Source organism: Chromobacterium vaccinii (genome assembly GCF_001855275.1).
Classification (GTDB): domain Bacteria; phylum Pseudomonadota; class Gammaproteobacteria; order Burkholderiales; family Chromobacteriaceae; genus Chromobacterium; species Chromobacterium vaccinii.
Map to the genome: position 1 here is coordinate 57672 of NZ_CP017707.1, position 228480 is coordinate 286151.

Sequence of the window (228480 nt, forward strand, 5' to 3'; positions counted from 1 at the left end):
GCGCGCGCGGGCGCCGGCCTTGATCACGAGCGGGGCTTGGCGGATATGAATGGCGGTCATTACGATATAAAGTGGCGAAATGGCGAAGCGTGGCCGGGTTTGATATCCTGTTGCGTTTCGAATTCAAGCGCGCCGCGACGCGCGGCAGCTCAGGAGCTCCCCCCCCATGATACCCGCAAGCCATCTGACCGACTATCTGCGAGAGCAGGCGCTGAATCTGGACCTGACCGATGTGCAGATCGCGGTGATGACGCTGCAGGCCGTCATCGCTGTGGACAAACCGATTCCGCAGCGCGATGTGTACCGTTACAAGGTGCCCAAGCTCGGCGAGGGCGGGAGTTGCTCGCTGTTCGACGAGCTGGACGAAACTCCGTACGACTTGTCCGCGGCGCTGGGCGGCGAATCGGTGGAAACCACCGCGGCGCTGGTCAACCTGAACGCCTTGCTGGACTCGGTCAACGCCAAGATCGGAGCCGACTGGTTGGGCATCTATCGCAAGCTCGGTGTCGGCAAGAGCGCGGTGCTGGTCAAGCTGGCCTACAAGGGCGTGGAGAGCCGCGCCGAGTTCCCGCTGACCGAGGAATTCGCCGAGTTCAGCAACAACAGCCGCGTCGGCCTCACCGGCTGGGCGGTGGTGGTGGAGGACGTGGAAAAGTGGCGCGCCGACGGCGGCGGCTACTACGAGTGCGACCCCAAGGTGAAAAGCGAGATCTGCCTGCCGGTCTTGCGCCGCGACGACAACGTGCTGGGCATCATCGACGCCGAATCGTTCACTGCCGGCCACTTCACGCCGGAGCGCCAGGCATGGCTGGCGGCGCTGGCCATCGTGCTGCCGCAGATCCTCGTCAATCTGCCGCCGCTTGAAAACGGGGAAAGCCTCCCCAACTAAGCATCATCACAGGCCGCCGCGCGGCCTTTTCGCATTGCATTCCTCAGCGTTGGAGAAGTCATGTCGCCGCACCCGCAACCCGCTCCCGAACCCATCATCCAGTACATCGCCAGCTGCAAGCTGCCCACGCCGTGGGGAGAGTTCGCAATGCATGGCTTCGAGGAGGAAAGCGGGCAGGAGCACGTGGCGCTGACGCTGGGCGAGGTGGGCGACGGCCAGCCGGTGCTGGCGCGGCTGCACTCGGAATGCCTGACCGGCGACGCGCTGTTCTCCTTGCGTTGCGATTGCGGCTTCCAGCTGGAGGCCGCGATGGAGGAGATCAGCAAGGCTGGCCGCGGCGCGCTGCTGTATCTGCGCCAGGAAGGCCGGGGGATCGGCCTGATCAACAAGATCCGCGCCTACAAGCTGCAGGACGGCGGCGCCGATACGGTGGAGGCCAACGAGCGGCTGGGCTTCCCGGCCGATATGCGCGATTTTCGCATCGCCCGCCACATGCTGGAGCATCTGGGCATAGGCAGCGTCAAGGTGATGACCAACAACCCCCGCAAGCTGGCTACGCTGGAGACTGCCGGCATCAAGGTGGTGGAGCGCGTGCCGCTGCAAGTGGGCCGCAATCCGTACAACGACCGCTACCTTGACACCAAGGCCGCCAAGCTGGGGCATATGTTGTTCAAGTAGGCGGCGCTTGGCAGTGATGACCGGACTCGCCAAGCGATGATAGTTGTAATATAATGAACATTCTTATCTGGGGGCGACCTGGTTTCGACGGGGGTTGCGAAGCAGATGGGGGCATACCGGGATTTCAGTCACCCCGTAAAACACTGAATTTTTTTAGTCGCAAACGACGAAACTTACGCTCTAGCAGCCTAACGGCCGGCTAGACACTACAACGGTTCGCAGATGGGCCGGGGGCGTCAAAACCCTGTAGTGTCACTCTACATCTGCTAGTGCTGTTCCGGGTTACTTGGTTCAGTGCGAAATAATAGGTAACTCGCCAAAGTCCAGCCTGTCCGTCGGCGTGGCGGAGGTTAAATCCAAATGACACGACTAAGTATGTAGAACTCACTGTAGAGGACTTTCGGACGCGGGTTCGATTCCCGCCGCCTCCACCACCAATTCTTAGCAAAATTAATTGCTTTAAAAAAGCCCTGCGGAAGCAGGGCTTTTTTTTGGAGTCTGGTTGACATGGTTTGGCCAGCTTTTCCCATTCCGCCTCATCAATTCGTCATTGTCTCACTGCTCGCCGCATGTTTGTTGTTGGCGCTACTTCATTCCTGCTGTTTGAAATTGCGCACTTTAAGTGGTGGATGGATGGTCGCGAGACCCCGCATCATGAATTTGCTCTCAAGCGAGTTCGATTTGGCGTTGCGCGTAATCAAAAATGGGCAGCTATACTGCGGTGAGGTTGATTCTCTCCCATGATTTCATTTTGTCGAAAAGTAGAAATTTTTGGAATCATGGTCCGCTGATTGGAAGAGCTTGCCATGAAGAAGAGCCGCTAATAGATTGCCTGCTCATTTGGTTGGTAGGCTTAAGTTGCTTATAATTTGACTGATCATATTGTTATTTTCCCAATAGGACCGTTCTGGCAATGGGGGTATTTGAAATCATAAGGTATAGTAAGTAGCTTGTCGCGACTGCCAAAATCATTGGTGGTTTGAAGGTGATGAAATAGAAATGTGTTGCATATATTCCGAGCGAGGCTCCTCCTATGGTACACATGAAGGTGCTAATTAATTGAATATTTCTTTCTTTTATTAGCCTTGAAAAGTCAGTTATGGCAAGTGTGCCTGATATGGCAACTATGAGCGCATATTTATTAGCTAGCCAGCCGTGAGATAGCAAGCTTGGGGCGCTTGCAATAAGGTTGTTCGGCATGGTCCGGTTCCAGAACGGAACTAGGGCCAAGAAAACGACATATGGCATTGCCCTAATGGCCACGCTGCGAACTTGGGTAATTTTCTTGAAAAATACTACTCCAAGAAGGAAAAAGAAAAATAATCCGCCATGGAAGAAATTTACCATTTCAAACCCAAATTTTGGCGGTAGAAATGAGCGCAGCTTAATCCATGCAAATAGTAGTATTGCTATCTGAATAGGAAGGATTGACAAGTATTTTGATATTTTTCGTAGCGGTGAGGCTTCAAGAAGATTTTTGGTACATGCAATGAAAAACATAAACAAGGAGGTGTAAGTTGCACACCAAAATATGCATGGCAAAAACCACAGGCCGTAATCGACATGCTGAATAACTTTGGCAATATAGTGAAAAAAGCTCTCTTGCGGGCTGTCTGTCCAGAAACGGATAATTGCCCATCCGAAAAATGGTAATAGCAACCGTATGCCTGATTGATAGATTCGATAAGATGTAATCTTAATCAATTCAGGTAAGCTGGCTGATATGTCAAATTTTTTAATCCAATGCGATGCAGCCGCGCCGGATAAAAAAACAAAAAATGGCATGTGAAAAGAGTAAATAAACCGAAAGCTAAATAGCTCATCAAAGTTTGCTGGTTGGACCTGATACTGGAGTGTGTGCCCTAATACCACTAATAAGATGGCAATGCCTTTTGTAAAGTCAATAAATAAGTCGCGCTCTTTGCTCTTGACCTCCTGTGCTGTCTGATCGTTAATATAACGGGATGTTTGGCTAGCAATATTCATCGGGCAATAGTTATGTATTTGGCAGGCTGGGTTTATAATATTTTACGGGATCAATTAAAATTACACTAGGCGTCAAAATGACGGGATCCATAAAATTATTATGAGAGTGGGCACGAAATGGTTCTGGAAGGAGCGGTTGGCTGAGTTAGGGCCAAGGTGGCTGTGTTTATGTCATTTGCATGATGGCTGTTCGCGGACAATTTTAAGATGATCGGTAGTTAAGAGGCGAATTTTAAACGGAAGCAGATCATTTGTCATTTCGATGAGGAGTCTGAGGCGGTAGTACATATTCCCCTCTGGGAAAGATGCATGAATCCATGGCCTATGGCGCGTGAGAAATGCGCCTTTTTCAGCCACTCGCCCTTCTCTCTTCTTGCTTTTGTCATGTATTTTAATTCTATAGGGTCCGATTTTTGTCGGACTTTTTGTATTTCTACGGCTAGTGGATTGCTGAAGAACCCGCATGAAAGTGAGCTTGGCCACGTCAAGGCCAATTTTAGCCAGGGTGAATGCCAGGACGGTTTGAATCCATGTTTTGTCGAATTTAGCCTTGACGATCAATCAGAATTAAAGGCGTAACGCAATGATATTATTGGATTATTTTTGACGGCTTCGTCGAGAGGCGCATGGTTGCATCGGCTTGGCTCGGTTGGGCATGTTCTGATTTTATCCATCTGAATGTTCACTTTTGTCTACCGTCTGTTCAGCCCTGGCTTTCGCTAAAAAGCGACGGGCGCTTAGCGGCGACTTGTTCTGCATCAAGCAATCATGCCATTGATATTTTCCTGGTGAGTCCAATCCGGCAGACTTTAACATGTATTAATTATGCATTTTAAGGCGGGCCCTTGCGCCCACGGTATCAGTCTGGCGTGTCCGGCGGCTGCGTCCTTGCTGCATTCGCCTCCGGCTCGCCGATATCAGGCGAGGAGTGTTGCGGTGAAAAGATTGCTGAAGAACGGATTCCCCTTGTCCGGCGTTTTGACGGCGGCGCTGTCCTGTTTGGCCGCGCCGGCGGGCGCAGGGCCCTTGCCTATCGTCCATCAGGCGCTGGTGGCGCCGCCCATGACGCCGCCGCCGATCATGCGCAAGACGCCGGCCCGGGTGGTGGTGGATTTGACGGTGGAGGAGGTGGAGCGCGAGATCGCGCCGGGCTCGCGCTACATGTTCTGGACCTTCGGCGGCACGGTGCCCGGCAAGATGATACGGGTGAGGACCGGCGATACCGTGGAGCTGCATCTGAAGAATCTGGCCAGCAACAAGCTGCCGCACAACATCGACCTGCACGCGGTCACCGGGCCGGGCGGCGGCGCGCCGCAGACGCTGGTGGCGCCGGGCAACCAGGCGGTGTTCAGCTTCAAGGCGCTGAATCCGGGCCTCTATGTCTACCACTGCGCCACTGCGCCGGTGGGCATGCACATCGCCAACGGCATGTACGGCATGATTCTGGTGGAGCCGGAAAAACCGCTGCCCAAGGTGGACCGCGAGTACTACGTGATGCAGGGCGAATTCTACACCGGCACCGGGTATCGGGCCGGCGGGCTGCAGCCCTTCGACATGCAGAAGGCGATAGATGAAAAGCCGACCTATGTGCTGTTCAACGGCGCCGACCGGGCGCTGGCCGGCAACAAGGCGCTGACCGCCAAGGCCGGCGAAAAGGTCCGGATCTATTTCGGCGTCGGCGGCCCCAACCTTGCTTCCAGCTTCCACATCATCGGCGCGATCTTCGACAAGGTGTACAACGAGGGCAGCGCCCATTTCCAGCGCAATGTGCAGACTACGATGGTTCCCGCCGGCGGCTCGGCCATCGTCGAGTTCACGCCGAGGGTGCCGGGCAGCCTGACCCTGGTCGACCACTCGCTGACGCGGGCCTTCAACAAGGGGGCGATCGGCCTGTTGACGGTCAGCGGCCCCGAGCGGCCCGACATCTATTCCAAGGGCGTGATCAGCGCGCTGGGCGCGGCGTCGCCGGTTTTGGCGAAACCTTCCCCGGGCGAAGACGCGCCGGTCAACGCCGAGCCGCCGCAAACGCACGAGGCCGCGCCGGCCGACCATGGCCGGGCGGTGTTCAGCAAGAACTGCGTGGCCTGCCACCAGGCCAATGCCCAGGGGCTGGATGGCGTGTTCCCGCCGCTGGCCAATTCCGATCTGATCCAGAAGCGTCCGCTGGAGGCGGCCAGAATCATCCTGGGCGGCCGCGCGGGGCCGATCACCGTCAACGGCGTCAATTACAACGGCGTGATGCCCGCGCTGGACTTGTCGGACCAGGAGGTGGCCGACGTGCTCAACTATGTCAGCGCGCAATTCAACCATGGCAAGCCCGTGGTCACGGTGGACGAGGTGAAGACGCTGCGGGCACAGCGGCAATGAGCGCGCGCCTGGCGCTCGCGCTGGCGTGTTGCGGGCTCTTGGCGTGCCAGACGGCGCCGGCAGCCGACTATGCGGCGGTATCCGGCGGGGCTTTTCGCAGCGCCTTGTCTCCGGATGGCGCGACCGTAGCGGTCAAGCCATACCGGCTGAGGGCGAGGCCCGTCACCAACGGCGAGTTCCTGCGCTTTGCGCAGGTGCATCCTGAGTGGCGGCGCGGGGTGGTTCCCGCCCTGTATGCCGGGGCGGGATATCTCGCCGACTGGCGCGCCGCGGACGATTTTGGCGATCTGCCGGCGGATGCGCCGGTCACTCGTGTCAGCTGGCATGCGGCGCGCGCCTATTGCCGCAGCGAAGGCGCGCGGCTGCCGACGTGGCACGAGTGGGAGATGGCGGCGGCGGCCGATGCCGGGCGCCGCGACGCCCGGGATGATCCGCAGTGGCGGGCGCGCATTCTGCAATGGTACGCGCAGCCGACTGGACGGCTGCTGGCGCCGGTGGGGCGGGAGCCCAATGTCTGGGGCGTCAGCGACTTGCATGGCTCCATCTACGAGTGGGTGGAGGATTTCAACGGCCTGTTCGTCACCAGCGACAGCCGCTCCCAGGGGGAGCAGCGCACACTGGCCACCTGCGGCGCGGCGGCCTTGTCGCTGGGCGACCGGGAAAACTACGCGATCCTGATGCGCATCGCGATGCTGGCGGCGCTGAACGCCGCCGACACCGTGGGCACGGTGGGCTTTCGCTGCGCCAGGGATGAACCGGAGGAAAAGTCATGAGGGGATGGAAAAGCGGCCTGGCCGCATGTTTGCTGGCGCTGGCGTCGAGCGGGGCCTGGGCGGGGAATGATCTGCCGGGCGACTCGCTGTACCGGCTGGACGCGCCGCTGACCACGCAGCGCGGCGATGCGCTGCAGTTCTCGGATCTGTCCGGCAAGCCGGCGCTGATCACCATGTTCTACGGCGATTGCAAACTGGCTTGTCCGATCGTGATGGGGGGCGTGAAATCCATCATCGCCGCGCTGCCGGCCCGGGAGCGGGATCGGGCGACGGTGCTGATGGTGAGCCTGAATCCGGGGGGCGACACGCCGGCAAGCCTGGCGCACCTCGCCGGCGAGCATGGGATCCCGGCGCGGAACTGGCTATTGGCGGTGGGTAAGTCCGACGAAGACACCCGCGGCGTGGCGGCCGCGCTGGGCATACGCTATCGGCGGCTGGATAGCGGCGAGATCAACCACTCCACCCGCATCGTGGTGACGGACCGGCAGGGCCGGATCGCCGCTTCCACCGAGGATATCGGCCCCAAGCCTGATTCGGCGGTGGTCAAGGCCTTGCGCGCGCTGCTCAAGTAAGAGAGGCGATCACTTTTCCAGTTGCCAGAACAGCGGCTGGACAAAAGGGGACCACAGCGCGGTGCGCACGCCGGCCTCGGCCAGCGCGTCGCGCGTCCATTGGTTGCAGGTGACGATGGGGTTGTAGCGGCCATGGGCGGCGTAGAAGGCGTCGTTGTCGCCGTAATGGTGTCCGGTTTCCTGCAAGGTCCGGCCGTGGGCGTCGAGCGGCGCGCTTTGGCGGATGAAGTCCGCCAGCCGGCGGTATTGTTCCGGGCTGATCAGGATGCGCCGGGTGTCCTTCCCCTCCTTGGGCTGGGGCAGGTATTCCACGTGCAGCACGCTTTGGTCGAACGCCAGCGCGGCCAATGCCTTGCCGGCGCTAAGGTCTTCCCAGTTTTGTATGGTCAGGAAGAATACCTTGCTGCCCCAGCCGATGGAGATGTAGGGCGAGCGCGCGTACAGGTCTGGGCGGCGGATGTGTTCCGGAGGAAAGGCGGCGGTCCAGTCCTGCGCATCGGTCTTGACCGGCATGATCACGCTGGTGTGCACGCCGTTGCTGTCCAGGTAGATGGGTATGCCGTTCGCGGGCGGAGCCCAGCCGCGGTTGCTGGGCAGCAGTCCCAGCGCCAGCGCGGCGAGCAGATAGCAGATCAAGAGCGCGGGGATGGCCAGCGGCAGGCGCAGGATAAGGCGGCGAAAGGCGGGACCGGAAATGTGCATGGTGATGTCGGCTGGTCAGCGGCGGGATATCAGGGGCCTATTATTTACATTGGGTGGCTGGCGTGTGTCAAATATCCATTGTCATTTGCGCGCGGGGCGCAGGGCACGCCGGGTCTGGAGCTTGCGGCGGCGCGGCGCGGGTGCCCGGAATGCGAAACACCCCGCCAGGGCGGGGTGTTTGTCTTGGGGATCAGTGGTGGTCGTGCCTGTAGGCGAACACCGGCAGCTGCCATTCGCGCCACAGCGCGACCAGGCGCAGCGCCAGGCCGAAGGCGAAGCTGGCGATCACGTTCCAGTCGTGGGGCATGGCCAGATGGTTGAGGCCCAGGTACAGGATGGCCACCAGTAGCGACACGCTGGCGTACAGCTCGCGGCGGAACACGATGGGCACGCGGTTGCATAGCACGTCGCGCAGGATGCCGCCGGCGATGCCGGTGATCATCCCTGCCATCACGATGATGACCGGGTGGTAGCCCATGCCCAGCGCCACGTCGCAGCCTATGATGGTGAACGCCACCAGGCCCAGCGCGTCCAGGATCAGGAACAGGCGGTTCAGATGGCGCATGTAGCGGGCGACCAGGACCGCGGCCAGGCCGCCGGCCACCACCAGCAGCACGTATTCCGGATGCTGGGTCCAGCCTATCGGATAGCGGCCCAGCACGATGTCGCGCACGGTGCCGCCGCCCAGCGCGGTGAGGAAGGCGATGACGGCTACGCCGAAAATGTCCATGTGGCGGCGGCCGGCCGCCAGCGCGCCGGTCATCGCTTCCGCGGTGATGGCGATCAGGTAGATCAGGGTCAGCATGATGAAATCTTATGGGGGTGGAACGATGGAACGCCAGCCGGAGCGATGGCGCGCGGATGGCGGAAAACGGAAATGAGGCGCGAAAGGCTCGCGCCGAGGCATGGATGAGCGGACAAGGCAAACTCCTGGACGGTTTCCGGGTTGGGTAACAGCCTCTCCCCTTGTCCTTTTACCTGAGAGTTGCGCGGCCTTTGGCCGCTTGCCCCTTCGGTGGGCCGCGCGCGGCGGCCTCTCTCCAATCGGCTTGAATCTATACTGCGCTGCGGTACGTTTGCCTGAGCGATTATGGGAGCTTGCGTCTTCGGCGGGGGCATTGCCCCTCTCTCCCGCAGAACCGGAATATTAGCTTTCGCTATTGCAATAGTCAATGCGGGAACCGAGTCGCCCCGGTTCCCGCGCATGGCTTACGCCTTGCCTCGCTTGCCGGGCGCGGAAGCGGCCGGAGACGCGCCTGGCGCCTGGCCGTTGGCCTTGCCAGTAGGCTTTCCCGCAGCGCTTGTCCGCGCGGCAGGCTTGGCTATCGGCTTGCTTTGGTCCGGCGTTGGCTTCGGCGCCGCGGGCTTGGCGGTTTTTCCAAGCGTTTTGGCTGCCGGCGAGGGCTTCGCTGTGGCCGGTTTGCTTGCTGCCGGTTTGACGGTTTTCGCCGATGGCTTGGCAACTGGCACGGGTTTCGCCGGGGCGGGTTTGCTTGTCGCTGCCTTCGCAGAAACGGCTGTGCCGGCGACGGGTTTGGCCGCGGAGGGATAAACGGCGGGGGCGGTCTCGGCAAGGACCGGCGAATCGGCCGCAGTCTCCGCTTCAGTCCTCTTTGAGGAAGAGGCGGCGCGGAGCGCGGCGGCGGCGTCGAGTTCCAGCGTCTTGGCCGCCAGGTCCAGCCGCTCCTGGTGCTCGGCCGGGATGGGACCGTTCAGCGCCAGCAGATCGCGGGCCAACAGCCAGGCTTGATGGCGGCGGCGGGCATCCGGCAGCAGCAGGGGCAGGCCGCGCAGCGCGCGCGGCGCGTCCAGCCGCACCAGCGCCACCTGGTGGCGGACGATGTCCTTCAATTGCATCAGCGTCAGCGGGTATTCGTGGCGCACGTCGCGCATCACCCGGCGGATGGCGTTGAAGGGCCGTTCGTCCACCACGCCTATGCCGATGCTGACGTAGAGCAGCAGCCGCACGAAGCCGTCTGCCAGCGTGCCTTGCTCGAAGCTGGGGTCCAGCGCTTCGCGCTTCAGGCGGGCCAGTTCGCGGCTTTCCCAGGTCAGCGCCTGGCTGCGCGGCTCGCCGGCCGGCGCGACGCCGACCAGGGTGGCCAGCTGCGGCGATTCGTAGATCGCGCGGAACAGCTGCTCCTGCGCGGCGTCGCGCAGATCGCGGTAATGGTCGAGCGACTGGACGATGAAGCCGGACACCTGTTCCTGCCACAGCCACAGCGGATTGTCGGCCGCTAACGGCCGGCGCTGCGCGCGCACCTTGTCGGCCAGGTCCGGCAGCCACCACAGCCACGGGTTTTTCGGCGAGACCAGCGTCCGTTCCAGCCGGGCCGGGTGCAGCTCGCGCAGCAGGCGGGCGCCAGCCTCGTTGCTGGCGGCGCGCAGCGTAGGCGAGACGTAGCGGTCGTACAGGCCCTGGTTGATCTCGGATACCCGCTTCACCACTTCGAAAGCGCGCTCGTCGTCGCGGCCGTCGTCCAGCGCCAGGATGTCGGATACGTCGCGGGCCTCGAAACGGATGATGTAGCGGCCCTCGATGTACTCCTGGCCCGGCGCGTCCGGCGCGATGTCCTCGATGACGGCCTCGTACAGCCCGGGGGCCAGCACGTCGATCAGGTCCAGCGCGCTGGCGAATTCGCTGTGTTCCTTGTTGGCGACGCCGGCGGACACGAAGATGCCGAGGTGGCCCACCTTGTTGTGCAGGCAGTAGACGATGGTCTGTTCGTTGTTGCGGATGTCCTCGGCGTTGTCGTAGAGATCGGCGATCCAGTTCAGCGCCTGTTGCGGCGGGGTGATGTTGTCGCCCCAGGACGAGAACACCATGATGGGCGAGCGGATGTTGCGCATGTCCACCCGGGCCTTGCCGTCATGGCTGGTGATCTTGCCGTGGACCAGCTCGTTGCCGACGAACAGCTTCTGGGTGATCCACTCCATTTCCGCCTTGTTCAGCAGGTAATGGCCGCCCCACCAGCGCTCGAAGTCCAGATAGCGCTGCGGCTCGGTGTCGATCTTGGCGTACAGGTTGTAGGACTTTTTCCACAGGGTGTTGGCCGGATCCAGCTTCTCGAAGTTCTCGACCAGGTGGGCGCCGTCGAAATGGCCATTGCCCAGATCGCCGGCCAGCGACGCGGTCCAGGTGCCGCCGTTCAGGCCGCCGGCATAGCGCATCGGATTCTTGCCGCGCACGCCGGCCCAGTACGACAGCGGCGAGCCGGCCAGCAGGATGGGGCCGACCAGCTCCGGCGCCACCGACGCCAGCATCGCCAACGCCCAGCCGCCCTGGCAGTTGCCGATCACGAAGGGCTTGCCGTCGCTGTCCGGGTGCAGCTCGTTGACGCGCTTGAGGAAGTGTCCTTCGGCCTTGGCCACGCTTTCTATGGTCTGGCCCGGCACCGGCTGGGGGAAGAACATCACGAAATAGCAGGGATGGCCCTGTTGCAGCGCGATGCCGATCTCGCTGTCCATCTTGAAGCCGCCGATGCCCGGCCCATGGCCGGCGCGGGGGTCGATGACGACGAAGGGGCGTTTGGCGGGATCGGTGGGCGGGCAGTTAGACGGCGGCTGGATCGCCGCCAGCGCGTAGTTGGCCGGATCGGGCAGCTCGCGGGCGTCCATGATGATGCGGTAGTCGAAAACCAGCACCGGCGGTTTGCCGCTTTCGCAGTGCTCCAGGTAGGCTTCGCCGCGGCGGTACAGCGTGTCCCAATACAGGATTCCGCGCTGGCAGGCGTCCAGCCAGTAATCAAACAACGGTTGAGGGAACGGGAACTTCCCGCCTTGAACTGCAGCAGTTGACCACATTGCAACCCCTTGTTCTTGAACGGTAGGAAAAGACGCGACGGCTCATCGCGAGCCATGGCCGTCACTGTACTCGTTATCTGCTGCGATGCAATAAATGCGAATGGTCTGGCGCCGATATGTGGCGCGCAGCCATCAATTTGTTGCAGCGCAAACAGAGGTTCGAGTCGCGGCGGCCGCTTCCAGTTCCTTTTCCAGTTCCTTGACCATCACCACGCTGGCGTAGGCTTTGTCCGGCCATTGCAGCGGCGCCTCGACGCGGTAGCCGCGCTTGCCGTAGCGTTCCACCAGATGGGAGGCGGGCTGGGCGGTGTCCAGGCGGATGCGAAGATAGCACTGGCTGCGGGCCCAGGCCTCTGCGGCATCCATCAGCTGCGAACCTAGACCGCAGCCTTGCCAGGCGGGATCGACGCCGAACTGCATCAGCACCGCTCCGTCCGGCTGGCGGAATTGCGGGCAGGGCGAGGCCGGTTGCGGATGATGCACCGTGATGGTGCCGGCCAGCTCATTCCCGCGCCATGCCAGCAGGCAGTGGCCGCTGGCGATGCGACGGCGGGTCACGGCCACGCTTTGGTCCACCGCGGTGTAGTGCAGGCCCATCGCGGCCAGTTGGGCGTAGGCGCGGTGCAGCAGCTCGGTCAGTTGTTCCAGGGAGTCGGTTTCGGCCAGCGGGCGCAGCGTGAACATGTCTTCAACTATCGGGTGCGGGAAACCGGGGGTGAAGCAATTGTCATGCCGGGCGGATGTCCGCGCGCTGCCAGTCGCCGGCCATTTCCTCGCTGATCAGCTGTTCCGAGACGAAGTCGATGAAGGCGCGCACCGCAGGCGACAGTCCGCGGCGGGTGGGGAAGGCGGCGTGCAGGATGCCCCAGGGAAAGTCGTACTGCGGCAGGATGTGCCGCAGCCGTCCGTCCGCCAGCGCCTGGTGGCAAACGTTGGCGGGCAGCGCGGCGACGCCGATGCCGGCGATGGCGGCTTCCAGCAGCACGATCATGTCGTCGGTCATCAGTCTGGGCGCGTCCAGGTGGATGGTGTAGCTCTGGCCGACATTGTCCAGCAGCACCCATTGGCCGCGGCCGTCTGGCCGGCTCATGGCCAGCGCGGGCAGGGAGGCCAGCCGTTCCGGCGTTTTCGGCTCGCCGTGGCTTTCCAGGAAGGCCGGGCTGGCCACCAGGATCACCCGGCTTCTGCCCAGCCGGCGCACCACCAGGCTGGCGCTGTCCTCAATCACGTTGCGCACCCGGATCGCCACGTCCACGCCTTCTTCTATCAGGTCGACGCGGCGGTTGGTTGCGTCGAGGATCACCCGCACCTGCGGGTGGAGCGCCAGAAAGCGCGGCAATACTGCGCTGAGCATGGTCTTGGACAGCAGCTCCGGGCAACTGACGCGGATCAGGCCGCGCGGCTCGGCGCTGCTGTGCAGCACCGCCTCGTCGGCGGCCTCGGCCTCGGCCAGCATCGCCTGGCAGTGCTGGTAGTACTGGCCGCCGATCTCGGTCAGCGACAGCCGGCGCGTGGTCCGCTGCAGCAGGCGCACGCCCAGCCTCGTTTCCAGCTCGGCCACGCGGCGGGACAGTTTGGACTTGGGAATGCCCAGCGCGCGTCCGGCGGCCATGAAGCCGCCGTGCTCGACGACTTTGGCGAAGTACAGGAGATCGTTCAGGTCCTGCATGATTGTCTCACTGATGGAACAATGTTTCCGATTTTAACAGTCTAGTCCTGATTGTTCTGGATATCTATCATCCACTCATCGCAATCGAACCCCGAAGGATCCAGACCATGAAACTGCTTCACCTCGACTCCAGCATCTTGGCAGACAACTCCGTCACCCGCGAACTGTCCGCCGTCGTCGCCAACACCCTGCGCCAGCGCCACGCCAACGTGGAAACCAGCTACCGCGACCTGGCCGCCAACCCGATCGCCCACCTGTCCGGCGAAATCGTCGGCGCGCGCTTCGCGCCGGAATCCGATTGGACCGCGACCCAGCGCAGCGAGGCCGCGCTGAGCGACCAGCTGATCGAGGAATTTCTGGCTGCGGACGTGCTGGTCATCGGCGCCCCGATGTACAACTTCTCCATCCCGACGCAGCTGAGAAGCTGGATCGACCGCGTGTTCGCCGCCGGCCGCACCTTCAAGTACACCGAAACCGGCCCGGTGGGCCTGGTGAAGGACAAGAAAGTGGTGCTGGTGTCCGCCCGCGGCGGCGTGCACAGCGGCGAGCAGGGCAGCCTGATGGATTTCCAGGAAGACTATCTGGTGAAAGTGCTGGGCTTCCTGGGCGTCAGCGATGTGGAAATCATCCGCGCCGAAGCAGTCAACATGGGGCCGGACAAGCGCGCCACCTCCATTCACATGGCCAAGGAGGCCATCGCCAAGCTGGCGCTGTAATACCGGCTGGCCATGAAAAAGCCCGGCTTTCGAGCCGGGCTTTTTTGCGTCCATGTCATTCCAGCGGCAGCTTCAGCACTTGATCCGCGCTGGCTTCGCTCAAGTAGCGGCGCAGGATCGCGCGCAAGGTGCCGTCGCGGTACATCTTGCGCAGCTCCTGATGCCAGAGCTCGGCGGCGGCCGGCGTGAAACGCGCCTTGCTCAGCGCGATGGAGCCGGAGATGGTGTCGGCGTCGGGGAAGAAGTCGCGCGCGTTGATCAGTTGTTCGGCGCGGTGGGCGCGAAACCATGGATCGTAGCTGATGGGGTGTGCGAGAACGACATCCACCAAACCGTTGATCAGCATGCGATACAGGTCGTCTTCGCTTTCCGCGATCACCAGCTTGTGTTGCTGGGCGAGGTCGTTCAGCAGCCGATCCTGGGCGGGGCTGTGGCGATAGCCGCGTATCACTCCCCAGCGCAGGGAGGAGGACTTGAGCAGGTCGTCCAGCGAATCGGCCCGGCTGGCGCGCGGCAGCAGCACCATGTTCTTGCTGTGGTTGTAGGGATACAGCCACAGATAGCGCTGGCGTTCCGGCGTGATCAAGGTGGAGGAGCCGATATCGGCCAGTCCGATTTCCAGTTGCTTGAGCGCGCGGATGCGCGGGTAGTCCGTCTCCGTGCGGATCGGGCAATCAAGCCGCCGAGCCAGCTCGCGCACCAGGTCGACATCGTAGCCCTTTCCCTGGTGGTAGGCGACGCCGAAGTCGTAGTAGGCGATGGCCAGCGGGCCCTGCGGACAAGCGGGGTTGCCGGCCTGCGCGGCCAGGGACAGGAGGAGCGGAGTCAGCCAGCCGGCCAGGCGCTGCGGGGAGAGTTTGCGTGTCATTCCAGCGGCTTCTGCATCATCTGTTTGGCGGCGCTCTCATTCAGATAGCGGCGCAGGATGTCGTACAGGCTGCCGTCCTGATACATCTTCAGCAGCTCTTGATGCCATTTCTCGGCGGCGGCGCGGCTGAACCGCGCCTTGCTCAGCGCCAGGCCGCTGGCGATCATGTCGGTTTCCGGATACAGGTCCAGCACCACGATCTGGTTGGCGTTGGGCAACTCGCGCAGCCAGCGTCCGTAGCTGAAAGGCTGGGCGAAAACCGCGGTGACCACGCCGCTGCCCAGCATCTTGTACAGATCGTCCTCGTCGGCGGCGATCACCACCTTGCGCCGGGCGTTCAGTTCTTCCAGCAGCTTGTCTTGCGAGGGGCCGTGGTGGTAGCCGCGTATCGCGCCCCAGCGCAGCGCCGGGTCTTCGCGCAGCGCGGCCAAGGTTCTGGCCTGGACGGCCGGGTTCAGCAGCACCATGTTCTTGGTGTGGTTGTATTGGTAAATCCATGAGTATTGCAACCGGTCCGGCGAGGCCAAAGTGGAGGGGCTGACGTCTATCTGCCCGCTGGACAGCATTTTCAGCGCGCGCAGCCGGGGCAATTCGGTCTCGCTGGCGATGGGGCAACCCAGCCGGCGGGACAGCTCCCTGACCATGTCCACATCATAGCCCTTGCCGTCGCGGTAAGCGGCGCCGATCTTGTAGTAGCCGATCTTGAGCGGACCGTTGGGGCAGGCAGGATTGGCCGCGGCCAGGCTGGTCGCGGAGAGCAGCAGGGCAAGCAAGGGTGGAATGTTTCGCCGCATTTCGTATGTCACCTCTGAATATTGCTTCTTCTTCCCCTGGGCATATCGCTGACACACCGGTTTTCATCGCCGCCGCAGGCCTGGGCGTGGACGGCTTGGCCATCGTCAGAGAACCGGCGCGCGCAGCAGGTAGTCTGTGGTTTCCTCGCTCAGGAAACGGCGGAATATCTCGCGCAGGCTTCCGTCGCGGTACATTTTTTTCAGTTCCGCATGCCAGAGTTCGGCCGCCGACTCAGGAAACCGTTTTTTGCTGAGCGCCACGCCGCCGGCAGTCGCTTCGACATCGGGAAACAGATCCAGCACGACGACTTGCTTGCGGATGCTGGGGGCTTGAAGCCAGTCGTCATAACTGGTCGGATGCGCAAGCGCGCCGGTGATCACGCCTGTAGTCAGCATTTTGTACAGATCATTTTCATCGATGGCCGTCACCACCTTGTTTCTCTTCGCCAGCTCGGACAGCAGCTGGTCCTGCATCGGGCTGAATTTCCAGCCACGGATCACGCCCCATCGGAGTTTAGGATCGCTGGGCAAGGCGGCCAGCGTGCGGGCCTGCACTTCCGCGCGCAGCAGCACCATGCTTTTGCTGTGTTTGTAAGTGTAGATCCAGGCGTATTGGAGGCGGTCCGGCGTGGGGGTGGCGGAAGTGGCGATGTCGATTTCGCCGATTTGCAGCAGCTTGAGGGTCCGGATCCATGGAAAGACGCTTTCGTTGGCGATGGGGCAGCGCAGGCGGCGCGCGATTTCGCGTATCAGGTCCACGTCGTAGCCTCGTCCATCGTGGTAGGCCAGGCCATATTCGTAAAATCCCACTTTTAGCGGTCCGGAGGGGCAGGCGGGATTGCTTTCCGCCGCATGGGCAAAGGACGTCAGCCATAGCAGGCCGACAAGGGCAAGTCTGTTGATTCGCTGCATGCTAACGCGCCATCCGGAAGTCTTTGATTTCAATCATAGCCGCGCTGCCGGCGGCTGCTACCCCCGGCTGGAGGCGGCAAGGGCGCTTGTCGAGCCTGGCGCGGCGGCTTTGGGACGGGCTAAGCGGGAAAACGGGCGAGGCGGATGCTCCGCGATGGGATGCGGCCGGCTTGGGGAGGGCGCCATCCGGCGCGGGCGGGACAGGCCGCCGGCCGGAACTGAGTCCGGCCGGCGCGGAGGGTTACAGCTTGATCAGCGTGCTCTTCAGCTCGGTGTATTTCTCCAGCGCGTGCAGCGATTTGTCGCGGCCGTTGCCGGACTGCTTGTAGCCGCCGAAGGGGAAGTTCATGTCGCCGCCCTCGTCATAGCAGTTCACCCACACGGTGCCGGCGCGCAGGCGGCGCGACACTTGGTGGGCGGTGCTGACGTTGGAGGTCCACACCGCGGCCGCCAGGCCGTAGGCGGTGTCGTTGGCGATGCGGATGGCGTCGTCCAGCTCGCTGAAGGTGATCACCGACAGCACCGGTCCGAAGATCTCCTCGCGGCAGATGGTCAGGTCGTCGCTCGGGCAGTCGAAGGCGGTGGGCTCGATGAAAAGGCCCTTGTCGGTGTGCACGGCCTTGCCGCCCAAGAGCAGGTTGGCGCCTTCGCTCAGGCCTTTGTCGATGTAGTTCAGCACCTTGCGGTACTGGATCTCGTCGACGATGGCGCCCATGCTGGTGGCCGGATCGAGCGGGTCGCCGGGGAAGAAGCCGGCGGCGGCCTTCTTGAACTCCTCGAGGAAGCGTTCCTTGATGTCCTTGTGCACCAGCACGCGGGAGCCGGCGGTGCAGACCTCGCCCATATTGTAGAAGATGCCGCTGGCGGCGGAGCGCGCGGCGCGAGCCAGGTCCGGGCAGTCCGGCAGGATGATGTTGGGCGACTTGCCGCCCAGCTCCAGCCACGCCCGCTTGAGATTGGACTGGGCGGCGTAGCCGGCGATCAATTTGCCCACATTGGTGGAGCCGGTGAAGGCGACGCAGTCCACGTCCATGTGCAGCGCCAGCAGGCGGCCGACGTCGCCGGCGCCGGGCAGCACCTGGAAGATGCCGTCCGGGATGCCGGCCGCTTTGGCCAGCGCGGCGACGCGGATCGCGGTCAGCGGCGATTTTTCCGACGGCTTGACGATGACGGCGTTGCCGGCGGCCAGCGCCGGGCCGAATTTCCAGCTCGCCATCAGGATGGGGAAGTTCCACGGCACCACCGCGGCCACCACGCCTATCGGCTCGCGGGTCACCAGGCCGACCAGCTTGGGATCGACCGGCACGACTTCGCCGCCTACCTTGTCTATCGCCTCGGCGAACCATTCCACGCAGTAGGCGGAGGCCGGCACGTCGACGGCGGTGGTGTCGCCGATGGGCTTGCCGGCGTCCAGCGTCTCCAGCAGCGACAGTTCATCGGCGTGCTCGCGAATCAGCGCGGCGAAGCGCTTGAGCACGGCGGCGCGCTTGAGCGGCGCGAGTTCGGACCAGACGCCGGACTCGAACGCGCGGCGCGCTGCCTTGACCGCGGCTTCCACGTCGGCTTCGCCGCAGTGGGCGATCTCGGCCAGCTTGGCGCCGTTGGCGGGGTTGACGCAATCGAAGCGCTTGCCCTCGGCGGCGTCGCGGTACTCGCCATTCACGAAGGCGCGGCCTTCAATCTTCAGTTCTGCTGCAAGTTGCTTCCATTCGGCGTGACTGCGGGCCATGCTGCTCTCCTCGTCGAGTGATGTTGTTGAGCGGAATTAAGCTTTCAGGCTGAAACGGGACTGCAAAGTTCGATCAGCGCGCCGTCGGGCGCGCGCACGTAGGACACGGTCTGTCCCCAGGGTTTTGTCTTCGGCGGCGACAGCTCGGCCGCGCCGTGAGCCAGCGCTTTCGCATGGGCGGCTTCCACGTCGCCGGTGACCAGGCCGATCTCCATGCCCAGCGGCCTGGCGGACTCGTCGGCGCGGACGTGGCCGTCGGGCAGGTTGCCGGCGGCCAGCTCATGGTGGGCGAAGGACAGCGTGGTCTCGCCGGTGTCCAGCTCGCCGTAGGTTTCGGATTCGTGCAGGAATTTGCGCTTGAAGCCGAAGGCGGATTCGAAGAAGCGCAGCGAAGCCGGCACATCCGGCACGTAAATAATGGTGTAAGCCAGCTTCAAAATGTTTCCCTCTTAGAATGTGGGCGGCGAGCTGGCGCTCACCACCTCGCAGATGTCGTCGCCGACATTGCGGAAGCGGTGCGGCAGCTTGCTGTCGAAGTAGTAGGCGTCGCCCGGGCCCAGCACCCGGCTGTCGTTGCCCACCGTCACCTCTATGCTGCCGCGGATGATCACGCCGCCCTCCTGGCCCTCGTGCACCAGCATGTCCGGGCCTGTGTCGGCGCCGGGCACGTAGCGCTCGCGCAGGATGGCGATGTCGCGCTTGTCGTGCGCGGTGCCCACCAGCATCAGATTGATGTCCTCGTTGCCGAGGTTGGGCAACTCGTCCGCCTGGTAGAACACGCGCGGCTGCGCCGGCTCGGCGTCGAAAGTGAAGAATTCTGCCAGGGTTATCGGCAATCCTTCCAGCACCTTCTTGAGGGAACTGACCGAAGGGCTTACCCGGTTCTGCTCGATCAGAGAGATGGTGCCGTTGGTGACGCCCGCGCGTTTGGCCAGCTCTCTTTGCGACAATCCGAACCGCGTTCTGACCATTCTCAAGCGTGCGCCGACGTCCATTCTTCCTGCTCCATCAGTATGTTAATAATTTTAGACAACTGCGGCATTGTAGCGCGATAGAAGGCAAATGTGCTTGCTGCGTCGCAAAATCGAATATCTTTGCAACGGCCAGATTTTATAGTCAGAATCAAGTTGAAAGGGCAAGCGCGATGTGAATTTTCTTAAACGGCGTTTGTCTGCCTGTGCAGGGCAAAAACCAGTTGGAGACGACTATGTTGATCGGCGTTCCGAAGGAAATCAAAAACCATGAGTACCGCGTGGGTCTGACCCCGTCCGGTGTCCGCGAGCTGGTGGCGAACGGGCACAAGGTACTGGTGCAGACCCACGCGGGTCTCGCGATCGGCTTTACCGACGAGCAATACATCCAGGCCGGCGCGTCCATCGCCTCCAATGCGGAAGAGGTGTTCGAGCGCGCCGACATGATCGTCAAGGTCAAGGAACCGCAGCCGGTGGAGTGCCGGATGCTGCGCCCGGGCCAGATTCTTTTCACTTACCTGCACCTGGCGCCGGACCCGGAGCAGACCAAGCTGCTGATCGAGTCCGACTCGGTGGCCATCGCCTACGAAACCGTCACCGACGAGCGCGGCGGCCTGCCGCTCTTGGCGCCGATGTCCGAAGTGGCCGGCCGGATGGCGATCCAGGCCGGCGCGCACGCGCTGGAAAAGGCGCAGGGCGGCCGCGGCGTGCTGCTGGGCGGCGTGCCCGGCGTGGCGCCGGCCAAGGTGGTGGTGATAGGCGGCGGCGTGGTGGGGCTGAATGCCGCGCGGATGGCGATGGGCGCAGGCGCCGACGTCGCCATCCTCGATAAATCGCTGGCCCGGCTCAAAGAGATAGACATGGTGTTCGGCGGCCGCATCAAGACCCTGATGTCCAACGGCGCCAACATCGACGACAGCATCCGCGACGCCGATCTGGTGATCGGCGCGGTGCTGATTCCCGGCGCGGCCGCGCCCAAGCTGGTGACGCGCGCGATGCTGAAGACAATGAAGCCGGGCGCGGTGCTGGTGGACGTGGCGATAGACCAGGGCGGCTGTTTCGAGACCAGCCGGGCCACCACCCATCAGGACCCGATCTACACCGTGGATGGGATCGTCCACTACTGCGTGGCCAATATGCCGGGCGGAGTCGCCCGCACCTCCACCCAGGCGTTGACCAACGCCACGCTGCCGTACACGCTGGAGTTGGCCAACAAAGGCTGGCGCCAGGCGCTGCTGGACAACGCCCACCTGCGCAACGGCCTCAACGTTTGCCGCGGGCGAGTGACTTACCAGGCGGTGGCGCGGGACCTGGGCCACGCTTACGTCGATCCGATAGAGGCCATCAAGGCCGCAAGCTGATAGGAGCGCAGCAAGCCATGTCGCAAGCAATGATAGGCATCCCGTGTGATCTGAAAATGATCGGTCTGTTGCCGTTTCACGCGGTGGGCGACAAATACATCGCCGCCGCGGCCGGCGGGGCGGGCGGCCTGCCGGTGTTGATTCCGTCGCTGGGCGACGACGCGCTGCTGCGCGCCACGCTGGCGACGCTGGACGGCGTGCTGCTGCCGGGCTCGCCGTCCAATGTGGAGCCGCGCCATTACGGCGGGCCGACCAGCCGCACCGGCACGCTGCACGACCCCCGGCGCGACGCCACCACGCTGCCGCTGATCCGCCTGGCGCTGGAGGAGGGCGTGCCGCTGCTGGGCATCTGCCGCGGCTTCCAGGAGATCAATGTCGCGCTGGGCGGCGAGCTGCACCAGCACGTGCAGGAAGAGCCGGGCCTGCGCGACCACCGCGAGGTGGAGGGCGACGACATCGCCGCGATGTACGCGCCGGCGCATCGGGTGGACTTCGTCGAAGGCGGCTTGCTGGCGGAATGGTCCGGCGCGCGCGAGGCGATGGTCAATTCGTTGCACCAGCAGGGCATCAAGCGGCTGGCGCCCAGCCTGATCGCCGAGGCGCATGCCGAGGACGGCTTGGTGGAGGCTTACCGCGTCCGCAACTCCAAGGGCTTCGCCTTCGCCGTGCAATGGCACCCGGAATGGCTGTATTGGGACAATCCGTTGTCCCTGGCCATCTTCCATGCCTTCGGCGAGGCTTGCCGGATGAGGAGGGAAAGCCGCAAGGGATGAATCCCATGCGCGCCGGACGAGGAACCCGGCGCGAGTCTCGATGACTCATAAAGTAGCACCTCCCGATCCAGAGCCGCAGCCCAGCGGCCGGGGAGACCATAGAGGAAGCGTTATGAATCACCAGATCAACGAGTGGTTGCGAGAGCACCGCATCACCGAAGTGGAATGCATCGTGCCGGACATGACCGGCATCGCCCGTGGAAAGATCGTGCCCAAGGACAAGTTCGTTTCCGATCCGGAAATGCGCCTGCCCGAGGCGGTGCTGATCCAGACCGTGACCGGCGACTATCCCGACGACAGCCTGCTGGACCTGACCGACCCCGACATGGTGCTGGAGCCCGATCCGAACACGCTGCGCTACGTGCCGTGGGCGGTGGACCCGACAGCCCAGCTGATCTACGACTGCTGCCGCGCCGACGGCAGCCCGGTGGACGTGGCGCCGCGCAACGTCCTCAAGCGCGTGCTGGGCCTGTTCGACGAGATGGGTCTGGAGCCGGTGCTGGCGCCGGAGATGGAGTTCTACCTGTTGTCGCCGAATCCCGACCCCGACATCCCGCTGGCCGCGCCGATCGGCCGCACCGGCCGGGCGGAATTCGGCCGCCGCTCCTATTCGATCGACGCGGTCAACGAGTTCGACCCGCTGTTCGAGGACATCTACGACTATTGCCACGCGCAGAATCTGGAAGTGGACACGCTGATCCATGAGATCGGCACCGCGCAGATGGAAATCAACTTCCTGCACGGCAACCCGCTGGACCTGGCCGACCAGGTTTTCCTGTTCAAGCGCACCGTGCGCGAGGCCGCGTTCCGCCACAATATGTATGCCACCTTCATGGCCAAGCCGATGGAGAACGAGCCGGGCAGCGCCATGCACATCCACCAGAGCCTGGTTGATAAGAATACCGGCCGCAACGTGTTCACCAATGAGGACGGCAGCCCGTCCGACATCTTCTTCCACTTCATCGCCGGCCTGCAGAAATACGTGCCTCAGACCATGCCGCTGTTCGCCCCCTACGTGAACTCATTCCGTCGTTTGTCTCGCTACACCGCGGCGCCGACCAATGTCGAATGGGGTTACGACAACCGCACCGTGGGTCTGCGCATCCCGCACTCGTCGCCGGCCGCGCGCCGCATCGAAAACCGGGTGCCGGGCGTGGACGTCAATCCTTACATCGCCATCGCCGCCACGCTGGCCTGCGGCTACCTGGGCATGGTGAACAAGCTGCGGCCGGCCGAGCCCAGGCAAACCGACGCCTACGAGCTGCCTTACCAGTTCCCCAACAGCTCGGAAGAGTCGCTGCTGCAGCTGGCCGGCTGCAGCGAGATCGCCGAAGTGCTGGGGCCTCGCTTCGTCAAGATGTACGTGGCGATGAAGGAAAAGGAGTTCGCCGAGTATTTCCGCGTGATCAGTCCATGGGAGCGCAAGTTCCTGCTGCTGCACGTGTGATGCGCGGATCATCCGCGCAAGGTTAGAATCGCGGAACAGACAGGACAAACGAATAGAACGACGCCGCAGGCGCAGGAGGGGCGGGCAAGGGCCCGCCCCGTCGGAGAAAACTGGAAGGAAGTGTTATGCAGAAGCAACGTACGACCAGCCAATGGCGCGAACTGGATGCCGCCCATCACCTGCATCCGTTTACCGATACCGCATCGCTGAACCAGGCGGGCGCGCGCGTGATGACGCGCGGAGAAGGCGTCTATCTGTGGGATTCGGACGGCAACAAGATCATCGACGGCATGGCCGGCCTGTGGTGCGTGAACGTCGGCTACGGCCGCAAGGATTTCGCCGAGGTGGCGCGCCGCCAGATGGAAGAGCTGCCGTTCTACAACACCTTTTTCAAGACCACCCATCCGGCGGTGGTCGAGCTGTCCAGCCTGCTGGCCGAAGTGACGCCGGCCGGCTTCGACCACGTGTTTTACACCAACTCCGGCTCCGAGTCGGTGGACACCATGATCCGCATGGTGCGCCGCTACTGGGACGTGCAGGGCAAGCCGGAGAAGAAGACGCTGATCGGCCGCTGGAACGGCTATCACGGCTCCACCATCGGCGGCGCCAGCCTGGGCGGCATGAAGTACATGCATGAGCAGGGCGATCTGCCGATTCCGGGCATGGCCCATATCGAGCAGCCGTGGTGGTACAAGCACGGCAAGGACATGACGCCGGACGAATTCGGCGTGGTGGCCGCGCGCTGGCTGGACGAGAAGATCCAGGAGATCGGCGCCGACAAGGTGGCCGCTTTCGTCGCCGAACCCATCCAGGGCGCCGGCGGGGTGATCATTCCGCCAGCCACCTACTGGCCGGAAATCGAGCGCATCTGCCGCAAGCACGATGTGTTGATTGTGGCGGACGAAGTGATCTGCGGTTTCGGCCGTACCGGCGAATGGTTCGGCCATCAGCATTTCGGCTTCCAGCCCGACCTGTTCACCGCGGCCAAGGGCTTGTCATCGGGCTACTTGCCGATCGGCGCGGTCTTCGTCGGCAAGCGCGTGGCGGAAGGCCTGATCGCCGGCGGCGACTTCAACCACGGCTTCACCTATTCCGGCCATCCGGTCTGCGCCGCGGTGGCGCACGCCAATGTGATGGCGCTGCGCGACGAGGGCATCGTCCAGCGCGTCAAGGACGACATCGGTCCTTACATGCAGCAGCGCTGGCGCGAAACCTTCAGCCAGTTCGAGCACGTGGACGACGTGCGCGGCGTCGGCCTGATCCAGGCATTCACGCTGGTGAAGAACAAGGCGAAGCGCGAGCTGTTCCCCGATTTCGGCGAGGTCGGCACGCTGTGCCGCGACATCTTCTTCCGCAACAACCTGATCATGCGCGCTTGCGGCGACCATATCGTATGTTCGCCGCCGCTGGTGATGACGCGAACCGAAGTGGATGAAATGCTGGGGGTGGCGGCGCGTTGCCTGGCCGAGTTCGAGCAGGCGCTGAAGGCGCGCGGACTGGCCTAGCGCCGGCTATGCTGGTGTGGGGGCGGCCTCGCCCCCGCCTTTTTTGCAGGGAATGAAGCGGGTTGATACAATTCCACCCGCTTTTTCTATTATTTCTATAATGAATTGCAAAAAGGCATGCTGTAATACAAATAACGGCATGAGGCAATAAAACAAATACAGGACTTGGCGCATGTTCGTCGCAATCGGGTATCTCATCATTCTGGGCTCGGTGCTTGGGGGCTTCATCGCCGCGGGGGGCCATGTCGCCGCGCTGATGCAACCGCTGGAGGTCGTGATGATCGCCGGCGCGGCCATCGGCGCTTTCATCGTCGCCAATGGCGGCGCGCCGCTGAAGGCCACCACCAAGGCGCTTCCCACCGTGTTCAAGGGCAGTTCCTATGGCAAGGCCTTCTACATGGATCTGTTTTCCCTGCTGTTCGAGATACTGACCAAGGTGCGCAAGGAAGGCCTGATGTCGATCGAAGCCGACGTTGAAAATCCCGAATCCAGCCCGGTTTTCTCCAAGTATCCCACCATCATGCATGACCATCATGTGGTCGAGTTCATTTGCGACTACCTGCGGCTGATGGTCGGCGGCAACCTCAACGCCTTCGAAATCGAGAACCTGATGGACGTCGAGATTGAAACCCACCACCACGAGGGCGAGGTGCCTGTGTCGGCGGTCAAGGGACTGGCCGATGGCCTGCCGGCTTTCGGTATCGTGGCCGCGGTGATGGGCGTGGTCCACACGATGGAATCGGTGGGCGCGCCGCCGTCCGAACTAGGCATGCTGATCGCGCACGCGCTGGTGGGCACCTTCCTCGGTATTTTGCTCGCCTACGGCTTCGTCGGTCCGCTGGGCACCATCCTGGAGCACAAGCTGGCCGAAGGCACCCGCGTCTACCAGACGATCAAGGTGACGCTGCTGGCCAGCCTGAACGGCTACGCGCCGCAGGTGGCGGTGGAGTTCGGCCGCAAGGCGCTGTCCTCGATGGACCGCCCGTCGTTCAAGGAACTGGAAGATCACGTCAAGCAGAAGAAATAAGCCGGGTAGGGGACAGAAATGGCCGATGAATCGCAACGACCGATAATCGTCAAGAAAATCAAGAAGGGGGGGCACGGCCATCACGGCGGCGCCTGGAAAATCGCCTATGCCGACTTCGTGACGGCGATGATGGCGTTCTTCCTGTTGATGTGGCTGCTGGGGTCCGCGTCGCAAGGCACTTTGAGCGGCATTTCCGAATACTTCAAGACGCCGCTGAAAGTCGCCATGTCTGGCGGCGCGGGAGCGGGCGACGCCACCTCGGTGATCAAGGGCGGCGGCAACGATCTGACCAAGCAGGCCGGCCAGGTCAACAAGGCCGGCTCCAAGCAGGAAGAAATCATGCAGAAGCAGAAGGAGCAGGCCAGCCTGAACCAGCTGCAGCAGAAAATCCAGCAGACCATAGACCAGAGCGATCTGTTCAAGCAGTACAAGAATCAGCTGAAGCTGGAAATGACGCCGGAAGGGCTGAAAATCCAGATCGTCGACGAGCAGAACCGGCCGATGTTCGATTCCGGCAGTTCCCGCATGCTGCCGCATACCCGGGTGCTGCTGCAGCAGCTGGCTTCGGAGCTGAATCAGCTGCCCAACAGGATCAGCATTTCCGGCCACACCGACGCCAAGCCTTTCGCAGGCGGACAAGGCGGCTACAGCAACTGGGAGCTGTCGGCCGACCGGGCCAACACCGCCCGCCGCGAGCTGGTGGCCGGCGGCCTCTCCGAGAACAAGATCCTGCGCGTGGTGGGCTTGTCGTCCGCCAATCCGCTGATCAAGAGCGATGTGTTCAGCCCGGAGAACCGCCGCATCACCATCGTGGTGCTGAACAAGGACGCCGAGTCGTCGATACTCAACGACGGCTTCAAGCCGCAGATGAACCAGGAAGTGATAGGCGGGCCGCAGCAAGGCGGCGAAGCGGCTCCGCAGCCGAACGAGCCCTGAGCGCATGAGGCGGCTGCGCCATCCGCTGCTTCAGTTGCTCGCCTGCGTCGGCGCCTGGATTTTCATCGCGCCGGCTTTGCATTTATTGCCTTGGGCCGCGCTGCAGGGGCTGTTGGCGGGCTTGTGCGCCGTCGCCTTGCGCTTGCCGGGCTGGCAGCGCCTCGCGCATGGATTGTTTGTGCCTGCGGTGGCTCTGGCCAGCCAGGCGGGCGTCGCGCCGGGTTGGTATCTGGCGGCGTTGCTGCTGACGCTGGCGCTGGGGCGCAACGCGCTGGTGGAACGGGTGCCGCTTTACCGTTCCGCGGTCGCGGTGGCGGAAAGGCTGGCCGAGCGGCTGGCCGGCGGCGCGTCGTTGCTCGAGGCAGGCTGCGGCGACGGCCGGCTGGCGCTGCTGCTGGCCTTGCGCCGGCCGGACCTGAACATGCGCGCGCTGGAAAACGCCGTGGGCAGCTGGTTGCTGGCGCGCTGGCGCTGGCGGCGGGCGGGAAGTCCTAACCGGCTGGCGTTCGCCTGCCGCAATTTTTGGAGCGAGGATTGGGGGGGGTATGACGCGATTTACGTGTTCTTGTCGCCGGAGCCCATGCCTAGGGTTTGGAGCAAGTTCGTTGCCGAGGGCCGGGCCGGCAGCCTGCTCATCAGCAACACCTTTTCCGTGCCCGGCATCGAGCCGGACGAATGCATTCCTCTCGACGGCCCTTTGCAAAAAGAACTATTGATCTGGCGCCATCCAAATGGACCTCGATAACTGGACCAAGACCATCGCGGAACGGCGGTGGCCGATTCTGCCCGACACGCTGTTGGAGCTGCGCGACGCCTGCGCCCGCCACAGCGACCTGATCAACTTCACCGACCTGGCCAATCTCTGCCTGTCCGATCCTTTCCTGCTGCTGGATCTGTTCCGGGTGGTGGGCAATTCGCGCGCGCTGCAGCGCAACGAGAGCATCCCCGCGGTGGAGCAGACGCTGCTGCTGATGGGGTTGGAGGCGGTGGTGGTGCGTTTCAACCGCATCGAGCCGCTGGACGCCGCCGAGGGCAAGCTGGACGCCGATGTTTACGAAGCGGTTGGCGACTGGATGGCGCGCAGCCGGGTGGCGGCCTTGATCGTCAAGGAATGGCTGTCCATCATGGGCGACCTGAAAGTGGAGGACTGCTTCGTCTCCGCGCTGCTGTACAACCTGCCGGCCTGCATCTACATGATCCAGCGCAACCGCTTGCCGGACAAGCCGCTGCTGCAGGAGATGTCCGAGGCGTTCAATGCCGATTACGGCAAGATCCTGCAATCCTTCGTGAAGCACATGCCGCTGCCGAGCGGATTCAACACGCTGCTGGGGACCGGCGTGCCCAACAAGCGGCGCCAGTTGCTGAAGCTGGCCATCGCCACGGCGAACTCGCTGGATCATGGCATCGAGCGCAGCACCTGGCTGGTGGGCGTGGACACCGCGGCCAAGATGATCAATTGCATGCCGGAGATGGCCTACAACGCGGTGGTGCACGCCGCGCTCAAGGTGGCGAAGCGCCCGCATGTGGTCGGCTATACCTTCCCGGCGCGCGCGCTGCTGCTGCTGACTGACAACGGCAAGAAGCCGGAAATGAAGAAGGCCCAGGCGCTGTCCGACGCTGACCCGCTTGAGAGTGCGATTCGGGAGTCGATACGCTTCCTGGCCAACGATCTCAAGTTCGAACGCGTGCTGTATTACCATTACGAGCATGATCTGCACGCGCTGAAGCTGCGTTACCAGGTAGGCGTGGAGGCGGACAACCCGCTGCGCAAGCTCCAAGTGGAGCTGGAGCCGGGCAGCTTCTTCGGCGTGTTCACCGGCAAGCCGCAAAGCTTCCACGCGCCGTCCGATGTGCGCCAGCAGCTGAGCCGGCGTTATGAGGACGAATTCTTCCAGCATATCGGCGACGGCGAATTCGCGCTGATGACTTTGTTCGGCGGACACCGGCTTGGCGGCGTGTTCTATGTCGACAACGCGCGCACCGGCCGCGCGATAGACGACGCCACCTACCATCGCTTCAAGGATCTGATCAGCCGCCTGGCCCAGCATTGATGCAAGAAGGCGCGGGGGCGGGTAAACTCTGCCCCTCCGCTTAGCGCCGCATCGGCAGAATCGACATGCATCACATCTCCAAGACCATCACGTCTCCCCACAACGACGAAGTCAAGGCGCTGGCCAGATTGGTCCAGCACAGCCGCGACCGCCGCAAGGAAGGCGTGATGGTGTTGGAGGGCATCCACCTGGCCGAATCCTGCCTGCAGGCGGGCGGCATCTTGTCGCGGGTCTATCTGAACGAGGCGATGGCCGGCAAGCCGGAAGTGCAGAGGCTGCTGGCTGGCTTGCCCGCCGGGTGCGCGGTGATCGCGATGCCTGAAGCGGTGATGGCCAAGGTGACCGCGCTGTCCAGCGCCGGCGAGCTGCTGGCGCTGAGCCCGCGTCAGCGGCCCGCGCCGCCGCCGGCGGCCGTCGCGCGGGTGCTGCTGGAAGACATCCAGGACCCGGGCAATCTGGGGACCATCCTGCGCACGGCCGCCGCGGCTGGAGTGTACGACGTTTTCCTGTCCAAGGGCTGCGTGGACGTATTCTCTCCCAAGGTGCTGCGCGCCGGCATGGGCGCGCATTTCGCGCTGCGCATACACGAGCACGCCGATCTCGCCGACGAGCTGCGCCGCTTCGGCGGACGCCGGCTGGTCACGCATCTGGAGGGCTCCAGCTCCTTGTACGGTCATGACCTGACCGGACCGGTGGCCTTCGTGTTCGGCAACGAGGGAGCGGGCGTCAGCGACGCGCTGCTGGCGCTGGCGGACGCGCGCATCCGCATCCCGATGCCCGGCCACGCGGAGTCGCTGAACGTGGCGATGGCGGCGACGGTCTGCCTGTTCGAGCGGGTGAGGCAGCAGGAAAAGCCGGCCTGACGCGGCATCGGCCGCGTTCCGCTTGCTCTCATGTCTGGCCCGCAGGCCGGCTCAGTCCAGCGGGATGAACACCTCGCCGCGCATCAGCGGACGCGCGGTGCGGGTCAGCACCACCTCGTCCACTTTCCAGCCCAGCGAATCCAGGCCCAGCACGGCTTCCAATGTCAGCCGGCCGCTGGGGTGGCTGAAGGTCAATGGCATGCCGCGCACCGGTCCGCCGGCCAGCTCTGCCGGCAACGTGCCCTCGGTGGCGCAGGCGCAGGCGAGCGCGATGGCGTCGGTGCCGGGATAGGCGGGGTGCAGCTTGCCCATCGACAGCGCGCGGGCGTGCAGCGCGCAGTCCGGATCGCCGTCTTGCGACAGGAAGCTGATCTTGGGCGTGGCCGGATATTCGCGTCCGGCGGCGAAGATGTCATCGGCCAAGCCGATGGCCACCGTGGCGGCGGCGCGCGCCATCTCCAGCCGGCGCATGATGGCGGGATCGATCTCAGCGGCGGTTTCGCGCCCCTTCAGGCCGAAGTCGCGGGCGCGGACGAATAGGGTGGGATTGCCGGCGTCTATCAGAGTGGCGTCCACCTGGCTGCCGTCGGGCAGCTTCAATTTGTCCATCAGCAGGCCGGTGGGGAACATCTCGCTGCAGTCGCCGGCCGGATCCAGATAGCGCAGCCGGATGGGCGCGCCGGGGAAGGCGACGCCGTCGATGAGGAAGTCGCCCTGCCAGACGGCCTGGCCTTCGAATATTTCCAGTTCGGCCAGGATGCGCTTGCCGACATTGGCCTGCCAGATGGCGATGGTGGCGACGCCGTCTTCCGGCCGGGCCAGCTTTTCCATCACCGCGAACAGCGGCACGGCTGCGGCCAGATTGCCGCAATTGCCGGACCAGTCTATTCGCGCCTCGTCGGTGAATACATGGCCGAACAGCGCGTCCACGTCGCAATCGTCGCGGCGGGAAGGGCTGACGATCACCACCTTGCTGGAGCGGGTGGTGCCGTTGCCAAGGCCGTCGGTTTGCCGGCCGTAAGGATCGGGACTGCCGATCGCGCGCAACAGCAAGCTTTGCCATTGCTCGGTGTCGTCGGGCAGCGCGTCGGCCCGGATGAACAGGCCCTTGCTGGTGCCGCCGCGCATCAGCGTGGCGGGAAGGCGATAGTCAGTGTCCATCAGTCCTCCTCCCATTCCTCCTTGCACTTGGCGATGACTGCGATGCGCGCGGCGTCTATCGTGGCCGGGATGGCGGCCTTGTCGGCGCAGCCGGCCGCTATGGCGCCGGCATCAATTTGCAGCGTAGCAGCCAGTTGCGCGCGCAGATAGTCCTTTTGCGGGTAGGGCGCGTTTTCGAAGTTCAGCCGGCCGCGGGCATCGGCCAGGCAGGCGTCCAGCATCAGCAGGAAACGTTCTGGCCGGCGCAGCGCGTCGCAGTCCTTGAGCATGCGCAACACGGTTTCCGGCCTCAGCTCCTGCGCCCGGTGGACCTTGGTGTGATGCACCACGGTGATATGGGCGAGGTCGCGGCAATCGTTGGGCACGCGCAACCGGCGGCACAGCTCCGACAGCGGCGCGATGCCGCCTTCCTCGTGGCCGATGTGGCGCGGCAGCACGTCGGCCGGCGTCAGCGCCTTGCCCAGATCGTGGCCCAGCGCGGCGAAGCGCACCGCCAGCGGCTGGCCGGCCGCCGCGGCGTAGTCCAGCACCCGCATCACGTGGTCGCCGCAGTCTATCTCGGGGTGGTAGTCGGCGCGCTGCGGCACGCCGAACAGCGCGTCCACCTCGGGCAGGATGCGCGCCAGCGCGCCGCATTCGCGCAGGGTCAGGAACATCCGCGACGGCTTGTCCTCCATCAATCCCTTGGCCAGCTCCTGCCATACCCGTTCGGCCACCAGCGCATCCGCCTCGCCGTCGTCCACCATCTGCCGCATCAGCGCCATGGTTTCCGGCGCGACCGCGAAGTCGAAGCGGGCGGCGAAGCGCGCCAGCCGCAGGATACGCACCGGATCCTCGGCGAACGCCGGGCTGACGTGGCGCAGCAGGCGCGCCTTCAGGTCCGCCTGGCCGCCGTACGGGTCGGTCAGGCTGCCGTCGGCCGCCTCGGCGATGGCATTGATGGTCAGGTCGCGCCGGGCCAGGTCTTCTTCCAGCGTCACATCGGGCGAGGTGTGGAAAGTGAAGCCGTGATAGCCCCTGGCCACCTTGCGTTCGGTGCGGGCCAGCGCGTATTCCTCATGGGTTTCCGGGTGCAGGAATACCGGGAAGTCCTTGCCCACCGGGCGATAGCCCTGCGCCAGCATGTCGTCCGGGGTGGCGCCCACCACCACCCAGTCCCGGTCCTTGACCGGGAGGTTCAGCAGGCGGTCGCGCACGGCGCCGCCGACGATGTAGATTTCCATCTCAGCGCGCCGCCTTCGCGCGGTAGCGGGACGCGGCGGCATTGCGGCCGCGGCCGGCCAGCCAGTCCGGCGCCAGCGCGGACAGCGCGGCGGGCTCGAAGCCCAGCAGGCTGGACGGGAAAGGCTGGTCGCTGACATTGTCCCATCGCAGCGAGCGCACGTTGTCGCGGCTCATCAGCGTCGGCCCCGGCAGCCATTCCATCAGCGCGGCCTGCAGCATGGCCAGGCTGTCTGGCAGGCCGAATACCGGGCGGGGGTGGCCGCTGGCGCGGCCGGCCAGGCGCGCCAGATCGGCCAGGGTATAGGTTTCCGGTCCAGTCAAATCCAGCTTTTTGCCCACGGTTTCCTTGCGCGCCAGGCACTCGCATATCGCGCGGGCGACGTCTTCCACCCAGGCCGGAGCCATCCGGCAGCCGGCGCCGGCCAGCGGCAGAACGGGCAGCAGCCTTTGCAGGCTGGCGAACATATTGAGAAAGGCGTCGTCGCGGCCGAACACGACTGAGGGACGCAATATGGTCCAGTCCAGCCCGCTGGATTCCACTGCCAGCTCGCCCAGCGCCTTGGTCTGCTGGTAGTCGCTGGGCGCGTCCTGGGCGGCGCCCAATGCGCTGACGTGCACCAGCCGGCGCACATTCTGCAGCCGGCAGGCGGCGACGATCTTCTCCGGCAATTGAGCGTGGGCCTTCTCGAACTGGGCTCGGCTGCCATGCAGGATGCCGACCATGCTGATCACGGCGTCGTGGCCGGCGATCAGCTTGGCCAGCTGGGCCGGGTCGTGGACGTCGGCGGAGACCAGCTCGGCCGACGGCAGCACGCGGAAATCGGGCGGCGCGGTCCGGCGGCTGGCGATGGTGAGCCGATGGTCCCGGCTGGCCAGCTGGGCGGCCAGATGGCGGCCGATGAAGCCGCTGCCGCCTATCAGGCAAATCTTTTGTGCGGTCATGTCGTTTTCCTTAACGCGCCGGCACCATCCCCATGCGGTTTCTCAGGGAGATGTTGGCGTGGCCAAAGGTGCTGGAGTAGTAGGCGGCGTTGGCCATCACTTTCTGCACGTAATCGCGCGTTTCGCTGAAGGGGATGGTTTCGGCGTAGATGGTGCCGTCCAGCGCGCGGTCGGCCTGCCAGTTGCGGGCGCGGCCGGGGCCGGCGTTGTAGGCGGCGGTGGCCATCACCTGGTTGCCGGATAGGTTGTCCAGCACGTAGCGCAGATACCAGGTGCCGAGCTGGACGTTGGTATCGATGTCGTTGACCGCGAAGTGGGTGAGGCCGATCTTCTTGGCCGCCCATTTGGCGGTGGCGGGCATCAGCTGCATCAGGCCGGAGGCGCCGACGCCGGAGCGGGCCATGGTGATGAAGCGGCTTTCCTGGCGGATCAGGCCGTAAACCCAGGCATCGTCGATGTCGAGCTGGCGCGCGTATTTCTGCGTGACTTCGCGGTAGGGCGTCAGGTAGCGCAGCGAGAAATCGTGTTCTTCCTTGGTGCGCTCGGCGCTGTAGATCGCCATGTCGTAGAAATTTTCCTTGCGCGCGATTTCGGCGGCGGCCAGCAGCTCCATGTCGTTGCGGCCGCGCATCGCCCAGCGCCATTCGCGCTGCGCGTCGGTGCGGAACTCCGGCTTGGTGTAGATTTCGGCGACGTTGAGCAGCGCCAGCGAGCGGCGAACGGCCGGGTCGGCCTTCATCCGGGCGACGTCGTCGCTGCTCGGGCCGGTTTTGCTGGCGGAAGCGGACAGGCTGTTGCCCAGCTCTTCCAGCGACAGCAGCGCGTAATAGTTGTGGCCGACGCTGGCCTGGCTGAACAGCGGCGCGGCTTCGGCCGGCTTCCCCTGCTGCTTCAGCGAGCGGGCCAGCCAGTAGCGCCAGGCCGGCTTGCCGGCCACGTCCTGGGGCATGCGGCGGATGACGCCGTCCAGCTGGCTCCATTGCTCCAGCCGCAGCGCCGAGCGCGCCCACCATTCCCATTGGTCCGTGGTCAACTGGCGCGGGTCGGCCTTTTCAAACCATTGCAGCGCCTGGCCTGCCTGCTGCTTGCGGGCGGACAGCAGCGCCAGCTGGCCCCAGCCGAAGCCGGCGCGGTCGGGCGTCAGTTGGCTTTCCACGCGGGACAGCATCGCCGCCGCGCCGTTCAGATCGGTCTTGCCCTTGCGCACCGCGTCGTAGAGGATGGCTTCCTGGCCGCCCGGAGTGTCCGGGCTGGCGAGAGATGGCTTGTTGAGCGCGGCGTTGTCCAGCGGCAACTGGGTGTCGCTGGCCAGCTGGCGCGCCTGGGTGAGATAGTTGCCGGCCAGCAGCAGGCGGGCGCGGCGCCACAGCCAGTCCTGGCTTAGCGCGCCGCGGGCATAGGCCATGTCTATCAGCCGGTTGCAGCCGTCCGGCGCCGGCTTGCCTTCCAGGAACCGGTCCAGATTGCCCGGCTTTTGCCCCTGGCGCATTTGCAGCAGCTCGCCGTAGCAGCTCGATTCCTCATCGCGGCCTTCAGGCGGCAGCTTTTTCCATTCATTGGCGAAGGCGGTCCAGTCTTCGCGCAGGCCCAGCTTCTTCACCCACTCATTGCGTATCCGTTCCGGCATCAGGCCTTCCGGCGTCCGGGACAGGAAGCGTTGCACCTGGGCGTCGTCGTTGCGTTCCAGCGCCTTCCAGGTTTGCCAGTATTCCGGATAGTCCTTCAACGGGTAATTGTCGGGCAGCTTGTCGCCCAGGCTGGCCAGCTTTGCCAGGTCGTTGGCGCGGAAGGCGTCGCGGGCGGCGAGCAGGGTGTCGTCGGGGCCGGCCAGCGCAGGCAGGGCGGCGCCCAGGGCCAGGGTCAGGCCCGCCAGGCGGATGGGGGTGGTCAAAGCTTTCATTTGCGTTCCGTCTGTTGGGGTCTCCGCGCCGACTGGCGGCGCGGCGGCGGCGGGGCGTCCCGCGCGCTCAATGCTTATTTCAATATGACAGGCCGCGGCGCTGAGCGCTCGCTTTCATGGCCCGCGTCTCAGGCCGCCGGGGCGGCCTGGTAGAACTCGATCGGCAATCCATCCGGATCGGCGCAGAAGAAAAAGCGCGCGCCGGTGTATTCGTCCACCCTGATGCCTTCCACGCTCACGCCTTGGTCTTGCAGATGGCCGCGCATCGCTTCCGCGTCGTCGCAGGCCAACGCCAGATGGCGTAGGCCGCAGGCTTCCGGCCGGCTGGGACGGGGCGGCGGGGAGGGGAAGCTGAACAGTTCGATCTGGCCGCCGCCCGGCAGCGCCAGGTCCAATTTCCAGGACTGTCTTTCCTCGCGCCAGTTCTCGGCGATGACTTTAAAACCGAGCGCGCGGCAGTAGAAGTCGCGCGAGCGCGCGTAGTCGGAAGCGATGATGGCGACGTGGTGCAGGCCGGTGATATGCATGGCTGTTGAGGCTGGGGGTTGCCGGATGCCGCCATTTTAGCGTCGCCGCGGGCGGGCTGCCCAGCGATGGGGATGGGCATTGAAAAAGACAATCAAAAGTCTTGCGACAATCAATTAGACGAATTTTGCCGTGGCTATCAAAATGCACGCATCGATAGCTAACAACCGCAGTCAACCCTCAAGGAGATAGCCATGCTGCAAAATCGTGAAGGCCAACGCGTACCGAACGTCACTTTCCGCATCCGTGAAAACAACGAGTGGAAGAATGTCACCACCGCCGAACTGTTCGACGGCAAGACCATCGCCCTGTTCTCGCTGCCGGGCGCGTTCACCCCGACCTGCTCTTCCACCCACCTGCCGCGCTTCAACGAACTGGCGCCGTCCTTCTTCGCCAACGGCGTGGACGCCATCCTGTGCGTGTCGGTCAACGACACCTTCGTGATGAACGAATGGGCCAAGGACCAGGAAGCGCAGAACATCGTGATGATTCCGGACGGCAACGGCGACTTCACCGAAGGCATGGGCATGCTGGTGGACAAGCAGGACCTGGGCTTCGGCAAGCGCAGCTGGCGCTACTCGATGCTGGTGAAGGACGGCGTGGTGGACAAGATGTTCATCGAGCCGCAAGAGCCGGGCGATCCGTTCAAGGTGTCCGACGCCGACACCATGCTGAACTACATCAATCCGACCGCCAAGAAGCCTGACCAGGTGGTGGTGTTCACCAAGGTGGGTTGCCCGCACTGCGCCCGCGCCAAGGCCGTGCTGGCAGAAAACGGCTACGACTTCGTCGAAGTGCCGCTGGACAACAAGATCCGCGGCAAGGCGCTGGGCGCCGTGTCCGGCGCGATGACCGCCCCGCAGGTGTTCATCAACGGCGAGCTGATCGGCTCCGCCGACGAAGTGGAAAAGCGCTTCGCCAAATAAGACGTTCGATTCCGGCGGCTTCGGGCCCTGACGCCGCCGGATGGCTTGGGCCGGTACTCCTGCCGGCCGTTTTTTCCGCCGGGATGCGGGACGGCATGTCCATGATGCGCGGCGTGCCGTGCCGCATCCCCGCCAGATAGAGGATAAGAACCATGAAAACCATCCACATCGACGTAGCCGTCATCGGCGCCGGCACCGCCGGCCTCGCCGCCTACCGCGCCGCCAAGGCCGGCGGCGCTTCCGCCCTGATCATCGAGGGCGGCCCTTACGGCACCACCTGCGCCCGCGTCGGCTGCATGCCGTCCAAGCTGCTGATCGCCGCCGCCGAAGCCGCCCATCATGCGAGCCATACTGATATGTTCGGCGTGCACGTCGATGGCGACATCCGCATCGATGGCCGCGAGGTGATGGCGAGGGTGCGCAGCGAGCGCGACCGCTTCGTCGGCTTCGTGGTGCGCAGCGTGGATGGCATCCCGGCCGAGGACAAACTGTCCGGTTATGCCCGCTTCGTCGACAACACCACGCTTCAAGTGGACGACCACACCATCGTCCAGGCCCGGCGGGTGGTGATCGCCACCGGCTCGTCGCCGACCCTCCCTGCGCCGTTCAAGGCTTTCGGCGACCGGCTGATCGTCAACGACGATGTGTTCGACTGGGACACGCTGCCGCAAAGCGTGGCGGTGTTCGGCCCCGGCGTGATCGGTTTGGAACTGGGGCAGGCGCTGGCGCGCTTGGGGGTGAGAGTGAAGGTGTTCGGCGCCCGCGGCGGCGTGGGGCCGCTGAGCGATCCGGCGGTGCGCGATTATGCCCGCCAGGCATTGTCCGAACAGTTCTACCTGGACCCGGATGCCAAAGTGCTGGAAATGGCCAGCGACGATGACGCCGCGCGCATCCGCTATGTCAATCTGGACGGCGAAGAGGTAGAGGAGCGTTTCGATTACGTGCTGGCGGCTACCGGCCGCGTGCCCAATGTTCGCGGCTTGGGGCTGGAAAACACCAGCCTGAAGCTGGATGCCGGCGGCGTGCCGCTGTTCGACGCCAAGACGCTGCAGTGTGGAGACTCCCCGGTATTCATCGCCGGCGATGCCAACAACATCCTGCCGTTGCTGCACGAAGCGGCCGACGAGGGCAAGACCGCCGGCGCCAACGCCGCCGCCTACCCGGCGGTTAGCGCCGGCTTGCGCCGCTCCACCATCGCGGTGGTGTTCTCCGATCCGCAGATCATGATGGTGGGCAGCCGCTTCACCGATCTGCAGCTGGGCAGCTTCGTCACCGGCGAGGTGAGCTTCGAAGACCAGGGCCGCAGCCGGGTGATGGGCGTCAACAAGGGCCTGCTGCATGTGTACGCCGACAAGGCGACCGGCCGCTTCCTGGGCGCCGAGATGATAGGGCCGCGCGCCGAGAATCTGGCCCATCTGCTGGCCTGGAGCCATCAGCAGGGGCTGACCGTCGAGCAGATGCTGGACATGCCGTTCTACCATCCGGTGATAGAGGAAGGCCTGCGCACCGCGCTGCGCGACGCGGCGGCCAGGCTGGCCTGATGTTCGATGCAATGAAAAAACGGGGCTTCGGCCCCGTTTTTTTATTCTCCCTTCAGCAGCGCGCGCGCCCAGCTGAAGCGCTCGCGCCAGATCACCGGCGCGCGCCAGGCCAGATGGGCGGTGGCCAGGATGTTGAGCGCGGCCACGGCCAGCAGCAGCATCGAGATGCTGTCGTACCACTTCAGCATCAGCGCGCTGCCGATGGCGGCGGCCACCATGTAGAAGCCGTTGATGATGTTGTTGGCGGCCACCGCCTGCGAGCGGAAGGCATCCGGGCTGCCGGTCTGCAGCCAGGTATACAGCGGCACGGTGAAGAAGCCGCCGAAGAAGCCCAGCAGCGTCACGTCGACGATGGCGCGCCAGCTGCCGGCCTTGGCCAGGAACGCCGGCAGCGCGGCCAGCGGGCCGTGGTAGGACGGCATCGCGCCCAGCGCCAGATCGCCGCCGAACACCGTCATGCCGGCGCTGCCCAGCAGCACGATGCCCAGCTGCAGCTTGCCGCGCGACAGCTTGGCGCAGGCGATGGAGCCGGCGCCGATGCCGATGGAGAACAGCGCCAGCAGCAGGGTGTAGACGTCGGCGTCGCCGCCCAGGTGCAGGCGGGTGAAGGTGGGCAGCTGGGTGGTGTAGACCGCGCCCATCAGCCAGAACCAGGAAATGCCCAATATCGAGCAGCGCACGTCGTGGATGCGCCAGGCCTCGCGTATCAGCCGCACCGAGTCGCCGAGGAAATTCCACGACAGCTTCAGGTGGGGCGCGCCGGGCGCGACCGAAGGCATGGTGGCGCTGCTGAAGTAGCCCAGGATGGCGACCAAGAGCAGCGCGCCGACGATCAGCAGCGCGCCGCTGTGGGTGAGCAGGCTGCCGCTGAGCTGGCCCAGCAGGATGGCGAGAAAGGTGCCCATCTCGATCAGGCCGGTGCCGCCCACCAGCTCATGCTCTTTCAGGTATTGTGGCAGCACCGAGTATTTCAGCGGGCCGAAGAAGGCCGAGTGCACGCCCATCAGGAACAGCGCGGACAGCAGGATGGCGGCGGACTTCATCAGGAAGCCGGCGCCGGCCACCAGCATGATGGCGATCTCGGCCAGCTTGATCATGCGCGCGATGCGGGCCTTGTCGTAGCGCTCGGTCAGCTTGCCGGCGCTGGCGGAAAACAGGAAGAAGGGCAGGATGAAGATGCCGGCGGCCAGATTGACCAGCTGCTGCGGCGGCATGCCCAGCATTTCCAGGCCATGGAAGCTGATCAGCACCACGATGGCGGTTTTCAGCATATTGTCGTTGAAGGCCCCCAGGAACTGGGTGCCGAACAAGGGCAGGAAGCGCCGGGTGGCGAAGAAGGAGAAGTCAGCTTTCACGATGGCCGGTTATGAAAAAGGCGGGAACCGCATGCTAACGGATTCCCGCCTCGCTGTCAGTCGCGGCTCAGCTTAGAACAGCGACAGCCACAGGCCGCTGGCGGTGGCGGTCATGAAGCCGGTGAGGATGGACGCCGCCAGCGCGCGCATGCCGATATGGGCCAGCTCCTGCTGGCGTTCCGGCGCCAGCGCGCCGATGCCGGCCACGCAGATGCCCACCGACGACAGGTTGGAGAAGCTGGCCAGCGCGAAGGTGGAGATCATCACCGTTTGCGCGGACAGCGTGCCGGCGGCCTTCATCTTGGCCAGATCCATGTAGGCGATGAACTCGTTGAGGACGATCTTCTGGCCCAGCAGGCTGCCGACGCCCAGCGTCTCGTTCCAGCCGATGCCCATCAGGAAGGCGAACACGCGGAACACCTGGCCCACTAGGTACTGCAGCGTCAGGCCGTCGAACATGCCGTGGGTGGACGCCTGGATGGCGGCGTTGACGCCCAAGAGTTCGCCCAGGCCGTCCTTCATCAGGAAGTTGGCCAGCGCGATCAGCGCCACGATGGCCAGCAGGATGGTGGCGACGGCGGCGGCCATCTTCATGCCGTCCAGCGCGCCGGTCACCACCGCGCTGACGAAATTGCCCTCGCTCTTTTCCTTGGACGACTGCAGCTTGGTGCTGGACAGCGCCTCGGGCGTGGTTTCCGGGAACATGATCTTGCAGAACACCACCGCGCCGGCCGCGTTCATGCAGGAGGCGGTCAGCAGATAGGTGGCGAAGCGCGCCTGCTCCGCGGTGTCCGATCCGCCGAGGAAGGCGACGTAGGCCGCCAGCACGCCGCCGGACAGCGTGGACATGCCGGCGATCATGATGCAGGCCAGCTCGGAGCGGGTCATGTGGCGGATGTAGGGGCGGACCAGCAGCGGGGCCTCGGTCTGGCCCAGGAAGATGTTGGCGGCGGCCACCACGCTTTCCGGGCCGGAAATGCCCATGCTGCGCTTCATCGCCCAGGCCAGGCCGGCCACCACGCGCTGCAGGATGCCGAAATGGTAGAGCAGGGCGCTGAAGGCGGAGAAGAAGATGATCACCGGCAGCACGGTGAAGGCGAACAGGAAGCCCAGTTTGCCGCTGGGTTTGGCCAGGTCGCCGAAAATGAAGCCCGCGCCGTCCCCTGCGAAGCTCAGCACCTTGGCGAAGCCGGCGCCGAAGGCGGAGAAGCCGTGATGGACGGCGGGCACGTAGTTGATCAGCAGGAACAGGCCGTTCTGGATGGCGAGGCCGATCAGCACGGTGCGCCAGTTGACGGCGCGGCGGTTGGTGGAGAACAGGTAGGCGGCGGCGACGAGAAGCAGCATGCCGGCCAGTGCTTGGATGGTATTCACGGAGGCCCTTGGACTAGCGATGGGCGGCGTGTCGGCGTCCGTCCAGTCCGGGATGCCTTCCGCCGCGCCAAATCATGATTGGCTAATGCTTGAAGGCGCGGCATTTTACAGCAAAAGGCCATCTCCCTGAAAGGGAAATGACCCGGACTTGCGCATTTTACCCGGATGGCGTGCCGGGCTTGGCGCGTCAATGCTGCGGCTTGTCGTCTTCGTGGGTGGCGTCGTCGTCCATCAGGATGCGATGGGCGGGGCCTTGCATGTCGTCGAATTGGCCGGAGCGGGTGGCCCACCAGAAAATGGCGCCGATCACGAAGACCAGCACCAGGCTGAGCGGGATGAGCAGGTAGAGGCTTTCCATCAGGGATTCCGTTTGACGAGACGCAGCGCGTTGCCGACCACCAACAGCGAGCTCAGTGCCATGCCCAGGCTGGCCAGCCAGGGCGTGACGTGGCCCAGCATCGCCAGCGGCAGCGCGACGACATTATAACCGGCCGCCCAGATCAGGTTCTGCCGGATCACCGCCAGCGCGCGCCGGCTGACAAGCAGAGAGTCGGCGATCAGGCTCAGCCGGTCTCCCATCAGCACCATGTCGCCGCTGGCGCGGGCGACATCGGTGCCGCCGCCCATCGCGATCGAAACGTCGGCGCGCGCCAGCACCGGCGCGTCATTGACGCCGTCGCCCACCATCAGCACCCGCCGGCCCCTGGCCTGCAGCGCGGCGACGTAGGCGAGCTTGTCTTCCGGCGTCGCGCGCGAGCGCCATTGCGGGATGCCGAGCCTGGCGGCCAAGCCGGCCACCGGGCCCTCGCCGTCGCCGCTGAGCAGGTGGACGGCCAGGCCGCGGCGGGACAACTCGGCCACCAGTGCCGCGGCGTCGTCGCGGCAGGCGTCGCCGATGGCGAAGCGGGCTTGCACGCCGTCGGCGTCGGCCAGCAGCACCTGGGTGCAATCCGGCTGCCAGCCGGCGTCTTCGTCCACCTCATGGCCCAGCCAGGCGGCGATGAACGGCGCCGAGCCCAGCCGCCACTCGCGGCCATCGACGACGCCGGCCACGCCGCCGCCGGGATGGTTGATCACGCTGTCCGCCTGCGGCCTGTCCGCCGGCGCGGCCGCCAGGATGGCCTGGGCCAGTGGATGCTCCGATCCCTGCTCCAGCGCGGCGGCGACCGCCAGCGCGCGAGGCGCATTCAGCGGGCCTCGCGTTTCCAGCAGCCGCATCTGGCCGTGGGTGAGGGTTCCTGTCTTGTCGAACACCGCGTCGTCGGCCTTGGCCAGCGTTTCCAGCGCGTGGCCGCGGGTGGTCAGCACGCCCAGGGAGGCCAGCCGGCCGCTGGCGGCGGTGAGCGCGGCCGGGGTGGCCAGCGACAGCGCGCAGGGGCAGGAGATCACCAGCACCGCCACCATGATCCACAGCGCGCGGTCCGGGTCTATGAAATGCCAGGCTAGATAGCTGCCGGCGGCGGCCAGCAGCAGCAGCGCGACGAACCAGCTGGCGAAGCGGTCGGCAAGCACCGCCAGCCTGGGTTTCTCCGCCAGCGCCTGGTCCAGCAGCCGCACGATGCCGGCCAGCCGAGTGGATTGGCCCGCCTGTTCCACGCGCAGCACCAGCGGGCTGGCGGCGTTGACGCTGCCGGCGATCACCAAGTCGCCCGGCGCTTTGGCGATGGGGCGGCTTTCGCCGGTGAGCAGCGATTCATTGCTGGCGCTGCGGCCGTCCAGCACCACGCCGTCCGCCGGAATGGTTTCGCCGGGCTTGACCAGGATCACGTCGCCGGGGTTCAGGCCCGCCACCGTCGCCTCGCGGCTGTCCCGGCTTTGCGGCCAGCCGTCCAGCCGGTGGGCAAAGGCCGGCACCAGCTTGACCAGGCTTTCGCTGGCGGCGCCGGCCTTGCGGCGGGCGATGCCTTCCAGGTAACGGCCGCCCAAGAGCAGGAACACGAACATCGACACCGAGTCGAAGTAGATGCCGTGCTCCACCTTGTGGATCAGCGCCCAGAAGCTGGCGGCGAAGGCGGTGAGGATGCCGATGCTGACCGGCGTGTCCATGCCGACGCGGCCGGTTTTCAGATCGCGCCAGGTGTTGCGGTAGAAGGGCAGGGCCGAGTACAGCAGCACCGGCAGCGTCAGGATGAAGCTGGACCAGTGCAGCAGCCACAGGAAATCGGGCGCGATGTCGCCGTCCGGCGCCAGATAGACCGGCACCGCGTACATCATCACCTGCATCATCGACAGGCCGGCCACCCACAGCCGGGTCAGCGCCTGCTTGCGCTCCTTCTGCTGCAGCTTTTCCTGGCGGTCGGCGTCGTAGGGATGGGCGCGGTAGCCTATCGCCGCCACCGCCTCCAGGATGGCGGACAGCTGCACGCGGCCATTGTCCCAGCGCACGCGGGCGCGCTGGGTGCTGTAATTGATGTCCACCCCCAGCACGCCGGGCAGGCGGCGGATGTGCTGCTCGTTCAGCCAGATGCAGGCGGCGCAGGTGATGCCTTCCAGCATCAGCGAGGCCTCGCGGACATTCGCATCCTCGACGCGGACGAAGCTGCGCTGCAGCTCCTCGCTGTCGTACAGCTTGATCTGCTCCAGCAGCGCCTGCGGCAGCGCTTCGGCGCGGGCCGCGCCCTCGGTGCGGTGCTTGTAGTAGTCGGACAGGCCGGATTCGATGATGGTGGCCGCCACCGCCTGGCAACCGGCGCAGCAGGCGGGTTCTTCGCGCTGGCGGTAGAGGATGGGGAAGCTGGCGCCGGCGGGCACCGGCAAACCGCAATGGAAACAGTTCTCGCTCATGACGTAGGATTGTAATCAAAGCCGGCGCGCAATGCTTGATCCAGCGCATGGCAGTGTTTTTCAATGCGGATTATTTCCGCGCGGAGCTTGTGGCTGGGACATCCGTCCGCATTTGTCGGATATCAATCAAGGGGGAAGGCCGAATGGACAAGATGTTGGCCATCGTGCAGCAGGCGCCGGGCGGCGTCGAGACGATGGAAATGGGGGAGTGGGACAAGCCGCGCGCCGCGCCTGGAAAATTGCTGGTGCGGGTGATGGCGGCCGGCGTCAACCGCGCCGACCTGATGCAGCGCGAGGGCCGCTACCCGCCGCCGCCAGGCGCCAGCCCGCTGATGGGGCTGGAGGTGGCCGGCGTGGTGGAGGAGACGGCCGGCGATTCCGCCTTCCAGCCGGGCGATGCGGTGTTCGGCCTGGTGGAGGGAGGCGGCTACGCCGAATACGCGCTGCTGGACGAATCGCTGGCCATCGCCAAGCCGGACCAGTTGTCCTGGGCGGAGGCGGCCAGCCTGCCGGAAGCCTGGATGACGGCGTGGTTCAATCTGGTGGCGAAGGCCGGGCTCAAGGCCGGCGAGCGGGCGCTGATCCATGCCGGCGCCAGCGGCGTCGGCGTCGCGGCGATCCAGTTGGCGCGTTTCCTGGGCGCGGAAGCCTTCGCCAGCGCCGGCAGCGCCGAGAAGTTGGCTTTCTGCCGCGAGCTGGGCGCGAGCCAGGTGTTCAATTACCACGAGACGCCGGCTTTCGGCGAGCGGGTCAAGGCGTGGGGGGGCGCCGACGTGGTGCTGGACCCGGTGGGCGCGAGTCACCTGGCGGAGAACCTGCAGGCGCTGAACCCCGACGGCAGGCTGGTGAACATCGGCCTGATGGGCGGCGTGAAGGCCGAACTGGATTTCGGTCGGCTGCTGATGAAGCGCATCAGCCTGATCGGCTCCACGCTGCGTCCGCAGCCTATTGCGGTGAAGGCGGAGCTGGCCGCCGCGCTGCGCGACCTGATCCTGCCGGCCTTGCTGGAGGGGAGGGCGCGCGCGGTGGTGGACAGCAGCTATCCCTGGACTCAGGTGCAAGACGCGCACGCTTACGTCGCCGACAACCGCAATCTGGGCAAGGTGGTGCTGACGCTGTTTCCGGTGATGGCCGGCGACAACGGCTAGCTGTCATCTCCCCGCAAGCCCGGCGTGGCGTTATGGTTTGATGTCGAGGGCCTGGTTGAAGAAGTCCAGCAGTTCGGCGTTCATCTTCCGGTGGAAAGCCGCGCGGTCGAAGCCGGGCGCGTCCCGGCAGATTTCCGGCGCTTCCTTCGCCGCGGCCTCGACGCATGGAGCCAGGAAGGCGAAATGGCCGGCTTTCGGCACCACGCGGTAATTTCGCACTGTGGGCAACCATCCCCGCAACCGGGCTTCGGCCGCGGGCTCCACGCCGTCGCCGCCTCTTTCGGAAATCCACAGGAATAGCGGAATGCGGATTCTCCGAAGGCTGGCCGCGTCAGGGAAGGCGTTCAGCGGATCGACCGCGGCCGCGGCATTGATCCGTTCGTCATGCGCCCAGTCGCGGGCAATGCCCGCTTCGGTTTCGATCTGCCGGCACAGCGGCCGATCCTTGGGGCAACGCAGCCCTGATCGCGCGAAGTCCGGCGTGCCGCCCGCCGCGACCAGAGCGGTGAAGCCGCCGCGCGAGAAACCGAACACGCCGATCCGCGATGGGTCGATGCGCGACGCCTCTGGCGCTTCGTCCAGCATATAGTCTATGACCCGCCGGATCTCGACCGGGCGCTGCTCGAACGCGCGCATCTCCCACGGGTATTTCATGCTCGCGCCGCTGTCGCCGGTGTGGTTCAGCGACACCACCAGGAATCCGTGGTCCGCCAGCGCTTCAGCGGTGTCGTGATGGCCGTAAAGACTGCCGGTGAAGCCATGCGAGATCACGATCAGCGGCAGCTTCTCCCCCTCGACCGGACAATTCCGGCTGGCGTTCACCAGGAAGGCCTGCACCCGTTTGGCCACGGCTGGGCGGGCGCAAGGCGACCAGACCGCCGCGTTCAGGACCGGGATGCTGTCGGTGGCGGGAATGTCGATCAGCTTCAGTCCCGCTGCCTGTGATTGCGGCAGCAGCGCGGCGAGCATGCCGACCAGACCGCATCGCAAGGTAGTCGCCCATCTCATGATCTTATCTCGTCGCATTGGAAGAGCTTATCTTTGCTTCAGTTTGGCATGAAGACAAGCCGTGTCGAGATGAATGGCGGAGGCTGCTCGGCCTTTTTTCCGGCCGTTTTCGCCCTGTCTCGCCCAGGCTCCCGAGACTGTGAACAGGGCTATGAGAACGCGAAACCAGCCGTGGTGAATAGATGTTCGCATGCGTCAACCGCTGCGGAATCAAAGGCGGTGCCGCTGCCCCGTTTGATTTCGGCCAGCGCCGCGTCAATCCCCAGGGCGGCGCGGTATGGCCGGTGCGATGCGATGGCTTCGACGACATCGGCCACCGCGACGATGCGCGCCTGGAGCAGGATTTGGTCGCCGACGAGCCCTTGCGGATATCCGCTGCCGTCCAGCCGCTCATGATGCTGCCAGACGATGGGCGCGATCGGCCAGGGGAAGGTGATGTCTTTCAGAATGTCATAACCCGCTTGCGAGTGTCCTTTGACCAACTGAAACTCGATGTTCGACAGCTTGGACGGTTTAACCAGGATTTCCGCCGGAATGCTGATTTTCCCCAGATCGTGAATGCTTGCCGCAAGATCAATGCTATGGATCGTGTCCTCCGACAGTTTGAGTTGCCGAGCGATGGCAACGGCCAGTTGCGCGACGCGGCGCTGGTGGCCGGCGGTGTAGCTATCGCGCAACTCCACGGTGTTGGCGATGGCCTTGATGGAATCTTCCAGGCTTTTGCGCAATGCCACATCGGCGCGCAAGTTTTCCAAGGCGATACGATCGCGGTCGGTTCGCGTACGCACGGCTTCGATGCCATAGCCAAGCTCATCGGCAAGCTCTCCCAGCATCACTACCTCGTCATGGCCGAATGCGTCCGGCTCCCCGGCGTAGATTGTCAACACAAGCGGCGATGCCGATGCATTCTTGATGGGCAGCGCGATGCTGGCTTGAAAGCCGCAGCGTTGCGCGGCCTCCCGCCACGGCGCGAGCGTGGAGTTGGTCAGGAGGTTTTGATTGATTTGCACGGTGCCGGTGCGAATGGCAGCGCCAGTCGGGCCGCGTCCAAGCGCCGTGTCCGCCAAGCTGAATCGAACGCTGGCCAGATAGTGGCTGTCATCGCCAAATTCCTTCACTGCGCGAATAGTCCGATCCTGATCTTGTTCTGCAATGCCGATCCACGCCATGCGATAACCGCCTTTCTCTACGATGAGGCGGCACACGGAATCGAGCAGCGCCGACTCGGTCAAGGCATGCACCAAGGCAGCCTTGCAAGCGCTGAGCGTGCGCAAGGCCCGATTGGCATGCTCCAATAATTCCTGTATCCGCTTGCGCACAGTGATGTCGCGAAAATACCAGACGCGTCCGTAATATTTGGCGTTTTCGCCAACCACCGGCGCCGAGTAGCGTTCGATCGTGCGGCCGTCTTTCATGCGAATCTCTTCGTGGCTCGTTTCCTCTTTGTGGGCATAGAGATGGCGCACCCGCGCCAGGAATGCTTCCGGCTCCGCATATTGCTGCATGGCAAACTGCAGCATCGGTTCATCGCGCCCCGCTGCGGCCAATGCTTCCGGCACTTGCATGACTTCGATGAAACGCCGGTTATGACTGACGATCTTGCCGTTGTCATCCACCAGCAGAATGCCGTCCAGCGATGCCTCTTGCTGGGTTGAGAGCACACTGTTCTTGTATTCCACATCCGCTTGTATTTTCTTGCGTTCGGTAATGTCCCGCGCGTTGACGATGACGCCGAGGAGGGCGGGATCGTCAACGCGGTTGTTCGCAATGGCATCCAGAACCTGAAAGTGTCCCGTCTTGTGGCGGAATCGCAATTCCACTCGCTGCAAAACGGGGGGGGAGCTGGGGTCCGTGGCCAAGATGGCTGTCGCGGCGGGCAGATCGTCCGGGTGGATGAAGTCTATGAAGCGCCGGCCCAACGCCTCGTCTGGGCGGTAGCCGGTCATCATCTCGCTCGAAGGGCTCAGGTAAGTGATGCAGCCGAGCTGATCGACCACGCATACCAAATCAGAAGCGTTTTCGATCAGCCCGCGAAATCGGCGCTCGTTGTTTTCAAGCGCCAGCTGCAGCCGCCTGCGCTCGGTGATATCGCGGATATTGCATTGGATGGATTCCAGGTCGCCCGTCATATAAACATTGCTGATGAATTCCACCTCAATGCTTCTGCCATCCTTTGTTTCCAGAGGAAGGTTGTCATAACGGATGTATTTCTTGTTCTTCAGAGTCAGAAAGGCTTCCTGGTTGGCGACAATGTGCTCCAGCGCGCCGATTTCCCACAACGCCTTGCCGATCAACTCATCCTGGGCATAGCCTAGCAACTCCAGCAGAAACGGGTTCGCTTCCAGAATCAAACCGGTTTTCGCATCCAGAATAAGGATGCCGTCCTTGGCGGCTTCAAATAGCCGCCGGTATTTTAGTTCCGCCGCCTTGCGGCTGCGGGCGCTGCGCTCATCCGCCAGCGCGCGGCGCACCGCCGGGGCCAGCCTGACCAATCCTCCCTTCAGCACATAGTCTTTGGCGCCGGCCTTCAGCAACTCGACCGCTTTTTCTTCTCCCAGGGCGCCGGTTACCATCACCACCGGCATCTCGGGGTGGGTTTCGCGTACGAGTTGCAATGCCGCGCCGCCGTCGTATGAAGGCTGCTGCTTGCAATCGGCCAGGATGATGTTGGGGTTGAATGTCTCCAGCGACAGCTGGAACGCGTCCTTGGTGTCGACGCGCTGCGTGATGAATTTCAGTCCAGCCTCATGCAGCGCGTCCACCATCAGTTCGGCGTCGGTAGGGGTGTCTTCCAGAATCAGGATGCGCAGCGCGTCATTGGGGTTCGAGATGTCCATCATGGCTGCCGGTTCCCGATCGGCGGTTGATTGACAACCAGCCAGTAGAGGCCCAATTGCGCGACGGCTTGTGAAGGCGGGTCAACGTGGATGGATTTGCCGATATTGCTATCCGCCCCGAGCTTGCAGCTTTCCACGATGTCGCGGTCTTCTTTTGACGATGTCAGCGCCGCAACCGGAATCATCTTGGCGCGCTCGTCGGCCTTGATTCCGCGCAGCGATTCCATGCCATTGGTCTTGGGCATCCTAAGGTCCAAAAAGATGCGTCGATAGCCTGCGCGAGTCTGCTCGGGCTCGGTGAAATAATCGGCGAAGTCCGTCCCAACGATTTCAGCTCGGGACCGGCCGGCAACCCCTATCATCGCTGCATTCACGTCGGTGATCTTGACTTGCGCGCTGATGGCAACCAAGGGGTTCAGGCTTGCTTCGAGCAGGCTGCGCGCGTAGGACGCGCTATCGGCGTCCGGCGCGGCAGATTGCGGCGCGATGGTCCGATGGCTCTTGCGGCGGGCAGGGCTGATGACGGTGGATGCAGGCTTCATGGCAGTGACCCCCGCAGTGATGCCGTGCAAACAAAAGTGGAATGGCGGATCGCGCCGCAGCCAAGCGAAAACCCAGCGGGTTCGCGAGCGCCCTGTGCATTGGATTTTAAAGCGCGTATATATTCAATCTAGCATGGCGATTGAAGAACGTTTGCAAGATTCACACCATGAAAAATGCCGCTCGCTTGTTCAGGCGAGCGGCATTGCCGGCTGGTGAAGCTTGGCCTGTCGCGGGACGCTCCAGGCCGTGATGGCTGGATCAGCCCACCCAGCGGCGGGCCGAGGCGAACATGCGGTACCAGCCGCCATTCTCGCCCCATTCCGCCGGATGCCAGCTGTTCTGCACGGCGCGGAACACGCGCTCAGGGTGCGGCATCATGATGGTGAAGCGGCCGTCGGCCGTGGTGACGCCGGTGATGCCCGCAGGCGAGCCGTTGGGGTTCAGCGGATAGGTCTCGGTGGCGCGGCCGTCGAAGTCGATGTAGCGCAGCGCGGCCAGAGCCTGGTCTTGCGCGCCCGGCGCGAACACCGCGCGGCCTTCGCCGTGGCTGACCACCACCGGCAGGCGGCTGCCCACCATGTCGGACAGGAAGATGGACGGCGACGCGGTGACTTCCACCATCGCGAAGCGCGCCTCGAACTGTTCCGATGCGTTGCGGTGGAACTTCGGCCAGTGCTCGGCGCCCGGGATGATGGACGACAGGTTGGACATCATCTGGCAGCCGTTGCACACGCCCAGCGCGAAGGTGTCGCCGCGGCCGAAGAAAGCTTCGAACTGTTCGCGGGCGCGCGGGTTGAACAGGATGCTCTTGGCCCAGCCTTCGCCGGCGCCCAGCACGTCGCCGTAGCTGAAGCCGCCGCAGGCCGCCAGGCCCTTGAAGTCGGCCAGCTGCACGCGGCCGGCGATGATGTCGCTCATGTGCACGTCCACCGCGTCGAAGCCGGCGCGGTCGAACGCCGCGGCCATTTCCAGCTGGCCGTTGACGCCCTGCTCGCGCAGGATGGCCATGCGCGGGCGCTTGCCGGTGCCGATGTAGGGCGCGGCCGGGTCGCCGTGCACGTCGAAGGACAGCTGGGCGAACAGGCCGCGGGGCTTGGCGTGGCTGCGCAGCAACTGTTCGCTGTCGGCGCAGGCCGGGTTGTCGCGCAGGCGCTGCATGCGGGCGCTGGTTTCGGACCAGGCGCAGAACAGCTCGCTGCGGCTTTCGCTGAACAGATCCTTGCCCTTGTGCTTGATCACCAGGCGGTCGTGGCCGTTGGTGCGGCCGATGACGAACAGCTCGCGGCCGATGCCGGCCTTCATGAAACGGGAGATCACTTCCGGCGTGTCGGCCTTTTTCACCTGCAGCACCGCGCCCAGTTCCTCGTTGAACAGCACGCGCATGATGCGGCCGTGGGTGGCGGCCTCCATTGTCGGCTGCACATAGTCGTCGATGATGCGCTGGGTGTTCTGGCGCTCGATCACCAGTTCCTGCAGGTCGATGCTGGCGCCGACGTGGCCGGCGAACATCATTTCCGCCAGCGCGGCGAACAGGCCGCCGTCGGAGCGGTCGTGGTAGGCCAGCAGCTTGTCGTCGCGCAACAGCGATTGCACCACGCCGAAGAAGGCGGCCAGCTGCAGCGGGCTTTCCACGTCCGGCGCGCGGCCCTTCATGTCTTTCCACACCTGGCCGTAGATCGAGCCGCCCAGGCGGCAGCGGCCGTAGCCGAGGTCGATCAGGATCAGGTCGCTGTCCTTGATGTCCTTCAGGTCCGGGGTGACGGTCTTGCGCACGTCGTCCACCGGCGAGAAGGCGGAAATCACCACCGACAGCGGCGCGGTGACGGCTTTTTGCTCGCCGTCTTCCTGCCATACCGTCTTCATCGACAGCGAATCCTTGCCCACCGGAATGCTGACGCCCAGGCTCTGGCTCAGCTCGGAGACGGCCTGCACGGTGCGGTACAGGTTGGCGTCTTCGCCGGGGTGGCCGGCCGGGGCCATCCAGTTGGCGGACAGTTTGACGTTGCCCAGATGGCCGACGAAGGCGGCGGCGATATTGGTCAGCGCCTCGCCGATGGCCATGCGGCCGGAGGCCGGGCCGTCGAACAGCGCGGCCGGCGTGCGTTCGCCCATCGCCATCGCTTCGCCGCGATAGGTGTTGAAGCCCATGGTGGTGACAGCCACGTCGGCCACCGGAACCTGCCAGCGGCCCACCATCTGGTCGCGCGCGGTCATGCCGCCGACGGTGCGGTCGCCGATGGTGATCAGGAAGGATTTGTCGGCCACGGTCGGGTGGCGCAGCACGCGGTAGGCGGTTTCGCGCAGCGGGTACTTGGACGCGTCGAAGGTCTGCGGCGAGAGCTCGATGGTCTTCGCGTCGCGGGTCATCCGCGGCGGCTTGCCCAGCAGCACTTCCAGCGGCATGTCCACCGGATTGTTGCCGAAGTGGTCGTCGCGCACCTGCAGGTGGCCGTCGTCGGTGGCCACGCCCAGCACCGCGAACGGGCAGCGCTCGCGTTCGCACAGCGCGGTGAAGCGGTCCAGGTCCTCCGGCAGGATGGCCATCACGTAGCGCTCCTGCGCCTCGTTGGACCAGATCTGCATCGGGGTCATGCCCTTTTCTTCCAGGTTCACCTTGCGCAGATGGAAGATGGCGCCGCGGCCGGCGTCGTTGACCAGCTCGGGGAAGGCGTTGGACAGGCCGCCGGCGCCCACGTCATGGATGGAGACGATGGGGTTGGCTTCGCCCTGCTGCCAGCAGCGGTCGATCACCTCCTGGCAGCGGCGCTCGATTTCCGGGTTGCCGCGCTGCACCGAATCGAAGTCCAGGTTTTCGCTGTTGGCGCCGGTGTCCATCGACGAGGCCGCGCCGCCGCCCAGGCCGATCAGCAGGCCGGGACCGCCCAGCTGGATCAGCAGCGCGCCTTCCGGGATTTCATTCTTGTGGATCTGCTGCTGCTGGATGCTGCCCAGGCCGCCTGCCAGCATGATGGGCTTGTGATAGCCGCGCATCTCGCCGTTGAATTCTTCCTCGAAGGCGCGGAAATAACCGGTGAGGTTAGGGCGGCCGAATTCGTTGTTGAACGCCGCGCCGCCGATCGGGCCTTCCAGCATGATCTGCAGCGCCGAGGCGATGCGGCCCGGCTTGCCGTACTCGGGCTGGTCGTCGCGGTAGGCCTCCCACGGCTGCTTGAAGCCGGGGATGTTCAGGTTGGAGACGGTAAAGCCGGTGAGGCCGGCCTTGGGGCGGGAGCCGCGGCCGGTGGCGCCTTCGTCGCGGATTTCGCCGCCGTTGCCGGTGGACGCGCCGGCGAAGGGCGAGATCGCCGTCGGGTGGTTGTGCGTTTCCACCTTCATCAGGATGTCGGTGGGTTCGCTGGTGTACGCGTACTGGTGGCTGCCCGGCTGCGGGTAGAAGCGCTCGATGAAGGCGCCCTCGATCACCGAGGCGTTGTCCTTGTACGCCACCAGCGTGCCCTGCGGGTGGGCGTCGTGGGTATCGCGGATCATGCGGAACAGCGATTTGCCTTGCTCGACGCCGTCGATGATGAACTGGGCGTTGAAGATCTTGTGGCGGCAGTGTTCGGAGTTGGCCTGGGCGAACATCATCAGCTCGACGTCGCTGGGATTGCGCTTCAGCTTGATGAAGTTCTCGACCAGGTATTCCACTTCGTCGTCGGACAGCGCGAGGCCCAACTGGACGTTGGCGGCCTCCAGCGCGGCGCGGCCGCCGGCGAGGATGTCCACGCTGGCCATCGGCTGCGGGTCGATGTGGGTGAACAGCTTTTCCGCGTCGTCCAGCGAGGACAGCACGGTTTCCGTCATCCTATCGTGCAAGAGGCCCGCCAGGGTATGGCGAGCCTCTTCACTTAAAGATTTAGCGGCGGACTTGATTCGGAAAGCGGTGCCGCGTTCGATCCGCCGGATATTCGGCAATCCGCAATGCCGGGCGATGTCGGTTGCCTTTGACGCCCATGGCGACAGGGTGCCGATTCGCGGCGTGACCAGGAACAGTTCGCCTTCCGGCTCAGTGTTCAGCGGCGCTTCGCCGTAGCTGAGCAACTGGCCCAGCACGCCGATTTCCTCCAGCGAAAGTTCGCCGTCGCTTTCCGCAAAATGCCAGTGCTCGGCCGTCAGGACGATATCCTTCAGCCCGGCATCGGCCGCTGCCGCCTGCAGTTTTTCGAGACGAAACGGTGACAGGGCAACGCCACCGCGCAGCTTGGTAATGTAAGACATTAGACACCCGCGACAAGTACCAGGAAAGGGCGTCATAATACAGCAAAACATCGCTGCATTTAAGGCGTCAGCGGAAGATACCACCGCCGCGCGGCATTTTTTGCTTTTTACTCTAATGTCATTGGTTTTATTCGGGAGCATTGCGCAATGAAAAAGGTCGAAGCCATCATCAAGCCGTTCAAGCTGGACGAGGTGCGCGAGGCCTTGTCGGAGATCGGCGTCAACGGCCTGACCGTGTCCGAGGTCAAGGGTTTCGGCCGCCAGAAAGGCCACACCGAGCTGTACCGCGGCGCCGAGTACGTGGTGGACTTTCTGCCCAAGGTGAAGATCGAGGTGGTGCTGCCGGACGATCTGGTGGAGCGGGCGATCGAGACCATCGTCGAAACCGCGCGCACCGGCAAGATCGGCGACGGCAAGATCTTCGTGGTGCCGGTGGAGCAGGTGGTGCGCATCCGCACTGGCGAAACCAACGAGCAGGCGATCTGATCCAGTTTGGATCGCATGAAAAAGGCGGCCTTGCGGGGCCGCCTTTTTTGCGCGCTCAGCGCGCCAGGATCAGGCGCAGGCCCAGCCCGATGAAGACGGCGCCGGCTATGCGGTCCAGCCACTGGCTGGCCTTGCGGCTCTTGGCCAGCCATTGGCCGACGTGGCCGGAGAAATAGCCGAGCGCGCCGAAGACCAGCGCGCCCTGCAGCGTGAACAGCCCGCCGAGGATGGCGGTCTGCAGGCCGACCGGCCCTTGCGCCGGATTGACGAACTGCGGCAGGAAGGCGAGGAAGAACAGCACCACCTTGGGATTGATCGCGTTGGCGATCAGGCCGCGGCGGAAGGTGGCGGCCAGCGAGCCCTGGGGACCGCTGGCCTGGGCATCGGCGTCGAAGCTGGCGCCGGAGCTGCGGATCGCGCCCCAGCCCAGATAGACCAGATAGGCGCCGCCGGCGATCTTGAGGGCGGAGAAGGCGAGCGGCGAGGCGGCGATCAGCGCGCTGACGCCCAGCGCCGCCAGCAAGGTGTGGTTCAGGCAGCCCAGCGCGCAGCCCAGGCCGAAGGCCATGCCCTGGCGGCGGCCGCGGGAAATGCCCTGGCTCAGCACCATCAGGTTGTCGGGGCCGGGGGTGACGGTGATCAGCATGGCGGCGGCGAGAAAAGCGGCCAGTTGCGGCAGGGTGACGAGCATGGCGGATTTCCGGGATTTGTTTGACTGTCGTCGATAAAACCATTTCCGGAGGGCCTTGGCAATGGCATGACGGGTGACAAGCGGCAACGCCGCTACTAGAATGCGGCAGGTTATTAGCGAGGATCGTTTTATGCCGTCTTTTGATGTCGTTTCCGAAGTAAACAAGGTGGAAGTGCGCAACGCGCTGGACCAGTCCAACAAGGAAGTGTCCACTCGTTACGATTTCAAGGGCAGCGACGCCCGCATCGAATTCAACGACAAGGAAGTGACGCTGTTCGCCGATACCGAATTCCAGTTGGACCAGGTCAATGAAATCATGGTGGCCAAGCTGGCCAAGCGCAGCGTCGACGTGCGCAGCCTGGACTACGGCAAGCTGGAGAAAGTGTCCGGCAACAAGGTGAAGAAGGTGCTGAAGATCAAGGAAGGCCTGGACAGCGATTTGGCGAAGAAGATCGTCAAGCTGCTGAAGGATTCCAAGATGAAGGTGCAGGCCAGCATCCAGGGCGAGGCGGTGCGCGTGTCCGGCGCCAAGCGCGACGTGCTGCAGGACGCCATCGCGCTGCTGAAGCAGGACATCGCTGCCGACCTGGAAAACGGCGCGCCGCTGCAGTTCAACAACTTCCGCGACTGATTCCCGCCGCGAGGCGCGTCAGTCACGCAAAAAGGAGACCCTCGGGTCTCCTTTTTCATTGCCGGCGGCTGAGCAGTTTCTCAGCGCTGGCCGGCGCGCCAGGCTTGCAGCCCGCTCCACACCTCGGCGGCCCGCGCTTCCACGCCCGCCGGCGCGGCCGGCAGCGGCAGCCGGCATTCGCCGACGGCCAGGCCCTGGCTGCGCAGCATCGCCTTCACCGACATCGAGTACACCGAATCGTCGGTATTCGAGTAGGCGTAGGACGGCAGCAGCGCGGCGTTGATCTCGCGGGCGCGGCGCACGTCGCCCTGCTCGAAGGCGGCGATCATCGCGGCGAACTCCGGGCCGGTCCAGTGGGTGGAGGTGCCCACCACGCCGACCGCGCCGACGGCCAGCAGGGGCAGGGTCAGCGCGTCGTCGCCGGAATACAGCTCGAAATGGTCGCCGGCCTCGGCCACCAGCCGCGCGGCGGCGGCGGGGTCGCCGGTGGCGTCCTTGAAGGCGACGATATTGTCCACCTCGCGGAACAGCCGCAGCAGCACGTCGTGGGCGATGCGGCGGCCGGTGCGGCCGGGCACGTCGTACAGCATCACCGGCAGCCGGGTGGCGGCGGCCAGCGCGCGGAAGTGCGCCTCGATGCCGGCCTGGGGCGGGCGGTTGTAGTACGGCGACACCAGGAATACGCCAGCGGCGCCGGCCGCTTCCGCCTTGGCCGTCATGTCCAGCGCGTGGCGGGTGTCGTTGCTGCCGGTGCCTGCCAGCACCGGGATGGTCACCGCCTCGCTGACGGCGCGGATCAGGTCGAAGCGTTCGGCGTCGGAGAGCGTCGGCGCCTCGCCAGTGGTGGCGGCCAGCACCAGGCCGTCGCTGCCGCTGGCTGCCATATGGCGCGCCAGCGTACAGGCCATGTCGAGGTTCAGCCGGCCATCGCCGTCGAACGGCGTCACCATCGCGGTCAGCACCTTACCCCAGTGTTTTGCCATGTCAGCCCCTTTTTATTTTCGCGTGAAGACAGGCCGGGATGATACTCCTCGGCCCCGGGCGGGGAAACCCGAGCGGATTACCAGAGCTTGGGGTCCAGCTCCTTGAGGCGCTGTTCGGTGCGCTCGATCTTGCAGTCGAGGAAGACGGCGTTGCGGATGCTGCCGTCGATGTAAATCTGGTACTTGGTGTTGCAGTCGGCATCGCGGAAGGCGATCCATTTGCGCTGGGCCTGAATCAGCAGCGCGGACGGCTTGTCCTTGGCGCCGCTCTGGGCTTCGTCGGCGCGCAGCTTTTTCAGCAGCTCGCGGTAGCGCCCATTGAGCGCCTTGTCGCGGGCGTCGAACTGCTTTTGCTTGCAGTCGTTGATTTCCAGCGTGCTGTTGGCGTTCTGGCAGGGATCGTCTTCGGCCAGCGCGGCATGGCTGGCGAACAGCGCCAGCAGGGCGAGGAGGCAGGACTTCATCGCGAAACTCCATTGTGAGGGACGGCTTGCGATTATAGCCGCGACCGGCGGGCGCATCGCGTCCGCCGGTCCCTCGGTTCAGGCGCGCAGCCAGCCTGGCAGCAGCCGCTCCGCGGGAAGGGTGCCCAGCGCCGCGCCGCCTACGATCATGGCGATGGCCAGCGCGGCGGAGCCGTTGAGCGCGGCCTGGCCGGAAGCCACCAGCATCAACGTGGACAGCAGCGGAGTGGCGTTGCCCAGCGCGCCGGTCTGGCGCGGATCGCCCAACTGCATCGCGCGGTTCCAGCACAGGAAGGCCGCGCCCATCGGCAGCAGGCCCAGCACGGCGATCATCAGCCATTGGATGGCCGACGGATGGGCGGCGGGCTCGGTGGCGAAATGCAGGCCTAGCGCCAGCAGGCCGGAGGCGAGGCAGTAACCGCCGACCGCGTTGTCCGACGTGGCGGGCAGGCGGCGGGTGAACAGGCTGTAAGTGGCCCACACCACGGCCGCGCCCAGGGCCATCAGATAGCCGGGCAGCGCGGACATCGACAGCGACAGCTTGCCGCCGGTAACGATCAGCGCCGCGCCGGCGAAGCCGATCAGGCTGCCCAGGATGTGGTTGGCGCCCAGGCGGGTGCCGGGCACCAGCAGCGGCGACAGCAGCACCATCAGCAGCGGCCAGACGTAGCTGAGCACGGTGGCGTCCATCACCGGCGCCAGCCGGTAGGCGTTGAATAGGAAAAAGTAGAAGCCGAAGATGCCGTAAACCCCGTTGGCGAAGTTCTTGGGCGGCACCTTCCAGTCGGCCATGCGGCGCACGGTCAGCAGACTGCCCAGGATCAGGCCGACGCCGGCGACGAAGAAGGGCGGCAAGGCGTGGGTGAGGGCGCTGAGGGTGGCGACGGTCGCCCACATGGCGATCGCGGCGAGCGCGTACAGCATCGCTTGATTCATCGATGTCTCTCGTATTTATTTTATGTGGAGATATTTTAAGTGGAACGGTGAAGTGTAAACCAGTTGTTACATCAAAAGGCATCGTTTTCGCCATCCGTGACAGCGCGCAGGCATGGCCGCAGGGGCAACAAGGCGTTTGATCCAGATCACGGGTCCATGTTTTGGACTGATCGGGCAGTTGTCCGCGCCGCTGGTTTACGGCCTAGTGTTAAAGATGCGTTTCGTTTCCATCCTGGAGCCGGCAGCGGGCGGGCTCCGCCACGACAGGAGGCAAGCCATGAGCAGCATGAAGGCAGCGGTATTCGTCGCGCCCGGCAAGATAGAGCTTAGAGAGAAGCCGATTCCAGCGGTCGGTCCCGGCGACGCGCTGGTGCGGATCACCACCACCACCATTTGCGGCACCGACGTGCACATTCTCAAGGGCGAGTATCCGGTGGCGTCCGGCCTGACCATAGGCCATGAGCCGGTGGGCGTGATCGAGAAACTGGGCGCGGGCGTCAAGGGCTATCGGGAGGGGCAGCGGGTGATCGCCGGCGCGATCTGCCCCAGCTTCACCTCCTACGGTTGCCAGGATGGCCACCCGGCGCAGGACGGCGGTTGCGAGTGCCATGGCTACAAGCCCATGGGCGGCTGGCGCTTCGGCAACACCATAGACGGCACCCAGGCCGAGTACGTGCTGGTGCCGGACGCCCAGGCCAATCTGGCGCCGATTCCGGACGGGCTCAGCGACGAGCAGGTGCTGATGTGTCCCGACATCATGTCCACCGGTTTTTCCGGCGCCGAGGCGGCCAACATCAAGATCGGCGACGTGGTGGCGGTGTTCGCCCAGGGGCCGATAGGCTTGTGCGCGGTGGCGGGCGCGCGCCTGCGCGGCGCGTCGTGCATCATCGCGGTGGACGGGATAGACGACAGGCTGGCGATTTCGAGGCGGCTGGGCGCGGATGTCACGCTCAACTTCAGGCAAGTGGATGTGATCGCGGAAATCATGAAGCTGACCGGCGGGCGCGGCGTTGACTCCGCCATCGAAGCCTTGGGCACCCAAGGCACCTTCGAATCCGCGCTGCGGATATTGAAGCCGGGCGGCACGCTGTCCAGCCTGGGCGTGTATTCCACCGATCTGAAAATCCCGCTGGACGCGTTTAACGCCGGCCTGGGCGACAAGAGGATCGTGTCTTCGCTGTGTCCGGGCGGCAAGGAGCGGATGCGGCGGCTGATGAATGTGCTGGAGAGCGACCGGCTGGACCTGTCGCCGCTGGTCACCCATCGCTACAAGCTGGACCAGATCGTCGAGGCCTACGACCTATTCGCGCACCAGCGCGACGGCGTGCTGAAGGTGGCGATCCAGCCGTTCTAGCCCTTCCGCCTGGCAGGCCGGATCAGTTAGCCTGGTCCGGCTCCAGCAGCTCCACGCCGTCGCTTTCCGACAGCGTCAGATAAACCGTGGATTGCAAGGCTTCCACCGCATGCGGGACATGGGCGTCGATGAACAGGTGGTCGCCCTTGTTCAGCACGTGTTCCCCCACCTTGAGCCGGCCGGCGGTGACGAAAACCTGTTCCGTGCCCGGGTGCTGGTGCAGCGGCAGCTTCGCGCCCTTGGCCAGCTTCAGCAATGCCGAACCGCCCCCGTCCGGATTGCGGCGCAGCCAGGTGAAGTCCACCCCGGGATAGGGCGTGGGGCTCCAGTGCCAATCGGTGGAGGAGGTCAGTATCGGGGCGGGGGTGCTCATGGCTGCGGGTTCCGTTTGGTGTTCGACCGGGCCTGCGCGGATGGCGATGATTTTGGGATGTTCGTCGATGTCGCGCCGGCTGATTGTCATTATCCCACGAAATCCTGCAAGAAACTGCCGGCAATATCGCCACCTGGATGTGAAAACGGGGATGCTGCGCGCATCCCCGCCGTATTTCCTGCCGGCGGCCGACGATTGCTGCTAGAGCGCGTCTCCCGGCACCCGCACCCAGCCTTCCATCAGCACGCGGGCGCTGCGACTCATGATGACCTTGGTCACCACCCATTCGCCGCGCTCCTCGCGGGCTTGCGCGCCCACCCGCAGCGTGCCGGACGGGTGGCCGAAGCGCACCGCCTGGCGTTTGCCGCCGCCGGCGGCCAGGTTGACCAGCGTGCCGGGAATGGCGGCGGCGGTGCCGATCGCCACCGCCGCCGTGCCCATCATCGCATGGTGCAGTTTGCCCATCGACATCGCCCGCGCCAGCACGTCGATGTCCGACACTTTCACCGGCTTGCCGCTGGAGGCGGTGTAGTCAACCGGGGGCGCGACGAAGGCGATCTTGGGCGTGTGCTGCCGGGTGGCGATCTCGTCCAGGCTCTTGATCAGCCCCATCCTCAGCGCGCCGTGGGCGCGGATGGTTTCGAAGCGGACCAGCGCCGCCGGGTCGGAATTGATCGCGTCCTGCAGCTCGGTGCCGGCATAGCCGATGTCGGCGGCGTTGACGAAGATGGTGGGGATGCCGGCATTGATCAGCGTGGCCGGAAAGGCGCCGACGCCGGGCACTTCCAGCGTGTCCACCAGATTGCCGGTGGGAAACATCGCGCCGCCATCGCCTTCGTCGGCCGGGTCCAGAAATTCCAGCTGCACTTCGGCGGCGGGGAAGGTGACCCCGTCCAGCTCGAAATCGCCGGTTTCCTGCGGCTGGCCGTGAGTGACGGGCACGTGGGCGATGATGGTCTTGCCGATATTGGCCTGCCAGATGCGCACGGCGCAGACGCCGTTGTCCGGAATACGCGCCGGGTCGATCAGGCCGCCGGCGATGGCGAACGGGCCGACGGCGGCGGACAGGTTGCCGCAGTTGCCGGTCCAGTCGACGAAAGCCTTGTCGATGGCGACCTGGCCGAACAGGTAGTCCACATCATGGTCCGGCCGCGTGGACTTGGACACGATGACGGTCTTGCTGGTGCTGGACGTCGCGCCGCCCATGCCGTCTATCTGCTTGCCGTACGGGTCAGGGCTGCCGATCACGCGCAGCAGCAGCGCGTCGCGCGCCGCGCCGGGTTGCCGAGCCGCTTCCGGCAGGTCCTGCAGCCGGAAGAACACGCCCTTGCTGGTGCCGCCGCGCATATAGGTGGCGGGGATTCTGATCTGGGCCGGGTGAGCCATGCTGTCCATCCTGTTTCTTTGTTGAACAGCCGGCGGTGGCCGGCTGCAATGGTTGATCAGGCTTGCGCCGCCGCCAGGAAGTCCTGAGCGAAGCGCTGCAATACGCCGCCGGCTTCGTAGATCGACACTTCCTCGGCGGTATCCAGCCTACAGGTCACCGGCGCCTGGATGGTTTCGCCGCCGCGGCGGTGGATGACCAGAGTCAGCTCGGCGCGGGGCTGGCGCTTGCCGATCACGTCGTAGGTTTCGGTGCCGTCGAGCGCCAGCGTTTTGCGATTGGTGCCGGGCTTGAACTCCAGCGGCAGTACGCCCATGCCGATCAGGTTGGTACGGTGGATGCGCTCGAAGCCTTCGGCGACGATGGCTTCGACGCCGGCGAGGCGCACGCCCTTGGCCGCCCAGTCGCGCGAGCTGCCCTGGCCGTAGTCGGCGCCGGCGACGATGATCAGCGGCTGCTTGCGGTCCATATAGGTTTCAATGGCCTCCCACATCCGCATCACCTTGCCCTCCGGCTCCACGCGGGCCAGCGAGCCCTGGCAGACCGACCCGTCGCCGTTCAGCACCATCTCGTTGAACAGCTTGGGATTGGCGAAGGTGGCGCGCTGCGCGGTCAGGTGGTCGCCGCGGTGGGTGGCGTAGGAATTGAAGTCCTCCTCCGGCAGGCCCATCTTGGCCAGGTATTCGCCGGCGGCGGAATCCAGCAAGATGGCGTTGGACGGCGACAGGTGGTCGGTGGTGATATTGTCCGGCAGCAGCGCCAGCGGGCGCATGCCCTTGAGCGTGCGCTCGCCCGCCAGCGCGCCCTCCCAGTACGGAGGGCGGCGGATATAGGTGGACTGCGGCCGCCAGGCGTACAGCGGGCTCACTTTCTCGCCGCTGCTTTGGCGGATGGCGAACATCGGCTCGTACACGCGACGGAAATGCTCGGGCTTCACCGCTTGTTTCAGCACCGCGTCTATCTCCTCGTCGGACGGCCAGATGTCCTGCAGGCGGATTTCCTTGCCGTCGGCCATGCCCAGCACGTCTTTCTCGATATCGAAGCGCATGGTGCCGGCGATGGCATAGGCGATCACCAGCGGCGGCGAGGCGAGGAAGGCCTGCTTGGCGTAGGGGTGGATGCGGCCGTCGAAGTTGCGGTTGCCGGATAGCACCGCGGTCGCGTACAGGTCGCGGTCCACGATCTCTTGCTGGATTTTCGGGTCCAGCGCGCCGGACATGCCGTTGCAGGTGGTGCAGGCGAAGGCGACGATGCCGAAGCCCAGCCGTTCCAGTTCGGACAGCAGGCCGGCTTCCTTTAGATACAGCTCCACAGCCTTGGAGCCGGGAGCCAGCGAAGATTTCACCCACGGCTTGCGAACCAGGCCCAGCTTGTTGGCGTTGCGCGCCAGCAGGCCGGCGGCGATCACGTTGCGCGGGTTGCTGGTGTTGGTGCAGCTGGTGATGGCGGCGATGATGACCGCGCCGTCCGGCAACAGGCCCTGCGCTTCCTGCGCGCGGGCCTCGGCGAGATTGGCGGCGATGCCGCGTTCGGCAAGCAGAGACACCGGCAGCCGCTTGTGCGGGTTGGACGGGCCGGCCAGGTTGCGGGTGACGGTGGCCAAGTCGAACTTCAACACCCGCTCGTATTCGGCGGTCTTCAGGTTGTCCGCCCACAGACCGGCTGTCTTGGCGTAGGTTTCCACCAGCTTGACCTGCTCGTCGCTGCGGCCGGTCAGCTTCAAATAAGCGATGGTCTGCGCGTCGATGAAGAACAGCGCGGCGGTGGCACCATACTCCGGCGCCATATTGGAGATGGTGGCGCGGTCGCCCAGCGTCAGCGCCGCGGCGCCATCGCCATAGAATTCCAGATAGGCGCCGACGACCTTTTGCTGGCGCAGGAACTCGGTCAGCGCCAGCACCACGTCGGTGGCGGTGATGCCGGCGGCGGGTTTGCCTCTCAGCTCGACGCCGACGATTTCAGGCAGCCGCATCCACGAGGCGCGGCCCAGCATCACGTTCTCCGCCTCCAGGCCGCCGACGCCGACGGCGATCACGCCCAGCGCATCGACGTGCGGCGTGTGGCTGTCGGTGCCGACGCAGGTGTCGGGGTAGGCGACGCCGTTGTCGGCGTGGATCACCGGGCTCATCCGCTCCAGATTGATCTGGTGCATGATGCCGTTGCCGGCCGGGATCACGTCCACATTGTCGAAGGCGGTTTTGGTCCACTCGATGAAATGGAAGCGGTCCTCGTTGCGCCTGTCCTCGATCGCGCGGTTCTTGGCGAAGGCCTGCGGATCGAAGCCGCCGCATTCCACAGCCAGCGAGTGGTCGACGATCAGCTGCACCGGCACCACCGGATTGACCTGGGCCGGGTCGCCGCCCTGATTGGCGATGGCGTCGCGCAGGCCGGCCAGATCCACCAGCGCGGTCTGGCCCAGAATGTCGTGGCACACCACTCGCGCCGGGAACCAGGGGAAGTCGCGCTCGCGCTTGCGGTGGACGATTTGTTCCAGGCATTCGGTCAAAACGGCCGGCTCGCAGCGGCGGACCAGGTTTTCGGCGTGGATGCGGGCGGTGTAGGACAGCTTGTCCCAGGCGCCGGGCTGGATGGCGTTGACGGCGGCGCGGGCGTCGAAGTAATCGAGTCCGGATCCGGTCAGGGCGGTGCGGTATTGGCGGTTCATGTCTGTCTTTCGCTCAGTCGCGGCCGCTGTCGGGCAGCCGTTGCAGAAAGTCGCTGTAACGCAGGGTGAAGCCTTGCTCGTCGACGATGATGTCGGCGGCGAAGCCCGGGGATTCGTAGCGGTAGCAGGGCATGCCGTCATGGTCCGGCAGGCGGGTGTAACGCTGCGGGCAGATGGCCGGCGTCAATGACGGCAGGCGCACGAACAGCATCGACAGCTCGACGCTGTCGCCGATGCCCAGTTTCAGCCGGCGGATGGGGAAGGCGTTGGTCAGGCCGCAGGATTGCAGGTCCAACTCCTGGCAGCCATCCCAGGCGGGCTGCGCCTGGCCGTTGACCAGCCAGCGGCCGCTTTCGGTGTGTTGCAGCGTCAGTTGCCTGGGTTCGGGCGCGGAAACATCGATGTGGGCATGGCTGAGCCTGCCGCGGTGGTCCAGCTGCATCCGGTAGCGCAGGCTGGCGCCGGTGTCGGCATGCAGCAGGCTGCCGCTGGCGGACAAGGAGAGGCCGGCGCCGGTTTCGATTTCCGCCTGCTCCAGCCCCGGGCAGTCCAGGCGCTGCCAGAACAACATTTGCTTCATTTACTGCTCCAGTATGGCCGACGCGGCCGGTCGGCCGCGTCGCTCGCTGCTTGCCTCAGCGTTTTTCCAGCGGGATGTAGGCCTGGTCTTCCGGGCCGATGTAGTTGGCTGAAGGGCGGATGATCTTGCCGTCCTGGCGTTGCTCGATCACGTGCGCGCTCCAGCCGCTGGTGCGCGAGATCACGAACAGCGGGGTGAACATCGCGGTCGGCACGCCCATCGCGTGGTAGCTGACGGCGGAGAACCAGTCGAGGTTGGGGAACATTCTCTTGACGTCCCACATCACGGTTTCCAGGCGTTCGGCGATGTCGAACATCTTCATGTCCCTGTTGCTCTTCGACAGTTCGCGCGCTACCTCCTTGATCACCTTGTTGCGCGGGTCGGAAATGGTGTACACCGGGTGGCCGAAGCCGATCACCACTTCCTTGCGCTCCACGCGGGCGCGGATGTCGGCTTCGGCCTCGTCCGGGCTTTCGTAGCGCTGCTGGATCTCGAACGCCACTTCGTTGGCGCCGCCGTGCTTCGGGCCGCGCAGCGCGCCGATGGCGCCGGTGATGGCGCTGTGCATGTCGGAGCCGGTGCCGGCGATGACGCGGGCGGCGAAGGTGGAGGCGTTGAATTCGTGCTCGGCGTACAGGTTCAAAGAGGTGTGCATCGCGCGCACCCATTCGGCCGACGGCTTGACGCCGTGCAGCAGGTGCAGGAAGTGGCCGCCTATGCTGTCGTCGTCGGTTTCGACGTCGATGCGCTTGCCGTTGTGGCTGTAGTGGTACCAGTAAAGCAGGATGGAGCCGAACGAGGCCATCAGGCGGTCGGCGATGTCGCGCGCGCCGGCCAGGTTGTGGTCGTCCTTCTCCGGCAGCGCGCAACCCAGGGCGGAGGCGCCGCTGCGCATCACGTCCATCGGGTGGGCGCCGGCCGGCAGCGCTTCCAGCACCGCCTTCACCGAGGCCGGCAGGCCGCGCAGCGATTTCAGTTTCTTCTTGTAGCCGGCGAGTTCCGCCTGGTTCGGCAGTTTGCCGTGCACCAGCAGGTAGGCCACTTCTTCGAACTCCGCCTTGTCGGCCAGATCCAGGATGTCGTAGCCGCGGTAGTGCAGGTCGTTGCCGCTGCGGCCGACGGTGCACAGCGCGGTGTTGCCGGCGGCGACGCCGGATAGTGCGACGGATTTCTTCGGTTTGCCGGTCAGAACCACTTCAGTCATGCAATTTCTCCTTTGTCAGACTTGGGGCGATGCCGCAGCCCTTGAATTGTTATTGCTTGCCGGCGGCGAACAGTTGGTCCAGTTTCTTTTCGTATTCGTGGTAACCCAGGTGGTCGTACAGATCCATCCGGGTCTGCATCTTGCCGACCACGGCTTGCTGGGTGCCGTCGCGGCGGATGGCGCCGTACACTTCCAGCGCGGCCTGGCTCATGGCGCGGAAGGCGGAGAGCGGATACAGCATCAAGGCGACGCCGTTGGCGGCCAGTTCTTCGGCGGTGTAGAGCGGCGTGGCGCCGAACTCGGTGATGTTGGCCAGCACCGGCACCTTCACCGCGTCGGCGAAGCGCTTGTACATGGCCAGATCGGTCATCGCTTCCGGGAAGATCATGTCCGCGCCGGCTTCGACGCAGGCGACGGCGCGTTCGATGGCGGCGTCCAGGCCCTCCACCGCCAGCGCGTCGGTGCGCGCCATGATGACGAAGCTGTCGTCGCGGCGGGCGTCGGTGGCCGCCTTGACGCGGTCTATCATTTCATCCTGCGGGACAATGGCCTTGTTCGGGCGGTGGCCGCAACGCTTCTGCTGCACCTGATCCTCGATGTGGACGGCGGCGACGCCGGCCTTCTCCAGGCTGCGCACGGCGCGGGCGATGTTGAAAGCGCCGCCCCAGCCGGTGTCGATATCCACCAGCAGCGGCAGATCGGTGATGTCGGTGATGCGGCGGGCGTCGATCAGCACGTCTTCCAGCGTGGTGATGCCGAGATCGGGAATGCCGCAGGACGAAGCGGCGACGCCGCCGCCGGACAAGTACAGGGCCTTGAAACCTGAGTGTTCGGCCAAACGTGCAGCGTAGGCGTTGATCGCCCCCACCACTTGCAATGGTTTTTCGGCGGCCACGGCCTGGCGGAAAAGCTGCCCGGGAGTGCTCATGAAATGCTCCTGACGGTGGGTGGAATTAGTTGCCTGTCATTCAAGCAAGTGCTTGGTTGGAGTGTAAAGGCTCTAGAAAATGCTGGCAATAGTTGATAATCGGATGTTCAAGTTTCGCGCCGGGAGTGATATGTTTCGCAACGTCCTCGCCAGTGGGAACTCGGGCTTTAAACCGTGGTCTAGATCACAGTCCACGTAACGACCACATAGAACAGTGGGCAAACCAGGGAGCATAACAACGACTATGAGTGATCGGGACATCGATCAACAGTTGGTGGAACGTGCCCAGCGAGGTGAAAAAAGAGCTTTCGATCTGCTTGTTGCAAAGTATCAGCGACGTCTCGCCAGGTTGTTGTCGCGTTTCATACGCGACGGTTCTGACATCGAGGATGTGACGCAGGAAGCGTTTATCAAAGCGTATCGCGCTTTGCCATCATTTCGAGGTGAGAGCGCGTTTTACACATGGCTGTACAGGATCGGCATCAATACGGCCAAGAATTTCCTCAGCGCCAACGGGCGTCGCCCGGTGGTCAACAGCGAGATAGAGGACGAGGATGGCGAGAGTTTCGACATGGCGTCGCAAATTCCCGACATGAATACGCCCGAAACCGAGCTGATGAACAAGGAGATTCTGGCTACGGTCAATGCCGCCGTGGAGGCCTTGCCGGAGGAGTTGCGCACTGCCATCTCGCTTAGGGAGATGGAAGGGCTGTCCTACGACGAGATCGCCAGGGTGATGGATTGTCCGATAGGTACCGTGCGTTCGCGGATTTTCCGCGCTCGCGAGGCGATTGCTGCTGAGCTCAGGCCTCTGCTGGATACGGCCAAGAACAGAAGGTGGTAAGTATGAAAGAAACGATATCCGCACTGATGGACGGTGAACTGGACGGGCCCGATGCCGACAAGGCAATCGCCGCCATCGCCGGAGACAAGGATCTGGATGATGCCTGGGAAGGGTACCATCTGATCGGCGACGCCATGCGCGCCAATCGCCTGTCCTCGCTTAATGTGAGGAGCAAGGTGGCGGCTCGCTTGGCGGAAGAGCCGACGGTCCTGGCGCCGCGGCGCTGGACGCGTCCGCGCAAGGCGCGCACCGCGAGCGCGGTGGCGTTGGCCGCGAGCGTCAGCTTCGCAGCCGTCGTGGGTTGGCAGCAGCTGTCCCACCGCAACGCTCCGCCGTCGGCGATCGCCGATCGCGGCGTGCCGGTGCAGATCGCCAAGCCCGCCGCGGCGATGGATCAGGACGATCCCTATGTGCTGGCGCACCAGGAGGTGACCGCCGACCAGAGTGTGATGCGCGTGTCCTACGGAAACGGAGCTCGCCACTGATGCATGTCGTTCCTCTGATTGGTGTTTTGATGCTCGGGGCCGCGTGCGCGGTCCATGCGGAGGATGACATGCAGCTGCTGCGCAATGTCGGCAACGCCGGCAGGCAGCAGCCGCTGGATGGCACCTATCTGCATCAGATGAATGGCACGCTGGAAACTTTCCGCATCGTCCGTCAGGGACAGGGCGACAATGTGCGCGAAAAGCGCACCTCGCTGGACGGTCCGACGCGGGAGGTGGTTCGCAAGGGAAGGGGGCTGACCTGCTTCGCGCCCGACAAGCGCGCCTTGATGGCGTGCAAGATCAGCGCGATGCGGCTGTTCCCCGCCTTGCTGCCCGATGATCTGGACGATATCACCCGTTCCTACGTCCTCAAGCGCACTGGCTATGATCGCGTGGCCAAGAGAGACTGCCAGTGGCTGGATCTGCAGCCTCGGGACGCGCAGCGCTACACGATGCGGATGTGCATAGAACCCGCCACCTATCTTCCCTTGAAAGTGATGACCCTATCGCCGCGCGGCGATGCGGTCGAGCAGTTCACCTTCACCGATGTGGAGCTGGGCGGTGCCAAGGATAAGCGGGCGTACGTCTCCAAGCTGTCGCAGCGTTTCCAGTTGCGTTCCAGCGCATCGGGGGGCAGCGAGGAAGCGGCTCCGCCGCAGGGCGAGCTGACCGGATTGCCGCAGGGCTTCCGGGTGCTGCGTTCGGTCCAGCGCGTGCTGCCCGGACAGGGCGGCAAGCCGGTCCGGCACATGGTGCTGAGCGACGGTCTGGTGATGCTGTCGGTGTTTGTCGAGCCGCCTCCGCCCGAGCACGCGCGCCTGGAAAAGGTGGGCAACCTGCACGGGGCGATCAACATGGCCACCAGCTACCAGAACGACATGCAGCTGACTGCGGTGGGCGATATGCCTCAAACCGCGATGATGGCCCTGCTCAAGGGTTTGCATGTCAACGGCAAGGGGGATTGAGCCCATGTCGGGCAGGCTTTCCGGCCGATGAAAGCGTGACTGGCCATTTCCCTTCGAAAGCATGCGGAAGTGGCCAGTTTTGCGTGATGCGTCCGCAAGGCGCGTCGCAAGGGAGCGTGAGGGGCGCGGCAAGGCGCCGCTTCCCGATCCGATGGTTGCACAGCCGGCGTCCGCCGGCCCATTCAGTCCACAACATTCCAAAGATGGAGCGCACATGTCGGTCAAAAAACTGATTGTTTCCGCAATGCTGTCGGCATCGATTCTGACCGCGGCGGTTCCTGTCGCCATGGCGGCGGAACTGCCGGACTTCGCCCAGATCGTCGAGGCCGAGGGCAAGGCGGTGGTCAATATCAGCACCACTTCCACGGTCAAGGAGACGGTTTCCGGCCTGCCGGAGGGCATGGAGGGGGATCCGTTCTTCGAGTTCTTCCGCCGCTTCGCGCCGCCGCAGCAGCGCGAGCATCAGGAGAGCTCGCTGGGTTCGGGTTTCATCATCTCGAAGGATGGCTATGTGCTGACCAATGCCCACGTGGTGGCCCGCGCGGACAAGATCACGGTCAAGCTGAACGACAAGCGGGAATTTCAGGCGCGGGTGATCGGTTCCGACGCCCGTTCCGATGTGGCCTTGCTCAAGATCGACGCCCAGAACCTGCCGGTGGTGCGGATGGGCGATCCGAAGAACCTGAAGGTCGGGCAGTGGGTGCTGGCCATCGGCTCGCCGTTCGGTTTTGAAAACACCGCCACCTCCGGCATCGTTTCCGGCAAGAACCGCATGCTGCCGGACGAGAGCGCCGTGCAGTTCATCCAGACCGACGCGGCGGTGAATCCCGGCAATTCCGGCGGCCCGCTGTTCAACCTGAATGGCGAGGTGGTCGGCGTCAACTCGCAGATCTACAGCCGTTCCGGCGGCTTCATGGGCATTTCCTTCGCCATTCCCATCGACACCGCGATGAATGTGGCCGACCAGCTGAAGACCAAGGGCAAGGTGACCCGCAGCCGCATCGGCGTGGTGGTGCAGGAGCTGAGCAAGGAGCTGGCCGCGTCCTTCGGCCTGGCCAAACCCAGCGGCGTGTTGATCAACGCGCTCGATCCCAAGGGGCCGGCGCAGAAGGCAGGCTTGAAGGCTGGCGACATCGTGCTGCGCATCAACGGCCAGACGATAGAGAACCGCGGCGACATGCAGCGCCTGATCAGCGACCTGCCGCCGGGCAAGGCCATTTCGCTGGATGTCTGGCGCAGCCGCGCGCAGACCAGCGTACGCGTGGTGCCTGACGAACTGGTGGAGGAGGATGCCCGCGTCGCCAAGCGCGAGTACCGCAAGCCGGGCGCGGAGGGCGAGCAAAGCCTGGCCCAGATCGGCCTGCGCCTGCAGGAGCTGAATCCGGTCCAGCTGCAGCGCGCCGGCATCGACTACGGCCTGCTGGTGCGCGGCGCCAACGGCGCGGCGATGCGCGCCGGCATCCAACAGGGCGATCTCATCGTCGGCATCGGCAGCGATCCGCTGAAGAGCTTCGCCCAGTTGAAGGGCGCGCTGAACCAGGCCAAGAAGGGCAGCGCGGTCGCCTTGCAGGTGATGCGCCAGGGCGTGACGATGTTCGTGCCGCTGACCGTGGACGAAGCCAAGTGAAGCTGACGCTCTATTTTCGCGAATACTGCAGCCTGTGCCATCAGATGTTGGCCGAGCTCGGCCCCTGGCGCGAGCGCCACGGCTTCGAGCTCGAGGTGGTGGATGTCGATGCCGATCCGGCTCTGGAGGCCCGCTTCAACGAGTTGGTGCCGGTGCTGATGGACGGCGAGACCGAAATCTGCCATTGGCATCTGGACGGCGCGAGATTGGCTGCACATTTGGGCGAAATCGGCTAAAATCCGCGCCAGTGTGAGTAAAACCGGGGGCGCGCTGGTCGCGCCCCCGCTTGCTGATCGGCTTCCGGCCGCCGTCGGATCCGCAGGGATCCCCCGGAAGGGCTATCCGTCAGCAGCCCCGGGCACGCTAGCGTGCCCTTATCTTTTGCTGGAAACCGATGAAGAACATCCGAAATTTTTCGATCATTGCCCATATCGACCACGGTAAATCGACCCTGGCCGACCGCTTCATTCAGTTCTGCGGTGGTTTGGAATTGCGCGAGATGAGCGCCCAGGTGCTTGACTCCATGGACATCGAGAAGGAGCGCGGCATCACCATCAAGGCGCAGACCGCCGCCTTGACCTACAAGGCCCGAGATGGCCAGGTGTACAACCTCAACCTGATCGACACCCCGGGGCACGTGGACTTCAGCTATGAAGTGTCGCGCTCGCTGTCCGCCTGCGAGGGCGCGCTGCTGGTGGTGGACGCGTCGCAGGGCGTGGAAGCCCAGACCGTCGCCAACTGCTACACCGCCATCGAGCTGGGCGTGGAAGTGGTGCCGGTGCTGAACAAGATCGACCTGCCGGCCGCCGATCCCGAGCGCATCTCGCAAGAGATCGAGGACATCATCGGCATCGAGGCCGTCGACGCGGTGCGCGCCTCGGCCAAGTCCGGCATCGGCATCGAAGACATCCTGGAGGAAGTGGTCAGCAAGATCCCGGCGCCGAAGGGCGACCCGGATGGCCCGCTGAAGGCGCTGATCGTCGATTCCTGGTTCGACAACTACGTCGGCGTGGTGATGCTGGTGCGCGTGATCGACGGCTCGCTGAAGCCCAAGGACAAGATCAAGTTCATGGCCACAGGCGCCGAGCACCTGTGCGAACAGGTGGGCGTGTTCACGCCCAAGTCGGTTCAGCGTCAAAACCTGAACGCGGGCGAGGTGGGCTTCGTCATCGCCGGCATCAAGGAATTGAAATCGGCCAAGGTGGGCGACACCATCACCCTGGTGTCGAAGCCGGCCGCCGAGGCGCTGCCTGGCTTCAAGGACGTGCAGTCGCAGGTGTTCGCCGGCCTGTACCCGGTGGAAAGCCACGATTACGAAGCGCTGCGCGACGCGCTGGAAAAGCTGCAGTTGAACGACGCCTCGCTGAAGTACGAGCCGGAAGTGTCGCAGGCGCTGGGCTTCGGCTTCCGCTGCGGCTTCCTCGGCCTCCTGCATCTGGAGATCGTCCAGGAGCGGCTGGAGCGCGAGTTCGACATGGACCTGATCACCACCGCCCCCACGGTGAACTACGAAGTGGTGATGAAAGACGGTACGGTGGAGGTGGTGTCGAACCCGTCGCGGATGCCGGATGCCGGCAAGTATGAAGACCTGCGCGAACCCATCATCACCTCCACCATCCTGGTGCCGCAGGACTATGTGGGCGCGGTGATGACGCTGTGCAACCAGAAGCGCGGCGTGCAGCGCAATATGCAATACATGGGCCGCCAGGTGATGCTCACCTACGATCTGCCGATGAATGAAGTGGTGATGGACTTCTTCGACAAGCTGAAGTCCACCAGCCGCGGCTACGCCTCGCTGGACTACGAGTTCAAGGAATTCCAGAGCGCCGACCTGGTCAAGCTGGATGTGCTGGTCAACGGCGAGAAGGTCGACGCGCTGAGCCTGATCGTCCACCGCGCCTCCAGCGTGTACCGCGGCCGCGAACTGGTGTCGAAGATGCGCGAGCTGATTCCGCGCCAGATGTTCGACATCGCGGTGCAGGCGGCTATCGGCGGCCACATCATCGCCCGCGAAACGGTGAAGGCGCTGCGCAAGAACGTGCTGGCCAAGTGCTACGGCGGCGACATCACCCGTAAGAAAAAGCTGCTGGAAAAACAGAAGGCCGGCAAGAAGCGGATGAAGCAGGTCGGCAACGTGGAAATCCCGCAAGAGGCTTTCCTGGCGATTCTTCAAGTAGGGGACAAATAAGTGGGCGCAAACTTGTTCTGGGTGTTCTCGGCCGCGGTCGTGGTCGGCGTGTTGCTGATTTTGCTTGGCGGCAAGAAGCAGGAAGGTGCCAAGGATTGGCCGCAATCGGTGCAGTGGGGCTATCTGGCCCTGGTGATCGGCGGCTTCGGCCTGCTGTCAGACTACATGAGCTTCACCGCGGTGATGCTGGTGTTCGTCGTGATCACCGGCGCGGTGTGGGCGCTGGACAAGTGGATGCTGGCCAGGAAGCGCGCCGCCAGCGGCGCGCAGCCCGGCCATTTCGTCGATTATTCGCGCGGCTTCTTCCCGGTGATCCTGGTGGTGTTCGTGCTGCGCTCCTTCCTGGTGGAGCCGTTCCAGATTCCGTCCAGCTCGATGCGGCCGGGCCTGGTGGTCGGCGATTTCATCCTGGTGAACAAGTTTACCTACGGCGTCCGCGTGCCGGTGCTGAACAACGTGCTGGTGCCGGTCAACAAGGTCAATCACGGCGACGTGGTGGTGTTCAACTATCCGCCCAACCCCAAGGTGAATTACATCAAGCGCGTGATCGGCCTGCCGGGCGACACAGTCGAGTACCGCAACAAGCGCCTGACCGTCAACGGCAAGCAGGTGACCGATGTCGCCGACGGCACTTACGACTACATCGAGCAAGGCCTGGCCCAGATCACCGCGCAGCGTTTCCGGGAAAACCAGGGCGGCAAGTCCTACCATGTATTGAACAACGTCGAAGCGCCGGTGGTGGCGCTGAGCCAGGTGCAGGACTTTCCCTACCGCGACAATTGCCGCTACGATGACGACGGTTTCGTCTGCAAGGTGCCGCAGGGCAATTACTTCATGATGGGCGACAACCGCGACAACAGCTCCGACGGCCGCTATTGGGGCTTCGTCGACGACAAGCTGATGGTGGGCAAGGCCTTCATGATCTGGATGAATTTCACCCAGTTGTCGCGCATCGGCACCCGGATACAGTAAAAACAATCTCAGGCCAAGAGCGGCCATGACCTGGAGAACCGCATGAAGAAGCAGCAAGGCTTGTCGGTAATTGCGATTTTGTTGGTCCTGGCCCTCGTCGGCGCCGGATTGATGCTGGTGTTCAAGATCGTGCCGGTCTACACCGAGTACGGCGATGTCAAGAACGCGCTGACGGCCCTGTCCGCCGAGACCAATGTCGGCGAGCAGACGCTGCGGCAGGAGTTCGACGGCAAGGCCAACGTCTCCGGAGTCACTTCCGTCAAGGGAGAGAATCTGATGGTGGTGGCCGGAGCCGGCAGCAATTATCTGCGCGCGAAGTATCAGCGCGAGGTGCCGCTGTTCGGCAATGTCAGTCTGCTTTTCCATTTCGATACCCAGGCGGGTCAACCGCCTGCGCAATAACCATACCGTGACCCAGATAGACAATCGATTCCGGCGCCTGTCCCAGGCGCTGGATTACGCATTTCAAAAACCGGAACTGCTGCGCCAGGCGCTGACGCACCGCAGCTTCAGCAGCACGAACAACGAGCGCTTCGAATTCGTCGGCGACAGCATCCTCAATTACACCGTGGCCCGCATGCTGTATGACCAGTTTCCGCAGCTGACCGAGGGCGAGCTGTCCCGTCTGCGCGCCAACCTGGTCAACCAGAACACGCTGGCGGAAATCGCCCAGGAACTGGCGCTGGGCGACTACCTGTACCTGGGCGAGGGCGAGCTCAAGAGCGGCGGATTCAACCGTCCGTCCATCCTGGCCGACGCGCTGGAAGCCACTTTCGCCGCCGTCAGCTTCGACGCCGATTTCGCCGCGGCCGAGCAGGTGGTGCGCCGCTTGTACAGCCAGCGCGTCGCCAACATCGACACCACGCGCCAGGCCAAGGACGCCAAGACCCGCTTGCAGGAAGCGCTGCAGGCGCGCAAGCTGGCGCTGCCCAAGTACCGCATCCTGTCGCAGAGCGGCGAGGCCCACGAACAATGGTTCAAGGTGGAGTGCGATCTGGGCGAGCTGGCCCTGATCTCCACCGGCGACGGCGGCAGCCGCCGCGCCGCCGAACAGCAGGCCGCCGAAGCGGCGTTGGTCCTGCTGGAACAGAAACTCGCCGCAGGCAAGAAAAAATCATGACCGATACTCCCCAATTCCACTGCGGCTTCGTCGCCATCGTCGGCCGTCCCAACGTGGGCAAGTCCACGTTGATGAATCACCTGATCGGCCAGAAGATCAGCATCACCTCGAAGAAATCGCAGACCACGCGCCATCGCGTCACCGGCATCCATACCGAGGACACGGCGCAGTTCGTGTTCGTCGACACGCCGGGCTTCCAGACCTATCACAAGGGCGCACTGAACGAGGCCTTGAACAAGAGCGTGAAGGACTCGCTCGGCAGCGTAGACTGCGTGCTGTTCCTGCTGGAGGCGATGCGTTTCACTTCCGCCGACAAGGAAGTGATGGCGCTGCTGCCCAAGAAGACCCCGGTCATCCTGGTGGTGAACAAGCTGGACAAGGCCAAGGACAAACTGACCCTGCAGGCCTTCATCGACGAAGTGACCGCCGAGTTCGAGTTCGCCGGCGTCGAAGTGGTCAGCGCCAAGCACGGCCAGCGCCTGGCCGAGCTGTTGGATCAGGTGCGCCCGCACCTGCCGGAATCGATGCCCCTGTATCCGGAGGACATGGTCACCGATAAAAACGAGCGCTTCCTGGCCGCCGAGATCGTCCGAGAAAAGCTGTTCCGCTATCTGGGCGAAGAGCTGCCGTACGAAATGAACGTGGAAGTGGAAATGTTCGAGATGGACGGCGCGCTGCGCCGCATCCACATCGCGGTGCTGGTGGACAAGGAACACCAGAAGCCCATCGTGATCGGCAAGGCCGGCGAGAAGCTGAAGAAGATCTCCACCGAGGCCCGTCTCGATATGGAAAAGCTGTTCGACGGCAAGGTGTTCCTGCAGGTCTGGGTGAAAGTGAAATCCGGCTGGGCCGACGATGTCCGCTTCCTGCGCGAGTTCGGTTTGAACTGATGACGGTATTGGACAGGCCCCCGGCGCAGGCTTGCTGGGCGGCGAATCTTTCCGGCGACGGCGCGGCGGCAGAGCTGTCGCGCTGCGCGCTGAGGCTGGCGGAAAGCCAGCCGGGCTGCCTGGGCGTGACCGCGGAAGACCGGGTCACGTATTGGGACAGCGTGGAGGCCATCGCCGCCTGGCGCGCCCGGGTGGAGCTGCTGGCCCGCCAGCGGCTGGGGCGCGGCGCCGAGACCGTTTCCATCCAGGTGAGCCGGCGGGGCGTGACGGCATGAGCCAGCCGGGCAGGGTGGACAAGCAGCCGGGTTATATCCTGCATACCCAGCCGTATCGCGAGACCAGCCTGCTGCTGGAAGTGTTGACCCGCGACCATGGCCGTTTCAGCCTGGTGGCGCGCAGCGCGCGCCGGCCCCGGTCCGATCTGCGCGGGGTGCTGCTGCCATTTCAGCCCTTGACCTTGTCGTGGTTCGGCAAGGGCGAGTTGCGCACGCTGCACGCGGCGGACTGGGACGGCGGGGTGCGGCAGCTGACCGGGCTGCCGCTGGTCTGCGGCTTTTATTTGAACGAATTGATGATGAAGCTCACGGCGCGGGACGATCCCGAGCCGCGGGCTTTTGCCGTTTATGACCGGGCGGTGCGGGAGCTGGCCGCCGGCGCGCCGTTGTCGACGGCCTTGCGCCGCTACGAGCTGCGGCTGGCCCAGGTGCTGGGCTACGCGCCGGCGCTCGGCCGCGACAGCCGCGGCGAGGCCATCGCCGCCGATCGCCATTATCTGTGCCGCGACGCGGCGATGCCAGAGCCGGATGAGCATCCGGAACTGGCGCCGGTCGGCCGCGCCGTCAGGTTGCCGGGCGAGGCCTTGCTGGCGATAGACGCCGACGACTACGGCCAGCCCGATACCCGCGGCCACGCGCGCCAGCTCAGCCGGGTATGGCTGTCCGCGCTGCTGGGCGACGAGCCGCTGGCGTCGCGCCAACTATTGCAAGCCATCCAGTCCCTTTCGGACTGATGGCGGGAAGACAAGGGGGATGAAAATGATTTTGTTGGGCGTAAACATCGATCACGTCGCCACGCTGCGCCAGGCGCGCGGCACCCGCTACCCGAGCCCGGTGGAGGCCGCGCTGGTGGCCGAATCCAGCGGCGCGGACCTGATCACGCTGCATCTGCGCGAAGACCGCCGCCACATCCAGGACGCGGACGTGAAAGCCATGCGTCCGGTGCTGAAGACCCGGATGAACCTGGAAATGGCGATGACGCCGGAAATGCTGGCGCACGCGCTGGAGGTGGCGCCGGAAGACGTGTGCCTGGTGCCGGAAAAGCGCGAGGAAGTCACCACCGAGGGCGGCCTGGACGTGCGCGGCCACTACGCCGACGTCAAGCATTACACCGGTAAGCTGGCCGAGGCCGGCATCCGCGTGTCCATCTTCATCGATCCCGACCGCGAGCAGATCCAGAAGGCCTACGACGCCGGCGCGCGCGTGATCGAACTGCACACCGGCGCCTACGCCGACGCGCCGCACGCCAGGGAGCGCGAGGCCGAGCTGGTCCGCATCCGCGCCGCCGCCGAATTCGGCGCCAGCCTCGGCATGGTGGTCAACGCCGGCCACGGCCTCAACTACCATAATGTGAAGCCCATCGCGGCCATCCCGCAGATCGCCGAGCTGAACATCGGCCACGCCATCGTCGCCCATGCGCTGTTCGTCGGCTTCCCGCAGGCGGTGCGCGAGATGAAGGCGCTGATGGAAAGCGCGCGCGTCCGCTGATGCCCACCGTCGTCACCCACGCGCTGGCCGGCGCCACCTTGGTTGCCCTGGCCAGCCGCAAGCCAGTCTCCACGCCCGGCATGTTGCCGTGGCTGGCGCTGTGCGGCGCGGCCGCGATGCTGCCGGATCTGGACGTGGTCACCTTCAAGCTGGGCATCCCCTACGCCAGCCCATGGGGGCACCGCGGCTTTTCGCATTCGCTGGCGGCAGCGGCGGTTTGCGCCGGCCTGCTGGCCTGGCTGTGCCGCCCGTTTTGGCTGCGGGTGGGCCTGAGCGCCGCGTCGGCGGCGTTGTTGCTGTTTCTGTCGGTGGCTTCGCACGCCGCGCTGGACATGATCTGCGACGCCAGCTTCGGCCCGGCGCTGTTCATGCCTTGGTCCGATCATCGCTACCTCAGCGGCTGGAAGCCGATAGAAGGCGCTCCGATCGGCCTGAAACGCTGGTTCGGCCCCAAGGGCGAGCGAGTGGTCCAGACCGAATTCGTCTATGTCTGGCTGCCCTGCATGGCGCTGTGGGCGGGGCGATGGCTATCGTTGCGCCATGCCGGCGAGGCGCGCGCATGATTTACGGCATCGGCACCGATCTGGTGGAAATCGCCCGGATGGAGGCCTGGTGCCGCCGCTGGGGCGACAAGGCGGGACGGCGGCTGCTGACCGCGGCCGAGCAGGCCGAGTTCGCCGCCCATGCCGAGCCGGCGCGCTTTCTGGCCAAACGCTTCGCCGCCAAGGAGGCCTTCGCCAAGGCGCTAGGCACCGGCGTGGTGGCGCCGGCCTTGCTGACCGCGATAGGCGTGGCCCACGACTCGCTCGGCAAGCCCTTGTTGGCGCTGTCCGACGAATTGGCCGCCTTCGTCGCCGCGCGCGGCGTCGCGCGCATGCATCTGTCCATCAGCGACGAGCGCGGCCACGCGCTGGCCTTCGTCGTGCTTGAATCGTAAGGCGGGAGACCGCCTCTCGCGCGACAGGCGCGGGAACGGTCGGCGCTCCGCGCTTGTCTTTGCAATACCCGGGGCGGCTATGCGCGCCCCGCAATGGTCGAGGATGAAACCATGACCCAAACGACTCTGAATCTCCCGCGCGGCCCGGTGATGGTGGACGTCGCCGGCTGCGCGCTGACCGAGCAGGAACGCGCCCGGCTGTCCCATCCGCTGGTGGGCGGCATCATTCTGTTCCGCCGCAATTTCCAGAACATCCAGCAGCTGCGCGCGTTGACCGCCGAGATCCGCGCCTTGCGCTCGCCGCATCTGTTGATCGCCGTCGATCACGAGGGCGGGCGCGTGCAGCGCTTCCTGGACGGCTTCACCCGCCTGCCGCCGATGAGCGTGCTGGGCGAGGCCTGGGATCAGGATCAGGACGAGGCGCGCAAGCTGGCTGAAACGGTGGGGTATGTGCTGGCCGCCGAATTGTCGGCTTGCGGCATCGATCTATCCTTCACCCCGGTGCTGGATCTGGACTGGGAGCGTTGCGCCGTGATCGGCAACCGCTCCTTCCACCGGGATCCGGAGGCGGTGGCCGAGCTGGCCGAAGCCTTGCAGCAGGGCCTGGGCCGCGGCGGCATGATGAGCTGCGGCAAGCATTACCCCGGCCATGGCTATGTGGAGGGCGACAGCCACCACTTGATGCCGCAGGACGACCGCAGCCTGGCCGAGATCGAACGCGACGATCTGGTGCCGTTCGCCCGCCTGGCCGAGGCCGGCATGGGCGCGGTGATGCCGGCGCACGTGCTGTATCCTTCAGTGGACAGCCAGCCGGCCGGTTTCTCCAAGGTTTGGCTGACCGACATCCTGCGCGGCAAGATCGGCTTCGACGGCGTGATCTTCTCCGACGCGCTGGACATGGCCGGCGCGGCCGGCGCCGGGACTTATGTGCAGCGCGCCGACGCGGCGCTGGCGGCCGGCTGCGACATGGTGCTGGTCTGCAATCAGCCGGAAGAGGCCGACACGATGCTGGCGGCGCTGCTTCCGCCGCCGCAGCCCAAGCTGGCCGAACGCCTGGAGCGCATGGCGGGCAAGAGCCGGGCCGAGGATTGGCAGCGGCTGATCGCCACGCCTGACTTCGCCGCCGCCCAGGCCGTGGTGAAGCAATTGGCGATGCCCAAGGACGCGCTGGCCGGCCCGCAGGTAGGCGAGGCGCACTGAGATGCTGCCCGCCAGCTTGCGGGAGCTCGACGCCATCCGCGACCAGTGCCGGGCGATGGTCAACGGCAGGGCTGCGCTGTCCGCCGGCGCGTCGGCCTTGCCGGCTCCCGGCATCGATGTCGCCGCCGATGTGGCCATCCTGCTGCAGCTGATCCCGGCGATCAATCAGCGCTTCGGCGTGGCGCCGGAGCAGATCGCCGGTTACGACGCGGCGCGCAAGCAGATGTTGTATCAGCTGATCCGCCGCGCCGGCGGCGCGCTGTTGGGGCTGGAAGTCACCCGCACGCTGCTGGCTGCGGTGGCCAGGCGGGCCGCCGGCCGCTGGGCTGGAAAGCAGGCGCTGAAACTGGTGCCGGTGCTGGGCTGGGCGGCCAACGCGGCGATAGGATTCGCCGCGATGCGCTATGTCGGCAACAGCCATATCGACGATTGCTACGCTGTCTGCCGGCGCATGCTGGAGCAGGGCGGGAAGGATTAGAGCCATGCAAGCCGGCGCATTGATCATCGGTGACGAACTGCTGTCCGGCAAACGCCAGGACAAGCATATGCAGACCTTGATCCGCATCCTGGCCGCGCGCGGCATGAAGCTGGCTTGGGCGGAGTATCTGGGCGACGATCCCGCCCGCATCGAAGCGGCCTTGCGCCGCGCCTTCGCCGGCGGCGACCTGGTGTTCAGCTTCGGTGGCATCGGCGCCACGCCGGACGACCATACCCGGGCCTGCGCCGCCCGCGCGCTGGGCGCGCCGCTGGAGCTGCATCCGGAGGCCAAGGCGCTGATCGAGGGGCGTTTCGGCGCCGACGCCTACCCGCACCGCATCCTGATGGGCCATTTTCCGCAAGGCGCCGCCATCATTCCCAATCCGGTCAACCAGATCGCCGGCTTCTCCTGCGGCAGCGTCCATTTCCTGCCCGGTTTCCCCAGCATGGCCTGGCCGATGGCGGAGTGGGTGCTTGATACTCATTGCCGCCATCTGTTCAACGATCAGCCGGATGTCGAGCAATCCTGCATTGCGATCAAAGCTCGCGAGGGAGACCTGATCGGTCTGATGCAGGACTTCACCGTCCGCTATCCGGCCCTGAGGCTGTCCTGCCTGCCCAATTTCGGCAGTGAGGAGATTCCTGAGATGCACATCGAATTCGGCTTCGCCGGCCAGCCAGCGTTGGTGGAGATCGCCATCGACGAATGGGTGAAGGCGTTGCAGGCGCTGGGCTATGAAGTGAGGGCCAAAAATCCGCAAGCGGAGAACTAACGCCCAAAAACTCATTTCTAATTTTAACGCCGATATAATGGCCGCCCTGGCCGAAAACAGCCCGCGGGAACTGGAAACGGTTCACGCGGCTTGTTGTTTGGGCTGACAGGATCGATATCCGGCGCGATTTGCAGGCTTTGTTGCGAACCTTCTTGCGCGTGGCCGGGTCCGATTTGAACATCCATCGTTCTTTAAAGAGAAAATACATGAGCGCCATCCTCTATCGCGCCGCGCGTCCGGAAGACGTGCCGGCCTGCGTCGTCATCCGCGGCCAGACCCGGGAAAACGCCATTTCTGAAACCAGGCTGAACGAGCTGGGCATCACTCGTGAGAACTGGGCGCAAAGCGTGCGCGCAGGCGAATTGCCCGGCGTGGTAGCGGAGAGAGATGGATGCATCGTCGGCTATTGCTTCGGCGAGGCGGCTAGCGGCGAGATCGTGGTGCTGGCCCTGCTGCCCGTTTGCGAAGGCATCGGCGTGGGCAAGGCTCTGCTGGCGCAGGTCATGGCCATTTTGCGGGATGCGGGCCATCAGCGGCTGTTTCTGGGCTGCAGCAGCGATCCGGCGGTGCGTTCCCATGGTTTTTACCGCTATCTCGGTTGGGCTTCCACTGGCCAGGTCGATAAGTACGGGGATGAGATGCTGGAGTATGTGTTTCCCGCCGCAGCTATCTGATCGGTTCGCGCGGGGTCCTCACATTTGCTTGCAAGTTGATTGAAGGCCCCTTAGCGCGGCCATGGCAGAATCGTTTCATTCGCCACGCGGGAGATCGTCATGCGCGCTTCATGGTTGGCTGCGGCGGGATGGCTTGCCCTGATTCATTGGCCCGTTGCGGCCTGCACCTTGTGGGGCGCGGCGGGCGCGGCCAGCGTGGATGGCACTTTGCTGGCCAAGAACCGCGACTGGAAGCCGGACCATGTGCAGTCGTTGCGGCTGCGCCATCCGGAACATGGCTACGCCTATCTGGGCCTGTACGCCGACAATGGCCGCGAGCCGGGCATCAAGGCCGGCGTCAACGAGAAGGGGCTGGCGGTGGTCGGCGCCGAGGCCAGCAGCCTGCCGCGCGAACTGCGGGCCGACCGCGCGCGCCATGGCGTTTTGACGCGCTTGTTGCGCGATTACGGCTCGCTGGACGAGGTGGCCGCCGCCGCGGACAATCTGTTTTCGCAAACGCGCCCGGTGTTTCTGCTGCTGGCCGACGCCAGCGGCCTGATGCAGGTGGAAGTCGGCCAGCATGGGCGCTACCAGCTCAGCCGCCAGCGAAATGGCACGCTGGCGCACACCAACCATTATTCCAATCTGTCCTTGCTGGACGGGGCGCAGAAAATCGGCCCCAGCAGCAAGGCCAGGCTCGCCCGCATCCGGTTTTTGCTGGATCAGCGGCCGTCGCATGCGCTCGCGGAGTTCGAGCGATTGAGCCGGGACCATCATGACGGCCCGGACAATAGCTTGTGGCGAGACGGCCGCGAGCATACGCTGGCCGGCTGGCAGATGGCGCTGCCGGCGGGCGCGGCGCCCAGGCTGCACCTGGCGCTGGCCAATCCGGGAGAGCAAACGCTGGAGCGGGACTATACGCTGGACGCGGCGTTTTGGTCGCAGCCGGCGCGAACGCTGTTGCCGTAAGACGAACGGCGTTTTGCCAGCCGGGCTTGAAGAGGGGCTGGGTCAGCGCGCCGGCGTGCAGTTGGGGCCTTCCCATTTGCCGTCCATATTGAGCGTGACGCCGGGGTCCTGCATCCGGCAGTCCGGCAGCTTGGGCTTGCTCTCCGCAGGAATGACGATGACCGTGGTAGCGGGCATGACAGCCGGCTGGCCTGCGGGTTGGGCCATGCGTCGTTGCGCCTCTTCCTCGCGCGCCCGCATGTCCTGATCGCGTTTGTCCGCCTGCTTCATCATGCAGTTGGCGTAAGTGTCGGTGCCTGGGTGAAAGCCGTAGCCGGAACAGGTGCGCTGATCCATCGCGCGGATTTCCTCCGGGCTGGCGCAGGCGGTCAAGGCAGCGGCGCCGATGGCGGCGGCGATCAATAGCGGCAGGGTTTTCATCGCTTCATTTCTCCCAGATGAGGGCGGATGCCCGATATGCGCGCCTCTCCGGCGGCATCTTACTATCTATAGAACTTTTCCCAGGATCGATGCCGCGCGAGCATGATTCCGCTTGCGGACGACATTTTCAATTGGCATAATCTTCTTTCGATCCCAATAGCTAAAAGGAGAATCCAATGAGCCGCGATACCCAATTTCAAGGGCATGCTGTTTGAACCGTCGCCTCGGTCGTTTCATTTTTCGATAGTTTTTCCGTTGTAAGCGGCGCCGCTCGGCGGCCGTTCCCCGGCATGTTCCTTACACCGCATCCGCGCGGTGGCTAAGCCTGTCCATCAGGCGCGTTTCCCCCATCCATTTCCGAATGCTTGATCGAGCCTGGCTACGCCTGGCGGCGTTGGCTTGCGAGCGTTCCCGGGAGTTTCAATGCTGAATTTCGATTTTCCGCGTCTGGCCGCCATCGGCCTGACGCCGGTATTGCTGCAACAGGCGCTGGCCAAGGCCGGCGACGAAGCGTGGAAACTGGCGCGCGTATGCCGCGTGCAGCGCGACTGCGCGTGGGTGCATGACGGCGAGGACGAGCATCCGGCCCACGCCTTGCCCGGCATTCACGCCGCACTGGCGGTGGGCGATTGGGCGCTGTGCCAGCCGCTGGAGCATGAGCCCTGGCGCTTGCTTGAGCGTCTGGAGCCATTCAACCAGCTGGTTCGCGTCAATGACGAAGGCGCGCGGCAAGCTTATGCCAGCAATGTCGATACCGCCTTGCTGGTGATGGGGCTGGACGGCGATTACAACCCGCGGCGGCTGGAGCGCTATCTGGGCCTGGCCGCGGCGGCGGGCGTGGCGCCGGTGGTGGCGCTGAGCAAGGCCGATCTGTGTCCGGACGCGGAAACCAGGTTGGCCGAGCTGGAACAGCGCTTGAAGCCGTTGCCGCCCATTCTGCTGCTGAACGGCACCGATCCGGCCTGCCGCGACGTTTTGCGGCCCTGGCTGGGCGCGGGCCAGACGCTGGTGCTGCTGGGCTCGTCCGGCGCCGGCAAGTCCACGCTCAGCAATACCTTGCTGGGCGAGGAGGCGCAGGCGGTGGGCGGGGTGAGGGCGGATGACAGCCGCGGCCGCCATACCACCACCGCGCGCACGCTGCTGAAGTGCCCGGATGGCGCCTGCATCATCGACACGCCTGGCGTGCGCACCTTGCAGGCCCCACCGGACGCCGGCGCGCTGGCCGGCAGCTTCGCCGACATCGAGGAGCTGGCCGGCCGCTGCCAGTTCCGCGACTGCAGCCACCGCGAGGAGCCGGGCTGCGCGGTGAGATCCGGGGTGGACGGCGACAGGCTGCGCAACTACCACAAACTGCGGCGCGAGATGGAGCGCCACGAGCAGACCGCGCTGCAGCGGCAACAGCAGCGGCGCGAGTGGAAGGTCCGCAACAAGGCGGCGCGGCAGCGCTAGCAAGCGGCGGTGAAAACGCCCCGCGGGGCGGGGCGCTTGATCGGACGGCGCAGGGCGCTTACGGCTGGGCCGGCACCGGCTGGCTCTGCGCGCTCTTCACCGCGCGCGGCGGCGCGTTCTTCACGTACTTGTCGAACCAATTCAGCATCTCGTACACCAGTTGCTCGTTCGATTCGCGGGCCGCGTACCAGTGCGGCTCATGCGGCAGCATCACCAGGCGGGCGGTGCCGCCGTTGCCGCGGATCGCCTCGTAGAACTTGCTGGCCTGCAGCGGCGTGGTGCCGGGGTTGGCGTCGTCGCTGCCGTGCATGATCAGGATCGGCGTCTTCAGCTTGTCGGCGTAGAAGAAGGTTGACACCTTGCGGTAAACGTCCGGGGCCTCCCATACCGAGCGTCGCTCGCTCTGGAAGCCGAACGGCGTCAGCGTCTTGTTGTACGAGCCGCTGGTGGCCGCGCCGGCGCGGAACAGGTCGGTGTGCGCCAGCAGGTTGGCGGTCATCAGCGCGCCGTGGCTGTGGCCGGTGACCGCCACGCGGTCTGGATCGACCACGCCAAGCTTCACCGCCTCATTCACCGCGGCTTCGGCGTCCATTTTCAGCTGGTCCAGATAGCTATCGTAGGCAGCCTTGGGGTTGCCGACCACAGGGAACGACGCCTGGTCGATCACGGCGTAGCCGGCCAGCAGCAGGTATTTGTATTGATAGAGGCGGGTGAAGGTTTGCTGCGAGCCGCTGATCTGGCCGGCGCTGGCCGCGTCGGCGTAATCCAGCGGATAGGCATTGAGGATGGCGGGCACGCGAGTGCCTTCCTGGTAGCCCGGCGGGGTATACAGCGTGAACGACAGGTCCAGGCCGTCGGCGCGCTTGTACTTGACCAGCCGCTTCTTGATCTGGCGAAGCTCCGGCGTCGGATCGACGATGCGGGTGACGGCGGTTTCCGTGGAGGCGAAGGCGGCTTCGCCCTTGTCGGCGCTGAGCGGCGCGCCCAGCGTGCGCAGGAAGGCGTTCGGCGCCTCGGCCGGGGTCTGGCGCCAGGTGAGGAAGCTGCCGCTGCCCTTGGCTGACAGGCCGATGAAGCGTTCGTAAGCGGATTTGTCGCTGCGGAACAGGCGTTGGCTGTCGCCGGTTTTCAGGTTCAGCTTGTCGAGGAAGGGGCGGTTGCCCTGCGGCGACGCGCCGCCGCCGGACAGGTAGATGGCGTCGCCGTCCAGCTGGATCACTCGTTCTCCGCTGGGCAGGGCGCGGCGCACCGGGCTGCCCGGATCGGCGTATTTGTCGTCGTAGGACAGGTCCCACAGCAGCTTGCCGGCTTGCTGCGGCTGGTCGACGTTGACGACGCGGGTCTGGCGCCAGTGCTTGTTGAGATCGATTTCGCTGACCAGCGCGGTGTCGGCGCGCTCGGTCCAGTCCAGGCCGGCGAAGCGCTGCGCGGTGCGCAGGATTTCAACCGGCGCCGCGGTGAACGGCGCTTTTTGCATCATCACCTTGTCGCGGGCCGGCACGGTGTTTTTCCAGTCGCCACCGTCCAGCGCCTCTGCCCACAGCAGCGTGGCCGGCTCGGTGGCGCGCCAGAAGAAGTCGCGCGGGCCCAGCGGCTCGCCGTGCACCGGCACGCGGTCGGCGAGCGGCAGCGAGGCGACGGAGTGGGCGGTCACGCGGGCGGGGTTGGCGATGTTCCAGACTTCCACCTCATGCGGGAAGCGCTCGTAGGTGGTGACGTAGGAGTAGGGCTTGCGCACGCTGGACACCAGGATGTGCTTGCCGTCCGGCGCCGGGCCGACGCCGTCGTAGATGGCCGGCTGGCCAAGCGGCGTCGCCTTGCCGCTGGCCGCGTCCACCAGCGTCAGCTGCGACGCGCCGTAGTAGTCGAACAAGGCCTCGTCGTGCGGGCTGGACAGCGTGTCGCGGGTTTCGTAGGTGCTGCTTTCGCCCTGGCCGCCGCCGCTGTCCTGCACGCTGGGGCCGTCCTGCGAGTTGGCCTGCGCGGGCGCCGCGCCCAGCTTGGCCGGCACGGCCTTGACCAGCAGGGTCTTCTGGTCGGGCATCCATTGCAGCTCGTCGTTCAGCATCGGATTGAGGCGGATGCCGGGAATCTTGCGGATCTTGCCGCTGGCTGCGTCGCCCACCCATACCTCGACGGCGTCCTTGGTGGTGTTGGCGAAGGCGAAGCGCTTGCCGTCGGCGGACCAGAGCGGCGCGTCCGGGCAGGCGCCGGCGGGCAGCGCGATCGACGTTTCCTTGCCGCCGGGGACGCTCACCAGCTTGAAGCTTTCCGCGCAGGGGGCGATGCCGTAGCCGCCCGGCGTGTCGTGCTTGCTGCGGTTGGCGGGCTCGATGCGGGTGCCGGCCAGCTTCAGGTAAGGCGCGGCCACGCGCGCGATGGACGGATATTCCTGCCAGGCGACCAGCAGCATATTGTCTTTGGTCGGGCTGAGGCTGGGGCCGGGCAGCGACGGCGCGCGCATCACTTTGAGGATGTTGGCCGGCGGTTGCTGGTAGCCGGCGGCGGAAGCGGTGGAGGGCAGCAGCGCGCAGGCCGCCAGCGTGGCGGCGGCGATGCCCTTCAGGGCGTGCGGTTGAGACATGTTCATCCTTGTTGCCGTTTGATCTGTAAGGCCAGACGGGAGGACGCTCGCGCGGCCTCCCGTCCGAAAGACATGATGACGAATCTATCACATGTCATATGTTTTGTGCCGACCGTCTTGACGCGTCTCAATCCACCGAGTGGAAGTGTTTGACAATGCTGGAGAAGTCCAGCTTGCCGTTGCCCTGGTGCACGTGTTCTTCGTACAGGTTGCGCGCCAGAGCGCCCAGCGGATTGGCTGTGTGGCTCTGCAGCGCGGTTTCCTCGGCCAGGCCCAGGTCCTTCAGCATCAGCTCGGACATGAAGCCGCCGGCGTAGCCGCGGCTGGCCGGCGTGTTGTCCATCACGCCGGGCCAGGGGTTGTACAGCTCGGTCGCCCAGTTGCGGCCGGAGCTTTTGCTGATGATCTCGGACAGCACTTTCGGGTCCAGGCCATTCTTGACGCCCAGCGCCAGCGCCTCGGCGGTGCCGGCCATCAGGATGCCCAGCAGCATATTGTTGCAGATCTTGGCGGTCTGGCCGGCGCCTGCGCCGCCGGCGTGGAAGATGTTCTTGCCCATCGCTTCCAGCGCCGGACGGGCTCGGGCCAGGTCTTCCGCCGCGCCGCCGACGATGAAGGTCAGCGTGCCGGCAGTCGCGCCGGCCGTGCCGCCGGACACCGGCGCGTCCAGCATGGACAGGCCTTTTTCCTGCGCGCCTTCCGCCACTTTGCGCGCGGTGCCGGCGTCTATGGTGCTGCAATCGATGACCAGCGTGCCCTTGGGCAGCCTGGCGAACAGGCCGCCATCGCCGAGGTACAGCCCGGCTACGTGCTTGCCGGCCGGCAGCATGGAAATCACCACGCCCGCGCCTTCGGCCGCGTCGGCGGCGCTGGATGCGGCCCGGCCGCCGGCGGCGGCCACCTTGGCCAGCGCGTCGGCCGACAGATCGAAGGCGCTGACCTTGAAGCCCTTGTTCAGCAGATTGACGGCCATCGGCCCGCCCATATTGCCCAGGCCGATGAAGGCGATGTTTTCCATGTTGTTCTCCTCTTTATGTTTGTCGCTGTTATTTCAATCCCGCCAGCGGGTGGTCGGCTTCGCGCCACGGCGAATCGAAGTGCCCGTCCACCCAGGCCTGGTCGATGTCGGCCAGCTGCCGGCTCCAATGCGGATTGCGGTCCTTGTCCACCAGCAGCGCGCGCACGCCCTCCGGGAAGTCGGAGCGTGCGCAGAAGTTTATCGACAACGCCAGCTCCATCCGCAGCGCTTCGGCCAGCGACATGTGTTTGGAGCGGTTGAGGATTTCCCAGCTGACGGCGGCGGAAGTGGGGCTGCCATGGCGGAAGCTCTTGGCGGCGTCGGCCAGCCATGGGTCTTCGAATGCGGTTTCGTTCAGCGCGGCGGCGACGGCGGCGAGATCGCCGCGATTCATCAGCCGGTGCACCGCCAGCAGGTTGCGTTCGACGTTGGACGCCGGCAACGCGTCGCCCAACTGGCCCTCCAACTGGTTGAGCAGGGCGCTGACCAGTGCCGGGCGAGCATGGGCATCGTCGCCCCAGTTGGCCGCCTGCAAGGCTTCCAGCAGCGCCGGGTAGGCGTCGGAGGCCAGCACGTGGTCGGCCAGGTTGGCGATCAGCGCGTCGTGCGCGTTCAGCGGCGCGCCGGTCAGCGCCAGGAACAGGCCCAGATGCGCCGGCATCCGCTGCAGGAACCAGCTGCCGCCGACGTCCGGATACAGGCCGATGGTGATTTCCGGCATCGCGATGCGGGTGGCCGGGGTGGCCACGCGATGGCTGGCGCCCGCCATCAAGCCCAGGCCGCCGCCCATCACGATGCCGCCGCCCCAGACGATCAGCGGCTTCTTGTAGCGGTGGATGCGGTAGTCGAGCGTGTATTCCTCGGTGAAGAAGGCCACCGCGTGGGGGTTGGGATAGTGCGGTTCGCTGACCAGCTTTTCACGCAGGCCGCGCACGTCGCCGCCGGCGCAGAAGGCGCGCTCGCCGGCGCCGCGCAGCACCACGGCGACGATGCCCTCGTCGCGCTCCCAGATGGTGAGGCGGGCGTCGAGCAGACGGATCATGTCCAGCGTCAGCGCGTTCAGCGATTTTTCGGCGTTGAGGGTGGCGATGGCGATGCGGTGGCCGTCGCCGGTAGTCAGTTCGTCAAACAGCACCACGTCTTGCATGGCGGAACCTCGTTCGGGAAAAGGTTGATCAGGCGTTCTTCCAGTTCGGCGCGCGCTTTTCCAGGAAGGCGCGGGTGCCTTCGCCCTGGTCGTGGGTGTCGAACAGTTTGATGAAGGCTTCTCGCTCCTTGATCAGGTTCCAGGCGGGCGGTTGCAGGCGGGCGGCCTGCACCAGTTGCTTGCACACGCCCACCGACGACGGCGATTGCTTGGCCACGCCCTCGGCCAGTTTGATGGCGGTTTCCAGCGCCTCGCCCTTGGCCACCACCTGCTCGACCAGGCCGATGCGCTCGGCGGTGGCGGCGTTGACGCGCTCGCCGCACAGAATCATCCGCTTGGCCCAGCCTTCGCCCACCAGCCACGGCAGGTTCTGGGTGCCGCCAGCGCAGGGCAAGAGGCCGACGCCGGCTTCCGGCAGCGCCATCTGCGCCTGCTCTTCGGCGATGCGGATGTCGCAGGCCAGCGCGCACTCCAGGCCGCCGCCCATCGCGTAGCCGTTGACGGCGGCGATGCTGACGCCGCGGAAACCCGACAGCGCCTCGAAAGCCTCGCCGAACAGCATGGTCATCTCGGTGGCGACTTTCTTGTCGCCGTCGGCGAACATGTTCAGGTCGGCGCCGGCCGAGAAGAACTTCTCGCCCTGGCCGGTGATCACCAGCGCGTAGATGTCGCGGTCGGCGTTGAGGTCGGCAACCAATTGCTTCAAGGCGGACAGGCTGGCGCGGTTCCAGGTATTGGCCGGCGGGTTGTCGATGGTGACCACGGCGGTGTGGCCGCGTTTCTCGACGTTCAGGTGGGCGTAGCTGTTCATATTCAATGCCTTTATGAATTCTATTTCGAAGCGGCTGAGGCAAGCCGGCGCAACGCAGCCTCAGGGAGGTTGCCGGCTTTGCTCAGCGCAGCGTTTCCAGCGCGCCGTCCTGCAGCAGCTTGCGGGCCACGATCATCCGCATCACTTCGTTGGTGCCTTCCAGAATCTGGTGCACGCGCAGGTCGCGCACGTGGCGCTCCAGCGGGAAGTCCTGCAGATAGCCGTAGCCGCCGAACAGCTGCAGCGCGTTGTTGGCGATATTGAAACTCAGATCGGTGGCCAGGCGCTTTGCCATCGCGCAATAAGCGGAGGCGTCGGCGCTGGCGTTGTCCAGCTTCCAGGCGGCCAGACGCACCATCTGGCGCGCGGCCACTAGCTCGGTCAGCATGTCGGCCAGGCGGAATTGCACGGTTTGCAATTCGGCCAGCGGATGGCCGAATTGCTGGCGCTCCTGCACGTAGCGCTGCGCGGCGTTGAGCGCGGCCTGGGCGGTGCCGACGGCGCAGGTGGCGATATTGATGCGGCCGCCATCCAGCCCCTTCATCGCGAAGGAGAAACCCTGGCCTTCTTCGCCCAGACGATTCTCCACCGGGATTTCGACATTGTCGAAGGTGATGGCGCGGGTGGGCTGGCTGTTCCAGCCCATCTTCTTTTCCTTTTTGCCGTAGCTGACGCCGGGGGCGTCGGCCGGCACCACGAAGGCGGAGATGCCTTTGGGACCGGGGCCGCCAGTGCGGGCCATCACCACCAGCACCTGGGTGCTGCCGGCGCCGGAGATGAACATCTTGCCGCCGTTCAGCACATAGACTTCGCCTTTTTTCTCGGCGCGGGTCTTCAGCGAGGCGGCATCGGAGCCGGCGCCCGGCTCGGTCAGACAGTAGCTGCCCAAGACTTCGCCGGTCACCATTTTCGGCACCCATTGCTCGGCAAGCTGCTTGCCGCCGAAGCTGGCGATCATCCAGCTGACCATATTGTGGATGGTCAGGTAGGCGGCGGTGGAGGTGCAGCCGGCGGCCAGCTCCTCGAACACGATGGCGGAGTCCAGCCGCGACAGGCCCAGGCCGCCATAGGCTTCCGGCGTGTACAGGCCGAGAAAGCCCATGTCGCCGCTCTTGCGGATCACGTCCAGCGGGAAGATGGATTCGGCGTCCCATTCAGCGGCGTGCGGGGCCAGCTCGCGCTCGGCGAAATCGCGCGCGCTCTGCTGGAAAGCGATCTGGTCTTCGTTCAGTTCGAAATTCATATTCCATTCCCAATCGGTAGCAGGGCGGACACGCGTGTCCACCCTGCGGAAAGTCAACGCAGCGAGATGGTGGTGTGCACCTTGCCGCTGCTGGCCTCGTCGTCGAACCAGCGGCTGGTGACGGTCTTGGTCTGGGTGTAGAAGGCCACCACCTGCTTGCCGTAAGGGCCCAGGTCGCCCAGTTTGGACGCGCGGCTGCCGGTGAAGCTGAACAGCGGCACCGGCACCGGGATCGGCACGTTGATGCCCACCTGGCCGACGTCGATCTCTTCCTGGAACTTGCGCGCCGCCGCGCCGCTCTGGGTGAACACCGCGGTGCCGTTGCCATTGGGGTTGGCGTTGATGATGGCGATGGCTTCGTCCAGCGTGTCGGCGGCCATCAAGCACAGCACCGGGCCGAAGACTTCCTGATGGTAGATCGCCATCTCGGGTTTGACGCCCGAGAAGATGGTGGGGCCGACGAAGTTGCCATTGTCGAAACCGGCGACTTTCACGCCGCGGCCGTCCAGCTCCAGCTTGGCGCCTTCCTCGACGCCGCGGGCGATCAGGCTCTTGACGCGGTCCAGCGCGGCGCAGGAGATCACAGGGCCGAGGTCCGGATTGTCCTTGCCGGGGCCTACTTTCAAGCCTTTGGCCTTGGCCACCAGATCCGGAATCCATTGCTGAGCTTCGCCCACCAGCACCGCCACGCTGAGCGCCATGCAGCGCTGGCCGGCGGCGCCGAAGGCCGCGCCGGTCAGCTGGTTCAGCGCCTGCTCCTTGTTGGCGTCCGCCAGCACGATGGCGTGGTTCTTCGCGCCCATCATGCACTGGGCGCGCTTGCCGGACAGGGTGGCGCGCTGGTAGACGTGGGTGCCCACTTTGGTGGAGCCGACGAAGGACACCGCCTTAATGTCGGGGTGGTCGCAGATGGCGTCGACGACCGATGCCGCGCCGTGCACCACGTTGAGCACGCCTTTGGGAATGCCGGCTTCCAGCGCCAGCTCGACCAGGCGCATCGTCACCATCGGGTCCTGCTCGGACGGCTTGAGCACGAAGGTGTTGCCGGTGGCGATGGCCATCGGGAACATCCACAGCGGGATCATCGCCGGGAAGTTGAACGGGGTGATGCCGGCGCACACGCCCAGCGGCTGTTGAACGGTGTAAGTATCCACGCCGCCGGCGACGTTCTCGGCGTATTCGCCCATCTGCAGCGTGCCGATATTGGCGGCGTGCTCCACCACTTCCAGGCCGCGGAAGATGTCGCCCTCGGCGTCGGCCAGGGTCTTGCCCTGTTCGGCGGTGAGAATGGCGGCCAATTCCTTCATGTTGTCGCGGATCAGCTGCTGGTATTTCAGGAAGATGCGCGCGCGGGCGCCGATCGGCGTCTTCTTCCAGGTCTTGAACGCTTCCTTGGCGGCGGCGACGGCGGCGTTCACCTCGTCGGCGGTGGCCAGCGGCACGCGCGCCAGCACTTCCTGGGTGGCCGGATTGACGATGTCGCGCCATTCCATGGTTTTGGACTCGACGAATTCGCCGCCTATCAACAGCTTGACGTTGGGTACCGACTGGCTCATGGCACTGCCTCCTCTATATTGTTCGGGCTGATGGCGCTGCTCAGTTGTAGCTGTAGAAACCCTTGCCGCTCTTGCGGCCCAGGTGCCCGGCCTGCACCAGCTGGACCAGCAGTGGGCAGGCGCGGTATTTGCTGTCGCGGAACTCGCGGTGAAGGATGTCCATGATGGACAGGCAGGTGTCCAGGCCGATCAGGTCGGCCAGGGCCAGCGGGCCGATCGGGTGGTTCATGCCCAGCTTCATCACGGTGTCGATGTCCTCGGCAGTGGCCAGGTTTTCGTACAGCGCGAAGGCGGCTTCGTTGATCATCGGCATCAGCACGCGGTTGGAGACGAAACCGGCGCCGTCCTTCACCGTCACCGGGGTCTTGCCCAGCGCCTGGGATAGATGGAATACGGTGTTGTAGGCTTCGTCGCCGGTCTGCAGCGCGCGGATGATCTCCACCAGCTCCATCAGCGGCACCGGGTTCATGAAGTGCATGCCCACCACCCGTTCCGGATGGCTGACCCAGCTGGCGATGCGGGTGAGGGAAATGGACGAGGTGTTGGAGGCCAGCACGCATTTCTCGCCGACGGCGGCGTCCAGTTCGCGGAAGATCCGCTCCTTGATCTCGGCGTTTTCGGTGGCGGCTTCCACCACCACGTCGCAGCCGGCCAGATCGGCCAACTGGGTGGTGGCGCGGATGTGGGCGACGATGCCGGGGATGTTGGTCTCGGCGATCAGCTCCTTCTTGGCCATCCGTTGCAGGCTGATGTTGATGTTGGCCACGCCCTTGACCAGCGCCGCGTCGCTGACGTCGGCCAATACCACGTCGAATCCCTTCATCGCGAAGACCTGGGCGATGCCGTTGCCCATCGTGCCCGCGCCCACCACGCCGATTTTCTGGCTCATCTGTTTCTCCTGGACTGTTTGCTCTACTTTTGATCACGATAACTTGACGTTTACGTCAACGTCAACAGACAATGAACACAAAAGCACCTGACTGTGGCGCGCGTGGCCGCAGCGGGAAGATAAAGGGACAGACGCATGGGCGAACAGATTTTCAACATCACCGAACTCGCGCAGGAGTTCGACATCACCACCCGCGCCATCCGCTTCTACGAGGACCAGGGCCTGCTGGAGCCGGAGCGGGCGGGGCAGCGCCGCATTTACAACCGGCGCGACCGCGTGCGGCTGATGCTGATCCTGCGCGGCAAGCGCATAGGCTTGTCCTTGCAGGAGATACGCGAGCTGTTCGCGCTGTACGACGCGGCGCACGACGACGCGCCGCAGCTGCAGGAATTCATCCGCATTCTGGAGCGCAAGGAGCTGCAACTCCTTACGCAGATGGAAGACATCAAGGTGGTGCTGACCGAAATCGGCCAGTTGCGCGGCCAGTGCGAAAAAGCGCTGGGCAAGCGCGCCAACGGCCACAACCAAGCAAAGGAGCTGTGATGCAACAACAGGAAATCGTGATCGTGGGCATGGCGCGCACCGCCATGGGCGGCTTCCAGGGCGCGCTGTCCGGTTTGACCGCCAGCCAACTGGGCGCGGCCGCGATCCGCGCGGCGGTGGAGCGCGCCGGGGTCGCCGCCGGCGACGTGGATGAAGTGATCATGGGCTGCGTGCTGCCGGCCGGCCAGGGCCAGGCGCCGGCGCGCCAGGCGGCGCTGGGCGGCGGTCTGCCGCAGGCCACGCCGTGCACCACCGTCAACAAGATGTGCGGCTCCGGCATGAAGGCGCTGATGATGGCCCACGACCAATTGCAGGCCGGCAACGGCGGCGTGGTGGTGGCCGGCGGCATGGAAAGCATGAGCAACGCGCCCTATCTGATGCCCAAGGCCCGCGGCGGCTTGCGTCTGGGCCATGGCGAAATCAAAGACCATATGTTCCTCGACGGCCTGGAGGACGCGTACCAGAAGGGCACGCTGATGGGCGTGTTCGCCGAGCAGTGCGCCGAGAAATACGGCTTCAGCCGCCAGGATCAGGACGAATTCGCCATCGCCTCGCTGACCCGCGCCCAGCAGGCGATCAACGGCGGCCTGTTCAAGGACGAGATCGCGGCGGTGACGGTGCCGGGACGCGGCGGCGACACCGTGGTGGATACCGACGAGCAGCCGCTGAAAGCCAATCTGGACAAGATTCCGACGCTGAAGCCGGCGTTCAAGAAGGATGGCACCGTCACCCCGGCCAACTCCAGCTCCATCTCCGACGGCGGCGCGGCGCTGGTGTTGATGACGGCGGCCGAAGCGGCCAAGCGCGGCCTGAAACCGATCGCCCGCATCGCCGGCCACAGCAGCCACGCCCACGAGCCGGGCTGGTTCACCACCGCCCCGGTGCACGCCATCGAGAAACTTCTGTCCAAGACCGGCTGGAAGGCTGGCGAGGTGGACCTGTACGAGATCAACGAAGCCTTCGCCGTGGTGACGATGGCGGCGATGCATGACTTGAAGCTGCCGCACGACAAGGTGAACGTGCACGGCGGCGCCTGCGCGCTGGGCCATCCGATCGGCGCGTCCGGGGCCCGCATCGTGATCTCGCTGCTGTCGGCGCTGAAGCAGCGCGGCGGCAAGCGCGGCGTGGCCAGCCTGTGCATAGGAGGCGGCGAGGCCACCGCGCTGGCGATCGAGCTGATCTAAGCGATTGTCGCGCTGACAGGCGGGCCGCCGGGCATCCCCGCGGCCCGTTTGTTTTGGAACTTGCCTTGTCGTCGGCGATGGCGGATTTTGATAGAGTCGTGTCATGCTGGCGCGTCGCCGCCGGCTGCTTTATCATCGCCCGCCTTTAGCACCGTAACGAAAGCCGCCATGAACGATACCCTTGAAGCATTGCCGCCCGAGATCCAGCTGGACGATTACCTGGCCGAGCATAACGCCACCATCGTCACCACCGAGGGCAGCCATGCGGTATCGGTGCATGGCGAACTGGACCTGGATGGCCATCGCGTCCCGTATCACTTGGTGCCGGACGAAGGCTTTCTCGGCAAGAGCGGCAAATGGCGCAAGCTGGACGGGGCGGCGAAGCTGGCGCTGGTGAAGGAACGCTGGAACGACGCCGCGCGGTTGAAGCTGGAAGGCCAGTTGGCCGCCTGCGCGCGCGAAGTGTTCGCGGTGGACGGCATAGATCCGCTGCGCGCGCTCAGCGCCTTCATGGCCAAGTACGAGCGCGCCAAAGTGCGCTGCAATATCGCGCTGGACCGGGTGGCCGCCGCCCGCAGCCGGCAGAGCGCCGACAAGGCCGCCGCCAAGACCCGCGACGCGGTCAACCTGTCGCGGTACCCGGAGTCGTTCGCCACCGCCTACGCGATGCAGCGCCATTTCATCGCGGTGCTGGGGCCGACCAACTCCGGCAAGACCCACGCGGCGATGGAGCATCTGCAGAAAGCCAAGAGCGGCGTTTATCTCGCGCCCTTGCGTCTGCTGGCGCTGGAGAACTACACCCGTCTGCAGCAGGCTGGCGTCGCCGTCAGCCTGATCACCGGCGAGCAGCGCAAGCTGCACCCCGAGGCCACCCACGTCGCCAGCACAGTGGAGATGTTGAACCCGGAGCGGCAGGTGGAAGTGGCGGTGATCGACGAGATCCAGCTGTTGGACGATCCGGACCGCGGCGCGGCCTGGACCGCCGCCGTGTGCGGCGTGCCGGCGCAGACGATTTACCTGGTTGGCGCGCCGGAGTCGCGCGAGGCGATCGAATCGCTGGTGGCGCGCGTCGGCGGCACGCTGGAAGTGCGAACGTTGGAGCGCAAGACCGCGCTGCAGATGGACAAGGCGCCGCTGCTGTCGCTGAAAAACCTGCAGCCGGGCGATGTGCTGATCGCCTTTTCCCGGCGCGAGGTGCTGAACTGGCGCGACAAGGTGATCGAGCAGGGGCTGACCGTGTCGGCCATCTACGGCAACCTGTCGCCCGAGGTGCGGCAGGCGCAGGCCGAGCGCTTCGTCGCCGGCGAGACCCAGGTGGTGGTGGCCACCGACGCCATTGGCATGGGCTTGAATACCCCGGCCCGGCGCATCATCTTCACTACCGCCAGCAAGTGGGACGGCTACGCGGAGGGCATCGTCGCCGCGCCGCTGGCCAAGCAGATCGCCGGCCGGGCCGGCCGCTTCGGCAAGCATGAAACCGGTTACGTCGCCGGCTTCGACGGACTTACCCACAAGACCATAGGCGCGCTGCTGCGCCAGAAGGCGGAACCGCTGCCGAACAACGGCTTTTTCGTCGCGCCCAGCCTGAAATATCTGGAAGCCATTTCCCAGGCGACCGGGGAGGCCAAACTCAAGCCTCTGCTGGGCCTGTTCGCCAAACACATCAATGTGCACGATGAATTCTTCCTGCCGGCCAATCTGTCCGACCAGATGGAGAAGGCGGAATGGCTGGACAGCCTGTCGCTGAGCCTGGCCGATCGCTTCACTTTCAGCCTGTGCCCGGTATCGACCAAGATTCCGATGCTGGACAACGCGCTGCACGACTGGGCCGAGCAGCGCGCGCGAAGCAAGACCGCGCCGCTGCTGCGGATGATGGGAACGGGCGGCCGCAACGAGCTGCAATATCTGGAAGACAGCTGCAAACTGTATGCCGCCTATGCCTGGCTGGGCTACCGAATGCCGGACACCTTCCCGGACGGCGAAATGGCGCAGCTGCTGATGCAGAGCACGTCCGAGCGCATCGATGCGCTGCTGCAGGCTCAGAACGCGCAGAAGAGAAAGAGCCGAGGAGGGCGCGAACCGATGAGGCGCAAATCCGGGGCGGGGCGCCAGCGCTGAATCGACGGGGGCGAGTCTTGACGAATATCCGGCAAGGCTTTGTTCGGAGCCGAGGCGGGCGGCGCAAGCGGCTCACAATGGGACGGCTTGCCGGCGGTCGCGCGCCATGAAGGGGCCGCCAGCTCGGCAAGGAGCTTGGAGTGAGCTCCAGACCACGCGATGATCACGCTGCGCGTCAGCGAACCGCCGCTCATTCCAGATGGCGTTCTGCGCATCTATGGAGCAATGGCCGGCTGAGCAATCACAAGAAGATTTATCGGATCAGTTGGGCGAAAGGCCGGAAAGGGCATCGATGCGTTGCCAGCCTGCTTCTGCGTGGATGCCGCTGGAAAATGAAAGCCCCGCTGTTGCGGGGCTTTGCTGTTTGCGTTTCCGGCGGCGGGCAGTCAGGCCGTTGTGGAGATATTGGTGCTGGATACGCTGGGTTGCAGCAAGGACTGGTTGGTCTGGTATTGCGATACCGCCAACTGGCCGCTGCCGTTGCGCCGCTGAGCCTGCTCTACCGGGCGGGTGGCCTGGGCCGCGGGTTCGGTCGCGGTTTGGGCGGGCGTCGATGCCGGGGGGGTTGGTTGCTGCTTCGTGGCTGATGCCTGGGCCGTGTTTTGCGTTGCGGCCGGAGCCTGGGTTGTCACGTTGTTATTGGCGGCGGCGTTGTTGCCGGCGCCTGCCGCAGCGGCGGAAGGCGGATTGCCGTTGACGGCCGGAGCAGCCGCGGCTGCGGCCGCAGGTTGCGGCGCGGTGGCCAGCGTGGCCTTGCTCGCAGGCGCGGCGGCGGTTTGCGCGGTCGTTTGCTGAGCGGAAACCTGTTGAGCGGCCTGCTGCGCCCGGCTATTGGTCAGTTGCTGCTGCAGTTGTTGCTCAACCCGGGCGGAGTCTGGATTCTGCCGGACCGCGGTCTGGGTTTGAGGTTCGCTGGTGGCTTTCTGAACGGCGGCCTGGCCGTTTTCCACCGATGTCTGCGCCTGCCGGGTGTTTTGCCCGGCATAGAGCGTTTGCGCGGCGGGGTAGCCTACGCTCGCGATATTTGCCATGGCTAGGGTCCCAATGTTCCTATATCGCTGATATTAGAACATTTTTCTTATTTTGATAAGGTTTTTTCCTGTCTAGTCGAACAGTACCAGTTGCAACATCCGCTGGGCCAGGGCATCCACGTCGAGCTCGCCGTCGCGCCGATACCATTGAACGGTCCAGTGCAGGCTGCCGAGCAGCGTGCGGCGCAGCAGCCGGGTGTCTTGCTTGACCAGGCCGGCGCCGGCAGCTTCGTCCAGCACCTGTTGCCATAGCATTTCGTAGCGGTCGCGCAACACCACCAGGCCGGGCTTGGCCGACTCCGATACGCTGCGCCATTCGTACAGCATGACCTCCAGCGCCGCTTGGTTGTCGCCCAGCAGCGAATGGAGGTGCACGCGGAACAGCGCGGCCAACTTGTCGCGGGTGTCGGTCGCGGCGGCGAGAGCGGCGGCCAGTTGTTCGGTGGTGCTGGCGATGCCCAGCGCCATCACCGCCACCAGAATCTCCTCCTTGGTGCGGAAATGGTAGAACAGGCTGCCGGACTGCATGCCGACGGCGCTGCCCAGATCGCGCACTGTCGTGCGCTCGTAGCCCTGGTCGCGGAACAGGATGGCTGCGGCGCGGATCAGCTCCATGCGCCGGCTGTTTTCCTCGGGAGGGCGGGTGGATTCCACGGCGCTCATGTCAGTCCTGTGCGAGGGGGACGAGGGAAGGGAGCAGTCTCTGCGCAGCCTGCCACACCAGTTCCGGCTGCATTTTTTCCAGGCAGTCGGTATGGCCGTACGGGCAGCTGCGCTCGAAACAGGGGCTGCAGTCCAGATTCAGCGACACGATCTCCGCCCGCTGCGACAGCGGCGGGGTGAAGTCTGGGCTGGAGGAGCCGTACAGCGCCACCAGCGGCTTGTCCAGCGCGGCGGCCACATGCATCAGGCCGGAGTCGTTGCATACGGCCAGCTTGGCCAGTCCCATCAGGTCTATCGCTTCGTCCAGGCCGGTGGCGCCGCACAGGTTGACGGCGGCGTCGCCGGCCAGCCGCGCGATGTCGTCACCGATCTGTTTGTCTTTGGCGGAGCCGAACAGCCACACCGCGTAGCCTGCGGCCTGGAAGCGCTTGGCCAGCTCGGCGAAGTGGCGGGCGGGCCAGCGCTTGGCCGGGCCGTATTCCGCGCCGGGGCAGAAGGCGGCGATGGGACGCGAAATGTCCAGGCCCAGCTTGGCCGCGGCCTGGCGTTGGACGGATGGAGTGGCTATCAGCTGCGGATCGGGAATGGGGCGCGGCAGCGGCTGATTGCGATCTTCCGCCAGCGCGCAGAAGCGCTCCACCATCATCGGCAGTTCTTGCTCGTCCAGTTCGCGGGCGTCGTTGAGCAGGCCGTAGCGCGATTCGCCGAGAAAGCCGGTGCGCAGCGGGATGCCGGCGAACAGCGGAATCAACGCCGATTTCAGCGAATTGGGCAGCACGATGACCTGATCGAAGCGCTCGCGCGCCAGGTGGCGGGCAACCTTCCAGCGTTCGACCAGTCGCAGCGCGCCATGGCCGAAGGGGTTGAGGTGGGACTGGGCCACTTCCGGCATCCGCGCCAAGAGCGGCAAGGTCCAGGCCGGAGCGAACACGTGCAGCTCCAGCCCGGGATGGCGCTGATGCAGGCGGCGGTACAGCGGCTGGGCCATTACGCTGTCACCGACCCAGGAAGGGCCGATGACCAGGATTTTCTTCTTCATGCGGTATTTCCGGTTCCAAACCCAAGCCGGCTGTCCGGTTCAGCGCGGCTTGGGTTTGGCGGCGGCAAGCAAAAAAGGTGTGGCCCTGGCCACACCCTTTGCCATCGAGGCCGGCTGCGGGCTCAGTGATGGTGGCCGACGGGGCCGACCAGCTTGTACTTGGTGCCGCAGTACGGACAGAGGGCTTCGCCGGTCTTGTGCACCGGCAGGTAGACGCGCGGATGCGAGTTCCATGCCTTCATGTCCGGCATCGGGCAGTGCAGCGGCAGGTCGTGCTGGGTGACTTCGATATAGCGTTCGGTATTTTCTTTCTGTTCTGCCATGGTCATTCCTTGTTGCGGCAAGCGGGTGTCCGAAATGCATGTGCCAGCAGGCCGGCTGTGACCGGTCGCTGCTGGCGCGCAGTGCGGATATTACCCGTTTTATTTCACGTATGTGAGCCAGTGTTCGTGTTCGGCGTCCAGGCCCTTGACGATGTTGAAGTAGCGCTTCTGGATTTCGGCGGTGATCGGGCCGCGGCTGCCGGCGCCGATCGGGCGGCGGTCCAGTTCGCGGATCGGGGTCACTTCGGCCGCGGTGCCGGTGAAGAAGGCTTCGTCGGCGCTGTAGACTTCGTCGCGGGTGATGCGCTTCTCGATCAGCTCCAGGCCCATTTCCTTGGCGATCTGCACCACGGTGTCGCGGGTGATGCCTTCCAGCGCGCTGGTCAGGTCCGGAGTATAAAGCTTGCCCTTGCGGACGATGAAGATGTTTTCGCCGGAGCCTTCGGCGACGAAGCCGTCAACGTCCAGCAGCAGCGCCTCGTCGTAGCCGTCGGCGGTGGCTTCGTTGTTGGCCAGGATGGAGTTCATGTAGTTGCCGTTGGCCTTGGCCTTGCACATGGTGATGTTGACGTGGTGGCGGGTGAAGGAGCTGGTCTTCACGCGGATGCCTTTTTCCAGGCCTTCCTCGCCCAAGTAGGCGCCCCACGGCCAGGCGGCGACGATGACCTGCACGTCGTTCTTCATCGGCGCCACGCCCAGCTTGCCGGAGCCATAGAAGGCCATCGGACGGAAATAGCAGGACTTCAGGTCGTTGGCCTTGACCACGTCCAGATGGGCCTGGCTGATCTGTTCCGGGCTGAACGGCAGGGCCATGCCCAGGATCTTGGCGGAGCGGAACAGGCGTTCGGTATGGTCCTGCAGGCGGAAGATCGCCGGGCCTTTCGGGGTTTCATAGGCGCGCACGCCTTCGAACACGCCCATGCCGTAGTGCAGGGTGTGGGTCAGCACGTGAGTGGTGGCGTCGCGCCAGTCCACCAGTTTGCCGTCATACCAGATATATCCGTCGCGATCAGCCATCGACATCTCAGTCTTCTCCTGTGTTGTGCTTGGTGTGGCGGCGGGTCGCGCCGGGGCGCCCGCAGCCGTGTTGATGGACCAGTGTATACCGCGGCCCGAGGACTTGTGAACCCGGGATCAGGAAAAATCGAGCGCTTGCTCGAAAACCTGTCTCCAGAGCTCCCGGCCCTGCGCATAAGCCACCCGCAGCGGTTCGTCGACATCCACCGCTTTCTTGTCGTTGAGGCGCGCGGCGTGCTGCAGCCGGCGATACAGCCGGTAGGCGGCGCGCGCGTCTTCGGCCAACCGCCGGTCTATCAGCCCGGCGTCGGCTGCCACCGCCAGCAGCGCGATGTTGCCGGTGTTGCCGGTGAGGGCGGGCAAGGTCTTGGCGTGGGCCAGGATCAGGTACTGGACGATGAACTCGATGTCGATGATGCCGCCGCGGGCGTTTTTCACGTCGCCGTCGTGGGCCGGGTGCGAATCCAGCATGCGCTGGCGCATTGCCAGCACCTCGCCGCGCAGCTTGGCCGGATCGCGCTCCAGGGTGAGGATGGCGTGGCGCTCGGCTTCGAACTGCGCGCCGATGCCGGCGTCGCCGGCGACGAAGCGAGCGCGGGTCAGCGCCTGGTGCTCCCACGCCCAGGCCTGGTTTTCCTGGTATTGGCGGAAGGCGGAGATCGAGCTGACCAGCAGGCCGCTGGCGCCGTTGGGGCGCAGCCGGAGATCAATGTCGTACAGCACGCCGGCGGCGGTGGCGCTGGTCAGCCAGGTGGACAGCTTGCGCGCCAGCCGGGAATACAGGTCGGGGGCGTCGGGGTGTTCGTCGTCGTAGAGGAAAATGATGTCGAGATCCGACGCGTAGCCCAGTTCCTTGCCGCCCAGCTTGCCGTAGCCTATCACCGCGAAGCGCGGCGCTTCGCAGTGGCGCGAGGGGATGTCGCGCCAGGCGTGGCGCAGGGCGGCGTCCAGCACCAGGTCGGCTAGCCGCGACAACTCGTCCGACAGCGCCTCCAGCGTCCACATGCCGGCCAGATCCTGCGCCACCAGCCGGAAGGTCTGCGCATGCTGGAAGTGGCGCAGCGCGTCCATCTTGGCTTCGACATCGCCGTCGGCATGGGCCAACTGCGCCTCCAGCTGGGCGGAGAGCTGCGGCCACTCCGGCGCGGCGTAGAGCACGCGCGCGTCCAGTAGCTCGTCCAGCAGGATGGGGTGGCGGCTGAGGTAGGCGGACACCCAGGCGCTGGACGAGTACAGCGAGGCCAGCCGCTGCAGCGTCTGCGGGTATTCGGTCAGCAGCGCCAAATAGGACGCGCGGCGGCTGATCGCCTCCATCAGGCCGATGATGCGCGACAACGTGTCGTCGGCGTTGGAAAAGCGCGCGGCCACCTCGATCAGCGCCGGCATCAGCGCGTCCAGCTTCTTGCGGCCGGCCAGCGGCATCTGCAGGTAGCGCTGGCTCTGGGCCAGTCCGGTGAGCTGGCGGGCGGCGGATGCGGGATCGGCGTAGCCGAGGCCGGCCAGCCGGGCTTCGGGATTCTGTTCGGCCACGTCCAGCCAGAGTTCGGACAGCGGATGATCTGCGCTGTCCTCGCTCGGCAGGATGAATACCTGCTCGAAGTGGCGGCTGACCTTGCGTCTGATCTCGTCCAGCGCGGCCATGAAGGCGGGCCAGTTGGCGTGGCCCATGCTGGCGGCGATCTTTTGGCGCGTTTCCGGCGCCTCCGGCAGGGTCTGGGTCTGCTGGTCGTCGAGGTACTGCAGCCGGTGCTCCAGATTGCGCAGGAAGGCGTAGGCTTCCTGCAGCTCTTCCACCGCGGCCGGCTCCAGCAGCCGCAGCGCCGCCAGCCTGTCCAGCGTGGCGCGGGTGCCGCGCAGCTGGAGCGTGCGGTCGCGGCCGCCGCGTATCAGCTGGAACACCTGGGCGATGAACTCGGCTTCGCGGATGCCGCCGGGCCCCAGCTTGATGTTGTCCGCCATGTCGCGCCGCGCCACCTCGCGGCGGATCTGCGCGTGCAGTTCGCGCATCGCGCCGTAAGCGTTGTAGTCCAGATATTTTCGGTAGACGAAGGGACGGACCAGTTGCGCCAGTCCGTCGGCGTCGCCGGTGATGGCCTTGGCCTTGATCCAGGCGTAGCGCTCCCATTCCCGGCCCTGGGAGAGCAGGTAATTTTCCAGCGCGGCGAAACTCATCACCAGCGGACCGGAGTCGCCGTAGGGACGCAGCCGCATGTCGACGCGGAATACCTGCCCGTCGGCGGTGGCGTCGTTGAGCAGCGCGATCAGCCGCTTGCCCACCTGGGTGAAGTACTCGTGGTTGCTGATCTTGCGGACGCCGTCGGTTTCGCCGCCTTCCGGATAGATGAAGATCAGGTCGATGTCTGAGCTGGCGTTGAGCTCGCCGCCGCCCAGCTTGCCCATGCCGACCACGATCAGCTGCTGCGGCTCGCCGCTGTCCTCGCCGATGGGCCGGCCGTATTGCGGCAGCGACGCGGCGGCGCAGGCCAGCGCCTGGCGGACGGCGAATTCGGCCAGCAGGCTGACGGTGGACACCACTTCGTCCAGCGTGGCCAGGCCTTCCAGGTCGCGGCAGATCAACCGCGCCATCACCGCTTGCCGCAGACGGCGCAGGGCCGGCGCCAGCGCCTCGGGGGCATCCAGCGCTGGCCAGTCGGCGAATGCCTGCATATCCTCAATGGAAAAGGGATGGCGAAGGCATTGCTCCAGTCGGCTCCGCTCCTCCGGCCGCGCGGCCAGAAGACGGTGCAAATATTGGGAAAACTCGCAACTGCGGGCAATGGCAGCGCTCGTGTTTGCTGGCATAATAGCTCCGGACGGCTTGGCGCGGCTCACCGCGCCGGGGGCGGCTGCGGCCGGTTTCGCGCCGTGTTTTTCCTAACGCCATTGTAACGGTTTGCCATTGTTGAAAAAGCCCTCGTCGCCGTTGTCCCATATCCACGTCCTGCGCGTCGTCAAGCGCAGCCTGCTGGTGCTGGCCGTGTCGCTGTTCACGGCCTGCGCGCTGGTGTCCGCCGCGTTCGCGGCTTTCACGTACTGGCTGTTGCCCAATCTGGACCAATACCGGCCCCGGCTGGAGCAAACCCTGTCCGGCGCGCTTGGACACCATGTCAGCATCGGCCGCTTGAGCGGCCATTGGCAGGACGTGGCTCCCCAGTTCGAATTGTCCGGCGTGTCCATCGCCAATCCGGTATCCGGGCAGGCGCTGACGCTGAGCCGCGTGACGGTGCAGCCGTCCTGGACCTCGCTGTGGACCTGGGAGCCGAGGCTGGCGATGCGCGTGGACGGCCCGTCGGTGGAGTTGCGGCGAGGCGCCGACGGCGTCATCTATCTGAATGGCTTCGATCTCACCAGCGGCCCGTCCAGCGACAACGCGCTGGGCAACTGGCTGCTGCGCCAGCCATCGCTGGAAATCCAGAACGCCCGGCTGAGCTGGCAGGATGAAAGGCTGGGCCTCCCGCGGCTGGACCTGCAGCGCGGCCAACTGACGCTGGACCGGCATCTGCTGGGGCACCGGCTGCAATTGTCCGGCGTGCCGGCGGCCACGCTGGGCAAGGGCTTCCAGCTGAGCGCCAGCTGGCGCGGCGACGACATCAACGGCTGGGAGAGGTGGTCGGGTTCGGTCAAGGTGGCGCTCAACGGCGCCCGCGCCGATGTCTGGTCGCGCTATATGCGGGAGCTGGGCGTGCTGCACCGGGGCGAAGGCGACGGCACGCTGGAGATGTCGTTCTCCGATGGCAGCGTCAGCAGCCTGCTGGCCGACGTCAGCGTGCGCAATGCCGCCTACACGCCGCCCAGCGCGCGCGAGCTGGTGTTGCCTCAATTGCAGGGCAAGCTGCAGCTGGACCGGCAGTCCGGCGGCAGCTACAAGATCGTCGCCAGCGACCTGACCCTTGCCAGCGCCACCGGGCTCGCTTTCGACAAGTCCTCGATCAAGGGACAGTGGCAGCCTGGCGCGAAAGGCGGCGGCGAACTGACGCTGGACAATGTCGATGTCGGCCATCTGACGCCCCTCATCCACGCCTTGGGCGTGGACGCCAATCCGCTGTTCGCGCGCTTCTCGCCGCGCGGCGCGCTGCATGATGTGACGCTGGCCTGGCAAGGCGCGGCGGAGGCGCCTTCCAGCTTCAAGGTGAAGACCCGTTTCGAGGCGCTGGGCTGGCAACCGTTCGCCGATCTGCCGGGCGTGTCCGGCGTGTCCGGGCGCATCGAGTTCAGCGAAGCCGGCGGCCGGCTGGCGCTAGATACCGGCAAGGCCGAAGTCAATTATCCGGCGGTATTCGCCCAGGTTTTGCCTTTCGATCGTCTGTCCGCCGATGTGGAGTGGAAGCAGAAGCAAGGACGGCTGGACATCGATTTACATAAGGTGGCCTTCGCCAACGCGGATCTGAGCGGCGAGCTGAGCGGCAGCTACCGCCGCGCGGGCGAAGGTTCGGGCAGCGTGGACCTGAGCGCCGGCATCGAGCAGGTCAAGGCGGTCCGGATCGCAGCCTATCTGCCCCATCACGTCGGAGAGCATACGACCCGCTGGCTGCGCCAAGGCTTGCAGGATGGCGTGGCGCGCAATCTGAAGATGAAGCTGTCTGGCGATCTGGACAAGTTTCCCTTCGCCGGCGGCAAGGGCGGAGAGTTCCTGGTCGAAGCGGATATCGAGAAGGCCAAGCTGCTGTACCAGCAAGGCTGGCCGGCGATCGACGATATCGACGCCAGGCTGCGTTTCCACAATGAAGGCATGCAGGTGCTGGCGCAGCGGGCGACCACGGTGGGCGTGCCGCTGCGCGAGGTGACGGCGGAGATAGGCCAGCTGGGCGCGGATGTGCCGTGGCTGAAGATAGACGGCAAGGTGGAGGATCGGCTGGACCGCATGCTGGCCTTCACCACCAAGAGCCCGGTGGACGGCTGGCTGGGCGGCTTTACCGGCCGCATCCGCGCCAGCGGTCAGGCGGCGCTGAGACTGAAACTGGACGTGCCCTTGGCCGGCAGCGACTCCACCCGCGTGCGCGGCGATCTGGATTTCCAGCGCAACTCTCTGAAGCTGGGCGGCTTGCCGCTGCCGGAGCTTGACGCGGCACAGGGGCGGCTGACTTTCACCGAGCGCGGCGTGGACAGCAAGGGATTGCAGCTGAAGGCTTTCGGCGGCCCGTTCCGGCTGGCGGCCCATACCGGCGCCGACAAGCGCATGCGTTTCGAGATTGCCGGCGACGCCGACAATCGAGCGGTGCTGCAGCAGTATCTGCCGTCTCTCGCGCCGCTGGCCGGCGGCCGCTCCCGTTTCGACGGGCAGTTCGTGGTCCGCGATGGATTGGAGAGCCTGCAATTGACGTCCAGCCTGCAGGGGTTGTCGCTGGACGCGCCCAAGCCGTTCGGCAAGACGGCGGCGGCGGCGCTGCCATTGCAGCTGCAACTGAAGCCTGCGCCGGCGCGCTTCGCCGGCGCCATGCGGCTGGAGTTCCAGCTGGCCGATTTGCTGGCCGGGCGCTTGCGCTTGGGCGGGGACGGCGAGTTGCAGGCCGGCGCGTTGGGCATAGGGCGCCAGCCCGGAGAGTTTCCCGCCAGCGGACTGGCGCTGAGGCTGCAACAGCCGCGCATCGATCTGGACGACTGGCTGCCGTGGGCCGCCAAGCTGGACGCGGGCGGCAAGGGCGGCGCGCAGTCCGGCGCGCCGTTGACGGTGGATGTGGACACGCCGGCGCTGTCCGCCGCCGGTTTCACCTTGCACCAGGTCAGCGCCCGGGTGTCCCATCGCGGACAGGGCGGGCAATGGAGCGCGCAATTGCGCTCGCGCGAAGCGGTGGGCGAGGTGGATTACCTGGCCGACGGCGGCGGCCAGCTGCATGCCGACCTGAGCAGGCTGGCGTTGAATTGGCCGCTGCGCGCCGAAAGCGGGGCCGCGCCGTCGTCGCTGAAGCAGCAGTTGCCGGCGATGAAGGTGCACATAGGGGAGCTGCTGCTGCAGAACCGCAGCATCGGCCAGTTGGACATGATGGCGCGCCGCGACGGCAGCGTGTGGCGGATGGACCCGTTGAAGCTGGCCGCGCCGGAGGGCACGCTGACCGGCAGCATGCAGGTGGACGAGCAGGGCGCGGGGCGCGTCGACAGCCGTTTTGCTCTGGATGTGGGCAATGCCGGCAAATTGCTGGCCCGCTTTGGCCAGGGCGATGTGTTCCGCAACGGCCAGGGCCGGCTGGCGGGGCAGCTGAGCTGGCCGGGCGGCTTGAGCGATCTGGATGCCGCCCACCTGTCCGGACAGATGGAACTGGACTTCAAGAACGGCCGCTTCGCCAAGGTAGACCCCGGCGCGGCACGGCTGTTGGGCGCGCTGAGCCTGCAATCGCTGCCGCGGCGGATACGGCTGGATTTCACCGACGTCTTCAGCGACGGCTTCGCCTTTGATACTCTGCAGGGAAAGGCCAGCGTGCGCGATGGCGTGTTCCGTTCCGACAAGGTGGAGATGAAGAGCCCGTCCGCCGAAGTCAATATCGCCGGCAGCGTGGATCTGGCCAGCGAAACGCAGGCGCTGAAAGTGAAGGTGGTGCCGCACGTGGCCGAGAGCGTGGCGCTGGCGGCCGGCGCGGCCCTGCTGAACCCGGTGGTGGGAATCGCCACCCTGGCCGCGCAGAAGGTTTTGCAGGACCCGGTGGGCAAGATACTGTCGCTTGAATACGAGGTGAGCGGTTCGCTGAAGGATCCGCAGGTGAAGCGGGTGAACGTCGGCGATCCGGTCCAGATCAAGGGGAAGAAACCATGAAGCAGAAGTTCGTCGCCGCCGCCGTGCAGATGGTGTCCGGCTGCGGCCTGGAGGCCAACTTGGCCCGCGCCGATCAACTGCTGGGCGAGGCCGCCGCGCGCGGCGCCAGCCTGGCGGTGCTGCCGGAGTATTTTTGCCTGATGGGCGCCAAGGAAGCCGACAAGGTGGCCCTGCGCGAAGCGTTCGGCAACGGCCCCATCCAGCAGGCGCTGTCGGAAATGGCGCGCCGCCATGGTTTGTGGCTGCTGGGCGGCACCGTGCCGCTGCTTTGCGAGGAAGAGGGCAAGGTGCTCAACAGCAGCCTGCTCTACAATCCGCAGGGAGAGGTGGCGGCGCGCTACGACAAGATCCACCTGTTCGGCTTCACCGGACAGGGCGAGAGCTACTGCGAGTCCAACACCATACGTCCGGGCGCGACGCCGACCAAGGCGGAGACGCCGCTGGCGGATATCGCCTTCGGCATCTGCTACGACCTGCGTTTCCCGGAGCTGTTCCGGATGCTGGCGCCGTTCGACCTGCTGATCTTGCCGGCGGCGTTCACCGCCACCACCGGCGAAGCGCACTGGGAGCCGCTGCTGCGGGCCCGGGCGATAGAAAACCAGTGTTACCTGATCGCCTCCGCCCAAGGCGGAACGCATGAAAACGGCCGACGGACGCACGGCCACTCGATGATCATCGACCCGTGGGGGCGCATCCTCGCCGAGCTGCCGGACGGCGAGGGCGTGGTCACCGCCGAGATCGATCCCGAATTGATACACTCGGTGCGGGGCCGCCTGCCGGCTCTGGCGCACCGGGCCATACGCTGAAAGAACGATATGCAAGACGCCTTCACCGCCGCAGACGAACTGCTGCTCAAACCTTACGGCCTGGACGAGGCCGCGCTCGAGCGCACGCTGGCGCACATGCGCCACCATGCCATCGACTACGCCGATCTTTACTTCCAGTACACCCGCAACGAGGGCTGGCACCTGGAGGAGGGCATCGTCAAGTCCGGTAGCTTCAGCATCGATCAGGGCGTCGGCGTGCGCGCCGTCGCCGGGGACAAGACGGCCTTCGCCTATTCCGACGCCATCAACCAGGACGCGCTCACCCGCGCGGCCGAGGCCGTGCGCGCGATCGGCAACGCCGGCGGCGACGGCAGCGCCGGCGCGGTGGAAAAGCGCAAGCCGAAGTCGCTGTATCCGTCCATCGATCCCTGTCACAGCCTGGAGGCCGCCGCCAAGGTGGCGTTGCTGGAAAAAGTGGAAAAGCTGGCCAAGGCGATCGATCCGCGCGTGATCCAGGTGATGGCCGGCCTGGCGATGGAGTACGACGTGGTCTACGTCGCGCGCCATGACGGCGTGAGGGCCGCCGACGTGCGCCCGCTGGTGCGGATGTCGGTGTCGGTGATCGCCGAACAGAACGGCCGGCGCGAGCAGGGCGCTGCGGGCGGCGGCGGCCGTTTCGACCTTGCCTATTTCGACGACGCCGTGGTGGAGCGCTACGTGCGCGAGGCGGTCAAGCAGGCGCTGGTGAACCTGGATTCCCGCCCGGCGCCGGCCGGCCAGATGACCGTGGTGCTGGGGCCGGGCTGGCCGGGCGTGTTGCTGCATGAGGCGATCGGCCACGGCCTGGAGGGCGATTTCAATCGCAAGGGCACTTCGGCGTTCTCCGGCAAGATGGGCGAACGCGTGGCCGCGCCGGGCGTGACGGTGGTGGACGACGGCGTGATGGGCGGCCGCCGCGGCGCGCTGGCCATCGACGACGAGGGCAATGCCACCCAGCGCACCGTGCTGATCGAGGACGGCATTCTCAAGGGCTATATGCAGGACGCGATGAACTCGCGGCTGATGCAGGTGGCGCCCACCGGTAATGGCCGCCGCGAGTCGTACGCCAGCATCCCGATGCCGCGGATGACCAACACCTATATGCTGGCCGGCGAGCGCGATCCGCAGGAAATCATCGCTTCGGTCAAGGATGGCCTGTACGCGGTGAATTTCGGCGGCGGCCAGGTGGACATCACCAGCGGCAAGTTCGTGTTCTCGGCGTCGGAGGCCTGGCGCATCGAGAACGGCAAGCTGACCTACCCGGTCAAGGGCGCCACGCTGATCGGCAGCGGCCCCGAGGTGTTGAACTACGTGTCGATGATAGGCAACGACCTGGCGCTGGACCAGGGCGTGGGCGTGTGCGGCAAGGAGGGCCAGAGCGTGCCGGTAGGCGTTGGCCAGCCCACACTGCGCATAGACGGCGGCCTGACCGTGGGCGGCACCGGCGGCTGATCGTCCTTGCCAAGGCCGGGCATGCGCCCGGCCTTTTTCACGCCGTCATGGCTGCATGCCTTGCGCTTCCAGCGCGAGCGCCAGCCTCTCCAGTCCAATGCCGAAACCGGCGCCCTCCCGATAGGCGCCGCCGCCTGCGAGCTGTTTCTGCGCGCCCAGCTCCGGCGCGCGCATCTCGAATCCTTCCCCGTTCAGATAGTAGCTCAGCCCGCGCTTGGCCATGCCGTCCAGCTCGTAGCGCAGACCCAGGCTGTCCAAAAAGCCGCGGCACAGCGTCAGGCTGCGCTCAAACGCGGCGGCGGGATCAGGCCCCAGATACTCATAGCCCAGCTGGGTGAATTCCCGATAGCGGCCAGCTTGCGGCCGCTCGTAGCGATAGCAGCGCGCGGCATAGAAAAATCCGGCCTCGCGTCTGCCGTTCAAAAACGCCCGGCTTCTTTCCTGAAACAGCGCGGAGGCTTCCGGTATCAGGCAGCAGGCACGGCCTTTGCGGTCCGGAAAAGCCCAAATCTGCTCGAGTATTTCGCTGCCGCCGGCCTTGGCGACGAAAGTGTCTTGCCCCCATAAAGCGGGAAGAATGGCTTCTTCCGCGCCAGCGTCAATGAAGCCAGCTCCGGAAACGGTTTTCCAGTTGGCGAAGAATGGCGGCCTCGCGGCCGCTGACGATGCGGGTGCCTCGGATCATGGTCATGATGCTTTCCTTTCAGGATTCGCGCGGAGCGCGCGGGAAATAAAAAAGGCGCCTTGCGGCGCCGGTCTGTGCGGTGGCTGATGGATTGAACGGATCAGTCCCCGGTTCCCTTCCAGCCTGCGCGCACCGACGCGGCGCCCTTGGACAGGGCGTGATGGTGGCGATGGCATTGGAAGGTTTTCATGTCTGCAGCATGACTATTGTCCAGCCCGGATGTCAAGCCATCCGCCGCTTCCATCCTTAGAACCAGGCCCGCGCGCGAAGGCGAGGCGCGGCTGATCTTGATCAAAAACGACGATGCTTTCGTCATTTTAAGCTGCGGCGACGGCTCGCAGAGGCGGGCCGCGTCATAAACCAAAACAAGATTGGATTACGCGATGAGCAAGATGCATAACAGGATTCTGGCGGCTAGCGCGTGCGCGCTGGCATTGGGCGCGTCTGTCACCGCCGGCGCGGCGACCATTACGCCGCCGGGGGCGGGAGGGGCGGCGATCCCGTTCTCCGCGGTGGGGCCGGCGGTGGTCAGCAAGTCGGGCGTGGATGTCGACTGCAGCGCGGTGTTCAGCGGCACGGTGGACGGCGCCGGCAACATCCTGATCACCAGCGCCGCCTTCAAGGGCATTCCAGTGTGCAGGATGATCAAGGCCAGCGCCACGGCGGCCGCGCCATGGGTGGGCAAGGTGACCTCGTTCAACCAGCTGACGATCGACCAGGTGATGGTGAACGTCAACACGCCCATCCTGGGAGGGCAGTGCGGTCCGAGCCTGGTCGGCGGGCAGATAGGCGACAGCGGCAGCGAGACCACGATTTCGCTGTCGGCAGCGCCTTTGGCTGGCGGCTGCGCGATCTCTGCCACGCTGGCCACCACGCCCTATATGCACGTGACGCCTTGATCCTGGGCTGGCATGGGAAGCCCTAGGCGCAGGGCTTCCCGATGGATCAGACGCGGGCCTGGCCGGCCTGGTCGATCTCGGGCTGCGGCATCGCGTCGTCGGCGCGCCACCTGCGCCGCGAGGCCCGCAGCGCATAGGCGCGGCGATAGGCGGCGGGAGTCAGCCCGGTCTGGCGGCGGAACAGGCGGCGAAAAGCGCAGGGGTCGTCGTAGCCGCATTGCTCGACGATGCCGGGCAGATCCAGCATGGTGACTTCCAGCAGCAGCTTGGCGCGCTCCACCCGCAGTTGTTGCAGGTAGTCCAGCGGCGTCATGTCGGCCACCTCGCGGAAATGGCGCAACAAGGTGCGGCTGCTGACCGCGGCGGCGGCCGCCACCCTGCCCAGGCTGTAGGGTTCGGCCACGTGTTGCTCCAGCCAGCGCCGCGCCTTGAACACCACGCTGTCCCGAGTGGGCGTGCTCAACGCGGACAGCGTCTGCGCCGATTGCTCGAACCTCGCCGGCAGGTACAACAGTCCGTTGGTACAGCGCTGCGCCAGTTCGTCTCCGGCAAAATGGCGGACCAGCTCCAGCACCAGCTCGGTAGCCGCCGCCGGCGCGCCGCTGCAGAACACACTGCCGTCCTGCGTGACTGGCCTGTCCATCAGCAGCTTCACCCTTGGGTGGCTGCTGGAGAACCAGCCGGCGATCAGCCAGGTGATGGTGGCGTTGCGGCCGTCCAGGATGCCGGCGCGGGCCAGCAGCGCGGCGCCGTTGTAATTGGTGGCGATGACATCGCCGGCGGCATGGCGCAGGGCGATCAGCCGCAGCGCCTTGTCGGCCCGATCCAGCTGCTGCTTCAGTTGCGGCACGCTGTCCATGTCCAGTCCGGGCACCAGCAGCGCGCAGCGCGCGGCGGCCGGACGGGCGGGAGAGGCGGGCAGCCACGCGGGCAGCGGCTGTTCCGCGCCATCGCTGTCGAGCAGCCGCCAGCTGAACGGCGGCGTTTTCCGCCTGGGGTGGTGAAGATGCCACAGTTTATTGGCCGCATGCAGCACGTCGATGGCGGAAAACAGCGTCCCGCTGAGGCAATTCGGCAGGCAAAACAGGTCTATGCAGGCGTTCATATCGGTCAGCCTTGGCGATATCCGCTTTAACCTTGGCGAAACCGGCTCGTAAAATCAAGTTCAAATGCATGTCATTTTTGTCGTGTCTATGCTGTTTGCTTTCCTGGCGCCTTGATATTCGTCAAGGCGGCTCTTTTCAAGGGCTGGCGATATCCGCCTGTTTATTGGCCGTTCTAGCTCCTTATCCCTTGGCACGTCCTTCATAGACTGAGGTCAAAGCGGCGCCCCGCCTGGATTGTCCTCGCTCGACGCCGTTTTCCCCACCTCACGGAAACGGAGTCGACACATGTCCAATCTGCCAGGGGTCATCCCCGCGATCAAACAGCGCGAAGAGCAGTTCATCGCCGTCCGGCGCAGCATCCACGCGCATCCGGAATTGGGTTTCGAAGAGGTAGCCACCAGCAAGTTGGTGGCGGAGTCGCTGCGCGCCTGGGGTTACGAGGTGACCGCGGGGCTCGGCGGCACCGGCGTGGTTGGCCAGCTGCGCTGCGGCGCGGGCGCGCGCCGGCTGGGCATACGCGCCGACATGGACGCGCTGCCGATACACGAGGACACCGGCCTGCCGTACGCCAGCAAGCTGCCCGGCAAGATGCACGCCTGCGGCCACGATGGCCATACCGCCATCCTGCTGGCGGCGGCGCGCCATCTGGCCGATACCCGCCAGTTCGACGGCACGCTGAACCTCATTTTCCAGCCGGCGGAGGAGGGGCAGGGCGGCGCCGCGCGGATGATGGCCGAAGGGCTGTTCGAGCGCTTTCCCTGCGACGCGGTGTTCGCGCTGCACAACGGGCCCACGCTGCCGGTCGGCAGCTTCATCGTCCAGCCTGGCGTGCTGGCGGCGTCGGCCGACATCGTCACCATCAAGCTGACCGGCAAGGGCGGCCACGGCGGCATGCCGCACACCTGCGTCGATCCCATCGTGGCGATGGCCTCCATCATCCTGTCGCTGCAGACCATCGTGTCCCGCAACCTGCCGCCGGACCAGCCCGCTGTGGTGTCCATCGGCTCGGCGCAGGCCGGCAGCGCCAGCAATGTGATTCCCGATTGCGCCCGGCTGGAGCTGACAGTGCGCACTTACAACCCGGCCATCCAGCAGCAGATAGAAAGCCGGCTGCGGGAGCTGGTCGGCCTGCAGGCGCAAAGCTTCGGCGTGGCGGCCGAGATCGAGTGGACGCCGGTGACCCGAGTGCTGGTCAACACGCCGGAGGAAACGCGCATCGCGCGCGAAGTGGCGGAGGCGATGGTTGGTCCGCAGGCCATCGTGCCGCTGCCGGCCGGCGCGATGGGGGGCGACGACTTCTCCTGGATGCTGGAGAAAGTGCCCGGCTGCTATGTGGTGCTGGGCAACGGCGTCGGCAGCAAGGGCGGCTGCATGATCCACAACCCCGGCTATGACTTCAACGACGAGATTCTCAGCCTTGGCGCCAGCTACTGGGCGCGGCTTGCCGAAGCGTATCTGCGTTAGCGGGACCGCGCGGCGCCGGGGGGCGGCGCCGCGGCGACAATAAGCGCGAGGAGACAATAAGATGAAGCGGATGCACGGATGCGAGTCGCTGTTGTTGATGCTGCTGGCCGGCGCCGGCCATGCTGGCGAGATCACGGTCAGCACGCTGCCTTCCGGCCTGGGAGACGGATACCGTCTCGATCTGGGCGGCTGGACGCTGGAGACCAAGGGCGCGATGGCGATAGGAAGCGTCTACCGGACGGAGAATCCCAACGATGTCTTCACCAACCACGCCAACGCGATGGATACGTTGAACGACGGCGATCTCAACTATCGGCGCGGCGATCTGATATCCGAGTCATGGCAGGGATACGCGCAAGGCGATCTGCGCAAGGGCAATGGCGGAGCGTTCGTCAGCGCCAAGGCCTGGTACGACTACGGCCTGATCCACAACGGGGTGCCGCATGGGCACTCGCCCAACGGCTATGCGCCCGGCGCGGCGCTGAACGACGACAAGTTCACCCAGTTGGGCCGCTTCAGCGGCGCGGCGCTGGATGACGCCTACGTGTATGGCGATTACAACCTGGGCGACGCTTCCCTGCTGTTGAGGCTGGGGCAGCAGGTGATTCCGTGGATCACGCCCACCACCATTCTGGGCGGCATCCAGCAGGTGAATGCGATGGATTTCAACGCGCTGGGCCGCTCTGGCACCATCCCGGAAATGGTCAACATCCCCGCGCCGGCGTTTTACGCCAAGCTGAAGGCCACGTCCAAACTGACTGTGGACGGCTATTACCAGTTCAAGTTCGAGCCCAACGCTTATCCCGCTTGCGGCACTTTCTACTCCGGCAGCGATTACGCCCAGCCGGGCTGCAATGCGCTGACCTTGAACGGCACGCTGCTGAGCAGGCTGCTCCGGCGCAATGTCGTCACTACCGACCAGCAGTCGCTGGCCAACCCGCTGGACTATATCCAGCGGGCGCCGGACGACAAACCATACGGCGGGCAGTTCGGTTTCAGCCTTGGCTACCTGTTCGACAATATCGGCTTGCTGGGTCTGTTCTATTCCAACCAGGCCAGCATGATGAGCTTCAACCAGATGATACGCACCGGCCCCGGCGTCTTTCTGCCGGCGGCGGCGAATCAGGGGCGGGCGGTTCCCGCCGGGATCGCCGGCCAGTTCCTGCGCGCCTATCCGGACAATATCCACATGTACGGCGTCAATTTCCGCACCCGCTTGCCGGACGGCACCGGGGTGTACAGCGAGCTTACCTATCGCCCCAACCAGCCGGTGGCGTGGAACGGCTCCGATTTTCTGTATGGGGTGCTGGCAGGGAGCGGGCCGCTGGGCTATCTGGCGGCCACCCCGGCCGGCTACCTGGCGCGCGGTTACGATACCTTCGGCAGCAGCCAGCTCACGCTGGGCGCTTCCAAGGCGCTGGGACGGTTGCTGGGCGGAGACGCCAAACTGTCGGCCGAAGCCGGCATCAAGCATCTGTCCGGTTTGCCGGACGCCTACGTGATGCGTTACGGCCGCGTGGGCTTCGGGCAGGCGCCCAGCGCGGCCACGCCCTCCTGTAACGGCACGGGGCCCAGTTGCGCGCTGGATGGTTTCGTCACCGCCAATGCCTGGGGGTGGCGCGCCAAGCTGGAGGAGCGCTATTACGGCGCGTTGCCCGGCCTGGATCTGATGCCGTCGCTGGCGCTGGCCTATGACGTCAAAGGCTATTCGCACGATGGCCAGTTCATGGAAGGCAGGCGCAGCGCGCTGTGGCGGCTGCAGGCGGAATACCGGAAGCGTTATCAGTTCGAGTTGCTGTATCTGAAGACGGCGGGCGGCGACTACAACACGCTGCAGGACCGCAGCCTGGCGATGATCAGCGCGGGCATCAAATTCTAATCGTCGCTGAGGGGTGGCGATGAAAACAGCTTCAGAATGTTTGGGTGCCTCATGCGCATTCCGCTTCTGGAGCTGTTTCCAGTTTTTGCCTCGCCTTGGCGCGCGAGAGGACGAGCCGGCTATTGAGCAGAGTGGCTGCAGGAATCTGCAAGTTAATTAAATGGAATGTCTGGCGGATCTTAAATATGCATTGAATTGTCCGTGCAAATACTAGGCCAGTGCTTTGTACTGGATTCCCACCTCGGTTAGGCGCTATGACCACAATATCCGATATGTGGTTATCGTGGGATCGAGTCCTCTCGTGGAGCGCACGCGATCACCGAGGGAGGCGGCAGATGGGAGAGGTTTCCATTCAGGCGGGCGTGCCCGCCAATGTTTTTCGCACCGGGGGACGGATCCGCCTGGTGGACCGGCAGCGTTTGTTCGGCCATGCGTCGATGACTATCTGGCTGACCGGGCTGAGCGGCGCGGGAAAATCCACCATCGCCTACGATCTGGAGGCGAGGCTGGTGGGCGGCGGCTTTTCCGCAGTGGTGCTGGACGGGGACAATCTGCGCCATGGCATCAACCGCAACCTGGGTTTTACCGAGGAGGACCGCCGGGAAAACCTGCGCCGGGCGGCCGAGGTGGCGCGGCTGATGAACGACGCCGGCCTGATCGTGATCTGTTCCTGCATCTCTCCGTTGCGCAGCGACCGCGAAATGGCGCGGGACATCGTCGGCGAGCGCCGTTTCGCCGAGGTTTACATCAGCACGCCGCTGGCGGTGTGCGAGGAGCGCGATTGCAAGGGCCTGTATGCCAAGGCGCGCTCCGGGCAGATCGCGCATTTCACCGGCGTCTCCGCGCCTTATGAAGCGCCGGAGCAGGCAGCGCTGGCGTTGGACACCAGCGCGCTGAGCGTCGACGAGTGCGTGAGCCAGTTGTTCGGGATGGCGCTGCGCTGTTGTAGCCCGGCGGCGATGGAGGAGCTCGGCCATGAATATCATATCTGACGAGAACCGGCCGCTGCCGGTGCTGATGATCCCGTTGAGGCGTTGCGGCAGCCATGCGTTGCGGCTGCGGCTCAATTTCAACTCGGATTTCTATTCGCCCTATCCGCTGCACATCGTCGATTTCATGCCGCTGCTGCCCTTGTACGGCGATTTGTCCGACGACCGCAATTACTTCCAGCTGGTGGTGGACGTGGTGGGTCTGCAAGCGGTCAGCATGGTGAAGTGGCCGGACGTGGTGTTTGATCCGGTGGAGATCTTCGAAGTGCTGTCCGGACAGACGCGCAGCGTGCACAAGGTGGCCTGGGAGCTGCTGCTGCGGGTGGGAGAACGCCATCAAGCCCGCGTGGTGATGGACAAGTCGCTGGACAGCGTACATTACGCCGCCGAGTTGCTGGAATTGCTGCCGCAAATGCGCTTTCTCAACGTCGTGCGCGATCCGCGCGCCCAGGTGGCGTCGATCAACCGCGCCATCATCCATGACTTCGACACCATCCTCAATGTGCGGACCTGGCTCGCGGCCTACCAGGCGGCCGACAGGCTGCTGGCCGAACATCCGGACAAGGTATTGACCATACGCTACGAGGATTTCCTGACCGACCAGCAGATGGCGCTGCGCCAGGTGTGCGATTTCTTCGGCATCGCCTTCATGCCGCAGATGCTGGACATCCGCGGCTCGGCCGAAGCGGCGCAGATCGCGCAGCGCTCGGCGCTGTGGTCGTCCAATCACTTCCCGCCCATCATCGCCCACGCCGACAAATTCAAGCAGCAGCTGTCGATGCGCGAAATCGAGATCATCGAAACCGCCTGCCGTCCCTATATGGAGCGCTACGGCTACACATTGTTGACGGACGCCAACTTGCCGGTGGACGAGAACATGGCGCTTGAAGCGGAGGAGCGTTCGCGGCAAGGACGCCAGCAAGCCTGGGAGGATCTGAAGCAGAAAAACTACCGCGATTACATCTTGCGGCAATGCAGGGCGGATTACCTGGCCAACCTGAAACTGCGCTTGTTGAGAGAGCCGCTTGCCGCGCCGTCGAAACCGGCGGCGCTGGCCAGCTAGCGGACAGGGCATGGCGGTAGCCATGCCTTTTTATTTCCAATAAATTTCTCTATTGACAGAAATTTCAGAAATAAATATCTTGCCAATCATGGAACTGACACCTGTAAGCCAAAGATTCGTGCTCCACTGGGGCGAGATGGGCACCCGCTGGGGCGTCAATCGCACTGTCGCCCAGATTCACGCGCTGCTGTTCATCAGCGGCCGCGCGATGTGCGCGGAGGAACTGGCGGAGACGCTGAACGTCGCCCGCTCCAATGTCAGCAACAGCCTGAAGGAACTGCAAGGCTGGAAGCTGATCCGCAACGCCCATGTGCTGGGCGATAGGCGCGACCACTTCGAAACATCCGGCGACGTGTGGGAGTTGTTCCGCATCATCGTCGCAGAACGCCAGCGGCGCGAGATAGAGCCGACCCTGCAGGTGCTGCGCGAATGCATGGATAGCCCGGACTTTTCCCTGGAAAGCCCGCTGGCTCAACAGAGAATCAAGAGTACCTGGCAGTTCATGGATACCTTGACCGCCTGGACGCGCGAGATGTTGAGGCTGTCCACTTCCACGTTGAGCAAGGTGCTCAAGATGGGGGCCGGCATCCAGAAGCTGCTGGGCCGGGGCAAGCCGGAGGTAGACGAATGAGCTGCCGGGCGGCGGCAGGCTGGCGAGGCGGCAAGCAATAAAGGTTTTTGCCGATGCTTGATAGGGGTAAAAGCGGGGAATTTTTTGACCATTAATTTCTGTTTTGACAGAAATTTCAGAAATAGTGGGAGATTTCCATGAGCGGATTCGTCATCGTCACGATTCTGGCGCCGGCGCTGTGCAGCTTGCGGTGCCGGTTTTTGCTGGCCGATCCTTTATGGCAGGTCACGCTGGCCCTGTGCGAGAGCGGCGAGGGCGCGTCGTTCTGGCGCCGGACTTTTCTGTTGCTGGTGTTGGCCGCGCCATTGTTGACGGTGTTGCTGCTGGCGCCTGAGCAGGCGTCGGCGTCTCTGTGGCTGGATATTCGCGAAATCTTGAAATGGCGCTGATAGGCGTGGTGGCGCAGCTATTGGTGCTGGCGCGGCTGGTGTGGCGCCAGGTGGCGCTCAGCCGGCCTGAAGAGGGAAAGCCTGCGCCGATCGCCGGAGTTCCGCAATGAGAATACTGCTGTTGGGCGCCAGAGGATTCATAGGCCGGAAACTGGCGGCAAGACTGACCGGGGCTGGTCATCAGTTGCTGACGCCATCCCATGCCGAATTGGACCTGGCGCGCCCGGATCGGGTTTGGGCTGCCTGGCTTGACGGGACAGAGGCGGTCGCCAATCTGGCCGGGGCATTTCGTCAAGGGCGGTCCGGCGGATTGGAGGCTGTTCACCATCACGGTCCGTTGCGTCTGGCCGGATTGGCGAAAAAATACGGCGTCCGGCGCTGGGTGCAATTGTCGGCCTTGAGCGCCGCGCCGGATGCCGCCACGCTGTTTCTGGCCAGCAAGGGCAGGGGAGATGCGGCGCTGCTGGATGGCGGGCTGGATGCCGCTGTCGCGCGGCCTTCGCTGGTGTATGGCGCGGATGGCGCCAGCAGCCGCCTGCTGATGCGCTTGGCGCGGCTGCCGTTATGGTTTTTGCCCGATGGCGGCCGGCAACTGATCCAGCCGGTGGCGGCGGCTGACGTGGCCGAAGGCTTGCATCGGCTGATCGAAGGCAGGATTCGCGGCGCGGTGGATTTCGTCGGCGGGGAGGAGGCGACGCTGGCCGATTATCTGCGGCGGCTGCGCAGCTTGCAGGGCCTGGGGTCGATAGAGCGGGTCCAGGCCTTGCCCGGCTGGCTGGCGGATGGCCTGGCCTCTTGCTGCGGCCGCGTCCCGGGCAGTCTGCTGGACCGCGATAGCCTGCGCATGCTGCGCCAAGGCTCGACCGCCGACCCGGCCGCTTTCGCCGCGCTGCTCGGCCGTTCGCCGCTGTCGTTCAGACAATTCGGGGAGGTGGTATGAAAGCCTCGCGACGGATGGTGGAGCTGTCGTTGGCCGCTTTGTGGCTGTGGAGCGGCGTGCAGCCGCCGCTGATGGCCTGGGATGAATCGATCGCCATGCTGGCGCGGCTGGGGCTGCCGCAGGCTGCGCTGGGGCCGTTGTTTCTTGCGCCCTGCGCGCTGGACGTGTCGTTCGCGGCATGGATAGCCTGGCGGCCCCGCGCCTGGGCATGGAGGCTGCAGGCCTTGGTCGTGCTGTTTTACAGCGCGGTGGTGGCGGTGGCCTTGCCGGAAAATTGGCTGCACCCTTTCGCGCCGCTGGTGAAAAATCTGCCCATTCTGGCGATGCTGCTGTGGCTGGGCGCAAACCGGGAAGAAACGCAATGAATGCTTATCTGATCGTCAAAACCTTGCATATCCTGTCCGCCACGCTGATGGTGGGCGCCGGTTTCGGTTCGGCTTTCTACATGTTCTTCGCCAATCGCGGCGGCAAAGTGGCGGCGCAGGCCGAAGTGGCGAGGCTGGTGGTGCGGGCCGATTGGTGGTTCACCACGCCGGCGGTGGTTTTCCAGCCCTTGTCAGGGCTGTGGCTGGCGCATCAGGCCGGCTGGCCGTTAACCATGTCCTGGCTGGCGTGGGCGATCGGCTTGTTTCTGTTCGCCGGCGCGTGCTGGCTGCCGGTGGTATGGCTGCAAATCCGGATGGCGGGCATGGCCCGCGACGCGGCGGAGGCCAGCCAGGCCTTGCCGGCGCGCTACTGGCGTTTCGCCCGGATCTGGGAGTGTCTGGGCTATCCGGCCTTCTGCGCGATGCTGGCGGTGTATTTCCTGATGGTGTTGAAGCCGGACTGGTCGTGAGTGCGGGGTGCGGCTGTTCCGCTGTCGACGTGTATGAGGCTGAAGGCAGAACCTTCAAGAAAAATCGATGAAGGTATGGATGACAGAAGTTAGGGCTATAGTTCAACGTCTCATCCGAGGGGCGCAAGGTTTGGGCCTGTTTGAAAGGTCATGTAGTCCGGTGTATTCAACCTCTGGCAGCCGCAGGTCCCAATTCGCGTAAGTGAAGCCGTGGTGCAATCTGAGAGCGATTTTGACAAACAGCTATTTGAGCTACTTGCTTCGCGTGGGCAGGCAGCCGCTTGGCTGGTCGACTCGCCTCGAGCGGCCCTTGAGATAGAGTGCCGCCAGCTCATCTCTGATCTGACTTTTCAGTCCGACTTGGCCGACTATCTCTCCGCCACCCCTGTGATCAGTGAGTCCATCGAAACGGCTCTTGCGCAATTGGCCTTCTCAGCTGGCTTTCATTGGCGTCAAGCCGAAAAGGTACTTCAACCGTTGGCATATCGAGGCTGGCACCTGGCGCGCTGGCTTCCTACTTTCCTACTTGTGGATGGCCCGCTTGGTCGCCTGCTGAGGCAGAGTCCATCACCACTCGCGAAGAAGATGAAGTCCCATCACGCAAATTTTCCGCTTTTAGCTAGCGCGCGAGATGCTTTCAACAACGACCTGTTCCGCAAGGTGAGAAACGGCTTTGCGCACAGGTCATTTACTTGGAATGGTACGAGCAGTCCGGTTCAAATTGAGGTCTTTCATTTTGAATCTGGTTGCAAGGAGGCGGCGTTGTCTTTGCTGGAAGCCGAAGCACTTCACTACTTAGTCGTGTCTGTAATCCGCACGATCGATGGGGAACTGCTACGTAAGGCAAGCACAAGTGGCGCATAACTCCGATTACACAAAATTTGGATCGGTGCCTATGTATATGTTTTTCTGATCTTATTGGCGCCCTGACGGGCGCCCCGCTTATGCCAAACGGTTTTTGTCATCGAGGCGATGTCTTTCAGCCAGGGCCGCTGTCGCCAATGTCCGGCGGCGAAGGCATGGATCTGGTCTTGCATGGCCAAAGTCGCGCCTATCATGTCCAGGCCTTCGAGGAACATCCGGCGATGGCGCTCGGACAGCGAGAAGGATGCCGTCAGGCTCTTGCTTCGCACGCTCATCGATGCGACATCGATCGCCAGCTGGCTGTTTTCCGGCCTGGAGACATCGGCCAGAATGGCTTCGACATCGGCCTCATCAAGCGCGGCCAGCATCAGGCCGTTGTTCATCGCGTTCGAATAGAAAATTTCGCCGAAGCTCGGCGCGATCACAGCCTGGATGCCGTACTGCCGCAAGCCCCAGACCGCGTGTTCGCGACTGGATCCGCAGCCGAAATTGGGGCCGGCGACCAGGATCCTGGCCGCCGCGTATTCCGGCCGGTTGAGAACGAACTCGGGCCGGGGTTTCCCATCCGGGCCGAAGCGCATGTCGTATAACAGGCCGTCGGCCAGGCCCGCCTTGTCGATGCGTCGCAAGAATTGCTTGGGCATGATTTGATCGGTATCCAGATTGGCAATCGGCAACGGCGCGGCCATGCCTTCGATGCGGCTTTGAATGGTCATGCTTGCGCTCCCAATTTGCGGACGTCGGTGATGTGTCCGGTGACGGCTGCCGCCGCGGCCATCGCAGGGCTCATCAGGTGGGTGATCGCGTCCCGGCCTTGGCGGCCTTCGAAATTGCGATTGGTGGTGGACGCGCAGCGCTCGCCCGGACTGAGGATGTCGTCGTTCATCGCCAGACACATGGAGCAGCCGGGCTGGCGCCATTCGAAGCCGGCTTCGATGAACAGCCGCGCCAGCCCTTCCTGTTCGGCCTGGCGGCGCACTTCGCCGGAGCCCGGCACGATCATGGCGCGCACCGAAGGGGCCACGCTTCGTCCACGCACTATCTCCGCGACGGCGCGCAAATCTTCGATGCGGGCGTTGGTGCAGGAGCCGATGAAGACGCGCTGGATGGGCAAGCCTTCCAGCCGGTCGCCTTCGGCCAGGCCAACATAGCGCAGCGCCCGCTGCATGGTGAGCCGGCCAGCGCCCTCCGGCGCGGACGCAATAATGGGGACGCGGCCGGTGATCGGAATGGATTGATCGGGGCTGGTGCCCCATGTCACATAGGGTTCAACCTCGCTGGCCTGGAATTCAAGCTCAAGGTCGAAGCGAGCGCCGACATCGCTGCGCAGGGCGCTCCAGTCCGCCTTTGCGGCCTCCAGCATCGCGCCGGCCAGATCCGGGCAATGGCTCGCGACGTATTCAAGCGTCAGCGCATCCGGCGCGATCAGCGCGCCGCGCGCGCCGGCCTCGACAGCCATATTGCACAGCGTCATCCGCGCTTCGACCGTCAGCGATTCAATGGCCTCGCCGCAGAACTCGACCACATAGCCGCGAGCGCCGTGCGCGCCTATCCGGTTGATGATCAGCAGGATCAGGTCTTTCGCGGTGGTGCCGGGCGGCAAGCGCCCGGCAACATCGATGCGCATGGTTTGCGCGAGGCGATACGCCAGGGTCTGGGTCGCCAGCACGTGTTCGACCTCGGAGGTGCCGATCCCGAAGCCCAAGGTTCCGAGAGCGCCATAGGTGGTGGTGTGGCTATCGCCGCAGAGGACGACCATGCCCGGGCGAATCATGCCCAGCTCCGGCGCGATCACATGTTCAATGCCTTGAAAGTGGTTGTTGGCATCGAATAGCGGGATGTCGTGGCGCTCGCAATTTTTTTTCAGATTCGAGGCCTGCAACGCAGAGTCCGGCTCTTCAATGACGCGAATCGCCACCGGGTGGGTGGGAATGATGTGGTCGACCACCGCCACGTTCTGGCTGGGCCGCAAGACGCCGCGGCCGGCCTCGGCCAAACCAGCGAACGCTTGCGGGCTGGTGTATTCGTTCATGATGTGCAGATCGGCGTAGAGCAGCACGTTCTGACTATCCAGACGCGCTACCGTATGGGTCTCGACCAATTTCCGGTAGAGCGTTTGGGGTGCTTCTTGCAATGCGGCCATGCTTGTCTCCCGGTGGGCCTGAAAGCGAGGAGGCTTCCTTGGAAGGCAAGTTAGTTGATTGCAAATTTATGTACAATAATTGAAATATCAAACTGTTTTTAACTTGTACGCAAATATGAACTCCGTATCCGACGTCGCTTTTTTCTTGGAAGTAGTGAAGGCGGGCACCTTGTCCGGGGCGGCGCAAGAGCTTGGCGTGTCCACCGCCGCTGTCAGCCGGCGCTTGGCCAATCTTGAGGCGAGGCTTGGCATCCGGCTGCTGAACCGCACGACGAGACGGATGGCCGTCACGTATGAAGGCGAGTTGTATCTGGCGGAGGGGAAAAAGATTCTGGGGGATCTGGAGGAGTTGGAGCAAAGGCTTGCCAGCGCCCAATCCGTCCCGAAGGGGCTGCTGCGCGTCAATGCGACTTTCGGTTTCGGCCGGCAATTCATCGCCCCGGCCATCGCGGATTTCGCCGAGCTTTATCCCGATGTCGAAGTCCAGTTATCCCTGTCCGACCGTCCGGCCAATCTGATCGAAGAAGGGTTCGATGTCTGCATCCGCTTCGGCGATCTGCCCGACGCTCGCGCCACGTCCAGGAAAATTGCCAGCAATCGCCGTCTGCTATGCGCATCTCCCGCTTATCTGGAGCGTTTCGGCACCCCGGCTTCTCCGATGGATCTGCAGCGCCATCGCTGCATCGTGATCCGGGAAAGCGACGAGACCTATGGCGCCTGGCACCTTCATTCAGGGACAACGCAAACCAATGTGAAGGTTCGCGGGACGGTATCGACCAATGATGGAGAGGCTGCGGTCAGCTGGGCGTTGCGAGGGTTGGGGATATTGCTGCGTTCCGAATGGAATGTCGCGCCTTACCTGCGCTCGGGGCGATTGCGCGAGGTGCTTGGCGACTGGCGGTTTCCGGCAGCCGACATTCACGCGGTCTATCCGATGAAGAACAACCTGTCGGCGAAAGTGCGGGCCTTTGTCAGCCATCTGGATAAGCAGTTTGAGCAATATCGGCCAAAAGCGGGAGGAAAGAGCGGTTGGTAGTGTGCGTATGGCCGGAGAGGAAATGATAAAAGCCGCCAAACCCTTGGTTTTGGCGGCTTTGCGAATGGATTAGATTCCGGCGTTGACGATGTCTTCACGCGTGAGCAGGAAGACGAATCCATCGCCGCTTTGGGTTTCCATCCACATGAAGGGCAGGGTAGGGAAGCATTCTTCCAGCATGTCGCGATTGTGGCCGATCTCCACCAGCAGCACGCCGCGCTCGTTCAGGAACTCCGGCGCGCGGCGCAGGATTTCGCGGGTGGCGTCCAGGCCGTCCTCGCCGGAGCCAAGCGCGATTTCCGGCTCGTGCAGATATTCTTCCGGCAGCTCCTCCACCGATTCGGCGTCGACGTAGGGCGGATTGGAGATGATCAGATCGTACTTTTCCTCGATCCCCTCGAACATGTCGGTGTGGATCAGGTTGACGCGGTCCTGCAGGCCATAGTGCTCGACGTTGACCGCCGCCACTTCCAGCGCGTCCAGCGAGATGTCGACGGCATCGACCTCGGCGTCCGGGTAGTGGCTGGCCAGCTGGATGGCCAGGCAGCCGGAGCCGGTGCACAGGTCCAGCGCGCGGTGGACCAGTTCCGGGTGTTCGATCCACGGCGCCAGCGGCTCGCCCAGCAGTTCGTAGATGAAGGAGCGCGGCACCAGTACGCGCTCGTCGACATAGAAGTTGAACTCGCCCTGCCAGGCTTCGTTGGTCAGGTAGGCGACCGGCACCTTGTCCTCGGCGCGGCGGCGGATCAGCTCCACCACGCGCTCCACTTCCTCGGGCAGCAGCCGGGCGTCCAGATAGGGCTCCAGCGTATCGATCGGCAGTTGCAGCGACGACAGGATCAGGTAGGCCGCTTCGTCGTGCGCGCTGTGGGTGCCGTGGCCGTAGGTGAGCTCGGCCTCGTTGAAGCGCGATACGGCGAAGCGAAGCAGGTCGCGCGCGGTGGTGAAGTGGCTGGCGGCCAGTTGGTACATGGATTTCCTTTCAATGCAACAGGGACATGGATGCACCATGTCCCCTGACAGCTATTTCCAGACGACCGCCAGGAGCGGTCGCGGCAGGCTTAGAACGGCAGCTTGGCGTCGGTGGCGGTGGCCAGCACGCGGCGGAAGTCGCCCTTGATGCGCTCCAGCGCCTCCTCGGTGTCGGCTTCGAAGCGCAGCACGATCACCGGCGTGGTGTTGGATGCGCGGGCCAGGCCGAAGCCATCCTTGTATTCGACGCGCAGGCCGTCCAGCGTGTTCACCTCTTCGGCGCCGTCGAACTTGGCGGACTCTTGCAGCTTGGAGATCAGCGCGTGGTTCTCGCCTTCCTTGGCCATCTTCAGGTTCAACTCGGGCGTGGAGACGGCGTTGGGCAGCGAGTTCAAGAGTTCGCTCGGGTCTTCGACGCGGGACAGCACTTCCAACAGGCGGGCGCCGGTGTAGATGCCGTCGTCGAAGCCGTACCAGCGCTCCTTGAAGAACACGTGGCCGCTCATTTCGCCGGCCAGGAGCGCGCCGGTTTCCTTGATCTTGGCCTTGATGAAGCTGTGGCCGGTGCGGGCCATCACCGGCACGCCACCGTTCTTCTTGATCCAGGGTTTGAGCAGGCGGGTGGACTTGACGTCGAAAATCACCTTGGCCTTGGGGTTGCGGTCCAGCACGTCGGCCGCGTACAGCATCAGCTGGCGGTCCGGCCAGATGATGTTGCCGTCCTTGGTGACCACGCCCAGGCGATCGCCGTCGCCGTCGAAGGCCAGGCCGATCTCGGCGTCGGTCTTCTGCAGCGCATCGATCAGGTCCTTCAGGTTTTCCGGCTTGGCCGGATCAGGGTGGTGGTTCGGGAAATTGCCGTCCACGTCGCAGAACAGCTCGCGCACCTTGCAGCCCAGGCGGCGGTAAAGCAGCGGGCCGAAAGCGCCGGCGACGCCGTTGCCGCTGTCCACCACGATGTTCAGCGGGCGTTCCAGCTTGATGTCGGAGGTGATGCGTTCCAGATAGGCTTCCGCGATGTCTTCGGTGCCATAGCCGCCTTCGCCTTCGGCGAGGTCGCCGTCGACGATGCGCTGATAGAGTTTCTGGATGTCCTCGCCGGCCAGGGTGTCGCCGGCCAGCATCATCTTGAAGCCGTTGTAGTCGGGAGGGTTGTGGCTGCCGGTCACCATCACGCCGGACAGGGTGCCCAGCTGATGGGCGGCGAAGTACAGCATGGGCGTGGCGACGCGGCCGACGTCGATCACGTCCACGCCGGCGGCGCGGATGCCGTCGGCCAGGGCCTCGCTCAGCTCGGGGCCGGACAGGCGGCCGTCGCGGCCGATCACGATGGCCTTGACCTTGCGGGCCATGGCTTCCGAGGCCACGGCCTGGCCGATTTGCCGCGCGACGGCGGCGGTCAGGGTTTTGCCGACGATGCCGCGGATGTCATACGCTTTGAAGATATCTTTGGATATTTTGTTCATGATGGCTTTGACGCGATATGAGGTTGGAGGGCGGAGGTGCGCCGCCCCGCTGGGGAGTCAGCCGCCGAGCTGCCGGCTCAAGGCGGCCAACTGCTGTAATTTCTGCTTGGCTTTGCCGCTGTCCAAGGCTTCGCGCGCCATGGTAACACCGTCGGCCAGGCTTGGGGCGATATCAGCGGTGTAAATCGCCGCGCCGGCGTTGAACAGCACGATGTCGCGGGCGGGTCCCGGCTGGCCGTCCAATACCGATAGCAGGCGGTCGCGGGATTGTTCGGCGGTATTGGCGCGCAGGTCTTTCAGCTCGCAGGCGGCGAGGCCGAATTCGCCTGGCTCCAGCTGGTATTCCAGTATCTCGCCATTCTTGAGTTCCGCCACCATGCTGGGGCCGGACAGTGTCAATTCGTCCAGGCCGTCGCTGCCGTGGACGACCATCACGTGCTTGCTGCCCAGTTGCTTGAGCACGCGGGACTGGATGCCCACCAGATCGGGGTGGAACACGCCCATCAACTGGTTGTCGGCGCCGGCCGGATTGGTCAGCGGCCCCAGGATGTTGAAGATGGTGCGCGCGCCAAGCTCCTTGCGGATCGGCGCCACGTGCTTCATCGCGCTGTTGTGGTTGGGCGCGAACATGAAGCCCAGGCCGATCTCGTCCAGGCACTGTCCCACTTGCTCAGCCGTCAGTTGCAGGTTGACGCCTAGCAGCTCCAGCACGTCGGCGCTGCCGGAGCTGGACGATACCGAACGGCCGCCATGCTTGGCTACGCGCGCGCCGGCGGCCGAGGCGACGAAGGCCGCGGTGGTGGAGATGTTGAAAGTGTGGGATTTGTCGCCGCCGGTGCCGCAGGTGTCCACCAGATGATTGCGGTTGGACACTGGCACGTGGGTGGAGAATTCGCGCATCACGGTGGCGGCCGCGGCGATTTCCGACACGGATTCCACCTTGACCCTGAGGCCGATCAGGATGGCGGAGGTTTGCGCCGGCGTCAGTTCGCCGCGCATGATCTGGCGCATCAGCGCCAGCATTTCTTCATAGAACAGTTCGTTGCCGTCGATCAGGCGGTTCAGCGCCGCTTGAGGAGTGATCATGTGGATTTCCTATCAGCTGTGGCGGGCGAGGTCGGCCAGCCTTTGCGTGTCGAGATCGATTTCGCAGGCCAGCCGGGCGCGGGCCGCGCCGTTGCCGCTGGCGTAGCTGGCTTCCACCCAGTCGCAGTGCTGGCGGCGGTAGTCGCGGTAGGACTGGCGGGCGCGGCGCAGTTCGCGCGCGGCGTGGAAGCGGCCGTCGGTGGCGGCGTCCAGCTTGCGCATCGCGTCCAGCGCCTTGTCTTCCTGGGCGGCCAGCCGGCGGCTCGTTTCGCCGTGCCGCTGCTGCAGGCAGGCGGCGACGGCGGGGCTGTCGGCCTTGCTTTGCTCGCAATCGTCCAGCGCGCCGGACCAGGCGGGGGAGGCCAGCAGGACGCCGAGCAGCAGCGGCGTCAATCGCATCAGGCGAACTCCTTCAGGAAGTTGTCCAGCATGCGGTGGCCATGCTCGGTGAGAATGGATTCCGGGTGGAACTGCACGCCCTCGATGGGCAGCGTCTTGTGGCGCACGCCCATGATTTCGCCGTCGTCGGTCCAGGCGGTGACTTCCAGGCAGTCCGGCAGCGTTTCGCGTTCTATCACCAGCGAGTGGTAGCGGGTGCAGGTGACCGGATTGGGAAGGCCGTGAAACATGCCCTTGTCCAGATGGCTGACCGGCGACACCTTGCCGTGCATCAGTTGCTTGGCGTGGACGACCTTGCCGCCGAAAGCCTGGCCTATGCCCTGGTGGCCCAGGCACACGCCCATGATGGGCAGCTTGCCGGCGAAGTGCAGGATGGCCGGCACCGACACGCCGGCTTCGTTGGGCGTGCAGGGGCCGGGAGAGACCACCAGGTATTTTGGCTCCAGCTCTTCGATCTGCTGCAGGGTGATTTCATCGTTGCGGAACACCTTCACGTCCTGGCCCAGCTCGCCGAAGTATTGCACCAGGTTGTAGGTGAAGGAATCGTAATTGTCGATCATCAATAGCATTGAATGATTAACCTTTTGAATTCATTGTTTAATTTTAAATTTTTGTTGCAGTGCCGGATATCTTGCCCGGTTTCGTACCCGGTTTTTCCGCGCTGGACAGACGGCATGCATGATTACGGGTTGCCAACACTATACCCCATAGTCGGCGGTCGCCGTCACCCCCGGAATTCGGCTTTGCCTGCCGTGTCGCGCCTGTTCATGAGGCGCTGCGGTTCAGCTGGTCGCCATAGCGCTCCATCCAGCCCGCCAGTTGCTGCAGAGGTTGCTGCAGCGTGCCGCCCAGCGGGGTGATCCGGTATTCGACGCGGGGCGGCACCTCGGCGTATACGGTGCGTTGCACCAGGCCGCGCTGCTCGAAGGCCCGCAGCTGGCGGGTGAGTTCCTTCTGCGTGATGGTGCCGACCGCGCGCTGCAGTTCGCCGAAGCGTACAGGACGGTCCATCACGATCAGGCGATAGAGGATGGGAATCGCCCATTTGCCGGCGATCAGATCGATGAATTGCAGCATCGGACAGGTGCTGGCTGAGGCGGTTTCCTGCTGATTTTTCAAAGTCATGATGGATCATGGGTATCAATTCAATACCTACTATACATTGCATACTAATGGCCATAAAGAGGCTGTGTCGGTTGCGTCAATGGCTTGTCGCCGGGGCCGGCGCTGCAGGAGCGGATACGCAAGCTGGCGTCGCTGGCCTGGAGCGGCCGGAGGAGCTGGCCAAGGCGGTGGCGTTCCTGGCTTACGACGAGCCCAGCTACATGCTTGGCGGCGAGCTGCGGGTGGATGGCGGCGTCGGTAATCTGCAGGCGGCGCTCTTTCTGAGTATGACGTTTGTGTTTCGAGGCGCTAGAATGGTCTGCATCGAAATCGAAGCGTCATCTCGAATGAATGATCCCAAATCCGCCGTTCTGGGCGCCGCGGCGGCAAGCGAAGACATGCATTCGCGCCGTCGCGCGCTGCTGGCCGCAAGCGGCGCCCACGCGGTCCACGACGGCCTGACCGACCTGGTCTACGTGCTATTGCCCATCTGGCAGGCGCAATTCGGCATCGGGTACGCGATGGTGGGCTTGCTGCGCGGCGCGTATTCCGGCGCGATGGCCGGTTTCCAGCTGATGGCCAGCCGGTTGGCCAGGCGCTGGGGGCGCAAGCGCATGCTGGTTGGCGGCACCGCGCTGGCGGGCATGGCCTATCTGTTGGCCGGCCAGGCGGGCGGCCTGGCGGTCCTGCTGCTGGCCTTGGCGCTGGGCGGCCTGGGCGCCAGCGTCCAGCATCCGCTGGCGTCTTCGCTGGTGGCGGACAGCCATGAGGCGGGCGGCGGCTCGCGGCAGGCGTTGGCGCAATACAATTTCGCCGGGGACATCGGCAAGACGCTGATTCCGGCGTTGACAGGCTTGCTGCTGACAGTGGCGAGCTGGCGGCTCAGCGTCAGCCTGATGGGTTTGCTGGGCTTGGCGGCGGCCGGGCTGCTGTGGCGGCTGGTTCCGGACCGTTTGCCAAGCGCCGCGGCAAAGTCGGCGGCGCGCGCTGCGGGCAAGGGCTCGAGGGGCGGCTTGCGCGCCTTGCTGGCCACCGGCGCGATAGACAGCGCGGCGCGGATGGGATTTTTGACTTTTCTGCCCTTTCTCTTGAAGAGCAAGGGAGCGGGTACGGCGGGCATCGGTTTGGCGCTGTCGCTGTTGTTCGTCGGCGGGGCGTTCGGCAAGCTGTTCTGCGGCTATCTGGGCGCGCGCGTCGGCATGGTCAAGACGGTATGGCTGACCGAGGGGATGACCGCATTGCTGATCGCGATGAGCCTGGCGTTGCCGCTGTTTGGAACCATGGCGATGCTGCCTTTGCTGGGACTGGCGCTGAACGGCACTTCGTCGGTGTTGTACGGCACGGTGCCGGAGCTGGCCGATGCCAGCGGGCGGGAGCATGCGTTCGCCTTGTTCTACACCGGCACGATAGGCGGCGGCGCATTGTCGCCGGTGCTGTTCGGCCGTTTGGGCGATCTCGCCGGCGTGCCGGCGGCGATGCTGGCGCTGGCGGCCTTCCTGCTGCTGACGCTGCCTCTGTCCTGGCGAGTGGGCAGGGATCTGGATGCATAAAAAACGCCGGCATGAGCCGGCGTTTTGGATTGGAAACGTCAGGCGTCCAGCCCGTCGCGCACCATCTGCGCGGCGCGCAGCACCGCGCGCGCCTTGTTCTGCGTTTCCTGCCATTCCGACTGCGGCACCGAGTCGGCGACGATGCCGGCGCCGGACTGCACGTAGAGCATGCCGTTCTTCAGCACCGCGGTGCGGATGGCGATGGCGAGGTCCATGTCGCCGTTGAAGCCCAGGTAGCCCACCGCGCCGCCGTAGACGCCGCGCTTGGTCGGCTCGAACTCGTCGATGATCTGCATCGCCCGCACCTTGGGCGCGCCGGACAGCGTGCCGGCCGGGAAGGTGGCCTTAATCACGTCGATATTGCTGATCTTGCGGTCCACCTGGCCTTCCACATTGGACACGATGTGCATCACGTGGGAATAGCGCTCGATCGCCATATTGTCGGTGATCTTCACCGTGCCGATGTCGGCGACGCGGCCGACGTCGTTGCGGCCCAGGTCCATCAGCATCACGTGTTCGGCGATTTCCTTGGGATCGGCCAGCAGTTCCGCGGCCAGCGCTTCGTCATGCTCGCGGCTGTGGCCGCGCGGGCGGGTGCCGGCGATCGGGCGCACGGTCACGGTTTCGCCTTCGCGTCGCACCAGAATTTCCGGCGACGCGCCCACCACGTGGAAGTCGTCGAAATGGTAGAAGAACATGTACGGCGACGGGTTGAGGTTGCGCAGCGCGCGGTACAGCGCGATCGGCGAGCCGTGGTAGGGCTGCTGCATGCGCTGGGCCAGCACCACCTGCATGATGTCGCCGTCGTGGATGTAGCGCTGACAGGACGCCACGGCTTCCTTGAACGCATCCTCGCCGTATTCCGACACCGCTTCGCCCTCGTGCGGCTGCGGCAGCGACAGCGGGATGGTCAGCGGCTCGCGCAGCTTGGCGCGCAGCTGTGCCAGCCGCGCCTTGGCCTTCTGCAGCGCGTTCGGCACTTCGGGATCGGCGTAAACCACCAGGTAGAGCTTGCCGGACAGATTGTCCACCACGGCGATCTCTTCCGACAGCATCAGCAGGATGTCCGGGGTGCCCACCGGGTCCGGTTTCTGGACGTCGGCCAGGCGGCGTTCGACATAGCGTATGGTGTCGTAGCCGAAGTAGCCGACAAGGCCGCCGGAATAGCGCGGCAGGCCGGGCAGCTCCGGGATGCGGAAGCGGTGCTGGAAGGCTTCGATGAAGGCCAGCGGGTCGCCGTCGTGGCGCTCTATCACCTTGTCGCCGCATTCCACCTGTACCCGCTGGCCATTGACGCGCAAGCGAGTGTCGGCCGGCAGGCCGATGATGGAATAGCGGCCGTGGCGCTCGCCGCCCACCACCGATTCCAGCAGGTAGCTGTACGGCTGGTTGGCGAGCTTCAGGTAGATGGACAGCGGGCTGTCCAGATCGGCCAGCAGTTCCTGGGTGACGGGGATGCGGTTGTAGCCGGCGGCGGCCAGCTGGTCAAACTCTTGCGCTTGCATGCGGTTCTTCCTGTGTCTTGTCAGTTTGGGCGGGGTCGTGCGGGGCGTGGGCCGGGCGACGCCATCGCCAGCTGGCGGGGCAGGGAAGAAAGGCCATGGGCGTTTGAGTTCCTTCAGGGTTGACGGGATTCAGTCATTCTTCATCAAATCGTAGAGCTCGGCAACACTGTTTACCGTCAGGTCCGCTCCCAGCGTGGACGCGTCGGCGTAGCCGTAGCCGACGGCGATGGCCGCGCTGCCGGCTGCTCGGGCGGCGGCCACGTCGTTGGCGGAGTCGCCCACCATCGCCAGTTCCTGCGGCTGAATCCCCAGCACTTGGCAGCAATGCAAGAGCGGCAGCGCCGATGGCTTCCTCTCGGGCAGCGTGTCGCCGCCGAGGATCATGCTGAACAGGTCGCGCAGGCCCAGTTGCTCGGTCAGCGGCACGGCCAGGCGTTCGGATTTGTTGGTGATCATGACCAGCGGCAGCTTGAGGGCGCGCAGCAGGGCGAGGCCGTCGAGCACGCCGGGATAGACCGTGGTGCGGACCGCCAGGCGCTCGCTGTAGCGCTGGACGAAGAAGCGGTAGCCGCTCTCCCACAGCGGGCCGTCGGCCTCGGCGTGGCGCTCGTCGGTGATGGCGCGGTGCACCAGGCTGGCGATGCCGTCGCCGACGTGGCTCTTGATCCGCTCAGGGTCGAGCGGAGGCAGGCCCAGATGCCCGCGCATCGCGTTGGCGGCGTCGGCCAGATCGGGAATGGAGTCGACCAGTGTGCCGTCCAGATCGAAGGCGACGGCTTTGATGTGCTTGAGATTCATGTGTCTGCTTTGCTGCCGCGGCCGGCGGGCCGCGGCGGAATGGGTGATGCGGAGTGTCTAGAGCTCGCGGATGTCGACGACCTGATGCTGGCCGAAAGACGGCGACACCAGGTAGTCGACGATCTTGCGCGCGGCGTCGCCCGGGCTGCTCAGCGCGCCGTCGGCCTTCAGCGCGTCGAAGCGGGCCTTCTGCGGGAACTGGCCTTCGTCGCTGGCGCGGATATTGCCCTGCATGTCGGTGTCCACCACGCCCGGATACAGCGCGACGATCTGCGCCGGATTGGCCTTGCCTTCCTGCTCCACGGCCACGCTGCGGCTGAAGTGGTCCAGGCTGGCCTTGGTGGCGCAGTACACGCTCCAGCCCGGATAGGCCTTGGCGGCGGCGCCGGACGAGATGTTCAGGATGCGGCGGCGCGCCGGCAGGCGATCGGTGGCGGACAGTAGAGCGTCTGTCGCCAGCAGCGGCGCGGTGACGTTGACGGCGACAGCCTTCACCACCTCGTCGGCAGGATAATGGCCAGCCTGGGCGATGGGTGTCACCACGCCGGCGTTGTTGATCAGCGTGATCGTCGCGCATTCCGGCAGCGGCAGCTGCTGCAAAGCGGTGTGGACCGAGGCGGCGGCCTGCGCGGCGTCGGCCAGGTCGGCGTTGACCGCCAGCAGCCGCTCGGGATGGCGGGCGGCCAGCCCTTCCAGCGCCGGGCCGGCGTTGCGGGCGATGCCGACGACGAAATAACCGTCGCTCAGCAGCGTTTCGCAGATGGCGTAACCCAGGCCGCGCGAGGCACCGGTGACGATGAATGCATGCATTGCTTTACCCCTTGATGGTGGAGGAGGCCAGCCGCGCTCTTATGCCTGGACGCGGGCCAGCTCGGCGCGCATCGCGTCGATGACGGCCTTGTATTCTTTCTGGCCGTAGATGGCGGAGCCGGCCACGAAGGTGTCGGCGCCGGCGGCGGCCACCTGGGCGATATTGTCCACTTTGACGCCGCCGTCCACTTCCAGCCAGATTTCGCCGCCGCGCTTGGCGGTGTATTCGTCGATGCGCTGGCGGACCTGCCGGATCTTTTCCAGCGCGTGCGGAATGAACGATTGTCCGCCGAAACCCGGGTTCACCGACATGATCAGTATCATGTCCAGCTTGTCCATCACGTGGTCCAGGTAGGAGAGCGGCGTGGCCGGGTTGAACACCAGGCCGGCCTTGCAGCCGGCGTCCTTGATCAGGCCCAGGGTGCGGTCGATGTGTTCCGAGCCTTCCGGATGGAAGGTGATGATGTCGGCGCCGGCCTTGGCGAAGGCGGCGGCCAGCGCATCCACGGGCTTCACCATCAAGTGGACGTCGATCGGGGCGCTGCTGTGGGGGCGGATGGCCTCGCAGAACATCGGGCCCATGGTCAGATTGGGGACGTAGTGGTTGTCCATCACATCGAAGTGGATGATGTCGGCGCCGGCGGCGATGACATCGCAGACTTCCTGGCCCAGGCGGGCGAAATCGGCGGACAGAATGCTGGGGGCGATACGGAAAGTGCGCATGGCGATTGCTCTGACATCGATAAACGAGGAATGCCCGGCATTCTACCGCGCCAAAAGCGGTTTGGCCGGATAAAATGAAAACCAAGATCAATCAGGAGAAGCCGAAATGGCCGACAAACTTTACCAGATGGAGGTGCGGGCGGAGCCGCAATACGTGGCGGACCAGTCCAGCGTCGCCAATGATGTCTACGTGTTCGCCTACCGCGTCCGCATCACCAATACCGGCAGCGAGCCGGCGCAACTGATCAGCCGCCACTGGATCATCACCGACGCCAACCAGCAGGTGCAGGAGGTGCGCGGCATGGGCGTGGTGGGCGAGCAGCCGCATCTCGATCCCGGCCAGGTATTCGAGTATTCCAGCGCCGCGCATATCACCACGCCGTACGGCAGCATGAAGGGCGTCTACCAGATGATGGCCGACGACGGCCAGCGTTTCGAAGCATCCATTCCCGAAATGACGCTGGTGGCGCCGCGGGTGCTGCACTAATCGCTTTTACAGGAAGGGTCCTTGTCGTCGCGCGGCCAGGTCCACCAGACGATGAAAGTGGCGAGCCCGCCGGCTCCCAGCGCTTCCAGCAACAGAATCCACATGATGTCCGCCCCTTTATGAAGTGAAGTGCTATTTCACTTTGGGATAGGTCTTAGTCACAGGCAAACCTTATTTATGCGTATCACCCATAGCGGCCCGGCGCCGTCCGGCCGCAACGATTGGCAAACCATCCAGACCCTGCTGCCCTATCTGTGGGCGTTCAAGTGGCGAGTTTCCCTGGCCTTGGCCTGCATGGTGCTGGCCAAGGTGGCGGCGGTGACGGTGCCCTTGTACTTGAAGGACATCGTCGACCAGCTGTCGGTGCCGGCCACGCTGCTGGCCATCCCGGTGCTGGCGTTGACCGGCTACGGCGTGGCGCGGCTGCTGTCCGGCGTGCTGGGTGAGCTGCGCGACGCGATCTTCGCCCGCGTGATCCAGGGCGCGGTGCGCAGCGTGGCGCGCAATGTGTTCGGCCATCTGTTCAAGCTGTCGCTGCGCTTCCACCTGGAGCGACACACCGGCGGCATGAGCCGCGACATCGAGCGCGGCACCAAGGGCATAGGCTTCCTGCTGAATTTCACCGTGTTCAACATTCTGCCCACGCTGCTGGAAATCGGCATGGTGTCTGCCATTCTGTTGCACCGCTACTCGTGGGAGTTCGCGGTGGTGACGCTGGGCACCATCGGCCTTTACATCGCATTCACGCTGCTGGTGACCGAGTGGCGCACCGTTTACCGCCGCACGATGAACGACCTGGACTCCAAGGCCAATTCCAAGGCGATAGACGCGCTGCTGAATTACGAAACGGTCAAATACTTCAACAACGAGGAATACGAGTCCAAGCGTTACGACCGCAATCTTGAGGCCTGGGAGGCGTCGGCGATCAAGAACCAGGTATCGCTGTCGCTGCTGAACGCAGGCCAGGCCGCCATCATCGCCATCGGCGTGACGTTGGTGATGGTGCTGGCGGCGCGCGACGTGGTGGCGCACCGGATGACGGTGGGCGACGTGGTGCTGGTGGCCACCTTCATCACACAGCTTTACGCGCCGCTGAACTTCCTGGGTTTCGTCTATCGCGAGATCAAGCATTCGCTGGCCGACATCGAACGGATGTTCAAGCTGCTGGGCGTCAATCTGGAAGTGGCGGACGCGCCGGACGCCAAGACGCTGGAAGCCCGCAACGCGACGATACGCTTCGAGCGCGTCGGCTTCGCCTACGAATCCAAGCGGCAGATCCTGCATGATGTGGACTTCGCCATCCCCGCCGGCCAGACGCTGGCGGTGGTCGGCGCCAGCGGCGCCGGCAAGTCCACGCTGTCGCGGCTGATGTTCCGCTTCTACGACGCCACGTCCGGCGCGGTGAGGATCAACGGCGAGGACATCCGCGCGCTGACGCAGGATTCGCTGCGCGCCCATATCGGCATCGTGCCGCAGGATACGGTGCTGTTCAACGACACCGTCTATTACAACATCGCCTATGGCAAGCCCGGCGCGACGCGTGATGAGGTGATCGAGGCGGCGCGTTCCGCCCACATCCACGATTTCGTCAGCAGTCTGCCGGACGGCTACGACACCATGGTCGGCGAACGCGGGCTGAAATTGTCCGGCGGCGAGAAGCAGCGCGTCGCCATCGCGCGCACCATTCTGAAGAATCCGCCGATCCTGATCTTCGACGAGGCCACCAGCGCGCTGGATTCGCGCACAGAGAAGGCGATCCAGCGCGAGCTGACCGCCATCTCCGCCGATCGCACCACGCTGATCATCGCCCACCGGCTGTCCACCATCGTCGACGCCGACCGCATCCTGGTGCTCGACGCCGGCCGGGTGGTGGAGCAGGGCAGCCATCGCGAGCTGCTGGAGCTGGGCGGCCGCTACGCCGAAATGTGGCGGTTGCAGCAGGAGAGCGAGGCGGTGGCGGAGTAAGGGCTCGCGGCGATCCTGCGCCTGGCGTATCGCTGCGGCATCGGTTCGGGCATGGCCCGATCCCGCTGGGGGTCAGCAAGGCGGAGCCGAATGGAATGGCCAATGCGCGTCTGCAGCAAGACTATGCTGAATAGGCCGCGGCCGAGCGGTATCCGGTGGGTATCTATCTCGCCTCGGGCGATGGCGCGAATGCCATTGTTTTCAAAGCAGCGGCGGCTAGGTAGAGAATATGGCCAGGCAGGCCACGCCGGCGATCAGGCCGTATTGCCCATGGCCGACGAGAAGTGGCGGCGGGCTGCTGTTTTCGCTCCAGCCCGGGCTAGTGATGGATGCGCGTCCATCTTGTTTGCAAAGGGCTGCAGCAGGTGAGTGGAATCGGCGGGAGGTGTATGGCGTACAGATGCGTACTGCTATCGGTTTTTATGCTGATTGCCGGGTTTTCGCACGCGGAAAGCCGCAAGCTGACGCTGTGCTACGACAAATATCCGCCGTATGCGATAGGCGAGTTCGGCGAGGCGGCCAGCGGCGGCATCAAGGTGAAGTTGCTGCAGGATATCGGCAAGCAGCTCGATATTCTGGTCGCGGTCAAGATACTGCCTTGGAAACGTTGCCTGAGCGCGGCCAAGGATGGCCTGGTGGATGGCATTCTTCCTCTATACAAGACGCCTGAGCGGGAGCAGTTCATGGCGTTTTCCCTGCCCGTCATGCGGCAGTACAACTGTTTTCTTTATAAAAAAAGCGCATTCCGCGGCCGCGTGGATTGGACCGATTATCAGGCCCTGAAAGATCATCACCTGGGAATGGAAATCGGCTCGGTCGTCGACAAGGAAATGGAAGCGATATTCGAATCCGCTCATCCAATTGAACGGGCGGCGGATTCCATAACCTTGATGAAGATGATGGATTCAGGCCGCATCGATCTCGCCACCATAGACTCCAACGTCGGGAAGTATCTGGTCAATCAGCAGGGCGTCGCTGACACGATAGGCGTTTCCGATGTGCCGATAGGCAAGCTGTCTTACGCCGCGTTTGGATTTTCCAAGGCGTCGGGAGCGGACAAGTGGGTCGCCGAATTCAATAAGGTCATTGAGAAAATGCGCAAGGCGGGGCTATTGGAGAAGATAGAGGCCCAGACGTCGAAGTAGGACGCGGAGAGGGCCTCGTTTTCGCGGGGCGGTCGGCGGCGCTTGGCCGCCTCCTAGACGGGGCTGGCGGTATTTTGCAGCACGGTGCGGTAGCCGTCGTGATCGACGAATGTGGCGCCGTGGACGTTCCAGTAAGGATTGGCCGAGGGCTGCTGGGCAAAGCCGGCCGCGCGCATGCAGGCGCAGGCGGCCTCCCATTCGGCGTGGTCGGGGAGGTAGAGCACCAGCAGGTCTTCAACTGTAGGGCTGGGGTGCGCCGGGTGGCGATGGCTGACGACGAATTCCAGATGGTAGCCGGCGCCTGGCAGACCCAGCATCACGCCGTCGAAACCCGCGTGATCCTTGAAGCTGCCCAGTTGCTGCAGATTCAAGCCCTCGCAATACATCGCTTTGCTGAGGTTGAGATTGCCGACCGGGCGGGCGATGCGCAACTGGGGCGTGTGCTTGTACATGGCGATGGAGGCGGGTGGTTTGGAGATGCCTTCATCATGGCATGAGGGCGGACGCTCAGCCAGCTTTCCCCGCTTTGATGCGCTTCATTTCTTCGATCACCAGCGCGCCCTGGCGCAGCGCCTCGCGCAGCGCGTCGGCTTGCGGCAGGCCGGCAAACTCCAGCGACGGGTCCAGCGCGGCCAGCGCGCGGCGGACGCTGGCGCAGACGTCGGCGGCGGCGGCGAAGTCGGCGGGCCCCATCACCTTGCCGTTGCGGATGCGGCGGTAGTAGGCGCGGGTGGAGTTCAGATACTGGGCGGCGGTTTCCTGGCCATCCAGCCGGCCTTCTTCCGCCATGCTCTCCAGCAGTCCGACCAGTTGGCGGCAGGCGGCCTCGGCCTGGGCGTTGCGCTGTTCTTGCGCGCGGCGTTGTTGTTGGCCCGGTTTGGGGGCGGCGGTTTTCTTGTTGCGCTCGGCCATTGTCGTGTCCTTGGTCTGCTGAGCGCGCATTCTAGCGGCGGGGGAGGCTGGCGTCTAATTCATGCAGTTCGAAGCGGGCCAGATGGTCGAAGCCGGAGGGCAGCGATACCTCGACGAAATCCTGAAGGCAGAACAGGGTGAGTTTGCCGCCGTAGACGGCGCCGGTGTCCAGATGCATCACGTTGTCGTAGAGAACGGCGTCAGGCTGGGGAGTATGGCCCGCCAGGACCAGATCGATGCCGGCCACCGCGCCAGCGCCGCCGTTCTGCACGCGTTCCCGCGACCATAGCAGCACGTCGTAGTCCTGCTCGCTGGGATTTTCCGCCTCCAGGCGGGCGGCCAGCGCGGTCCAGTCGTTGCCGGGGCAGTCGGCGTGGATTACGCCTATCTTGCCGGCCTCGACGTCCACCTCCAGCGCCAAGGGCAGCCGGGATAGGGCGGCGGCGCAGGCGCTGCGCTCCGCTGACGTCAGCTCGGTCAGCCAGCGGCCGCCATTGCACAGATGGCGCTTCTGGTCCTCCTGCGGGTTGCGCACCGCGTCCAGCGCCATCTGCTCATGGTTGCCGCGCACCGCGTGAAACCAGGGCTGGGCCAGCCATTCCGTCACCATCGGGCTGTCCGGCCCTCTATCCACCAGGTCGCCCACCGACAGCAGCCGGTCGCGAGCGGGATCGAAAGCGACGATCTTGAGCAAGCGGGACAGCTGGGCGAAGCAGCCGTGCACGTCGCCGACTGCCCAGTCCCGGCCTTGAGTGTTGCGAGGCAGCTTTTCGATCAGCATGGCGGAGCGCTCCGGGCGGTTTTCTCAGCGGGCCATCCAGTCCCGGCAGAACTCGTCGCGGAAGTGGATCAGCCACTCCAGCTTCCGCTCGGCCATGTTGCGTCCGGCCTCGGTCTGCATCATGCCGGGCAGTCTGGCCAGCTTGACGTCGATATGGTCGATCGCCCAAGCCTGGTCGTCCAGGCCGCGCTGCTCGGCCATTGGGTCGATGGGGTGGGCCAGCGCGCGCCCCATGCGGCCGGATACGTAGAACATGCGGGCCAGGCCAACCGGTCCCAGCGCGTCCATGCGGTCGGCGTCCTGCACGATCTTGGCCTCCAGCGTGCGCGGCGGGATGGCGGCCGAGTAGCTGTGGGCCTCGATGGCGTGGGCCAGGTTGTCCAGCTGGGCGCCGGACAGGCCGCTGTCGGCCAGCAACTGCCGCGCGCGCTCGGCCGACCAGTGCGAGGCGAGCTGGCGTTGCGGATGGTTTTTGGGCAGGTTGACCAAGTCGTGCAGGTAGCTGCCGGCCATGACGACGATGGGGTCGGCCTCGGGATAGTGGGCCAGCAGCTTGCGCGCGACGGCCCAGACGCGGTGGAGGTGGCTGAGGTCATGGGCGCCGTCGTCATCCGGCGGCTGGTTTTCCAGCAAGGCGATCAGGCGTTGCTGCCATTCGGTCTGTTGCTGCGGAGTCATGCGGCAGGTCCTGATGTTTGCGCGCGCCGGCGGTGCGCCGGCGTGGCGGGGTTGCGCGTGTCGTCCGCTGGGGAGCGGCGAAAATGATGGATTGAAAACAATCCGTATTGTCATTTTAACACCCGCAGGCGGAATCGCCGGCTAGCGCGCAGCGGAAAGCGTCATTTCCCATTGGGACAGGCGGTAGGCGGCCTGGTGGCGCAGCAACAGGGAAACCAGAGGCAGGTCGCGGCTGTCGACGTTGTTGAAACCCAGGCGGCCGAAGGCGCTCAAGCCCTGCGCGGCCAGCAGCAACTGGCTGGCGACGCCCTGGCGGCGGAAGGCCGGGCTCACCTGCAGCTCGGCGACCTCGCCGTCCGGCGACATCAGCAGCGAGCCCAGGCGTTGTCCGTCGCGGTCAACGGTCAGCCAGCGCAGCGGCGGGTCGGCCCGCTGCAACGATTCGCGCCGATTGGGCACCGCCTGGGGATAGGAGAGGGTGTCGGGAGCCGGCCATCGCGCTGCATCATGAGTGGTATGAATGGTCACTGGCCATGCGCGGCGGGTCTGAACCTGCGCCGTCAGCTGGTAACAGTCCAGCTTGCGCAGCGGCGCGAAGCCCAGCGAGGCGTAGGCGTCGCGCGCCCGCTGGTTGCCGTCTATCACTTCCAGGCGCTGGCGGCGGATGCCGTGGGCGGCCAGCAGCCGGCTGACCAGCCCCGCCATATCGGTCAGTGCATGGCGCCGCCTCGCGGCGGGCGCGACCCCGGCGGCGATGCAATAGCCTTCTGGTTCCCCGTCTATCTCCGGCGTCGCGCATAGCCAGAAGCCGGCCAGGCGGCCATCCAGCCAGGCGCCGGCGCTCAGCTCGGGCGCCCAGCCTCGCCGGCGCAGCATGGCGGTCAGTTGCGGCAGGCTGGGCTGGGCTGGCACCAGGTAGTCGCTGAAAGCGTCGAGAAAGCAGGGGTGAAGGTCTTCAGGCGCCAGCCCCGCCAGCGATGCGATCTTCATCGGAGGACGGGTTCGGGCGCGGCGGAGACAATGGACAGCGCGCGCTGAACGAAGGCGTCTTCTTCTCCGACCGGCGCGATGTAGGACAGGATCTCGCGGGTTTTCGCCTCGCCGGCCAGGCGCAGCAGCACCCAGGCCGCCAGGTATTGCGAGGACAGGCAGCCGCCGGCGGTGGCGATATTGCCGGCAACCCGGAAGGCCGCGGACGGCACGCGGATGCCAAGCTGTTCCAGCATGGGCCGGGTCATGCCATCGGTACAGGCGACGCCGTCGGCGAGCAGGCCCAGCCGGTGCAGCACCAGCGCGCCTGAGCACTGGGAGCCGATCAGCTGGCGGGACGGGTCCAGCTTCAACTGGCTCATGATCGCGTCGTCGGCCACCCAGTCGCGGGTGCGCCAGCCGCTGCCTATCAGCACCGCGTCGGCGCGATGGGCATAGGACAGGTCTTCCTGGCGCTCCACGCGCGTGCCGCTGCGGGACTGGATGACGGGCACGGGCGAGCAGATGCGTACATTCCAGCCTTGCGGGCTCATCCGGCCCAAGATGCCGGCGGCGATCATGGAGTCCAGCTCGTTGAAACAGTCCAGCGTGATGATGGCGATATCCATGGGGCGGTTCCGTGGGATCAAGGCATCGGACTATGTTGTTCGCATCGGCCGGCCGGGTCAACCGGAGAGGGAGGAAAGCCCCGCCGGGCGGCGGGACGGGCAGGGTCAGTCTTCCAGCCAGATCAGCGAGGCCATGCGGCCGGTTTCGCGGTCGCGGCGGTAGGAGAAAAAGCGGTCGCGGTCGATCACGGTGCAGAAATCGCCGCCATGGATGCGGGATACTCCCAGCTTTTCCAGCCGCTGCCGCGCCAGCGCGTAGATGTCGGCCAGGTATTTGCCGTCGCCGATGTCGACGAAGGCATGGTCCGCCTCGGTGTCTTTCTCGATAAAGGCCTGGCGCACTTCTGCGCCCACTTCGAAGGCGTCGGGGCCGATGGCCGGGCCGAGCCAGGCCATCAATTCCGATGGAGGCAGCGCCATCGCGGCCACGGTCGCCTCGATCACGCCGTCGCACAGTCCGCGCCAGCCGGCGTGGGCCGCGGCCACCGCCCGGCCTTGCTCGTCGCATAGCAGCACCGGCAGGCAGTCGGCGGTCATGACCGCGCAGGCGACGCCCGGCGCGCGGGCGAAGCTGGCGTCGGCGTCAGGGGCGGCGTCGCCGACCGTGCTCGCGTCAGCCACGGCGATGCCGTGCACCTGGTTGAGCCATGCCGGGGCCACGGGCAGTTCGTCGCGCAGCCGCGCGCGGTTGGCCGCTACGGCTGCCGGGTCGTCGCCGACGTGCGCGCCCAGGTTCAGACTGGCGTAAGGCGGCTGGCTGACGCCGCCGTTGCGCGTGGTCGCCAGCGTGCGGACCCGGGCGGGGGCGGGCCAGTCGGCCTCGATCCAGTCTTTATCGGGCATAGATCACCTCGACGTCGCCGTCATCATCGTCGTCATCGTCCCAGTCTTCATCGTCCTCACCATCGCCGTGGGCGAAGGTTTCGTCGTCCGCCACCGCGCCGTCGCCGCGCAACAAGTCCAGCAATGCGCGGAAGTCATCGGGCAACGGCGCTTTCCAGCTGCGCTCTTCGCCGGTGGCCGGATGGATCAGCGCCAGCGCGAAAGCGTGCAGCGCCTGGCGGCCCAGCGCTTTTACCGCGGCGGCGGCGTCCTCGTCCATCTTGTGGCGCGGATTGCCGTACACCGGGTCGCCGGCCAGCGGGTGGCCCGCTTCGCGCATGTGGACGCGGATCTGGTGGGTGCGGCCGGTTTCCAGCTTGCATTCCACATAGGAGTGGCTGGAGAAGCGCTCCAGCACCCGCAGGTGGGTGATGGCCGGTTTGCCGCCGAATTTCAGCACCGCCATTTTCAGCCGGTTGTGCGGGTCGCGGCCGATGTTGGCGTCTATGGTGCCGTCGAAGGGCACCACACCGTCGGCGATGGCGCGGTAGACGCGTTTGACGGTGCGGGCCTGCATCTGGCGAACCAGCTCGGTTTGGGCCGGCACGGTCTTGGCCACCACCATCAGGCCGGAGGTGTCCTTGTCCAGGCGGTGGACAATGCCGGCGCGCGGCACGTTGGCCAGCGCCGGACAGTGGTGCAGCAGGCCGTTGAGCAGGGTGCCGCTCCAGTTGCCGGAGGCGGGATGCACGACCAGGCCGGCGGGTTTGTTGATCACCAGGATGTGGTCGTCCTCGAACACGATGGGCAGATCCATCGGCTCCGGCTGGAAGGCCATTTCTTCATTGGTGAGCTGCAGCGTCACTTCCAGCTTCTCGCCGCCCAGCATCTTGGTCTTGGGCGCGACGACCTGGCCGTCCACCTTCACCAGCCCGTCTTTGACCCATTGAGTCAGCCGGCTGCGGGAGTAATCGGGCAGCAATTTGGCGAGCGCGGCGTCAAGCCGTTCGCCGCACTGCGAGAGCGGCACCTCAAGAAGTTGCGTGGCGGATACCTCGTTTTCCGAGATGTCGCTATAATCGTCCGGGTCAATGTAAGGATCAGTCATGAAAAGATACGTTGTTGCAGCTATGTTGGTGATGGTGGGGCTTGCCGGGTGTGCAACCACGGAAACCTACGACGAAACGCGCGGTTGGACCGTGGAGAAGCTCTATTCGGAAGCTCACGATGAGTTGAACAGCGGTAATTATACTCGCGCAGTCAAGCTGTATGAAACGCTGGAAGCGCGCTTTCCATACGGACGCTACGCGCAGCAGGCTCAGATGGACCTGGCCTACACCCATTACAAGGACGGCGAGCCCGAGCTGGCCATCGCCTCCGCCGATCGCTTCATCAAGCTGCATCCTACACATCCGAACATCGACTACATCTATTATCTGAAGGGCTTGGTGTATTACAACGATGATTCCGGCCTGCTCGCCAAATGGGCTGGCCAGGACATGAGCGAGCGCGATCCGCGCGCCGCCCGCGAGGCCTTCTCCGCTTTCCGCGAGCTGACCACCCGTTTCCCCAACAGCACCTACGCGCCGGACGCCAAGGCGAAGATGATCCGCCTGGTGGACGCGCTGGGAGGCAACGAGATGCACGTGGCGCGCTACTACATGAAACGCGGCGCCTATTTGGCCGCTGCCAACCGCGCCCAGGGCGTGGTCAAGGACTACTCCAACACCAAGTATCCGGAAGAGGCGCTGGCCATCATGGTGTCCGCCTACGACAAGCTGCAGTTGCCGAAGCTGCGGGACGACGCGCGCCGCGTGCTGGCGCTCAACTATCCGCAGAGCCAGTACCTGAACAAGTCGTGGACGGTCGAAGAGATGCCGTGGTGGAAGCTGTGGAAGTAAGCTTCCCTGCATGTTGAAGTCGAACAGCCCGTCGAGAAATCGGCGGGCTGTTTTGCCGCAGGGGGCTCAGAAGCTTGCGATGCGATCCCGGCAGGCCCACGCCTCGGACATGATTCTGGCGAACAGCTCGGCGACGCTGGGCAGGTCGTCGATCAACCCTTGAGCCTGGCCGATCAATTGCACGCCTTTTTCATGGTTTCCCTCCTGTATCGCCAGGCGGATGGATTCGGTGGCGGCGCCGAACAGCGCCAGCTGGCGCAGCGCTTGCGGCTGGCTGAGCATGCCGCCTATCGCCACTTTCATCACCGGCATGCCCATCCGGCGCGCCATCTGGCTGGCGCGGAAGGCGGCGGGGATCAGTCCCAGCGGCTTGCGGCAAGCGCGGCGCGCGGCGGGAGTGTCCATCATCCGGCACCACAGGCCGTCGAAATTCTTCGAGTACAGCGTATCGCCGACGCCGCGCTGCAGCACCATGTCCTTGGTGGAGGCGTGGACCGGGCTTTCCCGGGTCATGGCCAGCCGGGAGCCCATGGCCACGGCGTCGGCTCCCAGAGCCATCGCCGCCATCAGGCCGGCGCCGTCGGCGAAGCCTCCTGCTGCGACGATGGGCAGCGAGCTTGCGCGGCGGATGGCGGGAATCAGCACCAGCGAGGTCACGCTGCCGCCGTGTGCCGCAGCCTCGTGGCCAGTGACCAAGAGGGCGTCCGCGCCGCATTTTTCGGCCGATTTCGCGTGCTTTTCCGTCACCACGGTGGCCAGCACCTTGCCGCCGTAACGATGCGCGGCCTCGGCGATCCAGTCGCCTTTGCCCAGCGAGTAGTTGATCACCGGCACTTGCTCTTCCAGCGCGACTTCGGCGTTTTCGGCGGCGCCGGGCATCATCAGCGTGCAGCCGATGCCGAAGGGTTTGTCGGTGAGCTCGCGTATGCGGCGGATGGCGGCGCGGGTGGCGTCGGCCGACAGCGGGCCGGTGGCGAGTATGCCCAGGCCGCCGGCGTTGCCGACCGCCGCGACCAGTTCCGGGGTGGCGATATAGCTCATGCCGGGGCAGAGCAGGGGGAGCTGGATGTCGAACAGGCGGGTGATGGCGGTTTGCATGGAGACGGGAGCGAGTGGTTTACAATGACGTTTCATTGTTGATGTATTTGTCCTGAATTTCAAACGAATGTTTTAATCCATGGCGCTGATCATAGTTCTGATGGGGTGGTTGTACGCGGTGTTGATGCTGGCCGCGGGGCAGCGCAGCGTGGCTGCCGGCGCGGCGGTGTTTTTCTTTCTGGGCGTGCTGCCGGTCTGGTTTGTCGCGTGGGTGGTACGCAACCGGCTGCGCAAGCGGCGGCGGGCCGCGGAGAACGAGGGAAAGGCTTGAATCCGGCTGTCCTGAAATGCTACAATCTCGTGTTCCCCACCGTGTTGGCGGGGAATTGTTAATCCAAAACTACGCACATCCGCGCCAAAGGGTGCCCGCAGGCTGAAGCCTTCAGGGTTGTCTGCGCGGATGGAGGCTTAACCCTTTTAGGAGTTTTTGCATGTCCACCAACGTTACCATGCGTCAAATGCTTGAGGCCGGCGTTCACTTCGGCCACCAAACCCGTTTCTGGAACCCGAAGATGGCTCAGTACATCTTTGGCAGCCGCAACAAGATCCACATCATCAACCTGGAAAAGACTCTGCCGCTGTTCATCAGCGCCCAGGAATATGTGCGTCGTCTGGCCGCCAACAAGGGTACCGTAATGTTTGTTGGTACCAAGCGTCAGGCGCGTGAGATCGTCCGTGAAGAAGCTGCCCGCGCTGGCATGCCGTTTGTTGATCACCGCTGGCTCGGCGGCATGCTGACCAACTACAAGACCGTGAAGCAGTCCATCAAGCGTCTTGAAGAGAAGCGTGCCATCCTGGAAGGCGCTGACACCGGTTACAACAAGAAAGAACTGTTGGACCTGCAACGCGAAGTTGACAAGCTGGAACGCTCGCTGGGCGGTATCAAGGATATGAAGGGCCTGCCGGACGCCATCTTCGTTATCGATACTGGCTACCAGAAGGGCACCATTGTCGAAGCCAAGAAACTGGGCATTCCGGTTATCGGCGTTGTTGATACCAACAACTCCCCGGACGGCATCGATTACGTGGTTCCGGGCAACGACGACTCCTCCCGCGCCATCCGCCTGTACGCTCGCGGCATCGCCGACGCGGTACTGGAAGGTCGCGCGAACTCTCTGCAAGAGATCGTCGCAGCTGCTGAAACGGCCCAGGCCGAGTAAGCGGAAAAGGGGCGAAAGCCCCTTTTTTTGGACCCGAACATTCACGTAATCTAAATCATTCAGGAGTAGCAAGATGGCGGAAATCACCGCAAAAATGGTTTCGGATCTGCGCGTGGCCACCGGCCTCGGCATGATGGAGTGCAAGAAGGCTCTGGTTGAAGCTGAAGGCGACGCGGCCAAGGCTGAAGAAATCCTGCGCATAAAGTCCGGCAACAAGGCTTCCAAGATGGCTGGCCGTCTGGCCGCCGAAGGCATCATCGGCTCCCACGTGGAAGCCGGCGTCGGTGCCTTGGTTGAAGTGAACTGCGAAACCGACTTCGTCGCCAAGGATCCGACCTTCCTGGCTCTGGCCGCCGCCGCCGCCAAGGCTGCCGTCATCGCCAATCCGGCCGATGTCGAAGCGCTTTCCGCAGTGGAAGTCGACGGCGTGTCCGTGGAAGACATCCGCAAGGCTGCCATCGCCAAGCTGGGCGAGAACATGACCATCCGTCGTTTCGTTCGCTACCAGACCGAAGGCGCGATCGCCACCTACCTGCACGGTGCCAAGATCGGCGTGATCGTCGACTACGCCGGCGCCGAGCAAGTGGGCAAGGACGTGGCCATGCACATCGCCGCCTCCAAGCCGATCTGCGTGTCCAAGGACCAGGTTTCTTCCGAAACCCTGGATCAAGAGCGCAAGATCTACAGCGCCCAGGCTGCCGAGTCCGGCAAGCCGGCCGATATCGTCGCCAAGATGGTTGAAGGTCGCATCAACAAGTTCCTGGCTGAAGTGACCCTGCTGGGTCAGCCTTTCGTCAAGAACCCGGATGTGACCGTCGAGAAGCTGCTGGCCGAGCAAAAAGCCTCGGTCAAGGCATTCGCCATGTTCGTAGTGGGCGAAGGCATTGAGAAGAAAGTAGTAGACTACGCAGCTGAAGTGGCTGCGGCTGCCAAGCTGTAAGTTTCGACTTACCGCTTTACCAACGGCACCCTGCTTGCAGGGTGCCGTTTTGCAAACTGAACACACCATAACCGCCAATCCGAGGACATCATGAGCCAAGTTCCCGCCTATAAACGCATCCTGTTGAAACTTTCCGGCGAAGCCCTGATGGGGGATGACAGCTATGGCATCAACCGCTCGACCATCGAGCAGATTGTGGGCCAGATCAAAGAAGTGGTGGGCCTGGGCGTTGAAGTGGGCATCGTGATCGGCGGCGGCAATATTTTCCGCGGCGTGGCGCCGGCTGCGGCAGGCATGGATCGCGCGACGGCGGATTACATGGGCATGATGGCCACTGTGATGAACGCGCTGGCGTTGAAGGATGCGATGACCAAGGCCGGCCTGATCGCCCGGGTGCAGTCCGCGCTGACCATGCAGCAGATCGCCGAGCCTTATGTGCGCGGCAAGGCGATGCAGTACCTGGAGGAGGGCAAGGTGGTGATCTTCGCCGCCGGCACCGGCAACCCCTTCTTCACTACCGATACCGCTGCCGCGTTGCGCGGCATGGAAATGAATGTCGACATCATGCTGAAGGCCACCAAGGTGGACGGCGTGTATACCGATGATCCGAAAAAGAATCCCGACGCGGTCCGCTACCAGAGCCTGACTTTCGACGAGGCGATCTCGCGCAATCTGAAGGTGATGGACGCCACCGCCTTCGCCTTGTGCCGCGATCAGCACCTCAATATCAAGGTGTTCAGCATCTTCAAGAATGGCGCGCTGCGCCGCGTCGTGCTTGGCGAAGACGAAGGCACGCTGGTACACTGCTGAGTTTGAAAATTGCTGAGGGCGAAAACGGCAATGGCCGTTTTCGCCTTGTCATTTGAAGTATTCCGGGAGTGCGACATGATTAACGAAATCAAAAAATCGGCCGAACAAAAAATGCAGAAGACGCAGGAAGCGTTCAAGAACGACCTGGCCAAGGTTCGTACCGGACGCGCCCATACCGGCATTCTGGATCATGTCATGGTTGACTATTACGGCAGCGACGTGCCGGTCAATCAGGTAGCCAACGTCACCCTGATCGATGCCCGCACCATCGGCGTGCAGCCGTGGGAAAAGCCGATGCTGGCCAAGATCGAAAAGGCTATCCGCGATTGCGATCTGGGCCTGAATCCGGCCTCGATGGGCGAGATCATCCGCGTGCCGATGCCGATGCTGACCGAAGAGCGCCGCAAGGACCTGATCAAGGTGGTGCGCGGCGAAGCCGAAGGCGCCCGCGTGGCCGTGCGCAACATCCGCCGCGATTCCAACAACGAATTCAAGAACCTGCTGAAGGACAAGGCCATCACCGAGGACGACGAGCGCCGCGGCCAGGACGAGATCCAGAAGCTGACCGACAAGTACATCGCTGAAGTCGACAAGATGCTGGCCGCCAAAGAAGCCGACCTGCTGGCGGTATAAGGGGCGGATCTTGTTTTCCGGTTCTTCGAAAACTGTGCCGGAGGGGTGCGAGCCGCCCCGGCATATCGCCATCATCATGGATGGCAACGGCCGCTGGGCCAAGAAACGCTTCCTGCCGCGCGTGGCCGGCCACAAGCGCGGCCTGGACGCCGTGCGCGAGGTGGTGAAGGCCTGCAAGGAAATGGGCGTCGGGTATCTGACGCTGTTCGCTTTCTCCACCGAGAATTGGCGTCGGCCGCAGGAAGAAGTGTCTTTCCTGATGGACCTGTTCCTGCGCGCGCTAGAGCACGAAGTCTCCAAGCTCCATAACAACAATATCCGCCTGAAGGTGCTGGGTTCCCGCGAGCGATTCAGCGCGGAACTGTCCGAACGCATCGACCGCGCAGAGGCCAAGACCGCCGGCAACGACGGTCTGGTGCTGACCATCGCCGCCGATTACGGCGGCCGCTGGGATATCGTTCACGCGGTGAATCAGCTGATCGCCGAGGGCCAGTCCTCCATCACCGAGGCTATGGTGACGGAGCGTCTCGGCATGGCATGGGCGCCGGAACCGGATCTGTTCATCCGCACCGGCGGCGAGCAGCGCATCAGCAACTTCCTGCTGTGGCAGCTGGCGTATTCCGAGTTGTACTTCACCGACCTGTTGTGGCCCGATTTCGACCAAGCGGCGCTGCAGGGGGCGATCCACTCCTACTGGCAGCGGGAGCGCCGCTTTGGCCGCACCAGCGAGCAATTGCCCGAGCACCTGCGCCGAGACAAGCTCTGACTTCATGCTGATAACGCGAATTCTCACCGCGCTCGTATTGCTGCCGCTAATGCTGGCGGCGCTATTCCTGTTCCCCGCCGCAGCCTGGGCTGGGTTTTCCTGGTTGATCGTTGTTCTGGCCCTGTGGGAGTACGCCCGGATGGCCGGGATGTCCCTTCCCCGGCAGGCGTGCTATCTTGCGCTGTCCACGCTGTTCGCCGCCGCGGCCTGGTTCGGCCACTGGCGGATGCAAGGCTTCGAGCATGGCGCGGTGTTGGCGCTGTGGCTGTTGCTGGTGCCGGCCTGGCTGGCCAGGCGCTGGAAAATGCCGTCAGGCCTGCCGGCCTGGATGCTGGGCTGGGCGTTGATGCTGCCGGCCTGGTTCGCTTTTCTCGAGTGGCGCCCCAATGCCACGATGCATGACGCGCTGGCTCTGCTGGCCGTGATGGGCCTGGTATGGGTGGCTGACATCGCCGCTTATTTCTCCGGCAAGGCTTTCGGCCGACGCAAGCTGGCGCCGGCCATCAGTCCGGGCAAAAGCTGGGAAGGCGTTTACGGCGCGGTGGTTTGCGTGGCGATCTACGTCGCTTTGGTTGATCATTTCGGCTGGCTGGACATCAAGCTGCCGTTGTGGGGCCTGCTGTTGCTGGCGCTGCCGCTGACTGCGGTCAGCGTGTGCGGCGATTTGCTGGAGTCCTGGTTCAAGCGCGTCGCGGGCATCAAGGACAGCAGCCGGCTGCTGCCGGGCCATGGCGGCGTCTACGACCGCATCGACAGCCTGATCGCTGTGCTGGCGGTCAGCAACGCCCTGCGCGCGCTGGGCGGCATGTAATTCTGGAAACATAGCAATGACCAAACCTCAGGGTATTGCCGTACTGGGGGCGACCGGCAGCGTAGGCTGCAATACGCTGGATGTGATCGCCCGTCATCCGGAGCGCTACCGCGTGGTGGCGCTGACCGCCCATCGCCAGCTCGACAAGCTGTTCGAGCAGGCTCTCCGTTTTCGTCCTGACTATCTGGTGGCGGCCGACGCTTCTGCTGCGGCGGATCTGCGCGCGCGGCTGGCGGACGCCGGCCTGCGCGCAGAAGTGCTGCATGGCGCGGATGCGCTGGTCCAGGTGGCTTCGTTGCCGGAGGTGGACGCGGTGATGGCCGCCATCGTCGGCGCTGCAGGCTTGCCGTCGGCGCTGGCCGCGGCGCGGGCCGGCAAGCGCATGCTGCTGGCCAACAAGGAGTCGCTGGTGGTGGCCGGCCGTTTGTTCATGGACGCGGTGCGCACGAGCGGTTCGGCGCTGTTGCCGGTGGATAGCGAGCACAGCGCCATCTTTCAATCTCTGCCCGCCGATTACGCCGCCAATCCCGACGCCGCGGGCGTGAGCAAGATCATTCTTACCGCGTCGGGCGGGCCGTTCCGCAGCCGCCCGGCCGCCGATCTGCTCCATGTCACGCCGGACGACGCTTGTCGCCATCCCAACTGGAGCATGGGGCGCAAGATTTCCGTCGATTCCGCCACGCTGATGAACAAGGGGCTTGAGGTGATCGAGGCGCGCTGGCTGTTCAATGTGCCGCCCAGCCGCATCGAGGTGGCCGTGCATCCGCAAAGCGTGATCCACTCCATGGTCCAGTACCGAGACGGCTCGGTGATGGCGCAACTGGGCTCGCCCGACATGCGCACGCCGATCGCCTGCGCGCTGGCCTGGCCCGAGCGCATCGACGCCGGGGTGGAGCCCATGGACTTCTTCGCATTGTCCGATCTTACGTTCGAGAAGCCGGATCTTGAGCGCTTCCCTTGCCTGCAACTGGCGTTCGACGCGCTGGAAATGGGCGGCGACGCGCCGGCGGTATTGAATGCCGCCAATGAAGTGGCGGTGGCGGCGTTCCTTGAGGGACGACTGCGTTTCGTCGACATCCCGCGCGTGGTGTCCGCCGCGCTGGCCGGCGTGTCCTGCGCGGCCAGCGACAGCCTGGAAGGCTTGCTGGCCCGTGACCAGGAGGCGCGTCGTTTCGCCGAGGGCAGGGTGGCGGCATGCTGACGCTGCTGGCGTTTCTGGTGGCCATCGGCCTGCTGGTGACTTTTCACGAGCTGGGCCACTACTGGGTGGCCAAGCTGTGCGGCGTCAAGGTGCTGCGTTTCTCCATCGGTTTCGGTTCGCCGTTGTTGCGCTTCCGTCCGCGCGAGACGGAGTGGGTGGTGTGCCCGATTCCGCTGGGCGGCTATGTGAAAATGCTGGACGAGCGCGAGGGCCTGGTCGACGAGGCGGATCGTCCGCGGGCTTTCAACAATCAGCATGTGCTCAAGCGCATGGCCATCGTCTCCGCGGGGCCGCTGGCCAATCTGTTGCTGGCGGCGCTGCTGTACTGGGCTGTGATCGCCCAGGGCGTGCCGCAGCTGCATCCGCTGGTGGGCACTGTGGTCGAGCAGACGCCGGCCGCCGCGGCGGGTTTCAAGGAGGGCGATCGCATTCTCAGCGTGGCGGGCAGGCCCGTCGCCAGCTGGCAGGAGGTTAGGCTGGGTATCGTCGAGGCCGCGATGTCTTCCGCCGTGGTGCGGGTCGAGGTGCAGGACGCGTCCGGCGCCAGGAAGCGGCGCGATATCGATGCCCGCCGTTTCGGCGAGAAGGCCGAGCAGGCCTTGCAGCAGGGCGATCCTGGGGTGTCCCCGGCGCGTTTCCTGGCGCAGGTGGGCGTACTGGAGGAGAAGGGCGTCGCAGCCAAGGCTGGCCTCAAGGTGGGCGACAAGCTGCAGGCGGTGAACGGAGTGATGCTCAGAAACTGGGAAGAGTGGGTGCACGTGGTGCGCAACAGCCCGGGCAAGGAGTTGACGGTGCGCGTCGAGCGGGCCGGCAAGCCGCTGGAGATCAAGCTGCGTCCGCAGGCGGTCGCGCAGGACGACGAGGTGGTCGGCCGCATCGGCGTAGGGCCGTCGCCGGATCGCGCCTGGAGCGACCAGTTGGCCTTTACTCGGCATTACGACGCAGTAGGGGCCTTTGCCGCCGCCTGGAGCAAGACCGGCGAAACCGCCTGGATGAGCGTCAAATTCCTCGGCAACATGCTGATCGGCCGAGCTTCTTTGAACAATCTGTCGGGTCCGCTGACTATCGCAAATGTCGCGGGCCAGACCGCCCGCGAGGGCCTGACGCCGTATCTGGAATTCCTGGCGCTGATCAGCGTCAGCATCGGCGTGTTGAATCTGCTTCCCATACCGGTTCTGGATGGGGGCCACTTAATGTATTATGTCGCGGAGCTGGTCAGAGGTAAGCCCGTCAGCGAACGGGTGCAATTGCTCGGACAAAAGATTGGTTTCATATTGCTGGCGTCTTTGATGGCATTTGCCATGCTGAACGATTTCAGCCGCCTATTTGGGGGTTAAAACACATTTATGAAATTGAAGCGACTCGCAGTGGCCGTAATGGGCCTGACCATGGCCACCGTTGCCATGGCTGCAGATCCTTTTGTGATCAAAGATATCCGCGTTGAAGGCCTGCAGCGTACCGAGCCGGGCACGGTCTTCAACTATCTGCCGGTCAAGGTGGGCGACACCTTTACCGATGCCAAGGCCAAAGAAGCGATCAAGGCGCTGTTCGGCACCGGTTTCTTCAACGACGTGCGCGTGGAAAGCCGCGGCGGCACGCTGATCGTCACCGTGGCGGAGCGCCCGGTGATCACCCAACTGAACATCAACGGCGCCAAGGAATTCAGCAAGGACCAGCTGAAGAAGGCGCTGAAGGACAACGGCTTCGCCGAGTCTTTGATTTTTGACCAGGCCTTGCTGGATGGCGCGGTGCAGGAGCTGAAGCGCCAGTATTACAGCCGCGGCAAGTATTCGGTGGAAATCACCCCCGGCGTCACCAAGCTGGAGCGCAACCGCGTCGCCGTGACGCTGGACATCAATGAAGGCGTGACCGCGCGGATCAAGGAAATCCGCATCGTCGGCGCCAACGCTTTCGCCCAGTCCAAGCTGCTGGACGAGTTCAGCCTGACCACCGGTGGCTGGCTGTCCTGGGCTACCAAGGACGACCAGTATTCCAAGCAGAAGCTGACCGGCGATCTGGAGAAGCTGAAGGCTTTCTACCAGAACCAGGGCTATATGGAATTCGGCATCGACTCTTCCCAGGTGTCTATCAGCCCGGACAAGAAGGACATGTACCTGGTCATCAATGTGCACGAGGGCAAGAAGTACACCGTGTCCGACGTGCGCCTGGCTGGCGACCTGAAGGTGCCGGAGGCCGAATTGCTGAGCCTGGTGCAGGTGAAGCGCGGCGACACCTTCAACAATGAGAAGGTGACCGAGTCGGTGAAGGCGCTGAGCGACCGCCTTGGCAACGAGGGCTACGCCTTCGCCAACGTCAACGTGCTGCCGGACATCGACCGCGAGAAGCAAACCGCCGCCTTCACTTTCTTCGTCGATCCGGGCCGCAAGACCTATGTCCGCCGCGTCAACGTGGCAGGCAACAGCAAGACCCGCGACGAAGTGATCCGCCGCGAGCTGCGCCAACTGGAGGGCGCGCCGTACAACGCCGCCAACGTCAAGCGCAGCAAGGAGCGCCTGGAGCTGCTCGGCTACTTCGAGGACGTCAACGTCGAAACGCCGGCGGTGACGGATGCGCCGGACCAGGTAGACATGAATATCGGTCTGAAAGAACGCTCCACCGGCAGCATTTCCGGCAGCCTGGGCTATGTGCAGGGCGAGGGCCTGGTGCTGGGCGCGAATATTTCCCAGAGCAACATCTTCGGCTCCGGCAAGTACATGTCTCTGGGCATGTCCACCGGCAAGGTGAACAAGAATTACTCGCTGTCGTTCACTGATCCGTATTTCACGCCGGACGGCGTCAGCCTGGGCTATGACCTGTACAACCGCGTCTACAACCCGGACGCCACGTCGATCTCAGCGTACAAGACCAGCACCGTCGGCGCCGACATGCGTTTCGGCGTGCCGATCACCGAGTACGACCGCATCAATTTCACGATCGGCGCGGAAAAGACCGACATCACCACCTACAGCAACAGCCCGCAGCAGTACATCGACTTCGTGAACCAGTACGGCAGCAGCAACTACACCGTCCTGGGTACCGTAGGCTGGGGCCGGGATACCCGAGACAGCGCGTTGTGGCCGACCCGCGGCGCCAGCATCCGCGTCAACGCCGACTTCGGCCTGCCGGGCGGTTCGCTGCAGTACTACAGCCTGACCCACCAGCAGACCTGGTTCTTCCCGCTGTCGAAAGACTTCACGCTGATGCTGAATGGCGAATTGGGCTATGCTGACGGCTACGGCAAAACCAGGCAGTTGCCGTTCTTCAAGAACTACTACATGGGCGGCCTGGGATCGGTTCGCGGCTACGACAGCAGCAGCATCGGCCCGTACGATTCGGCGGCGAACTCCTACCTCGGCGGCAACCGCAAGGTAGTGGCCAACGCGGAAATCCTGTTTCCCTTCCCGGGCATGAAGGACAACAAGTCGCTGCGCACCAGCCTGTTCTTCGATGCGGGCACCTTGTGGAACACCAACCTGACGGCATCGGAAAAGGCGTTGGGCATCACCAGCTCGCCGAGCGATGGCTTCCGCTATTCCGTGGGTCTGGCATTGACCTGGCTGTCGCCGATGGGGCCGATGAAGTTCAGTATCGCCAACCCGCTGAAGAAAGAGCAGGGTGACAAGGTTCAGCGCTTCCAATTCCAGCTGGGCACGTCGTTCTAACCGTTATCAGGATGAGATCATGAAAGCATTGAAATGGTGGCTGGCAGTGCTGAGCGTGGCGGCGCTGCCGGTTCATGCCGCCGACTTCAAGCTGGGCTTCATCAACATCGAGCGCATCTATCGCGAAGCCGGCGTGTCCGTCGCCATCTACAAGAAGCTGGACAAGGAATTCTCCAGCCGCCGCGACGAGTTGAAGAAGATGGAGACGCGGGCCAAGGATCTGGAATCCATGTTGGCGAAAAACAGCCTGTCGCCGGATGACCGCAAGCGCTTCGAGCGGGAGTACGCGGGGCTGGACCGCGATTACCGCGCCAAATCCCGCGAGCTGGCCGAGGATTACAACCAGCGCCGCAACGAGGAATTCGCCGGGGTGACCGAGCGGGCCAACCGCGCGGTCAAGGAAATCGCCCAGCGCGAGAACTATGATCTGATCCTGCAGGAAGCGGTGTACATCAATCCCAGGTTCGATCTGACGCCGCAAGTGTTGAAAGAGCTGGACAAGTAGTCGTTTAAACCGTTACCGGAGCAAGCCGACCCCGAGTCGGCTTTGTTTTTGATGTCCTACACACTCGAACATATCGTAGAGCAACTGGGCGGAGAGCTGCGCGGCCAGAACCGGGATGTGTCCCGGCTGGCTCCGCTGGAGCTGGCGGGCGCCGATGAAATCGCTTTCGTCGCCAGCGCCAAGTTCCGCCGCCAGATGCTGGAGAGCGCGGCGGGCGCGCTGATCGTCACCGAAGCGCTGGCGGCAGAGCTGCCGGAGCGTTCGCTGATCGTGGCCGCCGATCCCTACCTGTATTTCGCGCGTCTGGCCACATTGTTCCATCCGCCGAAGGCGCCGCGCGCCGGCATCCATCCGCGCGCGGTAGTGGGGGAAGGCTGCCGGATAGGCGAGAGCAGCGAGATCGCGGCCAATGCCACCGTCGGCGACAACGTCGTCATCGGCGAACGCTGCCGCATCATGCCGGGCGTGGTGGTCGGCGATGGTTGCCTGATCGGCGACGACGTCACGCTTTACCCCAACGTCACCGTTTACCACGGTTGCGTGATCGGCGACCGCGTCGGCGTGCATTCCGGCAGCGTGATCGGCGGCGACGGCTTCGGCCTGGCCTGGGACAAGGACCATTGGTTCAAGATTCCGCAAACCGGCCGCGTGGTGCTGGAGGATGACGTCGAGATCGGCGCCAACACCACGGTGGACCGCGGCGCGCTGGCCGACACGGTGATCCGCAAGGGCGCCAAGATAGATAATCTGGTGCAGATTGCCCATAACGTCGAAATCGGCGAGCATACCGCTATCGCAGGCTGCGTCGGCATCGCCGGCAGCACCAAGATAGGCGCGCGCTGCACCGTGGGCGGCGCGGCGATGTTCGTCGGCCACATCGACGTGGCGGACCGCACCCATATCGGCGGCGGCACCCTGGTGTCGAAGTCGATCAAGGAGGCCGGCAACTACGCGTCCTCCTACCCGTTGCAAAGCATGAAGGACTGGCTGTCCAACGCCGTCCACGTGCGCCATCTGGACGATTTCGCCAAGCGCGTGAAGCAGCTTGAGCGGGAACTGGAAACACTGAAAAAATCGAAGGAAGAACCTCATGAGTGAACACGCTGTCTCGATCGATGTCCGCGAGATCATGCGCTGCCTGCCGCATCGTTATCCGTTTCTGCTGGTTGACCGCGTCACCGAAATGGAACCCAACGTGCGCATCAAGGCGCTGAAGAACGTCACCATCAATGAGCCGTTCTTCGCCGGCCACTTCGAACAATATCCGGTGATGCCGGGCGTGCTGATCATCGAAGCGCTGGCCCAGGCCGCCGGCATTCTGGCGATCAAGAGCCAGGGCGAGCGCTCGGAGAACGAGCTGTATTTCTTCGTCGGCATCGACCATGCCCGCTTCAAGCGCCAGGTGGTGCCGGGCGACCAACTGGTGTTCGAAGTGACGCAAATGACCGTCAAGCGCGGCATCGGCAAGTACGCCGCCCGCGCGCTGGTGGACGGCCAGGTGGCTTGCGAAGCCGAGATCATGTGCGCCCGCCGCGAGGTGTAAGCATGGCCATCCATCCGACCGCAATCGTAGATCCCAAGGCGCAGATCGCCGACGACGTCGAAATCGGCGCCTATTCCATCATCGGCCCCGATGTCAGCATCGGCGCCGGCAGCTGGATCGGCCCGCACGTGGTGATCGAAGGCCATACCTCCATCGGCAAGAACAACCGCGTGTTCCAGTTCTGCTCGCTGGGCGCCCAGCCTCAGGACAAGAAATACGCCGGCGAGCCGACACGCCTGGAGATCGGCGACAACAACACCATCCGCGAATTCTGCACCTTCAACACCGGCACCGCCCAGGACGTCGGCGTCACCCGCATCGGCAACGACAACTGGGTGATGGCCTACGTGCACATCGCGCACGACTGCCAGGTGGGCGACCACGCCATCTTCGCCAACAACGCGACGCTGGCCGGCCATGTGCGCATCGGCGACTGGGTGATTTTGGGCGGTTTCACCAGCGTGCACCAGTTCGCCATCATCGGCGAACACGCGATGACGGCGTTCGCCAGCGCGGTGGCGCAGGACGTGCCGCCGTTCGTGATGGCGCATGGCAACCGCGCCGTTCCTTCCGGCATCAACGCGGAAGGCCTGAAGCGCCGCGGTTTCACGCCGGAGCAGATCCGCCGCGTCCGCAACGCCTACAAGACGCTGTACCGCCAGGGTTTGAGCTACGACGAGGCCAAGGCCGCGATCCTGGCCGAGGCCGGCGAGGAACATGCCGAGCTGGAGCCGTTCGTGCGTTTCTTTGAACAATCGGCGCGAGGCATCATCCGCTGAGCTTATGAGCGATCAACTTTTCAAGCGCAAGGGGGCCTTGAAGGTTGCCATGGTGGCCGGGGAGGCTTCCGGCGATCTGCTGGCCGCCCACCTGATGGACGCGCTGCGCGCGCACCGCAGCGATATCGAATTCGCCGGCATCGGCGGCCCGCGCATGGAGGCCCGCGGCTTTCACAGCATGGTGCCGCAGGAGAAGCTGGCGGTGCGCGGCTATTCCGAAGTGCTGAAGAGCCTGCCCGAGCTGCTGAAGATTCGCCGTCGGCTGCGCGAGCAGTTGCTGGCGGAGAGGCCGGACGTGTTCATCGGCGTGGACGCGCCGGACTTCAACCTGGGGCTGGAAGCCGGATTGAAGAAGGCCGGCATTCCCACCGTGCACTATGTCAGTCCGTCGGTATGGGCGTGGCGGCCGGAGCGCATCCAGAAGATCGGTCGCGCGGTCAACCACGTGCTGTGCCTGTTCCCGATGGAACCGCCGCTGTACCGCCAGGCCGGCGTGCCGGTCACCTATGTCGGCCACCCGCTGGCCAGCGAGATCCCGCTGGAGCCGGACAAGGAGGCGATGCGCGACCAACTGGGACTGCCGCAGGGCGTGCCGGTGTTCACGCTGATGCCGGGCAGCCGCCGAAGCGAACTGGAATACATGGCGCCCATCTACCTGGATACCGCGCGTCTGCTGTTGCGCGAGTATCCGGACGCCCAGTTCCTGGTGCCGCTGGCCACCCGCGCCACCATGGACCAGTTCGAGCAGATGCTGTACCGCTTCAAGGCGCGCGACCTGCCCATCCGCAGGCTGTTCGGCCATGCGCAGATGGCGACCATCGCCAGCGACGTGGTGCTGGTCACCAGCGGCACGGCGACGCTGGAGGTGGCTTTGACCAAGCGGCCGATGGTGATCAGCTACAAGCTGTCCGCCTTCACCTACCGGCTGGTCAAGCGCAAGATCAGGCTGCCGTACGTCGGTTTGCCCAATATCCTGTGCGGCCGATTCGTGGTGCCGGAGCTGTTGCAGAAGCAAGCCACGCCGCAAAAGCTGGCTGAAGAGATGCAGCGGCTATACACCGATTCTGCGGCCCGAATTGAAATGGAAAAGGCGTTCACCGAGCTGCATCTGGCGTTGAAGCAGGATACCGCCACCCGCGCAGCGCGCGCGGTGCTGGAGGTGGCGCGATGCCACTGATCTGCGGCGTCGACGAAGCCGGCCGCGGGCCGCTGGCCGGCGCGGTTTTCACCGCGGCGGTCATTCTTGACCCGGCAAAGCCGATTTCCGGCCTGGCCGACTCCAAAGTGTTGAGCGAGGCCAAGCGCGATGCGCTGGCGGAGTTGATCAAGCGCGACGCGCTGGCCTGGTTCATCGCCAGCGCCAGCGTCGAAGAGATCGACAAGCTCAACATCCTGCACGCCACCATGCTGGCCATGACGCGCGCGGTGGAGGGGCTGCCGGTGCGTCCGGACCTGGCGCAGATAGACGGCAACCGCGTGCCCAAACATCTGCCGGTGCCGGGCGAGGCCATCGTCAAGGGCGACGCCAAGGTGGCGGCCATCTCCGCTGCGTCCATCCTGGCCAAGACCGCGCGCGACGCCGAGCTGGTGGCGCTGGACGCTTTGCATCCGCAATACGGTTTCGCCCGCCACAAGGGCTATCCCACCGCCGAGCATCTGGCTGCCATCGAAGCCCACGGCATCCTGCCGGCGCACCGGAAGACCTTCGGCCCGGTCAGGGCCTGGCTGGCCAGCCATCAGGGCGCCTTGTTCTAGCATGGCGGAGCAGGGCGGCAAGCGTTGTTTTCCGCCGGTGGCGGACGCAGGCACCCGGTTGTTGATCCTGGGATCTTTGCCCGGCGACGCCTCGCTGGCAGCTGGCGAGTATTACGCCCACCCTCGAAACCAGTTTTGGCGCCTGCTGGGCGAAGTGCTGGAGCGGGATCTGGTTTCCCTGCCCTACGAAGAACGCCTGATGGCCTTGCGCGAGTCCGGCGTGGGCCTGTGGGACGTGGTGGCCCAGGCCAGCCGCAAAGGCAGCCTGGATGCCGACCTGAGGGAAATCCAGCATAACGATTTGAGCGATTTCGCCGCCAGCCTGCCCTCTTTGCGCGCGGTCGCCTTCAACGGCGCGACCGCCGCCAAGGCGGAAGCGCAGCTGGCCGGGCTGGACCTCGCCGTTGCGCGTTTGCCCTCGTCCAGCCCGGCGCATACGCTGGCCTACGAGGCAAAACTTGCGGTCTGGCGGCAGTTGGAACGATATTTAGACTTGTCAGCGTAATTTCGCACCCAGCCGGAGGGTTGCCGATGAACCGTTATTGCATCTGGTTTGTCACCACGGACGACAGCGTGATGCGTCGCGCGGAAGTCGCCATCAATGGCGTGATCCACAGTCATCAGGTGCTGGAGGAAATCGAAGGGCAACTGGCAGGGGAGTGCGGTCTCAGCCAGGTGATGATCGTGGACTGGAAGCGCTTTGAAACGCCGGAGCAGGATGGCGGCCGGCTGGTGCGGGTGGCCTGATCGCTTCCCAAACGGCCTTCATGCCGCGAACCCGCGCCCGGGCCGGCTGGCGGCGAGCCTACTCCGCAGGGCTGTCCAGGTGTCCCTGCTCGACGCATGCTTGCCGGGTGGCCTGGAATTGGGCGATCACCTGCGCGATCTGCGGCGCCGGCGCGCAATTGGATTGCAGCGACTGGCTTTCCAGCTCCTGGCAGCGCTGGGCCAGGCTGGCGAAGCCCAGCGTCACTGCCCCTCCTTTCATGCCATGTGCCAGATGAAACAGGTTTTCCCGATCCGGTTGCCGCTGGTTGAGCCGCAATTGCCGGACCGATTCCTGGTGGCTGGCGAAGTATTGTTCCACCAGCTGCCGGTATTGCTGATCGGACAGCAGGTCGACGAAATCCGTGATGGTGCGCGCGTCGAGGACGGGTTCTTCCCTTGCTTGCGGCGCGGCGCTGGGCGCCGGCGGAAACTGTTTCTGCAGCACCGCCAGCAGCTGGTCGCGGCTCAGCGGCTTGGTCAGGAAATCGTCCAGTCCTTGTTCCAGCATTTGCTGGCGGGTTTCCGGGAAGGCGTCCGCGGTCAGCGCGATGATAGGCATCCTGGGGGTTAGCGCTTCCTCGCGCAGTCCGCGCGCGGTTTTCACGCCGTCCATGCCAGGCATGTGAAGGTCCATCAGCACCAAGTCGAAGGGGTGGGCGGCGGCCAGCCGCAGCGCCTCGGGGCCATCCGACGCCAGCGTCGGTTGCTGGTTCAGCCTTTCCAGCAGCGCTTGCAGATACTTGCGGTTGACCGCGTTGTCGTCCACCACCAGGATTCTCAGCGGTCTGCTCAGCGTGTCGTGGCTGGAGAAGGACTCGATGGCTTCGGGAGGGATGTCCGGCGCGGCGATCACTCTCAGCGGCAGCGTCAGTTGAAAGCAGCTGCCCTGGGCGGGAACGCTGCTGACCGAGATTTCGCCGCCCATCAGCCGGGCCAGGTTTTGCGAAATCTCCAAGCCCAGGCCGCTTCCTCCGTACTGGCGGGCGGTGGAGCCGTCGCCCTGGGAGAAGCGCTTGAACAGTTTCGCCTGGGTGGCCTGGTCCATGCCGATGCCGGTGTCGGTCACCACCAGCAGCAACTGGGCCGTGCCCGGCTGCTCTCCCTGCGGCGCCGAAGCGTGAACGGTGACGCCGCCGCGCTCGGTGAACTTGACGGCGTTGCTCAGCAGATTGAGCAGTATCTGCCGCAGGCGGGTCGGGTCCAGTTCCACCCATTCTGGAATTTCCGACGCCATGTCCAGATTCAGCATCAGGCCCTTGGCCTGCGCCTGAGCGTTCATCAGGTTGGCCACCTGGCGCAGCAGGTAGGCCAGGTTGCAGGTGACCGGCGCCAGCTCCAGCTTGCCCGACTCCAGCTTGCTGGCGTCCAGCACATCGTTCAGCAGCAGCAGCAGGTGGCGAGCCGATTCCTCGGCCATGCGGATGTAGTTGGCCTGGTTGACGCTGGGGTGGGTGTCGGCCAGCAGCGCCAGCATGCCCAGCACGCCGTTGAGCGGGGTGCGTATTTCGTGGCTCATATTGGCGAGAAAGGCGCTTTTGGCCAGGCTGCCGGCCTCGGCCTGGCTGCGGGCCTCCTCCAGGCGGTCGGTTAGCGTTTCCAGCGTCCGGCGGCGTTTTTCCAGCTGCCGCAGTTGCCGGATCACTGTGAAGCCGAAGCCGAAAATCAACACCCATTCAAAGCCCATCAGCCAATTGCTGACTGTGATGTACTGCTGCATGGTGCGGTTTCGATTGTCCACCTGCAGCGCGACAACCTGGTTGGCCTGCAGCGACAGGTCGTGCAGGCCGTCGGACAGCGAGGCGGACAACTGTTCCAGCCGCGCCAGGCGGGCATGGTCGTTCGCCGCGGGCACGACGCTGAAGTAGGCGTCGCCCTGGCGGACGAAGGCGTCCAGCCGGCTTTGCATCAGCAGGTATTGCGGCTGATCCTGCAGCAGCCGGCGGTATTGGCCGCCGCGTATGATGCCGATGCGGCTGACGAAGATGTCGTAGCGCTGTTGCAGCTGGTCGGACGTGATCTGATCGTGTTGCGCTTCATGCAGCGCGGCCCGGAGATGAAAGTTTTCCGCCTCCAGCTGAAAATAGGCCCAGATGATGTTGTCGTCCTGGTAGAGCACCGCGCTGGTGAGAGTCTGGGATTGTCGATGCTGGACATAGGCTGCCCCGGCGAACACGCATAGCAGGGCGGCGCCGATGGCCGCCAGCATCCGCCAGGAAGTGGAGTGCTCTTTGCCCTGGGTCATGGCCTCACTCCACCTGCAATGACTTCAATTGCCAGGCGGAACGGTTGTAATAGATTTCCGAGCGCAGCGCGGGCTGGCTGTCGTAGGGGTAGACGATGAACAGCGGCCCCTTGTCCCGCACCGGCATTGGCTTGCCGTTTAGCAAACGGGCCAGCACCACCTGGTAGCGCGCGGCGTCGTCCAGCGGGATGTCGGTCTTGTAGTCATTCAGAGCGATGGCTTTCAGCGTGCGGCCCTTCGCGCCGACCAGGTTGAGCACGTCCTGCAGATACGGCCCGGTGAAGCGGCTGACGCCAGGCAGCCATGGCGTGCGGGTGGAGATTGTGTGCTGCGGCAGCGCCGCGAGCATGTTCATGTCGAACACCGCGTCGTTGTCGTGATTCTTGTTGCTGATCTGGCCGCTGATGGTCAACACCACCTTGCCGGCGGGGGGGGGCAACGGGGGGCTTTCGGCCAGGCATGGCGGGATGGCCAGGAACAGCAGGATCAGAACGGCGCGGCCGAGGGCGTACATGGCTAGGCTCCTAATATATTCCGGCTTCAAACGGTGTCGGAAAGGTTGGGCGCGGCATGAAGAAAAACACCGCGGTGTTTCAGCAGCCAGCCGCGAAAGCTTTCCGCGTCCACCGGCGGCGAGATGAAGGACCCTTGGGCGATCTCCACGCCCAGTTGCCGGCAAAGCTGCCATTCCGACTCTGTCGCCACGCCTTCGGCCACCACGTCCAGGCCTAGCTGGCGTCCAAGCTCGGCGCTGGCGCGGACGATGGAGAAGTTGGTCGGGTTGAGCGCGGCGTCGATGACGAAGCCCTTGTCTATCTTCAGCTCGGTGAAGGGAATGCGCGATAGGCGATCCATGCTGGCGAAGCCGGTGCCGAAATCGTCTATGGATAGCCGCGCGCCTTTCAGCCGCAGGCGAGTGAGCAATTCCAGCGCGCGCGTCGGGTTGGCCATCAGGCCGGTTTCCGTCACTTCCACGATCAGGCGGCTGAAGGGGAAGCCGCAATCGACGAGTATGCGTTCGAAGCGGGTTACCAGCGCGATTTCGTTCAGCGACTCCACCGACAGGTTCAGCGACATCGCCAGCGGCGTCTCGCTGGGCAGCCTGTCCATGATGACGGCCGCCTGCCGCAGCATCTGTAGGGTCAGTTCGGTGATCAGGCTGGAGTTTTCCGCCAGCTGGATGAACTGCTGGGGGCCTATCAGTCCGAGCCGGGGATGCTGCCATCGGGCCAGGACTTCCGCCGAGCGTATCTGGCCGTCTTTCATTGAAACCTGGGGCTGCAGGAAAGGGCGGAGCTCGCCCTTGCCGATGGCGGCGCGCAACTCTTCCTCCGTGGGCGGGGACACGACGCCTGGAGTGTGGCGGCTGGCGGGGGGCGGCTGATTGATCAGGCGCTGCAGCGTCTGGTGGTTGATGGGCTTGGGCAGCACGCCAGCCAGCCATAGATCGTACATGCGGGCCAGCTCGGCCACCGACTCGATCACTCTCTCGTCGAAGCCGCTGGAGATCAGCAGCATGCCTTGAAAACCTCGCTCGCCCAGATGGCGGACGAACTCGATGCCGTCCATGCGCGGCATGTCGAGGTCGCAGAAGATCACGTCGAAACGCCTATCGCCGGCGTCCAGCTGGATCAGCGCGTCCAGGCCGTCGCTGGCCACCACCACATTTTCGTAGCCGAGGCGTTGCAACACCATCACGAGAAATCGCTGCGATACGGCATCGTCGTCTATGACCAGTATCTGGTGCATCGCCTCTCCCATGGCGCCAGACCGCCATACGGTGTGGATGCTGCAATTATAGTGATGGGTTTCCGGGCGGGTAAGGGGCCGCCCGGCGGGGAGTCAACTATCCTGGCCGATGTCCAGCTGGCGGATCTTGCCGTTTGCGTCCAGATGGAATTTGAAGTAGGTGTTGAAATTGCCCCAACGGTCGCTGTGAAAGCCGCCGTACACGTCCAGCCCCTGGTTTTCCACCCGATCTATGCTGGTGAAGTGCTCGTGTCCCATCGCGTGTTCGCTGAATTTGTGGAAATTGGCTGGCAGTCCATCATCCGTCAGTGTCGCATCGGTATTGAACTGCGCCATCCAGTTGGCGTGGTCGCCGTGTTGCAACGCCTCTATCGCCAGCCGCACAGCCGGCTGGGTGAGTATGTCCAGATTCATGAGGGTTCTCCTTGGTGCAATGCTTCCCGCTCGTCTCGATCTTCCTGGCAAAGGCCGCGCGCATGGCGATATCGCCTTGTTGTCATCGTGGCGGAAGAGTCGAAAACAGGAGCAGTCCCGATAACTTGCAGCTTTAAAGCCCTGCTCGCGCTGTCTGGAACGGCGCGGCAGAAGGTCCCGTCAGCCTGATGGTGGAGGACGGCGGGCGTGGCGAGCATGGCCATGCCGGTGGCGAATGCCACAGTACGCTATAGCCAACGCGAGGGGGGATTGCAATCAGCGGCTTGACCATTGTCGTGCCTGGCCGCGTGGTTTGCCGCTACAATGGCGCCTCGTTGAATAGACACCAACCTGTTACTGGATTTTTATGTTGCGCATTTCCGAACTCAAGCTGCCGCTGGACCATACTCCTGAGGAGCTGGCCGACGCCGTCGCCGGCTTTTTGAAAGCGCCGGCGGACGACGTTCGCGGCTTCACCGTGTTCAAACGCAGTTACGACGCCCGCAAGGGCGTGATGAGCCTGGTCTACATCATCGACGTGGATGTGGCCAATGAGGACAAGCTGTTCGCCCGTTTCAAGGGCGACCGCCGAGTGATGCCCACCCCGGACACCAATTATTACTATGTCGGCCAGGCGCCGGCCCAGCTGAAGCAGCGTCCGGTGGTGGTGGGCTTTGGCCCATGCGGCATTTTCGCGGCGCTGATCCTGGCCCAGATGGGTTTCAAGCCCATCGTGCTGGAGCGCGGCAAGGAAGTGCGCCAGCGCACCAAGGACACCTGGGGCCTGTGGCGCAAGAGCGAACTCAATACCGAGTCCAATGTGCAGTATGGCGAAGGCGGCGCCGGCACCTTCTCCGACGGCAAGCTGTACAGCCAGATCAAGGACCCGCGCCATCTGGGTCGCAAAGTGCTGACCGAGTTCGTCAAGGCCGGCGCGCCGGAGGAAATCCTCTACCTGGCCCGTCCGCACATCGGCACTTTCCGCCTGGTTTCCATGGTGGAGAACATGCGCGCCGAGATTATCGAACTGGGCGGCGAAATCCGCTTCGAGCAGCGCGTGGACGACCTGATCCTGGATGGCGACCGCGTGCGCGGCGTCAAGCTGGCCGACGGCGGCGAGGTGCTGAGCGACCATGTGGTGCTGGCGCTGGGCCACAGCGCGCGCGACACTTTCCAGATGCTGGAAAAGCGCGGCGTCTACATGGAAGCCAAGCCGTTTTCGGTAGGCGTCCGCATCGAACATCCGCAATCGCTGATCGATCAGGCGCGCTGGGGCAAGTACGCCGGCCATCCGCTGCTGGGCGCGGCGGACTACAAGCTGGTGCACCATGCGAGCAACGGCCGCGCGGTGTACAGCTTCTGCATGTGCCCGGGGGGCACCGTGGTGGCGGCCACTTCGGAAGAGAAGCGCGTGGTCACCAATGGCATGAGCCAGTATTCGCGCAACGAGCGCAACGCCAATTCCGGCTTCGTGGTCAGCATTTCGCCCGAGGTCGACTACCCGGGCGGCCCGCTGGCCGGCCTGGACTTCCAGCGCGAGCTGGAAAGCAAGGCATATGAATTGGGCGGCGGCGATTACTTCGCGCCGGCTCAATTGCTGGGCGATTTCATGGCCGGCAAGGCATCCACCCAGCTGGGCGAGGTGGAGCCGTCGTACAAGCCGGGCGTGACCATGACCGATCTCGCGCGCATCCTGCCCGACTTCTGCGTGGAGGCGATGCGCGAGGCGATTCCGCACTTCGCCCGCCAGATCCGCGGCTACGATCTGCACGACGCGGTGCTGACCGGCCTGGAAACCCGCACCAGTTCGCCGCTGCGCATCACCCGCGGCGACGATGGCCAGAGCCTGAACATCAAGGGCCTGTTCCCTGCGGGCGAGGGCGCGGGCTACGCCGGCGGCATTCTGTCGGCGGGCGTGGACGGCATCAAGGTGGCGGAGGCGGTGGCTAAGGCCATGCTGGGCCAGTAAGGCATTTGTCTTTGGCATCGGCCGCTGCGGCTCGTCAGCCGCGGCGGTTTTTATTTGTCCATCCACATAATGTTCATCCAGGCGTCAAACGCTTGGCATCCGGCCTTGGCAGGATGCCGGTTTCGCTTGGGAGAACAGTATGGATAGACGGCATTTCCTCAAGACCACGCTGGCCGGCAGCGGCGGCTGGCTGCTGGGCGCCGCCGCGCAGGCCGCGCCGGCGCTGATCGTGCCGGATCGGTTGCGTCCGCAGGCGGCTTCAGGCATCCAGATCGGCGATGTGGGCGCGGACCGGGCGATAGTCTGGGCGCGCGCCGACCGCACGGCGCGCATGCAGGTGGAGTGGGATGTCAGCGAGCGTTTCGCCGATCCCCGCAAGCTGCGCGGGCCATGGGCCACCGAGGCCACCGATTTCACCACCCGCATCGATCTGAGCGGCTTGCCGGCCGGCGAGCAGCTGTTCGTCCGCGTGCGTTACGAGGATGCCGCCTCCCCGCGCGCGCTATCCGAGCCGCTGCTGGGCCGTTTCCGCACGGCATCGCGGCAGCCGCGCGACTTGCGCTTCGTCTGGTCCGGCGACACCGCCGGCCAGGGCTTCGGCATCAATCCGGATTGGGGCGGCATGCGTATTTATGAAACCATGCGCCGGCAGCAGCCGGACTTTTTCGTCCACTGCGGCGATACCATCTACGCCGACGGTCCGATGGCCGCTGAAATGACGGTGGAAGAGGGGAAAATATGGCGCAACCTGGTGACGCCCGAGGTGAGCAAGGTGGCGGAGACGCTGGACGAATATCGCGGCCGCTATCGCTATAACCTGCTGGACGACAATGTGCGTCGCTTCGCCGCCGAAGTGCCGCAGATCTGGCAATGGGACGACCACGAGGTGGTCAACAACTGGTCTGACAGCAAGAACCTGGCCGACGACGCCCGCTACCGCGAAAAGAGCATAGGCGTGCTGCAGGCCCGCGCGACGCGCGCCTTCATGGAGTACGCGCCGCTGCGCCATTACGGCGATCGCGAAAGCGAGCGGGTGTACCGCCGCCTGCCGCAGGGGCCGCTGCTGGACGTGTTCGTGCTGGACATGCGCAGCTACCGCGACGCCAACGGCGCCAATTTGCAGGCCGAGGGCGAACCGGGCGGCGGCTTCATGGGCCGCGAGCAACTGCACTGGCTGCTGGAGGGATTGAAGTCGTCCCGCGCCGTATGGAAGGCGGTGATGGCGGACATGCCGCTGGCGCTGCAGGTGGGCGACGGCAAGAATGCTGACGGCAGTCCGCGCTGGGAGGCGATGGCCAATGGCGATCACGGGCAGCCGCGCGGGCGGGAGCTGGAGCTGGCCTGGCTGCTGGGCGAGATCAAGCGCCAGGACATCCGCAACGTGGTCTGGTTCACCGCAGACGTCCATTACACCGCCGCCCACCATTACCATCCGGAGCGGGCGGCTTTCGCCGATTTCAACCCGTTCTGGGAGTTCGTGTCCGGCCCGCTCAACGCCGGCACCTTCGGGCCAAACGCGCTGGACATGACTTTCGGCCCCAAGGTCGTATACCAGAAAGCCCCGTCTGCGCAGAACACCTCGCCGCTGGCCGGGATGCAGTTCTTCGGCCAGGTGGACATCGATGCCCGCAGCCGGGCGATGACGGTGAGGCTGAAGGATGTGGCGGGGCAGACCCTGTTCACGCAGGAATTGCCGCCCGCCTGATCGCGGCAAGCTTGTGCTTGGACCGAGGAGCCGTTGCGGCCGCGCGGCTTAGCGCCGGCGGTCATTCCGTCACGATATGGTTTTGGCAACAGAAGCTTAACAGTGTTATTGACATGGGCATTGTTCTGATCTAGATAAAATCATGCTTTTACAATGACAACGCCGCCGGCTGCGCGCCGGCCGGCCCTCGCGCCCGCGCATGACGCCATGCGCCGCGCCTTCTGCAATGGTATTCGTGGCCTGACTGTTCGATCCTGCCTGGGAGAAAGTCAATGGTGCGAATCGCGTCCCCCATCAGTGAAATCAAGGAACGTTACGAGGTTGTGGTGATCGGCTCCGGCTACGGCGGGGGCATCGCCGCGTCGCGGATGGCGCGGGCCGGCCGTTCGGTCTGCCTGCTGGAGCGGGGTCGGGAGATCATTCCCGGCGAGTACCCCGACACGCTGGCGGAAGCGACCGAGGAATTCCAGGTCCACCACCCGGATGGCCACCTCGGCTCCCGCACCGGCCTTTACGATTTGCACGTCAACGCACAGCAGAACGTGATCGTCGGCTGCGGCCTGGGCGGGACTTCGCTGATCAACGCCAATGTGTCGCTGCAGCCGGAGCCGCAGGTGTTCGAGGACCCGCGCTGGCCGGAGGGCGTGCGCGATCATGTGGACACGCTGTTGAAAGAGGGGTACGCGCGGGCGCAACAGATGCTGAAGCCCACGCCCTATCCGGATGCCGCGCCGGCCTTGCCCAAGCTGCAGGCCAACCAGAAATCCGGCGAGCGGATACAGGCCAAGCATACTTTCTACCGTCCGCCGATCAACGTGACTTTCGACAAGCTGCCAAACGATCTCAACCACGTCGGCGTCGAGCAGAAGCCCTGTAATTACTGCGGCGACTGCGTGTCCGGCTGCAACAACCATGCCAAGAACACCACGCTGATGAATTATCTGCCGGACGCCAGCAACCACGGCGCGGAGATATTCTGCCAGGCGTCGGTGCGCTATCTGGAGAGGGATGGCGACGGTTGGATCGTCCATTTTCAGTACGTGGGCACCGGGCGGGAGAAATTCGACGCGCCGACGCTGTTCGTCAAGGCGGACATCGTGGTCCTGTCCGCAGGCACGCTGGGTTCCACCGAGATTCTGCTGCGCTCCCGCGCCGAAGGCCTGCCGCTGTCCGACCAGCTGGGCCAGCACATGAGCGGCAACGGCGACATCCTCGGCTTCGGCTACAACAACGGCGACAAGATCAACGGCATCGGCTTCGGCACGCATTCAGCCAAGGAGGTCGGCCCGGTCGGCCCCTGTATCACCTCCATCATCGACATGCGCGACGAGAGCGGCTGGCGTCGGCGCATGGTGATAGAAGAGGGCTCCATTCCCGGCGCCATCGGCGGGCTGATGGTGCCGGCGATGGCCGCGGCGTCGGCTGAGCTGGGCCAGCCTTCGGAAACCGGCGCGCTGGCCAAGATCAAATACGCGGCGCGCGAGGTGGAGAGCGCGTTGCGCGGGCCTTACCACGGCGCGATGAACCGTTTGCAGACTTATCTGATCATGAGCCACGACGACGGCGCCGGCCGGATGGCGCTGGACGATCACGACCAACTGCGGCTGGATTGGCCGAACGTGGGCGAGCAACCCAACTTCAAGATCGGCAACGACAGGCTGCAGGAGGCCACCCGGGCGCTGGGCGGCATTTATGTGCGCAACCCGATCTGGACCGATCTGTTCAAGCACAGCTTGATCACCGTGCACCCGCTGGGCGGCTGCGTGATGGGGGAGGACGCGGGCCAGGGCGTGGTCAATCACAAGGGCCAGGCGTTCTGCGGGACGAGCGGGCGCGATGTCTATCCCGGCCTGTACGTGACCGACGGCTCGGTGATTCCGACCTCGCTGGCGGTGAATCCGCTGTTCACCATCTCGGCGGTCAGCGAGCGGGCGATGGCGCTGCTGGCGGCGGACCGCGGCTGGAAGATCGACTACACGCTGCCGTCGGCGCCGCGCCGCGCGCCGCCGCCGCAGTCGGACAAGCCCGGCATCGAATTCACCGAGACGATGAAGGGCTTTTTCTCCACAGCCCACCGCCAGCCGGCGGGAACCGATCTGGCGGCGTACGAGGCGGCGGCCCAGGCCGGTCAGGACGCCGGTTCGACCATGGGCTTTACCGTCACCGTGGCGTCCGACGATCTGGACCGGTTGATTTCCGACCCCAGTCATCCCGCCACCATCGTCGGCACGTTGAACGCGCCGACCTTGTCGGCGCTGCCGCTGACAGTCAGCCATGGCGTGTTCAACCTGTTCGAGGAATATCCGCAGCAGGTGGGCGAGCGCCACATGAATTACAAGATGCGCTTGAGCGCCGAGGATGGGTCCGAGTACTTCTTCAGCGCGTTCAAATCGGTGCCCAGCGATCACGGGCCGCTCAAGATCTGGGCCGATACCAGCACCTTGTACGTGACGGTGTACCAGGGCGTGGATGATGGCGGCGAGGTGGTCGGCAGCGGGGTGCTGCATATCGAGCCGGCCGACTTCGCGCGGCAGATGACCACGATGAAGGTGCTCAACGTCTCCAGCGAGGCGGAGCGGCTGAAACAGCTGGCGCGCTTCGGCGAGTATTTCGCCGGTGTGCTGTGGGAGAGCTACGGCGGCGTGCTGGCCCCCAATGTCTACTTCAATCCGGACGCGCCGCCGCGCAAGAAGCGTCCGCTCAACGCCGGCGCGCCCGAGGTGGCGTTCTTCCCGACCGACGACGGCGTCAATCTGCGGCTCACGCGCTACAACGGCGGCGGCAAGGGACCGGTGATGCTGGTGCACGGCCTGGGCGTGGGGTCGAACATCTTCTCCACCGACACCATCTCCACCAATCTGCTGGAGTACCTGTACCAGCACGGCTACGACGTGTGGCTGCTGGACTTCCGCGTCAGCATTCTGCTGGAAGCCAGCCAGCAGCAGTGGGACGGCGACCAGGTGGCGCGCTACGACTATCCGGCTGCGATCCGGCGGATACGCGAAGCCACCGGCGCGGCCGACGTGCAGTGCGTGGTGCACTGCTACGGCGCCACCACCTTCTTCATGTCCATGCTGGCCGGGCTGGAGGGGGTGAGGTCGGTGGTGTGCTCGCAGATCGCCGCCGACATCGTGGTGCCGGCCGCCACCCAGGTGAAGACCGGCCTGCATCTGCCGACGGTGCTGGACAAGTTGGGCGTGCAATCGCTGACCGCCTATACCGCGTCCGATTCCAACTGGTTCGAGAAACTGTACGACACCGCGCTGAAGGGCTATGCGCTGGCGGAGGCGCAGGGCTATTGCAACAACCCGGTCTGCCATCGCATCACCTTCATGTACGCGCCGCTGTACCGTCACGAAACCCTCAACGAGACGCTGCACGACAATCTGCACGAGCTGTTCGGGGTGGCGAACATGCGCACCATGGAGCATCTGGCGCGGATGTGCCGCGAGGGGCGGCTGGTGTCCTTCGACGGCGACGACATCTACATGCCGCACTTCGAGCGGCTGCAGCTGCCCATCCTGTTCATCAGCGGCGAGCAGAACGAGTGCTACCTGCCGGAGAGCACCGAGCGCACGTATGACAAGCTGGTGCAGCGTTTCGGGCCGGAGCGTTACAGCCGGCTGGTGGTGCCGGGCTACGGCCACATTGACTGCATGTTCGGCAAGAACGCGGCGGCCGACGTCTACCCGGCCATCGTCGCCCATCTGGACAAGACAGCAGGCGGCTGAGGCGAAACCGCCGGGGCCGCTGTCCGGTCCCGGCCGCGCCTGGCCATTCGACGCCGTCTTCACAAGGACCTCCCCATGGACAAGACTCGTTGCGCGGAATGCGGCGTACGCTGGTTCCAGCGCTTCATCTGGATCGGCATCGCCATCAATATGGTGTTCGCCATCCCGGCGCTGTTCTGGCCGGATTTCCTGAACAGCAGCTTCGGCCTGCCCAGCCAGGCGGTGTACCCGTGGCTGCAGAACGCCGGCATGCTGCTGGTGGGCGTCAGCCTGTTTTACGCGCCGGCCGGCGTCAACGCCGCGCGCTATCCGGTGTATTCCTGGCTGTGCGTGCTGTCCCGGCTGATCGCGGTGGCGTTCTGGATCTACCTGATCCAGACCTCCGGCTATCCGGACGCCTTCAAGCCCTTGCTGTACTCCGACGCCGCGATGTTCTTGATCCTGGGCGCGCTGCTGTACATCGGCCTGCCGGCGGAGCAGCGGCCGTGGCCATTGATCCGGGCCGGCCTGTGCGGCTTGTGGCGCTGCCTGGCCAAGTGCTTTGCCGGCGCCTGCCGCAAGATCGCCATCGTCGTTGTGCTGGTGTTGGCCTTCGTCGGCTACGAGGCCTGGGCCAATCTGTTGCGAGAGGTGCCGCAGCCGCCGCTGGCGTCCGACGTTGACCACTTCAAGTACGCGGCGATAGGGCTGGGGCCGGACGCGCGCATTCCCTTGTACGTGTTCTCGGTGCTGCCGCAGGTGTGCGCGCAGCGCATGCCCAAGCTTGGCACTGGCTGGCAGGCCTTCGGCTTCATCTACGAGGGCGGGCATGACCTGCCGATCGGCCTGGCCAAGCGCCAGATCGGCTATCCGTCGGTAGAGCCCAATTGCGCGTTGTGCCATACCGGCATGTACCGCAAGAGCGCCGATGACGTGCCGGTGCCGGTGCCCACCGCGCCGGCGGCGCTGCTGGATCTGGAGTCGTTCCAGTGGTTCCTGTACGACTGCGCCGGCGATCCGGATTTCAACGCCAAGGTGATCAACGCCATCGAGCAGCATTACGAGCTGGGGCCGATCGAAAAGCTGTTCTACCGCTTCCTGATCGTGCCGGCCACGCGGCAGGCCTTCCTGAAGCAGAAGCAGCAGTACGCGTGGCAGAAGCTGCGGCCACAGCAGGGGCCGGGTCGCACCGACACCTTCAACCCCACCAAGATGGCGGTGTTCGGTTTCCCGGACGATTCCACCATCGGCACGGTGGACCTGCCGCAGATCTGGAACCAGAAGCCGCGCGAATCGCTGTATCTGCACTGGGACGGCAACAACAACGCCATCAAGGAACGCAACTACGCGGCGGCGATGGCGGTGGGCGCGACGCCGCAATCGGTGCTGCCGGCTGAATTCAAGCGCGTGACCGATTGGCTGCTGTCGCACCCTTCGCCCAAGTGGCCATTCGGCGGCCTGGACCAGGTGCGCGCGCATCGCGGCCAGGCGCTGTGGGAGAAGAATTGCGCCAGCTGCCACGACTTTGGCAAGGCCGATACCGGCCAGGTGACCGTGGGACTGGATGAGCTGGGCACCGACCCCTACCGCGTCAATTCCTTCACCGTCGGGCTGGTGGACAAGTTCCACGAGTTCAAGAAGCCGCCGTTCGATTTCGGCGCCTACCGCAAGACGCAGAGCTACAGCAACACGCCGACCGACGGCATCTGGCTGCGCGCGCCGTATCTGCACAACGGCTCGGTGCCGACGCTGTGGGACCTGCTGCAGAAGCCCGACAAGCGGCCCAAGGTGTTCTACCGAGGCTCCAGCGTGTTCGACACCCGCAGCGTCGGCTTCATCGCCGCCGGACCGGAGGTCAAGGGCGGGGGCTACTTCAAGTTCGACACCCGCCTGCCGGGCAACCACAACACCGGCCACGAGTACGGCACGGGTTTGTCCGATAGCGAAAAGTGGGACCTGATCGAATACATGAAAAATCTGTAAACGGCGGCGATTGTCCGCCGCGCGGAGGTGCGAAATGGATTTCAGCGATTGGAAAAACCGGGTCGAGGCCAGCTTGGCCGACGCCAGGCAGACGCTTGAGCAGAAGAAGCAGATCATGGACCGGCTGCAGCAGGTGCACCAGCAGGTGCGGGACGTGATCGATTCCGGCAGCACCTCGGCCTGCGGCATTCCGTGGGAACTGGCGCGGGGCTTGTCGATTCTGGACAATGTGATGGACGGCAAGTCGCTGCCGACCACCGAGGATGAACTGCCGACCCGGGTGATGGACGATGGCACCCTGCTGGGCTGCCGCAAGTGGGAGTTGCTGGACCCGCTGTGGGGCGAGGCGCTGGTGCAGTGGATCGCGCATTTGTGGGACTACGCGCCGTGGGGAGGCGAGCCGAGCCGCGTCGAGATAGCGGACCAGGTCAGTTTCGCCATCGCCGGCGACTGGGGCACCGGCGACTACATCGCGGCCAAGGTGGCTGCCGCGATGAGCAAGCAGGGCGCCGATTACACCATCCATCTGGGGGATGTCTACTATGCGGGCATCAGCTCGGATGAGAGCAATGATCTGAAAGACTGGCCGGCGGGCGCGAAGGGGCAGTTCACCCTCAATTCCAATCATGAAATGTACAACGGCGCGCTTGGTTACTTCGGCGAGCTGTCGAATAAATTTCCGATGCAGCAGGGCACCAGCTATTTCAGCCTGCACAACCAGAACTGGTTGATTGTCGGCCTGGACAGCGCCTACCACTCGGACAAGATGAATCTATACATGGACGGCGCGCTGGGAGACCAGCAGGCGGCGTGGCTGAAGCAGCTTGCCGCCGGCTGGGACAAGAAGATCATGCTGCTGTCCCACCATCAGGGTTATGCCATGGACGGCTCGACCAAGACGCCGCTGTACCAAGAGGTGGCGGCCGCGCTGGGCCGCGATCCAGATTACTGGTACTGGGGGCACCTGCACAACGTCATCTGTTACCAGCCGCAGGGCAAGCTGCTGGCCCGCTGCGTCGGCCACGGCGCGATTCCGTACGGGCCGGCCAAGGCGCTGGACGGCAAGCCGCAGGTGGCGTGGGCGGAGACGCGTTCCGCCGATGACAGCCAGTATCCGGAGCGGGTGTTGAACGGCTTCGTGAGGCTGGAGTTGAACGGCGACGCGCTGACGGAAACCTTCTACGACGAAAACGGCTACCAGAGGTGGCCCGAGCATTAGCCGGCGAAGAGGGTCAGCCGGGCTCGCTGACGGCGCGGCTGCCTTCTATTTCCAGCACCACGGTATGGGCTAGCGTTTTCAGATGCCTTTTCTCCTCCCCGGCCAGGTGCTTGGGCTTGGAGTCGATCAGGCACAGCGTGCCGATGGCGTGGCCGGACGACAGCTTCAACGGCGCGCCGGCGTAGAAACGGATATTGGGATCGCCAAGCACCATCGGATTGTCACAGAAGCGGTTGTCGTCGCTGGCATCCGGTATTTCCAAAATGTCGTCGCCGAGAATGGCATGCGCGCAGAAGCTGATGTCGCGCGGCGTTTCGCTCGCGTCCAGCCCACAGTGCGACTTGAACCACAGGCGATTGCTGTCCACCAGGCTGATCAGCGCGATCTTGACTGCGAAGCGGGAGCGGCAGTAGGCGGTGATCGCGTCGTAGCGTTCTTCCGGATCGGTATCCAGAATGAGCAACTCTTGCAGCACCCGGACGCGTTCAGCCTCGTTGGCGGGAATGCCGGGAGATTGCATGGCGGCCTCTTGGAATGAGGAATGATTTTCATTATAGGCGGTGGCATCAGACTGTTAATGCCATTCACGGCGTCATTTTTAATGTTAATAGCGTAATTAATACTAAGTGGTATTAGAACTTGCATGAATTCCATGCGTCTGTAATTTTGTTAGGGCATTTGCTCTAGCATCGCGAGTTTTCCAACGACAAAGGAGATGCAGATGAACGATCAAATCCAAACCGCGGATATCGAGCTGGATGCCTGGTTTCAGGAAGAAACCTTCGCCGAAGCGGTGGAGATGATGCAGGACAAAGCCGTCGTGCCGTTCGGCACCGCGCTGTGGCCGGTCTGATAGGGCATTAGCCGAATCCATGTCTGACGACGGGGCCCTGGCGGCCCCGTTTTTTAGAGCCGCCGACAAAAAGAGATCCTGGATCGCGCCTCCCTGCGTCGAACGATTGGCATGGCCCGCGGCGCTTTGGTCCAGAGACTCCGCAAAGTTTTGTCAGCGGACCTTGGGAGAAAGCTGAATGCGCATCACCACCGAAGAGCAGGCGCGAAGTGTCCGCAATATGTACGCCTGCTTGGCATTACATCCGGCAGCCAGGGACAAGGCGGCCTCGGGAGAGCCCATCCGCCTGTTGCTGGGGTTCGACGCATATCACGGCGAAGTTGCCGCGAGCATCGCCGAGGGCGCCGGCGAGGCCATCGCCGCGGACATCCGCTTAGCCGAGCTGGAGAACGAGAGCGCGGACGCGCTGGCGGCCGCGATCGAACAATGCGATGTCTTCATTTTCCTGTACCGCTCGTCCACGTTGCCGTCTGTCGATCCGCGCGGTCCGGCCTTCCTATTGCCGATCAAGCAGGCGATGCAGTCCAACTGGAAGAAATCCATTCTGTTCAAGGACTACGGGCCGTATTTCTACGAGGCGTTCTCCGAGCCGCGGGCGCGTATGGCGGAGCGCAACCGCCGCCTGATCGCGCTGGCGGAGCAAGCCGGGCACGTGGCGTTCGAGCAGGAGGGGGGCGGATGGCTCCGCGGCTCGATCCAGCCCGATCAAGCCTGGACCTCGATAGACGGCGACGGCAATGTCGATCTCGTCCCGGGAGAGATTGCCACTTCCATCGCTGATCTGCAGGGCGAGGTGCGCTTCAGCGGCGCCTTCCTCAGCACGATACCGTTCGCCGTCAAATACGGCGTGGTCCGCGATTTCGCCACGCTGCGCATCCGCGATAGCCGGGTGGCGGACTTCAGTTGCGGCGACGCGCGCTTCTCGGCGGATTTCGACAAGTATCTGAGCGCCAACGCCGGCAACGCCGCGGTGGCGGAGTTCGGCATCGGCACCAATTGCGGCGTGAAGGGACTGTATGGTTTGAACGCCGGCTTCGAGGAGCGCCACCCAGGACTGCATCTGGGCCTGGGCGGCGGCGAGCTGGGCAGCCATCACCTGGACTTGATCTTTTCCGGCGGCCGGCTGCGTTTCGGCGACAAGGTCTTCTTCGACGGCGGTTTCTCGATTTAGCTGAACACCGCGGTGAAGTCGTCGGGGATGTTCAACCGGTACTCTCCATCCGCCAGCACGAAATAACAATTCAGCTGGTTCGCGGCCTGGTCCGCGTCGGTGTCCAGCACGTCCCCGGGGACTTGTATGGTGTCGAAGACGATCACGCCGGAGTTGACGGTCTGGCCTGCCGGCACATCGAAAGCGTTTCCGGGCACGACGCGGATCGTGACGGCGGTGTTGTTGGTAAGCGGACAGTTGTTCAGCGCGAGCGACATGGCGGTCTCCGGAGCGGGGCCGGCGCGGAATGCGTCGGCTCGCTCCATGGACGCTGGCGGAGGGCGGACGTGAGGCCGCTTGCTCAGCCCGGGTCCAGCCGGCACGCCTTGCCGGTGCCGGCGAAGCCGCCGTACAGCTTCATCTGGTCCGGCGTCTTGCGGGAAATGAAGAAGCTGTCCGGCAGCGATTTGCCGGCCAGCGGCTTGGGCCAGGTCAGCAGGCCTTTCTCGTCCATATATCCCTTGAAGCTCTCGCCGCCGCGGAACACTTCCACCGTCTGGGTGCGGCGGTCGAAGCTGAACCGAATCTGATCGTCGCAGTGGTAGCTGGCCTGGATGCGTTGCGGCGGCTGGCAGCCGCTGAGCGCGGCCAGCAGCAGGCAGGCGGCGGACAGACGGAAGAGGGTGGGCATGGCTTGAAGCTTTCTACTGGGAGAACCGGGGGCACACTATACCATGCGCGGGCATGCCGCTCCGGCCTGGACCCGATGAGGCGCGGGCTTTGTCGGCGGATTGCCCGCGTTGGCGCGGCGATATTTATTTAGGGTATTTACTTTATTTTTACAGTAAACCATCTGGAAACATTCAGGCTTTGACCATTATCTTGCGGGTTCCGGTCGGACAATCGGCAGCAGGAATATAAAAACACGCCGATTGCATACCTTCGCTTACAAAGGAGAACCCATGGAGGAGTTGGTCAACGCCATCAACGGCGTGGTCTGGAGTCCGGCACTGATTTACCTGTGCCTGGGCGTGGGCCTGTATTTTTCGCTGCGCACCCGTTTTCTGCAACTGCGGCATTTCAAGGAGATGCTGCGCCTGATGTTCAATCGCCAGAGCAGCAGCGCGGGCGTGTCGTCGTTCCAGGCGCTGGCGATGACGCTGGCGGGACGGGTGGGCACCGGCAATATCGCCGGGGTGGCCACCGCCATCACTTTCGGCGGTCCGGGCGCGATGTTCTGGATGTGGCTGGTGGCCTTTCTCGGCGCCAGCTCCGCTTTCGTCGAGTCCACGCTGGGCCAGGTGTACAAGGAGAAGATAGACGGCCAGTACCGCGGCGGTCCGGCTTTCTACATCGAGAAGGGGCTGGGCATGAAGTGGTATGCCTGGCTGTTCGCGCTGACCACGGTGGTGGCCACCGGCGTGCTGCTGCCCGGCATCCAGGCCAATTCCATCGCCAACTCGATGCAGTCGGCCTTCGGCATCGCGCCCACGGTGACAGCCGCCGTGCTGGCCATCATGCTGGGCTTCATCATCTTCGGCGGCGTCAAGCGCATCGCGGTGTTCGCCGGAGCGGTGGTGCCTTTCATGGCGCTGGGCTACATCATCGTCGCCTGCGTGGTGATCGCGCTCAACATCGAGCAATTGCCGGGCGTGGTGGCGCTGATCTTCAAGAGCGCCTTCGGTTTTGAGGCGGGCATGGGCGCGGTGCTGGGCTTCGCCATCCAGTGGGGCGTGAAGCGCGGCATCTATTCCAACGAGGCCGGTCAGGGCACCGGTCCGCACGCGTCCAGCGCCGCGGCGGTCAGCCATCCGGCCAAGCAGGGCCTGGTGCAGGCGTTCTCGGTCTACATCGACACCCTGTTCGTCTGTTCCGCCACCGCCTTCATGCTGCTGATCACCGGCCAGTACAATGTCCAGGGGCCGGACGGCGCGGCGCTGTACACCGGCATTGCCGGCGTGGCTGCCGGTCCGGGCTATGTGCAGACCGCGATGGAAAGCATCATGCCGGGCTTCGGCTCGGTGTTCGTCGCGCTGGCGCTGTTCTTCTTCGCCTTCACCACCATCATCGCCTACTACTACATCGCCGAGACCAACATCGCCTTCATCAACCGCAAGGCGCGGCGGCCGTGGCTGGTGTTCGCGCTGAAGGTGGGGCTGATGGCGGCCACCGTCTACGGCACGGTGAAGACCGCCGATCTGGCTTGGGGTCTGGGCGATATCGGCGTCGGCCTGATGGCCTGGCTGAACATCATCGCCATCATCCTGATGCAGAAGCCGGCGCTGGCCTGCCTGCGCGATTACGAGGCGCAGAAGGCGCAAGGCGTGGACCCGGTGTTCCATCCGGAAAAGCTGGGCATCGTCAACGCCGCCTACTGGGCAGGCCGCCGCGCCGAGAGCAATCTGGACGAGGAGTCGAGCGGCCCGCCGCCGGGAGGCAAGCCGGAACCGGCCAAAGCCGGCTGATTCACGCAACGCCCGCTCACGCGGGCGTTTTTGCGTCGTCATGGCATTCGGGCATGGGGTTTGCTTTTATCTCCCGCAGACCCATTGCGCGAATGAGACCATGGACCCGTCCGCCCCCTTGAGGCTGTTGCTGGTCAACGATACCGACCGGCCGATGCGGCAGCTGCGCGACGCCTTCGCCGACGCCGGCTACCTGGTCATCGCCCAGGCCGACGGCGCGGCCGAGCTGCTGCGGCTGGCGGAGTCGGAGCGGCCGGACGTCATCATCGTCGATACCGAATCGCCGACGCGCGACACGCTGGAGCAGCTCGCGCTGATGGAGCGCTCCGCGCCGCGCCCGGTGGTGATGTTCGCCGAACACGGCGGGGTGCCCGCCATACAGGCCGCGGTGCGCGCCGGGGTCACCGCCTACATCGTCGACCACGTCTCCGCGGAGCGGCTGGCGCCCATCATCGACATGGCTAGGGTCAAGTTCGAGGAGGACGCCGCGCTGAAGCGCAAGCTGGCCGACATGGAGCGGCAGCTGGCGGAGCGCAAGCTGATCGAGCGGGCCAAGGGCATCCTGATGCGCCGGCGGCGGCTTGGCGAAGAAGAGGCGTACGCGCTGCTGCGCAGCCAGGCGATGAGGTCGGGCTTGCGCCTGGCCGACCTGGCTCTTCAACTGATCCACGCCAGCGAGCTGCTGGATTGAGAGGCCGCGATGCATGCAGATTATCCTGAAGACAACAGCTTGGCGCGGGTCCGCGTCGGCTTCCTGCCGCTGACCGATTGCGCGCCGCTGGCGGTCGCCTGCCGGCTGGGGCTGGACCGCATGAACGGCCTGGCGCTGCAGCCGCTGCGGCAGCCATCCTGGGCGGCATTGCGCGACCGCCTGCTGGCCGGGCAGCTGGACGCCGCCCATGCGCTGCACGGCCTGGCTTGCGGCATGCAGCTGGGCCTGGGCGGGCCGCAATGCGATATGACGGTGTTGATGACGCTGAACCGCAATGGCCAGGGCATCAGCTTGAGTCCGGGCCTGGCGGCGCAGCGGCGCGACGGTGCCAGCCTGGCCGACATCGCCCGCCGCTTGGGCCGCCCCTTGCGCCTGGCGCACACCTTTCCCGCCGGCACCCATGCGATGTGGCTGTATTACTGGCTGGCGGCTCAGGATGTGCATCCCTTGCGCGCCGCGCGCTGCGTGGTCATTCCGCCGCCGCAGATGGGCGCGGCGATGCGGACGGGCGCGCTGGACGGCTATTGCGCGGGCCAGCCCTGGCACGCGGTGACCGAGGAGCAGGGCAGCGCTTGCCTGGTCGCCGATAGCGCGGCCATCTGGCCGGAGCATCCGGAAAAGGCGCTGATCTGCCGCCGCGAGCTGGCCGATCGGCAGCCGCAGCTGGCCTCGGCGCTGATCGAAACCCTGCTGCTGGCCTGCCACTGGCTGGACCAGCCGGACAACCAGGAGCAGGCGGCGGCCTGGCTGGCCGAGGACGCCTGGCTGGGCGTGCCGGCGGAAACCATCCTGCGGCATTGGCGCGCGCACCCCTTGCAGGCCGCGCCGCTACGCTTCTTCGACGAGGGGCGGGTCAACTTCCCCGATCCGGCCGACACGCTGTGGTTTCTGTGCCAATACCGCCGCTGGGGGCTGTGGCGGGGCGATGGCGATCGGGACATCGCGCAGGCGATTTGCGGAACGGCGCTGTACCGCCAGGCGGCGGAGCGCTGCGGCGTCGCCTTGCCGGAATCCGACCGGCATCCCGCCCTGTTGATGGACGGGCAGGCGTGGCCGCCGCCCAAAACCGGTGCGGATTTGGCGGAAACGCACTGATGCGGTGCAGCAAAAACGGCCACGCCAGCTAAAACCGGGGCTTTCAGGCTGGCACGCGATTTGCGTTCCTGATCCCGGACGGCGCAACGGCGCGCCGCCGGACACATTCGGGCAAACGCCAACGTAGGTGATTGCCACTAGGGACAACGGCGTCCTCTCCTGTTCAGATACGGAGAGGACGCCGTTTTGTTTTGACTATCTGCGCGCGGACTGAATCCGCCGTTCCTGCCGATGGTCTGGCCGCAAGCCGGCCGGGCGGAGAGGGCGGACCGCGCGCCGGGAGCGATCATGAACCGTAGCTTCTGGCAGTCCGGGCACCGGCCTACGCTGGCTTGCGCCTTTCTGTACTTTGACGTGAGCTTCATGGCCTGGTATCTGCTGGGGCCGTTGCAGGTGCCCATCGCCGCCGCGCTCGGGCTTTCCACCCAGCAACGCGGCCTGATGGTGGCCACGCCCATCCTGGCCGGCGCTTTGCTGCGGCCGCTGATGGGCGCGCTGGCGGACCGCATCGGCGCCAAGCGCGCCGGCCTGCTTGGCCAGATCATCGTGATCGCCGCGCTGTTCGGCGGCTGGCTCGCCGATCTGTCCAGCTTCGGCGCGATGCTGGCGCTGGGCGCGCTGCTGGGCGTGGCCGGGGCCTCGTTCGCCGCCGCGCTGCCGCTGGCCTCGCGCTGGTATCCGCCGCAGCATCAGGGCGCGGCGATGGGCATCGCCGGGGCGGGCAATTCCGGCACGGTGCTGGCGGCCTTGTTCGCGCCGGCGCTGGCCATGGCTTACGGCTGGCAGAACGTGTTCGGCCTGGCCTGTGTGCCGCTGTTGCTGACGCTGGCGATTTTCGCCCTGTGCGCCAGGGAGGCGCCCGCCGCCGCCGCGCCGAAACGGTTGGCTGATTACCTGGCCGTGCTGAAGGAAAAGGACGCCTGGTGGTTCATGTTCTTCTACTCGATGACTTTCGGTGGCTTTTCCGGTTTCGCCGGCGCTTTGCCCGGCTATTTCCACGATCAATTCGGCTTCGACGCCAAAACCGCCGGGCTCTATACCGCCGCCTGCGTGTTTGCCGGCTCGGTGATGCGGCCCTTGGGCGGCATGCTGGCCGATAGGCTGGGCGGCACCCGTTCGCTGCTGGCGGTTTATCTGGCCTGCGCCTTGCTGATGGCTGCGGCCGCGCTCAATGCCGGCGGCGCGGGCGCGGCGCTGGCCCTGTTCGTGCTGGCCATGCTGTGCCTGGGCGCGGGCAACGGCGCGGTGTTCCAGCTGGTGCCGCAGCGCTTCGGCCGGGAGCTGGGCGTGATGACCGGCCTGGTGGGCATGGCCGGCGGCGTGGGCGGCTTCACCCTGGCGGCGGGCCTGGGCGCGGTCAAGCAGGCCAGCGGCGACTACGCGCCCGGTTTGTGGCTGTTTGCCGGCCTGTGCCTGCTGGCCTGGCTCAGCCTGGCCGGCGTGCAGCGGCGCTGGCGCGGCAACTGGGCGGCGGCCGCCGCCCGCGTGTGAGGAGACGGACATGGACATGGCCGAACTGAAAGACCGGGCCAGGCAGCGGCTGGTGGTGGTGGGCAACGGCATGGCCGGCATCCGCGCGGTGGAGGAGCTGCTGGCGCTGGCGCCGGATCTCTACGACATCACGGTGTTCGGCGCGGAACCGCATCCCAACTACAACCGCATCCTGTTGTCGCCGGTGCTGGCGGGGGAGCAGGCGTTCGGCGATATCGTGCTGAATCCGCCGGAGTGGTACGCTGAGCGGAGCATCGCGCTGCATATGGGCAAGCGCGTCAGCGCCATCGACCGGGCTCGGCGCGAGGTGGTGGCGGAAGACGGCGCCGTCGCCGGCTACGACAGGCTGCTGCTGGCCACCGGCTCCTCGCCGGTGATGCTGCCGATCCCGGGGCGCGAGCTGGATGGGGTGATCGGCTACCGCGACATTGCCGATACCGAGTACATGATGGAGGCCGCGGGCCAGAGGCGCGGCACGGTGGTGATCGGCGGCGGCCTGCTGGGGCTGGAGGCCGCCAACGGCCTGAGGCTGCGCGGCATGGACGTCGCCGTCGTCCATCTGGCCGACTGGCTGCTGGAACGCCAGCTGGACCGCCAGGCGGGCGAGCTGCTGCGCCGGGCGTTGGAGGCGCGCGGCATCCGTTTCCTGATGGGGCGGCAGACCGCCGCGCTGCTGGACGATGGCCAGGGCCGGGTGCGCGGCGTCCGCTTCCGCGACGGCGAGGAGATTCCGGCCGAGCTGGTGGTGATGGCGGTGGGCATCCGCCCCAACGCCGCATTGGCCGAGGCCGCCGGCCTGCATTGCAGCCGCGGGGTGGTGGTGGACGACACCTTGCAGACCTCGGACCCGCGCATCTACGCCGTCGGCGAGTGCGCCAGCCACCGCGGCGTGGCCTATGGGCTGGTGGCGCCGCTGTTCGAGCAGGCCAAGGTATGCGCCAACCACCTGGCGCGGCTGGGCGTGGCCCGCTATGGCGGTTCGGTGTCGTCCACCAAGCTGAAAGTGACGGGAATCGACCTGTTTTCCGCCGGCGACTTCATGGGCGGCGACGGCTGCGAGGAAATCGTGCTGTCCGACCCGGCCGGCGGCGTCTACAAGAAGCTGGTGCTGCGCGGCGACAAGCTGGCCGGCGTTTGCCTGTACGGCGACACCGGCGACGGTGCCTGGTATTTCAAGCTGCTGCGCGAGGGCCGCAGCGTGGCCGATCTGCGCGACACGCTGATGTTCGGCGAAACGGCGATAGGCGACGCCGGCGTGCAGGGCCAGAGCCGCGCGGCGGCGATGAGGGGCGAAGACGAGGTTTGCGGCTGCAACGGCGTGTGCAAGGGCGCCATCGTCAAAGCGATCGAGGACAAGGGCCTGCTCACGCTGGACGAGGTGAAGAAGCACACCAAGGCGGCCAGCTCCTGCGGCTCCTGCGCCGGACTGGTCGAGCAAGTGCTGATGAGCGTGGTCGGCTCCAGCTTCCAGGAAACGCCCAAGACCAAGGCAGTGTGCGGCTGCACCGGCCATAGCCACGCCGAGCTGCGCCAGGCGATACGGGAGCGCCATCTGCTGACCCACGCCGAGGTGTTCCATTTCCTGGAGTGGCGGACGCCCAACGGCTGCGCCAGCTGCCGGCCGGCGATCAACTACTACCTGCTGTCCACCTGGCCGCACGAGGCGGTGGACGACCCGCAGAGCCGCTTCATCAACGAGCGGGCGCACGCCAACATCCAGAAGGACGGCACCTTCTCGGTGATTCCGCAAATGAAGGGCGGCGTCACCACCGCCGACGAGCTGCGCCGCATCGCCGACGTCGCCGACAAATACCGGGTGAAGATGCTGAAGGTCACCGGCGGCCAGCGCATCGATTTATTAGGGATCAAGAAGGAAGACCTGGTCGATGTCTGGCGCGATCTGGGGATGAACTCCGGCCACGCCTACGGCAAATCCATCCGCACGGTGAAGACCTGCGTCGGCAGCGAGTTCTGCCGTTTCGGCACCCAGAACAGCACCCAGATGGGCATAGACCTGGAAACCATGCTGGCCAATATGTGGAGCCCGCACAAGGTCAAGCTGGCGGTGTCGGGCTGCCCGCGCAACTGCGCCGAGGCCGGCATCAAGGATGTGGGCGTGATCGCGGTGGAGTCCGGCTGGGAACTGTACGTGGGCGGCAACGGCGGCATCAAGACCGAGGTGGCGCAATTCCTGTGCAAGGTGAAGACGGCGGAGGAGGTGAAGGAGTACGGCGGCGCCTTCCTGCAGCTGTACCGCGAGGAGGCTTACTACCTGGACCGCACCGTCCACTATATCGCCCGCGTCGGCCTGGATTACATCAAGGCCCGCGTGGTGGACGACGCCGACAGCCGCCGCGCGCTGCACCAGCGGCTGCTGTTTTCCCTGCAGGGCCTGCCCGACCCTTGGGCGGCGCGCGTCGCCGGCGCGCAGAAGCGCGAGTTCATTCCCATCGCGGTCGAAGCCTGAGGAGAGTCGAGATGAGCATGGAAAACTGGACCAGAATCTGCGCGCTGGACGACATCCCGCGACAAGGCAGCCGCGTGCTGGCGTGGGAGGACGGCGACATCGCGCTGTTCCGCACTCACGACGACCAGGTGTTCGCGCTGCTGGACCGTTGCCCGCACAAGGGCGGCCCGCTCAGCCAAGGCATGGTGCATGGCCGCGCGGTGGCCTGTCCGCTGCACGGCTGGAACATAGACCTGGCCAGCGGCGAGGCGCTGGCGCCGGACGCCGGCTGCGCGCGCCGTTTCCCCGCCAGGGAGGAGAACGGCGCGGTATGGCTGGCGTTGTAGCGGGGAGGGACGAGGCGATGGACAAGACGGAAACCCGATCCACCTGCTGCTATTGCGGCGTCGGCTGCGGCGTACTGATAGAGAGCGAGAATGGCCGCATCACCGGCGTACGCGGCGATCCGGAGCATCCGGCCAATTACGGCCGGCTGTGCGGCAAGGGCCTGAGCCTGGCGGCCAGCGCCGCCAGCGACAGCGGCCGCGCCTTGTTTCCTGAAATGAGGCGGGGCAGGGATGAGCCGCGCCGGCGCGTCGGCTGGGATCAGGCGCTGGACGCGGCGGCGGACAGCTTCGCCGACATCATCCGGCGCCATGGCCCGGACGCGGTGGCGTTTTACGCGTCCGGCCAGTTGCTGACCGAGGATTACTACCTGTTCAACAAGTTGGCCAAGGGCGTGGCCGGCACCAACAATATCGACACCAATTCCCGGCTGTGCATGTCCAGCGCCGTCACCGCCTACAAGATGGCCTTCGGCGCCGACGGCCCGCCCACCTGTTACGAAGATCTGGAATCCGCCGGCTGCGTGTTGTTCGCCGGCAGCAATATGGCCTACGCCCACCCGGTGCTGTTCCGCCGGCTGGAAGACGCCAGGCGGGATTGGCCCGACGCGCGCTGGATCGTGGTCGATCCGCGCCGCACCGACACCGCGGCGATGGCCGACCTGCACCTGCAGATCCAGCCCGGCACCGACGTGGCGTTGTTCCACGGCATGCTGCACCACCTGATCTGGGAGGGGCTGATCGATGCCGGCTACATCGCCGCCCATGCCGAGGGCTTCGACGCGCTCAAGCGCATGGTCCGCGACTACACGCCGAAGATGGCGGCGGAAATCTGCGGCGCGCGGGCCGAGGACATCGTCACCGCGGCGGAATGGTTCGGCCGCAGCCCGGCCAGCCTGTCGCTGTACTGCATGGGCCTGAACCAGTCCAGCCAGGGCACGGCCAAGAACCTGGCGTTGATCAATCTGCACCTGGCGACAGGCCAGATCGGCCGGCCGGGCGCCGGGCCGTTCTCGCTGACCGGCCAGCCCAACGCGATGGGCGGACGCGAGGTGGGCGGCATGGCCACCATGCTGGCCGCGCACCGGGACATCGCCAATCCCGATCACCGGCGCGAAGTGGCCGCGCACTGGGGCGTGCCGGAGTCGCGGCTGTCTTCGCGCCCCGGTTTGCCTGCGGTGGCGATGTTCGAGGCGCTGGCGCGGGGCGAGATCAAGGCGGTATGGATAGTCTGCACCAATCCGGCCCACTCGCTGCCGGACCTGGCGATGGCGCGGCAGGCGTTGAGCCGCGCCGAGCTGGTGGTGGTGCAGGACGCTTTCGCCGAAACCGACACCACCGCTTTCGCCGACATCCTGCTGCCGGCGGCCAGCTGGGGCGAGAAAGAGGGCACGGTCACCAATTCAGAACGCCGCGTCAGCCGGGTGCGGGCCGCAGCGCCGCCGCCGGGAGAGGCCAGGCCGGATGGCTGGATCGCCGCCGAGTTCGGCCGGAGGCTGGCGGCGCGCCTGCATCCGGATGAAGCCGACCATTTCGCCTATGCCGATGCCGGGCAGGTGTTCGACGAACACCGCGCGCTGACCGTGGGCCGGGATCTGGACATGGGCGGGCTGGATTACGCTCTGCTGGAAGCGAGGGGGCCGCAGCAATGGCCGTTGCGTGCTGGCCAGACAGAGGGCCAGGCGAGGCGCTACGTCGACGGCGTCTTCGCCACCGACGACGGCAAGGCGCGTTTCCACGCGATCGATTACCGGCCTCCGGCGGACAAGATATCGGCCCACTATCCGTTCCGATTGATCACCGGCCGTCTGCGCGATCAATGGCACGGCATGAGCCGCACCGGGCGCGTGCCCGGCCTGTTTTCTCACAGTCCGGAGCCGGAGCTGCGCATGCATCCGGAAGACGCCGAGCGGAGGAGTCTGCGCGACGGCGATCTGGTGCGCGTCGCCAGCAAGCGCGGGCTGTGGGTGTTGCCGCTGAAGACCGACGGCGATCTGACGCGCGGCTGCGTGTTCGCCGCCATGCACTGGAGCCGCCAGTTCCTCAACAGCGGCGGCAGCAACGAAGCGACCACCTCGGCGGTCGACGGATTGTCGTTCCAGCCGGAGCTCAAGCACGCGGCGGTGAAGGTGGAAAAGGCCGAGCTGCCCTGGAGGGTGCTGGCCGCGTTGCGCCATCCGGATTTGTCGGCCTTGCAGGCGGAATTGACGCCGCTGTTGGGGAATATGGCCTATGCGGCGATCTCGCTGGCGGCGGGAAATGTCTTGCTGTTGCGCGCTGCCGATTCCGCTGCCAGGCCGGATTGGCTGGCGCGCTTGCTGGACGCGCTGGCGCTGCGCCCGGGACCGGATGTGCTGGAGTACCGCGACGACGGGCGAGGCGTGCTCAAGCGCGTGGCCTGGAATGGCGACCGGCTGGCGGGATTGGTTTTCGCCGGTGGCGGGCAGGCGGACCGCGACGCGGGCGAAAGCTTGCTGCAACGGCTGCTGGATGGCCAGCCATGGCTGGGGCCGCGGCATGCCGCGTTTTCTCCCGGCGGGACGCGCGCCGCCAAGCGGGACCGCATCGTGTGTCAATGCAAGCAGGTGGGCGAGGCCGCCATTTTGGACAGGCTGCGGCAGGGGCAGGACTTGGCGGAGTTGAAGGCCGAGTTGGGGTGCGGCGCCGTCTGCGGTTCCTGCGCGCCGGAGCTGGCGCGAATGGCCGCCAACACTGCGCAAAACGTTTGAGCGGGCATGCGCGGCTGGATGGCGCGTTTCAAGGATCGAGAGGCGGATGGCCGTCGCGCCTTGTTCCAGCGCAAACGAGTTCCGTAATTTTACTGATCGGAGGACCAGCGGCATGGCCGTGGGATGGGCGCTATATATCTAGCGGCGTTGTGAAAATGCCATTCGATTATAACGTTAAGAAAGGAATTCCATGGCATCCGCAGCAAATGCAGGTCAGCTTGGCAACCTCCCCGGCGTTACTTCCATGGGCATGGGCTATGACGTGAATGGTTTGTACGCCAGCCCGGAAAGCCTGCTTGGCCAACCCTTGTTCGATTTCGGCGGCGAGCTGGACAGCATCGAAATCGAGGGCCGCAGCTACACCTTTCCCCGCAGCATGCATGTACACACCTATTTCCATTCCGACTTCAAACAGGATGTCAGCAAGGAAATCGAAGAGTATCGGGAGAAAATGAGCCAGCACGTGGGCGTGTCCGGCCGCTACAAGTTGTTCAGCGCTTCGCTGAGCGTGGATTTCACCACCACGGACCAGCAACTGACCGAGATTACCTACAGCTCCACCCGCGAAGCCCATGTGCTGTGGTACATCAGCCTGCCTGGCGCGGCCACGCTGCGTTCGATGCTGCGCCGCGATTTCCGCGACGACCTGAACAACCCCAATATGCCGGCCATGGAGCTGTTCAAGCGCTATGGTCCCTACTACATATCGGAAGCGGCAGTGGGCGGCCGTCTGGACTACAGCGCGGCCAGCAAGACCTTGAAGATGGACAGCAGCCAGTCGCTGTCCACCACCGCCGAAATGTCCTACAAGGCGCTGGTGGGCGAGATCAAGATCGAGCATGGCTCCGAGATGGAAAAGCAGGTCAACAGCTTCCGCAGCAACTCCACCATCCGTCTCACCGCCACCGGCGGCAAGCCGGGCATGACCGATCGCATACTGCACGGTCCGGATTCGCAGCAGGCGTTCTCGCAATGGGCGGAATCGCTGCTCGACTATGCGACGCTGATGGATTTTTCCACCGAAAGCCTGCAACCGATCTGGGTGCTGGCCGACAAGCCCGAGCGCCGCGTCGAGCTTGAGGACGCCTTCCCCGAATTCATGAAGCAGTCGCAGCAGTCCATCCCCAAGGTGGACAAGGTGCTGCTGATGGACGCGCGGCCGCCTATGGTGAAGGCTGGGGAGGATAGCGGCTCCGGCGCGTCGGAGGATCTGGCTGTGTTCAATCCCAGCACCTCCAATGGCTACAAAATGGTTGGCCAGTTCGGTCAGCGCAACCATGCCAGCGTGGCGGACGGCCATACGCCGATTTTCAAGGATCTGTTCGATCTGGGCGTGCTGAAGGCGCCGGTGGGGTGGCAGCGGGTGTGGGACGACGCCGGTTCCGGCAAGTCCAAGGACTACGCGTGCTGGCGCGCGATTCCGCCGCAGGGCTACCGCGCGCTGGGCGACGTGATGATGCTGGCCACCAGCGGCTATAACCCGCCGAATCTGCCGGACTATGTTTGCGTGCATCAAAGCCTGTGCGCGGATGTGCAGACGCTGCAAAACCGGGTGTGGTGGGACAAGGGCACCGGCGCGCGCAAGGATGTCAGCCTGTGGCAACCGGGCGCGGCCGGCGCGGTGGCGTCCTCTTGCTTCGCCGGCGTGCCTAATTACAACAACCCGCCCAATTCCGGCGACATCGAGCGCTTGCGCGGCAGCATCGCATGCGTGAAGACCAGCGCGATCGCGTCCACGCAGGAAATGAAGTCCATGCTCAGCCAGCACCAAGGCATGGAAGCGATGATGTCCAAGCTGTGATCCGGGGCTGACCGGGCAAAAAAACAAGGCTGCCGGATGGCAGCCTTGTTTTATCTCACCGTCTGCGCCAGGCGGGACGGGCTCAGTTGAAGCGGTAGTCCACCGTCACGCCGACCGTGCGCGGCGCGCCTATCACCCCCAGATTGTTGCCGCGGGCCGGAATCTGGGCGTAGAGCACGCCTTGGTTGGTCAGATTGTTGACGTAGGCGCGTACCCCCCAGCGGGCGTCCTCGTAGCCGGTGTTCAGGTTGGCCACGATGTAGTCGCCGGCGGTGCGGGCCGGGTCATTGGTGATGTCCGAATAGTAGGACCCGACGCGGTTCAGGCTGCCGCCAATATAGAAGTTGCGCGGCAGACGCTGCTTGAAGCCCAGGTTGACTGTCAGATGCGGCGCGTAGTTGAACTGATTGCCTTGTATGCCGGGATTGGCGGCGTCGGTGCCGGTCACCTTGGTGTTCAACAGGCCGATGCCGGCGCTGAGGGTCAGCTTCGGCGTGACGCGCGCTTTGCTTTCCAGTTCCAGGCCGTAGCTTTGCCCTTCCGGAATATTGGTGAAGCGCGACCCCAGTATGGCTTGGTAGCCGGTGTACTGGTTGAAAAAGGCATTGGCGTTGAGGCTGACGCGCTCGTCCAGGAAGGTGGAGCGGCTGCTCAGCTCGTAGGTTGTGACCTGTTCCTTGTTGAAGGTGTAGTACTTGTTGTCGTTGTCCAGGCCGGAGCCGCCGGCGTTGTAGCCTTTGCGCGCGGACAGGCCCAGGGTGGTGGATGGGCTGTACTTGTAGCTCAGGCCGGCCTTGGGCAGGAACAAGGTTTCGCCGAGGTCATAGCTGGCTTGAGCTTCGTAGCTCTGTCCGGGGCCCAGCGTGGTGTTGCGTCGTTGCATCTCGCGTTCCGCGCGGCCGCCCAGATTGAGGCTCCACTTGTCGTCTAGCGCCAGCGTGGCTTCGCCGTAAAACGCCTCGGTCTTGAGGCGATCCTTGGCCGCTACGCGCGGAGAGGCGTTCATGTCCTGGTCGCGGTCGTAGTAATAGACGCCAACCAAGCCGCTCAGCCAGCCATCCTGCGGCGCGTAGGCCAGGCGGGCCTCGGCGGTGTTGCCCTTCTCGTCCAGCCTCATGCTGAATGCGGGCGTGTCGGAATCTTTGAACGCGCTGATGTTGTCGGCGTGGCCCAGCAGCAGGCTGGCGCTCCAGGCGTCATTGATCTGGTATCGCAGATCGGCGCTGACGGTGTTGTTGAACGAGTCCTGATAGCGAGCTTCGGTCGACAGGCGGTGATACTGGTAGTCGAAGTAGTTGCCGTCGACGTAGTTCAGGTATTCGCCCTTGTTCTTGTGGTGCGCCACCGTCAGCTTGGCGGTGAAGCCCGGCAGCGCGCTGGGCTTCCACAGCAGCTTGCCGCGGAAGCTGCTGTTTTTCACTTCGGACGCGTCCCAGGGCATGGCGCCCGGATAATCGATGTAGCTGTGGCCGTTCAGGCCTTCGGCGGCGACGCGAAAAGCCAGCTCGTCGGTGATCGGACCGGAGATCATGCCGGCCAGCGTCACTTTGCCGTCCTTATTCTCATAGCCGGCGCGCAGCGCGCCTTCCCAGTCGAAAGTCGGGTCCTTGGTGTTGACCACGATGGCGCCGGCCATGGTATTGCGGCCCTGAGTGGTGGACTGCGGGCCGCGCAGCACTTCTATCTGTTCCACGTCCCATGGGCTGGCGTCGACGTAGCGCTGGCCGTTCCAGCTTTCCGACATGCCGTCAACCGTGGTGCTGACGCGCGGGCGGGAGCCGGAGACCAGCGTGTTGTAGCCGGTGCCGGGGCCGGTGCCTTCCACGCCGCGGATATTGATGATGCCGGCACCGTTGGCCGTGGCGTTGGGGGTGGCGGCCGCCGCGTCATAGACCGATTTGATCTCGCCGGTGTCGGTGTCGCGCAGCACCGATACCGCGGTGGTGGTGTCTTTCAGCGAGCGGTTGATCTTCTCGCCGGTGACGGTCACGGTAGGCAGGGCGGCGTCTTGTTGGTCGGCCGGAGCCGCCAGCGCGGAGTGGGGCAGCGACATGCCTCCCAGGCAGGCCAAGGCCAGCAGGGTGGCGTGGGCCAGGGCGTCGCGCTTGCGGTGCGGGAGTTTTTCCATCGTTCCAGATTCCTCATTGTGGTTATTGTCAGATTGACCGGGGGCGGTTCTGCGGCGTCGTCTGGCTGGCGAGGAATCGTTGGCTAATGCGGCGGACGGAACTGTGGGGCCGGTGCTGACCCGTTGAGATCGTTGCGATCAACAGATGCAAATGATAATATTTATCATTAACAATATGCAATAACTTAACGCGAATCGAATTGGCCGGTAGCGGCCGCATTCATTGCGCGGCCTGGATCGGTGGAGAACGTTGTGGAATGGAATCAAGTGGCAGTGGAAAGCGCGGCTTGGCTGCAACACCCGGAAGCGGGCAAACCGCAATGGTGGGACCGGCTGGCCGCCGCGGGCGCGCCGCTGCGAGAGCGGCTGCCGGACGGGCGCGTATGCGTGACTTTCCTGTGGCGGGATCCGGCCGGCGGTCCCGCCGCTTCGTCCATCGTCCGTGTGTACGCCGACGTCAACTCCGTCACCGATCACCATAGCCCGCAGCCGCAATCGTTGTCCCGCCTGGGCGATACCGACGTCTGGTGGTGGCAGGCGGTGTTGCCGGCGGATTGGCGCGGTAGTTACGCCTATATCCCGGTAGCGGCCGGACAGACGCCTCCCGTTCCCGGCGGCGATGTCCGCCAGAGCCGGCTTCTTCATCGCGAATGGTGGCTGAGCATCATGGCCCAGGCCGTCGCCGATCCGCTCAACCCCGCCGCCGACTACCGCAGCAGCTGGGGCGCCAGCTTGTCGCCGCTGCATCTGCCCGACGCCCCGGACCAGTCCGCCTGGGCCGCCTGGGACAAAACCGGGCAGGGGGCCGATCCGCGCCGCCTGACGGAAATCCGCTGGGACAGCGCCATGCTCGGCAAGGCGCGCCGGGTCTGGATCTACCACACGGGCGAGATTTCTGTCGGACAATGGGCCGAGAGGCCGCTGGCGATTTTGCTGGACGGCCAGCATTGGGCGCAGCGCCTGCCGGTGTTCGCCGCGCTGGACGAGGACACCCGCCGCGGCCGTTTGCCGCCCGCGGTGTATTTGCTGATCGACAGCATCGACGGCAAGCACCGCGAGGAAGACTTGCCCTGCAACGCCGCATTCTGGCTGGCCTTGCAAAAGGAACTGCTGCCGCAGGCGGCTCTGATCGCGCCGTTCAGCGGCCGGGCCGATTGCACAGTGGTGGCCGGGCAGAGCTATGGCGGCCTGGCTGCGATGTTCGCCGGCCTCAACTGGCCGGACCGTTTCGGCTGCGTGCTCAGCCAGTCCGGCTCGTTCTGGTGGCCACACGTGGAATTACATGAAAAGGCGCGCGCGGCAAGCGCCCGCCGCCTGCCGGGCAGCAAGGGCCGGCTGACCGAGCGGCTGGAGGCCGGCGAGACGCCGCCCGGACGGCTGCGCGTGTTCCAGGAGGTGGGCAGCCGCGAGGAGGTGATGGTGGACGTCAACGACAGCCACCGCGCGGCGCTGGAGCGCGCCGGGCACGACGTGCATTACCGGATATTCGAGGGAGGGCATGACTGGCTGTGCTGGCGCGGCGGTTTGTTGCAAGGGTTGGGCTGTCTGTGGCGGCCCTGGGTCGCCCCCTAAAACAAACCAGAATCGTCCGAAGGCGGGCCAAGCCCGCCTGCAGGCCGGCTCGCCTTGCTGGAGTGTTCGCCATGAGCGCGGAGCAAACCAACCCTTTCGATGACGAAAGCCTTTCCTTTCTCGTACTGGTAAATCACCAGGACCAGCACAGCCTGTGGCCGTCGCAACTCGCGTCGCCAGCGGGCTGGCGCGCCGTATTCGGCCCGGCCGGCCGCGGCGCGTGCGTTTCCTATCTCGACGCAAACTGGACCGACATCCGGCCGCGCGCGCTGCGCAGCGGCTGAGGCCGCCGTTTCCTCATTTTCGCATCGTCCCGCCCATGCCGCAGGCCTGGGCGCGGCCTGCTGCGCGCCGGCCGTTCCGATTACCCGCATCCGGGAAAGCATCGTGTTGACCATTGAAACAAAACCCTCCGCCGTCGAGCGCGAGCTGCCGCTGTTCGGCTCGCAACTGGGCATCTGGCTAGCGGACCAGATCGCCGAACAAAAGAACACCTACGCCGTCGCCCACTGCGTAGAACTGGACGGCGCGATAGACGCCGAGCGGCTGCGGCAGTCCATCTGTTTGGGCCTGGCCGAGGCCGACACCGTCGTCGCCCAGTACCTGGAAACGCCGGACGGCCCGGCGCAGCTTCTGCGGCAAGGGCTGAGCGCCGAGAACCTGCCCCATCCCGAAATCCATGACCTGAGCGCCGAGGCTGATCCGGAAAGCCTGGCTCGGCGGTGGATGCGCGAAGACTTGTCCGCGGATCTGCCGGCCGACGGCGAGCGGCCGCTGTATCTGCACCGCCTGTTCAAGCTGGCTGGCGGCGCGGGCGAGCGCTGGTTCTGGTATCAGCGCTACCACCATGTCTGCGTCGACGGCTACAGCTTCGCCGCGCTGACCCGCCGCATCGCCGACCTCTACCAGGCGCTGGGCCGCGGCGAAGCGCCGCCGCCGTCGCCATTTGTTTCTTTCGCCGATGTCGCGGCCGAGCGCGAAAGCTACCTGGCCAGCCCGCGCTGCGAGGAAGACCGCGCGTTCTGGCGCGGCTACGCCGCCGCGCTGCCGTCGCCGTCTACCTTGTCCGCGCGCGACGCGCTGGCAGGCGACGGCGCGGCCAATGTCGACGTGCTGCGCCGGCGTTTTGAAATCGCTGGAGGAACGGCGGCGCCGCAGGCCATGGCGGCCGTTTTCGCCTACCTGGCCAGGATGAGCGGCAAGAGCAGGGTGGCGATGGGCGTGCCTTTCATGCGGCGCATGGGGTCGGCGGCGCTGCGGGCCGTGGGCCCGGTGGTGAATGTGTTGCCGGTGGCGCTGGATATCGACGATGGCGACGATCTGGCTACGCTCGCGCGGCGCTTGGCCGACGAATTGAAACAGGTGCGCCGCCATGAGCGCTACGACGCCGAGCAGATCCAGCGCGACAGCGGCATGGTCGGTTCCAACCGCGCCTTGTACGGCGCGACGCTGAACCTGAAGATCTACGACCAGTCGCTGCGGCTGGGCGAGGTAACGGGCGTCACGCTGCCGCTGGCTGTGGGGCCGATAGACGACATCGAATTCGGCCTCTGGCAGCAGGGCGAGGCGCTGGTGGTGGAGCTGAGCGCCAATCCGGCTCGCTATGACGCGGCGGAGTTGGAGTGGCACGCTTGGCGGCTGCGCGGCTTCATCGCCGCCCTGGCCGGCGGCGCTGCCGTCGGCGACGCGCCTTTGCATAGCGCCGCGGAGAAGGCCGCGTTGGACGAGTGGTCGCGTGGGCCGCGCGTCAGCGCGCCGGCCGGCGCGCGCACCGCGCTGGACGTGTTCCTGGCCAGCGCCGCGCGTTACGAAAATGAAACCGCGCTGGTCTGCGGCGACGAGCGGCTGAGCTACGGCCTGCTGTCGGCCCGCGTGGCGCAGCTGGCTCGCGAACTGCTCTCGCGCGGCATCGGCGACGGAAGCGTGGTCGGCGTCGCCGTGCCGCGCAGCGTCGACACCGTGGTGGCGATACTGGGCACGCTGGCGGCCGGCGCCGCCTTCCTGCCGCTGGATCTGGACTATCCGCCCGAGCGGCTGGCTCTGATGTGCGAGGACGCCGCGCCGACCTTGCTGCTGACCCGCTCCGGCGTCCGCGCCCGGCTGCCAAGCCTGCCGGCGCTGTGCCTGGACGACGATGCGGTCCGGGCGCGCTTGGCCGCCCGCGCCGCCCAGCCGCTGGACGACGCGGAACGGCTGCGTCCGCTGGACGGTGACCGGCTGGCCTATATGATCTATACCTCCGGCTCCACCGGCAAACCGAAGGGCGTGATGATCGCCCACGCCAGCTTCCTCAACCTGCTGTTGAGCCAGCAGAGCGGCCTGTTCGGCGATTTCGTCCGCGTACGCGGCCGCCGGGTGCGTACGATGCAGACCGCCTCGCTGTCCTTTGACGGCGCGCTGGAGCAGCTGTTCTGGCTCTTCATGGGCCAGGAAGTGCATCTGTGCGACGAGGAGCTGCGCCGCGACGCGCAGCAGCTGGTCGATCTGGTGCGCCGCGAGCGCATCGACGAGATGGACGTACCGCCGTCGCTGCTGCGGCAGATGCTGGATTGCGGCCTGATGGATGACGGCCATTGGCAGCCCGGCATGGTGATGGTGGGCGGCGAGGCGGTGCCGCCGGCGCTGTGGAAGGAGATGCGCGGCTACTCGCAGCTGCATTTCCATAATTTCTATGGCCCGACCGAATACACGATCTCGGCGCTGGGCGCGCCGGGTTCGATAGCAGAAGAGCCGGTGGTGGGCCGGCCGGTGGCCAATACCCGCGCGCTGGTGTTGGACGCCGCTTTGCGTCCGGTGGCGATAGGCGTGGCCGGCGAGCTGTACCTGGCCGGCGCCGGCCTGGGCCTGGGCTATCTGAATCGCCCGTCCTTGACCGCGGCCCGCTTCGTCGCCAGTCCCTTCGGCGACGGCGAGCTGATGTACCGCACCGGCGACCTGGTGCGCTGGAACGCCTGCGGCCAGATGGACTTCATCGGCCGCGTCGACCACCAGATCAAGGTGCGTGGCTTCCGCATCGAGATGGGCGAGGTCGAGCACGCGCTGGCCAGCCTGCCCGGCGTCAACGCCGCCGTGGTGCTGGCCGAGGCGGTGGGCGGCAGCCACCGGCTGATCGCCTATTGCACGATGGCCGACGCCGGCCGCCACGAGGAGGCCGGCCTGTCCGCCGCCTTGCTGGCGCAAGTGGCCGAAACGCTGCCCGACTACATGGTGCCGTCGGCGCTGGCGGTGCTGTCGGAATGGCCGGTCAACATCAACGGCAAGATAGACCGCAAGGCGCTGCCGGCGATCCGGCCGCAGAACGCCGCCGCAGGACGCGAGCCGGCCAACGACGCCGAGCGCCTGCTGTGCGCGGCGGTGGCCCGAGTGCTGAACCTGGAGCAGGCCGGCCCCGACGACGACTTCTTCCAGCTCGGCGGCGACAGCATCTCGGCGATGAGCCTGGGCACCGAACTGCGCCGCGCCGGCTTCCTGCTGCGCCCGCGCGACGTGTTCGCCAAGCGCACGCCGGGCGGCATGGCGGCGGCGCTGCAACCGCTGTCGGCTGCTAATCCGGCAGCCGACGACGCGGCCGGCCCGCTGGGCAGATTGCCCATCGTCAGCTGGTTCGCCGAGCAATACGGCATGGCCAGCCGCTTCGTCCAGGGCGTGTGGCTGAAAGCGCCGGCGGCGCTGGCCCCCGAGCACCTGGCCGCCGGCCTGCTGGCCTTGCAGCGCGCCCACCCGGCATTGCGCAGCCGCGCCGCTGACGGCCAACTGCATCTGGACGCCGCGCCGTCCGCATTGGACGCGCGGATACTGATCGAGGCCGCGCCCGACGCGACGCCGGACAGCCTGTTCGAAATCGCCTGCGCGCGGCTGGACCCGGAAAACGGCCTGATGTTGCAGGCGGCGCTGCGGAGTGGCGCCGACGGCAAGCATGTGCTGCTGGCCATTCACCACCTGGCGGTCGACGGCGTATCTTGGCGCGCGCTGCTGCCGGAGCTGCGGTCCGCCTGCGAGGCAGCGATGGCTGGAGAGGCCGTCCAGCTGCCGCGCGAGGAATTCGGCCTGCGCGAGTGGGCGAAAACGCTGGCCGGCCAGGCGCCGGCCCGCCGCGGCGAGCTGGCGATGTGGCGCGGCATGCTGGCCGGAAAGGCCGACGCATTGAGCGCCAAGGCGCTGGACCCGGCCCGCGACCGCCACGACGCGGCCCGCCACAGCCGCGCGCTGCTCGGCGAGGCCGCCAGCGCGGCTTTGCTGCAAAAGCTGCCGAACGCTTGCCGCGCGACGGTGGAGGAAATCCTGCTGGCGGCGCTGCTGCTGGCCTGCCGCGGCGAATTCGACGCGCAGCGCTTGCGCGTAGGTTTGGAGTCGCACGGCCGCCACGCCGGCGACGACGGCATCGACCTCGGCCGCACCGTGGGCTGGCTGACCGCCGAATATCCGGCGCTGTTCGACCTGTCGACCCGGGAGGCCGGCGACGCGGCCGCCCTGGAGGCGCTGCGCGCGGTCAAGCGCGTGATGCGGGCGATGCCGGACCACGGGCTGGGCTACAGCGTGCTGCGTTATCTGGACGACGAGCATGGCCCGGCGCTGGGCGCGCTGGAGGCGCAGAACCGCCCGGCGCTGCTATTCAACTACCTGGGCCGCTTCCAGGCCAGCGACGGCGAATGGACGCCGCTGGCCGCCGGCGGCCGCTTCGCCGACGCCTTCGCCGTCGACATCGATCCGGCCTTGCCGCTGCAATACGGGCTGGAGGCCAATGTCTTCGTCGACGAGTCCGGCGCCGCGCCGCGCGTGGCGGTCAACTGGACCTGGGCCGACGCGCTGTACGGCGCCGACGCCATAGAACGCCTGGGGCAGCGGATGGACAGCGCCATCGCCGCGCTGGCTCGTCTCGCCGAACGCGATCCGCTGGCCGCGGCCGACACGCTGGTGGCCGCCGAGACGCTGGGCGCCGGCGGCGCGCCGCTGTCCGACGCCGAGCTGGCGGCGCTCTGCGCCCGCCACGGCCGCTTGGCCGCCGCCTTGCCGGTGCTGCCGCTGCAGCAGGGCTTGCTGTTCCACGCCCAACTGGGCGAGGCGGCCGGCAAGTACAACTCCATCACCCGCGTTACTTTCGAAGGCCCGCTGGGCAGCGACAGGCTGCGCGCGGCGCTGGCGGCGGTATTGCGCCGCCATCCGCAGTTGGCCGCAGGTTTCGACAGCGAAGCTCAGGCCGAACCGTTGCAACTGCTGCCGCTTGTGCTGCCGGAATGGCCGTGGCGCGAGCTGGAGCTGGCCGCGTCGGCTGACGAGACCGAGGCGCTGCAGGCGTTGGAGCGTGAGGAGCTGAACCGCGACTTTACGGTCGGCGGCCCCAGCCATGGCCCGCTGCTGCAGGCCACGCTGGCGCGCCACGGCCAACTGTCCACGCTGTTCCTGACCGCGCACCATTTGGTTGTCGATGGTTGGTCCACGCCCATCATGCTGCGCGACCTGCTGGCCGCCTACGGCGATGGGCCGGACACGCTGCCGGCGATCCGCGTCGATTACCCCAGCGTGGTCCGCGCGCTGGCCGCGCGCGACCTGACGCCGGCGCGGCAGCTGTGGCTGCAGACGCTGGACGGCGTCAAGCCCACGCTGCTGTTCGGCCAGCAGACGGCCGCGCCGGAAGTGCGGGAATTCGAGCTGGTGCTGCCGCAAGCGCTGGAAGACGCGCTGACCGAGCGCTGCCGCGAACGCGGCCTCACCCTGAACACCGCGATGCAGGGCATGTGGGGCGCGCTGCTGTCGGTGCTGACCGGCCGCAACGACGTGGTGTTCGGCTCGCCGGTGTCGGGCCGCTTCAGCCCGGTGGACGGCGTGGACGAGCATATCGGCTTGTTCAGCAACACCATTCCGGTACGGGTGGTTCTGCGGCCGGACGCGCCGCTGTGGGAACAGCTGGCCGACTTGCAGGCGCGGCAGATCCGTCTGCTGGAACATGACGGGCTGGGCCTTGCTGAAATCCAGCGCCTGGCCGGCGCGGCCACGCTGTTCGACACGCTGCTGGTGGTGGAGAACTACCCGGATCAGGACATGCAGTCGCGCGACTACCACTGCGCGCGCATCGCCTCGCTGCGCAACCGCGGCCATACCCACTATCCGCTGACGGTGCTGGCGCTGCCGGGCGACCGGCTGCGCCTGCTGATCGAGTACCGCGACCTGGTCAAGGATCCGGGACAGCTGGCCGAGCGCATGCAGTCGCTGCTGGAGCATCTGGCTTATCAACCAGAGCTGCCGTGGTCGGTCTTTAATCCGCTGACCGGCGCCGAGCGCGAGCTGATCGAGCGGGTCAACGCCACCGCCGCAGTCATTCCTGAAACCACGCTGTCGTCGCTGCTGGCGGCCCAGGCGGCCAGGACGCCGGACGCGCCGGCGCTGCTGGACGAGGCGCATGCGCTCAGCTACGCCGAAACCCGCGCCCAGGTAGCGTATCTGGCCGGAAGGCTGCGCGCGGCCGGCGTCAAGCCGGGCGACATCGTCGCGGTGGCCTTGCCGCGCTCGGTGCACCTGAGCCTGGCGCTGATGGCGGCGCAGGAGGCCGGCGCCGCCTATCTGCCGCTGGACACCGGCTACCCGGACGAGCGGCTGGCCTATATGGTGGCCGACGCCAAGCCGGCGCTGATCGTCACTTGCGCCGAGCTGGCGCCGCGCTTCGCCGCCATGGGCGAGCTGCTGCTGCAGGACGCGCTGGCGGCCGATCCGCAGGCCTTCGACGCGCCGGCGCTGACGCCGGACCACGCAGCCTATCTGCTGTACACCTCCGGCTCCACCGGGCGGCCCAAGGGCGTGCTGGTTTCGCACCGCGCCATCGTCAACCGCCTGCTGTGGATGCAGCACGAGTACCGCTTGGGCGCGGACGACGTGGTGCTGCAGAAAACGCCTTGCAGCTTCGACGTGTCGGTATGGGAATTCTTCTGGCCGCTGATCGTCGGCGCGCGGCTGTTCATGGCGCCGCCGGACGCGCACCGCGACCCGGAGGCGCTGCTGGAGCTGATCGCCGCGCGCGGCGTCACCACCTTGCACTTTGTTCCGTCGATGCTGGCGGCGCTGCTGGCCCATATGCAGGGCGACGCGGCGGCGCGTTCGGCCCAGGCGGCCGGCCTGCGCCGCGTTTTCTGCAGCGGCGAGGCGCTGTCGCGCGAGCTGGCCGACGGCTACGCCGGCCTGATGGACGCGCCGCTGCACAATCTGTACGGCCCGACCGAGGCGGCGGTGGACGTCAGCTACCAGCCGGCGGCCAAGCCGGCGCCGGAATCGGCCAGCGTGCCCATCGGCCTGCCGGTGTGGAACACCGCGCTGCGAATACTGGACGCCGCGCTGCGGCCGGTGCCGGTCGGCGCGCCGGGCGAGCTCTATCTGTGCGGCGCGCAGCTGGCCCACGGCTACCTGGGCCGGCCGGATCTGACCGCGGCCCGCTTCGTCGCCGATCCGTACGCCGACGGCGAGCGAATGTACCGCACCGGCGACATCGCGCGCTGGCTGCCGGACGGCGCGGTCGAGTATCTGGGCCGCAGCGACGACCAGCTGAAGATACGCGGCCAGCGCATCGAGCTGGGCGAGATCGAGGCGGCGCTGCTGGCGCTGCCGGGCGTCGCCCGCGCTGTGGTCCATGCCCGCGCGCTGGGCGGCCAGGCGGCCCATTCCGCCGGCGCCGACAACCGCCAGTTGGTCGGCTATGTGATCGCGTCCGATCCGGACAACCCGCCCGAGGCCGACGCGCTGCGCGCGACGCTGGCCAAGATCCTGCCGGCGCATATGGTGCCGGTGGCCGTGATGCGCCTTGCGGACTTCCCGCTCAGTGCCAACGGCAAGCTGGACCGCAAAGCGCTGCCGGAGCCGTCTTCGACGGCGGCGGCCGAGGGCCGCGAGCCGCGTCCGGGTCTGGAGAGCCGCATCGCCGCGCTGTTCGCCGAGATATTGGAATGCGACGTGGTGCGCGCCGACGACGACTTCTTCGCGCTGGGCGGCCACTCGCTGCTGGCGATGCGGCTGGTGGCGACGCTGCGCCGCGAGCTGAAGCTGCCGGTGTCGGTGGGCCAGATCATGAGCTCGCCGACGGTGGCCAAGCTGGCGGCGGTGCTGTCCGACAGCGGCCTCATGTCCGACCCGGCGCTGGCCGGCTTCGGCGAGGTGTTGCCGCTGCGCGCCGGCAAGGGGCGGCCGCTGTTCTGCATCCACCCGGCTTCCGGCTTTGCCTGGCAGTACAGCGGCCTGTCGCGCCATCTGCGCCCCGGCCTCGCGCTGGTGGGTCTGCAGTCGCCGCGCCCGGACGGCGCCATCGCGCGCTGCGCCGACATGGATGAGGTGTGCGAGCGCCATCTGGCCAATCTGCGCCGCATCCAGCCGCAAGGGCCGTACCATTTGATCGGCTATTCGCTGGGCGGCACGGTGGCGCAGGCGCTGGCGGCCAGGCTGCGAGCCGAGGGCGAGGAGGTGGCCTTCCTGGGGCTGCTCGACACCTATCCGCCGGAGGGCCAGGACTGGAGCGGCCCGACCGAGGACGAGGCCAAGGCCGAAGTGGCGCGCGAGCAGCAGCAGTTCATGTCCGCCACCGAGGACGCCGCCGACGCCTTCATGCTGCGGGAGAAGACCGAGATGTTCGGCCACATCGTCGCCAACTACCAGGATGCGGTGCGGCTGCTGTCGCAGGCGCGCACGCCGCGCTACGACGGCGCGGCCACGCTGTTCGTCGCCCGCCGCACCCTGCCCGAGGGCATGGACGTGCGCGCAACGTGGGGGTCGCACCTGGGCGGCCTGACCGTGCACGAGCTGGACTGCGCGCACGAGGATATCGTGTCGCCGCAGTCGCTGGAGACGCTGGGCCCGATGCTGGACGGCATCCTGAAGGAGGTGAACAGCCTGGGGTGATGGATTCCGGCCAATGAAAATGGCCCCTCACGGGGCCATTTTTCATGGTGGGACGGCAAGCCAAGCTCAGCGCGGAATCACCATCGGCGTATGGCTGACCGGGTCCTCGATGATCAGGCAGGGCAGGCCGAACACCTGCTCGATCAGCTCGGCGCTGACGATGCGCGACGGCGTGCCCTCGGCGACGATGCGGCCGTCCTTCATCGCTATCAAGTGGGTGGCGTAGCGGCAGGCGTGGTTGATGTCGTGCAGCACCGCCACCAGGGTGCGGCCGCCGTCGCGGTTCAGCCGGCGGAACAGCTCCAAGAGTTCGATCTGGTGGGCGATGTCCAGATAGGTGGTGGGCTCGTCCAGCAGCAGCAGCGGCGTTTGTTGGGCCAGGGCCATCGCCACCCAGGCGCGCTGGCGCTGGCCGCCGGACAGCTCGTCCACCAGCCGGTCGGCCAGCTCGGCGGTGCCGGTGGCTTTCAGCGCTTCATTGACCGCGCTTTCGTCTTCGCGGCTCCATTGCCGCAGCAGGCCCTGGTGCGGGTAGCGGCCGCGCGCCACCAGATCGGCCACGGTGATGCCGTCCGGCGCGACGGCGCTTTGCGGCAGCAGGCCCAGCTGGCGCGCCACCGCCTTGGCCGGCTGGCTGTGGATGTCGCGGCCGTCCAGCCTCACTTGGCCGTCCAGCGGTTTCAGCAGGCGGCTAAGGCTGCGCAGCAGAGTCGATTTGCCGCAGCCGTTGGGGCCGATGACGACGGTGAAGGAGCCATCGGGAATGCGCAGGTTCAGCTGCTCGCAGATCGTCCGTTGGCGGTAGCCCAGGCGCAGGCCGTCGCCGGACAGCCTGGGCAGGCCGGACGCGGGCAGGGCGGGATCGATGGCGGCGGGGCTGAGCTTCAGGGACAGGGTGGTCACGATTTCGTGCCTCCGGTTTGGCGCAGCAGCAGCCACAGCAGGTAAAGGCCGCCGATGCAGATGGTGACGACGCCAACCGGCAGCTGGCGCGGATAGAACAGGTGTTGGGCGGCGTAGTCGGCCGCCAGCAGCAGCAGCGCGCCGGTCCAGGCGGCGGTGAGCGGGCTGGTGGCGCGCGCGCGCTGCAGGCGCTGGGCGATTTGCGGCGCGGCCAGCGCGATGAAGGAAATCGGCCCTGCGGCGGCGGTGGCGGAGGCGATCAGCGCCACGCCCAGGCCCATCAGCATCAGCCGGGTGCGCTCGGCCGGCACGCCCAGCGCGCTGGCGCAATCGTCGCCCATTTCCAGCAGCCGCATCCGCGGCTTCAGCGCCATCGCCGCCAGCATGGCCAACAGGCAGAACAGCGCCGACGGCAGGCCTTTGCTCCAGGTGATGCCGTTCAGCGTGCCGGCGCCCCAGATGGCCGCGCTCATCGCCGACTCCAGGCTGGCGTTGATCAGCAGCCAGCTGTTGAGCGCGCTCAGCATGGCGCTGACGGCGATGCCGACGATGATCAGCCGGAGTCCGTGCGCGCCGCGCTTCCAGGCCAGCAGGTAGACCAGCGCGGCGGAGGCGAGGCCGCCGGCCAGCGCGCCGCCGGCGATCTGGAAATGGCTGCCGCCGATGGTGGTGATCACCAGCAGCGCGCCGGTGTAGGCGCCGGTGTTGAATCCCACCACGTCCGGGCTGCCCAAGGGATTGCGCAGCAGCGATTGGAAAATCGCGCCGCTCATGCCCAGCGCCGCGCCGATCGCCAGCGCCATCGCCACCCGCGGCAGCCGCCATTGCTGCACCACGGCCACGTTCAGCCGGCTGCCCTGGCCTTGCAACGCCGCCCACACTTGCTCGACGCTCAGATGCAGGGCGCCTGCGCGCAAGCTCAGCAGCGCCAGCGCGGCGCAGGCCGCCATCAGCAGCAGCGCCGGCCATAGCCGGCCCGGCTTGATGCGAAGATTGAAGCGGCCATCTGGATCGCCCAGCCGCAGATGCGCCGTTTTCATGCCTTGCCTCCCGATCCGCCGTGGCTGCGCGCCAGCCAGATCAGCGCCGGCGCGCCGATGAAGGCGGTGACGATGGACACGCGCAGCTCGCCCGGCGTCAGCAAGCGGCCGGCGATATCGGACGACAGCAGCAGTATCGGCGCCAGCAGCGCGGTGAAGGGCAGGTTCCAGCGAAGGTCGGCGCCGCCCAGCCGGCGCGCGACATGGGGAATCATCAGGCCGACGAAGCCTATCGGCCCGGCGACGGCGGTGCTGGCACCGGACAGCAGGGTGACGGCGGCCACGGCGCCGCCCTGGATCAGCAGCGGCCGGCCGCCCAGGCTGACCGCCAGATCGTTGCCCAGGCCCATCGCGTTCAGCGGACGGGCCAACAGCAGCGCCAGCACGCCGCCGGCCAGGATGGCGGGCGCGGCCAGGCCGACGGCGGCCATGTCGCGCACGTCCAGCGTGCCGGCGTTCCAGTAGCGCAGACGGTTGAAGGCGATGGGGTCGAGCAGGGTGATGGCGGCGGACAGGCCCATCAGCACCGCGCCGACCGCTACGCCGGCCAGCACGATGCGCAGCGGATCGGCGCGGCGGCCGCGCGCGCCCACGGCGTAGACCAGCAGCGTCGCGCACAGCGCGCCCACCGCCGCGCAGGCCATGTAGCCGCCCTGGCTGTCCACTGTAAGGAAGGCGACGCCCAGCACCATCGCGAAGCTGGCGCCGGCGTTGACGCCGAGTATGCCGGGGTCGGCCAGCGGATTGCGGGTCAGCGCCTGGATCAGCGCGCCGGACAAGCCCAGCGCCGCGCCGGCCAGCAGGCCCAGCAGCGTGCGCGGCAGCCGCCCCTGCAATACGACCACGCTGTCCGGCCCGGCGGCGCGGCCAAGCAGGCTGTCCCAGACGGTGGCGAGCGGAATCGGCTTGGCGCCCAGCGCCAGGCTCAGCACGGATACGACGGCCAGCAGCGTCAGGCAGGCGAGCAAGAGCGTCATCCGTTGGCGCGTGGCCGCATGAGGGCGAGTAGGCATGATTAAATGAAAATGATTCCTAATACGAATCTGCAATGTTACCATGCAAACTCCATGAAGAAACCACGCCGCGGCGTGACGCCGTCAATTTTTTCCGCGCGCGGCCACTGAGCCGCGCTTCTCGAACCACTGCGTTGATAACATGAAAAAATCGCCCATCTTCGTCGATTTCAGCCTGCTCAGGCTCAATCCTCATTTCCGCTCCATTTTCATCGCCCGGATGATTTCGGTGTTCGCCTTCGGCATCCTGATGGTGGCGGTGCCGGTGCAGATCCATCAACTCACCGGTTCCACGCTGCAGGTGGGCGCGGCGATGGCGCTGGACGGCATCGGCATGTTCGCCGGCCTGATGTGCGGCGGCGTGCTGGCCGACCGCATGGACCGCCGTCGCTTGATCCTGCTGGGCCGGACTTCTTGCGGCCTGGGCTTTCTGGCGCTGGCCTTGAACGGCTTCATGACCAACCCGTCGGTGACGGCGCTGTATGTGGTGTCCACCTGGGACGGTTTCTTCAGCGGCATCGGCATCACCTCGCTGATGGCGTCGATTCCGGTCATCGTCGGTCGCGAGAATCTGCCCGCCGCCGGCGCGCTGAGCATGCTGACCGTGCGCTTCGGCGCGGTGCTGTCGCCGCTCCTGGGCGGCTTGATCATCACCGCCGCAGGCGTCAATTGGAACTACCTGCTCGCCGGCATCGGCACGCTGGCCACGCTGATTCCGCTGACCCGCCTGCCGTCGCTGAAGCCGCAAAACGCCGAACCGTCGCACCCGCTGCGGTCCTTGATGGAAGGCTTTGAATTCCTGTGGCAGAACAAGGTGGTCGGCGCGGTGGTGGCGGTGGGCACGCTGCAGACGTTGCTGAGCGCGGTGCGGGTGCTGTACCCGTCGCTGGCCGAGGATGGCTACGGCGGCGGCGCGTTCGAAGTGGGCCTGATGTATTCGGCGGTGCCGCTGGGCGCGATGCTGGGCGCCTTCACCAGTGGCTGGGTGGGCGGGTTGAGCCGTCCCGGCGCGATGATGCTGGCCTGCGTGACCGCCTCGTCGCTGGCCATCGCCTCCTTGGGCGCTTTCACCCACCTGGCTTATGGCCTGGCGGCGCTGGTGGTGCTGGGTTATCTGGGCTCCATCGCCTCGTTGCTGCAGTTCACGCTGGTGCAGGGCCAGACGCCGGACCACCTTCTGGGCCGCGTCAACAGCCTGTGGAACGCCCAGGACGTGGTGGGCGACAGCCTGGGCGCGCTGGGTCTGGGCGCGCTGGCGCGGGCCTTGGCGCCGCTGATGGCGGTGGCCTGGTTCGGCGCGGGCGCGGCCGCGGCGGGTTTGCTGATGTGCGTGGGCTTTGGTTCCTTGCGCCGCCTTTCCGGCGGCAAGCCGGAGCAGGCCGAAGGCGAACCGGCGGAGCAGGCGGCGGGGTCTTGAGCTTCGCGCGTCGAACCATGAAAAAAGCGGACTTCGGTCCGCTTTTTTATTGTCGCCGCTCGGGCGGTTTTCAGCCGAACTGCTTGCGCAGCCGCGCCAGCAGATTGCGCGCGCTGTAGTAGTCCAGGCGGAAGGTGTCCAGGCCTGCGGCGTACACCTGCCTAGCCTTCACCGCCGGATTGCCGGCCAGGAAGGGATTGGCCAGCACCTGAGGCACCTGGTCCTGGTCGGCGTTGAACAGGATCATCGATTTGCCTTGCAGGCCGTCGGCGAACTTCTCGCCGGTCAGCTGGATGATGTCGTGACGCACGCCCATGCTGGTATTGCCTTTGACGCTGTCCGGCGCGGTGGCCAATTCAAAGCCCAGCGACTGCAGCAGCTTGCCTTGCGCCGATTGCGGGGTCCACAGATTGGCGCCGGAGCCATCCTCGTAATAAACCAATGCCGCCGTCGGCTGCGGCGGCAGCTTCAGCGCGGTTTTCACCTGTGCCGCTTCGGCGTCGAAGCCGGCGATGGCGGCGCGGGCATCGGCCTCGCGGCCGCTGGCCCGGCCCAACAGCGTCGCCAGCTCCTGCCAGCTCTTGTCGTCGTAATTCACCACCAGGGTCGGGGCCATCTGGCTCAGCTGTTCGTACAGTTTCAGCGCGGAGTCGCCGCCGGTGCCGGCCATCACGATCAGGTCCGGCTGGGCGGCGATGATGGCCTCGGCGTTGGGTTCGCCCTGGTACAGCGGCGTCACGCCGCGTTGCTTGGCCACCGCGCTCCACTGGGTGAAGAAGCCTTGCTCGTCGGTGACTTTGGAATGGGCGGCGCTGGCCCCGCTGGCGACCACCGGCGCGTTGATGGCGAGCAGGGTGCCGGTCAGCGTCACGCTGGTGGAGACGATGCGTTGCGGCATCTTGTCCAGCGTCACCTTGCCCTTGGGTGTGTCCAGCGTGCGCGGCCAGCCGGCGGAAGCGGCGGCCGCGTCTTCGGATTGGGCGGGAGCGTCGCAGGCTGAGAGCAATGCGGCGAAGCCGGCTGCGGCGGCCAGGCGCAGCGCGTCGCGGCGCGTGGCGTGGAGGAGCGGCATGGAGTGTTTCCTTTGCATTCGAGAGCGTCCGGCGATTTTATTGCAAGTGATAAGTATTATCATTAACATTGTCGCCGATGCCAAGATTCCCGTCTCACATCCGGGAATTTGCCTGCAAGCTCTTGCGAGCGGCGGATGGGCGCGGGCGCTGCGCCCGGCTTGTACGCCGTTCGACTTCTGGACTCGATTGAGCCCGAAGCAGGAGCCGCCAAGTCCGCTTTTCGATGACTGCATGCGTCCGCGTGAGCAGCTTCAGGGGGCTTGATGGTCCCCGCTTTCGCGGCTGGAATGCACTGAAATATGCGGATATTGACGGTTGTTGCGATGGCGGCGGGCTTGGCCGGCTGCAGGGGGACGGAGCCAGCGCCGGAGGCGGACAAGCCGCCAGAAGTGGGGGTGGTGAAGCTGGAGACGAAAGACGTGGCGATACGGGCCGAATTGGCCGGCCGCACCGTCGCCTACCGCAGCGCCGAAGTCAGGCCGCAGGTGAACGGCATCGTGCTGAAACGGCATTTCACCGAGGGCAGCCTGGTCAAGGCCGGCGACCTGCTGTACCAGATCGATCCGGCCGGCTATCAGGCGGCTTTGCAGCAAGCGGAGGCGACATTGGCCTCCGCCCGCGCCGCATTGGGCAGCCTGAAGGGACGCGCCGAACGCTATGCCGAATTGGCCAAGATAGCCGGGGTCAGCCGCCAGGAGCGCGAGGAGGCGGACGCCGATTACCGCAAGGGCCTGGCGGCGGTAAAAGCCGGCGAGGCGGCGGTGGCGGCGGCCAGGGTGGACCTATCCCGCACCCGCGTGCTGGCGCCGATTTCCGGCCGCATCGGCCGCTCCGCCATCAGCGAGGGCGCGCTGGTCACGGCAGGCCAGAGCGCGGCGCTGGCCACCATCCAGCAGCTGGACCCGATGTATGTCGACATCGTCCAATCCAGCCAGGATCTGCTGGCGTTCAAGCGCCGGCAAGCCGAAGGCGAGCTTGAGCCCGCCGGCGCCGCCGCCAGGCTCAAGCTGGAGGACGGCGCGCCATACCGGCATGCCGGCAAGCTGCGCTTCACCGAATTGAATGTGGACCGCGTCTCCGGCGCGGTGACCTTGCGCGCCGAATTCCCCAATCCCGAGGGCCTGCTGCTGCCCGGCATGTATGTGCGCGCCGAGCTGGAGCAGGGTGTGCGCCGCCAGGCGGTATTGGCGCCGCAGCAAGGCGTGGCGCGCGATGACAAGGGCCGCGCCACCGCGTTGGTGCTGGGTGCCGGCGGCAAGGTGGAACAGCGGATATTGACGACCGAGGGCACCCACGGCGCTTACTGGCTGGTGACGACGGGGCTGAAGGCCGGCGACCGGTTGATCGTCGACGGCCTGCAGCGGGCCCGCCCGGGCGAGACGGCGACGCCGGTGGCCTTGCCGGCCCTGGCCGGGAGGAGCTGAGCGATGCTGGCGCGTTTCTTCATAGACCGCCCGGTGTTCGCCTGGGTGCTGGCCATCGTCATCATGCTGGCCGGCCTGTTCGCGCTGCGCGCGCTGCCGGTGTCGCAATATCCGGACATCGCTCCGCCGACGGTGATGGTCAGCGCCAGCTACCCCGGCGCGTCCGCCCAGGTGGTGGAGACCAGCGTGATCCAGGTGCTGGAGCAGGAGTTGAAAGGTCTGGACAATCTGATGTATTTCAGTTCCACCAGTTCCTCGTCCGGCCAGGCCGAGATCATGCTCACCTTCCGCCAGGGCGCCAACGCCGACACCGCTCAGGTGCAGGTGCAGAACAAGGTCAGCCAGATGCTGGCGCGGCTGCCGCAGCAGGTGCAGCAGAACGGCTTGTCGGTGCAGAAGATGCAGGGCGACTTCCTGTTGATCGCTTCCTTTTACGATGTCAGCGGTCAGCGCGGCGATACCGATATCGCCGACTGGCTAGCCAGCAATGTGCAGGACCCGCTGAGCCGGGTGGACGGCGTCGGCTCGGTGCGGGCCTTCGGCGCGCCGTACGCGATGCGAGTGTGGCTAGACCCGCACAAGCTCAACAGCTACGGCCTGATTCCGTCCGACGTCAGCGCCGCCATCTCCAAGCAGAACACCGAGGTCTCGGTCGGCGAGCTGGGCGCCTTGCCGTCGCCGCCGGGCCAGCAGCTGAACGCGATGGTCACCGCCTGGTCGCGGCTGTCCACGCCGGAGCAGTTCCGCGGCATCGTGCTCAAGGCGCTGCCGGACGGCGGCGCGGTGCGGCTGGGCGACGTGGCGCGGGTAGAGCTGGGGCAGGAGGATTACAGCAGCAGCTCGCGGCTGAACGGCCATCCGGCCTCGGGCCTGGCGGTGATGCTGGCGCCGGGCGCCAACGCGTTGGCCACCGCTGAGGCGGTGAAGGCGCGCGTCGCCGAGCTGGAGCGCAACTTCCCGCCAGGCATCCGCGTCGCCTATCCGGAGGACACCACCCATTTTGTCCGGCTGTCGATACGCGCGGTGATGGAGACGCTGCTGGAGGCGGTGGCGCTGGTGGTGCTGGTGATGTACGTGTTCCTGCGCAACTGGCGCGCGACGCTGATTCCGGCGCTGACGGTGCCGGTGGTGCTGCTGGGCACCTTCGGCGTGCTGGCGGCGGCCGGCTTCGGCATCAACACGCTGACGCTGTTCGGCATGGTGCTAGCCATCGGCCTGCTGGTGGACGACGCCATCGTGGTGGTGGAAAACGTCGAGCGGGTGATGAGCGAGGAGGGGCTGGACGCGCGCGCGGCCACCGTCCGCTCGATGGGCGAGATCGGCGGCGCGCTGGTCGGCATCGGCCTGGTGCTGGGCGCGGTGTTCCTGCCGATGGCTTTCTTCGGCGGCTCGGTCGGCGTCATCTATCGCCAGTTCTCGATCACTATCGTCGCGGCGATGGCCTTGTCGGTGCTGACCGCGCTGACCTTGACGCCGGCCTTGTGCGCGACGCTGCTGCGGCCGCATGCGCCGTCCGAACGCGGCCCGCTGGCGGCGTTCGAGCGCCGCTTCAATCATTTGCAGTCCGCCTACGCCGGCCGCTGGCTGCCGGCCTGGCTGCGTCGCCCTTTGCGCGGTGGTTTGGTCTACCTGGCGCTGGCGGCCGGCCTGGCGGCGCTTTATCCACGGCTGCCGACGGCCTTCATTCCGGATGAAGACCAGGGCACGGTGATGGCGCAGTTCACGCTGCCCGCCGGCGCTACCCACGAGCGCGCGGACAAGGTGGCGCGCGCGGTGGAAAAGCATTTTCTGGAAACCGAAAAGGCTAATGTCGAGTCGGTGTACATGCTGTCAGGCTTCAGCTTCGGCGGCTCCGGCCAGAACGCCGGCATGGCTTTCGTCGCGTTGAAAGACTGGTCGCAACGGCGCGGCCAGCAGAACAGCGCCCAGGCGATAGCCGACCGCGCCACCGCCGCGCTGGCTTCGCAGCGGGACGCCGAGGTGTTCGGCATGGTGCTGCCGCCTATCGGCGGGCTGGGCCAGACCAACGGTTTCGAATTCTGGCTGCAGGACGCGTCGGGATTGGGGCGCGAAGGCCTGGCCAAGGCGCGCGACCAGCTGCTGAAGGCTGCCCAGGGCGACGATAGGCTGAGCGCGGTGCGCTCCGGCGCCGCCGACGACAAGCCGCAATTGCGGCTGGATGTGGACCAGAGCAAGGCCGCGGCGCTGGGGCTGGACCCGGCCAATGTCGCCGACACGCTGGGCGCCGCCTGGGGCGGGCGCTATATCAATGATTTCATCGACCGCGGCCGGGTGAAGAAGGTGATGATGCAGGCCGACGCGCCGTATCGTTCCAAGCCTGAGGATCTGGGCCTGTGGTTCGTCCGCGGCGCCGACGGCACGATGACGCCGTTTTCTGCCTTCGCCCGCGCGCGCTGGGAATATGGCCCGGCGCAGCTGAACCGCTACAACGGTTTGCCGGCGCTGCCCTTGTCGGGCTCGGCCGCCGCCGGCGTCAGTTCCGGCGAGGCGATGAAGGCGGTGGAGGCGATAGCCGGCAAGCTGCCGGGCACGCAGTACGAGTGGAGCGGCCTGTCTTATCAGGATCGGCTGTCCAGCGGCCAGACGCCGCTGCTGTACGCGGTGTCGATATTGTTCGTCTTCCTGTGCCTGGCGGCGCTGTACGAAAGCTGGCTGGTGCCATGCGCCGCCATGACGGCGATTCCGCTGGGCGTGCTGGGCGCGGTGCTGGCGGTGATGGCGCGCGGCCTGTCCAACGACATCTATTTCCAGGTGGGTTTGCTGACGACGATGGGCCTGTCGGCCAAGAACGCCATCCTGATCATCGAGTTCGCCGAGGCGGCGATCCGGCGCGGCGACGATGCGCTGAGCGCGGCGCTGGCCGCCGCCCGCCAGCGGCTGCGGCCTATCCTGATGACTTCGCTGGCCTTCGGCGTCGGCGTTGCGCCGCTGGTCTGGGCCGGCGGGCCGGGGGCCGGCAGCCAGAACGCGATAGGCGCGGCGGTACTGGGCGGCGTGGTGTCGGCCACGCTGCTGACGCTGTTCTTCGTGCCGCTGGCGCATCTGCTGATACGCGGTCTGGCCGGCCGCGTCGCGCAGCGGCGTTTGAAACTGGCGGAGGCGCGCGGATGAAACCAATCCCCATTTTGCTGGTTTGCGTAGGCCTGGCCGCTTGCGCCGCGCCGCAGCCGGATTACCGGCGGCCCGCCGCGCCGGTGCCGGCGCATTGGCCGGCGGCGGACGCGGAAAGCGGACAGGCCGATGTGGCCTGGCGGCGCTTCTTCGTCGACGAGGGCCTGCGCGAAACCATCGCCCAGGCGCTGGCGAATAACCGCGATTTGCGCGCAGCGGTCGCCAATGTGCAGGCGGCGCGGGCGCAGTATCGGGTGCAGGACGCGGCGCGGCTGCCGACCGTGCAGTTGCAGGGCAACGCCAACCGCCAGCTCACTCGCGGCGGCGATCCGTCGCTGGCGGCTGACAGCCGCGGCGTCAGCGCAGGGTTAGGCGTCAGCGCGTTCGAGCTGGACCTGTTCGGCCGCGTGAAGAGCTTGAGCGACGCGCAGTGGCGACGCTATCTGGCCAGCGAAGCCGGCGCGCAGGCGGCGCGGGTCAGCCTGATCTCGGAAACCGCCAATGCTTATTTGACCTTGGCCGCCGACCGCAGCCAGTTGGCCGCGGCGCGGGCGACGCTGCAAAGCGCCGAGCGCTCGCTGGCGCTGACGCGCGAGCGGCTGCGCCTGGGCGCGGCTTCGGCGCTGGACGTCAGCGCGATGAATACCGTGGCGCAGCAGGCGCGGGCCGATGTCGCCCGTTACCAGGGGCTGGCGGAACGGGACAGGCTGGCGTTGCAATTGCTGGTCGGCGCGGAGCTTGGCGAGGCGAGGCTGCCGGCGGCGCTGGAGGACAAGCCTTACACGCTGGCGGCGCTGCCGGTGGACGCGCCGGCCGATGCCTTGCTGCGCCGGCCGGACGTCCGCCAGGCGGAAAACCTGCTGCGGGCCGCCCATGCGGATGTAGACGCCGCGCGGGCGGGGCTGTGGCCCAGGCTGGGACTCAGCGCCAGCTCAGGACTCAGCGGCGTGACGCTGGCCGGTCTGCTGAACGCGCCTGCGCGGGCCTTGAGCCTGGCGCTGGACGCCAGTTTGCCATTATTGGATGGCGGAGCGGCCAAGGCCGGCGCGGACCAGGCGGAGGCGCAGCGGCTGGCGGCGCTGGCCGCTTACGAGAAAGCCCTGCAGAGCGGGTTTCGCGAAGTGGCCGACGCCTTGAGCCAGCGCCAGGCGCTGGCGGAGGAGAGGCAGGCGCGGCAGGCGACGCTCGCCAGCGCGGAAGCGTCGCTGCGGCTGGCGGAAGCGCGCTATCGGCAAGGGCTGGACGGCTATCTGAGCCTGCTGGAGGCTCAACGGACGGCGCAAGCGGCGCGCCAGCAGTGGATCAGCGCCAGCCTGGCCGAGGGGGAGAACATGGCGGCGTTGTATCGCGCGCTGGGCGGTGGTCTGGAGGGATAGCGCGGGTGAGAGGCCGGGCCGTCAGTTCTGGATGTCCAGCCGCGGCAGTTGCTCGCCGGCCATCTGGTTTTCCGGGAAGTAGGGGAAGATCAGTTCTATCCTGACGCCGTCCGGATCGTCGATGAACAACTGGTGCTCGCCCAGCTCCGGCACCACGCGCTCGTGGAAGTTTTGCCCCAGCGACAGCAGCCGCATTTGCATGTCCATCAGATTTTGCCCGCGCAGCGCGATGTGGTCGACGCGGCCGGAGCCGGCCCTGGCTGCGCGGCCGCCCAGATATGCTTCCAGTTCGGCATTGTCCGCGCTTGCCGCCACCAAGTGCAGCACCGGCCTGCCGCCGGCGTACAACCATTTCCCGGCAAAGCGAAAACCCGGGCGCGGGCCGTCGCTCAGGCCCAGCACCCGCTGATAGAAGGCCGCGCTGGTTTCCAGGTTGGCGGCGCGTATCGTGAAATGGTCGATTCCCTGGATGTTCATCGCGATCCCTCCTGCGCCGCCGGGGCGGCGCGATAAAGTCACAGCCGGGTGATGACGGAGTCGGCCGGCAAGCGGGACTTTGGCAACTTGGCGTTGAAGTCTTTGTCCGAGCGGCGGCCCAGCGCGACGATCACCGAGGCGACCAGTCCCTTCTCCCGCAATCCCAATTCCTCGCTCAGCGCTCGCTGGTCGAAGCCTTCTATCGGGCAGGCGTCGATTTCCAGCGCCGAGGCACCCAGCAGAAGGGTGCCGACGGCCAGGTAAACCTGCTTTTCCAGCCAATGCGAGGCATCACGCAGTTCGAAGCGATGCATGTCGGCGAAGAGCGAGCGTGTCTTGAGCTGGCCTGCGCGGGCTTCGGCGCCGGCGAAGCGGCCGTCGCGCTCTTCCTGGTCCAGCAGCGTCTGCAGGTAGGCATCGTCCAGCGCGATGCGGGTGCAGAATACCACCACGTGGGAGGCGTTGAGCACCTTGGCCTGGTTGAAGGCATAGCCGTCGGCGGTGGCCTTGGCGACGCGGGCCTTGCCTTCTTCGCTGCCGGCGATGAAGAAATGCCAGGGCTGGGAGTTGGTGGACGAGGGGCTGTGGCGCAGCAGCGTTTCGATCTGCTCCAACTGATCCGGGCTCAGCGTGAAGTCGGGATCGAAGGCTTTGGTGGTGTAGCGGGTTTTGGCGTAGTGGGCGATGTTCATGGTGTTTGCCTTGGGTGTCTGTGATCGGTTGGCCTGCGTTTTCGGTTCGCGCGGGATAGGAGGCCCAGTTAATGCATGATCCTTTGCAAACTGCGAGAGAAAAACTAGTTCTTGCCAGAATCACTTACTTGGTTTTTTTGAAAATAGCCGAAAACGCGCCGGATCTTTCGGCTCACGGGCTCAAGCGGTTTGTCCGTCCAGCCATGCCTGGTCGAGCTCCCGCATTCGCTTGAACCACTGTTTCTTCATGTATTCCAGGTAGGCGGGCGGAGCCTTGGCGAAATCATTTTCATCCTGGTAGCAGCCGGGCAGCGGCGGTTCGAACAGCGAGCCGCCTTCGCGGCGCAGCAGGTCGCGCTGGGCGCCGGCGCTGCAGTCTGCAGGGAGGCGCAGGCCTTCCACCTCTCCTGTTTTCTGATCGCGGTTGCGCACGCCGTAGCGGTCGGCGCCGCGCAGGCCGAACTTGCCCTTGCCGGCGTGCAGGATCAGCTTGTACTCGTTGGGACTGACGTCGCTGGTACAGGTCTGGCGATAAGCCAGCGCCACCGCGCGCGCGCCGTCCCGGCCCAGTATAGGGAAGCTTACTGCCGGCAGGTCGAATTCCGCGCTGGCATCGAACAGGCATTGATCCACGCCGTCATTCAGCGCCCACAGGCGTTTGGGGCGTCCCGCGTCCACGCGGTATTGCGCCGTGTACAGGCGCGACGATTCGGTTTCGTCGCTGGCTCGGTCCTCATGGGTTTCGCCCAGCACCAGCAGATTGTCGCCTGCGCTGTCCCGCCAGCTATAGGCCGCCACCAGCTTGCCCTTGACCTCCACGCCCTTGGGAATGGTAGCCGCCCGGCTGACCGGGCCTGGCTTCGCCGGGACCTCGGCGGCAGGTTGCGCGCCGCCTTGTCCATGGCAGCCGGCCAAGGCCAATAGCAGGGCGGCAAGAGGGGGGCGGGCGGGAAAACGGCGCATATTCGAATCCGTAGGCAAACGAAAGGCCGGAATATTACGCAATCCGCGAAGACGGGAAAAGTCTGTTCTTTCAATGGATATGTCGGGAGCGAAAAACGGAGGCGGTTTATTTTATCGATATATATGTTCGTACATGGACGGTTGCCGAATGAGCGAATTTATTGATAGATTCTGGTTTGGGGTTTGGTGATATGATTCGTTTTTCTTAAAACCTCCTAAAGCGTAATTTGTAGCTATATGAACAGTTTTATTTCTGATTATATCGACTCGAATCTGCGCAGGCGGCAGAGGAAACGCCCCGCAGGCGGAAGACTGCCGGGTGGGCGATGACGGGCATCAATTTCCAAAGCGACAGGTTTTACGCGACCAACGCGTCATTCACCGCCACCGACGCGGTGATGGAATTCACCCGGCCGCTGCGCAGCCTGAAAATCGCTTATTTCACTTTCGATCGGCATTACGCTGATGGCTCCCGCATCGCCCTGACCAATTCTCCGGACTGGATCCAGCATTATTGGCGGCAGGAAATGTTCCAGCTGGCGGTGTTCGAAAAGGATTCGGACAATTTCACCGACGGCTACGTGTTCTGGAACTGGCTGAACCGCGAGCCCATTTATTCGGCGGCGGCGCTGTTCGGCATTGACAACGGCGTGACGCTGATCGAGCGCAGCGAGGGCTACTGCGACTTCTTCCACTTCGGCTCGGTTTACGACAACAGCGTCAACAATGACTATCTGGCCGGCAAGATGGCCTATCTGCATCAGTTCGTCTCGCTGTTCAAGTACAAGCTGCACGACGTGATCGAATCCGCCGGCCATGACCGGATCTACCTGCCGGAATCGGCCAAAGGCAAGCTGATCCTGGACAGCGACATCAACCACGACATGCTGGTTTCCGACTTCTACAGCCTGATGGACCGCCGCGATGTGTCGCGCATCTATCTGGGAGACGCGGACCATAACGCCTACCTGACCAAGAAGGAAGTGGCGCTGATGCGCGAACTGGTGGGCGGGGCGTCCTGTGCCGAGGCGGCCGTTTCGCTGGACATCACCAGCGACGCGGTCAACAAACACATCAAGAATATCAAGGAGCGGCTCAATTGCCGGTCGCTGTGCCAGCTGGGCTTTGTGATCGGCAAGCTGAGCGCGCGCAATATTTACCCCTTTTCCGTGGCGAGTGGTGCAAACAAATGAAGATATGGCTGGACACGATAGACATTGACGCCATCCGCAAGGCCCAGGCCATGGGCGTGCTGGCCGGCGTAACGACCAATCCGTCGATCCTGGCGACGTCCAACCGGGATGTGGAGGCGGTGCTGGGCGAGATACTGGATGCTCAGAGCGGCCCGCTGGCGGTGCAGGTGGCGGCGCGCGGACTGGACGGCATGCTGGCGCAGGCCCGGCGCATCGCCGGCATCAGTCCCAGGATGGTCGTCAAGATTCCGGCGACGGAGGATGGCTTCCGCGCAATGTCTATTCTCGAACGCGAGGGCATCTCCACGCTGGCGACCACCATTTTCGAGACCCGGCAGCTGGCGCTGGCGGCGCTGGCCGGCGCCAGCTACGCGGCGCCCTATGTGAACCGGATAGAGCTTTCCACCGGCAACGCCTTCGAGGTGCTGGAGCAGTCGCAGCGGCTGCTGGACGCTTACGGCTACAAGACCGCCATCCTGGCGGCGGCGGTCAAAACGGTGGATCAGTTCCTGCGCTGCGCGCAAACCGGGGTGGCCGCGGCCACGCTGCCGGTGGAGGTGTTCCAGCAGCTCCACGCGTCCAGCGAGGACATCGAGCAAAGCCTGCGCAAGTTCGACGCGGCATGGCAGAGCAACGGGCTGACGCGGGACGCCGCGCTGTTCAAGGCGTGAGAAGGCAAGAAAGCAAATGATGAATCGTGATGACGCGCTGTTGAAGAAAACCATCATCCTGGTGACCTGCACCTTCTTCCTGTGGGGCATGTCCTACGGCTTGCTGGATGTGCTGAACAAGCATTTCCAGCAGGCGATGCGGTTGTCCAAGGCGGATTCCGGCTGGCTGCAGACCGCTTATTTCCTGGCCTATTTCGTGATCGCCATCCCGGCGGCCTTGTTCAACGAGCGCTTCGGCTACAAGCGCGGGCTGATCGCCGGCTTGTGCTTCTTCGCCGTCGGCGCGCTGTTGTTCATCCCGTCGCTGCTGAACGCCAGCTTCCTGGCCTTCGTGCTGTCGCTGTTCGTGCTGGCTTGCGGGTCGGGCTTCCTGGAAACCACCGCCAACCCCTATATTTCTCTGCTGGGGGACGAGAACCGTTCCGAGCGGCGGCTGAACATGGCCCAGGCTTTTTGCGGACTGGGCACCGTGGTGGGGCCGTTGATCGGCGGAGCCTTCTTCTTCAAGCTGGGCAATAGCGCGCCCTCTGGCGCGCAGCACGACATGGTGATGCAGGTCTATGCATGGATCGCCGCATTCGTGGCGCTGTTGGCGCTGGCCATCGCCAGAACGCCGATGCCGGATGCGGGACGGTATGAGGCCGCCGCCAGAGAGGTAGGGCGGCCGCTGATCCGCAACGGGCGCTTCGTGTTCGGGGTGCTGGCGCAGTTCCTCTACGTGGCGGCTCAGGTCGGGATCGGCGCCTTCTTCATCAATTACGCGATGGAGAGCGGCATGCGGCTGAACGCGCAGTCGGCGGCCTGGTTGCTGTCGTTGGCGATGATGCTGTTCATGGTGGGGCGCTTCGTCGGCACTTTCGCCATCGGCCGGCTGTCCGCAGGCCGATTGCTGATGCTGTTCGCCTTTGCCGACATCCTGCTGTCGCTGGTGGTGGTGACCATGGGCGGCGCCATCGCGGTGGGCGCGTTGACCCTGATGTTCTTCTTCATGTCCATCATGTTTCCCACCATTTTCTCGCTGGCGATCAAGGGACTGGAGCGCCAGACCAAGCGCGCGAGCTCCATCCTGGCGATGTCGGTGAGCGGCGGGGCCGTTTATCCCTATTTGATGGGTTATGTGTCCGATCATTACGGCACGCCGCTGGCGTATGCGATCCCCTTGGCCAGCTTCATCGTGATCTTCCTGTACAGCGTGTATCTGGAGAAAGAGAAGACCGCTCAGGTTGTGGTTGGCTCGATTTGAGGGAATGGGCGCAAGGAAGCCGGCGAAAGCCGGCTTTATTCGTTTTGGCGCGCAAATTTTCGCTGTTGCTCGGCTTTTGGGACAGGAAGAAGAAAGACTACAGAAATCTGTACTTATTTGCCGGCGCGGCATGGGATATCTTGGCGTCGTATGATTTTTTTCATGCTGCTCGGCAGTTTGATTCAGTACTGAACGATGCAGGAAAATCCCACCAGGAGCAACAGTGATGAATCCAAGCAGACTTGTCAAGGAAATAGCGGACGATGATTATGCTCTGGATGTGATTCAGGGCGATCAGGTGCTGGTCACCAGCCCGGTGATCGTCGGCGCAAAAGGATCGGAATGGGAAGGCTCGCTGGTATTCACCAAGGAATACCTGCTTTCCCTGATGCAGCTGGGGCTGAAGCACCGGCTGTTGAATCCGGACGATATTCATACCCCCTCCCTGTGACGGCGTAGCCAGTCCGATTACAACCGGAACGGACTGGCGTCACACCTGGCGTTGCGGCGCGATGTCCGCGTGGCGGCGAAGCGCGCCAGCTTGCCAACTGCCATGTAGCTTCCCCCCTAGCCAGCGTAGCCTGGCGCTTGTATCCCTAAGTACTCTCACCCCGTCAGCGCGGGCGCTGCCTCTCGCTTGCGTCCAGCCTTCCCGGCAATACCCGCCGTCGTTGGACGGCATTCGCGTGCTGCGAATGGTCTCGACAAAGACCTGCGTCCATTTCCGCTGTCAGATATGGGGTTGTGCGGCTTGACAATTATGTGGCGAATGCGGCACCTGTTCTAAAGGATGGATTTGGTGCGGCGCAATGCATCAAGGCGCGACCAGATGATTATTGATTTTCAGCGTTTTTAAACCCGCCACAGCTAGCGCCAGGACATAAGCATTTTTACTTAGTATTTTTCATTTTAGTGATGTGTAAATGAAATTGGGTAAATGTTTACAAATGCGGCGTTAAGAAATATTGCGATGGATGTCCGGCACTAATTAGGATTCTTCATGCAAAGTAAAGTATTTGCTCTGCATTGCAGTGGCATAAAGGCCGGAATATTCCATTGGCAGACCGGATGGCCGGCGCTTGCATTGATTCATTTCTTACGCAGGGAATAAAACATGAAATTGATAAAAGCCACGCTTCCCGCTTCAATATTGCTCATCGCTTGCCAGCAGCAGGCATGGGCGGCGGATACCGTGCCACAATTCAGCGACGTGGTGTATACGGAGATGTCCCCGGATAACGAGTCCACCATCCAGAAAATCGTGACGTCGGACGCATTTTTCAAACCATGGGCGTCATTGGCGCATTATCTCGGTTATGGCTGGGTAGGCGGCAATACCAACGGCAATACCGCGGTGGGCAAGGAGTTTGAATACCGGCGCATCGACACCATGTTGGACAATCTGTCGATGCCGGACAATAAATACCGCTACATGATGAATGCCAAGTACGATCCGAAAGGGCCAGGCGGGTATTGGGCCGACAAGCGTTTCCGCATGGCCTTTTCCAACATCCAGTGGATGATGGAGCCGGACGACATGAAACTGGGTTCGCCGGAGCTGTACAACAAGAAGCCGCTGAAAGTGGTGACGGTGGTGCTGGAAAATCACAGCGATCAGTCCGACACCGGCGTGGCCAACCTGAAATACGATTCCACGGTCAGCTGGTCCAAAGCCGACAAGATCAGCGTCAGCGGCAAGGTGACGATGACCAACAAGTGGACGGGCGGCTTGCCGCTGATCGGCGGGGCCGAGACCTCGGTGGCTGTGGAGATCGCTTCCGGGGCGGACTGGACCACCACCAACGGCACCAGCAGCACCACTTCGCAGACCGCGGAATACCGGGCGGTGCTGCCGCCCAAGAGCAAGCGGCTGATCACGCTGACGCTGTTCGAGCAGAAGGCCAACATTCCGTACACCTCCAAGATGTTCCTGACCTACGAGGCGGAGTTGTACAACTTCCTGCGCTACAGCGACAATGCGCTGAACGGCCATCCGTCCAACCGTCCGTTCTATCTGAGCAAGTTCGGCGGCAAGGACGGCCTGAACGGCGCGCAGGACCTGCTGTCGCAATACCTGAACCCGGCGACGTCGAAATGGGATTGGCCTTGGACGGTGAACCAGTACTCGCGCAGCACCATCGAGTACTACATCGGCTCGATTTCCAAGCGCAAGTTCAAGCAGCAGTTCACCGGGATGTTCAGCGCGGTGGACTCCACGGCCTACACCATCACGGCCGGTCCGGTGGAGCCGCTGAGCGCGCAGGCGCAGACCGCCCGCTCGGCCAGCCTGGGCGCGGCGGCCTCCGGCGGGATCCAGTATCGCGTGGTGAGCGGGGACCTGAAGGATGTGCCGGGCCGCTTGAAGAACCTGCGCTTCACGGTGGGCAAGCCGCAGGCCGCGCCGTCCGCCGCATCGCCGCTAAGGTGATCAGACCCAGAAGGGATTGATTTGCCGCAACAGCGCCTGTGTCCGGGCCAGCATGCCGGGCGCAGGCGTTTTTTTATTGACCAGGGCGGGATTCGCCGCGGCGTTTTCGCAGCCGGCTGGTATCGATGACGCCAGCGGCCCGCGCGCGCAGCTGGCCGCAGCCGCCGTCCACGTCCTGGCCGGCCGAGTCGCGCACCTTGGTCAACACGCCGTTGTCGTACAGATAGCGTTTGAACTGGGCGATGCGCTCGTCGCTGGGGCGCTGGTAATCGTCGCCCTCCACGCTGTTGTAGGGAATGATGTTGAGCACGCCGTATTTGCCCTTGAGCAGGCGCACGGCGGCATCCATCTCTTCCCGGCTGTCGTTGACGCCGGCCAGCAGCGTCCACTGGTATTGGATGGGATAGCCTGAACCGCGGGCATAGGCCTCGCCCAGCTCCACCAGCTCGGCCGGCTCGATGCGCGGCGCGCGCGGCAGCAGCCGTTCGCGCAAATCGGCGCGGGTGGTGTGCAGCGACAGCGCCAAGGCCGGCTTCACCTGCAGCTGGGGCAGGCGTTCGAACACGCGCGGATCGCCCACGGTGGAGAACACCAGGTTCTTGTGGCCGATATTGCCGTCGGTGCCCAGCCATTGGATGGCTTCCAGCACGTTTTCCATATTGTGGGCCGGCTCGCCCATGCCCATGAACACCACTTTTTTCACCGGACGGATGCGCCGCGCCAACGCCACCTGCGCGGCGATCTCCGCGCTGCCCAACTGGCGGAGCAGGCCGCTTTTTCCGGTCATGCAGAAGGTGCAGCCCACCGCGCAACCCACCTGGCTGGACACGCATAGCCCGTCGCGCGGCAGCAGTACGCTTTCCACCATCTGGCCATCGTTCAGTTCTACCAGCAGCCGCAGCGAGCCATCGTCCGCCGAGTGTCGCGAATGAATGCGGGCCAATGCTTCCACCTGGGCGGCGATGGGCGGCAGACCGTTGCGCACGGACAGCGGGAAGTAGTCTTCGCTCTTTTGGCGGAGGGTGCCGGCGTCCAGCGGCTGCCCCTTGAGCCAGGCGCGGTTGATGCGGCCGATATGGCAGGGGCGGGCGCCGATGCCGGCGAGGGCTTGATGGAATTCCTGAATACGCATGCGCTGCTTCTGAATACGGTTGCTGCCCGCGCGCGGCGGCGCGCGTTTCGGCACAAGGCGCGTAGCGTAGCGCAAGTCGGCTCGGAACGGTGGGGATTTTGCCGGCGGGATGCGGGCCGCGTTTGGAGAATGGGAATGGATAACGCCAGAGCGCCGCATCCTGTGATGGATGCGGCGCTCTGGTTTCAGGTTTCAACGGCTAGTTCAGCTTTCGCGCGGAGGGCGCAGCTGTACGAAGATCGCCGGGTCGCCAGCCTCCTTGGTGACGAAAACGGCGGGGATGTGGAACGGTTTGCCTGTGGCGACGTTGGTGCCGCTGATGGTGGCGGTCATGCCAGGATGCAGCGGATTCACGCGTTCGCCGCCGGCCACGCTGACCGACCACGAGCCTCCCGGCAACAGGCCGGCGAAGGTGGCGATGCCCTTGCCGCCCTCAATCAGCGGGATTATCAGCGGCTCGGTCGGCGGCACGTAGGCATTCACAGCGACATCGGACAGGTGGATCTGGTAGGCGATGTCGGGGCTGGCGACCGCCGCGTCGGAGCCGGCGTCGGCTCCCGTCTGGTGCGCAGAATAGCCCAGATGGGTGGTGCGTCCGAACTGGGGTTGCGGGCCGGCCTTCAGGCACGTCATCCACGGCGTGGTGAATTCCTTGCCGGAAGCGTCTTTGCACACGGCGTAATACTTGTTGCCCGCGTGAGGGCCGCCGTTTTCGGCCTCTCCGGAAGTCAGGTCGAGATTGTAGAAAATGTTGGTCGTCAGCGTGCCTACCGAGTAGGTGCCGGCTCCGCCGGTGAACACCGGAGGCACGATGATGGGCGCATCCGGAATGTAGGGGTAGACGCGGACTTGGGTGACGGGTGTCGGGAAGGGGGCCACGGTTATCTCCTGGATATCTGCGGTTGACGTGAAAATTTCGTTGATTCAAATCGCTGCGTTGAGCCTATGGCGGGAAGCGACGGCGTGTCCGGGCAGAAATGATTGCCAGCCAGGGCTGCAAGGCCTGCGTATGGAGGCTGCCCTTCGGAGCCAAGCCGGTTTCCCGCGCCGACGGCCAATCAACAATAGATCAGGATGCCCAGGGCGACCCTGCCCTAAAAGATGATTGCGCCATTCTTGCGGTTACTACTGAGTTCATTCGCCATGATCTGGCAGGCGCTGGCGCCTTGCCCTGGCGGCGCCCAGTCCGGGATGCCGTCGAGGCAAGGCGAGGCCTAGACGATGTATTCAAAGCTGGGACCGGCGCGCCCGCCGCGGCCATTGGGTAGGTTCAGCAGCGCCTGGGCCTGGTACTTCAGCTGGTACATGATGGGGATGGCTTCGGCCAGGCTGGCCGGCTGGCCGTTGCAGGCGACGTGCAGCTGGTCGAGCAGACTGGTGTAGATGCGATTGAACTCCCGGGTTTGCTTCCATACCGGCGAGCCTTCCGGATAATCGGCCATCTTGGGGTTGGGCGCCATGTCCGCCGCCGCTTGCCAGTCCACCTCGACTGCCGGCCCGGTGGGCGGGTATTTGGCGTTGTCGTCGGGCCGGTAGCGCCGACCGTGCTTGACCTCGTTGAAGCGGAAGTAGTGGGCGTATTCCACGTCCTGGCCGAACAGGATGCTGTCGGTGTCGATGATGGTGCCGTCAACGCCCTCTCCCTGGCCGACGATTTCCTCTATGCCCAGCAAGGCGTCCTGCAGCCCATGCACCGGCAGCAGCTTGCCGCCGCCGCCATAGTAATGTTCGGGCAGCACCTGGCGGGTGGGATCGCCGGTGAAAATGCCGGGGCCGCCGTGCAGCCGGTTGTGCGCGTCCAGCTCCACCAGCGCGATCCGGATCGCGTGGTAGAACTGGCCGATGGTGGCGTAGTGGTTGGCTTCCGGAGGCGCGCACTTTCCGGCGGGCATTTCTATCTTCAGGAAGGTGTCGATGGCGTCGGGCGAGAATTTCTGCAGCGACACCAGGAAGGCGTCGTCGCTGTGGGGCAGGGGCGTCGGATATTTCGGGATGAAATCCGGCTTGTTGATGGCGGGGCTGCCGCCCACCGCGTTCAGGATGTTGCACGCCTGGATCATGTGCAGCATCTCTTCCATCGCCACGCCCTGGATGGCCTGGTAGGCGAACTGGTTTTTGCGCTCGTCCAGCGTGTACAGCGTGGTCAGGTAGACGGGGATGGTGGAGTGCTCCAGCTCGATGGCGGTTTGCAGATGCTCGCGCAGCTGCTCGATGGTTTTGATCGTGCCGCCGATGCGGAAGCCTTCCGGAGCGGGCGCAAGCAGCAGCGCTTGCAGCGCCGGCTCCAGCGGCCGGATCAGACGCTGGCGGAGGCGGCCGCGGGAGGTTTGCGTCGCGTAGTTGTTATTCATGGCTTCCTCCTTGGCAGGCCGTCGCGTCCAGCTGCCTGATGATGTTCTCCGCGGCCATGAAGGCGAGCGCGGTCAGGGTAAGGGTGGGGTTGGAGGTGCCGAGAGTGGGCATGTTGCCGCAGCCGACCAGGTATAGATTGTCGTGGTCCCAGGTTTGCTGTGTCGGCTTCACCACCGAGGTGGCCGCGTCGCTGCCCATGCGGTGGGTGCCGACGATGTGGCCGGCGCCCCAGAACTCATACCACACGCCTTCCCATTGCACCGAATCCGGCTGGTCGGACTGGTATTGAGTGAAGTCCTGGATTTGCGCCTGGGCGAAGATCTGGTCAGACGCCTGCTTGGCGGCGGCGAAGGCTTTGCGCTCGTAGTCGGAGACGCTGTAGTGAATGACCGGCCTGGGGTTGCCAAGCTTGTCCTTGAAGCGAGCGTCTATCGTTATCCGGTTGTCCGGCGACGGCAGCTGCTCGCACTCGAAGTGCAGCAGCGCCTGGCGCGGCACGCGGTCGGCCAGATAGGCGCGCAGCTCCTTGCCGAACAGGCCGGCCTGCAGTCCGTTGCCGACATCGCTGCCCGGCGCGTTGGTCGGCCATGACCAGCCCCAGTTGTCCACCGGTGAGATCCAGGCCGCGAAATCGCTGCGGAAGGCCCCGTCGCGGAAGGTGGGGATGTAGGTGGTACAGCCCGGTCCGCGGTAGGGGTAGACCTTCTCGTGCTTGAACAGGCCCCAGGTCAGCATCACCAGGTGGTCCATCAGGTTGCGGCCCACCTGATCGCTGGAGTTGGCGACGCCGGACATCAGCAGCAGCTTGGCGTTTTCCAGCGCGTTGGCGGCCAGCACGTACAGCGTGCCATGCGCGGTATGCGTGGCGTAGTCGCCTACGTCCGGGTGGCGATAATGCTTGTACTCGATGCCGGTCACCTGTTTGGTGGCGGGATCGACCAATACTTTGGACGCCACCGCCTGGGTGATGACGACAAGCCGGTTCATGTCGGCCTGCTTCAGGGTTTTCAGGGCGTTGTACTTGGCCTGGACCGGACAGAGCGGCACGCAGCTGGCGTTGCCCTCGCAGCGTTCGCCGGTGTAAGGCGACCATGTCGAGCCGACAACCTGGTACACGCCGCGGGTTTTCTCGATGACGAAGCGCTGCGTCGCCGGCGACCACTGGATGTCCCCCTGGCCGTATGCAGGATTGGGGTTGGAATTGCGGCCCTGCGGCATGCTGACGAAGCTCACCTGGTAATCCACCCCGTCGACGCTGACTTTCGCGCCTGCGGCATTCCGTATCCACGCCAGGTCCTGGTACGACTGCGGGATCGCGTGCATCGGGAACACATAGCGCTCGCCGTAATTGGAGCGGTTCATGTCCGGCCCCACCTGGGCAGCCACGTCGCCGGACACGCCTATCTCCAGCTCGGCCAGTTCGTAATAGGGCTTGAGGTCGTCGTAGCTGATCGGCCAGTCCACCGCGCGGCCATACAGGGTGCGCATGCGGAAATCGTTGGGCAGCATGCGCGGCACATTGCCCAACCAGTGCAGCGTGGTGCCGCCGGGGGTGCGCAGACAGTCGCTGCCGAAGGCCTGCGGCCCCATTTGCACCAGATAACCGGGCTGTTCCGCCGGGATGTCCAGCGTGATGTCCAGCACATTGGGCGCCGGCGCGTCCTCCAGCGCGGGATAAGGGCCGTTGGTGGCCGGGGCGGCTTTGTAATGGAAGGTGTCCAGATAGGACTGGTAGTTGGCGAAGGCGGCTTCGGCATCCAGCTCCAGTCCGGCTTTCAGCCCGGC

Annotated in this window: 205 protein-coding genes, 1 other RNA gene and 2 riboswitches (2 of these 208 running past the window's edge); of the genes, 113 read left to right on the plus strand and 93 right to left on the minus strand. The window is 65.1% G+C overall.

Features of this window, described 5'->3' with window-relative positions; genetic code table 11:
• A protein-coding gene (locus BKX93_RS00245; protein WP_046167108.1) for a hypothetical protein crosses the window boundary here: on the minus strand, positions 1 to 60 show its 5' end (the start). Its footprint begins 1014 nt before the window's first position; the window shows 60 of its 1074 coding nt (coding positions 1-60); it begins with the start codon at positions 58 to 60; its stop codon lies beyond the left edge, outside the window.
• A 106-nt stretch (positions 61 to 166) separates the two neighbouring features.
• On the opposite strand from BKX93_RS00245, the gene BKX93_RS00250 reads away from it, so the two are divergent.
• The 3 genes from BKX93_RS00250 (at position 167) to ssrA (ending at position 2001) form a co-directional block, all read left to right on the plus strand.
• The gene (locus tag BKX93_RS00250) at positions 167 to 889 is read left to right on the plus strand and encodes a GAF domain-containing protein (protein ID WP_046167107.1); all 723 of its coding nucleotides are present in this window, start codon (positions 167 to 169) and stop codon (positions 887 to 889) included.
• Between the two features lie 60 nt (positions 890 to 949).
• Positions 950 to 1567: a GTP cyclohydrolase II gene (gene ribA / locus BKX93_RS00255; protein WP_046156392.1), complete on the plus strand. Its 618-nt coding sequence runs from the start codon at positions 950 to 952 to the stop codon at positions 1565 to 1567.
• Between the two features lie 69 nt (positions 1568 to 1636).
• Positions 1637 to 2001: a transfer-messenger RNA gene (gene ssrA, locus BKX93_RS00260) on the plus strand.
• Positions 2002 to 2452: 451 nt separating this feature from the next.
• On the opposite strand, the gene BKX93_RS23285 is transcribed toward ssrA, so the two are convergent.
• Entirely contained in the window at positions 2453 to 3553 is a 1101-nt protein-coding gene (locus BKX93_RS23285) for an acyltransferase family protein (protein ID WP_083340368.1), read from the minus strand.
• A gap of 309 nt (positions 3554 to 3862) precedes the next feature.
• Here BKX93_RS23285 and BKX93_RS24300 point away from each other — a divergent pair, with 309 nt between their 5' ends.
• The 4 genes from BKX93_RS24300 (at position 3863) to BKX93_RS00275 (ending at position 7265) form a co-directional block, all read left to right on the plus strand.
• The gene (locus BKX93_RS24300) at positions 3863 to 4132 is read left to right on the plus strand and encodes a hypothetical protein (protein WP_145929189.1); all 270 of its coding nucleotides are present in this window, start codon (positions 3863 to 3865) and stop codon (positions 4130 to 4132) included.
• Between the two features lie 357 nt (positions 4133 to 4489).
• Entirely contained in the window at positions 4490 to 5920 is a 1431-nt protein-coding gene (nirK, locus tag BKX93_RS00265) for a copper-containing nitrite reductase (protein WP_244887209.1), read from the plus strand.
• Complete coding sequence (locus BKX93_RS00270) at positions 5917 to 6693, plus strand: formylglycine-generating enzyme family protein (protein ID WP_070978104.1); 777 nt, start codon at positions 5917 to 5919, stop codon at positions 6691 to 6693. The genes nirK and BKX93_RS00270 overlap by 4 nt, the downstream gene beginning before the upstream one ends.
• Positions 6690 to 7265, plus strand: coding sequence for an SCO family protein (locus tag BKX93_RS00275; protein WP_046167104.1), 576 nt, complete (start codon positions 6690 to 6692; stop codon positions 7263 to 7265). Before BKX93_RS00270 ends, BKX93_RS00275 begins: the two co-directional genes overlap by 4 nt.
• Before the next feature lie 9 nt (positions 7266 to 7274).
• Here the strand turns inward: BKX93_RS00275 and BKX93_RS00280 are convergent, their stop codons facing one another.
• The 5 genes from BKX93_RS00280 to BKX93_RS00300 form a co-directional block, all read right to left on the minus strand.
• A complete protein-coding gene (locus tag BKX93_RS00280; RefSeq protein WP_046156389.1) occupies positions 7275 to 7967 on the minus strand; it encodes a TIGR02117 family protein in 693 nt (230 codons plus the stop codon).
• A gap of 190 nt (positions 7968 to 8157) precedes the next feature.
• Positions 8158 to 8772, minus strand: a complete 615-nt coding sequence (locus BKX93_RS00285) for a trimeric intracellular cation channel family protein (protein WP_021478083.1) — start codon at positions 8770 to 8772, stop codon at positions 8158 to 8160.
• 151 nt (positions 8773 to 8923) lie between these two features.
• Positions 8924 to 9021: riboswitch (glycine riboswitch) on the minus strand.
• 4 nt (positions 9022 to 9025) lie between these two features.
• Positions 9026 to 9111: riboswitch (glycine riboswitch) on the minus strand.
• Between the two features lie 65 nt (positions 9112 to 9176).
• Positions 9177 to 11720 (minus strand): DUF3141 domain-containing protein, encoded by a 2544-nt coding sequence (locus tag BKX93_RS00290; RefSeq protein ID WP_280513633.1) that lies wholly within the window; start codon positions 11718 to 11720, stop codon positions 9177 to 9179.
• Positions 11721 to 11903: 183 nt separating this feature from the next.
• Positions 11904 to 12455 (minus strand): GNAT family N-acetyltransferase, encoded by a 552-nt coding sequence (locus BKX93_RS00295; RefSeq protein WP_070978106.1) that lies wholly within the window; start codon positions 12453 to 12455, stop codon positions 11904 to 11906.
• Positions 12456 to 12498: 43 nt separating this feature from the next.
• Positions 12499 to 13440 carry a LysR substrate-binding domain-containing protein gene (locus BKX93_RS00300; protein ID WP_046156386.1) on the minus strand — a complete coding sequence of 314 codons (942 nt, stop codon included), beginning with the start codon at positions 13438 to 13440 and terminating at the stop codon, positions 12499 to 12501.
• Positions 13441 to 13547: 107 nt separating this feature from the next.
• Here BKX93_RS00300 and BKX93_RS00305 point away from each other — a divergent pair, with 107 nt between their 5' ends.
• On the plus strand, positions 13548 to 14156 hold the full coding sequence (locus tag BKX93_RS00305) for an FMN-dependent NADH-azoreductase (RefSeq protein WP_021478078.1): 609 nt from the start codon (positions 13548 to 13550) through the stop codon (positions 14154 to 14156).
• 55 nt (positions 14157 to 14211) lie between these two features.
• On the opposite strand, the gene BKX93_RS00310 is transcribed toward BKX93_RS00305, so the two are convergent.
• The 6 genes from BKX93_RS00310 to BKX93_RS00335 form a co-directional block, all read right to left on the minus strand.
• Positions 14212 to 15024 (minus strand): substrate-binding periplasmic protein, encoded by an 813-nt coding sequence (locus BKX93_RS00310; RefSeq protein WP_046156385.1) that lies wholly within the window; start codon positions 15022 to 15024, stop codon positions 14212 to 14214.
• Positions 15021 to 15818: a substrate-binding periplasmic protein gene (locus BKX93_RS00315; protein ID WP_082107099.1), complete on the minus strand. Its 798-nt coding sequence runs from the start codon at positions 15816 to 15818 to the stop codon at positions 15021 to 15023. Before BKX93_RS00315 ends, BKX93_RS00310 begins: the two co-directional genes overlap by 4 nt.
• A gap of 105 nt (positions 15819 to 15923) precedes the next feature.
• Positions 15924 to 16730, minus strand: a complete 807-nt coding sequence (locus tag BKX93_RS00320; RefSeq protein ID WP_082113668.1) for a substrate-binding periplasmic protein — start codon at positions 16728 to 16730, stop codon at positions 15924 to 15926.
• A gap of 241 nt (positions 16731 to 16971) precedes the next feature.
• The gene (locus BKX93_RS00325) at positions 16972 to 18459 is read right to left on the minus strand and encodes an aldehyde dehydrogenase (protein WP_046156382.1); all 1488 of its coding nucleotides are present in this window, start codon (positions 18457 to 18459) and stop codon (positions 16972 to 16974) included.
• A gap of 44 nt (positions 18460 to 18503) precedes the next feature.
• Complete coding sequence (locus BKX93_RS00330; RefSeq protein ID WP_046156381.1) at positions 18504 to 18896, minus strand: VOC family protein; 393 nt, start codon at positions 18894 to 18896, stop codon at positions 18504 to 18506.
• A gap of 12 nt (positions 18897 to 18908) precedes the next feature.
• Entirely contained in the window at positions 18909 to 19454 is a 546-nt protein-coding gene (locus BKX93_RS00335; RefSeq protein ID WP_021478072.1) for a cupin domain-containing protein, read from the minus strand.
• Between the two features lie 212 nt (positions 19455 to 19666).
• Here BKX93_RS00335 and ald point away from each other — a divergent pair, with 212 nt between their 5' ends.
• From ald to BKX93_RS00380, 9 genes are all read left to right on the plus strand, one after another.
• Positions 19667 to 20791 carry an alanine dehydrogenase gene (gene ald / locus BKX93_RS00340; RefSeq protein WP_021478071.1) on the plus strand — a complete coding sequence of 375 codons (1125 nt, stop codon included), beginning with the start codon at positions 19667 to 19669 and terminating at the stop codon, positions 20789 to 20791.
• A gap of 17 nt (positions 20792 to 20808) precedes the next feature.
• Positions 20809 to 21564, plus strand: a complete 756-nt coding sequence (locus BKX93_RS00345; protein ID WP_046156380.1) for a gamma-glutamyl-gamma-aminobutyrate hydrolase family protein — start codon at positions 20809 to 20811, stop codon at positions 21562 to 21564.
• Between the two features lie 112 nt (positions 21565 to 21676).
• Entirely contained in the window at positions 21677 to 23011 is a 1335-nt protein-coding gene (locus BKX93_RS00350; protein ID WP_046156379.1) for a glutamine synthetase family protein, read from the plus strand.
• A gap of 125 nt (positions 23012 to 23136) precedes the next feature.
• Positions 23137 to 24516 (plus strand): aspartate aminotransferase family protein, encoded by a 1380-nt coding sequence (locus tag BKX93_RS00355; RefSeq protein ID WP_046156378.1) that lies wholly within the window; start codon positions 23137 to 23139, stop codon positions 24514 to 24516.
• A gap of 172 nt (positions 24517 to 24688) precedes the next feature.
• Entirely contained in the window at positions 24689 to 25543 is an 855-nt protein-coding gene (gene motA, locus BKX93_RS00360) for a flagellar motor stator protein MotA (protein ID WP_046156377.1), read from the plus strand.
• Between the two features lie 18 nt (positions 25544 to 25561).
• Positions 25562 to 26479 (plus strand): flagellar motor protein MotB, encoded by a 918-nt coding sequence (gene motB / locus BKX93_RS00365; protein WP_046167100.1) that lies wholly within the window; start codon positions 25562 to 25564, stop codon positions 26477 to 26479.
• A gap of 4 nt (positions 26480 to 26483) precedes the next feature.
• Positions 26484 to 27224: a hypothetical protein gene (locus BKX93_RS00370; RefSeq protein WP_046156375.1), complete on the plus strand. Its 741-nt coding sequence runs from the start codon at positions 26484 to 26486 to the stop codon at positions 27222 to 27224.
• Positions 27211 to 28530: an HDOD domain-containing protein gene (locus BKX93_RS00375; protein WP_070978108.1), complete on the plus strand. Its 1320-nt coding sequence runs from the start codon at positions 27211 to 27213 to the stop codon at positions 28528 to 28530. Before BKX93_RS00370 ends, BKX93_RS00375 begins: the two co-directional genes overlap by 14 nt.
• 65 nt (positions 28531 to 28595) lie before the next feature.
• Positions 28596 to 29393: a TrmH family RNA methyltransferase gene (locus BKX93_RS00380; protein WP_046156373.1), complete on the plus strand. Its 798-nt coding sequence runs from the start codon at positions 28596 to 28598 to the stop codon at positions 29391 to 29393.
• A 51-nt stretch (positions 29394 to 29444) separates the two neighbouring features.
• On the opposite strand, the gene BKX93_RS00385 is transcribed toward BKX93_RS00380, so the two are convergent.
• The 5 genes from BKX93_RS00385 to gloA2 all read right to left on the minus strand — a co-directional run bounded on the left by BKX93_RS00385 (position 29445) and on the right by gloA2 (position 35147).
• Complete coding sequence (locus BKX93_RS00385; RefSeq protein WP_046156372.1) at positions 29445 to 30554, minus strand: 2-methylaconitate cis-trans isomerase PrpF family protein; 1110 nt, start codon at positions 30552 to 30554, stop codon at positions 29445 to 29447.
• On the minus strand, positions 30554 to 31777 hold the full coding sequence (locus BKX93_RS00390) for a multifunctional CCA addition/repair protein (RefSeq protein ID WP_070978110.1): 1224 nt from the start codon (positions 31775 to 31777) through the stop codon (positions 30554 to 30556). Before BKX93_RS00390 ends, BKX93_RS00385 begins: the two co-directional genes overlap by 1 nt.
• 1 nt (position 31778) lies before the next feature.
• Positions 31779 to 32720, minus strand: a complete 942-nt coding sequence (locus BKX93_RS00395; RefSeq protein ID WP_070978111.1) for a complex I NDUFA9 subunit family protein — start codon at positions 32718 to 32720, stop codon at positions 31779 to 31781.
• A gap of 10 nt (positions 32721 to 32730) precedes the next feature.
• Positions 32731 to 34620: a lytic transglycosylase domain-containing protein gene (locus BKX93_RS00400; protein ID WP_070978113.1), complete on the minus strand. Its 1890-nt coding sequence runs from the start codon at positions 34618 to 34620 to the stop codon at positions 32731 to 32733.
• A gap of 128 nt (positions 34621 to 34748) precedes the next feature.
• Complete coding sequence (gene gloA2, locus BKX93_RS00405) at positions 34749 to 35147, minus strand: SMU1112c/YaeR family gloxylase I-like metalloprotein (protein WP_046156368.1); 399 nt, start codon at positions 35145 to 35147, stop codon at positions 34749 to 34751.
• A 192-nt stretch (positions 35148 to 35339) separates the two neighbouring features.
• Here gloA2 and BKX93_RS00410 point away from each other — a divergent pair, with 192 nt between their 5' ends.
• On the plus strand, positions 35340 to 36071 hold the full coding sequence (locus tag BKX93_RS00410) for a redoxin family protein (RefSeq protein ID WP_046167092.1): 732 nt from the start codon (positions 35340 to 35342) through the stop codon (positions 36069 to 36071).
• Positions 36072 to 36223: 152 nt separating this feature from the next.
• On the plus strand, positions 36224 to 37612 hold the full coding sequence (locus BKX93_RS00415) for a dihydrolipoyl dehydrogenase (RefSeq protein ID WP_070978115.1): 1389 nt from the start codon (positions 36224 to 36226) through the stop codon (positions 37610 to 37612).
• A 41-nt stretch (positions 37613 to 37653) separates the two neighbouring features.
• On the opposite strand, the gene BKX93_RS00420 is transcribed toward BKX93_RS00415, so the two are convergent.
• The 4 genes from BKX93_RS00420 to BKX93_RS00435 form a co-directional block, all read right to left on the minus strand.
• The gene (locus BKX93_RS00420; protein WP_070978117.1) at positions 37654 to 38967 is read right to left on the minus strand and encodes an MFS transporter; all 1314 of its coding nucleotides are present in this window, start codon (positions 38965 to 38967) and stop codon (positions 37654 to 37656) included.
• Positions 38968 to 39039: 72 nt separating this feature from the next.
• Positions 39040 to 40341 carry a NupC/NupG family nucleoside CNT transporter gene (locus tag BKX93_RS00425; protein ID WP_046156364.1) on the minus strand — a complete coding sequence of 434 codons (1302 nt, stop codon included), beginning with the start codon at positions 40339 to 40341 and terminating at the stop codon, positions 39040 to 39042.
• Positions 40342 to 40528: 187 nt separating this feature from the next.
• A complete protein-coding gene (gene ccoS / locus BKX93_RS00430; protein WP_046156363.1) occupies positions 40529 to 40699 on the minus strand; it encodes a cbb3-type cytochrome oxidase assembly protein CcoS in 171 nt (56 codons plus the stop codon).
• Complete coding sequence (locus BKX93_RS00435) at positions 40699 to 43125, minus strand: heavy metal translocating P-type ATPase (protein WP_070978118.1); 2427 nt, start codon at positions 43123 to 43125, stop codon at positions 40699 to 40701. Before BKX93_RS00435 ends, ccoS begins: the two co-directional genes overlap by 1 nt.
• 143 nt (positions 43126 to 43268) lie before the next feature.
• Between BKX93_RS00435 and BKX93_RS00440 the strand changes: the two genes are divergently transcribed.
• Entirely contained in the window at positions 43269 to 44273 is a 1005-nt protein-coding gene (locus BKX93_RS00440; protein WP_082107097.1) for an NAD(P)H-quinone oxidoreductase, read from the plus strand.
• A gap of 30 nt (positions 44274 to 44303) precedes the next feature.
• On the opposite strand, the gene BKX93_RS00445 is transcribed toward BKX93_RS00440, so the two are convergent.
• The 3 genes from BKX93_RS00445 to BKX93_RS00455 form a co-directional block, all read right to left on the minus strand.
• The gene (locus tag BKX93_RS00445) at positions 44304 to 45242 is read right to left on the minus strand and encodes an alpha/beta hydrolase family protein (RefSeq protein ID WP_145929190.1); all 939 of its coding nucleotides are present in this window, start codon (positions 45240 to 45242) and stop codon (positions 44304 to 44306) included.
• Between the two features lie 188 nt (positions 45243 to 45430).
• A complete protein-coding gene (locus BKX93_RS00450; RefSeq protein WP_070978122.1) occupies positions 45431 to 48121 on the minus strand; it encodes a PAS domain S-box protein in 2691 nt (896 codons plus the stop codon).
• A complete protein-coding gene (locus BKX93_RS00455) occupies positions 48118 to 48660 on the minus strand; it encodes a response regulator (protein WP_070978124.1) in 543 nt (180 codons plus the stop codon). The genes BKX93_RS00450 and BKX93_RS00455 overlap by 4 nt, the downstream gene beginning before the upstream one ends.
• Here BKX93_RS00455 and BKX93_RS24305 point away from each other — a divergent pair.
• A complete protein-coding gene (locus BKX93_RS24305; protein ID WP_144408753.1) occupies positions 48659 to 48877 on the plus strand; it encodes a hypothetical protein in 219 nt (72 codons plus the stop codon). The genes BKX93_RS00455 and BKX93_RS24305 overlap by 2 nt on opposite strands.
• Positions 48878 to 48919: 42 nt before the next feature.
• On the opposite strand, the gene purL is transcribed toward BKX93_RS24305, so the two are convergent.
• Positions 48920 to 52879 carry a phosphoribosylformylglycinamidine synthase gene (purL, locus tag BKX93_RS00460; RefSeq protein ID WP_070978126.1) on the minus strand — a complete coding sequence of 1320 codons (3960 nt, stop codon included), beginning with the start codon at positions 52877 to 52879 and terminating at the stop codon, positions 48920 to 48922.
• A gap of 147 nt (positions 52880 to 53026) precedes the next feature.
• Here purL and BKX93_RS00465 point away from each other — a divergent pair, with 147 nt between their 5' ends.
• Entirely contained in the window at positions 53027 to 53365 is a 339-nt protein-coding gene (locus tag BKX93_RS00465; protein ID WP_046156358.1) for a P-II family nitrogen regulator, read from the plus strand.
• A 55-nt stretch (positions 53366 to 53420) separates the two neighbouring features.
• Here BKX93_RS00465 and BKX93_RS00470 read toward each other — a convergent pair whose 3' ends face one another.
• Complete coding sequence (locus tag BKX93_RS00470; protein ID WP_046156357.1) at positions 53421 to 54056, minus strand: LysE family translocator; 636 nt, start codon at positions 54054 to 54056, stop codon at positions 53421 to 53423.
• 130 nt (positions 54057 to 54186) lie between these two features.
• Between BKX93_RS00470 and BKX93_RS00475 the strand changes: the two genes are divergently transcribed.
• A complete protein-coding gene (locus BKX93_RS00475) occupies positions 54187 to 54687 on the plus strand; it encodes a YajQ family cyclic di-GMP-binding protein (protein ID WP_021478047.1) in 501 nt (166 codons plus the stop codon).
• 80 nt (positions 54688 to 54767) lie between these two features.
• Here the strand turns inward: BKX93_RS00475 and dapA are convergent, their stop codons facing one another.
• The 3 genes from dapA to BKX93_RS00490 form a co-directional block, all read right to left on the minus strand.
• Positions 54768 to 55670 carry a 4-hydroxy-tetrahydrodipicolinate synthase gene (gene dapA, locus BKX93_RS00480; protein WP_070978128.1) on the minus strand — a complete coding sequence of 301 codons (903 nt, stop codon included), beginning with the start codon at positions 55668 to 55670 and terminating at the stop codon, positions 54768 to 54770.
• Positions 55671 to 55747: 77 nt separating this feature from the next.
• Positions 55748 to 56134 (minus strand): lysozyme inhibitor LprI family protein, encoded by a 387-nt coding sequence (locus BKX93_RS00485; RefSeq protein ID WP_070978129.1) that lies wholly within the window; start codon positions 56132 to 56134, stop codon positions 55748 to 55750.
• 78 nt (positions 56135 to 56212) lie between these two features.
• Positions 56213 to 57070, minus strand: a complete 858-nt coding sequence (locus BKX93_RS00490) for a DMT family transporter (protein ID WP_070978131.1) — start codon at positions 57068 to 57070, stop codon at positions 56213 to 56215.
• A gap of 277 nt (positions 57071 to 57347) precedes the next feature.
• On the opposite strand from BKX93_RS00490, the gene BKX93_RS00495 reads away from it, so the two are divergent.
• Positions 57348 to 58424 (plus strand): NAD(P)-dependent alcohol dehydrogenase, encoded by a 1077-nt coding sequence (locus tag BKX93_RS00495; RefSeq protein ID WP_046156354.1) that lies wholly within the window; start codon positions 57348 to 57350, stop codon positions 58422 to 58424.
• A gap of 22 nt (positions 58425 to 58446) precedes the next feature.
• Here BKX93_RS00495 and BKX93_RS00500 read toward each other — a convergent pair whose 3' ends face one another.
• From BKX93_RS00500 to prpB, 6 genes are all read right to left on the minus strand, one after another.
• Positions 58447 to 58797 carry a cupin domain-containing protein gene (locus tag BKX93_RS00500; protein ID WP_160298922.1) on the minus strand — a complete coding sequence of 117 codons (351 nt, stop codon included), beginning with the start codon at positions 58795 to 58797 and terminating at the stop codon, positions 58447 to 58449.
• Positions 58798 to 58998: 201 nt separating this feature from the next.
• Positions 58999 to 60183, minus strand: a complete 1185-nt coding sequence (gene prpF / locus BKX93_RS00505; RefSeq protein ID WP_070981599.1) for a 2-methylaconitate cis-trans isomerase PrpF — start codon at positions 60181 to 60183, stop codon at positions 58999 to 59001.
• 56 nt (positions 60184 to 60239) lie between these two features.
• Positions 60240 to 62846, minus strand: a complete 2607-nt coding sequence (acnD, locus tag BKX93_RS00510) for a Fe/S-dependent 2-methylisocitrate dehydratase AcnD (RefSeq protein ID WP_070978133.1) — start codon at positions 62844 to 62846, stop codon at positions 60240 to 60242.
• Between the two features lie 13 nt (positions 62847 to 62859).
• Positions 62860 to 63426, minus strand: a complete 567-nt coding sequence (locus BKX93_RS00515) for a putative glycolipid-binding domain-containing protein (RefSeq protein WP_070978135.1) — start codon at positions 63424 to 63426, stop codon at positions 62860 to 62862.
• A 55-nt stretch (positions 63427 to 63481) separates the two neighbouring features.
• The gene (gene prpC, locus BKX93_RS00520) at positions 63482 to 64630 is read right to left on the minus strand and encodes a bifunctional 2-methylcitrate synthase/citrate synthase (protein ID WP_046167082.1); all 1149 of its coding nucleotides are present in this window, start codon (positions 64628 to 64630) and stop codon (positions 63482 to 63484) included.
• Positions 64631 to 64679: 49 nt separating this feature from the next.
• A complete protein-coding gene (gene prpB / locus BKX93_RS00525; RefSeq protein WP_070978137.1) occupies positions 64680 to 65558 on the minus strand; it encodes a methylisocitrate lyase in 879 nt (292 codons plus the stop codon).
• 244 nt (positions 65559 to 65802) lie between these two features.
• Here prpB and rpoE point away from each other — a divergent pair, with 244 nt between their 5' ends.
• The 20 genes from rpoE (at position 65803) to BKX93_RS00625 (ending at position 81421) form a co-directional block, all read left to right on the plus strand.
• A complete protein-coding gene (gene rpoE / locus BKX93_RS00530; protein ID WP_021478036.1) occupies positions 65803 to 66402 on the plus strand; it encodes an RNA polymerase sigma factor RpoE in 600 nt (199 codons plus the stop codon).
• Positions 66403 to 66404: 2 nt separating this feature from the next.
• Entirely contained in the window at positions 66405 to 66887 is a 483-nt protein-coding gene (locus tag BKX93_RS00535; RefSeq protein WP_046156350.1) for a sigma-E factor negative regulatory protein, read from the plus strand.
• A 68-nt stretch (positions 66888 to 66955) separates the two neighbouring features.
• On the plus strand, positions 66956 to 67852 hold the full coding sequence (locus BKX93_RS00540) for a MucB/RseB C-terminal domain-containing protein (protein ID WP_052717405.1): 897 nt from the start codon (positions 66956 to 66958) through the stop codon (positions 67850 to 67852).
• A 214-nt stretch (positions 67853 to 68066) separates the two neighbouring features.
• Positions 68067 to 69479: a DegQ family serine endoprotease gene (locus tag BKX93_RS00545; RefSeq protein ID WP_046156348.1), complete on the plus strand. Its 1413-nt coding sequence runs from the start codon at positions 68067 to 68069 to the stop codon at positions 69477 to 69479.
• On the plus strand, positions 69476 to 69715 hold the full coding sequence (locus BKX93_RS00550; RefSeq protein ID WP_021478032.1) for a glutaredoxin family protein: 240 nt from the start codon (positions 69476 to 69478) through the stop codon (positions 69713 to 69715). The genes BKX93_RS00545 and BKX93_RS00550 overlap by 4 nt, the downstream gene beginning before the upstream one ends.
• A 158-nt stretch (positions 69716 to 69873) precedes the next feature.
• Entirely contained in the window at positions 69874 to 71667 is a 1794-nt protein-coding gene (gene lepA / locus BKX93_RS00555; protein WP_070978139.1) for a translation elongation factor 4, read from the plus strand.
• Positions 71668 to 72639: a signal peptidase I gene (lepB, locus tag BKX93_RS00560; protein ID WP_046156346.1), complete on the plus strand. Its 972-nt coding sequence runs from the start codon at positions 71668 to 71670 to the stop codon at positions 72637 to 72639.
• A 42-nt stretch (positions 72640 to 72681) separates the two neighbouring features.
• The gene (locus BKX93_RS00565; protein ID WP_046156345.1) at positions 72682 to 73041 is read left to right on the plus strand and encodes a DUF4845 domain-containing protein; all 360 of its coding nucleotides are present in this window, start codon (positions 72682 to 72684) and stop codon (positions 73039 to 73041) included.
• 7 nt (positions 73042 to 73048) lie between these two features.
• The gene (rnc, locus tag BKX93_RS00570; RefSeq protein WP_186009472.1) at positions 73049 to 73759 is read left to right on the plus strand and encodes a ribonuclease III; all 711 of its coding nucleotides are present in this window, start codon (positions 73049 to 73051) and stop codon (positions 73757 to 73759) included.
• Positions 73756 to 74649, plus strand: a complete 894-nt coding sequence (era, locus tag BKX93_RS00575; protein ID WP_021478027.1) for a GTPase Era — start codon at positions 73756 to 73758, stop codon at positions 74647 to 74649. Before rnc ends, era begins: the two co-directional genes overlap by 4 nt.
• The gene (locus BKX93_RS00580) at positions 74649 to 74924 is read left to right on the plus strand and encodes an antibiotic biosynthesis monooxygenase family protein (RefSeq protein WP_052717404.1); all 276 of its coding nucleotides are present in this window, start codon (positions 74649 to 74651) and stop codon (positions 74922 to 74924) included. The genes era and BKX93_RS00580 overlap by 1 nt, the downstream gene beginning before the upstream one ends.
• Positions 74921 to 75658 carry a DNA repair protein RecO gene (recO, locus tag BKX93_RS00585; protein ID WP_070978141.1) on the plus strand — a complete coding sequence of 246 codons (738 nt, stop codon included), beginning with the start codon at positions 74921 to 74923 and terminating at the stop codon, positions 75656 to 75658. Before BKX93_RS00580 ends, recO begins: the two co-directional genes overlap by 4 nt.
• A 25-nt stretch (positions 75659 to 75683) precedes the next feature.
• Positions 75684 to 76412, plus strand: coding sequence for a pyridoxine 5'-phosphate synthase (pdxJ, locus tag BKX93_RS00590; RefSeq protein WP_031296662.1), 729 nt, complete (start codon positions 75684 to 75686; stop codon positions 76410 to 76412).
• On the plus strand, positions 76412 to 76975 hold the full coding sequence (locus BKX93_RS00595; RefSeq protein WP_046156341.1) for a metal-dependent hydrolase: 564 nt from the start codon (positions 76412 to 76414) through the stop codon (positions 76973 to 76975). The genes pdxJ and BKX93_RS00595 overlap by 1 nt, the downstream gene beginning before the upstream one ends.
• Positions 76972 to 77349 (plus strand): holo-ACP synthase, encoded by a 378-nt coding sequence (gene acpS, locus BKX93_RS00600; RefSeq protein ID WP_046156340.1) that lies wholly within the window; start codon positions 76972 to 76974, stop codon positions 77347 to 77349. The genes BKX93_RS00595 and acpS overlap by 4 nt, the downstream gene beginning before the upstream one ends.
• Positions 77350 to 77460: 111 nt before the next feature.
• Positions 77461 to 78549: a beta-N-acetylhexosaminidase gene (gene nagZ, locus BKX93_RS00605; RefSeq protein WP_070981601.1), complete on the plus strand. Its 1089-nt coding sequence runs from the start codon at positions 77461 to 77463 to the stop codon at positions 78547 to 78549.
• A 1-nt stretch (position 78550) separates the two neighbouring features.
• Positions 78551 to 79027 carry a hypothetical protein gene (locus tag BKX93_RS00610; protein ID WP_046167072.1) on the plus strand — a complete coding sequence of 159 codons (477 nt, stop codon included), beginning with the start codon at positions 78551 to 78553 and terminating at the stop codon, positions 79025 to 79027.
• Positions 79028 to 79031: 4 nt separating this feature from the next.
• Positions 79032 to 79799 carry a competence/damage-inducible protein A gene (locus tag BKX93_RS00615; protein WP_070978142.1) on the plus strand — a complete coding sequence of 256 codons (768 nt, stop codon included), beginning with the start codon at positions 79032 to 79034 and terminating at the stop codon, positions 79797 to 79799.
• Positions 79800 to 80005: 206 nt separating this feature from the next.
• Positions 80006 to 80473, plus strand: a complete 468-nt coding sequence (locus BKX93_RS00620; RefSeq protein ID WP_070978144.1) for a GNAT family N-acetyltransferase — start codon at positions 80006 to 80008, stop codon at positions 80471 to 80473.
• A gap of 99 nt (positions 80474 to 80572) precedes the next feature.
• Entirely contained in the window at positions 80573 to 81421 is an 849-nt protein-coding gene (locus tag BKX93_RS00625; protein WP_070978145.1) for a carcinine hydrolase/isopenicillin-N N-acyltransferase family protein, read from the plus strand.
• A gap of 42 nt (positions 81422 to 81463) precedes the next feature.
• On the opposite strand, the gene BKX93_RS00630 is transcribed toward BKX93_RS00625, so the two are convergent.
• Positions 81464 to 81841 carry a hypothetical protein gene (locus tag BKX93_RS00630; protein WP_052717403.1) on the minus strand — a complete coding sequence of 126 codons (378 nt, stop codon included), beginning with the start codon at positions 81839 to 81841 and terminating at the stop codon, positions 81464 to 81466.
• Positions 81842 to 82264: 423 nt separating this feature from the next.
• Between BKX93_RS00630 and rsgA the strand changes: the two genes are divergently transcribed.
• Positions 82265 to 83290 (plus strand): ribosome small subunit-dependent GTPase A, encoded by a 1026-nt coding sequence (gene rsgA / locus BKX93_RS00635; protein ID WP_070978147.1) that lies wholly within the window; start codon positions 82265 to 82267, stop codon positions 83288 to 83290.
• 58 nt (positions 83291 to 83348) lie between these two features.
• On the opposite strand, the gene BKX93_RS00640 is transcribed toward rsgA, so the two are convergent.
• From BKX93_RS00640 to BKX93_RS00670, 7 genes are all read right to left on the minus strand, one after another.
• Entirely contained in the window at positions 83349 to 85874 is a 2526-nt protein-coding gene (locus tag BKX93_RS00640; RefSeq protein WP_244887210.1) for an alpha/beta hydrolase family protein, read from the minus strand.
• A 127-nt stretch (positions 85875 to 86001) separates the two neighbouring features.
• Positions 86002 to 86892, minus strand: a complete 891-nt coding sequence (mmsB, locus tag BKX93_RS00645; protein ID WP_070978151.1) for a 3-hydroxyisobutyrate dehydrogenase — start codon at positions 86890 to 86892, stop codon at positions 86002 to 86004.
• 28 nt (positions 86893 to 86920) lie between these two features.
• Positions 86921 to 88039 carry an enoyl-CoA hydratase/isomerase family protein gene (locus BKX93_RS00650; RefSeq protein ID WP_070978153.1) on the minus strand — a complete coding sequence of 373 codons (1119 nt, stop codon included), beginning with the start codon at positions 88037 to 88039 and terminating at the stop codon, positions 86921 to 86923.
• Between the two features lie 28 nt (positions 88040 to 88067).
• The gene (locus BKX93_RS00655; RefSeq protein ID WP_046166478.1) at positions 88068 to 88850 is read right to left on the minus strand and encodes an enoyl-CoA hydratase; all 783 of its coding nucleotides are present in this window, start codon (positions 88848 to 88850) and stop codon (positions 88068 to 88070) included.
• Positions 88851 to 88932: 82 nt separating this feature from the next.
• Entirely contained in the window at positions 88933 to 90093 is a 1161-nt protein-coding gene (locus tag BKX93_RS00660; protein ID WP_046166479.1) for an acyl-CoA dehydrogenase family protein, read from the minus strand.
• 53 nt (positions 90094 to 90146) lie between these two features.
• The gene (locus BKX93_RS00665; protein WP_070978155.1) at positions 90147 to 91649 is read right to left on the minus strand and encodes a CoA-acylating methylmalonate-semialdehyde dehydrogenase; all 1503 of its coding nucleotides are present in this window, start codon (positions 91647 to 91649) and stop codon (positions 90147 to 90149) included.
• A gap of 40 nt (positions 91650 to 91689) precedes the next feature.
• Entirely contained in the window at positions 91690 to 92538 is an 849-nt protein-coding gene (locus BKX93_RS00670) for a 3-hydroxybutyryl-CoA dehydrogenase (protein WP_070978157.1), read from the minus strand.
• Positions 92539 to 92673: 135 nt separating this feature from the next.
• On the opposite strand from BKX93_RS00670, the gene BKX93_RS00675 reads away from it, so the two are divergent.
• From BKX93_RS00675 to BKX93_RS00685, 3 genes are all read left to right on the plus strand, one after another.
• Positions 92674 to 93081, plus strand: a complete 408-nt coding sequence (locus tag BKX93_RS00675) for a MerR family transcriptional regulator (protein WP_070978159.1) — start codon at positions 92674 to 92676, stop codon at positions 93079 to 93081.
• Positions 93081 to 94265 carry an acetyl-CoA C-acyltransferase gene (locus tag BKX93_RS00680; RefSeq protein WP_070978161.1) on the plus strand — a complete coding sequence of 395 codons (1185 nt, stop codon included), beginning with the start codon at positions 93081 to 93083 and terminating at the stop codon, positions 94263 to 94265. The genes BKX93_RS00675 and BKX93_RS00680 overlap by 1 nt, the downstream gene beginning before the upstream one ends.
• Before the next feature lie 168 nt (positions 94266 to 94433).
• A complete protein-coding gene (locus BKX93_RS00685) occupies positions 94434 to 96383 on the plus strand; it encodes a helicase-related protein (RefSeq protein ID WP_046166483.1) in 1950 nt (649 codons plus the stop codon).
• A 386-nt stretch (positions 96384 to 96769) separates the two neighbouring features.
• Here BKX93_RS00685 and BKX93_RS00690 read toward each other — a convergent pair whose 3' ends face one another.
• From BKX93_RS00690 to glnE, 6 genes are all read right to left on the minus strand, one after another.
• Positions 96770 to 97414 (minus strand): hypothetical protein, encoded by a 645-nt coding sequence (locus BKX93_RS00690; protein WP_046166484.1) that lies wholly within the window; start codon positions 97412 to 97414, stop codon positions 96770 to 96772.
• Between the two features lie 72 nt (positions 97415 to 97486).
• Positions 97487 to 98077, minus strand: coding sequence for a TetR/AcrR family transcriptional regulator (locus tag BKX93_RS00695; RefSeq protein ID WP_046155760.1), 591 nt, complete (start codon positions 98075 to 98077; stop codon positions 97487 to 97489).
• Between the two features lies 1 nt (position 98078).
• Positions 98079 to 99116 (minus strand): lipopolysaccharide heptosyltransferase II, encoded by a 1038-nt coding sequence (waaF, locus tag BKX93_RS00700; RefSeq protein WP_046155761.1) that lies wholly within the window; start codon positions 99114 to 99116, stop codon positions 98079 to 98081.
• Positions 99117 to 99238: 122 nt separating this feature from the next.
• Positions 99239 to 99439, minus strand: coding sequence for a zinc-finger domain-containing protein (locus tag BKX93_RS00705; protein ID WP_021475366.1), 201 nt, complete (start codon positions 99437 to 99439; stop codon positions 99239 to 99241).
• A gap of 99 nt (positions 99440 to 99538) precedes the next feature.
• Positions 99539 to 100462 (minus strand): branched-chain amino acid transaminase, encoded by a 924-nt coding sequence (locus tag BKX93_RS00710; RefSeq protein WP_046155762.1) that lies wholly within the window; start codon positions 100460 to 100462, stop codon positions 99539 to 99541.
• A 111-nt stretch (positions 100463 to 100573) separates the two neighbouring features.
• Positions 100574 to 103258, minus strand: a complete 2685-nt coding sequence (glnE, locus tag BKX93_RS00715) for a bifunctional [glutamate--ammonia ligase]-adenylyl-L-tyrosine phosphorylase/[glutamate--ammonia-ligase] adenylyltransferase (RefSeq protein ID WP_070978163.1) — start codon at positions 103256 to 103258, stop codon at positions 100574 to 100576.
• 100 nt (positions 103259 to 103358) lie between these two features.
• On the opposite strand from glnE, the gene BKX93_RS00720 reads away from it, so the two are divergent.
• From BKX93_RS00720 to tldD, 3 genes are read left to right on the plus strand one after another with little or no spacing between them, the layout of a single operon-like run.
• Positions 103359 to 107201, plus strand: a complete 3843-nt coding sequence (locus BKX93_RS00720; RefSeq protein WP_186009473.1) for a YhdP family protein — start codon at positions 103359 to 103361, stop codon at positions 107199 to 107201.
• Positions 107198 to 108007, plus strand: coding sequence for a carbon-nitrogen hydrolase family protein (locus tag BKX93_RS00725; protein ID WP_070978166.1), 810 nt, complete (start codon positions 107198 to 107200; stop codon positions 108005 to 108007). The genes BKX93_RS00720 and BKX93_RS00725 overlap by 4 nt, the downstream gene beginning before the upstream one ends.
• A 9-nt stretch (positions 108008 to 108016) precedes the next feature.
• Complete coding sequence (gene tldD / locus BKX93_RS00730; protein WP_021475371.1) at positions 108017 to 109459, plus strand: metalloprotease TldD; 1443 nt, start codon at positions 108017 to 108019, stop codon at positions 109457 to 109459.
• Positions 109460 to 109504: 45 nt separating this feature from the next.
• Here tldD and BKX93_RS00735 read toward each other — a convergent pair whose 3' ends face one another.
• The gene (locus BKX93_RS00735; RefSeq protein WP_070978168.1) at positions 109505 to 110062 is read right to left on the minus strand and encodes an ATP phosphoribosyltransferase regulatory subunit; all 558 of its coding nucleotides are present in this window, start codon (positions 110060 to 110062) and stop codon (positions 109505 to 109507) included.
• A 182-nt stretch (positions 110063 to 110244) separates the two neighbouring features.
• The gene (locus BKX93_RS00740) at positions 110245 to 110439 is read right to left on the minus strand and encodes a hypothetical protein (RefSeq protein ID WP_145929191.1); all 195 of its coding nucleotides are present in this window, start codon (positions 110437 to 110439) and stop codon (positions 110245 to 110247) included.
• 88 nt (positions 110440 to 110527) lie between these two features.
• Here BKX93_RS00740 and BKX93_RS00745 point away from each other — a divergent pair, with 88 nt between their 5' ends.
• On the plus strand, positions 110528 to 111043 hold the full coding sequence (locus BKX93_RS00745) for a hypothetical protein (RefSeq protein ID WP_070978171.1): 516 nt from the start codon (positions 110528 to 110530) through the stop codon (positions 111041 to 111043).
• Positions 111044 to 111089: 46 nt separating this feature from the next.
• On the opposite strand, the gene BKX93_RS00750 is transcribed toward BKX93_RS00745, so the two are convergent.
• Positions 111090 to 112148, minus strand: coding sequence for a GlxA family transcriptional regulator (locus BKX93_RS00750; RefSeq protein WP_070978173.1), 1059 nt, complete (start codon positions 112146 to 112148; stop codon positions 111090 to 111092).
• Positions 112149 to 112434: 286 nt separating this feature from the next.
• Between BKX93_RS00750 and BKX93_RS00755 the strand changes: the two genes are divergently transcribed.
• The 10 genes from BKX93_RS00755 (at position 112435) to BKX93_RS00800 (ending at position 121203) form a co-directional block, all read left to right on the plus strand.
• Complete coding sequence (locus tag BKX93_RS00755) at positions 112435 to 113613, plus strand: M20 aminoacylase family protein (RefSeq protein WP_070978174.1); 1179 nt, start codon at positions 112435 to 112437, stop codon at positions 113611 to 113613.
• Positions 113614 to 113674: 61 nt separating this feature from the next.
• Complete coding sequence (locus tag BKX93_RS00760; RefSeq protein ID WP_070978176.1) at positions 113675 to 115492, plus strand: DUF1302 domain-containing protein; 1818 nt, start codon at positions 113675 to 113677, stop codon at positions 115490 to 115492.
• Positions 115493 to 115827: 335 nt separating this feature from the next.
• Positions 115828 to 116484 (plus strand): adenylyl-sulfate kinase, encoded by a 657-nt coding sequence (gene cysC / locus BKX93_RS00765; RefSeq protein WP_046155768.1) that lies wholly within the window; start codon positions 115828 to 115830, stop codon positions 116482 to 116484.
• Positions 116468 to 117544, plus strand: coding sequence for a sulfotransferase family protein (locus BKX93_RS00770; protein WP_046166493.1), 1077 nt, complete (start codon positions 116468 to 116470; stop codon positions 117542 to 117544). The genes cysC and BKX93_RS00770 overlap by 17 nt, the downstream gene beginning before the upstream one ends.
• An 88-nt stretch (positions 117545 to 117632) precedes the next feature.
• The gene (locus BKX93_RS00775) at positions 117633 to 118175 is read left to right on the plus strand and encodes a GbsR/MarR family transcriptional regulator (protein WP_046155770.1); all 543 of its coding nucleotides are present in this window, start codon (positions 117633 to 117635) and stop codon (positions 118173 to 118175) included.
• A 137-nt stretch (positions 118176 to 118312) separates the two neighbouring features.
• Positions 118313 to 118564: a hypothetical protein gene (locus BKX93_RS00780; protein ID WP_070978178.1), complete on the plus strand. Its 252-nt coding sequence runs from the start codon at positions 118313 to 118315 to the stop codon at positions 118562 to 118564.
• Positions 118565 to 118670: 106 nt separating this feature from the next.
• Positions 118671 to 119504 (plus strand): NAD-dependent epimerase/dehydratase family protein, encoded by an 834-nt coding sequence (locus BKX93_RS00785; RefSeq protein ID WP_070978179.1) that lies wholly within the window; start codon positions 118671 to 118673, stop codon positions 119502 to 119504.
• Positions 119501 to 119869, plus strand: a complete 369-nt coding sequence (locus BKX93_RS00790) for a DoxX-like family protein (protein WP_070978181.1) — start codon at positions 119501 to 119503, stop codon at positions 119867 to 119869. Before BKX93_RS00785 ends, BKX93_RS00790 begins: the two co-directional genes overlap by 4 nt.
• Entirely contained in the window at positions 119866 to 120339 is a 474-nt protein-coding gene (locus tag BKX93_RS00795; RefSeq protein WP_070978183.1) for a DUF2269 family protein, read from the plus strand. Before BKX93_RS00790 ends, BKX93_RS00795 begins: the two co-directional genes overlap by 4 nt.
• A 213-nt stretch (positions 120340 to 120552) precedes the next feature.
• Positions 120553 to 121203, plus strand: a complete 651-nt coding sequence (locus tag BKX93_RS00800; protein WP_070978184.1) for a hypothetical protein — start codon at positions 120553 to 120555, stop codon at positions 121201 to 121203.
• A 29-nt stretch (positions 121204 to 121232) separates the two neighbouring features.
• Here BKX93_RS00800 and leuD read toward each other — a convergent pair whose 3' ends face one another.
• Positions 121233 to 121919, minus strand: coding sequence for a 3-isopropylmalate dehydratase small subunit (gene leuD / locus BKX93_RS00805; RefSeq protein ID WP_070978186.1), 687 nt, complete (start codon positions 121917 to 121919; stop codon positions 121233 to 121235).
• Positions 121916 to 123346: a 3-isopropylmalate dehydratase large subunit gene (leuC, locus tag BKX93_RS00810; RefSeq protein WP_070978187.1), complete on the minus strand. Its 1431-nt coding sequence runs from the start codon at positions 123344 to 123346 to the stop codon at positions 121916 to 121918. Before leuC ends, leuD begins: the two co-directional genes overlap by 4 nt.
• 115 nt (positions 123347 to 123461) lie before the next feature.
• Between leuC and BKX93_RS00815 the strand changes: the two genes are divergently transcribed.
• A complete protein-coding gene (locus tag BKX93_RS00815; RefSeq protein WP_046155778.1) occupies positions 123462 to 124382 on the plus strand; it encodes a LysR family transcriptional regulator in 921 nt (306 codons plus the stop codon).
• A 69-nt stretch (positions 124383 to 124451) separates the two neighbouring features.
• Here the strand turns inward: BKX93_RS00815 and prmB are convergent, their stop codons facing one another.
• The 6 genes from prmB to BKX93_RS00845 form a co-directional block, all read right to left on the minus strand.
• Positions 124452 to 125354 (minus strand): 50S ribosomal protein L3 N(5)-glutamine methyltransferase, encoded by a 903-nt coding sequence (gene prmB, locus BKX93_RS00820; protein WP_070978189.1) that lies wholly within the window; start codon positions 125352 to 125354, stop codon positions 124452 to 124454.
• A gap of 89 nt (positions 125355 to 125443) precedes the next feature.
• Positions 125444 to 126820: a phosphomannomutase/phosphoglucomutase gene (locus BKX93_RS00825; RefSeq protein WP_070978190.1), complete on the minus strand. Its 1377-nt coding sequence runs from the start codon at positions 126818 to 126820 to the stop codon at positions 125444 to 125446.
• Between the two features lie 57 nt (positions 126821 to 126877).
• On the minus strand, positions 126878 to 127906 hold the full coding sequence (gene trpD / locus BKX93_RS00830) for an anthranilate phosphoribosyltransferase (RefSeq protein ID WP_046166500.1): 1029 nt from the start codon (positions 127904 to 127906) through the stop codon (positions 126878 to 126880).
• Positions 127907 to 127918: 12 nt separating this feature from the next.
• Positions 127919 to 128305 carry a lysozyme inhibitor LprI family protein gene (locus tag BKX93_RS00835; protein WP_046155782.1) on the minus strand — a complete coding sequence of 129 codons (387 nt, stop codon included), beginning with the start codon at positions 128303 to 128305 and terminating at the stop codon, positions 127919 to 127921.
• Entirely contained in the window at positions 128305 to 128874 is a 570-nt protein-coding gene (locus BKX93_RS00840) for an aminodeoxychorismate/anthranilate synthase component II (protein ID WP_046155783.1), read from the minus strand. The genes BKX93_RS00835 and BKX93_RS00840 overlap by 1 nt, the downstream gene beginning before the upstream one ends.
• 196 nt (positions 128875 to 129070) lie before the next feature.
• Positions 129071 to 129430, minus strand: a complete 360-nt coding sequence (locus BKX93_RS00845; protein ID WP_070978192.1) for a winged helix-turn-helix transcriptional regulator — start codon at positions 129428 to 129430, stop codon at positions 129071 to 129073.
• 71 nt (positions 129431 to 129501) lie between these two features.
• Here BKX93_RS00845 and BKX93_RS00850 point away from each other — a divergent pair, with 71 nt between their 5' ends.
• Entirely contained in the window at positions 129502 to 130959 is a 1458-nt protein-coding gene (locus tag BKX93_RS00850) for an MFS transporter (RefSeq protein WP_244887211.1), read from the plus strand.
• A 38-nt stretch (positions 130960 to 130997) separates the two neighbouring features.
• Here the strand turns inward: BKX93_RS00850 and trpE are convergent, their stop codons facing one another.
• The 4 genes from trpE to rpe all read right to left on the minus strand — a co-directional run bounded on the left by trpE (position 130998) and on the right by rpe (position 134795).
• Entirely contained in the window at positions 130998 to 132464 is a 1467-nt protein-coding gene (gene trpE / locus BKX93_RS00855) for an anthranilate synthase component I (protein WP_046155785.1), read from the minus strand.
• 129 nt (positions 132465 to 132593) lie between these two features.
• On the minus strand, positions 132594 to 133262 hold the full coding sequence (locus tag BKX93_RS00860) for a phosphoglycolate phosphatase (RefSeq protein WP_070978195.1): 669 nt from the start codon (positions 133260 to 133262) through the stop codon (positions 132594 to 132596).
• Positions 133263 to 133319: 57 nt separating this feature from the next.
• Positions 133320 to 134072, minus strand: coding sequence for an SDR family oxidoreductase (locus BKX93_RS00865; RefSeq protein ID WP_046166508.1), 753 nt, complete (start codon positions 134070 to 134072; stop codon positions 133320 to 133322).
• 39 nt (positions 134073 to 134111) lie between these two features.
• On the minus strand, positions 134112 to 134795 hold the full coding sequence (rpe, locus tag BKX93_RS00870) for a ribulose-phosphate 3-epimerase (RefSeq protein WP_070978197.1): 684 nt from the start codon (positions 134793 to 134795) through the stop codon (positions 134112 to 134114).
• A 106-nt stretch (positions 134796 to 134901) separates the two neighbouring features.
• Here rpe and apaG point away from each other — a divergent pair, with 106 nt between their 5' ends.
• The 3 genes from apaG to BKX93_RS00885 all read left to right on the plus strand — a co-directional run bounded on the left by apaG (position 134902) and on the right by BKX93_RS00885 (position 138392).
• Complete coding sequence (gene apaG / locus BKX93_RS00875; protein ID WP_021475402.1) at positions 134902 to 135282, plus strand: Co2+/Mg2+ efflux protein ApaG; 381 nt, start codon at positions 134902 to 134904, stop codon at positions 135280 to 135282.
• A 177-nt stretch (positions 135283 to 135459) separates the two neighbouring features.
• Positions 135460 to 137247 carry an ABCB family ABC transporter ATP-binding protein/permease gene (locus BKX93_RS00880; RefSeq protein ID WP_046166509.1) on the plus strand — a complete coding sequence of 596 codons (1788 nt, stop codon included), beginning with the start codon at positions 135460 to 135462 and terminating at the stop codon, positions 137245 to 137247.
• Between the two features lie 422 nt (positions 137248 to 137669).
• Positions 137670 to 138392: a substrate-binding periplasmic protein gene (locus BKX93_RS00885; RefSeq protein WP_046155790.1), complete on the plus strand. Its 723-nt coding sequence runs from the start codon at positions 137670 to 137672 to the stop codon at positions 138390 to 138392.
• A 53-nt stretch (positions 138393 to 138445) separates the two neighbouring features.
• Here BKX93_RS00885 and BKX93_RS00890 read toward each other — a convergent pair whose 3' ends face one another.
• From BKX93_RS00890 to rluD, 8 genes are all read right to left on the minus strand, one after another.
• Positions 138446 to 138844 (minus strand): VOC family protein, encoded by a 399-nt coding sequence (locus BKX93_RS00890; protein WP_046155791.1) that lies wholly within the window; start codon positions 138842 to 138844, stop codon positions 138446 to 138448.
• Between the two features lie 55 nt (positions 138845 to 138899).
• Complete coding sequence (locus tag BKX93_RS00895) at positions 138900 to 139304, minus strand: hypothetical protein (protein ID WP_070981603.1); 405 nt, start codon at positions 139302 to 139304, stop codon at positions 138900 to 138902.
• A 31-nt stretch (positions 139305 to 139335) separates the two neighbouring features.
• Positions 139336 to 140085: a metallophosphoesterase gene (locus BKX93_RS00900; protein WP_070978198.1), complete on the minus strand. Its 750-nt coding sequence runs from the start codon at positions 140083 to 140085 to the stop codon at positions 139336 to 139338.
• A 24-nt stretch (positions 140086 to 140109) separates the two neighbouring features.
• Positions 140110 to 140763, minus strand: coding sequence for an HD domain-containing protein (locus tag BKX93_RS00905; RefSeq protein ID WP_046166510.1), 654 nt, complete (start codon positions 140761 to 140763; stop codon positions 140110 to 140112).
• Between the two features lie 141 nt (positions 140764 to 140904).
• Entirely contained in the window at positions 140905 to 141753 is an 849-nt protein-coding gene (locus tag BKX93_RS00910; protein ID WP_046166511.1) for a GNAT family N-acetyltransferase, read from the minus strand.
• Complete coding sequence (locus BKX93_RS00915; RefSeq protein WP_046155794.1) at positions 141750 to 142361, minus strand: type 1 glutamine amidotransferase family protein; 612 nt, start codon at positions 142359 to 142361, stop codon at positions 141750 to 141752. Before BKX93_RS00915 ends, BKX93_RS00910 begins: the two co-directional genes overlap by 4 nt.
• Before the next feature lie 105 nt (positions 142362 to 142466).
• Positions 142467 to 143204, minus strand: coding sequence for a peptidoglycan editing factor PgeF (pgeF, locus tag BKX93_RS00920; RefSeq protein WP_046166512.1), 738 nt, complete (start codon positions 143202 to 143204; stop codon positions 142467 to 142469).
• The gene (gene rluD / locus BKX93_RS00925; RefSeq protein ID WP_046166513.1) at positions 143194 to 144291 is read right to left on the minus strand and encodes a 23S rRNA pseudouridine(1911/1915/1917) synthase RluD; all 1098 of its coding nucleotides are present in this window, start codon (positions 144289 to 144291) and stop codon (positions 143194 to 143196) included. Before rluD ends, pgeF begins: the two co-directional genes overlap by 11 nt.
• On the opposite strand from rluD, the gene BKX93_RS00930 reads away from it, so the two are divergent.
• Complete coding sequence (locus BKX93_RS00930) at positions 144290 to 145084, plus strand: outer membrane protein assembly factor BamD (protein WP_046155797.1); 795 nt, start codon at positions 144290 to 144292, stop codon at positions 145082 to 145084. The two genes, rluD and BKX93_RS00930, sit on opposite strands and share 2 nt — an antisense overlap.
• Before the next feature lie 66 nt (positions 145085 to 145150).
• On the opposite strand, the gene BKX93_RS00935 is transcribed toward BKX93_RS00930, so the two are convergent.
• Positions 145151 to 146182, minus strand: coding sequence for an NAD(P)H-dependent flavin oxidoreductase (locus tag BKX93_RS00935; RefSeq protein ID WP_070978199.1), 1032 nt, complete (start codon positions 146180 to 146182; stop codon positions 145151 to 145153).
• Positions 146183 to 146261: 79 nt separating this feature from the next.
• Between BKX93_RS00935 and BKX93_RS00940 the strand changes: the two genes are divergently transcribed.
• The 18 genes from BKX93_RS00940 (at position 146262) to BKX93_RS01025 (ending at position 161494) form a co-directional block, all read left to right on the plus strand.
• Positions 146262 to 146453 carry a hypothetical protein gene (locus BKX93_RS00940; RefSeq protein WP_052717308.1) on the plus strand — a complete coding sequence of 64 codons (192 nt, stop codon included), beginning with the start codon at positions 146262 to 146264 and terminating at the stop codon, positions 146451 to 146453.
• Between the two features lie 160 nt (positions 146454 to 146613).
• Positions 146614 to 147342, plus strand: coding sequence for a 30S ribosomal protein S2 (gene rpsB, locus BKX93_RS00945; protein ID WP_021477860.1), 729 nt, complete (start codon positions 146614 to 146616; stop codon positions 147340 to 147342).
• A 73-nt stretch (positions 147343 to 147415) separates the two neighbouring features.
• Entirely contained in the window at positions 147416 to 148282 is an 867-nt protein-coding gene (gene tsf, locus BKX93_RS00950; RefSeq protein WP_046155799.1) for a translation elongation factor Ts, read from the plus strand.
• A gap of 90 nt (positions 148283 to 148372) precedes the next feature.
• A complete protein-coding gene (gene pyrH / locus BKX93_RS00955) occupies positions 148373 to 149092 on the plus strand; it encodes a UMP kinase (RefSeq protein ID WP_046155800.1) in 720 nt (239 codons plus the stop codon).
• A gap of 75 nt (positions 149093 to 149167) precedes the next feature.
• Positions 149168 to 149725: a ribosome recycling factor gene (frr, locus tag BKX93_RS00960; protein ID WP_046155858.1), complete on the plus strand. Its 558-nt coding sequence runs from the start codon at positions 149168 to 149170 to the stop codon at positions 149723 to 149725.
• 76 nt (positions 149726 to 149801) lie between these two features.
• Positions 149802 to 150491, plus strand: coding sequence for a polyprenyl diphosphate synthase (gene uppS, locus BKX93_RS00965; RefSeq protein WP_244887212.1), 690 nt, complete (start codon positions 149802 to 149804; stop codon positions 150489 to 150491).
• Positions 150492 to 150495: 4 nt separating this feature from the next.
• Positions 150496 to 151302 carry a phosphatidate cytidylyltransferase gene (locus tag BKX93_RS00970; protein ID WP_070978204.1) on the plus strand — a complete coding sequence of 269 codons (807 nt, stop codon included), beginning with the start codon at positions 150496 to 150498 and terminating at the stop codon, positions 151300 to 151302.
• Positions 151303 to 151318: 16 nt separating this feature from the next.
• Positions 151319 to 152503 carry a 1-deoxy-D-xylulose-5-phosphate reductoisomerase gene (gene ispC, locus BKX93_RS00975; protein WP_070978205.1) on the plus strand — a complete coding sequence of 395 codons (1185 nt, stop codon included), beginning with the start codon at positions 151319 to 151321 and terminating at the stop codon, positions 152501 to 152503.
• Positions 152497 to 153840 carry an RIP metalloprotease RseP gene (gene rseP, locus BKX93_RS00980; protein WP_070978207.1) on the plus strand — a complete coding sequence of 448 codons (1344 nt, stop codon included), beginning with the start codon at positions 152497 to 152499 and terminating at the stop codon, positions 153838 to 153840. Before ispC ends, rseP begins: the two co-directional genes overlap by 7 nt.
• Positions 153841 to 153849: 9 nt before the next feature.
• On the plus strand, positions 153850 to 156165 hold the full coding sequence (gene bamA, locus BKX93_RS00985) for an outer membrane protein assembly factor BamA (protein WP_046166517.1): 2316 nt from the start codon (positions 153850 to 153852) through the stop codon (positions 156163 to 156165).
• Between the two features lie 19 nt (positions 156166 to 156184).
• A complete protein-coding gene (locus BKX93_RS00990) occupies positions 156185 to 156670 on the plus strand; it encodes an OmpH/Skp family outer membrane protein (RefSeq protein WP_046155806.1) in 486 nt (161 codons plus the stop codon).
• Positions 156671 to 156721: 51 nt separating this feature from the next.
• Positions 156722 to 157768, plus strand: a complete 1047-nt coding sequence (gene lpxD / locus BKX93_RS00995) for a UDP-3-O-(3-hydroxymyristoyl)glucosamine N-acyltransferase (protein ID WP_046155859.1) — start codon at positions 156722 to 156724, stop codon at positions 157766 to 157768.
• Complete coding sequence (gene fabZ, locus BKX93_RS01000) at positions 157761 to 158213, plus strand: 3-hydroxyacyl-ACP dehydratase FabZ (protein ID WP_021477849.1); 453 nt, start codon at positions 157761 to 157763, stop codon at positions 158211 to 158213. The genes lpxD and fabZ overlap by 8 nt, the downstream gene beginning before the upstream one ends.
• A 2-nt stretch (positions 158214 to 158215) precedes the next feature.
• Positions 158216 to 158992, plus strand: coding sequence for an acyl-ACP--UDP-N-acetylglucosamine O-acyltransferase (gene lpxA / locus BKX93_RS01005; RefSeq protein WP_046166518.1), 777 nt, complete (start codon positions 158216 to 158218; stop codon positions 158990 to 158992).
• 4 nt (positions 158993 to 158996) lie between these two features.
• Positions 158997 to 160169 carry a lipid-A-disaccharide synthase gene (lpxB, locus tag BKX93_RS01010; protein ID WP_046155808.1) on the plus strand — a complete coding sequence of 391 codons (1173 nt, stop codon included), beginning with the start codon at positions 158997 to 158999 and terminating at the stop codon, positions 160167 to 160169.
• On the plus strand, positions 160160 to 160747 hold the full coding sequence (gene rnhB / locus BKX93_RS01015; RefSeq protein ID WP_186009474.1) for a ribonuclease HII: 588 nt from the start codon (positions 160160 to 160162) through the stop codon (positions 160745 to 160747). The genes lpxB and rnhB overlap by 10 nt, the downstream gene beginning before the upstream one ends.
• Position 160748: 1 nt before the next feature.
• Positions 160749 to 161252, plus strand: coding sequence for a DNA-deoxyinosine glycosylase (locus tag BKX93_RS01020; RefSeq protein WP_046166519.1), 504 nt, complete (start codon positions 160749 to 160751; stop codon positions 161250 to 161252).
• A gap of 26 nt (positions 161253 to 161278) precedes the next feature.
• On the plus strand, positions 161279 to 161494 hold the full coding sequence (locus BKX93_RS01025) for a hypothetical protein (protein WP_021477844.1): 216 nt from the start codon (positions 161279 to 161281) through the stop codon (positions 161492 to 161494).
• Positions 161495 to 161552: 58 nt separating this feature from the next.
• Here the strand turns inward: BKX93_RS01025 and BKX93_RS01030 are convergent, their stop codons facing one another.
• From BKX93_RS01030 to BKX93_RS01045, 4 genes are all read right to left on the minus strand, one after another.
• Positions 161553 to 163757 (minus strand): ATP-binding protein, encoded by a 2205-nt coding sequence (locus tag BKX93_RS01030; RefSeq protein WP_046166520.1) that lies wholly within the window; start codon positions 163755 to 163757, stop codon positions 161553 to 161555.
• Positions 163758 to 163761: 4 nt separating this feature from the next.
• Positions 163762 to 164271 (minus strand): putative pterin-binding protein, encoded by a 510-nt coding sequence (locus BKX93_RS01035; protein WP_070978209.1) that lies wholly within the window; start codon positions 164269 to 164271, stop codon positions 163762 to 163764.
• Between the two features lie 26 nt (positions 164272 to 164297).
• Positions 164298 to 165506, minus strand: coding sequence for an EAL domain-containing response regulator (locus BKX93_RS01040; protein ID WP_052717309.1), 1209 nt, complete (start codon positions 165504 to 165506; stop codon positions 164298 to 164300).
• Positions 165507 to 165599: 93 nt separating this feature from the next.
• Entirely contained in the window at positions 165600 to 165920 is a 321-nt protein-coding gene (locus BKX93_RS01045) for a hypothetical protein (protein ID WP_021477840.1), read from the minus strand.
• A 367-nt stretch (positions 165921 to 166287) separates the two neighbouring features.
• Here BKX93_RS01045 and BKX93_RS01050 point away from each other — a divergent pair, with 367 nt between their 5' ends.
• From BKX93_RS01050 to BKX93_RS01070, 5 genes are all read left to right on the plus strand, one after another.
• On the plus strand, positions 166288 to 167889 hold the full coding sequence (locus BKX93_RS01050) for an NAD(P)/FAD-dependent oxidoreductase (RefSeq protein WP_046155813.1): 1602 nt from the start codon (positions 166288 to 166290) through the stop codon (positions 167887 to 167889).
• 139 nt (positions 167890 to 168028) lie between these two features.
• Entirely contained in the window at positions 168029 to 169594 is a 1566-nt protein-coding gene (locus tag BKX93_RS01055) for an alkaline phosphatase D family protein (RefSeq protein ID WP_070978211.1), read from the plus strand.
• A 272-nt stretch (positions 169595 to 169866) separates the two neighbouring features.
• Positions 169867 to 173325 carry an alpha/beta fold hydrolase gene (locus BKX93_RS01060; protein ID WP_070978213.1) on the plus strand — a complete coding sequence of 1153 codons (3459 nt, stop codon included), beginning with the start codon at positions 169867 to 169869 and terminating at the stop codon, positions 173323 to 173325.
• Positions 173326 to 173400: 75 nt separating this feature from the next.
• Positions 173401 to 175287 (plus strand): c-type cytochrome, encoded by a 1887-nt coding sequence (locus BKX93_RS01065; RefSeq protein WP_046155815.1) that lies wholly within the window; start codon positions 173401 to 173403, stop codon positions 175285 to 175287.
• Between the two features lie 34 nt (positions 175288 to 175321).
• The gene (locus BKX93_RS01070) at positions 175322 to 176506 is read left to right on the plus strand and encodes a metallophosphoesterase family protein (RefSeq protein ID WP_070978215.1); all 1185 of its coding nucleotides are present in this window, start codon (positions 175322 to 175324) and stop codon (positions 176504 to 176506) included.
• 13 nt (positions 176507 to 176519) lie between these two features.
• On the opposite strand, the gene BKX93_RS01075 is transcribed toward BKX93_RS01070, so the two are convergent.
• A complete protein-coding gene (locus BKX93_RS01075; protein ID WP_070978217.1) occupies positions 176520 to 177026 on the minus strand; it encodes a GAF domain-containing protein in 507 nt (168 codons plus the stop codon).
• Between the two features lie 201 nt (positions 177027 to 177227).
• Between BKX93_RS01075 and BKX93_RS25865 the strand changes: the two genes are divergently transcribed.
• Complete coding sequence (locus tag BKX93_RS25865) at positions 177228 to 177359, plus strand: hypothetical protein (protein ID WP_260799464.1); 132 nt, start codon at positions 177228 to 177230, stop codon at positions 177357 to 177359.
• 178 nt (positions 177360 to 177537) lie between these two features.
• Positions 177538 to 178530 (plus strand): CgnE/CgnB domain-containing protein, encoded by a 993-nt coding sequence (locus tag BKX93_RS01080; protein ID WP_070978222.1) that lies wholly within the window; start codon positions 177538 to 177540, stop codon positions 178528 to 178530.
• On the opposite strand, the gene BKX93_RS01085 is transcribed toward BKX93_RS01080, so the two are convergent.
• Positions 178527 to 178787 carry a hypothetical protein gene (locus tag BKX93_RS01085; RefSeq protein ID WP_145929192.1) on the minus strand — a complete coding sequence of 87 codons (261 nt, stop codon included), beginning with the start codon at positions 178785 to 178787 and terminating at the stop codon, positions 178527 to 178529. The genes BKX93_RS01080 and BKX93_RS01085 overlap by 4 nt on opposite strands.
• An 83-nt stretch (positions 178788 to 178870) precedes the next feature.
• Complete coding sequence (locus BKX93_RS01090; RefSeq protein WP_070978225.1) at positions 178871 to 179200, minus strand: hypothetical protein; 330 nt, start codon at positions 179198 to 179200, stop codon at positions 178871 to 178873.
• 271 nt (positions 179201 to 179471) lie between these two features.
• Between BKX93_RS01090 and BKX93_RS01095 the strand changes: the two genes are divergently transcribed.
• The 8 genes from BKX93_RS01095 (at position 179472) to BKX93_RS01130 (ending at position 191592) form a co-directional block, all read left to right on the plus strand.
• A complete protein-coding gene (locus BKX93_RS01095; protein ID WP_070978227.1) occupies positions 179472 to 180974 on the plus strand; it encodes an alanine/glycine:cation symporter family protein in 1503 nt (500 codons plus the stop codon).
• A 100-nt stretch (positions 180975 to 181074) separates the two neighbouring features.
• Positions 181075 to 181665: an ANTAR domain-containing response regulator gene (locus tag BKX93_RS01100; RefSeq protein ID WP_070978228.1), complete on the plus strand. Its 591-nt coding sequence runs from the start codon at positions 181075 to 181077 to the stop codon at positions 181663 to 181665.
• A 9-nt stretch (positions 181666 to 181674) separates the two neighbouring features.
• A complete protein-coding gene (locus BKX93_RS01105; RefSeq protein WP_070978230.1) occupies positions 181675 to 182781 on the plus strand; it encodes a CmpA/NrtA family ABC transporter substrate-binding protein in 1107 nt (368 codons plus the stop codon).
• 288 nt (positions 182782 to 183069) lie between these two features.
• Complete coding sequence (locus BKX93_RS01110) at positions 183070 to 184272, plus strand: nitrate/nitrite transporter (RefSeq protein ID WP_070981606.1); 1203 nt, start codon at positions 183070 to 183072, stop codon at positions 184270 to 184272.
• A gap of 10 nt (positions 184273 to 184282) precedes the next feature.
• Complete coding sequence (gene nirB / locus BKX93_RS01115; protein WP_244887213.1) at positions 184283 to 186739, plus strand: nitrite reductase large subunit NirB; 2457 nt, start codon at positions 184283 to 184285, stop codon at positions 186737 to 186739.
• 11 nt (positions 186740 to 186750) lie between these two features.
• The gene (gene nirD / locus BKX93_RS01120) at positions 186751 to 187065 is read left to right on the plus strand and encodes a nitrite reductase small subunit NirD (RefSeq protein WP_083340373.1); all 315 of its coding nucleotides are present in this window, start codon (positions 186751 to 186753) and stop codon (positions 187063 to 187065) included.
• On the plus strand, positions 187050 to 189791 hold the full coding sequence (locus BKX93_RS01125) for a nitrate reductase (RefSeq protein ID WP_070978231.1): 2742 nt from the start codon (positions 187050 to 187052) through the stop codon (positions 189789 to 189791). The genes nirD and BKX93_RS01125 overlap by 16 nt, the downstream gene beginning before the upstream one ends.
• Before the next feature lie 190 nt (positions 189792 to 189981).
• Positions 189982 to 191592, plus strand: a complete 1611-nt coding sequence (locus BKX93_RS01130; RefSeq protein ID WP_083340374.1) for an MAC/perforin domain-containing protein — start codon at positions 189982 to 189984, stop codon at positions 191590 to 191592.
• An 82-nt stretch (positions 191593 to 191674) separates the two neighbouring features.
• On the opposite strand, the gene BKX93_RS01135 is transcribed toward BKX93_RS01130, so the two are convergent.
• Positions 191675 to 193720 (minus strand): TonB-dependent receptor, encoded by a 2046-nt coding sequence (locus tag BKX93_RS01135; protein ID WP_083340375.1) that lies wholly within the window; start codon positions 193718 to 193720, stop codon positions 191675 to 191677.
• 252 nt (positions 193721 to 193972) lie between these two features.
• Between BKX93_RS01135 and fes the strand changes: the two genes are divergently transcribed.
• From fes to BKX93_RS01150, 3 genes are all read left to right on the plus strand, one after another.
• The gene (fes, locus tag BKX93_RS01140) at positions 193973 to 195292 is read left to right on the plus strand and encodes an enterochelin esterase (protein WP_244887214.1); all 1320 of its coding nucleotides are present in this window, start codon (positions 193973 to 193975) and stop codon (positions 195290 to 195292) included.
• A 71-nt stretch (positions 195293 to 195363) separates the two neighbouring features.
• The gene (locus BKX93_RS01145; RefSeq protein WP_070978235.1) at positions 195364 to 195576 is read left to right on the plus strand and encodes an MbtH family protein; all 213 of its coding nucleotides are present in this window, start codon (positions 195364 to 195366) and stop codon (positions 195574 to 195576) included.
• Between the two features lie 103 nt (positions 195577 to 195679).
• Entirely contained in the window at positions 195680 to 204166 is an 8487-nt protein-coding gene (locus BKX93_RS01150) for a non-ribosomal peptide synthetase (RefSeq protein ID WP_244887215.1), read from the plus strand.
• Between the two features lie 66 nt (positions 204167 to 204232).
• Here BKX93_RS01150 and BKX93_RS01155 read toward each other — a convergent pair whose 3' ends face one another.
• The 3 genes from BKX93_RS01155 to fepD are packed head-to-tail and all read right to left on the minus strand — an operon-like array spanning position 204233 to position 207086.
• Entirely contained in the window at positions 204233 to 205069 is an 837-nt protein-coding gene (locus BKX93_RS01155; protein ID WP_083340377.1) for an ABC transporter ATP-binding protein, read from the minus strand.
• Positions 205066 to 206109 carry an iron-enterobactin ABC transporter permease gene (gene fepG, locus BKX93_RS01160; protein WP_070978241.1) on the minus strand — a complete coding sequence of 348 codons (1044 nt, stop codon included), beginning with the start codon at positions 206107 to 206109 and terminating at the stop codon, positions 205066 to 205068. Before fepG ends, BKX93_RS01155 begins: the two co-directional genes overlap by 4 nt.
• On the minus strand, positions 206106 to 207086 hold the full coding sequence (gene fepD / locus BKX93_RS01165; protein ID WP_244887216.1) for a Fe(3+)-siderophore ABC transporter permease: 981 nt from the start codon (positions 207084 to 207086) through the stop codon (positions 206106 to 206108). Before fepD ends, fepG begins: the two co-directional genes overlap by 4 nt.
• A gap of 178 nt (positions 207087 to 207264) precedes the next feature.
• On the opposite strand from fepD, the gene entS reads away from it, so the two are divergent.
• A complete protein-coding gene (gene entS / locus BKX93_RS01170; RefSeq protein ID WP_021478464.1) occupies positions 207265 to 208539 on the plus strand; it encodes an enterobactin transporter EntS in 1275 nt (424 codons plus the stop codon).
• A gap of 70 nt (positions 208540 to 208609) precedes the next feature.
• On the opposite strand, the gene fepB is transcribed toward entS, so the two are convergent.
• Entirely contained in the window at positions 208610 to 209611 is a 1002-nt protein-coding gene (gene fepB, locus BKX93_RS01175; RefSeq protein WP_244887217.1) for a Fe2+-enterobactin ABC transporter substrate-binding protein, read from the minus strand.
• A 300-nt stretch (positions 209612 to 209911) separates the two neighbouring features.
• Here fepB and BKX93_RS01180 point away from each other — a divergent pair, with 300 nt between their 5' ends.
• Genes BKX93_RS01180 through BKX93_RS01190 form a run of 3 tightly spaced genes read left to right on the plus strand, consistent with a single transcriptional unit; the run spans position 209912 to position 215544 of the window.
• Positions 209912 to 211036 carry an efflux RND transporter periplasmic adaptor subunit gene (locus BKX93_RS01180; protein WP_070978248.1) on the plus strand — a complete coding sequence of 375 codons (1125 nt, stop codon included), beginning with the start codon at positions 209912 to 209914 and terminating at the stop codon, positions 211034 to 211036.
• A 3-nt stretch (positions 211037 to 211039) separates the two neighbouring features.
• Entirely contained in the window at positions 211040 to 214168 is a 3129-nt protein-coding gene (locus BKX93_RS01185) for an efflux RND transporter permease subunit (protein ID WP_070978250.1), read from the plus strand.
• On the plus strand, positions 214165 to 215544 hold the full coding sequence (locus BKX93_RS01190; RefSeq protein WP_046155832.1) for an efflux transporter outer membrane subunit: 1380 nt from the start codon (positions 214165 to 214167) through the stop codon (positions 215542 to 215544). Before BKX93_RS01185 ends, BKX93_RS01190 begins: the two co-directional genes overlap by 4 nt.
• Before the next feature lie 21 nt (positions 215545 to 215565).
• Here the strand turns inward: BKX93_RS01190 and BKX93_RS01195 are convergent, their stop codons facing one another.
• The 3 genes from BKX93_RS01195 to BKX93_RS01205 form a co-directional block, all read right to left on the minus strand.
• Positions 215566 to 216021 (minus strand): VOC family protein, encoded by a 456-nt coding sequence (locus BKX93_RS01195; protein WP_046155833.1) that lies wholly within the window; start codon positions 216019 to 216021, stop codon positions 215566 to 215568.
• A gap of 38 nt (positions 216022 to 216059) precedes the next feature.
• Complete coding sequence (nfsB, locus tag BKX93_RS01200; protein WP_070978251.1) at positions 216060 to 216713, minus strand: oxygen-insensitive NAD(P)H nitroreductase; 654 nt, start codon at positions 216711 to 216713, stop codon at positions 216060 to 216062.
• A 180-nt stretch (positions 216714 to 216893) separates the two neighbouring features.
• Positions 216894 to 217676 carry a M949_RS01915 family surface polysaccharide biosynthesis protein gene (locus BKX93_RS01205; RefSeq protein WP_070978252.1) on the minus strand — a complete coding sequence of 261 codons (783 nt, stop codon included), beginning with the start codon at positions 217674 to 217676 and terminating at the stop codon, positions 216894 to 216896.
• 326 nt (positions 217677 to 218002) lie between these two features.
• Here BKX93_RS01205 and BKX93_RS01210 point away from each other — a divergent pair, with 326 nt between their 5' ends.
• The 5 genes from BKX93_RS01210 to BKX93_RS01235 all read left to right on the plus strand — a co-directional run bounded on the left by BKX93_RS01210 (position 218003) and on the right by BKX93_RS01235 (position 223211).
• Positions 218003 to 218869: a helix-turn-helix transcriptional regulator gene (locus BKX93_RS01210; protein ID WP_046166541.1), complete on the plus strand. Its 867-nt coding sequence runs from the start codon at positions 218003 to 218005 to the stop codon at positions 218867 to 218869.
• Entirely contained in the window at positions 218866 to 219540 is a 675-nt protein-coding gene (locus BKX93_RS01215) for a transaldolase family protein (RefSeq protein WP_070978254.1), read from the plus strand. Before BKX93_RS01210 ends, BKX93_RS01215 begins: the two co-directional genes overlap by 4 nt.
• Positions 219541 to 219556: 16 nt before the next feature.
• Positions 219557 to 220783: a sugar MFS transporter gene (locus BKX93_RS01220; protein WP_244887218.1), complete on the plus strand. Its 1227-nt coding sequence runs from the start codon at positions 219557 to 219559 to the stop codon at positions 220781 to 220783.
• A 226-nt stretch (positions 220784 to 221009) separates the two neighbouring features.
• The gene (locus BKX93_RS01230) at positions 221010 to 221234 is read left to right on the plus strand and encodes a hypothetical protein (RefSeq protein ID WP_046155840.1); all 225 of its coding nucleotides are present in this window, start codon (positions 221010 to 221012) and stop codon (positions 221232 to 221234) included.
• A gap of 663 nt (positions 221235 to 221897) precedes the next feature.
• A complete protein-coding gene (locus BKX93_RS01235; RefSeq protein ID WP_083340378.1) occupies positions 221898 to 223211 on the plus strand; it encodes an aerolysin family beta-barrel pore-forming toxin in 1314 nt (437 codons plus the stop codon).
• Positions 223212 to 223284: 73 nt separating this feature from the next.
• Here the strand turns inward: BKX93_RS01235 and BKX93_RS01240 are convergent, their stop codons facing one another.
• The 4 genes from BKX93_RS01240 to BKX93_RS01255 all read right to left on the minus strand — a co-directional run.
• Positions 223285 to 224343, minus strand: coding sequence for an RNA methyltransferase (locus BKX93_RS01240; RefSeq protein WP_070981619.1), 1059 nt, complete (start codon positions 224341 to 224343; stop codon positions 223285 to 223287).
• A 204-nt stretch (positions 224344 to 224547) separates the two neighbouring features.
• Complete coding sequence (locus BKX93_RS01245) at positions 224548 to 225222, minus strand: hypothetical protein (protein WP_046155842.1); 675 nt, start codon at positions 225220 to 225222, stop codon at positions 224548 to 224550.
• Between the two features lie 335 nt (positions 225223 to 225557).
• Positions 225558 to 226694, minus strand: coding sequence for a ferritin-like domain-containing protein (locus tag BKX93_RS01250; RefSeq protein WP_052729115.1), 1137 nt, complete (start codon positions 226692 to 226694; stop codon positions 225558 to 225560).
• Positions 226687 to 228480 carry the 3' portion of a GMC family oxidoreductase gene (locus BKX93_RS01255; RefSeq protein WP_046155843.1) on the minus strand. The gene runs 105 nt beyond the window's last position, so 1794 of the gene's 1899 nt are visible here — the last part of the coding sequence; its start codon lies beyond the right edge, outside the window; its stop codon occupies positions 226687 to 226689. The genes BKX93_RS01250 and BKX93_RS01255 overlap by 8 nt, the downstream gene beginning before the upstream one ends.

Coding starts and splice junctions, on each gene's coding strand:
- trpE (WP_046155785.1), bottom strand. CDS start 132,464: ATGCAAGCGCAAGAGTTTGACCAGCTGGCCGCCGCCGGCTACAACCGC.
- rnhB (WP_186009474.1), top strand. CDS start 160,160: ATGCCACTGATCTGCGGCGTCGACGAAGCCGGCCGCGGGCCGCTGGCC.
- entS (WP_021478464.1), top strand. CDS start 207,265: ATGAAAAAATCGCCCATCTTCGTCGATTTCAGCCTGCTCAGGCTCAAT.
- BKX93_RS00705 (WP_021475366.1), bottom strand. CDS start 99,439: ATGGCAGAACAGAAAGAAAATACCGAACGCTATATCGAAGTCACCCAG.
- BKX93_RS00780 (WP_070978178.1), top strand. CDS start 118,313: ATGAGCGGATTCGTCATCGTCACGATTCTGGCGCCGGCGCTGTGCAGC.
- prmB (WP_070978189.1), bottom strand. CDS start 125,354: ATGTACCAACTGGCCGCCAGCCACTTCACCACCGCGCGCGACCTGCTT.
- BKX93_RS01180 (WP_070978248.1), top strand. CDS start 209,912: ATGCGGATATTGACGGTTGTTGCGATGGCGGCGGGCTTGGCCGGCTGC.
- BKX93_RS00755 (WP_070978174.1), top strand. CDS start 112,435: ATGTCCAATCTGCCAGGGGTCATCCCCGCGATCAAACAGCGCGAAGAG.
- BKX93_RS00355 (WP_046156378.1), top strand. CDS start 23,137: ATGCAGAAGCAACGTACGACCAGCCAATGGCGCGAACTGGATGCCGCC.
- BKX93_RS01240 (WP_070981619.1), bottom strand. CDS start 224,343: ATGCGTATTCAGGAATTCCATCAAGCCCTCGCCGGCATCGGCGCCCGC.
- rseP (WP_070978207.1), top strand. CDS start 152,497: ATGCTGACGCTGCTGGCGTTTCTGGTGGCCATCGGCCTGCTGGTGACT.
- BKX93_RS00545 (WP_046156348.1), top strand. CDS start 68,067: ATGTCGGTCAAAAAACTGATTGTTTCCGCAATGCTGTCGGCATCGATT.
- frr (WP_046155858.1), top strand. CDS start 149,168: ATGATTAACGAAATCAAAAAATCGGCCGAACAAAAAATGCAGAAGACG.
- BKX93_RS00695 (WP_046155760.1), bottom strand. CDS start 98,077: ATGAGCGCCGTGGAATCCACCCGCCCTCCCGAGGAAAACAGCCGGCGC.
- BKX93_RS01110 (WP_070981606.1), top strand. CDS start 183,070: ATGAACCGTAGCTTCTGGCAGTCCGGGCACCGGCCTACGCTGGCTTGC.
- BKX93_RS00475 (WP_021478047.1), top strand. CDS start 54,187: ATGCCGTCTTTTGATGTCGTTTCCGAAGTAAACAAGGTGGAAGTGCGC.
- BKX93_RS00710 (WP_046155762.1), bottom strand. CDS start 100,462: ATGTCGATGGCTGATCGCGACGGATATATCTGGTATGACGGCAAACTG.
- BKX93_RS00670 (WP_070978157.1), bottom strand. CDS start 92,538: ATGAGCCAGAAAATCGGCGTGGTGGGCGCGGGCACGATGGGCAACGGC.
- BKX93_RS00275 (WP_046167104.1), top strand. CDS start 6,690: ATGAGGGGATGGAAAAGCGGCCTGGCCGCATGTTTGCTGGCGCTGGCG.
- leuC (WP_070978187.1), bottom strand. CDS start 123,346: ATGGCCGCATTGCAAGAAGCACCCCAAACGCTCTACCGGAAATTGGTC.
- BKX93_RS00565 (WP_046156345.1), top strand. CDS start 72,682: ATGAAGAAGCAGCAAGGCTTGTCGGTAATTGCGATTTTGTTGGTCCTG.
- cysC (WP_046155768.1), top strand. CDS start 115,828: ATGGGAGAGGTTTCCATTCAGGCGGGCGTGCCCGCCAATGTTTTTCGC.
- BKX93_RS00795 (WP_070978183.1), top strand. CDS start 119,866: ATGAATGCTTATCTGATCGTCAAAACCTTGCATATCCTGTCCGCCACG.
- BKX93_RS01190 (WP_046155832.1), top strand. CDS start 214,165: ATGAAACCAATCCCCATTTTGCTGGTTTGCGTAGGCCTGGCCGCTTGC.
- BKX93_RS01085 (WP_145929192.1), bottom strand. CDS start 178,787: ATGTCGCTCGCGCTGAACAACTGTCCGCTTACCAACAACACCGCCGTC.
- BKX93_RS00610 (WP_046167072.1), top strand. CDS start 78,551: ATGCTGCCCGCCAGCTTGCGGGAGCTCGACGCCATCCGCGACCAGTGC.
- recO (WP_070978141.1), top strand. CDS start 74,921: ATGAGCCAGCCGGGCAGGGTGGACAAGCAGCCGGGTTATATCCTGCAT.
- BKX93_RS01145 (WP_070978235.1), top strand. CDS start 195,364: ATGAGCGCGGAGCAAACCAACCCTTTCGATGACGAAAGCCTTTCCTTT.
- BKX93_RS00905 (WP_046166510.1), bottom strand. CDS start 140,763: ATGACTCCGCAGCAACAGACCGAATGGCAGCAACGCCTGATCGCCTTG.
- BKX93_RS00900 (WP_070978198.1), bottom strand. CDS start 140,085: ATGCTGATCGAAAAGCTGCCTCGCAACACTCAAGGCCGGGACTGGGCA.
- BKX93_RS00285 (WP_021478083.1), bottom strand. CDS start 8,772: ATGCTGACCCTGATCTACCTGATCGCCATCACCGCGGAAGCGATGACC.
- tldD (WP_021475371.1), top strand. CDS start 108,017: ATGCAAGACGCCTTCACCGCCGCAGACGAACTGCTGCTCAAACCTTAC.
- BKX93_RS00470 (WP_046156357.1), bottom strand. CDS start 54,056: ATGCTCGTCACCCTGCCGCAACTGGCCGCTTTTCTCGCCGCCGCCATG.
- tsf (WP_046155799.1), top strand. CDS start 147,416: ATGGCGGAAATCACCGCAAAAATGGTTTCGGATCTGCGCGTGGCCACC.
- BKX93_RS00665 (WP_070978155.1), bottom strand. CDS start 91,649: ATGAGCCAGTCGGTACCCAACGTCAAGCTGTTGATAGGCGGCGAATTC.
- lpxA (WP_046166518.1), top strand. CDS start 158,216: ATGGCCATCCATCCGACCGCAATCGTAGATCCCAAGGCGCAGATCGCC.
- BKX93_RS00970 (WP_070978204.1), top strand. CDS start 150,496: ATGCTGATAACGCGAATTCTCACCGCGCTCGTATTGCTGCCGCTAATG.
- BKX93_RS00745 (WP_070978171.1), top strand. CDS start 110,528: ATGAGCAAGATGCATAACAGGATTCTGGCGGCTAGCGCGTGCGCGCTG.
- BKX93_RS00825 (WP_070978190.1), bottom strand. CDS start 126,820: ATGAACAAAATATCCAAAGATATCTTCAAAGCGTATGACATCCGCGGC.
- BKX93_RS01045 (WP_021477840.1), bottom strand. CDS start 165,920: ATGAATCTGGACATACTCACCCAGCCGGCTGTGCGGCTGGCGATAGAG.
- BKX93_RS00760 (WP_070978176.1), top strand. CDS start 113,675: ATGAAGCGGATGCACGGATGCGAGTCGCTGTTGTTGATGCTGCTGGCC.
- BKX93_RS00615 (WP_070978142.1), top strand. CDS start 79,032: ATGCAAGCCGGCGCATTGATCATCGGTGACGAACTGCTGTCCGGCAAA.
- BKX93_RS00655 (WP_046166478.1), bottom strand. CDS start 88,850: ATGAACAGCTACGCCCACCTGAACGTCGAGAAACGCGGCCACACCGCC.
- BKX93_RS00640 (WP_244887210.1), bottom strand. CDS start 85,874: ATGTCTCAACCGCACGCCCTGAAGGGCATCGCCGCCGCCACGCTGGCG.
- BKX93_RS01205 (WP_070978252.1), bottom strand. CDS start 217,676: ATGCGCCGTTTTCCCGCCCGCCCCCCTCTTGCCGCCCTGCTATTGGCC.
- nfsB (WP_070978251.1), bottom strand. CDS start 216,713: ATGAACATCGCCCACTACGCCAAAACCCGCTACACCACCAAAGCCTTC.
- BKX93_RS01130 (WP_083340374.1), top strand. CDS start 189,982: ATGGCATCCGCAGCAAATGCAGGTCAGCTTGGCAACCTCCCCGGCGTT.
- BKX93_RS00375 (WP_070978108.1), top strand. CDS start 27,211: ATGGACCTCGATAACTGGACCAAGACCATCGCGGAACGGCGGTGGCCG.
- prpF (WP_070981599.1), bottom strand. CDS start 60,183: ATGGCTCACCCGGCCCAGATCAGAATCCCCGCCACCTATATGCGCGGC.
- glnE (WP_070978163.1), bottom strand. CDS start 103,258: ATGCCAGCAAACACGAGCGCTGCCATTGCCCGCAGTTGCGAGTTTTCC.
- ald (WP_021478071.1), top strand. CDS start 19,667: ATGTTGATCGGCGTTCCGAAGGAAATCAAAAACCATGAGTACCGCGTG.
- BKX93_RS00660 (WP_046166479.1), bottom strand. CDS start 90,093: ATGAATTTCGAACTGAACGAAGACCAGATCGCTTTCCAGCAGAGCGCG.
- BKX93_RS00815 (WP_046155778.1), top strand. CDS start 123,462: ATGAACTCCGTATCCGACGTCGCTTTTTTCTTGGAAGTAGTGAAGGCG.
- ccoS (WP_046156363.1), bottom strand. CDS start 40,699: ATGGAAAGCCTCTACCTGCTCATCCCGCTCAGCCTGGTGCTGGTCTTC.
- BKX93_RS01090 (WP_070978225.1), bottom strand. CDS start 179,200: ATGCCCACCCTCTTCCGTCTGTCCGCCGCCTGCCTGCTGCTGGCCGCG.
- BKX93_RS00495 (WP_046156354.1), top strand. CDS start 57,348: ATGAGCAGCATGAAGGCAGCGGTATTCGTCGCGCCCGGCAAGATAGAG.
- purL (WP_070978126.1), bottom strand. CDS start 52,879: ATGTCTTACATTACCAAGCTGCGCGGTGGCGTTGCCCTGTCACCGTTT.
- BKX93_RS00860 (WP_070978195.1), bottom strand. CDS start 133,262: ATGAATCTCAAGCACATCAAAGCCGTCGCCTTCGATCTGGACGGCACA.
- BKX93_RS00345 (WP_046156380.1), top strand. CDS start 20,809: ATGTCGCAAGCAATGATAGGCATCCCGTGTGATCTGAAAATGATCGGT.
- BKX93_RS00385 (WP_046156372.1), bottom strand. CDS start 30,554: ATGGACACTGACTATCGCCTTCCCGCCACGCTGATGCGCGGCGGCACC.
- apaG (WP_021475402.1), top strand. CDS start 134,902: ATGGCCGACAAACTTTACCAGATGGAGGTGCGGGCGGAGCCGCAATAC.
- BKX93_RS00785 (WP_070978179.1), top strand. CDS start 118,671: ATGAGAATACTGCTGTTGGGCGCCAGAGGATTCATAGGCCGGAAACTG.
- BKX93_RS23285 (WP_083340368.1), bottom strand. CDS start 3,553: ATGAATATTGCTAGCCAAACATCCCGTTATATTAACGATCAGACAGCA.
- BKX93_RS01065 (WP_046155815.1), top strand. CDS start 173,401: ATGGACAAGACTCGTTGCGCGGAATGCGGCGTACGCTGGTTCCAGCGC.
- BKX93_RS00515 (WP_070978135.1), bottom strand. CDS start 63,426: ATGAAGCAAATGTTGTTCTGGCAGCGCCTGGACTGCCCGGGGCTGGAG.
- BKX93_RS00940 (WP_052717308.1), top strand. CDS start 146,262: ATGGCGCTGATCATAGTTCTGATGGGGTGGTTGTACGCGGTGTTGATG.
- BKX93_RS00295 (WP_070978106.1), bottom strand. CDS start 12,455: ATGTTCACGCTGCGCCCGCTGGCCGAAACCGACTCCCTGGAACAACTG.
- BKX93_RS01080 (WP_070978222.1), top strand. CDS start 177,538: ATGCGCATCACCACCGAAGAGCAGGCGCGAAGTGTCCGCAATATGTAC.
- BKX93_RS01070 (WP_070978215.1), top strand. CDS start 175,322: ATGGATTTCAGCGATTGGAAAAACCGGGTCGAGGCCAGCTTGGCCGAC.
- BKX93_RS00455 (WP_070978124.1), bottom strand. CDS start 48,660: ATGAAGCCTGCATCCACCGTCATCAGCCCTGCCCGCCGCAAGAGCCAT.
- BKX93_RS00625 (WP_070978145.1), top strand. CDS start 80,573: ATGCGCGCTTCATGGTTGGCTGCGGCGGGATGGCTTGCCCTGATTCAT.
- rpoE (WP_021478036.1), top strand. CDS start 65,803: ATGAGTGATCGGGACATCGATCAACAGTTGGTGGAACGTGCCCAGCGA.
- BKX93_RS00485 (WP_070978129.1), bottom strand. CDS start 56,134: ATGAAGTCCTGCCTCCTCGCCCTGCTGGCGCTGTTCGCCAGCCATGCC.
- dapA (WP_070978128.1), bottom strand. CDS start 55,670: ATGGCAAAACACTGGGGTAAGGTGCTGACCGCGATGGTGACGCCGTTC.
- BKX93_RS00540 (WP_052717405.1), top strand. CDS start 66,956: ATGCAGCTGCTGCGCAATGTCGGCAACGCCGGCAGGCAGCAGCCGCTG.
- BKX93_RS00465 (WP_046156358.1), top strand. CDS start 53,027: ATGAAAAAGGTCGAAGCCATCATCAAGCCGTTCAAGCTGGACGAGGTG.
- BKX93_RS00650 (WP_070978153.1), bottom strand. CDS start 88,039: ATGCAAGACGTGGTGCTGTTTGACGAACTGACTACCGGCGACGGCCAC.
- BKX93_RS00790 (WP_070978181.1), top strand. CDS start 119,501: ATGAAAGCCTCGCGACGGATGGTGGAGCTGTCGTTGGCCGCTTTGTGG.
- BKX93_RS00450 (WP_070978122.1), bottom strand. CDS start 48,121: ATGATGGACATCTCGAACCCCAATGACGCGCTGCGCATCCTGATTCTG.
- BKX93_RS00435 (WP_070978118.1), bottom strand. CDS start 43,125: ATGAGCGAGAACTGTTTCCATTGCGGTTTGCCGGTGCCCGCCGGCGCC.
- BKX93_RS00440 (WP_082107097.1), top strand. CDS start 43,269: ATGGACAAGATGTTGGCCATCGTGCAGCAGGCGCCGGGCGGCGTCGAG.
- motA (WP_046156377.1), top strand. CDS start 24,689: ATGTTCGTCGCAATCGGGTATCTCATCATTCTGGGCTCGGTGCTTGGG.
- BKX93_RS00685 (WP_046166483.1), top strand. CDS start 94,434: ATGAACGATACCCTTGAAGCATTGCCGCCCGAGATCCAGCTGGACGAT.
- BKX93_RS01195 (WP_046155833.1), bottom strand. CDS start 216,021: ATGAACATCCAGGGAATCGACCATTTCACGATACGCGCCGCCAACCTG.
- BKX93_RS00580 (WP_052717404.1), top strand. CDS start 74,649: ATGACGGTATTGGACAGGCCCCCGGCGCAGGCTTGCTGGGCGGCGAAT.
- mmsB (WP_070978151.1), bottom strand. CDS start 86,892: ATGGAAAACATCGCCTTCATCGGCCTGGGCAATATGGGCGGGCCGATG.
- rsgA (WP_070978147.1), top strand. CDS start 82,265: ATGCTGAATTTCGATTTTCCGCGTCTGGCCGCCATCGGCCTGACGCCG.
- gloA2 (WP_046156368.1), bottom strand. CDS start 35,147: ATGCATATCACCGGCCTGCACCACGTCGCCATCATCGCTTCCGACTAC.
- BKX93_RS24305 (WP_144408753.1), top strand. CDS start 48,659: ATGGCAGTGACCCCCGCAGTGATGCCGTGCAAACAAAAGTGGAATGGC.
- BKX93_RS00890 (WP_046155791.1), bottom strand. CDS start 138,844: ATGTACAAGCACACGCCCCAGTTGCGCATCGCCCGCCCGGTCGGCAAT.
- BKX93_RS00885 (WP_046155790.1), top strand. CDS start 137,670: ATGCTGATTGCCGGGTTTTCGCACGCGGAAAGCCGCAAGCTGACGCTG.
- ispC (WP_070978205.1), top strand. CDS start 151,319: ATGACCAAACCTCAGGGTATTGCCGTACTGGGGGCGACCGGCAGCGTA.
- BKX93_RS00535 (WP_046156350.1), top strand. CDS start 66,405: ATGAAAGAAACGATATCCGCACTGATGGACGGTGAACTGGACGGGCCC.
- BKX93_RS00630 (WP_052717403.1), bottom strand. CDS start 81,841: ATGAAAACCCTGCCGCTATTGATCGCCGCCGCCATCGGCGCCGCTGCC.
- BKX93_RS01210 (WP_046166541.1), top strand. CDS start 218,003: ATGACGGGCATCAATTTCCAAAGCGACAGGTTTTACGCGACCAACGCG.
- pdxJ (WP_031296662.1), top strand. CDS start 75,684: ATGATTTTGTTGGGCGTAAACATCGATCACGTCGCCACGCTGCGCCAG.
- BKX93_RS00280 (WP_046156389.1), bottom strand. CDS start 7,967: ATGCACATTTCCGGTCCCGCCTTTCGCCGCCTTATCCTGCGCCTGCCG.
- BKX93_RS00675 (WP_070978159.1), top strand. CDS start 92,674: ATGGGCGAACAGATTTTCAACATCACCGAACTCGCGCAGGAGTTCGAC.
- leuD (WP_070978186.1), bottom strand. CDS start 121,919: ATGACCATTCAAAGCCGCATCGAAGGCATGGCCGCGCCGTTGCCGATT.
- BKX93_RS00930 (WP_046155797.1), top strand. CDS start 144,290: ATGAAAAGATACGTTGTTGCAGCTATGTTGGTGATGGTGGGGCTTGCC.
- BKX93_RS00690 (WP_046166484.1), bottom strand. CDS start 97,414: ATGGCAAATATCGCGAGCGTAGGCTACCCCGCCGCGCAAACGCTCTAT.
- BKX93_RS01185 (WP_070978250.1), top strand. CDS start 211,040: ATGCTGGCGCGTTTCTTCATAGACCGCCCGGTGTTCGCCTGGGTGCTG.
- BKX93_RS00840 (WP_046155783.1), bottom strand. CDS start 128,874: ATGCTATTGATGATCGACAATTACGATTCCTTCACCTACAACCTGGTG.
- BKX93_RS00350 (WP_046156379.1), top strand. CDS start 21,677: ATGAATCACCAGATCAACGAGTGGTTGCGAGAGCACCGCATCACCGAA.
- BKX93_RS01020 (WP_046166519.1), top strand. CDS start 160,749: ATGGCGGAGCAGGGCGGCAAGCGTTGTTTTCCGCCGGTGGCGGACGCA.
- BKX93_RS00310 (WP_046156385.1), bottom strand. CDS start 15,024: ATGACACGCAAACTCTCCCCGCAGCGCCTGGCCGGCTGGCTGACTCCG.
- acnD (WP_070978133.1), bottom strand. CDS start 62,846: ATGAACCGCCAATACCGCACCGCCCTGACCGGATCCGGACTCGATTAC.
- BKX93_RS01220 (WP_244887218.1), top strand. CDS start 219,557: ATGATGAATCGTGATGACGCGCTGTTGAAGAAAACCATCATCCTGGTG.
- nirD (WP_083340373.1), top strand. CDS start 186,751: ATGAGCATGGAAAACTGGACCAGAATCTGCGCGCTGGACGACATCCCG.
- BKX93_RS01235 (WP_083340378.1), top strand. CDS start 221,898: ATGAAATTGATAAAAGCCACGCTTCCCGCTTCAATATTGCTCATCGCT.
- fepD (WP_244887216.1), bottom strand. CDS start 207,086: ATGACGCTCTTGCTCGCCTGCCTGACGCTGCTGGCCGTCGTATCCGTG.
- BKX93_RS00395 (WP_070978111.1), bottom strand. CDS start 32,720: ATGACCGCACAAAAGATTTGCCTGATAGGCGGCAGCGGCTTCATCGGC.
- BKX93_RS01215 (WP_070978254.1), top strand. CDS start 218,866: ATGAAGATATGGCTGGACACGATAGACATTGACGCCATCCGCAAGGCC.
- BKX93_RS00895 (WP_070981603.1), bottom strand. CDS start 139,304: ATGGCCGAGCGCAACAAGAAAACCGCCGCCCCCAAACCGGGCCAACAA.
- prpC (WP_046167082.1), bottom strand. CDS start 64,630: ATGACTGAAGTGGTTCTGACCGGCAAACCGAAGAAATCCGTCGCACTA.
- nirB (WP_244887213.1), top strand. CDS start 184,283: ATGGACATGGCCGAACTGAAAGACCGGGCCAGGCAGCGGCTGGTGGTG.
- BKX93_RS01030 (WP_046166520.1), bottom strand. CDS start 163,757: ATGACCCAGGGCAAAGAGCACTCCACTTCCTGGCGGATGCTGGCGGCC.
- rpe (WP_070978197.1), bottom strand. CDS start 134,795: ATGCGCACTTTCCGTATCGCCCCCAGCATTCTGTCCGCCGATTTCGCC.
- rluD (WP_046166513.1), bottom strand. CDS start 144,291: ATGACTGATCCTTACATTGACCCGGACGATTATAGCGACATCTCGGAA.
- BKX93_RS00775 (WP_046155770.1), top strand. CDS start 117,633: ATGGAACTGACACCTGTAAGCCAAAGATTCGTGCTCCACTGGGGCGAG.
- BKX93_RS00305 (WP_021478078.1), top strand. CDS start 13,548: ATGAAACTGCTTCACCTCGACTCCAGCATCTTGGCAGACAACTCCGTC.
- BKX93_RS01105 (WP_070978230.1), top strand. CDS start 181,675: ATGCATGCAGATTATCCTGAAGACAACAGCTTGGCGCGGGTCCGCGTC.
- BKX93_RS00845 (WP_070978192.1), bottom strand. CDS start 129,430: ATGACTTTGAAAAATCAGCAGGAAACCGCCTCAGCCAGCACCTGTCCG.
- BKX93_RS00595 (WP_046156341.1), top strand. CDS start 76,412: ATGCCCACCGTCGTCACCCACGCGCTGGCCGGCGCCACCTTGGTTGCC.
- BKX93_RS01060 (WP_070978213.1), top strand. CDS start 169,867: ATGGTGCGAATCGCGTCCCCCATCAGTGAAATCAAGGAACGTTACGAG.
- era (WP_021478027.1), top strand. CDS start 73,756: ATGACCGATACTCCCCAATTCCACTGCGGCTTCGTCGCCATCGTCGGC.
- BKX93_RS00865 (WP_046166508.1), bottom strand. CDS start 134,072: ATGCATGCATTCATCGTCACCGGTGCCTCGCGCGGCCTGGGTTACGCC.
- BKX93_RS00835 (WP_046155782.1), bottom strand. CDS start 128,305: ATGCGATTGACGCCGCTGCTGCTCGGCGTCCTGCTGGCCTCCCCCGCC.
- BKX93_RS00410 (WP_046167092.1), top strand. CDS start 35,340: ATGCTGCAAAATCGTGAAGGCCAACGCGTACCGAACGTCACTTTCCGC.
- BKX93_RS01135 (WP_083340375.1), bottom strand. CDS start 193,720: ATGGAAAAACTCCCGCACCGCAAGCGCGACGCCCTGGCCCACGCCACC.
- BKX93_RS01040 (WP_052717309.1), bottom strand. CDS start 165,506: ATGCACCAGATACTGGTCATAGACGACGATGCCGTATCGCAGCGATTT.
- BKX93_RS00490 (WP_070978131.1), bottom strand. CDS start 57,070: ATGAATCAAGCGATGCTGTACGCGCTCGCCGCGATCGCCATGTGGGCG.
- BKX93_RS01050 (WP_046155813.1), top strand. CDS start 166,288: ATGTTGCGCATTTCCGAACTCAAGCTGCCGCTGGACCATACTCCTGAG.
- acpS (WP_046156340.1), top strand. CDS start 76,972: ATGATTTACGGCATCGGCACCGATCTGGTGGAAATCGCCCGGATGGAG.
- BKX93_RS00935 (WP_070978199.1), bottom strand. CDS start 146,182: ATGCAAACCGCCATCACCCGCCTGTTCGACATCCAGCTCCCCCTGCTC.
- BKX93_RS00990 (WP_046155806.1), top strand. CDS start 156,185: ATGAAAGCATTGAAATGGTGGCTGGCAGTGCTGAGCGTGGCGGCGCTG.
- lpxD (WP_046155859.1), top strand. CDS start 156,722: ATGTCCTACACACTCGAACATATCGTAGAGCAACTGGGCGGAGAGCTG.
- BKX93_RS25865 (WP_260799464.1), top strand. CDS start 177,228: ATGAACGATCAAATCCAAACCGCGGATATCGAGCTGGATGCCTGGTTT.
- BKX93_RS01025 (WP_021477844.1), top strand. CDS start 161,279: ATGAACCGTTATTGCATCTGGTTTGTCACCACGGACGACAGCGTGATG.
- BKX93_RS01075 (WP_070978217.1), bottom strand. CDS start 177,026: ATGCAATCTCCCGGCATTCCCGCCAACGAGGCTGAACGCGTCCGGGTG.
- BKX93_RS01230 (WP_046155840.1), top strand. CDS start 221,010: ATGAATCCAAGCAGACTTGTCAAGGAAATAGCGGACGATGATTATGCT.
- BKX93_RS01250 (WP_052729115.1), bottom strand. CDS start 226,694: ATGAATAACAACTACGCGACGCAAACCTCCCGCGGCCGCCTCCGCCAG.
- BKX93_RS01095 (WP_070978227.1), top strand. CDS start 179,472: ATGGAGGAGTTGGTCAACGCCATCAACGGCGTGGTCTGGAGTCCGGCA.
- BKX93_RS00270 (WP_070978104.1), top strand. CDS start 5,917: ATGAGCGCGCGCCTGGCGCTCGCGCTGGCGTGTTGCGGGCTCTTGGCG.
- fepB (WP_244887217.1), bottom strand. CDS start 209,611: ATGCCGCTCCTCCACGCCACGCGCCGCGACGCGCTGCGCCTGGCCGCC.
- BKX93_RS00390 (WP_070978110.1), bottom strand. CDS start 31,777: ATGGAAATCTACATCGTCGGCGGCGCCGTGCGCGACCGCCTGCTGAAC.
- BKX93_RS00725 (WP_070978166.1), top strand. CDS start 107,198: ATGAAGCAGAAGTTCGTCGCCGCCGCCGTGCAGATGGTGTCCGGCTGC.
- BKX93_RS00500 (WP_160298922.1), bottom strand. CDS start 58,797: ATGAGCACCCCCGCCCCGATACTGACCTCCTCCACCGATTGGCACTGG.
- pyrH (WP_046155800.1), top strand. CDS start 148,373: ATGAGCCAAGTTCCCGCCTATAAACGCATCCTGTTGAAACTTTCCGGC.
- BKX93_RS01125 (WP_070978231.1), top strand. CDS start 187,050: ATGGCTGGCGTTGTAGCGGGGAGGGACGAGGCGATGGACAAGACGGAA.
- BKX93_RS00335 (WP_021478072.1), bottom strand. CDS start 19,454: ATGGACGTCGGCGCACGCTTGAGAATGGTCAGAACGCGGTTCGGATTG.
- lepA (WP_070978139.1), top strand. CDS start 69,874: ATGAAGAACATCCGAAATTTTTCGATCATTGCCCATATCGACCACGGT.
- nagZ (WP_070981601.1), top strand. CDS start 77,461: ATGACCCAAACGACTCTGAATCTCCCGCGCGGCCCGGTGATGGTGGAC.
- BKX93_RS00315 (WP_082107099.1), bottom strand. CDS start 15,818: ATGCGGCGAAACATTCCACCCTTGCTTGCCCTGCTGCTCTCCGCGACC.
- BKX93_RS00770 (WP_046166493.1), top strand. CDS start 116,468: ATGAATATCATATCTGACGAGAACCGGCCGCTGCCGGTGCTGATGATC.
- fabZ (WP_021477849.1), top strand. CDS start 157,761: ATGAGTGAACACGCTGTCTCGATCGATGTCCGCGAGATCATGCGCTGC.
- BKX93_RS00380 (WP_046156373.1), top strand. CDS start 28,596: ATGCATCACATCTCCAAGACCATCACGTCTCCCCACAACGACGAAGTC.
- BKX93_RS00880 (WP_046166509.1), top strand. CDS start 135,460: ATGCGTATCACCCATAGCGGCCCGGCGCCGTCCGGCCGCAACGATTGG.
- BKX93_RS01035 (WP_070978209.1), bottom strand. CDS start 164,271: ATGTACGCCCTCGGCCGCGCCGTTCTGATCCTGCTGTTCCTGGCCATC.
- pgeF (WP_046166512.1), bottom strand. CDS start 143,204: ATGCCCGATAAAGACTGGATCGAGGCCGACTGGCCCGCCCCCGCCCGG.
- BKX93_RS00445 (WP_145929190.1), bottom strand. CDS start 45,242: ATGCTCGCCGCGCTGCTGCCGCAATCACAGGCAGCGGGACTGAAGCTG.
- BKX93_RS01100 (WP_070978228.1), top strand. CDS start 181,075: ATGGACCCGTCCGCCCCCTTGAGGCTGTTGCTGGTCAACGATACCGAC.
- BKX93_RS00300 (WP_046156386.1), bottom strand. CDS start 13,440: ATGCAGGACCTGAACGATCTCCTGTACTTCGCCAAAGTCGTCGAGCAC.
- fepG (WP_070978241.1), bottom strand. CDS start 206,109: ATGAAAACGGCGCATCTGCGGCTGGGCGATCCAGATGGCCGCTTCAAT.
- BKX93_RS00250 (WP_046167107.1), top strand. CDS start 167: ATGATACCCGCAAGCCATCTGACCGACTATCTGCGAGAGCAGGCGCTG.
- uppS (WP_244887212.1), top strand. CDS start 149,802: ATGGATGGCAACGGCCGCTGGGCCAAGAAACGCTTCCTGCCGCGCGTG.
- rpsB (WP_021477860.1), top strand. CDS start 146,614: ATGTCCACCAACGTTACCATGCGTCAAATGCTTGAGGCCGGCGTTCAC.
- BKX93_RS00320 (WP_082113668.1), bottom strand. CDS start 16,730: ATGCAGCGAATCAACAGACTTGCCCTTGTCGGCCTGCTATGGCTGACG.
- BKX93_RS00400 (WP_070978113.1), bottom strand. CDS start 34,620: ATGAAAGCTTTGACCACCCCCATCCGCCTGGCGGGCCTGACCCTGGCC.
- BKX93_RS00680 (WP_070978161.1), top strand. CDS start 93,081: ATGCAACAACAGGAAATCGTGATCGTGGGCATGGCGCGCACCGCCATG.
- BKX93_RS00915 (WP_046155794.1), bottom strand. CDS start 142,361: ATGGATATCGCCATCATCACGCTGGACTGTTTCAACGAGCTGGACTCC.
- BKX93_RS00910 (WP_046166511.1), bottom strand. CDS start 141,753: ATGAAGATCGCATCGCTGGCGGGGCTGGCGCCTGAAGACCTTCACCCC.
- BKX93_RS00325 (WP_046156382.1), bottom strand. CDS start 18,459: ATGGCCCGCAGTCACGCCGAATGGAAGCAACTTGCAGCAGAACTGAAG.
- BKX93_RS24300 (WP_145929189.1), top strand. CDS start 3,863: ATGAATCCATGGCCTATGGCGCGTGAGAAATGCGCCTTTTTCAGCCAC.
- trpD (WP_046166500.1), bottom strand. CDS start 127,906: ATGATCACTCCTCAAGCGGCGCTGAACCGCCTGATCGACGGCAACGAA.
- prpB (WP_070978137.1), bottom strand. CDS start 65,558: ATGAGCACTCCCGGGCAGCTTTTCCGCCAGGCCGTGGCCGCCGAAAAA.
- BKX93_RS00620 (WP_070978144.1), top strand. CDS start 80,006: ATGAGCGCCATCCTCTATCGCGCCGCGCGTCCGGAAGACGTGCCGGCC.
- ribA (WP_046156392.1), top strand. CDS start 950: ATGTCGCCGCACCCGCAACCCGCTCCCGAACCCATCATCCAGTACATC.
- BKX93_RS00750 (WP_070978173.1), bottom strand. CDS start 112,148: ATGAACGCCTGCATAGACCTGTTTTGCCTGCCGAATTGCCTCAGCGGG.
- bamA (WP_046166517.1), top strand. CDS start 153,850: ATGAAATTGAAGCGACTCGCAGTGGCCGTAATGGGCCTGACCATGGCC.
- BKX93_RS01055 (WP_070978211.1), top strand. CDS start 168,029: ATGGATAGACGGCATTTCCTCAAGACCACGCTGGCCGGCAGCGGCGGC.
- lpxB (WP_046155808.1), top strand. CDS start 158,997: ATGAGCGATCAACTTTTCAAGCGCAAGGGGGCCTTGAAGGTTGCCATG.
- motB (WP_046167100.1), top strand. CDS start 25,562: ATGGCCGATGAATCGCAACGACCGATAATCGTCAAGAAAATCAAGAAG.
- BKX93_RS00370 (WP_046156375.1), top strand. CDS start 26,484: ATGAGGCGGCTGCGCCATCCGCTGCTTCAGTTGCTCGCCTGCGTCGGC.
- waaF (WP_046155761.1), bottom strand. CDS start 99,116: ATGAAGAAGAAAATCCTGGTCATCGGCCCTTCCTGGGTCGGTGACAGC.
- BKX93_RS00415 (WP_070978115.1), top strand. CDS start 36,224: ATGAAAACCATCCACATCGACGTAGCCGTCATCGGCGCCGGCACCGCC.